This is a genomic window from Comamonas sp. 17RB (assembly GCF_030056555.1).
Classification (GTDB): domain Bacteria; phylum Pseudomonadota; class Gammaproteobacteria; order Burkholderiales; family Burkholderiaceae_C; genus Comamonas; species Comamonas terrigena.
In genome coordinates this window covers 57,453-284,566 of sequence record NZ_JASHHY010000004.1, presented here as the reverse complement: position 1 = coordinate 284,566, position 227,114 = coordinate 57,453, and the positions used below count along the sequence as shown (strand labels likewise).

The window sequence follows — 227,114 nt, the reverse complement described above, 5'->3', positions numbered from 1 at the left end:
GGGGCCGCTGGCGCCGATGCAGGTGGCGGCCTACCGCAGCAAGGCATCCCGGGGGAATGCGGCCGTGGACGAGCTGGAGCGCCTGCTGGTGCAGACGCTGCGCATGGCGCGCGGTGTAGGCTGAGGTGTTCAGCCCCCCTCGGCGTGGCAGTGACTAGGGCCCTGATGGGGGCGTAGCCCCACCAGCGCCATCAGCGCCACCTACGGCACCTGCTTGCCAGCCGCCACCCAGGGCCTTGTACAGCTGCACGCGGTTGTCCAGCTCGGCCTGGTGCAGGCGCACCACCTCCAGCTCGGCGGCATAGAGGTTGCGCTGGGCGTCCAGCTCCTCCAGGTAGCTGGCATAGCCGGCTTCATAGCGGTCATGGGCATAGCCCAGGGTCTGGTGCAGCACATCACGGCGCTGTGTGGCGTGCAGTGTCTGCTGGGCCAGGCGCTGGGTGCCGGTCAGTGCCGATTCCACATCGGCAAATGCGGCCAGCACGGCGCCGCGGTAGGCGTAGGCCGCCTGGTCGCGCTGTGCGGTTGCCGCATCCAGCTGTGCCTGCAGACGGCCGCCATTGAACAGCGGGGCCAGCAGGCTGCCGCCCAGGCTCCACACGGTCAGCGGGTTGTAGTTGAGCGAGTTGACCAGCAGGCTGCCCACGCTGGCGCTGAGGTTCACCTGCGGCAAAAAGGCGGCGCGCTGGGCCTGCAGCTGGTGGTCGCTGGCGGCCAGCAGGGCGGCGGTGCGGGCGATGTCGGGGCGGCGTTCCAGCAGCTGCGATGGCAGGCTGGACGGCACGGCGGGCAGCTGCAGATCCTGCAGGCGCTGTGTTGTGGCTGCGGCCAGCGCGGTGTTGCCGCCGGCCTGGCCGAGCAGCAGATTCAAGGTGGTCAGCTGTTTGTCGACCTGCCATTGCAGCTGCTGCACCTGCTGCTGCACGCTTTCATGCTCGGCCTGGGCCTGGGTGACCTGCAACTGCGAGATATAGCCCACGCGCTGTTGGTCCTGGGCCAGCTGCAGTGCTTTTTCCCGTGAGGCGACGGTGGCCTGGCTGATGGCCAGTTGCTGCTGCAGCGCGCGCAGGCCCACATAGGTCTGCACCATGGTGGCGGCCACCGTCAGCTGCACCGCCGCGCGGTCGGCCTGGCTGGCCTGCAGCCGGGCGGCCGCGGCCTGGCTCTGCTGGGACAGCCGCCCCCACAGGTCCAGCTCCCAGCTGGCCTGCAGGCCGGGTTGCACATTGCGCGACTGGCTGGGGCCCAGCACGGTCAGGCTGCGGCCGGCCTGGGCACCCAGCGTGGCGTTGAGCTGCGGGCTGCGCGCGGCGTCGGTGGCGGCCAGGTTGGCCTGGGCTTCCTGCACGCGGGCCGCGGCGGTCAGCACATCGGTGTTGTTCGCCAGCGCCTGCTGTACCAGTGCGTTGAGTTGGGTATCGCCCAGCTGCTGCCACCACTGGGCCGTAATGGGGGCGGTGCCGGCTTCGGCCGCTGTGCTCCACTGCGCAGGCAGCTGCGGCTGGGCGTTGTCGGGCACTGCGGGAGGCAGAGGGGCGCAGGCGGACAGCAGGGCGGCGGCCAGTACCGCCGCCAGCGTGGCTGTGGATGGGGTGGGGCGGACCATCATGGCTGCTGACCCTCTGCGGCGGGGGCCGCCGGGGCCTGGGGCGCGGCAGCGGTGTCCACATGGGCGATCACGGACATGCCGGGGCGCAGGCGCGCCGCGTCGGGCTGGCCGGCATCGATGGCGATCTTCACCGGCAGGCGCTGTACCACCTTGGTGAAGTTGCCGGTGGCGTTGTCGGCCTTGAGCACGGAGAACTCCGAGCCTGTGGCGGGGGCAATCTCCAGCACCGTGCCGGTCAGCTGTGCGCCTTCCAGGCCGTCCACGGTGAAACGGGCGGGCTGGCCGATGCGCACATGGGCGGTCTGGGTTTCCTTGAAGTTGGCCACCACCCACAGTTGGGGCGGCACCACGTACAGCAGCTGGCTGCCGGCGGCCACGTACTGGCCCTTGCGCACCGTCACTTCGCTCACCTGCCCGTCACTGGGGGCGTGCACCGTGGTGTTGTCCAGGTTGATGCGGGCCTGCTGCACCTGGGCTTCGGCCATCTGCACGGCGGCCTGCAGGGCATCGCGGTTCACGGTGGTGGCCTTGATGGCTTCGTTGCCGATGGCGATGTCGGCCCGGGCCTTGTCCACATTGCTGGCGGCCAGGCGGGCGGTGGCGCGCACCTTGTCGCGCTCGTTCAGCGACACCGAGCCGCGGCTGGCCAGGTCTTCCACGCGGCGCAGTTCGGCCTGGGCACGTTCGGATTCGGCCTGGGCGGCCGACAGGGTGGCTTGCTTGGCCCCCAACCCGGCGTGGTTCTGCGATTGGGTCTGGGCCGAATTCGCCAGCTGCGCCTTGGCATTGGCCAACTGGGCCTGGGCCTGGGCCAGCGCGGCTTCGTAGCTGCGGGTGTCGATCTTGACCAGCGGCTGGCCGGCGGTCACGCGTTCGTAGTCCTTGACCAGCACTTCCGTCACATAGCCGTTGACCTGGGGCGCCAGCACCGTGATCTGGCCGCGCACATAGGCGTTGTCGGTGGAGATGTCGGCCGTCTGGAACGGGCCCACATTCCAGGCGCGCAGCACCAGCGTGATGCCGAGCACGCCGATCACCACGGCCATCAGCGCGCTGCGCAGCGTGGGGCGCTCCTTCTTCGGAGTGGGGGACGGGCCCGGGGCCGCGGCGGCAGGGGCTGCGGGCGGCATGGGGGCAGAAGTCGGTGTGGAAGTGGGGGCGGTGCTCATGTTGTTGGGTTCGGTTATGGGGAGCAAAAGGTGGCCAGCGCAAGGCGCCGCAGGCATCAGTGGGCGTCTGCGGTGGCGGGTGGCGGCCGGGCCGCGGAGGCCGGTGCGGCAGCGGGTGCGGGTGCGGGGACGTCGTCGGTATCGTCACCGTCATCGTCCGGTGTGGCATTGGCGGCGTCGGTGCCGACTTCGCTGGCGTTGTCCTGGAGGCTGCGGGCATGGCGTGCCGCCCGTGCTGCTGCGCGCCGTGCCTGGCCGATTTCCAGCAGGCACCAGGCCAGGTATACAAAAGCCACCAGGGCGACGACATGGAACACATCGTTGTAGGCCAGCACATTGGCCTCGCGCCGCACGGTGGCGGCCAGCTGGGCCGTGCCCTGGGCGGCGCGCAGCACGGGGTCGGTGATGGTGGGGGCCAGGGCCTGCTGCTGCAGCTGCAGGCGTTGCGCCACCAGCGGGTTGGCCGGGTTGATCTGCTGCACCAGATCCACCGAGTAGGACTGTTCGCGGTAGGTCTGGTAGGTGCCCAGCAGCGAAGAACCGATCAGTCCGCCCAGCGCCTGGGTCATGGAGATGGTCAGAATGGCCGTCAGCATGTGGCTGGGGCCGTTTTTCAGGCCCTGCACCACGCCCAGCAGCATCAGCGGGCCCATGAAGATGCCCGAGCCCACGGCCAGCAGGAACTGGCTGAGATAGAAGTCGGCCGGGCGGTCCAGGCTGGTGCGGTGAAAGTCCAGGAAGGCGCCTGCTGCCAGCAGCACCAGGGCGGCCAGCAACTGCTTGGCAGCGTTGTCCAGGCCGAAAGTCGCCGACGACAGCACAATGCCCAGCAGCGTGCCGAAGAAGATCACCACGAACAGTGGCTGCATCTGGTCGGGCGTCATGCCCAGCGTGCGCATCAGGCCCACCACGCCATAGCTTTGCTCGGTGGTCAGAAAGCGCAGCACGATGGCGCCGATCACGAAGCGGATGGTGGCGCTTTGCGTGAACCAGCGGGTGTAGAGCAGCGGATTGGGGCGGTGGTGTTCCAGATAGAGACCGGCAAAGAGCAGCACGATGGCACCGCACAGCAGCCAGGCCAGTTCGGGCGCATTGAACCACCAGCGGGTGGTGCCTTGCACCAGCACGGCCACCAGCAGGCCCACGCCGGGAATCAGCAGTGCCATGCTCAGAAAATCGCGCTTTCCGAAGACCTGGATGTGCACCCCCGCCGGTAGCTTGAGCAGCACCACGGCGGCAAACGACAGCAGGGCCAGGCCGGCTTCCAGCATGTACAGGTTGTGCCACTGGCCGTGGTTGAGCAGGCTGGGCGACAGCATCCAGGCCAGGGGCGTGGCCAGCTGGCTCACGCCGACGCCCAGCACCAGCAGCTTGAGCACATAGGTGCGCGGCAGCGCCTGCAGCATGTACAGCGTGCCCAGCGAGGTGCAGGCTGCAGCTGCCAGGCCGCTGGCACCGCGCAGCCACAGCAGGCTTTGCGGGCTGCCCAGCAGCAGGTGCAGCACGCACAGCAGGGCGTACAGGCCCAGGCCGATCTCGGCAAACAGGCGCATGCCGTACTGCTGGCGGAATTTGTAGACCAACATGTTGGCGGTCACATTGAAGGTGACGTAGGCACCGGACAGCCAGGCAGCCTCGCTGGGCGTGAGCCCCATCTGCCCCTGGATGGTGGGCAGGTTGGCGGTGAACAAGGCATTGCCCAGGCCACCGGTCAGCCCCACCAGCACGGCCACCAGGGCGTAGCAGGCACGCTCCCACGGTGCATGCCAGGGCATGGCGGGCGAACCGGGCAGGGCCGGTTTTTCGTGCTCCTCCCAGTCGGGGGGGCGGCGCAGGTAGACGGTTTCGGTCATGCGGCAGAAACGGCTGAAGCGGCAGAATCCACCGAAGCGGCGGCTGACGCGGCAGAGGCGGCCGCGGTGTCGGCATCCGGCTGCAGGCCGCGGCGCACAATGCCCAGCGCCTGGCGGGCCAGGCGGCGGCGTTCGGCGTCGGTATTGCCCCGCAGTGCGGCCCCCAGCATGCTGGACAGCAGGGAAATGTCCTGTGCCTGGATATCGGCGCGGATCAGACCGCTTTGCTTGCCGCGTTCCAGGGCGGGGCCGAACGCCGACCAGACCCGCTGGCGCAGGGCGTTGACGCGCGGGTCGTCCAGCTTGGCTGTGCGCCAGTAATCCGACAGCGCGGGCGAACCCACAATGCGGGCGGACAGGTATTCCAGCAGGGCAAAGAAAGCGTCCGGCCGGTCCTTCAGCCGATCGGCCTGGTCATGCAGGCGCTGGGCCGAGCGTTCCATGAGAGCCAGCAAGATGGCGTGGCGATCGGGGAACTGGCGGTATAGCGTGGCGCGGCCCACACCGGCCTGTTCCACCACCAGCTCCAGCGGGGCATTCACGCCGTGCTGGGTGAACACGGTGTCCGCGGCATCCAGCAACTGGGCGCGGCGGGTGGCGGCATCGGGGCGTTTGGTGAGGCAGGAGGTCATGGGGGTGAATTTTCGGACAATTTTGTCCGTTTTGCTTTGGCGCATGAGCAGCCATGGCGAGAAGCGGGTTATTGCCGGGCCTGCCAGGTCCGAGGTGGATCTGCCCAGGGGTGGGCTACCGGGGCCAGTGCGGCCAGCGCGCCACAGCGGCGCAGAAAGCCGCCGCAGCGCTTGCTGCGCGGGCACCGTGGGTCCTGCCGGAGCGCCGCCGAATCACTCCTGCAGCTGCTGCAGTTCCGTGCGTCCAGGGCGTGCCACCAGTCGGCACCCGTGCGTGCGAGTCGGATGGGGCCGGGGTAGGGCGCGGCCTGCGCACGCGGCGCCGTGCGCGGGTGTCGCGCGGCAGCGGCTTACGGCTGCAGGTCGCTCTCGGGCACCCGGGCGCAGCGCCGCACCAAAGCCAGCAGCTCGTTCGGGGCGTAGGGCTTGGTCAGGAAGGCCTGTGCCCCGGCGTCGATGGCCTTCTGGCTCACCGGGCCGGCTTCGTGGGCGGTGAGCATCACCACCGGCAGCTGCTTGCAGCGGGCGTCGGCGCGCACGCGGCGCAGCAGTTCCAGGCCGTCCATCTCGGGCATTTCGATGTCGGCCAGCAGCAGGGCCGGCAGCTCGCCGTCTTCCAGCAGCTGCCAGGCCAGCAGGCCGTCGGCGGCGGTGGCCACGCGGTAGCCCTGGGTCTGCAACAGATGCTGGGCCAGGCGGCGCACGCTCATGGAGTCGTCGGCGATCAGCACCAGGGGCTGTGGCACTTCCGGGGCGCTGGCATCGTCGCTGGCGGCGACCGGCTGGGCGGACTGCAGCAGGCGGCGCGCCTCGTGCGCAGCCAGCGCCGCATAGGGGTCATACACCTGCAGCACCTGGCCGCTGGGCTGGGCAGCGGTTCCCAGCAGGCCGGGCAGGGGCACGGCCACATCGGCGGGGGGCTGCAGCGCCACTTCCTGTGTACCCAGGACTTCATCCACCTGCAGCGCCCAGCGCGAGGTGTCGCTGCGCACCACCAGGGCGATGGACTGGCCGTCCACCGGCGGGGCACTGCTGCGGGCGGATTGCTGCCACACGGCACCGGCCCAGTACAGGGGCATGGGGCCGGTCACATCGTCGGGCAGCATGCCCTGGGCGACCGCCTCGTCCATCTGGGCGACGGGGATGTGGCGCACGGCTTCGATGCTGCGGGCCGGCAGGGCAATGCTCCAGCTGCCGGCCCGCAGGGCGACGACCTGCTCCACCTGCGGCGGCGCGGGCAGAGTGATGGTGAAGGTGCAGCCCTGGCCGGGCTGGCTGTCGATGTGCAACTGGCCGCCGAGCTGCTGCACGCCGGCCTGCACGGCGTCCATGCCAATGCCTCGGCCGGAGAGTTCGGTGATCTGGGCGGCGGTGCTCAGGCCTGGATGCAGGATGAGTTCGGCCGCGCGCCGGGCGTCCACGGTCTCGCCTGGCTGCAGCAGGCCCAGGGAGACGGCCTTGGTCTGGACGCGCTCCAGCTGCAGGCCGGCACCGTCATCTTGCACGGTCAAGGTCTGGACCGGGCCCTGGGTGTGCAGGCGCACCGTGATCTGGCCGGTGGCAGGCTTTCCGGCGGCCTGGCGCCGGGCCGCAGGTTCGATGCCATGGTCCACACAGTTGCGCAGCAGATGCTCCAGCGCCGGTGCCAGCTGGTCGGCCACACTGCGCTCCAGCAACTGGTCACCGCCTTCCAGCAGCAGCTGGGTGGGCTTGCCGGTGTCGCTGGCGGCCAATTGCACGGTGGCCAGCAGGCGTTCGTGGAGCTGGGCCAGCGGGGTCAGGCGCGCATACAGCAGCGTGTGCTGCAGCGCGCGCAGGTGGCCGGCCTGGGTGGTGAGGGCGGTGTCCGCCGTCGCCAGGCCGTGCTGCAGCTGGCGCTGCACGGTGCCGATGTCGTCCGCCCCGTCGCTGAGGCCGCGGATCAGATCGTGCAGCTCTTCATGCCATTCATAGGACAGGTCCATATCGCCGTGCAGCACCAGGGTGTCGGCCCAGGCGGCGCAGTCCTTGAGCTGGGCACGCAGGCGCTGCAGGCAGCTTTCCATTTCGGCCAGCATCTGGTGGTTGTCGGCCACGGACTGCTGGGTTTGCTCGTGGGTGCCCCACAGCGCCTGGGCGTGGCGGCCCACGGTGTCGATGGGGCTGGCGCCCCAGTGCTGCAGCGAGCGCTCGGGGTGGCGCGCAGCCAGCTCCTGCTGCAGGGCGATGAAGGCGATGCGCAGCACTTCCAGCGGCTGCTGCAGGGCACTGGGGCCCAGCGGGCCGTCATTGGGTTGCGCCAGCAGGGCCAGATCTTCCAGGGCATGCACCTGGCTGGCCCAGGCGGCGGCACCGGCCAGGCGGGCGCTGCCCTTCAAGGTGTGCAGGCTGCGCAGCAGGGTCTGGCGAGGCGTGCCTTGCTCGGCAGGCCGCTCCATCCACTGGTGCAGTGCGGTCTGCAGCGCAGGCCAGACGGCAAGCACCTCTTCTTCGAACACTGCAAAGCGCACGGGTTCGAGCTGGTCCACGCTGGGCAGAACTGGGACCAATGCCGGGACTGGCACGGCGGCCGGTGCTTCTTCGTACCCGATGGCTTGGTGGGTGGCCGTGCCGTCGATGAAGGTGGTGTGGCGGTCGGGGGTGGCCTTGTCGCCGTCGGCTTCGTTGGAGGCTGGACTGGCTTCGCTGTCCGGTGCGGGTGGAGCGGATACCGTATCTGCCAGGATGTGGTTCAAGGCCTCCAGCACCTGGGGGTGGGGGCGGCGCATGAAGCCGGCGGCAAACTGGTGCAGCAGGCGCAGCACTTCGTCGGCGGCATGCACGCAGGCCTGGCGCTGGGAAGCCGTGGCGTTGCGGCGCAGGCGCTCCAGCACCATCTGCAGGGTGTGGGTGAGCAGCGAAATCTCGGTGCAGCCGGCACCCCAGGCGCTGCGGGTCAGCGCGCGCGCCTGCTCTGCGGCCGTGGCGGGCAGGGGGGTGCCGCTTTCCGCCGCCCACACGGTGATGTCGGTCTGCAGCTGCTGGCTGAGGCCGTCGGCTTCGGTCAAAAAGCCCTGGTTGGGTTCTGCCCGGGGCTGGCCGGCCGCACCTTGCAGCAGGGCGGCGCCGGGTTGCAGCTCGGGCACGGCGGCCGCGGCCAGGCGTGTGGCCAAGGCGGTGCGCTCGTCCATGGGCGCGGCAGCCTGTGCCGCAAGGTCCTGCGGCGGCGGCGCATCGGCGCTGGCGTCGACGGTGTCTGCGGTGGTCGCTGGTGCAGCGGAGAGCGCTGTGTGCCCATCGTCTGCCGGGCATTTTGTCGGTGCGCTGTCCGTCAGCGGTTCGGAACGCTCCTGAGCGGCTTCCCCTGCGGAAACATCGGCATCCGCATCCGCATCCGCATCCGCATCCGCATCCGCATCGGTGTTTGGTGCGCTGTGCTCGCCGTTGGCGGTTTCGGCTGTCGTGGTGCTCGCTGCGCTGTCTGCAGGGGCGTCGGATGTGGCGTGGTCCTGCTCGGCAAGGGCCGCATCCACAACGCTTTCCGGCATGCGGGTGGGTTGCGGTGTGATGGCCTCGGTGAGCAGATCCGGCTCGGTGACCGGCTCTGCTGCCTCTGGCGTTTCCGCTGCGGACACGGCCGCATCGGCGGCGATCTCGCTTGGCCCGGCCGCGTCGGGCACTGCAGAAGATACCGCTGCCGCTGGGGCCGCTGTGTGTTCCAGGGCGGCCGCGCTGTCTGGTACCACCGAAGTGTCCATCGCTTCCACAGCGCTTGCCGCGGCGGGCAGCGCCGCATCGTGCGCTGCGCTGGTGGCAGCCGGGGCCGCGGTGGCGGTGGAGAGATCCCTGGTGGTTTCCGCCACCGGCTGTGGTGCCGCTTTCCGCGCGGCGGGCGGGGTGGACGGTTCAGCGATGTCGGCCGGTGCCCCGGGCGCTTCGGGCTCGTCGCCGAACACCAGGTGCGAAAGGTTCAGGCCTGCATCGTCTGATGTGGCGGATAGCTCGGCTGCAGGCCTGGTGGAGCGGGGCTCTGCCAGCGGATCGTGCAGTGGCGCAGCCACCGCGGCGGGCACGGGCAGGGCTTCGGCGCCGCGGCCCAGGTCCAGGGTCAAGGTGGCGTCACCGGGGGGCGTGGCAGCCTGCGTGACCTGTGCCGGTGCGTCTGCGGGCAGCAGCTGGCAGCTTTGGCAGATGGCCTGCAGCACGGGTGGCAGGCCATCCATCACCATGGCGGCGGTGTCGGCGGCCTGGGCGCAGTAATACAGCAGATCGCGCACCAGGGTGTCGGGCGGCGGGGTGATGGCGGAGTCGCCGGCCTTGGCCACGCTGGCGTAGTGCATCAGCACGCGCGAGGCCAGGCGCTTGGTGTAGAGGTCCTGCTCCAGCAGACCATGGGCCGTGGCGTCAAAACAGCCGGCCGCTGCCTGCCAGAAGGCGGTGTCGGCCGGTGCCGCGCAGGTCTGGGCCAGACCCAGGCACAGGTCGCGCAGGCGGGCGGCAGCAGGGGCATCGGCGTTCTTGACCACGGCCAGCACCTGCTGGTCCAGCAGGGCGCGGGTGGATGGGGCCACCCTGTGGGGCGGTACCTGCAGCGCGGCGGGCAGCGGCGCGGGAACGGGGGCCAGCTGCCAGCGCAGTTCCCACAGGTCGGCCGGGTGGGCGCTGTCCTTGCCGCCGAGCTTGCAGACGGCGCGGTAGGCCGGGAAAAGGTGGGTCACCTGGGCGTTGCGGCCGGCCTGCAGAGTCTGCAGGTGGGCCTGGGCGTCCTTGGCGGCCAGCTGCAGCACATCGCGGGGGAGCGGGCTGCCTGGCTCCGTGCCGGTCGGGGCGGCGGGCTGGCGCAGCGCGGCTTCCATGGCCCGCAGCAGCCGGGCCAAGCCGGGTTGCTGCACCACGTCCAGTGCGCGGGCGGTCTGGTGCAGCAACTGGGCGGCCTGGGACGGCGCCAGGGGATCGGTCGATTGCAGCAGGGCCGGCAGCTCCTGCAGCATGGCGCCCAGCGAGGGCGGCACCTGGACACGGGCTCCTGCCAGGTTGGCAGAGGCCGGGGTGGGTGCAGCCGGGGGCGTCAGGAGATCGGTCATGGCGGTGGGGAGGCAGGCCTGGCGGCATGCAGCACAAAGTCGGGGGAAGGCAGGCGGCAGCTATGGTACGCGCCTGCGGGCAGCACGCAGGCAAATGCCATGCAAGCTGCAAGCGTAGCGCGAGATGGGCGTGCGGACCGCTTCCTCCGAGCAATTCGCTGCGCCACTGCAGACCGCGGGCAGGGAAGTCAGGCCGCTGGCCTGCCCGGCATGGGCATACGCGCGGCCTGTTGGGGCCGTCAACCCGGGGTTGACCGGGGTGTGGCGGCCGTGCCGGAGCAGCTTATTCCGCGTACTTGCCGTTTTCCTTGCGCCGCTCGCGCATGCCTTTGCGGATGAACAGGTTCACGCCGGGCAATGCCAGAAAGGGCTGGCCCATGCCGCCGGCCACATGGGCGGCCAGGCGCTGGGGCAGATCGGCCAGCGTGGCCTGGATGGCGGGGACTTCGCCGGCATGGGGATGTTCGTCCACGAATTCCTGCAGGTACTGGCGGACTTCGCGTTCCAGCCATTCCAGGTTGGAAGGCAGGGCGATGTAGGTAGGCTGCTGCTCGCCTTCGGCCTCGAAGCCGAACAGGTAGCAACCGATGAAGTGGCGGAAGGTTTCGCCCACATCGGGGCCGCGGGAGAGCTTGCGCAGCAGATCAAAAGGCCACATGGCAGGGGAGGGTCCGTGGTGGGGCGCCGGCAGCGTGGCTGCAGGGCCTGCAGAAACAGGAGCGCACGGGGCGCGCCGGATGGGAAAAATGGATGCCCAATGTAGCGCAAATGCCGCGTGCGCAAACACAAGCCGTGGCATGGGGCATCGGGAGGGGTGTGACTGGCGCCGCGTCAGGGCTGGTGCACTACCAGACGGCTGAGCTGGTCGAGCAACAGGTGCAGGTGGCGTGTGCGCAGGGTGTCGCCCAGCAGATCCACCTGCAGCAGGCTGTTCCAGGTGGCGGCGTGGTCCACGCGAAAGCTCGACAGGGCGGAAATCAGGTAGTGGACGTCGACCGCCGTCACATCGGCGCGGAACACGCCTTGCGCCACGCCGCGCTGCAGGATGCGCTCCACCGGCTCCAGTGCGGCCTTGCGCAGCAGCTCGGTGTTGGAGACCTGGCCCAGCAGCTGCGCGCCCTGAAAATTCTCCTGCAGCACCAGGCGGGTGAATTCCTGGTTCTGTTCGTGGTACTCGAAGCTTTTTTGCGCCAGGGCGTGCAGGGCCTGCAACGGCGGCAGGGCGTCGAGGTTGAGCTGTTCTTCCGAGGCCCGGATATCGCTGTAGCACTGTGCGATGACGGCCAGGTACACATCCTTTTTGTTGCCAAAGTAGTAGTACAGCATGCGCTTGGCGCAGCCCACCTTGGCCACGATGCGTTCCAGCCGGGCACCATCAAAACCGTAGTTGGCGAATTCGGTGCGGCCCGCTTCCAGCAGGGCCCGGCGCATGTCGGCGGCGGAGTCCGCCGCTGCATCCGGGGGCGGCCGGCCGGTGTCGCTGAGGTCGCTGGCATGGCCGGGTGCAGCCTGGGGTGTGGCCGGCGCCATGCCGTAAGCCTTGTCACTGTTGTGCTGCGCGTTCACCACCATCTCTCTTTGCAAGCTGTCGTCCACCAAAGCCTGCCAGCGTAGCACGCGCAGCGGCGGCAGGCGCCAGAGACAAAAAAAGCCATGGCCCTTGCAGACCATGGCGTCGGGATGCTGGCGCTGCGCGCATTCCGCGGGGCAGAAAGTGTGCGCAGGGCCGGGGCCTACCTGGCGGTGCCGTCCGGCAGCGCGTAGGCGATCACATAGTCGCCGCGGTCGGGCGACTGGCGGGCTCCGCCGGCCGAGATCACCACATACTGCTTGCCGGTCTTGGGCGACTTGTAGCTCATGGGGCCGCCCTGGCTGCCCACGGGCAGGCGGCTCTTCCAGATTTCCTTGCCGGTGGCCGTATCCCAGGCGCGCAGGTAGTAGTCCTGCGTGCCGGCAAAGAACACCAGGCCGCCCTGTGTGGCCAGGGTGCCGCCCAGTGTGGGCAGGCCCACGGGCAGCGGCAGGCGCATCTTGATGCCCATGGGGCCGGTGTCCTGCACCGTGCCCACCGGCACTTGCCAGGCCACTTGCTGGGTCTTCATGTCGATGGCGGTCAGCGTGCCGAACGGCGGCTTCTGGCAGGGAATGCCCAGCGGCGACATGAAGCGGTCCTTCATCACGGCGTAGGGCGTGCCGCCCAGCGGCACCTGGCCCATGCCGGTGTTGGGTGCTTCGCCGCCGTCGGACAGCGCGGCATCCTTCTTCTGCGGCACCATCTGCACCCACAGTCCCAGGCGCATGTCGTTCACGAACAGCAGCTGGTTGGTCGGGTCGGCCGACAGGCCGCCCCAGTTCATGCCGCCCAGCGAACCGGGGAAGCTCAGCGAGACATCGGTATCCGGCACGGTGAACAGGCCGTCATAGCGCATGGACTTGAACTTGATGCGGCACATCAGCTGGTCCAGCGGTGTGGCGCCCCACATGTCGGCTTCGGTCAGTGTCTGCGTGCCGATCTGCGGCATGCCGACGGACAGCGGCTGGGTGGGGGCATATTTTTCGCCCGGGATGCTGCCGGGCTTGACGGCCACGTCTTCCACCTTGGTCAGGGGCTGACCGGTCTTGCGGTCCAGCACAAAGATCTGTCCGGCCTTGGTGCCGACCACCAGTGCGGGCGTGGTGGCGCCGCCCGGGTGGGGGAAGTCGATCAGCGTGGGGGCCATGGGAATGTCGAAGTCCCACAGATCGTTGTGCACGGTCTGGTAGACCCATTTTTCCTTGCCGGTCGCGGCATCCAGCGCCAGAACGGAGGCGCCGTATTTCAGGTCGGCTGCCGAACGGGTGGCGCCATACAGATCGACCGAGGGCGAGCCCATGGGCAGGTACACGGTGTTGGAGCTGGGGTCGTAGGTGGTGCCCGCCCACACATTGGCGGACGAGCGGGTGTAGGTCTGGCCGGGGCTGAGCAGCGCGTTCGGCGTGGCCGAGCCGGCGTCAAACGCCCAGCGCTGGGCACCGGTCACCACGTCGAAGCCGCGGATCACACCGCCGGGCATGTCCACCTGCACGTTGTCGGCCACACGGCCGCCGATGACGATGGTGGTGCCGGCCACGGTGGGGGCCGAGGTCAGGGTGTAGTACGCGGGGTTGGCAATGTTGCCCAGGCCCTGCTTGAGATCGACCACGCCATGGGTGCCAAAGTCGTCGCACAGCGCGCCGGTGTCGGCGTTCAGGGCAAACAGGCGCGCGTCGATGGTGTTCATCAGAATGCGGCGCTTGCAGCTGCCGGTGGCGGGCAGTGCCACGGCCTGCACCGGTGTCGAGCCCGGCACGCTGGGCTGGGCCAGGGGGGCTTCGGCATCGAAATAGGCCAGGCCGCGGCAGCGTTCCCACACGCCACCCACATGGGAGTTGGTGTCATGGCGCCACAGCTGCTGACCGGTGTCGGCATCGAGGGCGATCACATTGTTGCTGGGCGTGCAGAGGAACACCTTGTCGCCCACCTGCAGCGGCGTCAGCTGGTCTTCGGCGCCTGCGCCGGTGGATTTGGGTACATCACCGGTGTGGAAGGTCCAGGCCACCTGCAGCTGGTTCACGTTGTCCACATTGATCTGGTCCAGCGCGGCAAAGCGGTCGTTGTTGCTGCTGTTGCCGTAGTGGTTCCAGTCCTTTTGCTCGCTGGCGGCATCCACGGGCTTGCGCGTGGCTGCAGCGGCCTGGGGGCTGACCTCGGGATGGATCTGGAACATGGAGGCAAAAGCGGCCAGACCCGCGATCAGTAGCACGCCGGCCGTGGCCAGGGGGGCTTTGGCGCGGGAGCCGGCAGGCACACCGCCCTGGCGCAGCAGCGGCATGCTGGCCAGCACCACCACGGCGCCAAAGGTCAGCGCCAGCAGGCGGGAGATCAGGCTCCAGTAGTCCAGACCCACTTCGCACAGTGCCCAGACCACGGTCGCGGCAAAGGTCAGCAGGTACAGCCATGCACCGCTGCGGTGGCGGCGAACGGTCTGCAAGCCGGAGGCCAGCAGGCCGATGCCCGCCAGCGCAAAGTACCAGCTCCCTCCCAGACTGATGAGCTTGGCGCCGCCAACCAGGAAGGCCAGGCCGGCCACGGCCAGCACTGCCCCCAGGATCCAGAGCCAGACACGCGCCGCCAGCGGCTGCGCCTGCGCCTGCGCTTGATGAGTCATATCGAACCTCGCATGAAAACGGGCCTGGGCATGGAACCATGCAGGCCTTTATTGTTGTGAGAAAAAAAGTCCATTCTTCATGGGAAATAAAGTCCATGCCATGCTGGCGTGTACCGGAGATTTCAGAAATTTGTGAAATTCAATAGCAGTACCCGCTGCTGGCGCATGTGCGCGGTGGGCTGTCGCGGGCTGGGGCGGGCGTGCCTGCGCGGTGCTTCTGGCACCACCATGGACGGACGCGCATCCGGTGATGCCGCTAGGCGGGCCGCCTGGCTGCTGATGCTGGCATGGGTACGTGTTTGGGAGGCAGGCCGTGTGTCAGTTCGTCAGTTGCCGGGCTGGAAATGCTGCTCGATGGCCCAGGCGCTGCGCAGCAGCAGCGGGCGCACGGTGTGCTCGACAAACTGCGGCGTCATGGTGCGGATGTCGCCCGAGGCGCTGAGCACCATCATGGGCATGCCCTTGCCCACGCGCAGCGGGGTGGCGATGGCGCCGACCTCGCCCCGCCATTCCGAATACGAGGTGCAGCAGTCGGTGGCTTCATACTCTTCCCCGGCGCGGGTGATGGCGCGCTCGATGTCGGCATAGCCCTCGGGGTTGAGGTTTTTGACCCGCTCCATCACCGATCGGCGGGCTGCCGGGCGCGAACCGGCCAGGTAGGCGCGGCCCATGGCGGTGGTGTGCAGCGGAATGCGCGAGCCCAGGTTCAGCCGGATGGTGATGACCGAGGCGTCGCTGCGCGCCGTTTCCAGATAGAGCATGGACATGCCTTCGCGCATGCCCAGGGCGATCAGGCAGCCGGTCTGGTTGGCCAGCTCCTGCATGATGGGGCGGCTGATTTCGCGCGCGTCCAGCCGCAGGAGCGTGGTGCCGCCCAGGGACAGCGTGGCCATGCCCAGCCGGTAGCGGTTTTGCACGCTGTCGTGATGCAGAAAATCCAGCAGCGTCAGGGTGTGCGTGAGCCGGGTGACGGTGGACTTGGGCAGGCGGCAACGCTGAGCGATTTCCTGGTTGCCCAGGTGTTCCTCGCCCGAGGTGAAGCATTTGAGCACCTGCAGCCCCCGGGCCAGCGCCGTGACGAACTGGCGGTCTTCCTTGTGGTCGTCAATGGGCATCGGCAGTTTTCCGATGTCGCGGGAGGGCGTGGAAGGGTGCATGGGCAGGAGAGGAAATGCCATGTCCCTGGCCTCTGGCTGAAAGGCGTGGGCTGGGACATGGCTGGGCAAGCGGGCAATGCCGCGATTTTCAGGCGGATGTGCCAGCGTCCACCATGGCACGCAGGCGGCCGTTGATCAGCTCGTCGGTGGCTTCGCGCATGATGCGCTCGATCAGCTCGGCCACGCTGGGGATGTCGTGGATCAGGCCGGCCACCATGCCGCAGCTCCAGGCGCCGGCATCGACATCGCCCTGCACCATGGCCTTGGGGTAGATGCCGCCCACCAGCTCGCGGATGTCCTCGATGGTGGTGCTGGCGCCCTTGGCGGCTTCGATCTCCAGCAGTTTCTGCACGCCGGGGTTGTTCAGCACGCGTTCGGTGTTGCGCAGCGGGCGCATGACCAGGCGGGTGTCCAGCTCGCTGGCGGCGACGATGGCGTTCTTCACGTTCTGGTGAACCGGGGCTTCCTGGGTGCACAGAAAGCGTGTGCCCATGTTCATGCCATCGGCCCCCAGGGCGAGTGCCGCCACCAGGCTACGGCCGTCGGCCATGCCGCCGGAGGCCACAAACGGGATCTTCAGCGCACGGGCGGCCGCGGGCAGCAGAATCATATTGGGCACGTCGTCCTCGCCGGGGTGGCCGCCGCATTCAAAACCGTCCACGCTGACGGCGTCGCAGCCGATGCGCTCGGCCTTGAGCGCATGGCGCACGGCGGTGCATTTGTGGATCACCTTGATGCCGGCAGCTTTCAGGGCCGGCATATAGGCCTCGGGGCTGCGGCCGGCGGTTTCCACCACCTTGATGCCGCCTTCGCGGATGGCGGCGATGTATTCCTCGTATGGAGGCTGGGTGAACGAGGGCAGAAAGGTGAGGTTGACGCCGAACGGCTGGTCCGTCATGCCCCGGGTCTTGGCGATTTCCTGGGCCAGCTTCTCGGGCGTGCCCAGCGTGAGGGCGGTGATCATGCCCAGGCCGCCGGCGTTGGAGACGGCTGCCGCCAGCGGCGCCAGGCCCACATAGTGCATGCCGCCCTGGATGATGGGGTGGCGGATGTTGAACAGTTCGGTGATGCGTGTCTTCATGGTGTGTGAGGGCGTGGAAAGGGGGTTGCAGGTGTGCCCCGGCAGGGCTGGGGCAGCGGTGGGGGCCGCACGTGGAGCAGGGCGGCGTCAGCTGCCGGAACGCTGGGCCAGGATTTCTTCTTCCACCTCGCGCAGGCGGTCCTTGCCGAAGAACATCTCGCCGCCGACAAAGAAGGTGGGACTGCCAAAACAGCCGCGCTCATAGGCCTGCTGGGTGTTGGCCAGCAACTGGTTCTTGACCTCGGGTGTGGCAATGGCGGCGGTGATGGCCGCTGCGTCCAGCCCGGCCTGCTGCAGCACGCTCTGGAACAGCTCGGGCTCGGCCATGTTCAGGGCACGTTCCCACATGGCTGCAAACATGGCGTCCACATAGGGAGCCAGGCAGCCCATCTGCTGGGCGGCGACGGCGCCGCGCATCATCATCAGCGTGTTGACCGGGAAATGCGGGTTGCGCTGGTAGCGGTGCAGGTCGTGCTTGCGGATGAAGCGCTGGATTTCCAGCTGGTCGTAGGCGCGCTTGGTGGGAATGTCGGCAAACGCCTCCATGGGCGAGCGGTTGTTGGCCAGCTTGAAGATGCCGCCCAGCAGGATGGGCACATAGGTCACGGGCTGGCCGGTGCGCGCGGCAATGGCGGGCAGCACCTGGTGGCAGAAATAGGCATTGGGGCTGCCAAAGTCGAACAGGAATTCCACGGTTGGTTGGTGCATGGTGCAAGCTCCGGTCTGGGGATGGTGGTGGCGGGGGCAGCGGTTTACCAGCTCTCCAGCCAGGGGCGCAGTTCGGTCTCGTGCGTCCAGGCGTTGCGCGGCTGCTGGTGGATGGCCCAGTAGGCGTCGGCAATGGCTTCGGGGCTGACGATGCCGTCCTGCTCCTTCAGCGCATAGCGTTCGGGGAAGTTGCTGCGGATGAAGTCGGTGTCGATGGCGCCATCGATGATGGGGTGGGCCACATGGATGCCCTGGGGCCACAACTCGCGTGCCATGCTCTGGGCCAGGGCGCGCAGGCCGTGCTTGGCGCCGGCAAAGGCGGCAAAGCCGTCGCGCCCGCGCAGGCTGGCGGTGGCGCCGGTGAACAAAATCGTGCCCCGCCCGCGCGGCAGCATGCGCTTGGCGGTCTCGCGCCCCATCAGAAAGCCGGCAAAGCAGGCCATCTCCCAGACCTTGAAATAGACGCGTGCCGTGGTCTCGGTGATGCCAAAGCGCACATTGGCCCCGATGTTGAACACCGCCACTTCGATGGGGGCGATCTGGCTTTCGATGTGTTCGATCAGGCTGGCCATCTCGTCTTCCTTGCGCGCATCGCTGCCAAAGCCGTGGGCTTCACCGCCTGCGGCGCGGATCTCCTGGACCAGCGGCTCCAGCTTGTCGGCGCTGCGGCGGGTGACGCATGCGATATAGCCCTCACGGGCAAAACGCTTGGCAATCGCGCCACCCGTGGCGTCTCCGGCGCCAATCACGAGGATGGCTTTCTTGTCACTCATGGCTTGTCTCCTGTGTGTGCAGATGCAGTGCAGCCGGTGGGGCATGCATGTGCCGCCATCCTTGCCACTGGGATCGATTGTGGAGGGCGCGGACCGTTTGCAACCGCCGGCGGCGCAGATCGGGTTCCGCACAGCGGTTTTGCAGCGGCATGGACAGCAGCGGCCTGCCGCTCCATGAACCGGTCTGCAGCGCACGGTGGTGCCTGTGCAATTAACGCAGCGGCGGCCAAATGACAAGGGTGTCTTTCTGGAGGCGATGTTCCGCATGGCGGTTTGGAAAAAGGGGCTGCCGGGCCGGGGGCGCTCCTACACTTTTTCCAGCGCAGCAGCCATGTCGGGCCGCTGTGACCCCACCAGACAGGAGACACCATGCCCGCAGACACTATGGAGGCCCGCTTGACGGCCCCGACCCTTTCTTCCGCGCCGCGCCGCATCCATGAGGCGATTGCCCCCTGGGTGCAGCGCCAGCCCGGCCATCTGGCCGTGCAGGATGCCCAGCACCGCCTGAGCTACCAGCAGCTGTGGGCGGCGAGCGATGCACTGGCCCAGCAACTGCAGCAGGCCGGGGTGGGCCCTGGCGATCGCCTGCTGGTGGTGGGCGAGAACTGCGTGGCAGCCTGCGCACTGTTTGTGGCTGCCAGCAAGCTGGATGCCTGGGTGAGCATCGTCAACGCCCGCTTGTCGGAGCGGGAAATTGCGCAGTTCAAGGAGCATTCCGGTGCCCGCCGTGTGGTCTACCTGACCCATGTCTCGCCCGAAGCCGTGGTCCATGCCCGCCATGCGGAGGCGGTAGGCTGGGATACGCCGGTGGGGGCGCTGGGTCTGGGCCCGCTGAACGCACAGGCCCAGGCGGAGCCTTGCAGCGCCGATCCGGCAGAGCAGGTGGCGGCCCTGGTCTACACCTCGGGCACCACGGGCCATCCCAAGGGGGTGATGCTGACGCACGCCAACCTGCTCTTTGTGGCGCAGTCGGCGCGCGAGATCCGCGAGATCGGCCCGCGCGACCGGGTCTATGGCGTGCTGCCCATGGCCCATGTGGTGGGGCTGTCGACCCAGTTTCTGGGCAGTCTGTGCGCCGGCGCCAGTCTGCTGCTGGAAGCCCGCTTCACGCCGGAGGCCGCCGCTCGGGCGCTGGGGGAGCAGGACATCACCCTGTTCGTGGGCGTGCCGGCGCTGTTTGCCCGGCTGCTGGAGTGGAGCCGATCGCAGCAGCAGACGCTGCGAGCACCGGAACTGCGTCTGATCGGGGTGGCCGGTTCACCGCTGACGCCCAGCCTCAAGGCCCAGGTCGAGCAGGCGCTGGGCCAGACGCTGCACAACGGCTATGGCCTGACCGAAACCGGCCCCACCATCGCCCAGACGCGCGGTGCGCCGCGTGCGGACTGTGCCGTGGGCCAGCCGATTCCGGGCGTGGAGGCCAGCCTGCGTGGCCCCGGCGGCCTGCCGGTGGCTTCCGGAGAGGTGGGCGAGCTCTGGGTGCGCAGCCCGGGACGCATGCGTGGCTACTACCGCGACGCCGTCACCACGGCTCAGGTGCTGGATGCCGCGGGCTGGTTCAACACCGGCGACATGGCACGCCAGGGGGCGGATGGTGCGCTGGAGGTGGTGGGGCGCAGCAAAGAGCTGATCATCCGCTCGGGCTTCAATGTCTATCCGGTGGAAGTGGAGCAGGTGCTCAACAGCCATGCGGCCATCGTGCAGTCGGCCGTAGTGGGGCGCGAGGTGGCGGACAACGAAGAGGTGGTGGCCTTTGTCGAGGTGAAGGCCGGCATGGACCCCGACCTGCAGGAGCTGCGCCAGTGGTTGCGCGCACAGCTGTCGCCCTACAAGGTGCCCAGCGAGATCCGCATTGTGCCGGCGCTGCCGGCCGCGCCCACCGGCAAGATCCTCAAGCATGTGCTGAAGCACTGGGCCGGCAGCCCGGCGTGATACCGGCACCCGCAAACGGCAGAGACACACCACACCGAGATGCGCTGCGCAGGCCTGCACACCTGAGCCGCACACCTGGGCGGCGCATCTGGCGCGCATTGAGCGCATCCCTTTCATAACCGGAGACCTTCCATGACCGATTCCCGCATGAGGCAGGGCCGTCGCCGCATGGCCGCTGCACTGGTGCTGAGCCCCTTGCTGGCACCACTGGCCGGACTGCAGCCCGCCCGCAGCTGGGCTGCTGGCGCCGCGGCCTGCTTCCCGCGCAAACCGCTGAAGATTGCCATCGGCTTTGCCCCTGGCGGATCGACCGACGCCCCCATGCGCGTGCTGGGCGAGCAGGTGGCGCGTATCCTGGGTCAGCCGGTGGTGATCGAGAACAAGCCCGGCGCCGGCGGCGTGCTGGGGGTGCAGGGCATCCTCAACGCGCCTGCCGATGGCTACACGCTGGCGATTGCTCCGGCCGGCATCTACCGCCTGCCGTACACCCAGAACATCCGCTGGAGCCCGGATACCGATCTGACCTACATCATCGGCCTGACGGGCTATGCCTTCGGCATTGTGGTGCCGGCGAACTCGCCACTGCGGACCTTGCAGGACTATGTGGCCTACGCCAAGGCCCACCCGGGTGAGCTGACCTACAGCACGCCGGGTATTGCCACCACCAACCACCTGACGATGGAGCAGCTCTCGCGCCAGTTCGGCATGGTGCTGAACCACGTGCCGTACAAGGGCTCGGCCGACTCCCTGCAGGCGCTGCTGGCCGGGCAGGTGGCGTCGGCGGCCGAGACGTCGGCCTTTGTGCCCTATGTGGAGTCGGGCAAGCTGCGGCTGCTGGCGGTGTGGGGCGACAAGCGCATGGCGCGCTTTCCCGGTGTGCCCACGCTGCAGGAAAGCGGTGCCGACATCGTGCAGAAGTCGCCCTGGGGTCTGGTTGGCCCCAGGAACATGGATCCGGCGATTGTGCGCACGCTGCACGATGCCTTCTACCAGGCCATGCAGAGCCCGGCATTTGTCCAGGTGCTGGAGCGCTTCGACATGGCGCCGGACTACCGCAGTCCGCAGGATTTCCATGCCTTTGCCCAGGCGTCGATGCGCAAGGAGAAAGCGGTGGTCGAGATGCTGGGCCTGCAGGCGAAATAGCGGCCTGCTGGAGGCCCCAGGCTTCAAGCGGCGGCGGTGCAGAAATCCTCGATCAGCCGCGCCACGGCGGCGGGTTGGTCGTGGTGCAGCATGTGGCCGGCGTCTTCGACCCGGGCCAGGCGGCAGTCGGGCACGGACTGCAGGCGCTGGTGGTATTCGGCCAGCGTGTAGCGCTCTTTCCACCAGCCGGCCAGGCTGTCGTCGCTGGCTTCCACCGCCAGCAGGGGCGCGGTGATGGCCGCGTAGTGGGCCAGGGCCTCGTCCACACGGAACAGCTGGGGGTTGACGATCTTGTGGGCGGCATCGCCCAGGATGGCCCAGCGGCCGTCGGCCTGCGGGGCCGACCAGTGCTGGGCCAGCCACAGGGCCTTGTCGGCCGGCAGGCGCGGATTGGTCTTGCGCAGGCGCTGGGCCACGTCGTCCACGCTGGCATAGGTTTTCAGGGCGATGGCGCCGCTCTCCAGCTGCTGCAGCTCGTCCAGCCACTGGGCGGTGCGCCTGGGGGCCTGGGCGGGGCGGCTGGCGGGCATGCCAAAGCCTTCCAGGTTCACCAGGCGGCGAATGCGCGCCGGACGGGCGCCCGCATAGAACATGGCCACATTGCCGCCCATGCTGTGGCCCACCAGATCGATGGCACCGTCTCCCGGCACGCAGTGGCGCAGCAGCGCGTCCAGATCGCCCAGGTAGTCGGCGTAGTGGTAGTTGTCGCAGGGCGCGGGCATGGGGCTGAGTCCGAAGCCGCGCCAGTCCGGGGCGATGATCTGCCGCCCCTGTGCAAACGCCTGGCTGAAGGCATCCACCACAAACTGCCAGGAGGCGGAGACATCCATCCAGCCATGCACCAGTACCAGGGGGACGCTATCGGGCTGGGGCTGGCCCCAGGTGCGCACATGGTAGGAGAGGGTGCGCACCGGAAGGTGCTGGCTGGTGGCGGCGCGTTGGGGCTGGTACATGTCGGTATGTCAGTGCAAAGGCGGTACGGCTGTCAGATAAATGCCCGTGGAAGGGGTGAACGGTGCACGCGCCGGCAGTTGCGCGCACTACAGTAGCTGCAGCAAATCCTATAGCAACCGATGCGGCACGGGTGGGCGGGACTGTCCGGCGCGTGACGCACTGCGTGACATGGGGGACCGGAGTGCAGAGACCAGTCAAGCTTGCCAGTTTTCGATGGGCTGCGGCCCTTTTTCTGTGCCTGTGCAGCGGCTGGCCGCCGGCACTGGCACAGGCCGGGACGGTGACGGTGGTGACCTCGCTGTCGCAGGAAATGATGCGGGCCTACCGCCTGGCGTTCGAACGCCAGCATCCGGGCATCCGCCTGGAAATCGTGGCCAAGAGCACCGCCGAGCTGTTGCGCGAGGTGGAGCAGCGCCCGGCGGGCAAGCGGCCGGATATTGTCTGGGCCTCGTCCATCGAGGCCTTTGTGCTGCTGGCGCGCAAAGGGCTGCTGCAGCCTGCGCCTGAGCTGCGCAACCCCCAGGTGCCGGCCAAGGTGGGACCGCATGCGCTCAACGATGCGAGCGGACGCTATTTTGGCCAGTCGCTGTCAGGCTACGGCATCATGTGGAACAGCGACTATCTGCGCCAGCGCCAGATCCGGGAGCCCCAGGAGTGGCAGGATCTGGCCCAGCCCGCCTATGCCGGCCATGTGGTGCTGAGCGCGCCTTCGCGCTCCGGCACCACCCACCTGATGGTGGAAAGCATGCTGCAGGGCCTGGGCTGGGAACAGGGCTGGGCGCTGCTGCTGCAGCTGGCGGGCAATGCGGCGGAGATCTCTCCCGACAGCTATGCCGTGCCCCGGGGCATTGCGCGTGGCAGCTATGGCGCCGGTCTGGTGATCGACGCGTTCGGCCTGGCGGCCAAGTACTCGGGCATGCCGGTGGATTTCGCCTACGCCACCATGGCCCCGGTGCTGCCGGCCAGCATCGGCCTGGTGGCCGGGGCGCACAACCCGGACGAGGCCAAGCGCTTCATGGCCTTCACCCTGTCGCCGCCGGGGCAGCAGCTGTTGCTGGACCCCCGGATCAACCGCCTGCCGGTGCTGCCGGCCGCGGTGCTGCACATGCCTGCGGGCTACCCGGACCCCTACCTGCAGGCCCAGCGCTCGCGCCTGCAGTTTGATGTGGAGCTCTCCAGTACGCGCTACCAGCTGGTGAGCCGGCTGTTTGACCTGGTGGTGACGGAACCCCTGGTCGAGTTGCAGGCCGCGACCCGCGCCATCCATGCCGCAGACCGGGCATTGCGCAGCCGGTCCAGCCGGCAGGGTGCGGCGTTGCTGGCATCGGCCCGCAAAGTGGCCTATACGCCGGTGCTGCCTGCCGTGGAGGCGAGCAGCCGGCCATGGCTGGCGGCTGCGGGTGCCCCGGCTGATGCCCAGTGGGAGCGGCTGCAGGCCATCTGGAGCGAGACGGCACGCAACAACTATCGGCGTGCGCGCCAGCTCGCGGAGCAGGCCCTGGCGCAGGCCCAGGCTGCCCCCTGAAGCCATCTCGCGGTACGGATTCCGCCCGGTTTGTCTGCAACCGTGCTGCCAGCTCCTTACACTTGAACACTATTGTGAAGAGCAGGAAAGCAAGCATGCAGCATGTCGAACTGGGCCGCAGCGGCCTGAAAGTCAGCCCCATCTGCCTGGGCACCATGACCTTTGGAGAGCAGGTGAACGAGGTGGACGCCCACCGCATCCTCAGCCGTGCGCTGGAGCGTGGCGTGTATTTCTGGGACACGGCCGAGATGTATGCCGTGCCGGCGCGCGAAGCCACCTACGGTGCGACCGAGACCATTCTGGGCAACTGGTTCAAGGCCAACCCCGGTCAGCGCGACAAGGTGGTGCTGGCCAGCAAGGTGGCCGGGCCCTCGCGCGGCATGCCCTGGATCCGCGAAGGCGCGGGGCTGAGCAGTGCCGACATCGTGGCCTCCTGCGAGGGCAGTCTGCGCCGTCTGCAGACCGATGTGATCGACCTCTACCAGATCCACTGGCCGGAGCGCCATGTGCCTGCCTTCGGCGCGCTGTACTACGAGCCGGCCAAGGACAACTCGGCCACCCCGATCCGCGAACAGCTGGAGACACTGGCCAAGCTGGTGCAGCAGGGCAAGATCCGCCATGTGGGCCTGTCCAACGAAACGCCTTATGGCGTGCACGAGTTTGTGCGCCTGGCCGAGGAATATGGTCTGCCGCGCGTCGCCAGCGTGCAGAACCCCTACAGCCTGCTGAATCGCAGCTGGGAAAACGGCATGGACGAGAGCTGCCACCGCCTGGACGTGGGTCTGCTGGCCTATTCGCCGTTGGGCGTGGGCCTGCTGTCCGGCAAGTACGACGCCATGGGCACGCAGGCGCCGGATTCGCCGCAGGGCCGCATTGCCAAGTACGAATCGGTGCGCAAGCAGCGCTGGGGCCGCCCCGAGGTGCTGCCCGTGGCGCGCCTGTACAACGCGCTGGCGCGCCAGCACGGCCTGACGCCGTCGCAGATGGCCCTGGCGTTCTGCTACACCAAGTGGCAGGTGGCCAGCACCATCATTGGCGTGACCAGCCTGGCGCAGCTCGACGAAGACCTGGCGATCTGGGGCTCGCAGCTGCCTGCGGAACTGCTGGGGCAGATCGACGCCATCCGCTGGCAGCACCGCGACCCGGCGCAGTGACAGGGCGCCACGCCCGCTGAAGCGGCGCTGTTTGCCTTGCGCTCCTGTGCTGCAAGGGAAAGGGCTGCGTACCGGGCGGTGCCGGCAGGGCCGGCTCCCCTGGTTCCATCGGTCTTCCACGCGCTTGTCGGGCGCGTGGGAGGCGAGGCTATCCATTCAGAGAATATGGCAAAAAAAGACAAAGCCCATGTGAGCGAGACCCCGGCCACCCAACTGCTCAAGGCGCACAAGGTGGAGTTCACCGAGCACCCATATGAGTATGTGGAGCATGGCGGCACCAGCGAATCGGCACGCCAGCTGGGGCTGGACGAGCATGCGGTGGTCAAGACCCTGGTGATGCAGGACCAGGATGCCAGACCGCTGCTGGTGCTGATGCATGGCGACTGCACCGTGTCCACCAAGAATCTGGCGCGCCAGATCGGTGCCAAGAGTGTCGAGCCCTGCAAGCCCGAAGTGGCCAACCGCCACAGCGGCTATCTGGTGGGCGGGACTTCGCCGTTTGGCACGCGCAAGGAGATGCCGGTCTATATCGAGTCCAGCATCCTGGATTTGCCGCGCATCGCCATCAACGGCGGGCGCCGTGGTTTCCTGGTGCAGATCGCCCCCCGGGTTTGTGTGGAGCTGCTGGACGCCAAGCCGGTACAGTGCGCGCTGGCACAATAAGCCCTTCGCGGAGCGGCCCTGGCCGGCCAGCCAAAAACCGGAAAAACAACAAATACCAGCCGCCTGCCTTGGAGGGCAGGCAAGGATTTCTCTCTTGAACGCATTGCTTCCCTCCCTGGCCACCGTGCTTGCCTACCTGATCGGTTCGCTGTCGTTTGCCGTCATCGTCAGCCGCGCTTTCGGCCTCAGTGACCCGCGCACCTATGGCAGCGGCAACCCCGGCGCCACCAATGTGCTGCGCTCGGGCAGCAAGAAGGCGGCGGCCGTGACGCTGCTGCTGGATGCGCTCAAGGGCTTTGTGCCCGTGGTGCTGGTGAAATATGCCGGCCCGCAGTTCGGGCTGGAAGAGGGCACGCTGGCGCTGGTGGCCATTGCGGCCTTCCTGGGCCATCTGTTCCCGGTGTTCTTCCAGTTCAAGGGCGGCAAAGGCGTGGCCACGGCGCTGGGCGTGCTGCTGGGCATCAGCGGCTGGCTGGGCCTGCTGGTGCTGCTGACCTGGCTGGCGGTGGCGGTCATCAGCCGCTACTCCTCGCTGTCGGCCCTGATCGCCTCCATTGCCGCGCCGGTGTACTACGTGCTGCTGGACGGCAGCCTGTGGTCGGCAGAAAAGCCATTGCTGGCCGCCATCATCGCCATGTCGGCGCTGCTGCTGTGGCGCCATGCGCAGAACATCGGCCGCCTGCTCAAGGGCCAGGAAAGCAAGATCGGCAGCAAGAAAGACAAGGCCGCTGCCGCCAAGGGCAAGGCCGCCAAGCACTGAGCCAGGTCTTTCGCCACCCCACACCGAAGCCCTGCAGCCTGCGCTGCGGGGCTTTTTGCTGGTGGGGGCGTCGCGGGAATGCCGCGGTGCAGGCGGAGGGCGGTGGGCCAAACCTATAATCAAAGGTTGTTCCGTGCCGTAGCAAGCAATTCGGCTCCTGGCACACCGAAACCCCCATATCCATGAGCACTCCCACTTTCTCCGTTGCCGACATCCGGAAGACGTTTCTGGACTTTTTCGCATCCAAGGGCCACACCATCGTGGAATCGAGCCCGCTGGTGCCGGGCAACGACCCCACCTTGATGTTCACCAACTCCGGGATGGTCCAGTTCAAGGACGTGTTCCTGGGCACGGACAAGCGCCCCTACAACCGTGCGACCAGCGTGCAGACCTGCCTGCGCGCCGGCGGCAAGCACAACGACCTGGAGAACGTGGGCTACACCGCACGCCACCACACCTTCTTCGAGATGCTGGGCAACTGGTCGTTCGGTGATTACTTCAAGCGCGAGTCGCTGAAGTGGGCGTGGGAGCTGCTGACCGAGGTCTACAAGCTGCCGGCCGACAAGCTGCTGGCCACCGTGTACGCCGAGGACGACGAGGCCTACGACATCTGGACCAAGGAAATCGGTCTGCCGCCCGAGCGCGTGATCCGCATCGGCGACAATAAGGGCGGTCGCTACAAGTCCGACAACTTCTGGATGATGGCCGACACCGGCCCCTGCGGTCCTTGCTCGGAAATCTTCTACGACCACGGCGCACACATTGCCGGCGGTCCTCCCGGCTCGCCCGATGAAGACGGCGACCGTTTCATCGAAATCTGGAACAACGTGTTCATGCAGTTCGACATGGACGAGCAGGGCAACGTCAAGCCGCTGCCTGCGCCCTGCGTGGACACCGGCATGGGCCTGGAACGTCTGGCGGCCATCCTGCAGCATGTGCACAGCAACTACGAGATCGACCTGTTCCAGCACCTGATCAAGGCGGCCGGCCGAGAGACCCATACCGCCGATCTGGAAAACCCCTCGCTGAAGGTGATTGCCGACCACATCCGTGCCACTGCCTTCCTGGTGGCCGACGGCGTGATCCCTTCCAACGAAGGCCGTGGCTATGTGCAGCGCCGCATCGTGCGCCGCGCCATCCGCCACGGTTACAAGCTGGGCCAGAAGGCCCCGTTCTTCCACAAGCTGGTCAAGGACCTGGTCGCCACCATGGGCGATGCCTATCCCAAGATCCGCGAGCAGGAAGCCCGTATCACCGAGGTGCTGAAGGTCGAGGAAGAGCGTTTCTTCGAGACCCTGGCCCACGGCATGGAAATCCTGGACAGCGCACTGGCTGGCGGCACCCAGGTGCTGCCCGGTGATGTGGCCTTCAAGCTGCACGACACCTATGGCTTCCCGCTGGACCTGTCCAACGACGTGGCGCGCGAGCGTGGTCTGTCGGTGGACGAGGCCGGCTTCCACGCAGCCATGGAACAGCAGAAGAACCAGGCCCGTGCGGCCGGCAAGTTCAAGATGGACCGTGCGCTGGAATACACCGGCGCTGCCAACACCTTCACCGGCTACGACAAGCTGGCCGAGCCGGCCACGATCGTGGCCCTCTACGCCGATGGCGTCAGCGTGAACGAGCTCCAGGCCGGCCAGTCCGGCGTGGTGGTGCTGGACACCACCCCGTTCTACGCCGAATCCGGCGGCCAGGTGGGCGACCAGGGCGTGATTGCCGCTGGCGACGCACGCTTTGCCGTGGAAGACACGCAAAAGATCAAGGCCGATGTGTTCGGCCACCATGGCCAGCTGGCAGCCGGCAGCCTGAAGGTGGGCGACGCCGTGCATGCACAGGTGGACACCCAGCTGCGCGCTGCCACGGTGCGCAACCACTCGGCCACCCACCTCATGCACAAGGCCCTGCGCGAAGTGCTGGGCAGTCACGTGCAGCAAAAGGGCTCGCTGGTCAACGCCGAGCGCACCCGTTTCGACTTTGCGCACAACGCGCCGGTGACGGCCGAGCAGATCCGCGAGATCGAAGCCCGCGTGAATGCCGAAGTACTGGCCAACAGCGCCACCGATGCCCGCGTGATGGACATCGAAAGCGCCCAGAAGACCGGCGCCATGATGCTGTTCGGCGAGAAGTACGGTGAAACCGTGCGCGTGCTGGACATCGGCACCAGCCGCGAGCTGTGCGGCGGCACCCATGTGCACCGCACGGGCGACATCGGCCTGTTCAAGGTGGTGGGCGAATCGGGTGTGGCCGCTGGCGTGCGCCGCATCGAAGCGGTGACGGGCGAGAATGCGCTGGCCTATCTGCAGTCGCTGGAATCCACGGTGGACCAGGCTGCGGCGGCCTTCAAGGCGCCTGCTGCCGAGCTGACCCACCGCATCGGTGGTGCGCTGGAGCAGATCAAGGCACTGGAAAAGGAAATCGCCGCCCTCAAGGGCAAGCTGGCTTCCAGCCAGGGCGATGAACTGGCCACGCAGGCCGTCGAAATCAACGGCGTGAAGGTGCTGGCGGCCAAGCTCGATGGCGCCGACGCCAAGACCCTGCGCGACACCATGGACAAGCTCAAGGACAAGCTGGGCGCGGCCGTGATCGTGCTGGCGGCCGTGGACGGCGACAAGGTGCAGCTGGCTGCCGGTGTGACCAAGGCTGAAACCGCCAAGGTCAAGGCTGGCGAGCTGGTGAACTTTGTGGCCCAGCAAGTGGGCGGCAAGGGCGGCGGCAAGCCCGACATGGCGATGGCCGGTGGCTCGGATGCAGCGGCAGTGCCGGCCGCTCTGGCATCGGTGCAGGCCTGGGTGTCCGAGCGTCTGTAAAACATCGTCGCTGCGGCAGCGGAAAACCCTGTTTTCCGGCCATGCATGAAAAAGCCCGCCATGCGCGGGCTTTTTTTCGCTATCGTTCTGGGTTTTGCTGTGATGGCCCGGGGTGGGGCTGCACGCGCCAGGAAACTCCACGATGCCATTGATTGCCCGCCTTGCGCTGGGATGTAGGAAGACACAGGACTGTCTGCGCCAGTGCGGGAGCTGGGCCGCTTTGCGTGCCCTGGCGGCATGCATGGCGCTGCTGCTGGGCGTTGCAACGGGGGCGGCAGCGCAGCGCGTGACCTTCATCAACCCGGGAAAGAGCAGCGAGGGCTACTGGGTGACGGTGTCGCAGGTGATGCAACAGTCGGCACGCAGCCTGGGCATGGAGCTGGAGATCCTCTATGCCGAGCGCAATCGCCTGATGCCGATCACGCTGGCCAAGGAAATCGCACAGCGGCCGGCGCGCAGCAAGCCCGACTACCTGGTGGTCACCAACGACTACAGCGTGGGCCCGGAAATCCTGCGCTCGCTGGAAGGTGCCGGGATTCCGGTGTTCATGGTGTTCAGCGGCATCCCGGAGGATCTGCATGCCCAGACCGGCCGCCCGCGCGAGCGCTATCCGTTCTGGCTGGGCAGCATGGAGCCGCGTGCGGAAGATGCGGGCTATATGACTGCCCGGGCGCTGATCCAGAAGGCGCGCATCATGCCCCAGCTGCGCGGTGCTGACGGCAAGCTGCACTTCATGGCAGTGGCTGGGGACCGCTCCACCACCGCCTCGGCGGCACGGAACAGGGGCATGCTGCGTGCGGTGCAGGAAGCCAAGGAGGTGGTGTTCACCCAGCAGGTCTATGGCGAGTGGCTGCGCGAGCGGGCGCACGAGCAGGCCAAGGTGCTGTACCAGCGCTATCCCGATGCCCGTCTGGTCTGGGCCGGCAGCGACCAGATGGCTTTTGGCGCCATGGAAGCCTGGCGGCAGCAAGGCGGCATGCCTGGCAAGGATGCCTTGTTCAGCGCCATCAACACCTCGCAGGAGGCCCTGGATGCCCGCAGGCGTGGGGAGTTGACGGCGCTGGCTGGAGGCCACTTCCTGGCGGGTGCCTGGGCGTTGGTGATGCTCTACGACCATTTCCGGGGCATCGACTTCGCCTCCGAGGGGCTGGAGCTGCACTACCCCATGTTCATGCTGCTGAATGAAACCAATATTCCGGCCTTCGAGTCACGTTTTGCACAGGTGCAGACGCGTGTGGACTTCAAGGCCTTCAGCAAGTTCCACCAGCCGAAGTTGAAGCGCTACGACTTCGACATCGGCCGTTTGCTGCGCTAGCCCGCGGCCTCTTCATGTCGTCTGCAGACACCACGCGCTTCCGTTCCATTTCCACGCTGCTGATCCAGCGCATTGTCTGGCTGTCGCTGGGCTGCATGTTGGCGCTGGGCGGGTTGCATGCCTGGATCGAGTTCCGGCATGAACAGGCCAGCTTCGAGCGTTCCATGCGCCTGCTGGCGGACAACAGCATGCGCAATCTGTCGATGGCGCTGTGGGACATCGATCCCAGGGCCGTGCGCGAACAGGTCGACTGGATGGGCGCACTGCCGGAAGTGGCCCAGGTGCAGGTGCAGGCGCTGGCCACGGGCGAGACGTTCAGCAGCGGCCGGAATGTGCGGGACGTGCCGGCCACCGTGACGGTGCAGATCATGCCGCCGGACGGACAGGCGATTGCACTGGGGGTGCTGGAGATCTGGGCCGACCCGCAGTACTTTCTGTTCACCATGGCGCAGTCCACGCTGCGCGTGACCTTTGGCTATGCGCTGTTCACGCTGCTGATCTGCGTGATGGTGGCCTGGGTGCTGGGGCGCGAGCTGCGCCAACCGCTGTCCCAGATTGCGCGCTTTGCCGCCGGGCTCAAGCCCAACGCGCTGAGCAAGCCGCTGCAGCTGCAGCGCCCGCAGCGCGCGCAGTCCGATGAGATTGACCTGGTGGTCCAGGGCTTTTTGCAACTGCAGGGGGACGTGCGCAGCCACATCGACAATCTGGACGGGTTGGTGGCCGACCGCACCCAAAAGCTGGAAGTGCTGGTGGATGAGGTCAAGCGCCTGTCGCTGACCGATGCCTTGACGGGCTGTTTCAACCGCCGCGCACTGGATGAGCGCCTGCCGTCCGAGCTGGAGCGCAGCCTGCGCTATGGCCGGCCGCTGTCGCTGGTGTTTGTGGACATCGACCATTTCAAGGCCATCAACGACCAGCATGGCCACGGCGTGGGGGACATCGTGCTGCGAGAAGTGGCGTTGCGCCTGCAGACGCATCTGCGCAGCCAGGTGGACTGGGTGGCGCGCTACGGAGGCGAGGAGTTTCTGCTGGTGATGCCGGAAACCACGGCCCGCGAGGCGCTGGAATCGGCGCAGCGGCTGGCCGATTTCGTGCGTACCGGCCCGGTGCTGGCGCAGGGCGTGGCGCTGCAGGTGACGGCCAGCTTCGGCATTGCCCAGTTGCGCGGACGTGAGACGCTGTGCAGCCTGCTGGAGCGGGCCGACAGCATGCTCTACCAGGCCAAGGCCGATGGCCGCAACTGCATCCGCATGGCGTTGTAAGTTGTTGCACGGCACATGGTGCTGCCGGAAAAGCAGCAGATTGAAAGCAGGGGATTGGCGGTCCAGGAGGCTGCGGGGCGAGCCTAGAAAAGCTCGACGTCGTCGTGGGCCACCTGGTGGCCCAGGGCACCTTCGGCCACCAGGCTCTCGTAGTGGCAGACCTGGTTGCGGCCGTGCTGCTTGGCGTAGTACAGGGCCTGGTCGGACTGTCCCAGGATTTCCACCGGCGAGCACAGGCGCGTGCTGGTAAAGCCCAGGCTGACGGTGATCTGGCCCAGCTGCGGGAAAGCGTGGGATTCCACGGTCTTGCGAAAACGCTCGAACACCTGGTGCGCTTCCTTCAGCGAGGCGGCGCGCAGCAGGATCACGAACTCCTCACCGCCAAAGCGGAAGATGCGGTCCTGGGTACGGAACGAGGCGCGCAGCAGATTGGCCACCAGAATCAGCACCTCATCGCCAAACAGGTGGCCGAAGCGGTCGTTGACCTGCTTGAAGTGGTCGATGTCCACCACCGCCAGCCACTGCTGGGGGACTTCGTCGCTCAGGCTGTGCGGCGCCGCGGCGACGCTGGCATTGGCTTCCAGGCTGGCAAAGCGGATGAACTGCTCGTCAAAGGTCTTGCGGTTGAGCAGGCCGGTCAGGGCATCGCGTTCGCTGTAGTCCAGCAGGCTCTGGTAGTTCTGGTAGACGCGGAAGATGCCTTGCAGCACCTCGATGCGCTGGGTGCTGAAAGGGCGGGACTGGGTGATCTCGAGGCAGGTGCGCGCCTTGTTGTGCATCCACACCGGCAGCCACAGCACATGGTGGTGGGGACCGTCGCTGTGGCGGGCACTGCTGCGGGCCTGCTGGATGCACTCGGCCAGTGGCGGCAGCGTGTGCAGGGGTTGGCCACGCTGGTCGCTGGAGGCTTCGCAGTCGGAAGACAGGATCTCGCCGTCCTGCAGCCAGGTGCGGGGGCGGATCAGGGTGCCTTCTGCCTGCTCGGCCAGCTCCAGCGCGCGCACATTGGTCACATGGGGCAGCTGCTGCATGGTGGAGAGTACCGACACTTCCAACCGCACATGATCGCGGTGGCCGGTCATCTCAACCAGGTTCTGAAGAATTTGCATGCTGCCTTGTCGGACTCAATGAACTGGGGGTGCTATACGCGGCGGAAAACGACGTCCCACACGCCATGGCCCAGACGCAGGCCGCGGTTTTCGAACTTGGTCAGCGGGCGGTAGTCGGGTTGCGGCGCATAGCCTTCGGCAGTGTTGCGCAGCAAAGGTTCGGCGTCCAGCACTTCCAGCATCTGTTCCGCATAAGGCTGCCAGTCTGTGGCGCAATGGATATAGCCACCGACTTTCAGACGAGCGGTCAACTTGGCCACAAAAGCGCTCTGGATCAGACGCCGCTTGTTGTGTTTCTTCTTGTGCCAGGGGTCCGGGAAGAAGATGTGGATGCCGTCCAGGCAGCCTTCGGGCAGCATCTGCTCCAGCACTTCCACCGCATCGTGCTGGAGGATGCGGATGTTGGTGATGTCGTGCTCGCCAATGCGCTTGAGCAAGGCGCCCACGCCGGGCTCGTGCACTTCGCAGCACAGGAAATTATCATCCGGGCGGACACGGGCGATGTGTGCCGTGGCTTCGCCCATGCCAAAGCCGATTTCCAGAATCAGTGGCGCGGTGCGGCCAAAGGCGGCCTGCGCGTCCAGCGGGGCGTTCTGGTAGTTCAGCAGATAGCGGGGGCCCAGGTCTTCAAACGCCTTGGCCTGGCCGGTGGTCACACGGCCGGTGCGGCGGACGAAGCTGCGGATGGTCTTGGGGTGGAGCACACCGGCAGGCGCCTGGCCTTGCGGGGTGGGGGCTGCATCAGGGGCAGCGGGGGTATGAGGAGTATCGGTCACGGGCCGCATTGTAAAAGCCCTGCCAATTCAGGACCCATGTGTGCAAGGCGTCCGGGATTGTCGCGGGGCTCTCCACGGGCGACAAGCCCAGTACAGAGGCGGCTTGATATAGCGCAAACAATGGGTCGCTGAGATCCAGCGGTGTGGCGCCATGCTGCTTGGAGAGTTTTTCTCCATCGGGCATCAGCACCAGCGGCGTGTGCAGATAGGCCGGTGTCGGTACGCCCAGGGCATGCTGCAGCAGCATCTGGCGGGGGGTGTTGTCGGTCAGGTCTTCGCCGCGCACCACATGGGTGATGCCCTGCAGTGCATCGTCCACCACCACGGCCAGCTGGTAGGCATACAGGCCGTCGGCGCGCTGCAGGATGAAGTCGCCCACGGCCTCGACGGGGCGCTGGGTTTGGGGTCCTAGGCGCCGGTCCTGCCAGTGCAGGCAGCCATCTTCTAGTGCAAAGCCGGCCGGTGTCGCCCCGGCCGCCTGTCTGGGAGGCCAGTTCCGCACATATTCATCGAGCCGGAAGCGCCAGCTGCGTGCCGGTTTGCCATGCAGGCCGTGGCGGCAGGTGCCGGGATAGGGGCGCTCCACATGGCGCACATGGACCATGCCCTGGGCCGCCCAGGCAGCTTCCAGGTCACGGCGTCCGCAGCCGCAGGGGTAGGCCAGGTCGCTGTGTCGCAGCTGCTCCAGCGCTGCCGCATAGTGCGCCTGGCGCTGCGATTGCCAGACCGGGGGGGCGTCGGGATGCAGTCCGCACCGGGCCAGCTGCTGCAGGATGTGCTGGTCGGCGCCGGGTTGGCAGCGCGGAGGGTCGATGTCTTCGATGCGCACCAGCCAGGTGCCGCCATGGGCGCGGGCATCCAGCCAGCTGGCCAGGGCGGCAACCAGCGAGCCCGCGTGCAGCGGGCCGGTGGGGGAGGGGGCAAAACGGCCGCAGTAGGGAGCGGCCGTGGTGGGCAAGGAGGCCGCAGCAGCGGCCGAAGGTGGGCAGGCAGAGTCAGGCATGTGCGGGCACAGGCCTGGCAGGCGGCACCATCACAGGGGGCCGGCCCGCAGGCCGCAGGAGATCAGGCTGGATTGTCCACCTGATCGGCAATGGCCAGCGCCAGATCCAGGCCGGAGAGGAATGCGTCTTCGACCCGCATGCCCACGCACCAGTCGCCGCAGACACCGAACTGCTCGTGCGAGTCCCAGGCAAACGACTGGCCCAGCGGGGTGCTGGTGCGGGCGTGGGGCCACAGACGCACATCCATGTGGCTGGGCTGCACGCGGATGCCCGTCACTTCGGTGAAAGCCTTGTGCAGCTTGGCCAGCACACGGGCCGGGCTGTCATTCTGGTGCTTGAGCGACCATTCGGCACTGGCGTGCACCGTCCAGCGTTCCTTGAGCGAGCGGCCGGGCTTGGACGATTCGCGCGCCAGCCAGGCAATGCGGTGGTGGGTGCTGCTGGCCACGTTCCAGTCCGGGCCCAGTGTGGTCACGCCGGGCTGCATGGCCTGGGGGAAGGACAGCATCATGGTCCAGCAGGGTTCCATTTCCACTTCCGACAGCGGCAGGGTCAGCGGGCTTTGCACACCACTGCCGCGCAGCAGCAGGGTGGCAGCCGGGGCGGGGATGGCCAGCACCACGGCGTCAAAGCCGGCATAGACATTGGGGGCGTCATCCGGGCTGGAGACGCGCAGCTGCCATTGGTCCGGGTGCAGGCGGTCGCGTTCCAGGGCCTGGACCTGGGTGCGGGTGTGCAGCATGCCATGGCGCTCCAGCGGGGCGGCCCAGGTGCGCACCAGATCGCCCATGCCGGGGCAGGCCACCCAGTGGTGTTCCTTGCCATTGGGGCGGGCGACTTTCTTGCCGGTTTCGTCCAGCACCACGATGGTGGTGGCGCTCCAGGGGCGGCACAGGCCCGGTACGGTCACGTCCAGTGCCTGGGCAAAGCGCGGGTCGCGCACGGTGAAGAACTGCACGCCGGCATCGAAGCTGCCGTTGGCGGTGTCGACATGGCCCATGCGGCCGCCGGCCTGGGCCTCCTGTTCGAAGACCGACACGCGAAAGCCGGCCTGCACCAGGGTGCGGGCGCAGGCGGTGCCGGCCATGCCGGCGCCGATGATGGCGATGTGATAGGGGCGGGAGGGAGCGGGCAGAGGGGTGTCGTAGGCTGCGTTGCGCGGCATGGAGAGTCTCCGTTATGGGTATGGGGTGCGCGGCGCTGGGCGTGCACTCCGGTTCACACTCTACACTGCATCCGACCCGCCGCCGGGCAGGTGGGGGTGCCGTGAATGGGCCAGCAGGGCGTTGCGGGTGGTGGGGCTTTCCAGCTGTTCCAGCCACCACTGCAGGGCCCGGCCGGGGCGGGTGTGCGCCGAAGGTGTCCACGCATAGCGCAGCCGCATATTACGCGTGGGGCGGGCGACGTCCTTGACGCGGAGCAAGCCGGCTGCAACATAGGGAGCGACCATGCTGTCGGGCAGAAAGCCGCAGCCCAGGCCGCGGATCTGCGCCTCGATCTTGGCGGGCATGCTGCCCACCGTGAGGGTGTCCTGCCCGCCGAGCAGGCCCACGCTGGCGGCGTCGCGCACGCCGGAGTCCGCCACCACGATCAGCCGGTGGGCCAGCAGGGTTTCATCGTCGATGGGTTCGGCGGCAGCGGCCAGCGGATGGTGGGGCGCCACGGCAAAGCGGAAGATCATGTCGCCCAGATCACGGGTCTGCAGGCTGGCGGTGTCACTGGACTGCACGCTCACGCCGATGGCCAGGTCGGCGCGGCCGGAGGTGAGGGTCTCCAGCGTGCCCGACAGAATGCCTTCCACCAGCTTCAGGCGCGTCGGAGGGTGCAGGGCGTAGAAGGCTTCGACCAGGTCCAGCAGGGTGGCACGGTCGATCACGCCGTCGACCACGATGGTCAGCTGCGGCTCCCATCCGGTGGCCACGCGCTTGACGCGGTGGGCCACGGCGTCCATGTCCTGCAGCAGGCGGTCGGCTTCCTGCAGCAGGGCCTGGCCGGCCTCGGTGGGTTGGGCCTGGCGCGAGCGGCGGTCGAACAGCAGCACATCCAGTGCTTCTTCCATTTGGCGCACGCGGTAGGTCAGGGCGCTGGGGACCAGTCCCAGGGTGCGCGCGGCGGCGGCAAAGCTGCCGGTGTCGGCAATCACCTGCAGCATGGACAGGCTGTCGGGGGTGAGCACGTCGCGGGGTTGGGGCATGGCATTGCAGGATGCAAAAGATTTGAATGATGCCATCAAACCCATGTTGCCCCCTGCAACAGCCCCCGCCCTACAGTACATCCATGGGTTGCACAACAGCGCGCAGCCCGCCATTCACACAAGGAGCACCGCGATGATCCGTATCCACAAATCCGCCGACCGGGGCCACGCCGACCATGGCTGGCTGGTGTCCCAGCACAGCTTTTCCTTCGCCAGCTACTACGATCCGGCCCACATGGGCTGGGGCAATCTCCGTGTTATCAATGAAGACCGCATCGCTCCCGGCACCGGCTTTGGCTCCCATGGTCACCGGGATATGGAGATCGTCAGCTATGTGATGTCGGGCCAGCTCTCGCACAAGGACAGCATGGGCAACGAGCAGGTGATTGCGCCGGGCGAGGTCCAGCGCATGACTGCCGGCAGTGGGGTGGTGCACAGCGAGCACAACCACGCCGCCGGTCAGACCACGCATTTCCTGCAGATCTGGCTGCTGCCGCTGCGCCAGGGCATGGAGCCCGGCTACGAGCAAAAGCGCTTCACCAATGCAGAGAAAACCAATATCCTGCGCCTGGTGGCATCGCCGGATGGCGCGGAGAACTCGGTGCAGCTCAACGCCGATGCCCGCATCTACGCCACGCTGATGGACGGTTCCTCCGCACTGCACCAGGCCCTGGATGCCCAGCGCAAGGCCTATGTGTTTGTCGTTTCGGGCGCGGTGTCCATCAATGGACAAAAGCTGACAAGTGGGGATGCTGCGCTTATCGAGAATGAATCCAGTCTGACGCTGGACCAGGCCAGCCAGGCCGAGGTCTTGGTGTTTGATTTGGCCGCCTGATTGGTACAACTAGGAGCACGCAACATGATGTGGAATTCTTCTCAGAACGTCTTTGCGCTGGTCGGGCGCATCCTGATGGCTTTTCTGTTCATCCCTGCCGGGTTCGGCAAGATCAGCGGTTTTGCCGGGGCTGTGGGCTATGCCGGGGCCATGGGCATGCCGATGCCCACGGTGGCAGTCGGCATCGGTCTGCTGATCGAGCTGCTGGGGGGCATCGCCCTGCTGCTGGGCTGGGGCACACGCTGGGCGGCCCTGGTGCTGGCGTTCTTTACGCTGGTGGCCAGCTTTTTCTTCCATGCCTACTGGGGGCTGCCGGCTGACCAGGCGGGCATGCAACAACTGCTGTTCAACAAGAACGTGGCAGTGGTGGGTGGGCTGCTGGCCTTCGCCGCCTTCGGTGCGGGCGCCTTCAGTGTGGATGGCCGTCGCCGTACCCTGTAAGCTGTGCTGCGTAATGCCGCCGCGCGGCGGTGTTGCCCACTTTCCAAAGGCGCCCACTGGGCGCCTTTTTTGTTGTGTGGGCGGCAGCACCCCAGGCGTGCTGATGGGTGCTGATGGGCAATGGACTGGTGGCCGGGGCGCATGGTCTGCCGCAGAGCCGCCATGCAGAGCCGGCCTGCACGCGATTCCGGGCGGTGGTGCTGGCGCCGCCGCGTGCCACACTGCCCAATGGTTGTGGCGTGCTTTCAAGCCTGCTGCAATAAAAAAACGGTGCAGATAACTGCACCGTTGTTCTTGAGCGCTGGGGCTGGAGGCCGCTCAGGCGTACTCCACCGGGGTCAGCATGGTCTTGATTTTGTTGGCCAGCTGGGCCACGGCCAGGGCTGCCGGGCAGCCAGGCATGCTGTGCAGCAGCAACTGGCGGCGCATTACCGATTCACGCACGGCCTTGTCGGCGGGAATGTCGCCCATGTGGATCAGGCGCATGGGGTTGCCGGATTCCGTGCTGACAAAGCGGTTGAGCACCTGTTGCAGCTGGCCAGTGATGGCGCGGCCGTCACCGGGGCGTGCGGCCTGGTTGATCACCAGGCGCATGTTATGGCGCTTTTGCTGGGTGGTCAGCACCTTGATGGCGGCGTAGGCATCGGTCAACGAGGTGGGTTCGGGCGTGGCCACGATCAGCACTTCGGAGGCCAGCGACACGGAGAACAGCACCACGTCGGAAATGCCGGCGCCGGTGTCGAGCAGCACCACGTCGTAGCGGGGCGCCAGTGTGTCGATCACATGCATCAGCTGGTTGCGGATTTCCGGGGTCAGGCGGGAATATTCCACCATGCCGGAGCCGGCCAGCAGCACCGAGAAGCCACCGGGCGCGGTGATCACTGCTTCGTCCAGCGTGGCCTTGCCGGTGAACACATCGTGCAGCGTGACCTTGGGGTAGAGGTTCAGCACCACGTCCAGATTGGCCAGACCAAGGTCGGCATCCAGCACCAGCACGCGCAGGCCGTGGCGGGTGAGGGCTGCCGCCAGGTTGGCGGAGACAAAGGTTTTCCCGACGCCACCCTTGCCACTGGTGATGGCAATGATGTGCGCACGCGAACCACGCGAAGAAGGTACATGCGTGGACTGGGCAGTGGCTAACGGGGAAGGGGGGGACAGCACGTCGCTCATCTTATTGCTTTCAGTTGACGCTGCCGGCAGGCTCATCCACGGCGTTCCACGCCGCGGCATCTTCGGATACATCCGCCCAGGTGGACGGCATGTGGGTCAAAGGCCCAAATAGTAAGCTTTTTTCTTCTGCAGAAACGGTACTGTCCGGTTGTTCTTCGATATGCACGCAGTTGCGACCGCCACTTTTGGAGCGGTAGAGCTGTTGGTCCGCACGTTCCAGCCACAGTTTGCGGGTGCTGCGGATCCATTGGAGCGCGAAGGCGCCGCCGACGCTCACAGTGACCTGCAGCTCCTGGGTGGGGGAAATGGGCACGCGCACGGCTTCGACCGCACGGCGGATGCGTTCGGCCACCGATTTGCCGAACGCGGCATGGCAGGCCGGCAGGACGATGGCGAATTCCTCGCCACCAAAGCGCACCAGGGTGTCCATGGGGCGCACGCTGTCGGCCAGCACGCGGCTCACGGCCTGCAGCACCTGGTCGCCAGCCACGTGGCCATGGGCGTCGTTGATGTGTTTGAAGTGGTCGATGTCCAGCATCAGCAGCAGTGCTGCTTCGCCCGAACGGGCCACACGGTCCAGTTCACAGTCGATGACCGTGAAAAGCTGGCGGCGGTTGGACAGACCGGTGAGTGGATCTTTGAGCGACAGCTCGCACAGACCGTCAATGAGGGCCTGCAGATAGCGAGCAGGCTCAGCGTCTGCAGGCAGCTGGCCGGCACCTACCAGTGCGCGGGCAGCTTCCAGTTGCAGATCCTGCAGGGACACCATGGGGAAAGCCTTAGATCCAGTCACGAAAATTGTTCGAAAGTGTGACGGGAGTGTATCAGCCTCGCGCATACCCTGGCGGCACCGACGTTTTTGGCGTCGGAGTTGAAGGGGCCAGGGACGAGAGAGCTTGGGCATCGGTTCGGTACAGCACCAGGTCATCGCCGGGCACCAGTGCTCCGGCACGTACCAGTATCTGTTCCACGGGGAGTTTCATTCCCCCGATATGCAGGGCAATTCCCTGCTTTTGCAAGGACCGCCGCAGTCGCACGAACATTTCGACGCCTGTCACGTCGATGCGGTTGATGGGCAAGGCGGCCAGATACAAGATGCGGATGTCCGGGCGCTGCGCCAGCTGGTCGGTGATGTGGCGCTCCAGCGACTGTGCGGAGGCGAAATCCAGCTCGGCATCCATGCGCAGGGCCAGCACCTCCGGGGCGATGGCGGGCAATTGCCACAGGTGGCGGTCGCGCAGGCTGCCGTCGGGATGGGGCGCCACTTCGATGATGCGGGGGTGCAGGCGCTGGTACAGAAAATAGCCCAGGCTCAGCACAATGCCGGCAAACACCCCCCAGTACATCTGCGGTGCGGTCAGCAGCGTCAGCAGCAGGGTGGCCAGGGCAATGCAGCCTTCCACCCTGGAGATCTGGAACAGGTAGAGGATGGCCCGGGGCTTGATCAGGTTGACCACGGCCGTAATGACGATGGCCGCCAGCGCGGCCTGCGGCACATGGTAGAGCGCGGGAATGAACCACAGCACCACCACCACTACCAGCAGGATGGCAAAGAGGTTGGAGTACCCGGTCTTGGCGCCAGCCAGCAGATTGACGGCCGAGCGCGAGAACGATGCGCTGGTGGCAAAGCTGCCGAACAGGCCGGCGCTGATCTTGGACAGGCCCTGGGCGATCAGGTCCTGGTTCTCGTTCCAGCGGGTGCCTGCCTGCTGGTGCTCGACCTGGGCGCTGGACGCGGTTTCCAGGAAGCTGACCAGCGAGATCACCAGCACCGGCAGGATCAGCGCGCTGAATTCCTCCCAACTGAGCATGCCGGGCCATGTGAGCTGCGGCAGGCCGCTGGGCAGATGGCCCACCACATCGCCACCGGCATCGGCATACCCCGTGGCCCAGCTGACGATGCCGGTGAGGGCGATGATGACAATCGCCGACGGAAAGGCCGCGCGCCAGCGCTTGGCCAGCACCAGCAGCGCAATGCTGCCCACGCCATAGGCAATGGCGTGTCCGTCAAAGTGCTGGAGCGAGGGCGTGTTCCAGACGGCACTCCAGGTGCTGCGCAGGCCCAGCACCGCTGGCAGCTGGGAAGCCAGGATCAGCAGGGCAGCCGCCTGGGTGAAGCCGGTCAGCACCGGGGCGGTGACCAGGTTGAGCAGCCAGCCGGCACGCACCAGCCCCAGTGCGGCCTGCACCAGACCGGCCAGGATGGCCATCCAGGCTGCCAGCAGCACCCAGTGGGCGGATCCGGGCTCGGCCAGCCCTGTCAGCGAAGCACCGATCAACAGCGCACTCAGGGCGGTGGGGCCGACGCCCAGCCGGGGAGAGCCGCTGAACAGCACCGCGACCAAAGCCGGGACAATGGAGGCATAGATGCCGGTGATCAGCGGCATGCCTGCCAGCGCAGCGTAGGCCACGCCCTGGGGAAGCAGCATCAGCCCGACCGTCAGGCCGGCCCAGAACTCCCCTTGCAGCAACGCGGCGGTGGGCCGGGGCCAGGCCAGAAAAGGGAAGTAGCGGGCGAGAGAGGTCAGCATGGCCCGATTGTGCGTGGTTTCACAGCAAAGCGCTGATGCGCGCTCGACAGGAGCGCAGTTGCTGCTATGGAATTGGATAGCACCATCCATCGGTTTTGTAGGTGTTTGTCCTACTCGCTGCTGAGAGTGCGCCTCACTCCATGCCATGTGGTAACCACGTAGAGTAGGCTGGCATGGCCTTGCGCCATTCCGATGAACTGTCAGAACGAAGGAGCAGACACCGTGAATAAATCGACCCAACGCATTGTGCAGATCATTGCCGTTTCGGCCCTGGCCTTTGGCCTGGCGGCCTGCAACAAGGCTGCTGACGAGGGACAGACCGCAGGCCAGAAGCTCGACAGCGCCATCGCCAACACCGAAAAGGCGGCAGACAACGCGGCGGCCAATGCCTCCGCTGCCGCCACCAATGCCGCCGATGCGGCCAAGGACGCCGCCAAGGAAGCTGGCAATGCCATGGTCTCGGCAGCCGACTCGGCTTCGATCACGGCCGCAGTGAATGCGGGCCTGATCAAGGACTCCGAGCTGAGCGCCATCAAGATCAATGTGGACACCAAGGACGGTGTGGTCACGCTGACGGGCGAAGCGCCCAGCCAGGCGGCCAAGGATCGCGCCGGTGACATCGCCAAGGCGGTGCAGGGGGTGAGTTCGGTGGCCAACAACCTGACCGTGAAGGCGGGTTGAGCCGGCTCTGGCTTGCCCCTGCTATACCGGCATGCCGGTGCAGCCACAAAAAAAGCTGCGATGCGTCGCAGCTTTTTTTTCATTGGCCAAACCCAGTTCAGCCCAGCCGCCATGGCCGGGCGGCTGGCAAGGGCGTGGTTACAACTCTTCGACGCGGCGTGCGGGGTAGCTGTCCCAGCTCTGGCAGCCGGGGCAATGCCAGAAATGGGTGCGGGCTTCAAAGCCGCAGGCGGCACAGCGATAGCGCAGCAGCGGTTTGCTGGCATGGTCCAGCGCTTTTTGCACGGCGGGGTGGAACTGTTCCTGTTCCAGCTTTTCGCCTGCCAGCCACTTGGTGGCCGCGACCAGCGAGGGTTCGCGGGACAGATGTTGCACATACCAGCTGCGGGCGTCGGCCTGGGCTTCGCTGTCTTGGGGCGATGCGGGGGCTGCCCCCAGCGCGACCAAGGCGTCCAGCAGGTCCAGCGACGGTGTCTGCTGGTAGTGCTGGCGCAGCAGGGCTGCGGCATCGGTGGTGTGGTTGCTGGCAGCCGCCACTTCCAGCAGCAGCGGCGCGGCCAGTGGCAGGCCCTGCGGTGTTTCGCGCGACAGCGTGACCAGGGACTGGAAGGCGTCCTCGGAGCGTTGCAGGCGGTGCAGCACCTTGGCCAGTTCGATGCGTGGGCGGATGGACTGGGGGGCGATGGCCACGGCTTCATGGAGCAGGTCCATGGCGGGCTCCAGCTGGGCGTGGGCGGCTTTTTCGCTGGCTTGCTCGCACAGGTAATGGGCCAGGCGGGCGCTGAAGTCGCCCTGGTTGGCAGTCTGCATGCGGCGGGCAATGTCCGCAGCCAGCGGCCAGTCGCGTGAGCGTTCATAGATGGCCAGCAGTGCCAGGCGGGATTCGGTCTCGTAGGGCGTGCCTTCCAGGCGGCGCAGGGCTTCTTCGGCACGGTCCAGCAGGCCGGCTTTCAGAAAGTCCTGGGCCAGACCGTGCTGGGCACGTTCGCGGTCGGAGGCGCTCAGGTCTGCCCGTGACAGCAGGTGCTCGTGCACGCGCACGGCGCGGTTGTATTCGCCACGGCGACGGAACAGATTGCCCAGTGCAAAGTGCAGCTCGGTGGTGTCGGGGTCGTTCTGCACGGCCTCGATGAAGGCATCGATGGCTTTGTCCTGCTGCTCGTTGAGCAGGAAGTTCAGGCCTTTGAAATAGGCCTTGGGTGCCTGGCGGTTTTCCGCGCGGATCTGGCGCAGGTCCAGGCGCGAAGCCAGCCAGCCCAGGATGAAGGCCAGCGGCAGGCCCAGCAGGATCCAGCTGAGGTCAAATTCCATGGATGCTCGAGGAAATGGTGTCGGAAGAGGTCACAGGTGCCGACGTCTCGGCATTGGCGGGTGCCGGGGCTGGTTTCTGGGCGTGGGCCGCAGCCTTGCGGTGCTTCCACCAGCGCGGCACCATGCCGAGCACCCCGGCAATCAGGCCCAGGCCGAAGGCAGACAGTACCACCAGGACCAGAGGGGCCCGCCATTGCGTGCCAAAGAAGAAATGCACCGTGACTTCTTGCTGGTTGTTCAGCGCGAAGGCGAAGAGGGTGAAAAAAATGGCTGCCTTGAGCAGCCACAACAGGTATTTCATGCGCGCCCTTGTAGTGACGCTCTGATTCTAGAACCTTCGCTGTGCTTTTTGAGCCAGCACAGCATGCGGATGCAAGGGCTCAGGCCTTGCGTTGCAGGAGGGTGGTGGTGTCGCTGGTGGCCGTGGGCACGGGGTGGTCCACATCTTCGCGCAGCGCCTTGCCGGGCTTGAAATGGGGAACGCGCTTGGCGGGAATCTGCACGGCTTCGCCGCTGCGGGGATTGCGGCCCAGGCGGGGGGGGCGGCGGGTGACAGAGAAGCTGCCAAAACCGCGGATCTCAATGCGCTGGCCACGCACCAGGGCGTCGCTCACGGCGTCCAGGATGGTTTTCACGGCCAGTTCGGCATCGCGCTGGGTCAGCTGATCGAAGCGGGCGGCCAGTTCCTCGACGAGGTCAGATCGGGTCATCGCACAAAAGTGAGGCTAGGGTGAAAAGCGCAGCGGGCGCCGAGAGAGCGCCCGCTGCTTGCGAATCCTCAGTGTTAGCTCAGGGCTAACACTGTGGGATTACTTGTCGGCGTCCAGCTTGGCGCGCAGCAGAGCGCCCAGGCTGGTGGTGCCGGCATTTTCCTTGGAGGATTGGGCCGACAGGGAAGCCATGGCTTCTTGCTGTTCAGCTTGGTCCTTTTGCTTGATGGACAGCTGGATGTTGCGGGTCTTGCGATCCACGTTCACCACCACGGCGGTCACTTCGTCGCCTTCCTTCAGCACGGAACGGGCATCTTCCACGCGATCGCGGGAGAGTTCGGACACGCGCAGGTAGCCGATGATGTCTTCGCCCAGATCGATTTCAGCGCCACGTTGGTCCACGGTCTTGACCTTGCCGGTCACGATCTGGCCCTTGTCGTTCACGGTCACGAAGGTCGTGAAAGGATCGCTGTCCAGTTGCTTGATGCCCAGGGAGATGCGCTCGCGCTCCACGTCCACGGCCAGCACGATGGCTTCGACTTCCTGGCCCTTCTTGTAGTTACGAACAGCGGCTTCGCCGGTTTCGTTCCAGGACAGGTCGGACAGGTGCACCAGGCCGTCGATACCGGCAGCCAGACCCACGAACACGCCGAAGTCGGTGATGGACTTGATGGGGCCCTTCACGCGGTCGCCGCGCTTGGTGTTCTGAGCGAATTCTTGCCAGGGGTTGGCCTTGCATTGCTTCATGCCCAGGGAGATGCGACGCTTGTCTTCGTCGATTTCCAGAACCATGACTTCCACTTCGTCACCCAGGGTGACCAGCTTGGAAGGAGCAATGTTCTTGTTGGTCCAGTCCATTTCGGACACGTGCACCAGACCTTCGATACCGGGTTCCAGTTCCACGAACGCGCCGTAGTCGGCAATGTTCGTGACCTTGCCGAACAGACGGGTGGCCGAAGGATAACGGCGCGACACGCCCATCCAAGGATCGTCGCCCATTTGCTTCAGGCCCAGGGACACGCGGTTCTTTTCGGTGTCGAACTTCAGGATCTTGGCAGTGATTTCCTGGCCGGCAGTCACCACTTCCGAAGGGTGACGCACGCGGCGCCATGCCATGTCGGTGATGTGCAGCAGACCGTCGATGCCGCCCAGGTCAACGAACGCACCGTATTCGGTGATGTTCTTGACCACGCCTTGCACGATGGCGCCTTCCTTCAGGGTTTCCATCAGCTTGGCGCGTTCTTCGCCCATGGAGGCTTCGACCACAGCGCGGCGCGACAGCACCACGTTGTTGCGCTTGCGATCCAGCTTGATGACCTTGAATTCCAGGGTCTTGTTTTCGTAGGGGGTCAGGTCCTTGATGGGACGGGTGTCGATCAGCGAACCGGGCAGGAAAGCGCGGATGCCGTTGACCAGAACGGTCAGGCCGCCCTTGACCTTGCCGGAAGTGGTGCCGGTCACGAATTCGCCGGATTCCAGCGCCTTTTCCAGCGACAGCCAGGAAGCCAGACGCTTGGCGGTGTCGCGCGACAGGATGGTGTCGCCGTAGCCGTTTTCGATGGAGCCGATGGCCACGGACACGAAGTCACCCACTTGGACTTCGACTTCGCCCTGGTCGCTCTTGAACTCGTCCAGAGGCACGTAGGCTTCCGACTTCAGGCCAGCGTTCACCACCACGAAGTTGTGCTCAACGCGCACGACTTCAGCGGTAATGACTTCGCCAGGACGCATTTCGGTGCGTGTCAACGACTCTTCAAAAAGGGCTGCAAAAGATTCAGACATGTAGTTCCTTGACTGCGAACAGGTTTCCGACGGCACCATTGCCGGCGTTTTTATGGCTGTAAGCAGAGGCTTGCAGGTGTCACCCTGCGGGTTAAAAGGTTGCAAACCGCAGCACCAGTGCGCATGAAAAAGGCGCGAATGTGGTGTGCGGACCCAGTGCTCAACCTTGTGCGGCGGGCGCAAAAGGCTGGCGCGCTGTCCACCAGTCCATCACCTGTTGTACGGCTTCTTCGGCCGTGCCGGTGGAGTTGTCCAGTTGCAGCGCGTCTTCTGCGGGCTTGAGGGGGGCGGCTGCACGATCCATGTCGCGCGCATCCCGGGCTTCAAGGTCCGCAAAAAGCGCCTGCATATTAGCAGGAAGTCCCTTGGAAATCAACTGCTTATACCTACGCTCGGCGCGGCATTGCACGCTGGCCGTGAGGTAGACCTTCAGCGGCGCCTGGGGGAAGATCACCGTGCCCATGTCGCGGCCGTCGGCCACCAGGCCGGGCAGGGCGCGAAAAGCGTGCTGCACACCCAGCAGGGCGTTGCGCACGGCTGGGAAGGCCGAGACTTTGGAGGCGTTCATGCCGGCTTCCTCGGAGCGGATGGCCAGCGAGACGTCTTCGCCATTGACCAGCACGCGCTGGTCGGGGGTGAATTCCAGCCGCTGCGTGGCAATCAGCGCCGCAATGCGTTCGGCGTTGGCGGCCTCCAGCGCCATGCCGGCGCGGGTGGCCACCAGGCCGGTGATGCGGTAGAGCGCGCCGGAATCCAGCAGGTGGTAGCCCAGGCGTTCGGCCACCTGGGCCGCCACCGTGCCTTTGCCGGAGCCGGAGGGGCCATCGATGCAGATCACCGGAATCTGCTGTGCCGGGGTGTCGCACACGGCAAACAGCGATTCAAAGAAGTCCGGGAAGGTCTTGCCCACGCACTGCGGGTCTTCGATGCGCACCGGCAGGCCGGCCGGATTGAAGGCAGCCAGCGCGAAGCACATCGCCACGCGGTGGTCGTCATAGGTGTGGATGCTGGCGGCTTTCCACCCGGCCGCACTGGCGGGCGGGGTGATGCGGATGTAGTCCGCGCCTTCTTCCACCGTGGCGCCCAGCTTGCGCAGTTCGCAGGCCATGGCGGCGATGCGGTCGGTTTCCTTGACGCGCCAGCTGGCGATGTTGCGCAGCGTGGTCGTGCCCTGGGCGTACAGCGCCATGATGCCCAGCGTCATGGCGGCGTCGGGAATGTGGTTGCAGTCCAGATCGATGGCCTTCAGCGGCCAGGCGCCACGGCCGACCTGCAGCCAGTTGGGGCCGCTTTCCACCTGTGCACCCATGGCCTGGGCGGCTTCCACAAAACGGATATCACCCTGGATGGAGTCCTTGCCCACGCCCAGAATCCGCACGCCTGGCTGGCCGGGCGTGGCGGCTGCGAGGGCGCCGAGGGCGATGAAGTAGCTGGCGGACGAGGCGTCGGCTTCCACATGGATGGCGCCCGGCGACTGGTAGCGGCTGCCGGAGGGAATCACAAAGCGCTGCCAGCTTTCGTTGCGCACCTGGATGCCAAAACGCGCCAGCAGCTCCAGCGTGATGTGGATGTAGGGCTTGGAGATCAGTTCTCCCACCACCTCGATGGTGATGGGCTTGTCCGCTGCCAGCAGGGGCAGGGCCATCAGCAGCGCGGTCAGGAACTGACTGGAGACATCGCCGCGCACCTGGATGGGAGCGTCACTCCAGGCGCTGAAGTCCGGCTGGCCGATTTTCAGCGGCGGGAAGCCTGCGTCCTTGAGGTAGTCGATCTGGCATCCCAGCTGGCGCAGCGCATCGACCAGGTCGCCGATCGGGCGCTCGTACATGCGGGGCACGCCCGTCATTTCAAAGTTGCCACCCAGCAGGGCCAGGGCCGCAGTCAGCGGGCGCATGGCGGTGCCGGCATTGCCCAGGAACAGCGTGGCCGCCGTGCCGGCGGGCAACTGGCCGCCAATGCCGGTCACGGCAATCGGCTGGCCGGGGGTGACGGCGTCGGGCGTGATGGTGCAGCCCAACTGCTTGAGTCCGGCCAGCATCACGCGGGTGTCGTCGGAATCCAGCAGGTCGTGGATGGAGGTGGTGCCCTGGCTCAGCGCGGCCAGCAGCAGTACGCGGTTGGAGATGCTTTTGGAGCCGGGCAGGCTGACGGTGCCGCCGGCCGTGGCCAGCGCGGGAAGGTCCAGGAATGCGGTGCGGTACATGCAGGAGGAATTATCAAAAATACAGTCAGGCCGGCGTGCGGTCCGCCGGGGGCTGGCCCATGGTCCAGTGCAGGCGGGCATCGCTGGCGCGGGTCAGCAGGGCTTGCAGCGCCTGGTCGTCATCGGCCAGCATGGCCTGTTCCAACTGCTGCAGTGCCTGCTGGAAGTGGCGGGACTGGGCCAGTACTTCTTTTTTGTTGGCCAGCAGCACATCGCGCCACAGACGGGGCTCGCCGCCAGCGATGCGGGTGAAGTCCCGAAAGCCGGGGCCGGCCAGCGACAGAAAATGAGCCGCTTCCGGCTGGGCCAGCACGCCGTTCATCATGGCAAAGGCCAGCAGATGGGGCAGGTGGCTGACGGCGGCGAATGCGGTGTCGTGTGTTTCCGGGGCCATGCGGGTCACGCGGCAACCCAGAGCCTTCCACAGTGCTTCGGCATGCTGCAACTGGGGCGCCAGGGTGTGTTCGGTGGGGGTCAGCACCACCAGGGCATTGCGGTACAGGTGGACGTCGGCGTGTTCGACGCCGGCCACTTCCTTGCCGGTAATGGGGTGGGCCGGCACAAAGCTGCCGAAGCTGTTGCCCAGTGCGCTGCGCGCTGCGTGCACCACATCGGTCTTGGTGGAGCCCACGTCCATCACCAGCGTGCGGGGGGTGACCTGCTGCTGGATGGATTGGAGCGTGGCTTCGGTGGCTGCCACCGGCATGGCCAGCAGCACCAGGTCGGCGCCGGAGGCGGCCAGTGCGGCGGTGGGGGCGATGTCATCGATCACGCCCATCTGGCGGGCGCGTTCGGTGGTGGAGGGGGACTTGCTGTAGCCGACCACGCGCTTCACCAGGCCGGCTTCTTTCAGTGCCAGCGCAAACGAGCCGCCCATCAGGCCGCAGCCGATCAATCCCAGTTGTTCAAACATGCGGGAGCGTCCTCAGGCTGCAGCCACGGGGTAGGTGCCCAGCACCTTGTAGAAGGCGCTCAGGCTCTGCAGCTCGGCCAAGGCCTTGGCCATGTTGGGCTGGGCCGGGTGGCCTTCCAGGTCGATGTAGAAGTAGTACTCCCACTGGCCGGTGCGGGCCGGGCGCGATTCGAAACGCGTCATGGAGACGCCGTGCGTCTTCAGGGGGACGAGCAGATCGTGTACGGCGCCGGGGCGGTTGGGCACGGAAATCACCAGGCTGGTGCAGTCCTTGCCTGTGGGGGCCGGGGTGGCAAGGGTGTGCGGCAGGCAGATGACGGCAAAGCGCGTGCGGTTGTAGGCGTCGTCCTGGATGGCGTGGCTGACGATGTGCAGGCCAAACTGCTGTGCGGCGCGTTCGCTGCTGATGCCGGCCCAGCCGGGGTTCAGCGCCGCCAGGCGGGCGCCTTCGGCGTTGCTGTCGACCGGGCGGCGCTCGGCATGGGGCAGGTGCTTGGACAGCCAGGCGTGGCACTGTGCCAGGGCCTGGGGGTGGGCCGCCACCACATCGATGCCATCGAGCGTGTTGCTGGAGCGCAGCAGGTTGTGGCGGATCAGCATGCTCACTTCGCCTACGATGTGGCAAGGCGAGTTGCGGAACATGTCCAGGGTGCGGTTGACCACGCCCTCGGTCGAGTTTTCCACCCCCACCACCCCGTACTGGGCGCTGCCGGCGGCGGTGGCATGGAACACTTCTTCAAAGGTGTTGCAGTACAGGAAGTCGGCGGCGCCGCCAAAGTACTGCACCGCGGCTTCTTCGCAGAAGGTGCCTTCGGGGCCGAGCACGGCCACACGCTGGGGCGATTCCAGCGCCAGGCAGGCGGACATGATTTCGCGCCAGATGGCGGCCACATGCGCGCCCTTGAGCGGGCCGGGGTTGTGGGTCTTGATCTTTTCGATGACCTGGGCCACGCGGTCGGGGCGGAAGAAGGTGGAGCCTTCCAGCTTCTTCAGGTCGCCCACTTGCTCGGCCACGCGCGCGCGCTGGTTGACCAGCTCCAGCAATTGCTTGTCCAGGCTGTCGATTTCGTTGCGCAGCTTCAGCAGCTCGGGGCTGGCTTGGGGTTCTGTGCTCATGGCATCCTCAAAATGCAAAAGCTGCCTGTACGCATGCAGGGAACAAACGTTTGCCGCAGAGCGTTGCGGCAAATCGTGGTGCTGCACGCACCGGCGGCTTGTTTTTTTATCTGTGCTGGGTGGTGGAGGTCAGGCGTCAGGCGCTGGTGCGCTCGAATTCACGCATGTAGTCGACCAGTGCCTGCACGCCCGCCAGCGGCATGGCGTTGTAGATGCTGGCGCGCATGCCGCCCACGGACTTGTGGCCCTTGAGCTGGAGCAGGCCGCGTGCCTTGGCGCCGGCCAGGAAGGCGTCGTTGCGGCTTTCGTCACGCAGCAGGAACGGCACATTCATGCGCGAGCGGTAGGCCTTGTCGACCTTGTTCGCGTACAGCTGCGAGGCATCGATATAGCCGTACAGCAACTCGGCCTTGGCGATGTTGCGCGCCTCCATGGCGGCCACGCCGGTCAGGCTGCCTTCGGTCTGGCGCTGGAGCCATTGGAAGGTGAGACCTGCCATATAGATGCCCCAGGTGGGCGGCGTGTTGAACATGCTTTGGTTGTCTGCCACGGTCTTGTAGTCGAACGCCGTGGGGCAGACCGGCAAGGCGCGGCCCAGCAGGTCTTCGCGCACGATGACGATGGTCAGGCCGGCCGGGCCGATGTTCTTTTGCGCGCCGCCAAAAGCCAGGCCCACGCGGCTCCAGTCCACCGGGCGCGAGGCCACGTGCGAGGAGAAGTCGATCACCAGGGGGGCGTTGCAGCCCAGGGCCTTCAGGTCGGGCAGTTGCTGGAACTCCACGCCGTGGATGGTTTCGTTGCTGCACAGGTGCACGTAGGCTGCATCGCTGCCCAGCTTCCAGCTGGCGGCGTCCGGCACGCTGGTGAAGTTGCTGGCTTCGCCGCTGGCGGCCAGGCGGTTGCTGGCGTACTTGCCGGCTTCCTTGAAAGACTTCTGGCTCCAGCTGCCGGTCACCACGAAGTCCACCGCACCGCCTTGCGACAGGTTCAGCGGAACGATGGCGTTTTCGGCCAGGCCGCCGCCTTGCATGAACAGTATCTTGAAGTTGGGGGGCACGGCCAGCAGGCTGCGCAGGTCGGCTTCTGCCGCTTCGTAGATGCTGATGAATTCCTTGCCGCGGTGGCTCATTTCCATCACGCCCATGCCGGAGCCTTGCCAGTCCAGCATCTCGGCAGCGGCTTGCTGCAGGACTTCTTCGGGGATGGCGGCGGGGCCGGCGGAAAAGTTGTAAGGGCGCGTCATGGTCGGCTATCAAATCGGGCTGCAGCGCCACGGTAGTCGGCGCAGTCAGCTATCAAAAATGCAATGTTAGGCGAAAAAACACCCCACAGCTTGCGCAGTGGGGTGTGGGGCTTATTCCGCCGAGGGTGCCTCGGGGGTGTCATCGCCTTCGGTGGCTTCCCCGGGGTTGGCTTCCGGGTCGCCTTCGGCGTCGCTGTTGGCGTCGTTTTCGGCAATCCGCTGCAGGCCGCTGAGCTTGGCGCCTTCGTCCAGCGCAATCAGCGTCACGCCCTGGGTGGCGCGGCCCATCTCGCGGATCTCCGCCACACGGGTGCGCACCAGCACGCCGGTGTCGGTGATCAGCATGATCTCGTCTTCGGTGCCGACCAGGGTGGCGGCCACGACCTTGCCGTTGCGTTCGGACTGCTGGATGGCAATCATGCCCTTGGTGCCGCGGCCATGGCGGGTGTACTCACCGATGTGGGTGCGCTTGCCGTAGCCGTTTTCGGTGGCGGTCAGCACGCTTTGCGAGCCTTCGGCCACGTTGCCGGTGCCGTCGTCGGCTTCGGCCACCAGCATGGCGATCACGTTTTGCGTGTCGTCGATGTTCATGCCGCGCACGCCACGGGCATTGCGGCCCATGGGGCGGACATCGTTTTCGTCGAAGCGCACCGCCTTGCCGCCGTCAGAGAACAGCATCACGTCGTGCTTGCCATCGGTGAGTGCGGCGCCAATCAGGAAGTCGCCTTCGTCCAGGCCCACGGCAATGATGCCGGCCTTGCGCGGGTTGCTGAACTCGGTCAGCGGCGTCTTCTTGACGGTACCCATGCTGGTGGCCATGAAGACGTAGTGGTCCTCGGGGAAGCTGCGGTTGTCGCCGGTGAGCGGCAGCACCACGTTGATCTTCTCGCCTTCCTGCAGCGGGAACATATTGACGATGGGGCGTCCGCGCGAGCCGCGCGAGCCGGCAGGCACTTCCCAGACCTTGAGCCAGTACAGGCGGCCACGGTTGGAGAAGCACAGCAGGTAGTCGTGCGTGTTGGCGATGAAGAGCTGGTCGATCCAGTCGTCTTCCTTGGTGGAGGTGGCCTGCTTGCCGCGGCCGCCGCGCTTTTGCGAGCGGTATTCGGACAGCGGCTGGCTCTTGATGTAGCCGGTGTGCGAGAGCGTCACCACCATGTCGGTGGGGGTGATCAGGTCTTCGGTGGACAGGTCTTGCGCGCTGTACTCGATGGTGGAGCGGCGCATGCCCTTCTTGGATTGGCCGAATTCGGTCTTCAGCGTGGTCAGCTCGTCACCGATGATGGTGGACACGCGGGCGGGCTTGGCCAGAATGTCCAGCAGGTCTTCGATGGCGGCCATGATCTCGCGGTATTCGGCGACGATCTTGTCCTGCTCCAGGCCAGTCAGGCGCTGCAGGCGCATTTGCAGGATTTCCTGCGCTTGCGTGTCGGACAGGCGGTACAGACCGTCCTGGCCCAGGCCGAATTCGCGTTCCAGCGATTCCGGGCGGTAGTCGTCGGCATTGACCACGCCACCGTCTTCACGGGTGCGGGTGAGCATTTCGCGCACCAGCTTGCTGTCCCAGCTCTTGGCCATCAGCTCGGCCTTGGCCACCGGCGGGGTGGGGGCGTTGCGGATGATGGCAATGAAGTCATCGATATTGGCCAGCGCGACGGCCAGGCCTTCCAGCACGTGGCCCCGGTCGCGCGCCTTGCGCAGCTCGAACACGGTGCGGCGGGTTACCACTTCGCGGCGGTGCTGCAGGAAGACTTGCACCAGATCCTTGAGGTTGCACAGCTTGGGCTGGCCGTCGACCAGCGCGACCATGTTGACGCCGAAGGTGTCCTGCAGCTGGGTCTGCTTGTACAGATTGTTCAGCACCACTTCGGGCACTTCGCCGCGCTTGAGTTCGATCACCAGGCGCATGCCAGATTTGTCCGACTCGTCCTGGATGTGGCTGATGCCTTCGATCTTCTTTTCGTGCACCAGCTCGGCCATGCGCTCTTGCAGGGTCTTCTTGTTCACCTGGTAGGGCAGCTCGTCCACGATGATGGACTGGCGCTGGCCCCGGTCGATGTCTTCAAAGTGCACCTTGGCGCGCATCACCACACGGCCGCGGCCCGTGCGGTAGGCTTCCTTGACACCATTGATGCCGTAGATGATGCCGGCGGTGGGGAAGTCGGGCGCGGGCACGATTTCCATCAGGTCGTCCACGCTGGCTTCCGGATTGCGCAGCAGGTGCAGGCAGGCGTCCACCACCTCGTTGAGGTTGTGTGGCGGGATATTGGTGGCCATGCCCACGGCAATACCGGCCGAGCCGTTCACCAGCAGATTGGGCAGACGGGCCGGCAGGGTCAGCGGTTCGCTTTCGGAGCCGTCGTAGTTGGGGCCGAAATCAACGGTTTCCTTGTCGATGTCGCCCAGCATTTCGTGGGCGATCTTGGAGAGGCGGATTTCCGTGTAACGCATGGCGGCGGCGCTGTCGCCGTCCACCGAGCCGAAGTTGCCCTGGCCATCGACCAGCATGTGGCGCAGGGAAAAATCCTGGGCCATACGCACGATGGTGTCGTACACAGCGCTGTCGCCGTGGGGGTGATATTTACCAATCACGTCCCCGACGATACGCGCCGATTTTTTGTAGGGGCGGTTCCAGTCGTTATTGAGCTCGTGCATGGCATAGAGCACACGACGATGCACGGGCTTCAGGCCATCGCGCGCATCAGGGAGTGCGCGGCCCACAATTACGCTCATTGCGTAATCGAGGTAACTGCGACGCATCTCTTCTTCTAGGCTGATGGGAAGTGTTTCTTTGGCAAACTGGGTCATGTACTCTTATACGGTGACGGCGAGGAGCGGTCATTTTAGGGTGAATGGCATGTTGCTGCCAGGCAACACATGTCCGGTATTAGGCTTTTGTCCTACTGTTGGTGCCCAAGGGCCTTGGCTTTTGCTCTGTTACGTATGGCACAATCAAAACCAGCGTTCTTGGTGATGGTCACTAATGACGTCCTCAATTCCGTGGTCCGGCCACGGCTCAATCCCCAAGAGGAGAACCATGAAGAAACTGAACAAAGTAGCGATGCTGTTCGCAACCGCCGCCCTGGCAACTGCCGCTGGCGCTCAAGTCAAGGCTGCTAACGGTGGCAATGTCATCGACAACTGGCAGAACGGCACCGGCGAACACGTCTGGAAGAACGGCACGAACGAACTGTGCTGGCGCGATGCCAACTGGACGCCTGCTACTGCTGCTGTGGGTTGCGACGGTGCTCTGCAGCCCGCTCCTGCTGTGGCTCCTGCTCCCGCTCCGGTTGCTCCCGCTCCCGCTCCCGCTCCTGCCGTGGCTTCGAAGGTGACCTTCGCTGCTGACGCTTTCTTTGACTTCGACAAGGCTGTTCTGAAGCCCGAAGGCAAGGCCAAGCTGGATGACGTGGCCTCCAAGGTCAAGGACATCAACCTGGAAGTCGTGATCGCTGTGGGTCACACCGACTCCATCGGCTCTGACGCTTACAACCAAAAGCTGTCGGTGCGTCGCGCTGAAGCCGTGAAGGCTTACCTGGTGTCCAAGGGCATCGCCAAGGACCGCGTGTACACCGAAGGCAAGGGCGAAAAGCAACCCGTGGCCGACAACAAGACCAAGGAAGGCCGCGCCAAGAACCGTCGCGTGGAAATCGAAGTGGTCGGTACCCGCGCCGCTCAGTAATCTTCGGATTGCCTCTAAAAAGCCCCGGCAACGGGGCTTTTTTTATTTCTGCTGATACGCCCGTGGATGGGTGACAATCTTTCACTATGAGCCAAAGTACCAATGTGGATCCAGCCGAGCTGGAGAAATTTGCCAGCCTGGCCCACCACTGGTGGGATACGGAGAGTGAATTCAAACCCTTGCACCAGATCAATCCGCTGCGCCTGGCGTGGATTGACGGTCTTGCTTCGCTGAAGGGCAAGCAGGTGCTGGATGTGGGCTGTGGTGGCGGCATTCTGGCCGACTCCATGGCGCGCAAGGATGCGCAGGTGCTGGGGATTGATCTGGCGACCAAGTCACTGCGTGTGGCGCAGCTGCATGCGTTGGAAGCAGGCACCAAGGGTGTGCAATACCGCGAGGTGCCAGTGGAAGAGCTGGCGGAAGAGAAGCCGGGCGCCTTCGATGTGGTGACCTGCATGGAGATGCTGGAGCATGTACCGGATCCGGCCTCGGTGGTGCGGGCCTGCGGTCAGCTGGTCAAGCCAGGTGGCTGGGTGTTCTTTTCCACCATCAACCGCAATCCCAAGGCGTATGCACTGGCCATTGTGGCGGCGGAGTATGTGCTCAAGATGCTGCCGCAGGGCACCCATGAATTCGACAAGTTCATCCGCCCCAGCGAACTGGCGCAATTTGCCATGGATGCGGGCCTGGTCGTTGATTCGGCCAAGGGAATGGAGCACAACCCGCTGACGGGGCGCTACTGGCTGAGTGGCGACACCAGCGTGAACTACCTGCTGGCGACACGCCGGCCCGCCCTGTGATGGCGGCGCCCTGGAATGGCGTGCGCGCCGTGCTGTTTGACCTGGACGGCACGTTGCTGGACAGTGCCCCGGATCTGGCCGCCGCAGCGAATGTCGTGCGCCGCAATGCGGGCCTGGACGATTTGCCGCTGTCGGATTACCGGCCTTTTGTGGGTACCGGCGCGCGCGGAATGCTGCGCATTGCGCTGGGCCTGCAGCCGGATATGCCAGAGTTCGAGCTGCGCCGCGAAGAGTTCTTTCAAGCCTATGAGGGTTTGCTGATGCAGCATTCGGGCCTGTTTGCCGGAGTGCCGCAGCTGGTGCAGGGGCTGGAGCAGCAAGGCCGCCCCTGGGGCATCGTGACCAACAAGTCCGAGCGCTTTACGCTGCCGATTGCCCGCCAGGAGGCGACGCTGGGTCGGGCGGCGGTGGTGGTCTGTGGTGATACCACGCCGCATGCCAAGCCGCATCCGGCGCCCTTGCTACATGCATGTGAGCGCCTGGGCATCTTGCCGGAGCACGCCATTTACGTGGGGGACGACGAGCGGGACATGCAGGCGGCGCGTGCCGCAGGGATGCGCGGTGTGGCTGCGGATTACGGCTATCTGGGCGGTGTGGACAGTACGGCCGGCTGGAATCCGGATGCTGCAATTAAAAATCCCCTGGAGCTCTTGAAGTTGCTGGGTATGGACTAAAATGTGGCTCATGGGGCTGTCCTGGTTTCGACGTGGGTTCGGGATCAGCGCGGTGCATGCCGAGCTTGAGTGACGCTCGTAAATCTCCATTCAAAAAACTAACTGCAAACGACGAACGTTTCGCACTCGCCGCTTAATCCGGTGAGCCTTGCAACAGCACGTTGATGGGCTGGGCAAGGGGGTAGCAATACCTCCAGGCTGCAAGGGAATTTACATCAGCTGGTTCTGCGCCGGGTACCTTGGTGTGGAACAAGAAAATAGGGTACTGGCCTTGTTTGCAGCGTGCGCCTGCGCGGCAAACCGGGTGAGATTCAAAACAGAACGCTAAGCATGTAGATCTGTCTGACGAAGGCTTGCGGACGCGGGTTCAATTCCCGCCAGCTCCACCATCCACAGCAACGCCACACAATGAGAACCATTGTGTGGCGTTCTTCTTTTCGGCCCTGGATTGCCCCAGATTGCGCTGAAATTCACACCGATTTCACACCGATTTCACACCGATCAATGCAGGTCAGGTGTTCTGCTTGCAGAGCCTTGAACTTGTAAATTTCTGTGTCTGGTTCGGTTAGGCTATCCGTTCATCTGTACGAGGAACGGTTGGGCTATGAGCATAGTTTGGAGTGACGAAGAACTTCGCGCGGCGGTCGAGGCATACCGCCAAATGGCAAGGAACCAAGAGGCCGGAATTAGCTTCAATAGGAGTCAGATCTACTCGGAGTTGGCAACTCGGTTTGGCCGCACTGCGAGCGCATTTGAATATCGGATGCAAAACATCTCAGCTGTGTATCAAGAGCTGGGTATGCCTTGGATACCTGGCTTGAGGCCAGCCAAGCATGTGGGCAGTAGATCGGCTGCAAGGCTAATCAATATCATTCAGCAAGAAGGACCTGAAGCGGCCAATGGCGTGGCTCAAAGGGATGGACTAGTCTGGGAAAAAGCGCTCGCAGCAGTAACCCATCTCGGAGGAGTCGCCAGTCGAAATCAGGTTAAGGCGTGGATCCTCGATCAAGATCCGGAGTACGACACCGACAATCTGTCGGACCTGTACATGCTGTCTGTCAACAGCCCTTCCCGGACTAGCTATAGTCAGAACGCGCGCCCTCGAAGGACTGATGAAGGGAGTCCTTTCGACAGGTTGTTTAAGGTTGGCCGCGGCATCTTCGAAATCTACGACCCAGTACAACATGGTGTCTGGGAAATTTATGCTGACGCAGCTTCGGGCAATCGAAATCGCATGTCTATTCGACGTGTTTCGAATCCTGTAGACCAAGCCCTAGCCAACGCTGAAGAGCTTGCTCAGCAAGCTGGCTCATTTGATCCATCAAGCGTGGTCGACAGCAGAGATCGCGTTACGGCCGAAATCGTCCGCCGTAGAGGTCAACCTGCATTTCGTAAAGCTCTCATGGATGCATATGGGGGTGCCTGCGTGATTACAGGCTGCAATTTGCCAGCAGTCCTTGAAGCCGCGCATGTTCACCCTTACAAGGGTGACGACACCAATGTGGTCTCCAATGGGCTGCTGCTACGGGCAGATATACATACGTTGTTTGACCTTGGACTGATCGCCATTGAGTCCAAGAACATGTGTGTACGTGTGTCGCCAGAATTGGCAAGCACTTCCTATGCTGAACTGGATGGTGTTCAACTGCATAAACCAGTAAAAAAGGCTCTACAAGTGAGCAAAGATGCCTTGGATTGGCACCGAAGTCAGTGTGGATGGTTCGGCATGAACGAGGATGAAGTCAAGCCAGAACCATCCGTTTAGCTAACTATAGCGGTGCCTTAGGTATTGCCAGTAGGCACGCTCATGCCACCCCTGGCTGCGCTTTCGGGCGCTGGTAATCCTCGCGGATGAATTTGCCGTAGGTGCGGAAAACCATCTCCACATCCTCATGGCCCAGCTGCTGGGCCACGTACCAAGGGTTGGCGCCGGCCGTGAGCTGGGTGGAGGCGTAGGTGTGGCGGATCTGATACGGGTTGCGGTAGGGGATGCCGGCCCTGGCCATTAGCGGTAGCCAGGCGGTTTTACGCACCTGGGCATCCGTGGTCCAGGGGGCCAGCGTCACGGTGTTGAGCCACACACGCTTGCCGCGGTCGCCGCTGATGACCAGCTGTTCGCGCAGGGCCTGCATGGCCTCGTCGTTCAAGTCCACCTCTCGCTTGCCTGCGGCGGTCTTCGGGCCCTTGATGACGCCCGCCACCTGGTTCTGGACGATGCGCGCGACGCGCCGCTCCCAGTCGATGTGCTCCCATTCCAGAGCCTGCAGCTCACCGGGGCGCAGGCCCGTGTTGAACCAGAACAGGAAAGTAGGGCGCTCATCGGTGCGGCACGCATCCAGGATGGTCATGCGTTCGGCCTGGGTGAACGGCTGCACTACGTAATCGCTGGCCTTTGCGGTTTGGCGGATCAGCTTCACCAGGGCGATACGTTCAAAAGGGTTGAACTCGATGATCTCGTCGTTCAGTGCGTCCTCCAGTACCGAGCGGAAGGGAACCAATAAGTTGCGGATCGCTTTGGTGGTGAGATCCATCTCGCTGATCCAGTCGCGCAGCAGCGAAGGTGTCACCTCGGCCGGGTGCATTCCATCCCATCGCTGCATGCGCTTGCTCAGGATGCTCTTGCGGTAGCCCTGGTAGGTGGACTTGGACATGTGGCCGTTCTCCACCTGGCGCTTGTAAATAGAGAGCTGGCGGTCCAGCAGCTTCTCCATAGTCAGCTCTCTGTCCTGCTCGGTGCGGGCCCGGCTGCTGTCCGGAAAGTAGGCTGCGTATTCGAACGTTCCATCGTCGATCTTGCGTCGGATCTCTGCACGCAGGTTTGCCGCATAGAGGATGTTGCCTTTGTTGATTGGCCCGGGCGGCAGCAGCTCACGGCACTGCTTGCCTTGCCAGGTGAATGCAATCTGTAGCCGCGATCCGCCCACCAGTTCGCGGATCATCACGCCTGCAGGGGTTACGAGAGTTGGTTTCTTATCCACTGGTCTGCTTCCTTCACATTGACATAGAGGCGGCGCAGCACAACTGCGCAGTGCTGCCCGTCGCGCCAGATACCTGCGCGGCGGCGGTTATGGATTGCCATGGGCGTCACGCCCGTGAGCTGCTCGTATTTCTCGGCCAGAACCCACTCGGGATCCGCGCCATTGCTATTTGGTGTCGTGCTCATGGCTTCCTCAGTTCGGCGCCCTTGTGGCGCGATTGGTTGTGGGTGTGTCGATCCCATCACGCAACTCCCTGTGTTGAGATGGCAGGAATGGGCGTAGGCCTCATGGATGGCGCGGCGTCTACCAGGTCACCCAGCCACTCCTGCAGCACGTCTTCCTGCTGGTGGTGCTGCATGACCTGCAGGCCCAGGCGCTGGGCGATCAGGTATTCCAGGCTGGCGCCCTTGGACTGCTGCCAGCCAGGCAGCAGGTAGATGGCGTGGCAGGTCATCAGCTGGCTGACGCCCATGCGCATGTAGGCGGTCCAGTGGCAGCTGGCGTCTACGTGCGGGTCTGGGTTCTCGGCTGGGTTTTCCACGTGCCAGCCCTTGGTGCGCAGGCGGGCGGCGGCTTCGTGGAATGCGGGATAGTTCATATCCGGCAGGCCAGACATGGGGCCCGCCACGTACACGCGCTGGTGCGGGCTTTCGTGCATCAGCCACATTTGCAGCGTGCTGATGCAGTGGAATTCGCCGCGGCGCACGAAGAAGCCGCCCAGGCGCTGGCATTCGTCCACGATTACGCGGTGGGCCATGCGCCAGCCCGTGAAAAAACTCAGGAACAGCATGGCGGGCATCAGCACCACGCGGAAGATCATCATGAACATGGGGGAGCCCTCCTTTATTCGGTTTCCAAGCTGCTCATTGCTGCTTGGATGAAGACGCGCGCGGCTTCCGCGTTGATGGCATTGCCATAGGCGCGCAGGCGTCCCACTCGGGCGGGAGCCCCATGAGCCAGCGGGAATGTGCCGGGTTCAACTGGCCGCCACTTTCCATCCCTGCACAGGAGCCAGTCAGCAGCTGACCAGAGACCGTTAACCGGGCCGGGCCTGGTGCCAGGTGAAACGCTTGATCCGCTAGGCTGATCTGCGGATCCGTCGGCTTGCGATTGCTTAGCACTGGCGGTCGCTTCTTGGCTTGCGTCATCGTGCTGTCCGGCGTGTTCCAGCCGGCGAGTGACACCTGATGAGTCAACATCGTTGGCGCTGTATTTCCGGTCTTTTTTATGGATCGAGCCACGTAGGCTTCCGGCGTCCCTCCCGGCTCGCTGGCTGTCGGTGTTCCCCAGCCTGCCAGATTGGCCGCATGGTTCAGCGTGATGTTGGGTGTCGTGGCCTCGATCGATGGACAACGCAATGCGTCCGTGCTGGTTGTTGTCGGCCAACCCGCAAGCATCGCGAAGTCGTTCAAATTGCTTCCATGGCGCGATTCGCCCATCGCTCGGCTTGCTTGACCGCCCCCGGTGGTGTCGCTGGTCTGCGGCGTGGGCCACCCAGTAGAGCCGGTCGCGGATGTGCGGAGCACCGATGCCCGCAGACGGGAACGGGAGCGCCCCGACCCCGTATCCCAGGCCTTCCAGGTCATCTTGTACAAGGTCGATCCAAGGGTTTGCATCGCGGCTTGCAACCTGCTCTCCAAAGACCGTTGCAGGGCGGCACTGCGTGATGAGGTGGAAGAACGCAGGCCAGAGGTGCCGCTCGTCAGCAAATCCAGCTCCCGCGCCTGCGCTGCTGAAAGGTTGGCAGGGACAGGAACCAGTCCAAATAGGTCGGTCATCAGGCCAGCCGGCGCGGCGAAGGGCATAGGACCAGACGCCGATACCGGCAAAGAAGTGGCACTGCGTGAAACCGCGCAGGTCATCGGGGTGAACATCTTCGATGCTCCTTTCGTCAACAACGCCTGGCGCGATGTGGCCGGCAGCAATGAGGTTTCGCAGCCACTCGGCGGCGTATTTGTCGATCTCGTTGTAGTAATTGGCCATGGCATCACTCAAGCCCTCGCGGCCTCGGGTTCTTGGATCTGCAGCGGTTGCTGGATCAGGCCCGACAGCACGCGCAGGGTGGTGTGCAGCTCTTGTTCGCGGTTGGCCAGGGCGCGGCCTTGCACGTTCATCCAGGCATCCGGCTCCATCGAGTTCAGCTCGGACGCAATCTGGATCTGGTCTGCCTTCAAAGTGCGGATCAGGACGGGCAGCGTCGGGGCGGTGCACGCCTGGTTAGCTGCTGGTTGCGGTTGCGTTGGGGTGTGGTTCATGGCTCAGACCGTCAGCGGTTCGATGCGCTCCACGCGCAGGACGCCTTTGCCGCTTGCCAGGTGGGCCTGGGCTTCGGCATGGGTGGCGTTGGCCGCTTTGACGCGGATCGTCGGCAGCAGGCCAGCTTCGGCCAGGCCTTCCAGGGCGGCGGCATCGGAATTGGCCGGGATCAGGTGGGCGCGGTAGCTTTTGAGCTCTTGGACGTTGTGTGCGGATTGCATGTGTGTTCCTCTCTTGCTATTGATTTGGTAGCGTCAGGCAGCGCCGGCCGCTTTGAAGGGCAGCACCTGGCCACCGCTGTCCAGATCCAGCCGGGCCTGGGCGCCGCCGGCCGCGCGCTGGGCCAGGGTTTGCTGGCGGCGCACGGCGGCGAAGCGCTTGCGGATGTCGGTGCTCACGGAGTTCGCGTACTTGAAGCCGGCTTTCTGGTGCGTGGCGTTTTTGCTGGGCTCGGTGCGTTTTGCGGGCATGGGTGGGGCCTCCTGTGGGTGTCAGGTCAGAAAAACGGGGTGGGGGTGGTGCCGAGGGCGCGCCATTCGGCGTCGGATCGGGTGGGGGAACCGGGTGTCCAGTCCTCCTTTTCGTGCCGGCCGCGTCCAAAAAGCTGCCGGTGGAGGGTGTTGGTCAGGCGGGCCGTACAGTTATTGAAACGAGTCCAAGCGGGCGCCAGCGGCGCCCGGTCTGTGCCCTGCGCGGGTTCGGGGGCGGCCATGTCCAGCTGGGGCGCACCAGCGGCTGCTGGGGCTGCGCCCAGGGCTTCCTGCACAGCCGGGCGCCACGCCATGCGGCGGCTCACCAGCCAGCGGCCGTGACGGGTTTCCAGCCCCACCACGCGGCCCTGGCCTTCTTTGATTTCTTCGCCGTAGGCGTTGGTGGTGCCTGCCGGCACCGGGCGGCGGGCCAGGCCCATGTGCCACTGGCCACGCTTGCGGCAGTGGCCGCCCATGGATTCCATGTACCGGCACCAGTCGGCGCGGATCACGCCGCCGCCCTCCACCGTGCCGGGCTCCTTGCCCCAGCGGTGGCAGGCCAGCCAGGCGCGCCATGCGGTCGTATCGCCGTCACGGCCCACGCGCAGGTCTTCGATCTGGTCTTTGCTCACGCGGCGCAGTTCGCGCCAGACCGACACGCTGGGCATGCCGATGGCCTGAAACTGGCGGATGCCCCAGGTGGCTGCCCAGGCGTCCACACGGCGGTGGCCCGGCATATCGCAGGTTTCTACGTCGAACAGCTCACCCTGCGCCACATCCAGGTGGTCTGCCAGGGCAGCGTGGCCCACGCTCTTGGCGATGTACTTCGCCACGTAGCCTGCTGCGCCTCCGCCGGTCATGCGCTTGATGTTGATGCGGTTGGTGCCGGCGCCCAGTTCGTCGCCGTCATCGCTCAGCCAGTAGCGGTGCAGGGCGGCCACGGTTTTCTGCAGCTGCACTTCATCCTCCACCCACACCATGGCGTGCCAGTGGGGCGTGGCGTCGTGGTGGGGTTCTGCCACGCGGATGCCGTACAGGTGCACATCACGGCGGCCCAGGTGGGAGCGCAGCTTGGCCCACATGCTGCACAGCCAGTCCTGCGCATCGCGCGGGGTGCTGCGGCCGTCGTAGCGCTTGTTGGGCAGGGGCTGGCCATGGCGGCCCAGCTTCACCGGGTGAAAGCGGCTGGGGGTGGTCAGCGTCAGAAACAGGCCGATGTGCTGGCGGCGGTCGGCATATTCCTCTGCGCCGCGGATGCGCGTCATCAGCTCACCACCACGGATCACCGGGTTGGAGTTGGACAGCGCGGCCAGCTCCCCCAGGTTGAACACCTGGCCCGCCTCATTGCGGTACAGCGTGCGCTTGAGGGTGGCTGCGTTGCGGGTTACCTGCTCGGTGCGGCGCTGCAGGCCCTTGTTGCTGACATAGCCACCGTCGCGGCGGTTCACCAGGCCCAGGCGAATGGCCCCAGCTTCCACCACGCGGGCCACATGCCGGCGCAGCACACGGCGCCACCACGCGGCATCCAGCGTGCGTTTGATGCCAGCTTCACCGGCCAGGGGGCCGTGCTCACGCACACCCACGGCGCGGATCAGCATGTAGATGCTGTCTACCCGTTCCTGCAGGTTCAGGCCTTCACGCAGGGCGCAGGCATCCAGCGTGCCCACCTCATATGCCAAGGTCTTGGCCATGGTGCAGATCTGGCCATCATTCAAATCCCAGCGGCTGGCCTGGCCAAAGTCCGCATCAAAGCGCTCCACGGCCTGCAGTGCATCGTGGGCGTTCAGCCACTCGGGGCCGTCGTTGTCCATCTGGCCCAGGCCCGCCTTGTCCAACGCGGTGCGCCACTGGGGCGGCACCACCTTGCGCAGCACCTGCAGCGCACGGGTAACGTGCCAAGCCTGGGGCTTGTTGCGTTTCCAGGCGTCCAGGCTGTGGGTAGGGAGCTTGCGGGCCATGCTTACCGTCCTGCCAGGCTGGTGACCTTGGCCATGGCTGCACGCATGGCGCGCACCTGGCCCTTGATGGCATTGCGCTCAGGCGGCGGCACCTCGCGCCAGTGGCGGTCTGCCAGGGCGGACAGGCCGTCAAAGTCATCACCCACGCCGGCCAGAATCAGCAGGCACACGCGCACGCCCAGGTCCATGGCGGCCCATTCGCGGGCTTCCACGTCGTCCCAACGGCCGCGGCTGGCGCGGCTGAGGGCTTCGTTCTGCAGCACACGCAGGCGGGCGCGGCAGTCCGCCGGCGACAGGCCGCGCAGGTGCTCGGCCACCGGCTCTGTAGGCATCAGGGCCGGCGCCAAGCTGGGGGAGTGCGGAGCTTCACCGCGCTGCACGCGCAGCATCAGGTCGGTGAATTGGCCCAGAGTGACTTCGGACAGGTTCACGCCGCACCCCCAACGCGCACAGCGGCCACATACCAGCCGAGGCCGTAGATGCTTTCCACGCTGGCCAGGGCCTGCACGCGGTTGGCGGCCAGCACCTGCATGCGGCGGCGCTGGTGGTTGTGGTCGATATGGGTGATGCGGTAGCGGTTCATGAAGGCTCCACAGGTTTTTGGGCGTAAGAAACCCCGCAGCGCCTGGAAACAGGCTCTGTCGGATGGGGTGGGAAAGGGGGCGGGGGGAGGGCGCTTTAGGCGCTGGTGGCGTCAGTCAGGGGGCGGCCCTCCGACTGCAAATAGGTCGCCGGTGATGGGGCGGGTGAACTGCGTGGCGTGCTCTGCGCTGGCTGCGTGGTCCAGGGTGGCGCGCAGCATGTCGCGGCGGACGTGGCTGGACAGGGGCAGGTTCACGCTGGGGTCTGGCGTGGCGCTGGGGCTGAGGGTGCGCACCACTTCGGTCAGGGCCACAAAGGTGTGGCCGCATTCGGGGTTGGTGCAGGCATAGGTGGATTCGCGGGTCAGCACGGTCATCTGCGCACTGGTGCGGATGAAGCTGGGTTCCTTGCAGTGCGGGCACTGCAGGCGCATGGCTTCTTTGTGGCCGGCGCGGGCACGGGCGCCAACGGCAGCAGATCGCAACGCACTGTTACAGCCTTGCAAGGCTTTGCCCACAGTTTGCGTAGGTGGCTTTACCTGGGCTACGGGCTTGCCGCCGACGTAGACCGTACGGGTGACGGCACCAGAATGAATGCCAGAGGGGAGGGTAGCGTTCATTTGATCAAGCCTTGTGTGCAGTGCCAGCCTGACCTGCGTCCACCGCCTTGGCCACCGCGTCTACCGCGTGTTCAGGCAGGCGCAGCAAGCCGGTGCGGCGGTGCAGTTGCATACCCATCAGGTACACCAGACGGGCAAAGCTGGCGGTGGAGCGGTCTTGGCCGTCAGCCATTTCATGGGCTTCGCTCAGTTCATCTTGCGGCAGGCGCAATGCGATGGGCTTGCTGTGCAGGATGGGCGCCAGCGTGCCGGAATGGCGGCGGGGAGGGTGCGCAACGGTGGTCATGTACGATGCCTCGATTTGTTACAGGTGCTGGAAGAATGAAAGGGGCTTCAATGAAACAACCATCAGTCGGGCAGGTGTTCACCACCAAACGTGGCGAGAAATTCTTCGTAGAGGACGTGTTTTCCACCCATGACCCCGAAGACGAGGATTCCTCCCCCGACGACTTCATGGTGTTTCTCGCCCCCGTCGGCGCTGGCATGGACGCTGGCGGGGAGGAGCTCCTTGATGTGGAATTTCAAGAGTGGTGCGAGGCCAACGGCGTCAGCTACTGAGAACTCACAGGGCTGCCGCTGCGTGCTCCACACGTAGCGGCGCGTGCCTGTTCCCTGGCACAGATAGAACAGCCGCTCAGGTCGGCCCAGCAGATCGCGGGCAAGACGCACGCGTAGTTGGTGTGCGCCTTGGGGGTTAGCGGATTCGCTCATGGATGCACACCGCGTCGAATTTGAAAACAAGAGGATCTGAAATGGACAACGACACGTTGGACACGATAGGCAAAGCCATAGGTTTCGCGTTGGCTGTTTACGACCAAACCGCACCAGGTGATGCGATGACTCGGATCAACGAGACGCGCCGGACGCTGGACGCATTGATCGATGATGAGAGCTTCAGCCCGGAGGTTGCTTCGGTGGTCGAGGGTGTGAGCGCGGGTCTGGTCAGCTACATGCGGGTGAACTGGGCCGAGAAGTCCGACCTCCCGGCAAGCGGCGACTATCTGCTCTGACAACTTGCGGCGCTCCATGCGGCGCCGAAGGCGTGCCTCTTGGGTTGCGTTATCCCCCAAGCGATCATCGCAAGAGCGGAAGTTTTGCCAGGCCCGCACATGCGGCTGCGGACCTTGGGAGTCGGTGGACTTGGTCATGTACTATTGGCACTGAATTGTTACAACGTAAACGCATCATTGCACGTAAATATGTGCACGTCAACGGATGAGAGAAATTAAATATGGGCAGATTGCTGAGCGTCTGCGGGAAGAACGCTTGCGTTTAGGCATTGCCCAGGTCGATTTCGCTGAGGCCTGTGCTGTCTCGCGCAATGCCTTGATGCAGTGGGAGCGGGGTGAAGCTACCCCCAACGCTGCAGGCCTTGCTGTGATGGCGGGCCTTGGCGTTGATGTGCTCTATGTTGTGACAGGCCAGCGTGCTGGCGAGGCTGAATCCACGCTGGCGCCTGCGGAGCGTGAGTTGCTGCAGGCGTGGCGTGATGGTGGCGAAACGAGCCGCGCCGCCCTGGGCGCAGTGGCCGCCGCCTTAAAGCAAGTCCCCAAGGAATGAGGAATTGATGGAAAGCCACAAAAAAGTACCAGAGTTCAACTGGATCCAGGGCTCTCTGCTCGGTCTAACACACAGCTTGATGGGGCTGTTACATGAGCTCCGGAACAGGGGCCTTATTGACCCGAAATCTTTTGAGACCGCTATCAAGGATTTCGAGCACATGACCGTTACCGTTAAGGCCACAGAAGCATCCAAAGAAGATCAGTTGCTGGACCCACGTACGCTAGAAGTGATGCATGCGGTACAGAAGCTCGCAACAATTACCGCGACTTTCGGCAAAGACCCAATGCTTAGCAGCTTATCGAATTCGATTGCAAGCGATAACGAAAAAACGAAGGCCGAGGCAGAGGCAGAGGGCAACAATGAGTCGTGAAACAAAGATACTTCAACTTGTTGCCGGAGGCTTTAAGACGAGTGGTGAGCCCCCAGATAATGGAGACATGGAACAACGCATTGTCAAACTCGAAGAGGCTATAGCAGCTCTGCCAACAAAGGCAGACATTGCAGCTCTGCCATCAAAGACAGAGTTTGCAGATCTGCGTGCTGACATTGCCAACTCTCGGGTCGATGTGCACAAGGCGATCACAGACAACCATCGCTGGACGCACAATTCACTGGTAGCAATTCTGTCGGTGGGTGTGATCGGCATCCTGGGCTTGCTCTTCACCATCTACAACACGAACAAGTCGGTGCCGGCTCCGCAACCGCAGGTGCCTGCGACCATTGTTCTGCAGGTGCCCGCCCAGGCCCCGGCTATCCAGGCGCCGGCAGCTCAGCCGGCGACACCAGGAGCATCGCCACAAACACCTGCTGCGCCGCAGTAATTCGTCGGTTCAGCCTGTCTTTCAGAAAGCACCCTTGGCTATGCCTTGGGTGCTTTTTGCATTTGGCGTTACCGCGCCACTGGCACTTGATCCAGCTGGGTGGTGCACATGCCTGTGCGGCGCTCTTGCCGCATTCCCCAGGCGCCAACTTGCACGGCACTGCCCAACGCCACAGCGCCTTTTGCCCCAGCGCTGATTGATGCTGTCCATCGCCTCCATCAATGCGCTCTGGTCTCGCGGCCCGAGGGCACGGCTTTTCCAGCCTACGCAATGGCTGTTTGCGATCGGAAGCATTCGTCTGCCGCGGGCCGCGAGTGGATGGTCCAGGCCGGTTACAGCCTTTAACTCAAAAATGCCAATGACTGCTGATGGGTAGAGTAGTTATTGAGCCGGGGCCTCTTCATGGTCTGATGACTGTTTAGAAAAGCTGTGCGATTGGGGGTTTTGAGTGGGATTGCGCCACTCGCGCTTGATGTTTGCAAGGGTGATTACAAGCTCTAAGCCGACCATGTCTTGAGGCTCATAGCTCTTATCGTAGAGCTGGGCTAGGGTTGCATAATCGTTATCGCGCTGCATGGCGTAGTATTCCCAAAGCGTAGACTTGCGAGCAAAATTCGCCGCAAAATCAAGCGCCAGGTTACTGGCCACGCCAAACTTCGCAGTTGCTGGAGCATTCGCGCCCAGATCAATGCCCGCAAACACAGGGCCACCGGCGAAGCACCCGTTGGTGTCCTCCGTCTCCCCGTAGTTAGGTGCGCAGATGGCTACATCGAACACCTTGCCGTCTAACTCCACCCACGAGTGGTCAAACTTCTCGGCGCCGTAGTGCACCTCACCCACGCACAGCTTGGGGTCCATGCCCAGGTGCTTCAGGCGCATGAAAAGCACCGCCGACGTGCTGTGGCAAGCACCCCAGTCAGGCTGCTGAGGGTTGGTCACGTAGCGCAGCAGCGCGACAAAGGCTGCAAGCACTGTTTCCCCTTGCGCTACTTGGCTGGTCAACGCCTTGGCACGCTCAATAGTGGCATCTACATAGAACTGGCGTTGCGCGACGCTGAGGTATCGCAAATCACCCAGTACAGCTTGGGCCGCCTTTGCTGCGGCCAATCTTCTATTTTTTTCACCCATAACGGTCCCTGCTTTGGATAGAAATTTCGTTGACAAGGTGCCAATGATAAAGGATGCCCAATAGCAGGGCTGGATGAATTAACAGTGGTCAATATTCATGGGTGAATGCATGCCTTGGAGCAAGACTCACGTTACCGCGCCACCGGCACCTGATCCAGCTGGGTGGTGCACATGCCGGTGCGGCGCTCTTGCCGCATTCCCCAGGCACCCATTTGCACTGCACTGCCCACCGCCACGGCGCCTTTGCCCCAACGCTGGTTGATGCGGTCCATGGCTTCCATCAGCGCGCTGTGGTCCCGGCCTGCAGGCGTGGTTTCTTCGGGCAGCAGTGATGGCTGGTCCCGCGTCTGCGGGCTCAGGTCCAGCAACATGACGCCAGCCTTGGCCAGCCGGTAGCCGGGCTGGTAAATCTTGCGCATGCCGCGCTCTGCGGCGGCCACAAGCACGGTGGTATCGCTGCTGGGCTGCACCAGCTGCACGGTGGCGCATTCTGAAAACCGAGGGTCATTGGCCCTGAAAGGGCTGCTGTGCGCAAACACCAGCACGGCGCCGCAGCGGCTTTGCTGGGCGCGCAGCTTTTCTGCACACGCCGCGAACTATCCATGCTCCGGAAAGAAGGGCGGCGTTTCGCACTGCGCAGGCGACACCTTTGTGTGCAATGACGGATCTGTCAGCGGTAGCAAGCGCAGCTGCAGCGCTGAGATGGGCGGCGGCACCAGCCCACGCCAACTGCTTACCCAACCCCAACGCAACAGCGCCGCACCAGGCGACTGGGCAACGTCGGCACCGGCCCGCGCGGTGCATGACGGATGGAGGGAATAAAAGCTATCTGAAACGGTGACTTACTTGTTGTAAGATTTCTCTAAATTCCTCGTGAAATTTTCATAAATATCTGGTTTAAATGTATATCTGATTAACAATGAAACTACTGATTAATATTAGATTTGAGCTAGGCTTTTGGCCTCTTAAGTTTTAATCCAAATATATAAAATGAGTGTTTTAAAATATAGGCCTGAATTAGATGGCCTTCGAGCCATTTCCGTAGTTGCAGTTATTTTGTATCATGCCGAGCTTGATTGGGCTGGCCATTCGATTTTTCCAGGTGGATTTCTCGGAGTAGATGTTTTTTTTGTTTTGTCAGGCTACTTAATAACTGGCATTCTTTATGAAAAAGATGTTAATATCTTATCTTTTTACAAAAGTAGATTTGACAGAATATTTCCGTCTTTAATATTTTTTCTTTTTCTTAGTTGTTTTATTTCATATCTTGTTCTGAGTCCAAAAGAGATGCTGGCTTTTGCCAACTCCCTAAAATCTTCAGTGGGCTTTTTTTCTAATTATTTCTTCATGCTTGAAGATTCATATGTTGCTGATGCTAGTAAATTCAAGCCTCTGCTTCATACTTGGAGCTTGGCAGTTGAATGGCAATTTTATATTATTTTCCCTATTGTTTTTATTCTGTTTAAAAAAACTAGCAAAATTAAATATCTATTATTAATTCTAACGTTTGCATCATTTTATTACTGCTTGTATTTATTGGAGAAAAACCCCACGGAAGCGTTTTTTTCATCGATATCAAGATTTTGGGAAATATTGGCCGGATCGATTGTATATTTTATTTCAAAGATTATTAATGAGAATAGATTAAGCGATAAAATTTCCATAATCGGTATTATATTATTAGTCTATTGCTTCTTGTTTTTCGATGATTCTGCAAAGCATCCAGGTTTTATAAGTTTGTTGGCCGTAATTGGTAGTTCGCTCGTAATCACAAATACTTTCAAAAATGGGCTAGCATATAAAGTGCTGTCCTCAAAAATGTTTGTTTTTTATGGCGTAGTATCATATTCAATATATTTAATTCATCAGCCCATTTTTGCTTTTTATCGCATTGAGTATGGTGATTTCGGTAAAAAAATCTTTTTAGTATTGTTTGTAGTGTGCACGATTTTGGCGTACGCCTCACTAAAATTGTTTGAAGCTCCATTACGGCAGAGTAAAAATAATCTTAAGTATTTTTTAATTGGGGGGCTAACACTTTTTGTGTTAGCTTTTGCTAATGGAGCTAATAATACAGATGGTTATAGAAATCGCCTGCCACAATCAATCCGTGATGAGCTTGAAAATTATCAAGTGGCTGAATTTCGCAGATTGACATCAAATGATATTGGTAAATCTTTTGATTCCCAACAGAGGCAGCATTGCATTCATAGAACACCTGAAACAGCCTGCCATTTTGGTAATGGCGATTATATTATTACTGTTGGTGATAGCTTTGCTGGTGTTTTAGATTATTCTTTATATCAAAGATACAAAGAAGTTGGGTTCAGAGCACTTACTTATGAGCAATGTCCATTATTAGATCGACCTATATTTTTTGGTACGGTTCCGGAGTGTTGGGAAATTAACAAGAAACGATGGGAGCTTTTGAAGAAAATCCCCCCGGCAAATATTATAATTGGGACAAATTTTCTGCAATTTTTCCGCGCAATGAAGGCAGATGATATTTTTAATTCGAATAGATTAAATACGAATGGATCAATTGACCCAGATGCAGTATTCTCTAGCTTTGCCTCCTCCATGAAAAAGCTCGTAGATATGGGTCATAATGTTATTATTCTGAACCAACCACCTGATCCCAGTATTGAAGTTGAGAAAGAACTACATCGAAGGATAAAGAATGGTGTGTTTAGATTTGAAAATGAGTATGGCGCCGTTCCACAAAAGGATATTAATAAAAAGGTGCAATCTCTCCTAGAGCAGGAAGATAATTTAAATGTTCTAGATTTGGAAGGAATATTCTGTAATCAATCGGATAATTGTCTTCATTTCAACTCGCACGGATCTATATATAATGAAGCAAATCATTTTTCATATAATGGTGCGCAGCAAGTTATAGAAGGCATAAAAAAATATCTCAGATGAAGAATATTAGTTCTTTATTTCTAAAACTCTGCTGCAATCGGTGGCTTGCCGCCCAATTCGCCTTCACTTGTTTAATCTGGTCGTAATCAAATCACTGAACCCAGGTCACATACGCTAGCGTTTGGTGCATCCGTTCTGGCCGAACGGGGCTGGAAGGGTTTACAGCGCCACCGGCACCTGATCCAGCTGGGTGGTGCTCATGCCTGTGCGGCGCTCTTGCCGCATTCCCCAGGCTCCCACTTGTACTGCACTGCCCACGGCGCCTTTGCCCCAGCGCTGGTTGATGCGGTCCATGGCCTCCATCAGCGCGCTGTGGTCCCGGCCTGCAGGCGCGGCCTCTTCGGGCAGCAGTGAGGGCTGGTCCTGCGTCTGCGGGCTCAAGTCCAGCAGCATGACGCCGGCCTTGGCCAGGCGGTAGCCGGGCTGGTAGATCTTGCGCATGCCGCGTTCTGCCGCGGCCACCAGCACGGTGGTGTCGCTGCGGGGCGTAAAAAAGCCCGCGTGTGCGGGCTTTTTTGTTTGGGCGCGAAAGCTTAAATCGCAAACGCTGCGCGGTCTTGGTCAGCAATCCACTTCGGTGGCTTGCCGCGGCCAGTCCAGGTGGCGCCGGTAGCAGGGTCACGGTACTTGGGGGCCACAGTTCCACGGGTGCCGGTGGAGACCTTCTTGCCGCCGAACACATCGTCAGCAGTCAGGCCGTATTGCTTGACCAGTTCACGCGCCTGCGTCACTGCTTGGGCCAATTCGTGCTTACGCGCCTCTTCAATCTTGGCGTCCAGCTCGGCTTTTTGTTGGAGAAGGCTTTTGTACGTGCTCATGTTGGGGGGACCTTTTTTTGAGAGTTTGCAGTTGCCGATTGAGGGGGGCGCGTATGGATCGCGCTTGGGTTTTACCTAGCGTGCCTTCATCGAAGGGGCGGTGCTCGTCTAGTAATTCTCGATAGTATTAAGATTTCTTTAACTTCTGAAATGTAGGGCATTCCATAACAGAAGTCTTCCCCAAAAAAGAACATCCGCTGACAGGGGCTCTGGTTTGGGTTGCCGCGCGTCCATGGCTTTGGATAGCTGCAGTACAGGGGCAGGCGGGCTTTCCTTCTGTTAGCGAATCAGGTGCAACTCTTCTTGAGCATTGGCCAATGGCCTGGGCTCTAGATTCGCCGCTCCTGATTCAGTAGGGCAGCACCTGGCCTGGGTTATTCGCGATGCAGTGATACAGACAGGCGCTGCCGGTCATGCTTGAGCGGACTCTTCTTTACACCACTCTAGTGTTGCGGTTAAGGCTTCATTGCTTGGCGACTTTGTATGCTCCATAGCTGCAGAGATCATTTCAGCAAGGACGACGAATTGATACTGAACTTCTCTAACCTTCAGTACGCGATCATTATCTGCTTCATCCACATACTGAGATAAATCGTTATTTTTCAGAGTAACGCATAAAGTTTTTGCCAATTCTCGGCAAATCCCTAGTCTTTCGAAGAGGTATATTTTTTCAAGATCGGCATTGTATTCAATACTTTCTTGAGAACTAAGTTCTTTACCATTCAGCCGAGATAGAAATTTATCCGCGAATTTCTTGAGTGAAGTAAGCATGGTGCGGGACGAACGTTCAGGTTAAGGGCTTGAGCCGCCTTGTGGCGAAACGTACCTCTAAAAAGCAATGCTGGTAGCAAAATTGGCATCATTATGTTTGCTGAGATGACGCGCCGCAATAAGCACCTTTTTGACAAGCACCATCGGCGGAGATACAGCGCATTTGAAAGACAAAGTTGCCGCATTCCACGGGCTATGCGGCCTTGGCGGCTTCGCCACCCCGTTCCATCTGCACCTTGCTGCCCAGGCCGCCGTCGCTGAGGGTGTGGCAGACCTCCTTCACCAGCCAGCCCTGGCCGTCGATGTCTTCTTTGAAGCCGGTCACGCGCACGGGGCTTTGGGGCATCAGTTCTGGGCGGCCCAGGGCCAGGGTCAGCTCAAACGTGGCCATGCCGCGTTCCAGGCGCTGGCGTTCGGCGCGGGCGGCGGTCAGGGCGTCCTGTTCGCTGGCGTAGGTTTCTTTCAGGGTTTTGACGTTGCGGGTTTTGTCGCCGGCAATCACTTCCTTGCGTTTGCCATTGACGCGGTCTGACCACCAGGCGCGCACGCCGTCGAATGCCTCACGGGTGCTGCTGCTCCAGCGGTGCTGGTCCCCGCTGGCCCGGGTGATGTGGATTGTGGGCAGGCTTTCGCCCTTGCTGGTGGTGGTCCCGTTGATGGGCATGAACAGCAGGTGCTTTTTCTTGACGGTGGCCACAGCGTCGTACTTGCGCGCCAGGCGGGTCAGAAAGTGCATGTCGCTTTCGTTGGTCTGGTCCACGTGATCCACCTTGGTGGCGGCCAGCTTGGCGTCCACCTTGTGGCTGAGGCTGTTGCGCTTTGCCACTTCGGCCAGGATGGCGCCCAGGGTGGTGCCGTGCCAGCTTTTTTCTGCGCGCTTGCGGATCTCTCCGCCCAGGTCTGCCGCGCGGGCGCGGATGGTGACTTTGTCCGGGGTGCCGGTGTGCTCTACCTCGTCCACCACAAAGGTGCCTTTGTCGATCAGCTGCTGGCCCTGCCAGCCCAGCTGCAGTTCGATTTCGGCTTCCTTGCGGGGCAGGGTGAGCTGCCCGTCACTGTCGTCCAGCTCCAGATCCAACTGGTCGGCGGTGTTTTCGCGCCCTTCGGTGAGCGTGAGGCTGCCCAGCCGAGCATCGACGGCGGGGGTGATGTCTTTGCCGGCCACCACCAGTCGGTAGGTGGGGGCGGGGTGGCGGTAGCGTTCCTGGTCGGCCATGGTGGTGCTGGGTTATTCCTCACCGGCGGCCACGTATTGGCCGGTTTCGTCAACATCGACCTGCTGGCCGCCGGCTTCGTCGTCCACGCGGGTGAGTTGCAGGTCAAAGGCGATGCGGCGGGGCGTGCCGTCTGGAAAGTGCAGGGTGCCGGTTTCGTTGAGGCTTTCGATCACATACTGGCCAAACACTTCACCGGTGCCGGCCACCACTGCAAATGCCTGGCCGCTGTCGCCCATGGCGCGCAGTTCGGCAACGCTGGCGTAGGTGCCGCACAGTTCTGGCGACACCCAGCCGCTGAGGCTGATGGTGTCGTCCCCCACGCCCACAAACTGGCGGGCCGCCCGGGCGCCCACGCGACTGGTGCTGGGGTGGCGCCAGGTGTTGCTGCGCTTGAATTCTTCATAGGCCAGGGTGTCCAGGCCAAACACGAATTGGCCCAGGGCCATGAGCATGGATTGGGTCATGTGGGTGGGCCTGATTCAGTTTTGGTCATACAGGCCGCTGCGGCGGCGGGCGCCGGCGGCGCGTTCGCGCTTGTCCAGCTCGGCAGTCACGGCACGGGCAACGTCCTCGGGTGTCATGCCTGGGGTTGCGTGGATGACGATGTTGTAGTTGCCGCCACCCGCCGCCGCCGGCGCGGCCGACAGACTGGGCGCCATGGGCGTGCCGCGGCTGACCATGGGCATGGCACCTGCGCCGTCTGGCCCGCCAGGGCCAACAATCGGGCCGTCTGCCTGGGCCACGGGCACCAGGGCGGCACCGGCCACGGCCAGGGCGGCAGTGCGCACGGCGGCCTGGCCTTTTTCCATGCCCACGGCGGCGCCTTCGCTGATCCAGCCGCCGAATTCGGTGAACACCTTGGAGGGGCTGGCGATACCCAGCTTTTCCTTGAACCAGCCGGCCACGGCGGTGGCGGCACCCACGACGGTGTCTTTGAGGGCGCCCAGCTTGTTGGTGATACCGCCAATCAGGCCATCCACGATGAAGCCGCCCAGTGACATGAACTGCTGCGGCACCTGGATGCCCAGCGCACCCAGCGCCGTGGTGATGGCGGACCACAGCAACCCTAGCGGGCTGAAGTTGAGCAGGGCCTGCAGCCAGGAGCTGACGCCGCCAGACACAATGCCCTGCACGCTGCTGACAATGCCGTTCCACAGAGTACCCAGCCAGTTGATAAAGCCTGCCCACAGTTGACGCCCGCCGGTGACGATGGCATCCCAGTTCGAGTAAATGAGGCCAAACGCGGTGATCAGCAGGCCAATGGGGCCAAGGAACCGCAGCAGCACAGGGGCAAAGCGCATGAGCACCGGCAGTAGCCTGGCGCCCCAGGTGAACATGCCGCGCAGCAGAGTGAGCGGGCCGGCGGTGACGCCGATCTGGGCCAGCATCCAGCGCAGGGCCATGCCCTTGGCCACGATCAGGCCCAGGGGAATGAGCAGGGCGCCCATGACCGCCATCAAGGCACCGCCTGCAATGACCATCTTCAGAATGCCACCGACCAGTGCGGGGTTGGCCTGCATCCACTGGGTGAAGGACTGGAGCAGTGGGTTGATGGTCTGGAAAAGCTCCAGGATCGGCTGCTTCAGGCTTTCCCCGCCGGTGGCCATGGCGTTGAAGAATCGGTTTTTCTGCATTTGCACCTGCGCGCTCAGGGCGGCATTGCGTGCGGCGGCTTCACGCGCCATGGAGCCCACGGCGTCCTTGCTGTTGGCCATGTCCAGCTGGCGTTTCAGTTCTTCCGGCTTGTCCACCAGCTTGGCCAGCGTGTCGGAATGCTCCATGCCCACCAGCTCCACCATGATGCCCATGCGCTTGGCTTCGGGCGCCTTGCGGACTGCCTCCATCACCTTCAGCAGTGTTGCGGTGGCATCCTTGGTCATGCCGGTTTCAATGGACTGCGTGCTCAGCCCAATCTCTTTCACTGCGGCCTGAAACTTCTTGGTGCCCTTGGTGGCAGCGGCAAACTTGGAAACGATGGCGTTGGTGGCCGTGCTGGCTGTTTCCGCACGTTCGCCCAGCGTCAGCAAGGTGGAGCCCAGGGCCGCGGCGTTGCGGTCGCTCATGGCAACCGTGGACAGCACACCGCTGGTGCGGTTCAGGTAGTCGATGATGTCCGAACCCTTGCTGATGGCGTTGTCGTCCAGGTAGTTGATGGTGTCCGCAAGGCCCCGAATGTTGGTGACTTCGATCTTGAAGTTCTTGGCCACCTTGCCCATGGATTCCGTGATCTCGTCGGGCACGGCATCGAATGCGGTTGCCATTTCGGATGCCATGACCACGAACTCACTCAGCTTGTCGGTGGGCACTTCCATGCGCGCCGCTGCGGTGAACATCTCGGCAATCTCGGTGGTTGCAAGCGGGATTTGCGTGCTCAGCCCGCGCACCTGTTCTTCAATGGCGCGGTACACCGGTGTCAGCTGGCCCGCTTCGTCGCGTGCACCCTGTACCTGACGGGCCACGCCGAGCATGGCATCCTCGTGCTGCATGAAGCTTTGCACGGGGCCAAGGCCTGCCTGTACTGTTCGCTTGCCCACATACATGCCGGCGGCGCCGGCGGCCGCCATCCCACCGCCGACGGCCGTGCCCTTGGTGGCTTGCTGCTGGATCTGGGCCAGTTTGCGCTGCTGGTCGCCCTGGCGCTTGAGTGATTCGGTTTGGGCCTTGATGCGGGCCGTGGTGGCGGCAATGCTGTTGCGCAGCTGCTGGTCATGGCTGGCCAGGTTGCGGGTGCTGATGCCGGCGGCGCTGAGCTTGTCACGCAGCAGCTGCACACCCTGGCGCTGGGCGTTGAACTGTGCACCCAGCTGGTTGGCAGCCGCACGCGCTGCGGCCATTTGCTGGGCCATGGCCTTGGTGGGCTGCCCAGCCTGCGCAAAGGCACCAGCCAGCTGGCGCACTTGGTCCCGGGCGGCCTTTAGCTTGGTCTGTGTTTCTGCCAGGCCGGTCCGGGCTTCACGGAAGCCGCCCACATCCTTTTGGGTCTGGTTCAGCTGTTTGAGCTGTTCCCGCGCCGCCTTCAAGGTGGCTGCGGTTTCCTTGCTGCCCTGGCCAATGCGCTTGAGCGGGGCCATGGCCTTGTCTACCAGGTCAAGGACCACGCGCAGGCGCATGTTTTGGTCGGCCACTGCTTATTTCTCCGGGGTGTTGAGGCGGTTGTGGATGGCAATGGCGCTTTCACGGCAGCGCATCAGCTCGGCGGGGTCCATTGCATCCAAGACAGCCGGGGGCCAGTGGAAGAAGAAGGCCACCACGTCCATGGCCTCTTCAATCCGGTCGGGGAGCTTTAGCTGCGCTCCTTCTTCGGTACGAAAAAACTCACCAGTTCCGAACCCAGCTTGACCAGGTCCACCGGGTCGATCAGATCAAAGTCGGGTTTGACCAGCACGGGTTCCGTCACGCGGGGCAGCACGGTCTGCAGGGCGTCGGTGTTCAGGCTGAGCAGGTCCGACAGGGTGATGCGGCGCAGGGCACCACCCATGGGCTTGCGGATGGTGATGACTTCGATCTTCTGGCCGCTGGGGCGGGTGATGGGCTCTTCCAGCGTGACGGTGCGGATCTTGTCGTCCTGGGTGGCGGCCGACTGGGCGGTGTCGATGGCTTGGGCGGCTGCGTCTTGGGTGGTGGTGTCTTTGACGGGCATGGTTGGGGCTCTCTTGAAAATGGGGAGTCAGGGGAGGGCGGGCATCAGATGCCCAGCAACTGGCGGACGACGGCGAACTGGTCCACGCCGGCAAACTTTTCGATCATGCGGATGGCGTCAATCTCGATCAGTTCTTCACCATTCCATGTGAGGCGGTAGTAGTTGAGCGCGACCTTGCACTTGAATTCGGACTTTTCGCCGGCCTTGGCGCTGCCCATGTCGATCTCTTCCCAGCGGCCACGCATGTAGACCTCGACCGCGCTGTATTGGCCGTCGTCGTCGCTTTGCACTGCGCCCACGAAGCGGATGGGCACAGAGTTCACGCCAGCGGCGCCAAACTGGCGGATCACGTCTTTCAGCCAGCCGCCGGAGGAAATTTCCGCTTCCAGCGCTTGCATGCCCAGATCGGTCTTGGCGGGGAGGTTCATGCCGCCGGAGCGGTATTCCTCCAGCTTGCGGGTGAGCTTTGGGAGGGTGACTTCCTCCACTTCGCCGGTGTAGTTCAGGCCGTCAGCAAATACGGCGAAGTTCTTCAGGACTTTGGGCATGCCCATGGTGATGTTCTCCTGCTAATCGGTGGTGGGCCGTCAGGCTGCGGCCTTGACGTTGGCCGCGAAATCAGCGAAGTAGCGGTCTGTGATGCGCTGCTTGAAGGTGAGGTTTTCAAGCGGCGGCACGGGGGTGTAGTCGTAGTCAATGAAGGCAGTGCCTTCTTTGAGGGTGGGCGCTTCGTTGACGGTGGCGTCAAACCAGGCGCTGCCGCCCAGCAGATAGCCACCGCCAATCAGCTCGCGGAACTTGGCATTGGCGCCGTCCAGGATGTCTTTGATCAGGCTGGGGTGCAGGGGCTTGTCCACGGCCCACATGTGGGCCTCTGCAATGCTGTCGGCCAGCACATGCGCGGTGCGAACGGCGCTTTCAAAGGCAAACAGGGGTTCGTCGCTGCAGGTGCGGCTGCCCCAGAAGCGGTAGCCGTCGCGGTTGATGAGGGTGGTGACGTCCGCACCGTTGAGCAGTCCTGCATCGGTACTGGGGTTCTGCAGATCCCAATAGATGTCTTTGTTGATGCCGGTGACGCCGTTGACCGTCACGTTGGACAGGGTCTTGTGCCAGCCGGTTTCCAGGTCGATCTTGGCGCGGAGGCCCAGGGCATAGGCTTCGGCCCAGGCGTCCACGGTGGCATTGGACACGGTGTCCCAGCGCTGGAAGTCACCATGGATCAGCATCAGTTCGCGCTTGCCGAATTCGCCGCGGTAGAGGATGGCATCGCCCACGGTGTCTTGATAGGTGCCGCAGTAGGCCATGGCGCGCAGTTGTTCCCCCAGCGTGGCCAGGGCCGTGGCCACCGGTTGGGTGGACAAACCAGGCGCGCCCAGGATGCGGGGTTTGACGCCCAGCTTGCCCTGCGCCGCCAGCAAGGCCTTCATGCCGGTGTAGGTGCCGTCCGCCGCCACGCCGCCGATGACGTTGCTGGTCAGGCTGGCGGCCTTTTCTTCCGGGGTTTCACCCACACCATCGGGCACGCGCACCACCACGGTGATGGGCAGGCACTGCTCGGCAATAGCATCCAGCGACTTGGCCAGCGTGCCCAGCACGCCCGCCTTGGCGATGGCGTTGCGCACATGGGTGATGAGGACTGGCTTGTTCAGCGGGAAGGTTGCTTCATCGGCATCGGATGCGGTGGCAACCATGCCAATCACTGCCGTGGATACGGTGCGGATGGTGCGGATGCCCTCGGTGATTTCGAGGACACGCACGCCGTGGTGGTATTCGGTGGACATGGGCGCTTGAGGGGCTGGAGTTTGCGACCCCTCAATGGTCGCGATCCACCCGCGTGCGCGCCAGAACGGGAGGGTGTAGGTGCGTGGGCTACAAAAGAAAAGCCCGCGCAATGCGGGCTTGTTGCCAAAAGCTGCCTACCGGTGGAGGCGGCTACTCCGCCTCTACCGCCTCCGCTGGCTCAGGCTGTATGTCTGTCAGCCACTCGGGCAGGGGGCCGCCACCGTCATAGCGCTGGCCTTCAACTGCTTCGCCCAGCGTGTAGCGGGCTCCGCTTGCAATGACGTACAGCGTGTCGGTGCGGTGGTCTTCGACCAAGGCCCATTGGCCATCCACCAGGCGTGCCACCTGGCCGGGGATGGCTTCGGGCGGCGCGGCGGGCACAGCGCCAAAAGGCACATTGAAGTTGCCAGGATCAAGGGCCAGCTCATTGGCCTTGGATGCGTACATAAAAAAGCCGTTGGGGTCAGCCTGGTAGACGTTGATCGACTTCATCACTACTCCTGAAGAAAACACTGCAAATATCAAACGTGCACCCGGGGCACAAACGCGGCATTTGCGCCTCGGGTTTCGGCACTTGTACGGGCCACACGCGAGGCATCGAAGGTGATCCCCGTGCCAACAAAGGCCACATTCGTGGTGTCTGGGAATCCAGCCTTGGAGATGTGAGAAAGCCCCAGCGCACCAGTCGCTGCAGCATTCGCTTCTGTAGCCGAAGCCCACTCGCCAAGGAACTGATAGCCGGCCGAGGTGCTGCCATTCAGCGATGCCGTAATGTTCTGGAGGGCGTCAAGCTGACGCGTCCCAAGTGCTCGGGCATTTGCAGTGTCCGCATCGGTACCTGTGAAACGCAGGAACTGGTTGCGCAGGTCCGGCAGCAGGAATTTCCCAGCATTTGCGCCGCCCGGCGTGTACACATCGCCATCGACGAACTTGTGCATACCTGCCGCCCAGTTGGCGAATGCGACGACAAGGCCATTCCCTACCGCGTAGGCCCACAGGCCTGCGTATGCTGTTTTGCTGACCCAGCCGCCTACGGCGTCCAGCTCAAATACCCTGGGGCTGTACGTGTGGCCGAAGATCGGAGCGCCACAGCTGTGGCTGCGATAACCGGCGAATGACATCGCGGTTGAAACGCCGGCCACGGCGTTGGATGCGGCGGTCTGCCAGGTCCACAGCTCTTGCGCGTCGGTAACGAAGATCGGCCCAACATCCACTGTTGGCAACGCGCCGATGGTGTATGTGCGGGGCAGCGATTCAACGCCGATGATGTTTGTGCCGTCGCAGAACACGTCCAGGCAGTCTCCCGGCCAGAGCACCACGCCGGTGCCGGCGGGCGTTTTGAACGTCACGCCAAAGGCTCCGGTGCCGCCGTGCTTCACGGTCCATTTGCTTGCCGTGGCAGGTACCGTCACAGCCTTGGCGCCCGTCACAGCGCCTGTCAGGACAATGACCCCACCCCCTGACTGCGCGGCAGTGAGTGCGGTGGTGGCAGATCCTGCGATGCTGATAGTGGTAACGCTATTGACAGCCGCTTGCACGAAAGCGGTGGTGGCCAACTGCGTGCTGTTCACTCCCGCAGCTGCCGTAGGTGCGGTTGGAACGCCGGTGAGCGCTGGCGACGCCAGCGGCGCCTTGGCCGCAAGCGCATTCATCACGGTGGTGGAAAAGTTGGCATCGTTGCCCAGCGCTTCTGCAAGTTCAGAGAGCGTATCCAGTGCAGCGGGTGAACTGGCAACCAGCGCAGCCACCGCGGCCTGGACAAACGCTGTGTTCGCAAGTTGGGTGTTGTTCGTGCCTGCAGCCGCAGTGGGGGCAGTTGGTGCACCGGTGAAACCGGGGGATGCCAGAGGTGCGGCACCCAGCGTCAGGCGTGCGGCAGCAGCATCTGCATCATCCAGCAATGACCGGGCAAATGCAGTGAGCGCTGAAGTGGCAAAGGTGTCCACCCCGGTGCTGTAGATCAGCTGGTTGGCCACGGTGGCAAGCCCTGCGAGCGCCGTGAGCGTGGCGTCCTGCGGTTGCTTTCCAGCCAGGTCGTTGCTTACTGTGGTGGTTAGAGCTGCAATCGCAGCCCTCACAAACGCTGTGTTTGCAACTTTCTGGCTGTTGTCGCTCTGCGCCTGGTTTGGGGCGTTCAGGCCACCGGTCCACTGAAAGCTCAGCGCTGTGGTGCCAATGGTCACCTGGCCATCAGTCTTGAGGGTCCACTGCGTGTCGCCATTTGCACTGCCTGCCTCCACAGGAATGATTGCGCCTGGGTTGAGCTTGGAATCACTGTCCGCATCTGCAGCACGCGTCCACGCGCCGGCGGTGGCCACATAGATGCCATTGGCAGCCGCAGCGGCCTGGTCTTTGACCAGCACGCGGTCGCCGGCGACCACGGCGATGCCGTCAATGCTCTGCACGCCCGACAGAGTGATAGGCCCCACGGTGGCCACGCGCACGCTTTGCTTGTGGTCGCGCTTGCCCAGTTCGGACTGGATGGCCTTGTCCACGTAGTCACGCGAGGCGATCACCACGGCAGGGTCGATCTTGAGCGTGACCGTGGCGGTGGAGGCAATCTCCACCACGACGCGGATTACCAGCTCACTGCCCGCGCCGTCTGACAGCAGGGGCTTTGTGGCCGCCGGGTAGTTGCCTACCGCGATGCACTGGCTGCCATTGCTGCCACCCATCAGCGCCGTTTCGCGCACCACATAGCCCCCGCGGTCTGCCGGGATGACGGCTTCAATGACGATCCAGTTGGGGTTGTCCGGGTCGGGCTGGATGTTGGTGATGGCCAGGCGGTCTACCTCACGGATCACGCCGGTTTGTGCAGGGCTGGGGACAGGCTCCACCCCATTGCCATCACCCAGCACCAGATGCGTCCAGGGGACGGTGGTTTGCTGCAGCTGCGCATTGGCATGAAGGGCCGCGCCCGTGTTGGTGAGGATGGTGAAGTACTTCTGACTCATGGTGCGTCCATTGGGTAAACCGTGGTGGTCTGCGCGCTGTGCTGGCCAAAGGCCAGATGCATGGCAATGGGAGGCGGCTTGATGCTTTCCACCCGCAAGGGGTAGACGGTGGTGACTGCACCGCTGACCAAGTGCATGGCGTAGTACATGGCACCACGGCTTTGCAGGCTGGTGCGCAGGGTGCGCAGCACGCAGGCCTGGCGCTTGTATTCCTGGATCAGCGCGGCGGCGCGTTCCATGGCTGCCAGGGTGAGCGGGCGGTCCACCACGGCCACGTCCACATCGAATTCCGCCCAGTGGGCACCCTCGGGGTGTTCGATGACGCGCACGCTTTCCAGGCCGCTGCGCAGCAGGGCTTCACGCACGGCCCAGGTGGTGCCTTTCTTCTGGTGCAGGCGCATGGACGCGGCCACCATGGCGCGCTGCTGGGATTCGGTCCAGGCCAGGTCCCATTCGTCCACGCTCCAGGCCCAGGCCAGCCAGGGCAGCATGGGGAGGGGGCAGTCCCAGGGGCTCCACAGAGTGCGGATGACTTCCGGGGTGTGCCGCAGGCGGCCGGCCTTGGCCATGGCCCGCTCCAGCGGGGTGGCGTTGGGGGGTAGGAGGTGGGCATCAGACATAGCTGCCCTCTGCTGGCTGGATGTCCACGCCAGTGCAGTAGGCCACTTGGTGGGGCTCTACCACCACGTCGGCAACTGGCGTTTCCAGCGACACCTTTTGCACGCCTTGCGCATGCAGCGCGCCCTTGATGCCGCTTTCTGCCACGTCGTAGCCAAAGCGGCGGCAACTGGTCAGGTAGGTGGCCAGGGCGGTGCCTGCACGTTCCAGTGCGGATGCACTGGCGGGACCGGGGTACAGGCGCAGCAGCGCCTTGACGGCGAAGTGCAGCACTTCGGCCGAGGCGACTTCTACGGTGTCGTTCTGGGGGCGCACGTCGTCCGGGCTCAGGGCTGCAAGGACTTTCTCCAGCAGTTCTGGGCTGGCGGTTCCGTCCCCCACGCGGGATAGCACGTACACCCGGACGGTGCCCGGGGTGGTGGTGATGGGCATGGCGTCCAGCACATCGGCATCCGCGCCCAAGGCGTGAAAGATGTAGCTACCGTGACTGCCGGCGACGGTCAGCCCTTCAAACGCCATTTGTGCCCGCCGTCGCAGTTGGCCGTCGGTTTCACCCACCAGGCGCTGCACGCCGTTGTTGGCGGCGGCCACGTCCAGATCTTCATCCACGGCATAGGCCAGCATGGCGGCTTTGGCGCTGTCGTTGATGCGGGCCTGCATGGCCACGTTTTCATATGCCCAGCGCTGCAGCAGCTTGGTGGCGGGTTCGGACTCCAGTTCCAGCACGTCGGCCATTTCTGGATAGTCGTCTGCCATGTCTGCCACCACCTGGGCTTTGAGGCGGGCAAATTCGGCTTCAAAGTCCAGCGGCAGCACCACATTGGGGGCCGGCAGTTGGGACAGATCCACACTCATGCAGCACCCAGCAGTGGCAGGGCGGCGGACAGGCTCACGCTGCGGCCTTTGTATTCACCCTCCAGCGCCAGGGTGGCCTGGCCGGGCTGCGGCCCGAAGTCCAGCCCCACCCGGGTGACGCGCAAGCGAGGTTCCCAGTTCATCAGTGCGCTGGCAATGGCGGCGTAGCAGCGCAGGCGGGTGATGGAGTTGGCAGGGGCATCCATCAGGCTGAGCAGGATGCTGCCGTAGGTGCGCCGTTCCAGCCGGGAGCCGAGCGGGGTGGTCAGGATGTCCACAATGGATTGGCACAGGTGCGCAATGCCGGTGACGCGGCGGCCAGTGATGCGGTCCATCATTGCGGGCCCCCGGTGTTGCCGCCGTGCGTGTCGGGGTGGGTGTGGGTGTGGGTGCTTCCGATGTTTTTGCCGTCGTGCGTGATCTGGCCGCCTTCGACCGTGAATCCGCCGGCGATGGTGTTGGTGCCACCACTGGTGCCGACCGAGCCAGCAATGCCCGATTGGTAGGTGAGCAATCCGGCCACGGTGACTTTGCCGGTGAAAGTGCTTTGGGCACTGTCCACCGTGTACTTGGGCGTGGTCAGCGTGGTGCCTTCCGGCGTGATGTGCAGGTTGGACGCACCCACCCGCAAGGTGATGGACTGGGCAATGTCCAGCACCAGGGTGCCGGCCTGGCGGTTGTGTTCCCAGTAATCGGTGGCGCTGAAGTCGTGCCGCTCCACATCGGCACTCTCGGAGCCTTGGGGCATGTCTTCGCTGAAGCAGCCCACCAGGGCGGATGCCTGGGCCAGATCGCCGCCCGGGGCGAACAGCAGGCAGGGCTCACCAATGGCGGGCACACGCCAATGGCGCACCTGCTGGCCACCGCCGGCGGCCAGGGTGACCCAGGGCACCCAGGTGGTCAGCAGTTCGCCGGCACGTACCCGGCAGCGCGCAGGACGGCCAGGGCGCACTTCTTCAACGCGCCCCTCACGAATGAGGTTGGCAAGCAGGCGGTACAGCTCTACCGGGCTGTGTTCTGGCGCTTGATCGGACATGCCAGCCATGGTGCCCAGCGCTACGCGCGGGCGCCAGCGCGTGCGCATGTAGCGGCGCTTAAACCATCAATGGCCGGCGAGGTGGTCGAGGATCATCCCGGAAACGCGCTGCCGCAAGGGGACGCCGATGCCCAGGAGCGGGCGGGCAGGGTAGTCATATTGCGCGCCGCCTGGGCTCACACTGTCACGCAGGCCGAAGTGGTGAATGCGTGCCAAGCGTTCGGCCCGGCCACCAAAGAAGACGGAAGCATCCTGCGACGAGTATTGAATGCGCATGAATTGGCTGCGGGCAAAACCAGTGAGCATGTACTGTGCGCGTCGCTTCTGAGCGCTGCCGCCGCTGGGGTGCTGTGGCGACATGGAGCGCAGCATGCCCTTCTTGAGCATGGTGCGCAGGGCGCCCGCTTCTTTGTCGTAGCCAACAATGCGGTCACCTTCATTGCGGTAGCTGGACATTTCCAGCTCACGTTCATGACCGTCGCGCGCCCTGTAGAAGTAGCGGATGGGCTTGGCCACTTCACGCGGCGCCTTGCGCTTATCCCAGCGGTCCACATCCGGCCCTACCTGCCGGCGAATGTTGCGGGCATTGTCTTTGCGCAGCTCTATGGCGATCGAGCGCCCAAGGCGGCGCTGTGCATTGGGGCCCAGCTGGCGAGTGAGCGGCGACAGCCAATCTTCCAGGCGTTGGAGGTCTTCAGCCATGGCGCTGTGGCATCAGGTGCGGAAGGTGCGGCGGATTGGCGGGCAGATCCCATTGCGCAACCTCCACCCCTTGCAGAAACACTCTCCAATGCTCGTTCTTTGGCAAGTGCAGGGGCAGCGTGTCGTTCAAATGGTGCAGGTCCAGACCGCCTTCCACCCCCTCACGGGGGCGGCACAGCACCCGTTCGGTCAGGTCCAGGTCAATGACCAGATCCATGGCGCTGGTGTTGAGGTGTTCGGCTTCAAACCGGATGCCGTTTTTACTAGGGTTGGCCAGCAGCTCGTTTTGGTGGTGCTTCACCCAGGCCAGCAGTGGCGCCATGATGCTGTCGGCATGCAGCACCCAGTCCAGGAACAACAGACGCAGGGTGTAGGCATATTCCCAGGACAGGGCCGCGGTGGCGGTGCTGTTTACGCTGCCCCTGGTGACAAGCATGACCAGCCGCTCCGGTTCACGCTGCAGATCGGGAAGCGCTGCAGACAGGTGATTGCGAAGGTCAACGGGTTTGCGCATGGTCCAGCTCCTGCAGCTTCTGGCGCCAGGCGGTGAAGGCCTGCTTTACTTCGCCGTACTGGGCAATGCAGTGGTTGAGTTCCCGGATGGCCTGGTCCCCGTCGTGGCTGATGCCGGCAAGACTTGCTGCTGCCGCTGGGTCAAGTTCGGCGTACGTGGGGCCAGGTTCAGCGCCGGAAAGTCCGGGGGGCTGTATTCCAGCGGGCTGACAGCTGGTGGGCAGGACGACAGGGACGTGCACGCGGACAGTGCCAGCACCAAGGCCAGCAAGATGGGTGTTGTGGGCTGCATCGGCTTCTTTCTGGTCATCGGTCAGCTGGTTTTCCAAGGTGGTGATGCGGTGGCGTAAGGCGGCCTCTGCTTCAGTGCGTTCCCCGCGCAGCCAGGCGGTGGTGCGGGCGTGGCGCCGCTGCAGGTCTTGCAGTTCTACCGCGGCGGCACGGGCCACGCGGCGGCCTTCAAAGAGCACGCCGGCGTAGAAGGACGCCAGCAGCACGGCACAGAGCAGGACGGCAACGGCCAGGCGGTCGGTAGAGGGGCGCAGCATCACAGCACCCCCGTGCATGCGGCGTGGCGCTGCAGCTGGCGGGTCCACACCCCCATGCAGCGCTTGTTGCCCGGGGTGCTGCAGTCGTACCCGGCAGCGAACTTGTAGCGCAGGTAGGCCTGGCAGGCCGGGCCGTATTTGCCGGCGACGTACTGGGCGCGCATGGTGCTGTTCCTCCAGTTGGCGCAGCCGTACTGGCCCGCGAAGTCCACCGCCTGTTCAAACTCCACGGGGTGCATGGGTGTGTCACCCAGGCTGCGCTTGACGCAGGCCACGTAGGTGTTTTGCAGCAGGTTGGCGGCCAGCTCACCCGCACGTTGGCGGGTGATGGGCGGATCTGCCAGGGTGACGCGGCGGCCATCTTCATAGTGGGTGGCGCCGTGGCCGATGGTGGGCACATCGCCCTTGGTGGGGATGGTGGGTGCGGCGGTGAAGCCTTCATGCCCGATCCAGGCGGCCAGGATGGCGACGGTCAGGCCCAGGGCGGATGCAGGGATGCGCTTATTCATGGCATTCCCCCTGTAGTTTGCGCATGCGGGCTTCATGTTCCCGCTGCTGGCGGGCATTCTCTTCGCGTTTGAAACCTGCTTCCACGCGGCGGTAGTGCCAGTTGATCAGCAGGCCCACCACGGCAATGACCAGGCCGGCCACGGCAGCGAATTCGCTGGAGAAGAACCAGCCACCAGCGGCGCCGACTGCGCCACCGGCGGTGATCTTCTGGCCAAAGGCGGCGCTGCCAGCGGCTTCCACAACGGTGTCTGTTTTGAGTCCCATGGTTGCTTTCAGTCCCACAGCTGCACGGTGGGTTTGGGTTTGGGCACCGGAATGTCCGGCATGGTGACCAGCAGCCCCTGCGGCAATACCAGCCCGTGGCGGGTAAGGCCTGGGTTGGCCTGCATGACGGCTTCCACCACAGCGCGGGTGCGGCCGTAGTGGCGCCAACACAGGGCATCCACCGTTTCGCCTTGTTGGGTGCGGATTTGCGTGGCCATGGCTGACGGGGGTTACAGCAGATCCACGGTACAGCGGGGGCGGGCCAGCAGATCTGCAATGGCCCAGCGCTGGTTGCGGCGGTGCTGGTCTACCTGGATGGCCAGGTCTTCCAGCACGCGGTCTGCCTTACCGGAGCCCGCGGGGATGGTGGAGAGGTTGCGGTAGGCCTCTGCCAGATCTGCCTGCAGGCAGGCGTGCACAGCGCGGCGGTAGTAGAGGACTTTGGCGCTTTCGCCATCCATCTGGGGCGCAGGCACATTGGCCAGGCAGGCATAGCCCCAGCGGGTGCGTTGTTCGTCCGCCCATTCCTGCAGCTCTGCATTGACGCTGAGCATGGCGTCCATCAAGGCGGGGCGCAGGCGGTCTGCCGTAACGGTGCCATCCAGCCGGCAAGCTTTGCGCACCTGGGCCGGGTCCATGTTTGGGAACCAGGTGCCATTGCTGACCACAGGCTCTTTCGTGGCCGCTGGCGGGTTGGCTGTGACGATGAATCCATTCATGGTGCAGGGCGCTGTGTTGCGTTGGGCAGGTTGGAGCGGATGGCACAGGTGGGCGGTGGTCCAGGACGTTGGCCGTGCGCGGCGGCGCCGGCGTGGCCGCGGCCCTGGAGCCGCCCGGCGCGGGGTGCGCTCAGTTGGGCGCCTGGTCGGCTGGGGCCTGCGCTTGCAGTTCCTTCCAGCGGCGTTCCAGGCGTTCCACATCTTTTTTGACGCCGATCTGCACATGCAGGGCGATGGCGCGCTGCAGCTGGGGTAGGGCAATGGCCACTTGCTCACGCTGCAGCTGCTTGGCGTCCACGTCATGCGTGGCGGTCTTGCCCATGGCGGCCCAGCCGATGGCCTTGTGCAGCTTGGCGCGGGCCTGGTCATGGGTGTCGTGGTCGTTGGTGAGTTCGTCCACCTGGGCCAGCGCCACCATGGCATCGGTTCCGGCCAGCTTGCCGGCAATGGCGGCTTCGCTGATGTCGTCCAGCAGCAGGGTGGGCAGGTTGCGCTGGTACTTGTCGGGCAGCTGCAGGCCGTGGCGCAGGCAGTAGCCGGCCAGCTGCAGGCCTTGGCGCCAGTTCCCTACATCCAGGTGCCACACCAGGAGGGTGGTGACCACGGGATCCTGGGCGCCGGCGTCGGCCTCCAGCACGCCGTCCAGGTAGTTATCGAAGTCGGCCAGCATGGTGCGCTTGGCTTCGATCTTCTTTTCCACGGACTGAATGGCCTTGAGGGTGCGCAGGTGGGCGTGGAGCTGGGCCAGCATCAGTTCATGTTCAGCCCCCAGCATGGGGCCATGGGGGTCTGCAGCCGCCGCCTGGGCGGCCTGCTGGGCAGCAAGGATGCGGGCGCGGTGCCGCTGGCAGGGTGTCTGGGGCATGGTGTTGGGGGTGTGCGGGTCAGAAAAGGGCCGCTGCCGCCGCGGCGGCAGCGGCCAAAGGGGACAGCAGGCGAGGTCAGGGGTTGACGGATTCGATGTTTTCCACCAGGGCGCACTGACCGAATTTTTCGACCACGAAGGCGTCGTTGCTGGACTCGTAGAACTCGATACGGTTGCGCTCCATCGCATCCTTGACGCCGCGGCGGCGGGCACCGTCCTGGTAGTAGATGGACAGGTTGTCCAGGCGGGTGACCAGCACGGTGCCTGCTGGGAAGTAGGGCACCACGACTGCCGGCAGACCGCCCAGTCGGCGCTGGCTGATCACGATGTCAGCGGCCAGACGCTCGGTGGGCGCGTCGTTCTTTTCCACCAGGGGAAAGAGCTTGTCGTGCATCAGGTCGCGGCCCAGGATGGCGACCAGCTGCGGGTCTTCCTGATACCAGGGGTCCAGCATGGTCTTGGTGGCGTCGTAGACCAATGCATCCAGGTTGGCAAAGTCGCCACCAGGGCCAATGGTGACTTTGCCTGCGGCAGCACCTTCTTTCAACACACGTTCGGGGGCGCTGGTGCGGATGTGCTCGAGCCAGCCGATGTTCACGTCCTGCAGCAGCGGGTTGGTCACGCGGTTCGTGTCGTCAGCGGCATGGGTACCGTTCCAGCCGATCATGATGCGGTCCAGGGCGCAGCGCTGCAGCACCTGGTCGCTGATACGGGTCTGGAAGTCTTTGAACTTTGCCCAGGCATCCAGCGTGGCGTAGCGGATGTGGGTGTCGTAGTCGGTCTGGACGCACTCATACTTGCTGCTAGACAGGCTGGTGGCGTCCTGGGTTTGGCGAGACTTGTTGCCGCTGGTGTCGGTGCGGCCGGCGATGGTGCCGTTGACTCCCAGGCCGAGCTTTTCGCCCTTCATCTCGGCCACGCCGATGATGTTGATCTTGCCCAGGAAGTCGCTGGATTCCTGCAGCTTGCTTTCCAGCTTTTGCTGGACGCTGGGCGCGACGTTGAATTTATCGGCAGCGCTGCCCACGCCGTTGTTGCGGGCTTGCTGGTCCATGTAGCCAGTGAAGTGCTGGCGGGTTTCGTTGCGCATAGGGTTCCTTGGAATGGGGTGTGAAGGGTGGCGGGCCGGGCTCAGTAATCGGCCACGTCGCGGCCAGCGCCACCGGTGGCTGCAGGGCGGTGCGGATCTGCGGACTGGGTGCTGAGCTGCTGCACCAGGGCGTCGTGCTTGCCTTCCAGCTTGGCCAGGCCTTGGCTGAACTTCTCCGCTGTGTCGGCAAAGGCCTGCAGGGTCTGGGGAACGGCGGCCAGGGCTGCGGCCACTTCAGCCGGGAGGGCGCTGTGCTGGTGCACGGTGGTGGGAGGCGGCGCGGCAGGCGCTGCGGGGGGCGGCTGGAACTTGTCCAGCAGGGCGCTGAACTTGGCTAAAGCGGCGGCCAGGACGCCGGTATCCGGGCTGGCGGTTTGCTCGGGCTCCAGCTCCAGCGCGAATTCCACACCAGCGGTAAACAGGGTGTTGGGGTTGGTCTTGCGGCCTGCCAGCGGGTTGGCGTTGGGGTGTTGGGCTGCGAACTGCAGCATTTCGGTGCCCAAGCTGGCCGGGGAGTCGGTGACGGCCAGGCCGATCAGGTAGGCCTCGCCGGTGCCGGCGAATTCGGGGTCCACCTCGATCGAGGTGTAGAGCTTCTGGCCCTTTTTGTTCATGGCCACCAGGGATTCCAGTGGCTGGATCTGCGCGAACAGGGCCAGCTTGCCGTCCTCCACGGTGCGGGCTTGCACGCCCAGCACGTCGCCCTGGGCAGCGAATGCGCTTTCGGGCAGCATGCCGCGCATGTGCTCAATCCAGACGCGGGCGCCGTACTTGGCGGGGCTGAAGTTTTTGGCCATCTGGTCGATCCAGTGGCGCTCGATCTTGCGGCCGTCAGTGGTGGCGCCTTCGGTGGCCACGCGGAACCATTTGGACTTTGACATGTGTGTGCTGCTAAGAGGGTGGTTGTTCGGTCCCTCTATGGTCTGAGCCTTGCCTGTAGGCGGCCAGCGCTTGGCGCTGTAGCGGCGCACTGCACATAAATGCGTGGGTGCGCCCGCGCGTTATGCCGCCCAAACTGCAGCCCTATGACGGCCACCAAGGACCGGCGGGCGCGTGTGCGCAGCGGTCAGCACAACCCTTTTCCCATTGCCAACACCCAGCAGCCTGATGCACCGGCGCAGGAGCTGGATGTGCTGCGCGCGCTGACGGACCGCAGCCAGGACAAGCGCCGGTCAGCCCGGGCGCTGTACTGGATGGGCTGGCGGGTGACGCACATTGCCGAGCACCTGGAGGTGCCGCGCACCACGGTGCACGAATGGAAGAAGGCGGACATCTGGGAACAGGCCACGGCGGTGCAGCGCGTGGAAGGCACGCTGGAGATGCGCCTTTGCACGCTGATCAACAAGGACAGCAAGACCGGCGGCGACTTCAAAGAGATTGACCTGCTGGGGCGCCAGATTGAGCGCCTGGCGCGCGTGCAGCGCTACGAGAAGACGGGCAAGGAAGCCGACCTGAACCCGAACATCCTGGAGCGCAACGCCGGGCCGAAGCGCCAGCCGGAACGCAACCCGCTGGGTGAAGCGGCGCTGGAGAAGCTGAAAGCCGCCTTCATTGACAGCCTGTTCAAGTACCAGCTGACCTGGTGGCAGAACAGCCAGGAACGCACCCGGGTGATTTTGAAAAGTCGGCAGATTGGTGCGACCTGGTACTTTGCACGCGAGGCGCTGATTGATGCGCTGGAGACTGGGCGCAATCAGATCTTTCTGTCTGCCAGCCGGGCGCAGGCGCAGATCTTCCGCCAGTACATCGTGGCGTTTGTGCAGGAGGTGCTGGACATTGAGCTGAAGGGCGACCCGATTGTGTTGCCCAACGGCGCCACGCTCTATTTCCTGGGCACGAATGCGCGCACGGCCCAGGGCTACCACGGCAATTTCTACTTTGATGAATTCTTCTGGACGCACCGCTTTGAAGAACTGAACAAGGTGGCCAGCGGCATGGCCATGCACAAGCACTGGCGCAAGACCTACTTCAGCACGCCCAGCAGCTTGCAGCACCAGGCCTACGCTTTCTGGAGCGGTGCGCGCATCAACCGCAAGCGCGCCAAGGCGGACCGCATTGAGCTGAACCTGACCCACGACTGGCTGGCGGGTGGCTTTACCGGTGAGGACAAGATCTGGCGCCAGATTGTGACGGTGTTGGATGCCGCTGCAGGGGGCTGCGATCTGTTCGACCTGGACGAGCTGCGCTTTGAATACAGCGACGAGGAATGGGACAACCTGCTGATGTGCGGGTTTGTGGACGAGAGCTTTGCCGTGTTCCCGCTGAGCATGCTGATGGGCTGCCATGTGGACAGCTGGGATGCATGGGCGCACGACTTCAAACCCTTTGCCCTGCGGCCCTTTGGGCGTGAGCCGGTGTGGATTGGCTATGACCCCAGCCACACGGGCGACGCCGCCGGCCTAGTTGTGCTGGCACCGCCAGATGCGGCAGGTGGCAAGTTCCGCGTGCTGGAGCGCCTGCAATTCAAGGGTGCGGACTTTGAAGGGCAGGCAGAGCAGATCCGCAAGCTGACCGAAAAGTACAACGTGCAGCACATCTGTATTGACACCACGGGCCTGGGCCAAGGGGTCTATCAGATCGTGAAGAAGTTCTTCCCCAGCGTGAAGGCCTTGCAGTACAGCGTGGAGGTGAAGACCCGCCTGGTGCTGAAGGCGCAGAGCGTGATGCGCGCGGGACGCCTGGAGTTTGACGCCGGGGATGTGGACCTGCAGCGCAGCTTTATGGCGATCAAGCGCGAGATGACGGCCAGCGGCCGCAATGTGACCTATGCCGGCGGCCGCAGCGAAGAGGCCGGCCACTCTGACCTGGCCTGGGCCTGCATGAATGCTTTGGACAATGAGCCACTGGAAGCGGTTGCCCTGGGCGGCAGCGGCGGTGGCGCCACCATGGAGTTTTATTGATGACCATCCTGATGCCCGCAGCCGCGGAAGCTACAGCCCTGACCACCACCAGCCCGGCCCGGATGGAGGCTTTCTCTTTTGGTGACCCGGAAGCGGTCCTGGACCGCCGGGAGATCCTGGATTACGTGGAGTGCTGGGTTAACGGCGAGTGGTATGACCCGCCCGTCAGCTTTGACGGGCTGGCCCGGTCGTTCCGCGCGGCCACGCACCATGAGAGCGCCATCCATTTCAAGGCCCAGGTGTTGGCCAGCACGTTCACCCCGCACAAGCTGCTGAGCCGGGCGACCATGCGCCAGCTGGCCACGGACTATCTGGTGTTTGGCAATGCCTACCTGGAGCGGCCGCGCAACATGCTGGGCGACGGGATGCAGCTGAAGCACGCCCTGGCCAAGTATGTGCGCCGCCACCAGGATCTGCAGCGATTTGGCTTTGTGCGCACCTGGCAGCAGGCGCACCACTTTGCCAAGGGCAGCATTTGCCATGTGCTGGAACCGGACGTGCACCAGGAGGTGTATGGGTTGCCGCAGTACCTATCGGCCCTGCAGGCGGCGCTGCTGAATGAGAGCGCCACGCTGTTCCGTCGGCGCTATTACACGAACGGCAGTCACGCGGGCTACATCCTGTACCTGACCGACCCGGAAACGAACCAGGGCGACGTAGACGCACTGCGGCAGGCGCTGAAGAGTAGCAAGGGCCTGGGCAACTTCCGCAACCTGTTTTTCCACAGCCCGAACGGGAAAGAGAAGGGGATCCAGTTGATCCCGATTGGCGAAGCCGCGGCGAAGGACGAATTCTTCAACATCAAGAACGTGAGCCGGGACGACCAACTGGCAGCCCACCGGGTGCCGCCCCAGCTGATGGGCGTGGTGCCAGCCAATGCCGGCGGCTTTGGCAATGTGGTGGATGCGGCTCGGGTGTTTGCGCGCAATGAGGTGTACCCGCTACAGGCGCACATCGGCAGTGCGATCAACGACTACATGGGCGAAGAGATCTGCCGCTGGACGCCCTATGTGCTGCCTGGGGTGGACCAGGCTGGGCAGGGCGGGCTGGTGTGATGCACTGACGGCCAAGCCCAGGATATGACAGAGAGCCCCGCACTGCGGGGCTTTTTTGTTTTCAGCCGGCGGCGGTGCAGTCTGCCAGTGTGCCGGCGGCCAGATCCAGCCTGCGCGAGAGCGGCTGCAGCAGGGTGTGAAGTGCATCTGCACTGATCTGCCCGTGCTGGGCTGCGGCCAGCAGCTCGCACAAGGCCCCCACGGCCGCGCTTACGTCGTCAATCTCTCTCTGAAGCCGCTCATTTGCTGAGTTCTTGGAAGGCATGGATGCTCTCTAAACACTGTATCTTTATACAGTATATGCAGCCTAACTACATGTGAGCAAACGCTTTTTCTACTGTATGAAGCACGCATAGCCACCAGCCCGCCACCTGTGCACCAGGGACCACCCGGGCCCCGCTGGGGGCACCCAGGGCCACCCCTGGGTCACCCAGGGGGGGGCACCAGGGGGCAGGGGGGCGAGGCGGCGACCGGCGGGCACCCCAACCATCCCCCACAGCGCGCGGTCAAGACCCCGCCGCGCCTGCGCGCTTAATCTGTCGCTTTCGACGGCACTGTCGTCTAAGGGCGCATTCGCTCCAGGCGCGGCCTAACGCAGGGATTTGAGGCATCCTGAGAATGACGGGTATTGACGGAAAGTGCTCACGCGATGCCGTCAGGAGAAGTTGGAGACCAGGTGGGCTTCCCGGCGAGTAAAACGCGGATTCGGGTTGAGCGGCCCATCAGTGCTGCGGCCAAGTGAACATGGCGTGTTCTTGATCCTGCACGGAGAAGGGAAATTTATTTTCGAAAAATCATCTCTTAATCAACCAGACTTTGTGGCGTCCTTGATTATGCTTTTGCAACGCATATAACACGGCCATTCGATGGTGCCCTTCTAATAAATCGTAGGGTATGGAGTACTTGAAGCCCGATCTAATTTCGAACTTCCCGTCCGGATTGTCGAAAATCAGTGGCGGTACTGGCCAAGTATGGTGCTCTTGAATGAATTGAGCCAGTCTGGTCATTCTTGGTGTTTCTACACCTTTAAGGAAATAGTCACGGTACTGAACGACCGTTGCATGCTCGGCTAAGCAGGGGAGGTTTAACTCAGCTGGACCAAGGGTGGTTAGTTCAAATTTCAGCGTTCGATAGTTCAGTGAGGCATGCTGCTCAATCACGCCATCGTGTTCCTGAAACCATTGACTAATGACTTGATTTGGGAAGTTCGGTAAGAGGCGCTGTACACGTGAAGCGTATTCCTCTGCCGACTCTGTGGGCTCGCCTAGATCGTCACGAATCGGCTCAATGGAACGTAGCTCTTTAATCGATAAAGACATTGTTTCCAATCATCTGCTATGACCGCAATTTACCTTAAATGACGCTTGCGTACGATTGCGCTTGGTTGCGGTGGACGTCAAATTGATTTCACACCGATCTCACTTGTTGGTTCGTAAGTGTTTGATGCAGCAGATGCGGACGCGGTTTCAATTCCCGCCAGCTCCACCATACAAGACACCGCCACACACTGGAAAGCCTAGTGTGTGGCGGTTTTTTCTTGCCCCAAAGGGTCGTGTGGTGTCACCAAATTCGCACCGATTTCGCACGGGATTCGCACCGATCACTCCCTGCTGACCAGGCGAAGTTCAGCCTTGGGCTTCTGGTGAACTTATCTTAGGCGCGGACCCCCATCGCAACGACCTCATAGCCTAGGTGCCGGGCCGCCTGGCAACGGGGGGCAGGGTTGCATCAGGTCTGGCATGGGTTCCGGTGCGCAATTCCCGGCCGCTTTGCGATCGCGGCGGCCATGCCGACTTCAGTGTCCGAGCGTCGCTTCCTCAGGATCCAGGCGTATATAACAACGCCGTTGCTGCGCCGGTCGCATTGGTCGGCGCAAGGGTAGCGTGGGAAAGTGGCATCAAAGACGGATGTCTTTGGTGGGGCTGGATTTTTGCTTTTTTAAAAATTGATCTTTAGCTCATCCAGCTGACTGATTGCCTAGGTTGGTCCGGTCAAGTCAAAACGCATCACGGAAAAAGATCCACTTTGCACCGGCATGGTGAAATAGAGGATCCCAGATGACGATGCGTTATCCGTTCAAGATAAAAATGACCTCATCTTCTCTGTGACTTCTGACGCTGGTTTGGGATGGCCAAACAGGAACCCTTGAAACTGAGAGTATCCGATATCGATGAGCATTTCGTGCTGGCTGTGCTCTTCCACGCCCTCAACAATAGCTTCCATTTCTAACAGTTCGGATATTTCAAAAATCTTCTTCAACAGATTTTTGGAAGAGTCATTGGACTTGGCATCTCGAATAAATTGCTTGTCTATCTTTATTTTTTGCACAGGCAATGTCTTGATGATAGAAAGCGATGAGAATCCCGATCCAAAGTCATCAAGAGCCCATTGGATGCCAAAATCTTTCAGCTGCTGAATTTTTAATATCGCTTGCTCGGCATCGATGATCAAGGCTGACTCCGTCAGTTCAAGTTCAATCAGCTCAGGCCTGACCCCGAAATTTTGAACCACTTCGATGACGGTAGCGACGAAATCTTCATCAGCAAGCTGCACCGGACTCACATTGACCGCTATATATTTGTCTTTGAGCGAAGAATCCTTTGACCATTCTGCAAGCAAACGGCAGGATTGGCGTAAAACCTCAAGCCCAATATCACGGATGACAAGGCTCTCTTCGGCCAATGGAATAAATTTATCGGGAGATAGCAGACCTCGTTCTGGGTGGTTCCATCTTACCAATGCCTCAGCTCCCAAAGGCTTGCCTTTCGCATCCACTTGAACTTGGTAGTGAACCACAATTTCATTTTTAACCACGGCTTGAGCCAGGCTGAATGCGAGATCAACTTTCTCGTTTAAATTTTTGATGTAGATTCTTATTATGGATGCCAATATCAACGTGGAAAATGTGTAGTTGCTGACGCAACCTATCATTCTAATATTTTCTGGCGGAGAAAAACTGGAAGAATCTATATCAAAAAGTCCTACTCCGAAAGCGGCAAAAAATGCCAAGCAAAATCTGGGGAAAATAATTCCCATGTATTTGTCTTTGGGGTTGAATATAAACACAACTCCAATGGCGAGAGGCAAGAAATATACATGGGCAGAGCGCGGAATATTTTCAAGAGGGCTGTCTATCAAAGATATCAATGTCACTATCAAAAATAGTGCATGCGCCATTCCTGCAAGATATGCATAACTGAAGTTTCTCGCGGAATAATATGAACATATTCCCACCAGAAAAAGCCCAACAAAGATCAGCGCTAGATCATTTCTGGAATATAAAAAATAACATGCAGCCCAGAATATACCCAAAACCGTACAGGCGATGGTATTGAGCTGCAAAAGCAGCTTGATTTTTATGACTTTATCACTTTGGGGAAATTTTTTCCCCAACCACTCAACCTCTCGGTAATGGGAGGATTTTGTATTATATTTATTAGTCAACGTACTTGCGCCTTGTAAATTTGAAGCAGTTGATATTTTTTAAATCAATGAGCCGAGTATTGTAAATTACAATTTGTTTCAATGCGGTTGTTTTTGACTATAATTATTTTTGTTTTGATAGTTTGTAATTTGTATAGAGAAATAATTTTATTAATTAATAGCCAGGTGAAGCAGTGGCGGTTCTGATCGACTGATCAGACGCGCAGTCATTCTGTGGGAGGGCTTCATGGGTTTCAACCCATCGCATCAGCATCAAAAAAAGCCACGCAGCCGTTATGCGGTGTGGCTTGATTTGTTGCTCAAACGTTCCAGATGGTTATCAGCTTCAGCTTGTCTTTGGCAGCGCTTTCGGCTGCTGGTAATCCTCGCGGATGAATTTGCCGTAGGTGCGGAACACCATTTCCACGTCCTCATGCCCCAACTGCTGTGCCACGTACCAGGGGTTGGCGCCGGCAGTCAGCAGCGTTGAGGCATAGGTGTGCCGGATCTGGTACGGATTGCGGTAGGGTATGCCGGCCCTGGCCGTCATCGGCAGCCAGGCGGTTTTGCGCACCTGGGCATCCGTGGTCCAGGGGAGCAATGTCACTGTGTTGAGCCACACCCGCTTGCCGCGGGCGCCGCTGATGGGCAACTGGTCGCGGAGGGCCTGCATGGCCTCGTCGTTCAAATCCACCTCACGCTTGCCGGCGGCAGTCTTCGGACCCTTGATGACCCCCGCCACTTGGTTCTGGACGATGCGCGCGACGCGCCGCTCCCAGTCAATGTGCACCCACTCCAGCGCCTGTAACTCGCCAGGCCGAAGGCCCGTGTTGAACCAGAATTGGAAGGTCGGGCGCTCGTCGTTTCGGCAAACGTCGAGGATGGTCATGCGCTCGGCGTAGGTGAATGGCCGAACGACGTAGTCACTGGCTTTGGCCGTTTGCCGGATCAGCTTTACCAATGCAATGCGTTCGAACGGGTTGAATTCGATCACCCCGTCATTCAGTGCATCCTCGAAAACGGAGCGCAGAGGGATAAGCGTGTTTCGGATGGCCTTTGAAGTGCAGTCCATCTCACCAATCCATTCGCGCAGCATGCCGGGGGTGATCTCGGACGCATGCACATTGTCCCAGTGCCGCATCCGATGGCCGTTTATCACCTTGGCATAGCCGTTATAGGTGGATTTCGACATCTGCCCGTTTTTGACTTGGCGCTCGTAGGTCTCCAGCTGGTTTTGCAAAAGCGTTCGCATCAGCCCGGAGTTCTTCCTGCTGACACCGGCCTTCGGGCTGTCGGGAAAGAATGCGGCGTAGTCGAAGTCGCCAGCCTTGATTGTCTTCTCGAAGAACTGCTGCGCGTTGAATGCTGGACTTGTTGATCGGCCCCGGTGGGAGCATCTCGCGGCACTCTTTGCCCTCGAATGAAAACGCAATTTGAATGCGGTCACCGGTGACAAATCTGCGGATGGTTACGCCGGGTGGTGTTTCGAGCTTTGGTCTTTTATCCATTGGTCTGCTGCTTTGATGTTGACGTAGAGGCGACGGGAAACGACAGCAACTTGCTGGCCGATCTTCCAAGTGCCGGTTTTCTTCCGTTGCTTGACGGTTTCGCGGGTGACGCCTGTCATCTCTTCGTACTTGCTCGCCAGCACCCATTCGGGGGCACTAGCGGCGGCGGGATTCTCGTGGGTGTCCACGGTTGCCTGGTGGGTTGCTTGGTGTCTCATTGGCTGCTCCAGAAAAAAGGAAGCCCCGCCGAATGGCGGGGCTGGTTGTTGTGGTGGGGAGGGCTGTGTTCGCGTCTATGCAATCGGCTCGATGTGCCCATTTCGATAAACGCGGCGGCGGGCGCCACTGTTGCAATCAACTTCGATCACATAGCCGGTGCAGATAGTCACGATCTGCCAATCGGCGGATTTCATGATTGGCCTTTCTGCGTGTGGGTGCGCTCTCGCACGGCACGCCAATAACGTCGATTCGCTGCATTCGCCTTCATGACGAACTTCCATTGGCGTGCCCACAGCCGCTTCCAGCGCTTGGGTGCCTTGCGCGGATCGCCGTGGAAGTCGCGGAATTTCCCGTCGATCCATGGCGTGTGGAGAAAGGAAGCGGGGGAACGCTTGCGGCGCTGGCGTTGTGTGGCAGTGGTCATGCTGGTGGTTTCCTCGCTCAATGCCCGCAGGGCAGGCCTTCGCCCTCGGCGGGCGGGTTGTTGACGGGCGCGCCGCAGCTGCCGCAGCGCTTGATGGGTTGGGGTTGTTGGGGTGTGGTCAAGGGGTGCAGAAAGAGAAAGGCCCGCGTGGTGGCGGGCCTTGGAAAAAGTGTGTTTCAGTACGATATGTTTTCTCGCGACCTGGGCGCACGCAATGAAACTGAAAATGACGGAAAGCAAAGTTCATGAGTTCAAGTTCGGAGAAGGGCGCTACTCTTTTTTCACGGGGAAAGACGAGAGCGGGTGGCGCTGGGGGAGCGACGACTTCCAGAATTCAGAAGTCACATTTCACACGCGCGAAGCAGCAATCAAGGATGCGGAAGCAGAGATCTCGTTGCGCGCTATCCGAAACGTGAGAGACCAGGTGCATGGTGAATTCGACGCGCTGAGCAAGAGAATCACTCAGTTAGCGGATCCGACCCTCGGTGAGGATGAACTGGAGCCTCTGTACGAAGAAGTACTTGGTTTCCTAGAGGCGCATCCGGCGCATAGGGTAGAGCTGGCCCAACGCCTGATTAATGTGATGGGCGCGTACCGCTTTGGTCGAGAGAGGTCAGAAGCCCTGCTGCCTAGCACTGCCATCGCCTACAGCATGCACGTGCTACGGTGGCCAGAGGTGCGAGAGTTCGCGGAGCAAGAGCATCGCGACTTCTACGCTCCGAAAATGGAAACGTTGATGACGTCCATCATGGATGCCTTCGAGGACGACTGGGAAGACAGAGACTTCTACAAGCGCTTTCAAAGCGAAATCTGAACTGCGCCGAGGAAAGCCCGCGCGGCGTGGACCGGGCGGGCTGGTGGGTAGGTGCACAAGCAGATCTGGCGCTTGTGCTGAATGTGTGAACTGCTATCTAAGCAGGCTGCCTTGCGCTGGGGCCGTCACTGCATTGCGCGCAGCCATGTGGCCCAGACGGGCGGTGCAGGTGGATACCAGTTGCATAAGGGTCTGCGCATCCACGGTGATGCTGTCTTCTACCGCCGCGTAGAAGCGCGTGATGGGCAGCACACACGCATTGCGCTCAATGGCCCTTGCGCGGGCGGTGGGGCCTTCAGGCGCCGAGGCATCAAAGCTAAGCATGTAACGGTTGTGCTGCCAGTCCTGGGCATCAAACACGGATTGGTAAATCTCTGCCGTGGCCACCAGTGCGGCGCGGTGGGCCAGGGCAACTTGATCAGGGTTGTAAGCAGGCTGGCCGTAGCTGCCGGTTTGGCGGATGCTGGGCAGTACCTCACTGGTCACCCACTTGGCAAACTTTCGTGCCTCTGGCTTGCGGCTGCGCAGCACCAGGGCGTAGAGGCCAGACTCGCTGATGATGACGAATTGTCCACCGCTGTTTCGACTCTCACTATGCGTTATTGTCGATCGTTCATCTGCATCCAGGTGGTTGCAATTGCTTTGCTGATATTGCTATAGCTGAGGGCGTTGCGGAACTAGGTATTAAGTTTAAAGCGTTATATGTGCAGTCATTTTATAAAAACTCTTATCATGAACTAGTTGGTTAATTATATGTACAAAAGAGAAGATGCTTTTTCAATGGTTATTCATGATCCAGACATGATTGACAGTTCCTCAATAATCGCAAGCGAAAATATAAATGACAAAATATTATTGATTTTCAAAGAGTCAAGCACCTACAAGCTGATTACAGCTAATGCAATCGATCCTGAAGAAGCTCAGCAAGATACTGCGCATACATATGAGAAAATAGCTTCGTTTGGTGCTTCCTCAATTTACGTATCACGCATTTTTATTCAATTCAAACGTATTATTGATTTTATCTCTCTTGATGGATTAATGAAGTCGATTATTTTAGAGAAAATATGGTCATTAAATGAGCAATTATTGATATGTGCACAGTCGGAGTTAAATATTCGAGAGCAGTTGAAGGATGTGATGGATAAGTGCCAACTAATTATTGAAGAACACAAATCAACTGGCGTAATTCCAGCTCTGCCAAAAGTAAAAAACTTGGATAATGAAGTTAAAACATTTCTTTCGGTGGGCAAGCAATTCCTAATAGATTGCTTTAAGATAATAGGCGATTTTACTAGTTTGCCGATAAATAGGAATAATGAAGCTCACTTTGATAAGCATATAGATTGGCTTCAGAAGAATACCAAATATCCGAATGATCTAGGCAGTACTCTTGCTAACGATCTGCCTTGGATACGTCAATTAGCAGAATGCAGGAATGCAGTCGAGCACCCCTCGGAAGGTCAGATGATTAATATAGAGAATACACGACTTCTAGCGGGTAATAAATTCTCTCTTCCGACCTGGAGTTATGATTTATCAAAGAAATTAAACATAAAACAGTCTGGAAATTCAATTCATGAAGAGCTTGATATTTATTTAAATAATATGTTTAATATGTTGGAGGATATTTTATTATTTTGCCTTGGTGAAAAAATTAAAGAAAATAGTAACATCTCAATTTACACTGTAAGTGATGATGAATTAGATCCAAAGTGCCCTATAAAATATTATGCTGGACCAAGTGAAAGATTAATCGAAAAATTGAAAATATGTTAACCTGAATTAATGATTTCTAATGTTCTATTCGCCATTATTAATATTTATTAAGAATTTTTTGGCTAATTGAACTGGTCACCAGCTCCATGCTGACCACGCGTGCCTGCAGCTCAGCCGTAGGCGGGCGGGTGTGCAGTGTGTGGGTGCGTGCCGCTTCAAGGGTGACATTCAGCACCGCACCGGGGTTCAGGTCGGCTTCATGCTGTTGCCAGAAGCGCTTGGCGGCAATGCCGGTCCAGACGATGCGCCAGGGCTCCGTCTGGTGCGGGCCAATGCGGTCGTAGGCCAGCAGTTGCAGCTGGAAGGTGCCGCAGCGTGCCGGGGCGGCCTGGGGGCGTTGGCGGCTGAGAAACAGTTGTCCGGTGTGGCGCATGGCTTATCTCCGGCGGCGAAGCTGCGCGGCCTCGCCCTGAAAGTAGTTTTGGATGGAGGTGCTTGCCTGCACGCCGCAGGCGGCGTTGCCTTCGATGGCGCGCAGCACCTGGTTGCGGCGGAGGTCCTGCGCACTCAGCGCGGCCAGCAGTTCATCCAGCGGCGTGGGTGCGCATGGGCTTGGCGCCCACAGCGCGAGCGCCGGGGAAGAGGGCCATGGCTTGCTGGATGGCTTCTGCAGCACCAGCGTGGATGGCAGGGAAGCGGGTGGCGCCTTCGTTGGTGACGACGGTGACAAGGTAGGTGCGCATAGCGTTGCTCCTGGCGTCATGGGATTGCCGTGGGTGAATGGGGTCTAAATGGTGGCGGGCTCATTGGCGCGCATGGCTGCGTCAATGGCTGCGCGTGGGGTGGTGTGCAGTTCTGGCTGCTGGGTGCCTGCGGCTGGCCATTCAAGCCAGTACCCGTTGGCAGTGGTGCCTGTGGCATCCGGCTTGCTGCCTTGGCGCACAACGGCTGCAGCAGAGATCAGGTAGTCCAGCCGGGTGCTGTCGCTGACCTTGGGCGCGGCGGTGGATGCGGTGATGCGGCTTTTACCCTTGGCGTTGGCCACCTGCAGTTCTTCTTGAAGCACGGCACCTGCTTGCTCGCCATGCTTGCGCGCTGTTTTGGCGGCGTGTGAGGCAGAGACTTTGCCGGCCACCACCATGTTGCGCACGTCGCTGTTGGCATTGCCCAGGGCCAGCAGCTGCTGCGCGTGCTCTGCCGTCTTGCTGACCTTGGCTGCAATGTCTGCCGTGCTCCAGCCAAAGCCGCGCAGGCGCTTGTAGCCTTCTGCCACTTCAATCTGGGTGAGTGGCTTGTTTGCCGCGCTGGTGATGATGCGGGCGGTGCGGTCTGCATCGTTGCCTTCAAAGTAGACAACGTGGATCCAGACCTGCTGGTCTTTGGGGTTGCGCAGTGGCGCACCGCGTTCCAGTGCGCGGCCAATGGCTGCATGGCGGCGGTGGCCGTCCACCACCCACACGCCGCCTTCGGCGCGGATACGCACTTCCAGCGGCGGAAACTTGCCGCCGCCCACTATGTGCTGGGCCAGCGCTTCAATGCTTTCGTCCAGCTCTTCGCCAGATTGGCGGAGGTTGAAGCCGGGTTCGATGTGAATGCTTTCGTAGCGCACCTGCACAGCGTCTGCACGCTTGGCTTCTTTGCTCTCAAGCATCTTGCGGATGGAGTTGGTCATCTCAGATTTCCTCGTTGATATCTGCTGTAACTGGCGCCACAAGCGGCTGCTCTGGCGGCGGGGTGTAGCTGGTGCCCGCAACGGCGCTGACCGCCAGCGCTATGGCAAGCGCGGCAATCCATGGCGCCACGTGGCGGTATTTGCTGGGCGTGCTTGCTGTGCGCATGGGGCAGGGGTCTTCGTAGGCAACAAAAAAGCCCGCGCGGCACTGGACCGGGCGGGCTGGGGTGTAAAGGCGCCGGTGCCCGCGGATGCGGGCATGCCTGGGGAAGGAGAAGGAGGAAGTACAGAAGCACTACCCGGGCCCGGCGTAGAAAGTGAAGATGGCTGCCGTGTGCGCCCCGGCTTTTACCAACATCTCTGCGGACATGTTGCAGGGAGGGCGCGGACTTTCACCGCGTGCTGGTGGGCAACTACCAGTCACACCATCAAGAAAGCCGCTGGGCTTGCTTCATGGCCCTGCATGCGCTGCAGGGGCGAGGGAAAGGTTCTTGGCCTAGCCCCTTACGCCTTATTCCAAAATTCAAAAAATTGCCTGTCGGCTGAGGTCGTCGGGATCACGATTTGCACGGGGTGCTATTCAGTGAGGGTTGTTCCCGTCTTTATGCTTGGCTAGGCCTCGGGCCGATTGCAGCGTTGTTAGTGGGGCAGACATAAAAATCCGGCGTGCAACGGGCTAGAAGTAAAGGTGCCAACGGCTTCGGGTGCTGGCATGCCCCGATAGGGGGGCAGAAACCGGTGTCTGCATAATCTGTCCAGGCACTGGCGTCGCCTTGTCTGGGCAGGTGCGCCGTGCAGTCTTGCCAACCGACGAAAGCCGCATACATGGAGCATCTCCCTCATCTCGTGACGCTTGCCGGAATTATTCTCTTGGCCTGCGCCAGTCCAGGTCCGGATTTTGTGGCGGTCACTTCCTTTTCTCTGAAGGACCGCCGTGCAGGCATGTTGGTTGGGATCGGCATTGCATGTGCAGTGGCGATGTGGGCGACGCTCGCAATCCTTGGGTTCGGGCTTCTCATCCGGGAAATGTTCTGGCTATACGAAATCATTCGCCTGGCTGGCGCGGTCTATCTGACTTACCTCGGCGCGCGCATGCTGATCGCGGCGATCAAGAGCACGCCAGCGGATATGCAGCAGTCCGCCGTGGCGACAACTACATCCGGTGGCGCATTTCGACGGGGCCTGCTTGTGGGGCTGACCAATCCCAAGACCGCAACCTTCTTCGCAACGCTGTTTGTGACCTTGCTGCCGGCCGCGGCGCCTGCATGGGTTTACTTTGCGGTGGTGGCCATCGTTTTCGTGGTCACCTGCACGTGGCTATGCCTTCTTGCTGCCTTCTTCTCTGTTGGGCGTGTCCAGACGGTCTACACCCGCATTCGAAAGCCTGTCGACGCCGTGATGGGCGCGGCGCTGCTTGGGCTTGGGATTCGCATGGCCACTCACCGCCCATGACAAGGGCAAAAGCCCAGACATCCACAGCCCCCAGGCACACTGCAGCTTTGCTGTGCGGGGTGCTTGTCGCGCAGCGCACGGCCCTCTCTACTGTTTTGTGGGTACCGGTGGTTCCTGCCTGGAAGCTTTCTAAAAAATCAAAAGCCCGCTTAAAGCGGGCTCCATTAACTACTGACCCTGAAGGCCGTGCAGTGACCCCGAAAGCCGAGGCGTTAGCAACTTGATTGCTTACTTGTGCTGCTCACTTGGCTTTTGAGATGGTTGGCCTTGTTGAGGAGTCTTGGGGGAGGACTGTTCGGCTTGGCCGGGTTTTTGGCTCGGGGTTTGGCCGGGTTGTTGGTTGGACTGAGTCATTTGGAAATTCCTTAACCATTTGCAGCGGATCGGGATGACTTGCTGCGTCTTCACAATGAGGCTTGAGGGATAACCACGCTGTACCAATGCGTTACGGCCTAAGCCTTTGAGGATCAATAGTCCTCTTCTGCAGTTTTTTCGCGCTGCAGTGTGCGGACCTTTTTTATGGTCACTTTGGGTTGTTTGCTCGGGTCCACAAGCATGGTCAGTACATGCCAGTTCGGCTCGAACACATAGTCGTCACTCGAAGCTGTGTGACTGTCAAAGTCTGGTAGTTGGGGCAATCTGTCGCCTAAATAGGCTGCAGATTTTGAGGGGGGTGACATTTAGACCTCCGGTCTATCAAGGCGGATCAGGGCTGATCGCCTTTCTTCAGGGTACTCTCTTTCCGATTCAAAAACCGTTCTGAGAGAACACTTACATTGTGCACCCCATGGCCCGTAGCGCCGATCGTGAGCCCGCCCTGGTCTTCGCCCTGGTGTTGCTAAGGGTAAGGCGTTGCACCAGATGGCTTTTTCCTCTTTTTTCCGCGCTGTGTTGACCATGCTTGATGCTCCCCAGGAGGGAGGGGCGCGCGGGCCACCTCAATCGCGACCAATGGCAGTTGCCCCTTAACCTCCAGCACCACAGACTGCACCGCTCATCTGAGGAGTTGCCATGTGTACTGGAAATGACAGAGTGGATTGGACGAAAGCCCCAAGGCTTGCGCGTTGGTGGGCCATCAACAAGGACGGACTTGCACACTGGTACTGCGCGCCCGACATAGCTCATTACTCGAGCTTCTGGTTCTCTGATGCGGTACCAGCTCCCGCATTCAATTACCGTGGCGACTACAAGAAGTCTCTGACTTCGCGGCCAGAACGGCGTACTTATTTTTGATAATTTGCCTTGGGATTTTTGCCCGCTTCAGCTTCTAGCGTGCGGCTGCAGCAAACGATGCAGGCAAACGCTCAGATTACAGCAAGGCATAAAAAAGCCCGCGACTTGCGGGCTGTGCGGGAAGTGTGTGAGCTTTAAATAGCAAACGATGCGCGGTCTTTGTCGGCAATCCACTTTGGGGGTTTGCCGCGGCCAGTCCAGGTAGCGCCCGTGGCGGGGTCACGGTACTTGGGGGCCACAGTGCCACGGGGGCCAGTGGCAGCCTTCTTGCCACCAAACACATCATCAGCAGTCAAACCGTATTGCTGGACCAGGTCGCGAACTTGCGTAACCGCGTGAGCCAATTCGCTCTTACGCGCCTCGGCAATCTTTGCGTCCAGTTCGGCTTTTTGCTTGAGAAGGCTTTGGTAGGTGCTCATGTTGGAGATCCCCTTGTTTGAGAGTTTGCAGTTGCCGGTTGAGAGTTGCGCGTATGAATCGCGCTTGGGTTTGGGCTTTTGAGCCTTCACCTAAGAAGCATTGCCCGTTCGGTGATTCACAATATTATTAAGAATTCTTTAGCTTTTGAAATGTAGGACATTCCATAGTAAATCGTTCACCAAAACAGAGCATCCGCTTGGACAGGTGCTCTGGTTTGGCCCGGGTTGCCCCGGGCGAACGGTTGCTGGATCAGGCGGGCGTGCAAAGGGCAGGGCTCGTCAATCGTGGATCGCGGACTTGTGGATCGCAGACGGCCTTTCTGAGTAGGCCGTTCGCACAAGGATGACTGCTGCACGTAACATGACCTGCTATGAACAGTGACCGAGGCAGGGCATGAGCAGCTTTCTTTCCTTTGTTAGCAAAACGAGCGACATCTCAATTGATCCAGATGCAGTCGAAGAAGCATCGCGCTGCCTTGACCAATTTACCGCAGCATTCAATGCACTGGATTTGGCCGGCATGGATGCGCAGCTTCATTTCCCTCATGTGATGATTTCAGGAGTTGACACCCTGACTTGGGACTCTCCAAATCAACATCCTTCGGACTTTTTCCAGCGGCTAAAAAGCACTGGCTGGGCATCAACCAGGTACGAATCAAAAGTGCCGGTTCTAAGCAGCCAGGACAAGGTTCATTTCCTCGTCACATATACGCGGCGCTCAGGCACCGGAGATGAGCTGACTCGTCACACCAACCTGTGGATTGTGACCAAGAAGAAAGATGCATGGGGCATATCTCTTCGCTCGTACTGATTGCCCGCAGTCTTTGACTGTGTGGGGGCGGCTTAAGCCCTGGGCGCTGGGGTCGCTTCAAACCGCAGCGCTCTTGGTTTAAAGGGCTCTGGTTTTCGCCCTGATGTCGCTCAGGGCGCGGCGGCGGCACTGCTGGTGGGCTTTTTGCTCTTGGCAGCCCTGTTCGCCTCACCCTTTTGACCGTGTACGCATCTTTGGCGGCTGGATACGGCAGGGGCGCCGTGCGGAGCACCTGCCATGCCGGGTGATGCTATTGAGCCGGGCGAACTCCAAACAGGCAGGAGAGCAACATCGGTGTGTGAGGGGGAGGGGTTATCTTCAAAGACCATCAAGCTTCAAAGCGCGAGCTTGTAACCCTCATGACTTGCAACGAAGCCGAGCTTTTCATAGAAGCGATGAGCATCTGGACGTCGCTTGTCCGTGGTTAGCTGAACGAGTTGGCAGCCTCGTGCTTTGCACTGGGCAATGGCCCAATCAAACATGGTTTTTCCGACACCTGAGCTTCGAAGATGTTCGGCAACTCGAACCGCTTCAATTTGTCCTCGCCAGGCACCAGTGCGCGCAAGCCCCGGAATGAACGACAGCTGCAATGTGCCAACCACCTGCTCGCCATCGATGGCGACAACAAGCTGTTGGTTCGAGTCAGCCTCAATCGCTGTGAATGCTGCGACGTATCGCTCATCCAGTGCTGGGCTGCTTGCCTCTCTGTGAGTGCCCAGCGGGTCATCCGCTAGAAGTGCAACGATTGCAGGCAAGTCAGCTATCAACGCTGTTCGGAAAGTTATGGTCGTCATCAGGCAAGCAGAGATTTTGTGTTCGCCTGGCATGGTACCCACTTAAAAAGCTGGTGATCTGATCTTGAATTAGCTCCTTGACGCCGCGGAGATAGCCCTCTTCACCACTCTCAATTGTTAAAGACCTGGGGCATGGCCCAGGTCGATGCCGTGGCGCCCATCGCGTTTGCAACTCCTGTCTGCGCTCCCTTCGGAGCTAACCCGGCCTTTGCGTCCTGTCGGCTTCGGCCCCGTATCGCTGGGCCTTGGGTGTCTCGCGGTGTGTTGCTGTGATGGATGTATCAAACAATACGTTTAATTCATTATCAAGCAAAATGTTTAAGACCTTTGTGATGGGCTGAAAAAAACCGCCTCGGAGGGCGGTTTGTAGCGCTGAACGCAGAGATGGTTCGACGGGAGTCTCTCTAGAGGCTTCTGTCTTTGGTGGAGCTGTTTTGAACGCGCTTGATGAATGAGTCGAAAAGCTTGTCGAACTTCTTGAGGGCAGCTCGCGAGCCTGAGAGGTCGAAGCGCAGAACGGAGAACAGACCGCTTTCGAGTGGAATGGCAAACCCGATCAGACCGGAGGAGTCCTGAACGATCGTGGTCATTTGCTTATGGGTTGAGAGGATGTGCCGGTGATAGTTAGTTCCACTAAGGTTGACGACACCAGAGCAGTGAGATGAAATTGCAAAAGATCCGCTAGATGCATTCACGAGGATAGGCGTCTCCGTGCCAGATTCGCATGCTGTCTTTGAAGTCAGAATGACCCAGAAGCAGTCCTGCATCTCGTCTGAGCAGACTTGCCCGAAACCGTTTCCGCTGTCATTAATGGTCATGGTGACCGGTGCATCAATCAAGTCATAAACTTTCCATTTCTGAAAGGTTTGTGCAGACACTCCGGCACATGCAAGAGCGAAACACGCAGCAAGTGCGACTTTTCCCAGCGATTTCAACGGCGTCCCTCTTTCGATAATTAATGATTTGGGGTGATTAAAGTTTTCGACCATTCCATGCCCAAACCACACGGCCCAGCACTCGCACCTCGTGGTCTCCATTCAGCTCATCCACCGTTTTGATTGTTGGGTTATCCGAGCTGACCTCCAGCGTGCCTAACATGCGCATGTGCACGCGCTTGATGTAGGTCTTGCCATGCAACTCCAATGCTACCCGAGTTGGCGAGCAAGGGGATTCGGACCAGGTCTGTTGCGGTCGGCGTTGCAGGCAGAAATTCTTCTCGCGGAGCAATAACGGATCCGCTTGTCATGTCGCCTTCGCCAGTGATGAGCCAGTTGGCTCGTACACCCAGCACATTCTCGGCCTTCATCGCTCCAGAGCGCGAAACACCACGCGTCTCCCAATTTTTCACTGTCTGGGGTGATTCATTGAGCAGGCGGGCAACAGCCGACTGACCCGAGATGTCTCGGAGTTGCTTGGCGGCTTGATAGAGGCGATCTGCAGAGGTGTGCATCTAGAAATTTTCCGTTTGCTAAACAAAATGTTGTTAAACGATGTGTTTGATTTTTGTTTAGACAATTTGTTTAATTCTGGCATGCATCAAGACGCAGAACTCATTTCTCACATGGGGGGAGCCACAAAGCTGGCCGCGCGCCTTGGGTACGACCTGAAGAAGGGTGGCGTGCAGCGCGTCCAGAACTGGAAGGAGCGCGGTATCCCGCCTGGGGTTGAGCGTGACAACCCGTGGATCACGCGCATCCGACGCGCCCTGTCTCGACCCCCCCCCCGCAGCCCATCAGGAGGCGAGCCATGGGTGAGCGGCAGGAAGTGCTTGAACGGCCGGACTTTGACGCCTGGGAGCGTAAGCACTCCGGGCATCTAGGCACGAGGACGCCGGGCCCTATCCGACTGCGTAAGCCGGTCCCTGAGAAGGTGCAGCGGCTTGTGAAACGTCGGCGCTTGTTGGCGCGTAAGGCTGCCCTCAGCGCCTCGAAGGTTGGCCAGGGTCTGGTTGTGTACTCAACAAGAGCAGCGCTCGCGCGACCTCCAGCCCATCCAAGAACGCATCTGGGTATCCCTTTGCTAAGGCCCTTGAAGCAAAGCTTTCGATCCCTTCGTGGATTTGCTCTGCGACTTCTTCGCGGTGTGGGTGGGTGCTGAGCATGACTTGCATCGCAACACCCAATGCAGCGACTTGCCCTAGCAAGTTCTCTGGATCTATCGGTTTCATGTCTGCCCCTCCCGGGGATGGTTGTGTAGGAACTTCCATCGTAGCCCAGGGCAGGGCGGGCACCCATTCCACGCCAAACGCAGAGGAGACCCCCCATGGCTGACCCGTACCGCTTTGGCGGCTCCATTTTTGAGTCTGTGCGGCGGCTGAAGAAGTGCCGCGAGAGGCATGGCTCCGGCTTGTTCCCTAGGGTGACGCGTGGTCGGAAGGCGGCTGCTGCAGTGTTGTCTTCGCACTTGCACTCTGCTGCCCCCGAAGCGTCTCGAGCATGTGCAGGGCGCGATCCTTCTCGGTCTGCATCAGATCCAGATACGAATTGCTGACACCGGTGGGTATGTGCATGTTCTCCCAGGATTCGAATCTGATCTCTACGTCCTTGCTGATTTCTTCCGCAGGGATTCGGGCCAAGAGGCTCATCACCAATAGCCGCAATCCATCGATCTGCGCTTGCAGTTCTTCTGGTTTTGTCATGTCCGCTCTCCCTGGGGTTGGTTGTGTAAGCCGCACCAGCATAGACCAGGGCAGGGCGGGCACCCCTACACATCGCGGTGCCCCAGCGCGATCGCACGCAGCGCGCATGCCTCAATCCTCCCAAGCCACATCTCAGCCCGTTCAATGGCTGCTCGCATCTGCTCTGGTGTCAGCGCTTCGGGCTTGGGTGTTTGTGGCTTGGGTTCCATCTCTCTGTTTTTCTTCGTTGGGCCAAGTGTCGGATCGACTCCGTTCGGCTGCAACGTCCGTTTTTCTGGAGCCCGGACATGAACTCCCTTGATGCATTAAGGCGCATGGTTGCCAACTACCCGGGAGGCCGCGCAGCCCTGGCTGTGCGCCTGGGCAAATCTGATGAAGTGCTGCGCAAAGAGCTGAGCGACGCCTCTGCCCACCACAAGATGGGCCTGGCTGATGCTGAGCAAATTGCCGAGATGTGCCGTGAGGCCGGCAGCCCGGAGGCCCATGCCCTGGGCACGGTGTTTTCGTTCAAAGCAGGGGTGCTCTCGCTGCCTGTGATGGACATGGGTGAGGGCGGCTTGTGCTTGTCCAGGACCACGGCCCACGCTGTGCACGAGACGGCCGATGTGCTGTTGGCTGTGACGCGCTCCAAGGCCGATGGGAACATCAGCGACAACGACAAGCGCGAGGTGCTGACGGAAATTGGCCAGGCGGTCTCTGCCCTGCAGGCCGTGGCCGCCGCGCTGAAAGCCGAGCATGCGGCTGACAACCGCAGCCGGGTGGAGTAGGGCCATGAATTTCTACGCCTTCCACATTGGGGACTACGCCAGCGCTACCAGCGCATTTTACCTGGGAAGAGGACTGCGCATACCGGCGCCTGCTGGACGTTTACTACACCTCGCGAGGAGCCATTCCCGGATGACATGCGCGCTATCTGCCGCCTCGTCGTAGCAAGTACACCCGAGCAGCGGCAAGCCGTTGAGGTGGTCTTGCACGAGTTCTTTGTGTTGACGGATGCCGGCTGGATAAGTCCGCGGGCCGATCGTGAGATTGACTCCATGCGCGTCAAGCAGACTGCACAGGGAGAGAAGGCTCAGCATGAGTCCTAGCGCATGCGCCGTTACCGCGAACGTCGTGCTGCCATGTTCGACGCGTTGCGGGAGGAGGGCATTGTTCCGGCCTGGGACGTCATGGGGGCTTCTGGCGGATCTCAAAACACTGCGGTGGTGCTTAGAAGCTTTCCCACTCGTCGGTGGCGTCTGCGGTCTTGGCCAATGCCGCGGGCTTGGCGGGCGCTGTGGGCACTGCTGGTGCGCTGCCCTCGAGCTTGATGGGGGCAGGGCGCGCTGAAGGTGCCGGCTTGCGGGCCTGTGGGGCCGGGCGTGGTGCTGCGGTGGATGGCGTGGCTGCAGCCGCAGCCTTGGTGGTCTGGGTTTCGCTGGGGTGGAGTTTGAAAACGGCGACGGCCTGCACCAGGTCTTGCGCTTGGCCATGCAGGCTGTTGGCTGCGGCCGACATTTCTTCCACCAGGGCGGCATTCTGCTGTGTGGCATGGTCCATCTGGGTGACTGCATCGCCCACCTGGATGACGCCAGCGCTTTGTTCCGAGCTGGCGGCACTGATTTCGCCCATGATGTCCGTGACGCGGCGGATGCTGCTCACCACCTCGTTCATGGTGGAGCCGGCCTGATCGACCAGGGCGGTGCCTTGCTCCACGCGCTGCACGCTGGCGGTGATGAGTTCCTTGATTTCCTTGGCGGCTTCGGCGCTGCGGCCGGCCAGGGTGCGGACTTCTCCTGCCACCACGGCAAAGCCCCGGCCTTGCTCGCCTGCGCGGGCCGCTTCGACGGCGGCATTGAGGGCCAGGATATTGGTCTGGAAGGCGATGCCGTCGATCACACTGATGATGTCGGCAATCTTGGTGCTGGATTGGCTGATGCCCTTCATGGTGTCCACCACCTGGGCCACCACCTGACCGCCTTGCACCGCCACGCTGGATGCGCTTTGGGCCAGCTGATTGGCCTGGCGGGCATTGTCGGCGTTCTGCTTGACGGTGGAGCCCAGTTGTTCCATGGATGCCGCCGTTTCCTCCAGAGCACTGGCCTGGCTTTCTGTGCGGGCCGACAGGTCGAGGTTGCCCTGGGCAATTTCGGAGCTGGCCGTGGCCACGCTGTCCGAGCCTTGGCGGACGGTGCGCACCACCCCCGACAGGTTGTGTTGCATATCGCGCAAGGCGCCCATCAACTGACCGATTTCATCGCCGCTGGTGACGCGTACCTCCTGGCTCAGGTCGCCCGCGCCAATACGCTGCGCGGTGGCGCGGGCATGGTCGATGCCGGACGCAATGCCACGCGACAGGCGCAGGCTGATGAAGACCGCAATGGCGATGGCCAGCACCACCAGTGCAGCACCCACCTGATAGAGCTGCAGGAACATGGTCTTGACCTCCGCCTCGGCGGTAGAGACGTTGCTGACTTCCGCGTCGACCAAGACCTGGATGGCGTCCACATAGGCATTGGTGGCGGGAATGAAGCGGTTTTGGACGAATGCCTGAATCGTCTGGTTGTCGACGGAGGCTTTCATCTGGTTGACCTCATCGCGGGTGCTCAACCAGACCTTGCGGAAATCCACCACCTTGTCGGCCAGCTGTTTGGATTCTGGGTTGCGCACTTTTTCGAAAAAGGCGCTTTGCTTGGCATTAGTCTCGCGGGTGGTGGCGGCCATGGATTCCTTGAAGAAATCCAGCATGACCGTGCCATCGGAATAGGCCACAGCCAGAGAGCGTGCCGAGTTCTGGCGCACGTCGCCCTGCCAGGCACTGGCGATTTTCAGCAGTTCAGCCGAACGCTCCATGCGCACGGTGGCCTGGGAAATCATTTCCACACGCCAGGCCGTGGCGGCGGACAGCAGCAGCAAAATGGCAATCACGAGCGTAAAGCCCAGATTGAGCTGGCTGGAAATTTTGAGATTTTTCATGGTATGGCAGCGAGTCTGTTCTTGTAGTTATGCGTGGGCTGGTGTCAGGCTGCTCAAGCCCATGTCCGCGCTGGTGACGAGTTTCTCGATGTCCATGAGAATCAGCATGCGGGTCTGATCCGCCTGTTCCACCGTGGCAATACCCATGATGTGCTGCGAGGACACGGCGCCATTGAACTCCGGTGCCGGCTTGATGTCTTGCGCTTGCAAAGCCACGACGTCTTGCACCGCATCCACGACCATGCCAATCACACGGTCCGCTACATTCAAGACGATGGTGACGGTTTGGCTGCCGTAGTGCACATCGGTCATACCGAATTTGATGCGCATATCCAGCACCGGAACAATCACACCCCGCAAATTCAATACGCCCAGAATGAAGGCGGGGGCATTGGCCAGTCGGGTGGAGGGCTCATAGCCGCGAATTTCCTGGACTTTCAGGATATCGATGCCGTACTGCTCTTCTCCCAGCTGGAAGCTTAAAAATTCATTGTTGTTGGATTTCATGTCTCTGTGTGGTTGGGTTTATTGTTTGCACACAGAAGTATCCCCGCACCGGGTGGTGTGAGAGCGGCGGATCAAAGAAGAAAAGGCGGCCCAATATGGCCCATGCGTGGTGTGCGCGCGGACCGTCATGCTCATGGATGGTGTCTCCGCCATGAAAAAGGCTTGTTGATCCATAGCGCCAAATAGCAGGTGGCGCCAAGTTTTGCTTCTTTTGCTTCTGCGTGCAAAGGCCGAGAGGCTACGGTATCCATGGAGCACCATTGCGCATATCCCAGATGAATAAACTGTAACTTTTAGGCAATCAATTTTTGGCTATCGCCACAGGCGCTGGCGATGCCATTTTCTAAAAACAGTCCACAGAACGGCTGCGTAGCGCCGCCATGGAAACTGGTGCGTGCGCTTTGCTGTCCTGTGGTGGGTACCCCGGCTGGCTGCAGCCAGCAACTGCTCGGATAAGCGGCAGCTGCAAGGGATGCATGAACCAGTACGGCAGGATCAGCGCTCCGGGGTGCGATGGATGGGGCAAGGAGGGGGGCTGACCGTGTGGGTAAGCGGCCCAGTCCCCGGGGCATAGGGCCTTGCCTGCAGAGTGTGCGAAATCACATTAAAATCGCAGCAGTGATCGCAAGTTTGCACGCTTGGCTGTGCAGACGTGGGTTGATTCCCGTTTGCTCCACCATTTCACAAAGCGCCACACAGCGTATTCGCTGGCGTGGCGTTTTTCATTGGCTGCTGCGCTGTCTGTGCCAACAGTACAGGCACCGGCCAAGGCAGTGGCCATGTATGTAGGGTGTGATACACCCACAGCAGCTATGGCAGCTGTTGATACGTACACTGTCAGGTTACGCGCCTGCTCCCCCACGGATTCGCACCATGAACGCCCCCATCGACGTCTCATTTTTTGAACGCGCAGCCAAGCCGCTGACCAGCTACAAACCGTACTGGGCCAAACGCTTTGGCCCGGCGCCGTTTCTGCCCATGAGTCGTGCGGAAATGGACCAGCTCGGCTGGGACAGCTGCGACGTGATTCTGGTCACGGGCGATGCCTATGTGGACCATCCCAGCTTTGGCATGGCCGTCATCGGCCGTGTGCTGGAGGCGCAGGGCTTTCGTGTGGGCATCATCGCCCAGCCGGACTGGACCAGTGCCGAGGCGTTCAAGGCCCTGGGCAAGCCCAATCTGTTCTGGGGCGTGACGGCGGGCAATATGGATTCGATGATCAACCGCTACACGGCTGATCGCAAGATTCGCAGCGACGATGCCTACACCCCGGGTGATGTGGCCGGCAAGCGCCCGGACCGCGCCGCCATCGTCTACTGCCAGCGCTGCCGCGAAGCCTACAAGGATGTGCCCGTCGTCTTGGGCGGCATCGAAGGGTCGCTGCGCCGTATTGCCCACTACGACTACTGGAGTGACAAGGTTCGCCGCTCCATCGTGGTGGACAGCAAGTGCGACATCCTGCTCTACGGCAATGCCGAGCGCGCGCTGGTGGAAGTGGCGCACCGCATTGCCGCGCGGGAGCCGGTGGAGCAGATCACCGATGTGCGTGGGACCTCGTTCTTCCGCCGCGCGTCCGAAGCGGGCTGGTTCGAGGTGGATTCGACCACGGTGGACGAGCCGGGCGAGGTCGAACCCCATATCAATCCCTACATGACGACCAGCGAGCAGGCCGAGGCGCAAGGTCAGAGCTGCTCCAAGGAAGAGGCTGCGGCCGGAAATGCCGCAGGCAGCGGGGCTTCTGCCTGTGCCAGCGGTACCAGCGGTGCCGGCGATGCTCTCTCGGTCGCCAGCGTGCAGCCGATCCAGTTCGTTCCCAATATGTCGCTGCGCAGCAAGTCCAAGCTGCCTCCGCGTGACCGTACCGTGCTGCGTCTGCCCAGCTACGAAGAGGTCAAGAGCGACCCGATTCTGTATGCCCACGCCAACCGTGTGCTGCACCTGGAGACCAACCCCGGCAATGCCCGCGCGCTGGTCCAGGCCCATGGTGAGGGCACGACGGCGCGCGATGTGTGGATGAACCCGCCTCCGATTCCGCTGACCACGACCGAGATGGACTGGGTCTTCGGTCTGGCTTATGCACGCAGCCCGCATCCGGCCTATGCCGATGAAAAAGGCAGCCACGAAGGCGCGACCAAGATTCCCGCCTGGGAGATGATCCGCACCTCGGTGAACATCATGCGCGGCTGCTTTGGCGGCTGCACCTTCTGTTCAATCACCGAACACGAAGGCCGCATCATCCAGAGCCGTTCGGAAGACTCCATCATCCAGGAGCTCGAGGAGATCCGCGACAAGGTCAAGGGCTTCACGGGCACCATTTCGGATCTGGGCGGGCCCACTGCCAATATGTACCGCCTGGGCTGCCGCGATCCCAAGATCGAGGCGGCCTGCCGCAAGCCCAGCTGCGTGTTCCCCGGTATCTGCCCGAACCTGCACACCGACCATGGCCCGTTGATCAAGATCTACCGCCGCGCGCGCAAGCTGCCCGGCATTAAGAAGATCCTGATCGGCTCCGGCCTGCGCTACGACCTGGCCGTCAAGTCGCCCGAGTACGTCAAGGAACTGGTGCAGCACCATGTGGGCGGCTATCTGAAGATCGCGCCCGAGCACACGGAGCAGGGGCCGCTGGGCAAGATGATGAAGCCCGGCATTGGCAGCTATGACAAGTTCAAGCAGCTGTTTGAAAAGTACAGCGAAGAGGCCGGCAAAAAACAGTTCCTGATTCCCTATTTCATTGCGGCCCACCCCGGCACCAGCGATGAAGACATGATGAATCTGGCCATCTGGCTCAAAAAGAATGGTTTCCGCGCCGACCAGGTGCAGACCTTCTATCCCAGCCCCATGGCCACGGCCACGGCCATGTACCACAGTGGCCGCAATACCTTGACCCGTGTGCGTCGCCAGATGCGTGATGAGGCAGAAGAGCGCGTGGACATCGTGCGCGGTGAAAAGCGCCGCCGCCTGCACAAGGCCTTTTTGCGCTACCACGATCCGAACAACTGGCCGCTGCTGCGCGAGGCGCTCAAGACCATGGGCCGTGCTGACCTGATCGGCAACGGCAAGCAGCATCTGATCCCGACCTTCCAGCCGCTGGTGGATGGCAGCTACCAGAGTGCGCGCAAGAAAAACAGCACAGCCACCAAGAGCGGCGGCACCGGTCTGGGCTACACCACCAACAAGGACGGCAAAGCCGTGGCCGTGCGCCAGCGTGTGCACAATGCCCAGGAGCCCCAGGGTGATGTGCGCTTCCGCCGTGCCGAGCCCAAGCCGGGTCGCATGCTCACCCAGCACACCGGGCTGCCACCGCGCCCCGGCGTGGGCAAATCGCTGGGCGGCAAAAAACGCTGAGTGACCGAGAAGCCGCTTTTCTGCAAAGAGAAAGCGGCTTTTTTGTGGGGTAGGGGCAGGCCGGATGCGGCAGTGGGCGGTGATGCATCCGTCGCCCCAGCGCAGCGCGTTAACTGGGTTTTATGGCGTGTCCTGGGGCGCTGTGCCGAAACGCTTGGCACCTTGCGTGCTGGCCGCCGCGAAATATTCGTAGTTCCACGACATGGGTTTGGCGATGCAGAAACCTTGTCCGTAGTCGACCCCCATTTTGCGCAGCGCATCGATGGTGGCCTCGTTTTCCACAAACTCGGCCACCGTGCGCTTGCCCATCATGTGGCCGATCTGGTTGATCATCTCCACCATCGCGAAATTGGAGGGGTTTTCCAGCATGTCGTGTACAAAGCCGCCATCGATCTTCAGGTAGTCCACGGGCAGGCGCTTGAGGTAGTTGAAGCTGGACATGCCGGCGCCAAAATCGTCCAGCGAGAAACGGCAGCCCAGGGCCTTCAACTCGGTAATCAGGCGGATGGCGTTGTCCAGGTTGGCAATCGCGCTGGTTTCGGTGATTTCAAAGCACAGAATCTGCGGCGGAACGTGGAATTCCTCAATCTGCTGCTGGAGAAAGCCCAGCAGGGATTCATCGCCCAGGCTCATGCCGGACAGGTTGATGGCGCAGGTGTGTATCTCGCGCAGCTGTTTGGGGTAGCGTGCCAGGGTGTGCAGCGCATGGGTGACCACCCAGCGGTCCAGTGCCGGCATTAGACCGTAACGCTCGGCTGCGGGGATGAAGTTGCCGGGCGGAATGATCTGCCCGTGTTCATCGGTCATGCGCAGCAACACTTCAAAGTGCAGACCGTGCTCGGCCCGGGTCTGCAGGGGCGCCAGGGTCTGGGCGAACAGGCAAAAGCGGTTCTGGTCCAGCGCGGTACGGATGCGCTCCACCCAGTCCATCTCGCCCATGTAGCGCTTGAAGGCATGGTCTTCGTGCTCGTAGGCCAGGACTTTGTTGCGACCGCTTTCCTTGGCGCGCAGACAGGCCATGTCGGCCATGCGCAGCAGATCCTGGGCGCAGGCGTCCACGCCGCTGATGTGCACCATGCCGATGCTGACACCGGTGCGCAGCATGCGGGTCCCCCACTGCAGGTGCAGGCTCTGGATGGCATGGCGCAATTTCTCTGCCACCGCACTGGCCTGCTCCGGCGTGTAGTCGTGCAGCAGCACGGCAAATTCATCGCCGCCCAGCCGGGCCACGGAGTCGCTGTCGCGCGTCAGGCGGCTGATGCAGTGGCAGACTTCGCGCAGCACTTCGTCGCCCGCCGTATAGCCGGAGGTATCGTTGATCAGCTTGAACTGGTCCAGGTCCAGGTGCAGCAGGGTAGCCGGGCGCGACTGGTTGCGTGGCACGCTGAGCAGGCGCTCCAGGCGGGTGCGGAATTCGCTGCGGTTCTCCAGCCCGGTCAGCGTGTCGTGGCGGGACTGCCAGTTGAGCTGGTGCATGAAGTTCTGTTCGCGCGTGACGTCGTGCAGCACCAGCACGGCGCCGGCCAGCTGGCCTTCCTGCTGGATGGGAGAGCCCATCAGCTTGACGGCCAGTTGCTGCTGGTCGTTGCTGCGGCGTATCCAGCGCACGGCTTCATCGCGGAAGGGGTGGGGGGACTCCATCAGGCGCACAAACACCGGATCGCGGCCTTCCAGTTCGGTGCGCTCGAACACCAGCACCTTCTCCAGCGCCTGCCCGAGCAGGATGTCCGCGGGCTGGCCTAGCAGGATTTCTGCCGCAGGATTGGCATAGACGATCAGCCCCTGGTCGTTCAGCGTGAGCACGCCATCGCCCAGTGCCGCCAGCGTGGTGTAGCCGCGCTCGCGTTCGGAATGCAAGGCGTTTTCCACCGTGTGGCTTTGCGTCAGCAGCTTGTTCACAAACCACAGAATGGCCGAAATCAACAGCAGCGCCGTGCCGAAGTTGATGGCCAGCAGCACCTGGGTGATCCTGCGGGAATGCACCCCCAGTGAGTCGCTGAAGGCCTGGCTCAAGGGCGCGATGCTGGCATCAATGTGGCTGATTTCCAGGTGCCAGGCCCTGCGCTGCAGCAGATCGATATTGCGCGGGTTGGTGGTGCGGGCAGTGCGGATTTCCATCGACAGCGTGACCAGCTGGTCCAGATAGGTGTCCGCAGCGCGCCACAGGCCTATCGTCTTGCGCATCCATTCCATGTCCCAGGTGAGCCGCAGAATGTCCGTGGCGGTGCCGATGTCTTCGCTGTGGACTTCTCCGCGCAGCAGCCCTTCACGCACCTGCTGGGTGTTGGTGGGGGAGCGGTCCAGGGCCAGCCTGGCCAGCCGGTCCCCCAGGGGGATCTCCAGCGCCTGGCGGAATTGCTGGTAGGCCTCTTCATCGCCCTGGGCGGCGTAGCGGTCCAGATACAGGATGGCGTCTTTCTGGGCCTTGGACCAGGTGCTCTCGCCCGCCACGATGATACGTGTGCCCGACAGCAGGTAAATGCTCGCGGTTGCCAGCAGCAGCTGCAAACAAATGGCCAGCACAAAAAGCCAGGTGCGGGCCAGGAGACTGCGTGCTTGGCTCCGGATGATCATGGGTGGGTGCGGAGGAATGGGCAGTGAATGGGCATGGGCGTGCTTACCTCGGCGACAAGGCGGCGCGCCCGGTCGCGTGGCTGCTGCGTTGCAGGGGGGTGTCGGTCTGGAAACCCTCCACCAGGTGGCTGAGCCGCTGCGCCTGCTGGGCCAGTGCCTGAGCGGCGTGGCTGGATTGCTCCACCAAGGCTGCATTCTCCTGGGTCAGCGTGTCCACCTGCTGTACCGCTGAGCTGGCGTGCTGCAGCTGGGTGGCCTGTTGCTGTGCGGTCTGGCTGATGGCGTCGATCAGCGTGGCGACCTGCTGGGAGTGGCTGACCAGCTGCTCCATGCTGTGGCCCGCCTGGTCCACCAGACTGGCGCCGTGGTCGGCATGGCCCATCGATTGTTCGATCAACTGGCGCACATCCCGGGCGGCACTGGCGCTGCGCTGGGCCAGGGCCCGCACCTCGCTGGCCACCATGGCAAAGCCCCTGCCTTGTTCGCCTGCGCGTGCGGCTTCCACGGCGGCATTGAGTGCCAGGATATTGGTCTGGAAGGCAATGGAGTCGATCAGCCCGACGATGTCACCGATCTTGCGCGCACTGCTGTGAATGGCTTCCATGGTGCTCACGACATTGCGCACCACGCTGCCGCAGGCATGTGCGCTGCTGGTGGCATGGCTGGCCATGGAACGGGCGCTGTCGGCTTCGGCGGCGCTGTGGTGGGCACTGCTGCGGATGGCGTCCATGCTGGCTGCCGTCTGCTGCAACTGGCTCACCGCGGATTCTGCACGCTGGCCCAGGTGCTGGTTGCCCTGGGCGATGGTGTTGCTGGTCTGCAGCACCAGTGCGGCGGCGGCATGGGTTTCGGCCACCACCTCGTGCATGCGCGCCAGCGCATGCTGCACGGATTGCGCCGTGGGACTGGTGACGGGCTTGTGCTGCACGTTCAGCGACAGCTCGCCGCTGGCGGAAGGCTGGCACAGGCTGCGCAGCTCGGCCGACTCCACTGCGTCGGCGCGCATGCGCAGCGCAATGCCCACTTCCACCGCTGTCTGTACCACCACAAACACTGCGTGCAGGACCACGCGACCCACATCCGGCTGGGTCAGGCAGAACACGGGCAGGCCCAGCCATTGCAGACGGTCGAAGGCCACATGGTGTACGGCAATGGCGGCGGCTGCCACCACGATGGGGCGCCAGTCACGGTAGACCAGCAAAAAGGCCAGAAAAACGAACACACCGAAGTGCAGCTCGGTCTGTCCCATTGACAGCTGGATGTGCAGGGCCACCATGCCCATGCCGCACACGGCCAGCGTGCACCGGGACAGCATGGAGCCGGGTGCCAGACGGTAGGTCACGGCAGCGATGGCCAGCAGAAGCAGGGCGGCGGTACTGCCGGCGCCCAGGGCGCCATAGATGCCACCCAGCGCTGCCGCGGCCACCGCCCCCAGACTCAGAATGCCCAGCACGGTCACATCCGCGCGGCATGCCATGGCATGCATGCTGGAATGCACTTCGTCCCGGGCTGGCTGCGTGACAGTCTTCATGGATGTCCCTTGTAGAGTTCCCTGCACCGCATGGAATGGGCGAGGGAGCCAGGACATTCGCTGGTGCATGCTGTGGTGCACCGGCGCAACCCTCATCCAAGAGCAGGGCGGAACACGCCCCCCATGCAGCCCAGAGGCCGCTTGATTGGTACCGGCTGTACGCAACTAACGCACGGCTTCAGTCCATTATTTGTTTCTATCTGCAAGGACATGTAGGGGAATGTCCTTTTCTACGGACAAGCGTTCTAAATCTGTACCAGCGGTGGTCTGCAGGAAGCGGGCGATTTGGTCGTGCACCTCCCGTGTGCGCATGGCCTGCACGCTGCCGTCGCACTCCACGCCTGCCAGGGCGCAGAGCTGGCGGGCAAAGTGGGGCTCCAGGGCGGCCACGGCCACATGCCCGTCGGCCGTGGCGTAGACGCGATAGCCGGCATGGGCTCCGCCCACATCGCCGTTGGGGGTGGTCAGGCCCCAGTGCAGGGGCTGGGCCAGCCAGTGGGCTGCCTGGGCCAGGCCCACGTCGCGCACCACGCCGGCGCCGCTGCGTTCACGCTCCAGCAGGGCTTGCAGCAGGGCTTCGGCCGCGCTCAGGGCGCCGGCCATGTCGGCGTGCAGGCTGCTGGGCATATGGCCGGGGCTGACCAGGCCGGCTTCGGCCTGGTAGGTCAGGTCGTGGCCGGGTTGCCCGGCTGCTTCGGCATCCAGATCCCCCTGGATGCGCACCATGCACAGCTGGGGGTAACGGGCGTGCAGGTGCTCCCAGTCCACCCCCAGCTTGACCAGGGCGCCCGGACGGAAGGAGGTGATGAGCACATCGGTGACCAGCAGCTCCTGTTGCAGCAGCAGCTGGCCTTCCTCGGTTTTGAGATTGGCGTGCAGCACGCGCACGCCCTGGTGCAGCTCGCGGTAGGCGGCGGGGCTGTACTGGGCCATGGGGTCGGCACTGCTGCTGCCCTCGGGCGGTGGAGGCTCGAGCTTGGTGCAGATGGCGCCCATCTGGTGGCAGCGTAGCAGGGCGGCCGGCCCGGGCAGGTTCAGCGCCAGGCTGAGGACGCGGATGCCTTGGAGTGTGGGGTGGTGTCTCATGGTGATCTTGTGGTTTTGATAAGGGCGGCAACGCTGCTGCGGATGGCTGTCCGTCTTTATAGCCGGTGTGCTGGCGCTGGCGGTCAGCCGCAGCGACAGCGTTTGCTCTGAAAATATGAGCCGCCTGTGCCCTGTGCAAGGGCTGTGCAGGGCTAAAAACACATGGATTTCCCTGAGGTCGGCGCGGCACAGAGAGGTCCGCCTGCGCAATGCCGGGGGCGCAGACATAAAAAAAGCCGCCCGAAGGCGGCTTGGCAGCACACGACCGGCTGCAGCGCAGTGCGCCGCAGCCGTCGCATCTTCAGATCACGGCAGCAATGGACTTGCAGACGTGGTCGATGTTCTTGCTGTTCAGTGCGGCCACGCACATGCGGCCGGTGTCGGTGCCGTACACGCCGAATTCATTGCGCAGGCGCACCATCTGGTCCTTGGACAGGCCGGAGTAGCTGAACATGCCGATCTGGGTGGTGATGAAGCTCATGTCTTGCTGCACACCGGCAGCCTTCAGGCCGTCCACCAGCTTCTGGCGCATGGCCTTGATGCGCACGCGCATCTCGCCCAGCTCGGCTTCCCATTGGGCGCGCAACTCGGGGTTGTTCAGCACGGCGGCCACCACAGCGCCACCGTGGGTGGGTGGGTTGGAGTAGTTGGTGCGGATGACGATCTTCAGCTGCGACAGCACGCGGGCTGCCTCTTCCTTGTCGTTGGCCACCACGGACAGGGCGCCCACGCGCTCGCCGTACAGGCTGAAGCTCTTGGAGAAGGAGGTGGAGACGAAGATGTTCAGGCCAGCGGCCACGAACTTGGCAATCACGGCGCCGTCTTCGGCCAGGCCGTAGCCAAAGCCTTGGTAGGCCATGTCCAGGAAGGCGACCAGGCCCTTGGCCTTGACCACTTCGATCACCTTGTCCCACTGGGCGGGGGTGATGTCATAGCCGGTGGGGTTGTGGCAGCAGGCGTGCAGCACCACCACGGTGCCGGGGGCTGCTGCGCTCAGGTCGGCGATCATGCCTTCGAAGTTGATGGCGCGGTTGGCGGCATCGTAATACTTGTAGCTGTCCACTTCAAAACCGGCGTTCTGGAAGATGGCGCGGTGGTTTTCCCAGCTGGGGTCGGAGATCAGCACCTTGGCGTTGGGGTTGAGCTTCTTCAGGAAGTCAGCACCGATCTTCAGACCGCCCGTACCGCCCACGGCCTGCACGGTGGACACACGGCCGGACTTGACCACGTCGGACTCGGCGCCGAACACCAGGGCCTTCACGCCGTTGTCGTAGGCAGCGATGCCGTCGATGGGCAGATAGCCACGTGCGGTGGGCTTGTCCATCATGGCCTTTTCAGCAGCCTGCACGCACTGCAGCAGGGGCAGCTTGCCGTTATCGTCGAAATACACGCCCACGCCCAGGTTCACTTTGTTGGGGTTGTTGTCGGCGGCGAATTGATCATTCAGGCCCAGGATCGGATCGCGGGGAGCCATCTCGACGGCGGTAAACAGAGACATGAAAAGTCCTTGATGGTGGAAATAAAGCGGGGAGCCCCCAAGTACTGCGGTAGTCTTGAGAGTTGCCCCGTTATTTTAGCCCCGGGCAGCGTCATGCGTTGAGCACATAACACCATGCAAGAAGCTATTGATACCGCGCCAGAAGGCACTTTTGTGCATTTCCCCGATTCGCCCTTCGAGCTGTTCCAGCCGTACCCGCCGGCAGGAGACCAGCCTGCGGCCATTGCCAAGCTGGTGGAAGGCATTGAGGACGGCGAGGCTTTTCAGACCTTGCTGGGGGTGACGGGCTCTGGCAAGACCTTCACCATGGCCAATGTGATTGCCCGCATGGGGCGACCGGCCATTGTGTTTGCGCCCAACAAGACGCTGGCTGCGCAGCTGTACAGCGAGTTCCGGGAGTTCTTTCCGAACAACGCGGTGGAATACTTTGTCAGCTACTACGATTATTACCAGCCCGAAGCCTATGTGCCGCAGCGCGACCTGTTCATTGAAAAGGACAGCGCCATCAACGAGCACATCGAGCAGATGCGGCTGTCGTGCACCAAAAGCCTGATGGAGCGGCGCGATGTGGTGATCGTGGCCACCGTCTCGGCGATCTACGGTATCGGCGAGCCGGAGAGCTACCACCGCATGGTGATGACACTGCGCTCCGGCGATACGCTGAGCCAGCGCGATGCGATCGCGCAGCTGATCCGCATGCAGTACCAGCGCAACGACCAGGAGTTCACACGCGGCAAGTTCCGCGTGCGCGGTGACACCATCGATGTGTTTCCGTCGGAAAACTCGGAGCTGGCGCTGCGCATCGAGCTGTTTGATGATGAGGTGGACAGCCTGCAGCTGTTCGATCCGCTGACCGGGCGCGTCAAGCAAAGCATCCCGCGCTTCACCGTCTACCCCAGCAGCCACTATGTGACGCCGCGCGACAAGGTGCTGGCGGCGGTGGAGACCATCAAGCTGGAACTGGCCGAGCGCCTGAAGCAATTGGTGGGCGACGGCAAGCTGGTGGAAGCACAGCGCCTGGAGCAGCGCACGCGCTTCGATCTGGAAATGCTGTCCGAAGTGGGACACTGCAAGGGCATCGAGAACTACACGCGCCACCTGTCGGGCTCGAACCCTGGTGACCCGCCCAGCACGCTGACCGACTACATGCCCAAGGACTCGCTGATGTTCCTGGATGAGAGCCACCAGATGATCGGCCAGCTCAACGCCATGTACAACGGTGACAAGGCGCGCAAGACCACGCTGGTGGAATATGGCTTCCGCCTGCCGTCGGCGCTGGACAACCGTCCGCTGAAATTCGAGGAGTTCGAGCAGCGCATGCGCCAGGTGGTGTTTGTCTCTGCCACGCCGGCGGACTACGAAAAGACGCACTCCGGCCAGGTGGTGGACCAGGTGGTGCGGCCCACCGGACTGGTCGATCCGGAAATTGAAGTGCGTCCTGCCACCCACCAGGTGGACGATGTGCTGCAGGAAATCCGCAAGCGGTCGGACGTGGGGGAGCGGGTGCTGATCACCACGCTGACCAAGCGCATGGCCGAGCAGCTGACCGACTACCTGACGGACAACGGAGTGAAGGTGCGTTATCTGCACTCGGATGTGGATACGGTGGAGCGTGTGGAGATCATCCGCGACCTGCGCCTGGGGGCTTTTGACGTGCTGGTGGGCATCAATCTGCTGCGCGAAGGCCTGGACATTCCCGAGGTGTCGCTGGTGGCCATCCTGGATGCGGACAAGGAAGGATTTCTGCGTGCCGAGCGCAGCCTTATCCAGACCATCGGCCGCGCGGCGCGCAATCTGCACGGCAAGGCCATTCTGTATGCGGACCGGATCACGGATTCGATGCGCAAGGCCATCGACGAGACCGAACGCCGCCGCGTCAAGCAGATGGCGTACAACGAAGCAAATGGAGTGGTTCCGCAGGCCATTGTCAAGAGGGTGAAAGACCTGATTGATGGGGTATACAGCGAAAAGAGCGGGAAAGAGGCCAAGCAACTCGAAGTACGCCAGCGCCAGGTCGAGGAGGTGCAGGAACTTTCCGAGAAGGAAATGGCCAAAGAAATCAAGCGTCTCGAGAAGGAGATGCTGGAGTTCGCGCGCAACCTGGAATTCGAGCAGGCCGCCCGTGCGCGCGATCAGTTGGCTGCGTTGAAGACGCGGATGTTGGGTGTCTAGGCATGCCGCCTGTCGGGGGAAACCGCAGGATCGATAAGGTCTCGCTATGCCCGCAAGCGACAAAAACCATGGTATCCGACAAATTTGATGGGGTTTATGCTATACTCCTGTCAATAACTCAACAACAACACACTTCGAAACAAAGAAGGGCTCTGGACCTTTTATAGGGCGGAGTAAGGGCGGAGACGGTGTCGGTACCAGGCATCCACTTGGCCGACGTTTCTGTAACCACAAGCCTGATTGAAGGAGCTCGCGATGCGTCTCACTACCAAAGGCCGCTTTGCGGTCACTGCCATGATCGACTTGGCCCTGCGCCAGAACAACGGTCCTGTCACCCTGGCGGCCATCAGCCAACGCCAGCAAATTTCGCTCTCTTATCTGGAGCAGTTGTTCGGCAAGCTGCGCCGCCATGAACTGGTGGAGTCGACCCGTGGTCCTGGTGGTGGATACACCCTGGCGCGCAAGGCGGCCGACATCACCGTGGCCGACATCATCGTGTCGGTGGACGAGCCCATTGACGCCACCCAGTGTGGCGGCAAGGAAAACTGCATGGGCGAAGCCGGCCGTTGCATGACCCACGAACTGTGGGCCGCACTGAACCAGCGCATGGTCGAGTTTCTGGACTCCGTCACCCTGCAAAAGCTGGTGGACGAGCAGATCGCCAAGGGCGTTCAGATCGAGGACAAGCCGGTCGTGCGCCGTGCGATCTCGACCGCGCCGGTGGTCAAGCCCATCCGCGTGAACGCCCCGAATTCGGTTTTTGCCCTGGGCAACGCCTTCGCAAAATCCTGATTCGGCGGGTGCGTGCTGGTCCCTCGGGAGCGGCGCCCACCCGGACAACGGCCAATTACTTCGGCACATTCATTTCGGCATATTCAATTGCCAGCCTGATTTCATAGAGCCAGCCATGGACATGACCCCGCACTTCCCCATCTACCTTGACTACGGCGCCACCACGCCTGTGGATCCCCGCGTCGTGGACGCCATGATCCCGTGGCTGCGCGAGCATTTCGGCAACGCTGCCTCGCGCAGCCATGCCTGGGGTTGGGAGGCGGAGGAAGCCATCGAGAAGGCGCGCCAGCAAGTTGCAGACCTGATTGGCGCCGATCCGCGTGAAATCGTCTGGACCAGCGGTGCCACAGAATCCGACAATCTGGCCATCAAGGGTGCGGCCCAGTTCTACAAGGGCAAGGGCAAGCACCTGATCACCGTGAAGACCGAGCACAAGGCCGTGCTGGACACCATGCGTGAGCTGGAGCGCCAGGGCTTTGAAGTGACCTACCTGGATGTGCAGGAGAACGGTCTGCTGGATCTGGAGGTCTTCAAGGCCGCCATCCGTCCCGACACCATTCTGGTGAGCGTGATGGCAGTGAACAACGAGATCGGTGTGATCCAGGACCTGAACACCATTGGCGGGATCTGCCGTGAGAAGGGCATCATCTTCCACGTGGATGCTGCACAGGCCACGGGCAAGATGCCGCTGGACATGCAGACCATGCCCATCGACCTGATGAGCCTGGCTTCGCACAAGACCTACGGCCCCAAGGGCATCGGCGCTCTGTATGTGCGCCGCAAGCCGCGCATCCGCCTGGAAGCGCAGATGCACGGTGGTGGCCATGAGCGCGGCATGCGCTCGGGCACGCTGCCCACCCACCAGATCGTGGGCATGGGCGAGGCCTTCCGCATTGCCAAGGACGAAATGGCGCAGGACCTGGAGCACGCCAAGCGCCTGCAGCAGCGTCTGCTCGACGGCCTCAAGGATGTGGAGCAGGTCTTCGTGAACGGCGATCTGGAGCACCGCGTGCCCCACAACATGAATATCAGCTTCAACTACGTCGAAGGCGAGTCGCTGATCATGGGGATCAAGGGCCTGGCGGTGTCGTCGGGTTCGGCCTGCACCTCTGCCAGCCTGGAGCCCAGCTACGTGCTGCGTGCCCTGGGTCGCAGCGATGAACTGGCGCACAGCAGCCTGCGTATGACGATCGGCCGTTTCACCACGGAAGAGGAGATCGACTATGCCATCAGCACCATCCGTATCAACGTGGAAAAGCTGCGTGAACTCAGCCCCCTGTGGGAAATGTTCAAGGATGGTGTCGATCTGAGCACCATCCAGTGGGCCGCGCACTGAAGCGTCGCCAGCAGCACAGCACATACTGAAAATTCAAGAGGTAGACACCATGGCTTACTCTGACAAAGTTATTGACCACTATGAAAATCCCCGCAACGTGGGCTCCTTCGACAAGGGCGACGATTCGGTGGGTACCGGCATGGTGGGCGCTCCGGCCTGCGGCGACGTGATGAAGCTGCAGATCAAGGTCAACCCTTCGACCGGTGTGATCGAAGACGCACGCTTCAAGACCTACGGCTGCGGCTCGGCGATTGCCTCGTCGTCGCTGGTGACCGAATGGGTCAAGGGCAAGACGCTGGATGAAGCGGCTGCGCTGAAGAACAGCCAGATCGCTGAAGAACTGGCACTGCCGCCCGTGAAGGTGCACTGCTCCATCCTGGCAGAAGACGCCATCAAGGCAGCGGTCAACGACTACCGCACCAAGCACACTGCCACTGCGGAAGCCTGAAATGGCCATCACGCTGACGGAAGCGGCCGCACGCCATGTGGGGCGTTATCTGACGCGCCGCGGCAAGGGTATCGGCGTCCGCCTGGGGGTCAAGACCACGGGCTGCTCCGGCTTGGCCTACAAGCTGGAGTATGTGGACGGCGTGGAGGCCGAGGACATCGTGTTCGAAAGCCACGGCGTCAAGGTGCTGATTGATCCCAAGAGTCTGGCGTACATCGACGGAACCGAGCTGGATTTCGTGCGCGAAGGTCTGAACGAAGGCTTCAAGTTCCACAACCCCAACGAACGTGATCGTTGCGGCTGTGGCGAGAGCTTCCGCATCTGACGCGCTGTGAACGGCCTGCAGCCAGGCCGCCCATTCCTCCAAACCGCCACCGCAGCCGTGCTGGCGGTTTTTTATCGACATGAATCTGCAGTCTGACGATTTTGAACTGATGGGCCTGCCGCGCCAGTTTGCCCTGGATCGTGCACAACTGGATGCGCGCTGGAAGGAACTGCAAAAGCAGGCGCACCCGGACCGCTTTGCGGCCGAAGGCGCGGTGGCGCAGCGCGTGGCCATGCAATGGTCGGTGCGCATCAACGAGGCCTACCAGCGTCTGAAGCAGCCACTCAAGCGTGCGGCCTATCTGTGCGAGTTGCTGGGCGCGCCGGTGCGTGCGGAAGACAACACCGCCATGCCGACGGCTTTCCTGATGCAGCAGATGGAATGGCGTGAAGCCCTGGATGATGCGGCCACGGAGGCGGACATCGATCGCCTGGAGCAGGAAGTGGCCGACTCCAAACGCGCCATGCTCCAGCGGTGCGAGCAATTGCTGGTGTCTCCCGAGGGAGCACAAAAAGCCGTGCAGGAGGTGAGATCCCTCATGTTCGTTGAGCGCTTTGCCCAGGACATCGATCGCCGCCGCGATCAACTGGGACAATAGGCTTCCTTCTTTTGTTGCAGCGCTGCAAGCGCGCTGCACATCTCTGTGGGGCAGGGGGCACGCCGTGCCTGCCTTCCCTTGTGATTGCGAAGAATCCATGGCGTTACTGCAAATTTCTGAACCCGGCCAGTCTCCTGATCCGCACCAGCGGCGCATTGCCGTGGGCATTGACCTGGGAACCACCCATTCGCTGGTGGCTTCGGTGCGCAATGGCGTGGCCGAATGCCTGCCGGACATGCAGGGTCGCGTGCTGCTGCCTTCGGTGGTGCGCTATGCGCCCGAAGGCAAACGCCAGATCGGTTATGAGGCCCGAGGCCATGAGGTGGAAGACGCTGCCAACACCATCGTGTCGGTCAAGCGCTTCATGGGCCGCGGCCTGGCGGACATCGCCAACGCCGCGCAGTTGCCCTATGTGCTGGAGCAGCCCGAAGACCAGGGCATGGTGGCCCTGTCGACACGGGCCGGCCGCAAGAGCCCGGTGGAGATCAGTGCCGAGATCCTGGCCACCTTGCGCTACCGTGCCGAAGACAGTTTTGATAACGATCTGTACGGCGCGGTGATCACCGTGCCGGCCTATTTTGACGATGCCCAGCGCCAGGCGACCAAGGATGCCGCCCAGCTGGCAGGCATCAACCTGCTGCGCCTGATCAACGAGCCCACGGCGGCGGCCATCGCCTATGGCCTGGACAATGCCAGCGAAGGCGTTTATGCCGTCTACGACCTGGGGGGCGGCACGTTCGACATTTCCGTGCTGCGTCTGACGCAAGGGGTGTTCGAGGTGATTGCCACCGGCGGCGATTCGGCCTTGGGTGGCGACGACTACGACGCTGCGCTGGTGCAGTGGGTGCTGGAACGTACCCCGGTGCAGCCCGCCCACGGCGAAGACCGTGCAGCCCTGCGTGTGGCAGCACGGGCGTGCAAGGAAGCCCTGACCGACGCAGACAGCGCCGCATTTGCGGCCACGCTGTCGGGCGGGGCGCAGATCGCCTTGGAGGTGACGCGCGCCGATTTCGATGCCGCCACTGCGCACCTGACCAAGCGTTCGCTGGCCGCCGTGCGCCGCGCCTTGAAGGACGCGGAGCTGGTGGTCGAGGATGTCCAGGGGGTGGTGATGGTGGGTGGCTCCACCCGCATGCCCCAGGTGCAGCAGGCGGTTGGCGCTTATTTCAACCAGACCCCGCTGACCAACCTGAATCCGGATGAGGTGGTGGCGCTGGGCGCTGCCATCCAGGCCAACCAGCTGGCAGGCAACAACAGCGCCGGCGATCTGCTGCTGCTGGACGTGATTCCGCTGTCGCTGGGGGTGGAAACCATGGGCGGGCTGGTGGAGCGCATCGTGGCGCGCAACGAAACCATTCCCTCTGCCCGTGCCCAGGATTTCACCACCTACAAGGATGGCCAGACCGCCATGGCCATCCATGTGGTGCAAGGGGAGCGCGATCTGGTGGCCGACTGCCGCAGCCTGGCGCGTTTCGAGCTGCGTGGCATTCCGCCGATGGCGGCCGGTGCGGCGCGCATCCGCGTGACGTTCACGGTGGATGCCGATGGCCTGCTGTCGGTCAGCGCCAAGGAACAGCTCAGTGGTGTGGAAGCGCACATCGACGTCAAGCCGTCCTACGGCCTGTCGGATGCCCAGGTGGCCCAGATGCTGCAGGATGGCTTCAACACCGCACAGGAAGACATGAAGGCCCGTGCGCTGGTGGAAGCCCGCGTGGACGCCGACCGCATGCTGCTGGCCACGCACAGCGCGCTGGCCGCCGATGGCGATGTGCTCAGTGCTGCACAGCGCGCCGAGATCGACCAATTGATGGACGCTTTGAGCCAGGCCAAGGGCTCGGACGATGTGGCCGTGGTGGAAGCCGCCACGCAGGCGCTGGCCAAGGGCACGGAAGCCTTTGCCGCCGAGCGCATGAACCGTGGCATCCGCGAAGCCCTGGCTGGCAAGAACGTGCAATCCATTTCCTAAAATCTGACCCCATGCCTGTTATCAAAATTCTTCCCCATCCCGAATACTGTCCACAAGGCGCCCAGGTGGAGGCGCCTGCCGGCACCTCTATCTGCGAGGCTCTGCTGGACAACGGCATCAAGATCGAGCATGCCTGCGACATGAGCTGCGCCTGCACCACCTGCCACGTGATCGTGCGTGCGGGTGGGGCATCGCTGAATGAAGCCGAGGAGGAAGAGGAAGACCTGCTGGACCGTGCCTGGGGCCTGGAGCCACAATCGCGCCTGTCCTGCCAGGCCATCCTGGCACAGCAGGACGTGACGGTGGAGATTCCCAAGTACTCCATCAACCACGCCAAGGAAAACCACTGATATGTCGCGGCTGATCGTTCTCGATACGGAAACCACGGGTCTGTCGGCCGTTGACGGCGACCGCATCGTGGAGCTGGGGTGCGTGGAGCTGGTGAACCGCAAGCTCACCGGCAACAACCTGCACCTGTACTTCAATCCCGAGCGCGACAGCCATGAGGAGGCCTTGCGCGTTCACGGCCTGACCACCGAGTTCCTGCGCGACAAGCCCAAGTTCGCCGAGAAGGCACAGGACATCCTGGCCTATCTGCAGGACGCCGAGCTCATCATCCACAACGCGCCGTTCGACGTGGGTTTCCTGAACAAGGAGCTCGATCGCCTGGGACTGAAGCCGCTCAAGAGCTATGTCAGCGCCGTCACCGACACGCTGGCGATGGCCAAGGAGCTGTTCCCCGGCAAGCGCAATTCGCTGGATGCGCTGTGCGACCGCCTGGAAGTGGACAACAGCGGCCGTACCTTGCACGGCGCCTTGCTGGATGCGGAGCTGCTGGCCGACGTCTACATCAACATGACCCGCGGCCAAGATGCGCTGCTGATCATGGAAGACGAGGCCCCTTCTGCTTCCCAGGTGAATGCAGAGCTGGGCAGCCAGCAGCGTGTGGACCTGTCCCGCATTGCCCTGCAGGTGCTGCGCGCCAACGAGCAGGAGCTGGCCAGCCATGAGGCGGTGCTGGCCGAGCTGGACAAGTCCAGCGACGGCAAGACCATCTGGCGTACCGCGGAGCAGGCCGCCGCCTGATGCAGCTGCGGCCTGCGGCCCGTGCGGGGTAGCATGCCGTGCCGCCATCGGCGTCAAATACCGCTGCTGCGCGTAGGCGTTCGCGGCAAAGCGTCCCAGGCAGGCTAGGATGCGGGGCTTATGACCGATACCCGCTCCCGCGATCTGATCACCCAGATCGTTCACCACCCCTACGTTCCCCCGGCCGATTTTGTCGCCCCCCAGCCGCCGGTGCACAAAGGCTCCACGGTGCTGTTCCCCAATGTGGCGGCCATGCGCGAGCGCCGCTGGCTGGACAAGAGCAGCTACACCTACGGCCTGCACGGCACCCCCACCACCTACCAGCTGGAAGAGCGCCTGTGCGCACTGGAAGGCGGCTTGCAGTGTCTGCTGGTGCCCAGCGGCCTGTCGGCACTGACCACGGTGTCGCTGGCGTTGCTGAACGCTGGCGATGAAGTGCTGGTGCCTGACAACGCCTACGGTCCCAACAAGGATTTCACCGAGATCGAGCTCAAGCGCCTGGGCATAGCCCATGCGTTCTACGATGCCATGAACCTGGCCGATCTGGAGGCCAAGATCACGCCCGCCACCAAGCTGGTGTGGCTGGAAGCCCCCGGCTCGGTGAGCATGGAGTTTCCGGATCTGGCGGCCTTGGTGCGCCTGTGCCGCGAACGCGGCGTGAAGACCGTGCTGGACAACACCTGGGGGGCGGGTCTGGCCTTCCGGCCGTTCGATCTGCTGGCCGATGGCGGCAGCCTGGGGGTGGACATCACGGCCCATGCGCTGACCAAATACCCCAGCGGCGGGGGCGATGTGCTGATGGGCAGCATCATCACCCGCGATGCCAATCTGCACATGCGTATCAAGCTCACCCATATGCGCCTGGGCATTGGCATTGGCGCCAACGATGCGGAACTGCTGCTGCGCTCTCTGCCCAGCGTGGGTCTGCGCTACCACGCCCACGATGTGGCGGCGCGCGAGCTGGCGCGGTGGTTGGGCCAGCAGCCGGCCGTGGTGCAGGTGCTGCACCCGGCGCTGGAAGGGGCTCCGGGCCATGTGCACTGGAAGGCACTGTGCGGTGCAGCCAACGGCGGCCAGGGTGCCGCGGCGGGCCTGTTCAGCGTGGTGATCGACCCCAAGTACGGGCAGGACGCCGTGGACCGTTTCTGCGACAGCCTGCAGCTGTTCAAGCTGGGTTACAGCTGGGGCGGCCCCATCAGTCTGGTCGTGCCCTATGACATCGAGCGCATGCGCAGCCAGCCGCATCCGCAGCTCAAGGCCGGGACCGTCGTGCGTTTTTCAATCGGTCTGGAGCAGGTCGACGATCTGCGTGCCGATCTGGCGCAGGCGCTGTCTCAGGCGTTTGCCTGATTGCACTGAGCGTGCGCCACAAAAAAGCCGGGCATTGCCCGGCTTTTTTGTGGTCGCTGTCCGCGCCGCGTTCAGCGGCTGCCGGAGAGGTCCATTTCTTCGTAGCGCACGATACGCGTGCCTTTGGCCCATTTGTAGCCGAACCAGATTAGCAGAAACAGCGGCAGGCCGATGTAGGTGGCGATGACGCCGGTCCAGTCGATGCTGTCCTTGGTGAAGGCTTCGTAGTTCTGGCCCAGGGTGATGACCAGGCACAGCACAAAGGCAAAGATGGGGCCGAAGGGAAAGGCCGCTGCGCGGTAGGGCAGCTGGTCCAGCTGGTAGCCCTGTGCTTCGCAGCCCTTGCGGAAGCGGTAATGGCTGATGGCAATGCCCAGCCAGGCCACAAAACCGCACATGCCCGACAGGTTCAGCAGCCAGATATAGACCGCTTGCGGGCTGAAGATATTGGTCAGAAAGCACAACGCAGCGACCACGGTGGTGGCGACCAGGGCCATGATCGGCACACCACGTGCATTGACGCGGGCAAACAAGCGGGGCGCCATGCCTTGCTGGGCCAGCGCATACAGCATGCGGGTGGAGGCATACATGCCCGAGTTGCCGGCCGACAGCACCGATGTCAGCACCACGGCATTCATCACCGCCGCGGCACCCAGCAGGCCGGCGCGTTCGAACACCAGGGTGAAGGGGCTGACGCTGATGTCGCCCACATCGTTCTTCAGCAGTTGCGGATCGGTATAGGGGATCAGCAGGCCGATGATCAGGATGGAGAACACATAGAACAGCAGGATCCGCCAGAACACCTTGCGCACGGCGCGGGGCACGTTCCTGGCCGGGTCTTCGGATTCGCCGGCGGCAATGCCGATCAGCTCCGTGCCCTGGAAGGAGAAGCCCACGATCATGGCCACACCGATCAGCGCGGCAAAACCGCCGGCGAACGGCGCATCTCCGGCGCTGAAGTTGGCGATGTTGCCCCACAGGCCTTCCGGCGCACCGCCTTGCAGGATGCCCAGGATCATCAGCAGGCCCACGGCAATGAAGACCAGCACCGTGGTCACCTTGATGGCGGCAAACCAGAACTCCGACTCGCCGAAGCCCTTGGCCGACAGGGCGTTGAGTCCCACCATCAGGGCCAGAAACAGTGCGCTCCACAGCACGCCATTGCTGTCCGGGAACCAGTAGGCCATCACCAGCTGGGCGGCCACCAGGTCCACGGCAATCGTCACGGCCCAGTTGTACCAGTAGTTCCAGCCCAGGGCGAAGCCAAAGCCTTCGTCCACATACTTGGCGCCATAGGTGGCGAACGAGCCGGAGACCGGCAGGTGCGAGGCCATCTCGCCCAGGCTGGTCATCAGGAAGTACACCATCAGACCGACGACCATATAGGCCAGCAGTGCGCCGCCGGGGCCTGCTTGCGAGATGGTGGCGCCCGAGGCGACAAACAGGCCGGTGCCGATGGAGCCGCCGATGGCAATCATCGACATATGGCGCGGCTTGAGGCTGCGGTGCAGCGCGGAAGGCTGGCCGGAAGAAGAGGAATCTGCTGCCATGGGTGATGCAGTCGTATCGTCAAAAAAAGCAAGATCCCAGGCGGTGGCCTGGTTGCCCGCACCAAAGACAAAGGCCGCAGACAATGCGGCCTTGAAAGCTGGAACGGGGGCGTTCGGAGGCAGATTGTGCGCGATGGGGTGCATCGCCGGAGACGATGGGGTTAATGACCCTACAGGCAGTTTAGAGTTGCTAATGCCCGTCGTGTGTGTGCTGCCAGGGGCACCGGGACGTGGGCACCACGCAGCGCTGTGCGTGATCCTGCCGGTTGCGGGCTGTGCTCTGCGCCGACCATGAACGTTGCGGCCCCTGGATGGCTGCCGCAGGGACCCAAACGCGGTTTAATCGCTGCATTGGCAATGCCCCCTGGGCTGGAGTTTTGCATGACCGATCACACGGCTTTGGAGATTCAACGCATCGCACCCCGCAGCAGCGGCCTGGGCGAAGGCCTGATGGTGGCGCGCACCTTGCCCAGCCGGGCACGCCGCATGGTGGGGGCCTGGTGCTTTCTGGACCATATCGGCCCCACGCATTTTGCGGACGGCCAGGGCCTGCACGTGGGGGCGCATCCGCACACGCGTCTGCAGACCTTCACCTGGATGATCGAGGGTGAAATCCTGCACCGCGACAGCCTGGGCAATGAGCAGGTGATCCGACCCGGACAGGTCAATCTGATGACGGCGGGCCATGGCATTTCCCACACGGAGGACTCGGCGCAGCCCGGTCAGCGCCTGCATGCGGCCCAGCTGTGGATTGCCTTGCCCGATGCGGTGGCCGAATGCCCGCCGGACTTTGCCCATTACCCGGATCTGCCCCAATGGAACGACGCACAGGCGCCTGCGGTGCGCTGCGCGCTGATGGCCGGTCAGTACGCCGGCCACACTGCGCCCACGGCGGTGCATTCCCCGTTGCTGGGGCTGGAGTTGCGCAACACCGGCAGCACGCCGGTCACGGTCGCACTGGCATTGGCACCGGGTTTCGAGCATGGGCTGATGGCGCTGGAAGGCGGCTTCACTCTGGCAGGCCAGGACTTTGCCATGGACGAGCTGGCCTATGTGGCACCCGGGCCTGACCAGGCCGCGCTGCAGCTGGCGCCGGGCGCGCGCGTGCTGCTGCTGGGCGGCACGCCGCTGGGCGAGGCCGTGACCATGTGGTGGAATTTTGTCGGTCCGGATCTGGCCAGTATCCGGGGTTACCGCGCCGAATGGGAAGCGGCCAGCCCGCGCTTTGGCAGTGTCCCCGGCGGAGAAGGGCGGCGCATTGCGGCCCCTGCCTTGCCGTGAGCGACCCTGACGCCACGCAGCAGGGGGGACGCCGTGCCCTGTGGCGCACCCAGCTGGGCATGGCGCTGTTCTGGCTGGCGGCGCTGGGGGCACTCTACCTGGCCATGGACCGCTGGTTGCAGCCCGCTGCGATCACCGTACAGGCCGATGGCAGCGTGCAACTGCAGCGCCACCGGAACGGGCATTTCTATGCCGCTGGCCATGTCAATGGCCAGCCTGTGCAGTTCATGGTGGACACCGGCGCGACGGCGGTGGCCGTGACCGATGCCCTGGCCGAAGCCGCCGGGCTGCGCGGTGGGCGGTCCGCCACCTTTTCCACCGCCAACGGCGACCGCCAGGGCCGGCTGGTGCGTGCCGACACGGTGGCCGTGGGGCCGCTCACGGTGCACCAGCTGACCGTGGGCACGGGCTACACCGGCGCCACGCCGCAGTCCGCCCTGCTGGGGCAGAATTTTCTGCGGCACTTTGATGTGCGCATGCAGGGCGATGTGATGGAGCTGCGCCCGCGCTGAGCCCAGGCTGAGTCTGCGTGCCGTGCGGCGGCGCTGTGAGGCCTGGCCGAGGGTGGGGTGGCAGGGGTGATGCGGGCCGCGGGCGTCCATGCATGCGGGGTCTGCGCGTGGGGGCGGACATGCCGGTGCCATCATCGCCCGCCCTGCCACTTGCCATTAGCGGCATGAAAAAAGCAGCCCGCAGGCTGCTTGGAAGGGGGATGCTGGGGGGACGGGTCAGCCCAGCAGCAGGGCGTCGTCCGCCAGTTTTTCGCCGCGCACCTTCTCGAACATGTGCAGCAGATCGGGCACGTCCATCTGGGCGCGCTCTTCGCCGCTGACGTCCAGCACCACGTTGCCCTGGTGCAGCATCACGGTGCGCTCGCCCACGTCCAGGGCCTGGCGCATGCTGTGCGTCACCATCATGGTGGTCAGCTTGCTCTCGGCCACGATGCGGGCGGTGAGCTGCAGCACGAAGTCGGCGGTGCGGGGGTCCAGCGCGGCAGTGTGTTCGTCCAGCAGCAGGATGCGCGAGGGCTGCAGTGCCGCCATCAGCAGGCTCACAGCCTGGCGCTGGCCGCCCGACAACAGACCGATGCGGTCCGTGAGGCGGTTTTCCAGGCCCAGGCCCAGCGTGGCCAGACGTTCGCGGTACAGCTCGCGGTTCTGGGTCTTGACGGCACTGCTCAGGCCGCGTGATGTGCCGCGGCGGTGGGCCAGGGCCATGTTTTCTTCAATCGTCAGGTCCTCACAGGTGCCGGCCATCGGATCCTGAAAGACGCGGGCCACCCGGTGGGCACGGTCCCAGACGGGGCGGCGTGTCATGTCTTCGCCGGCGATGTGGATGCTGCCCTTGTCCACGCTCTGGTCGCCGGAGATGGCGTTCAGGAAGGTGGACTTGCCGGCCCCGTTGGAGCCGATGACGGTGACAAACTGGCCGTCCGGAATGTCCAGCGACAGGCCGCGCAGCGCGCGGGTTTCGATGGGCGTGCCGGGGTTGAAGGTGAGTTCGAGTTTTTTGGCGCTCAGCATGGGTTCACAACTTTCTTCAATGGTGGGCGCGTCAGGGCTTGCGGCTCCACTTGCGCTTGAGCTGGGGAATCACCAGCGCCACGGTCACGAGCAGGGCGGTCACCAGGTTCAGATCCTGGGCCTTGAGGCCGATGAAGTCGCTGTTCAGCGCTGCTGCAATGAAGAAACGGTAGACGATGGCACCCACCACCACAGCCAGCGTGCACCAGATGATCTTGCGCGAAGGCAGGATGGATTCTCCCACGATCACGGCGGCCAGGCCGATCACGATGGTGCCGATGCCCATGGAGATGTCGGAGCCGCCCTGGGTCTGCACGAACATGGCGCCGGCCAGGCCCACCAGGGCGTTGGAGATGGCCATGCCCAGCAGGATCATGCCGCCGGTGTTCACGCCCTGGGAGCGGGCCATGCGGGCGTTGGAGCCGGTGGCACGAATGGCCAGGCCGCGTTCGGTGGCGAAGAACCAGTCCAGTGCCAGCTTGGCCGCGACCACGATCGCCAGCAGCAGCAGCGGGCGGAAGATGTAGTCGTCAATGCCCTCGGGCTGGAGCATGTTGAAGATGGTGGGGTCGTTGATCAGCGGGATGTTGGGGCCGCCCATGACGCGCAGGTTCACGGAGTACAGCGCAATCATCATCAGGATGGAGGCCAGCAGGTCCATGATCTTCAGGCGCACGTTCAGCCAGCCGGTGATCAGCCCGGCCACGGCGCCGGCCGCGGTGGCGGCCAATGTGGCCAGCCAGGGATTGATGCCGGCGGCAATCAGCACGGCGCAGACCGCGCCACCCAGAGGGAAGCTGCCGTCCACGGTCAGGTCGGGAAAGCGCAGCAGGCGGAACGAAATGAAGACACCGAGCGCCACGAGGGCGAAGATCAGGCCGATTTCGATGGCGCCGAAAAATGAGAACAGGGACATGGACGGGGGCAGGCGCCGGGCGCCACACTTGGGGGGGGGGAATGAACAAAGGCAGGGCCAAGTGTACTTGGCGCCTGCCTTGGGTCTGCCCGGCAAGGGCAGACAACACTCAGGGGATGGAGGGGCCCGAAAGGGCTTACTTCACCACCTCAGCGGCCGACTTCACCAGTTCGTCGCTCAGCTTGATGCCTTGCTTCTCGGCAGCGCCGGGGTTCACGAACAGTTCCATCTTGGTGCTGACTTCAGGCTTGATGGCGCCGGGCTTTTCACCCTTGAGGATGCGCACCACCATGCGGCCGGTCTGCTCGCCCAGATCGCGGTAGTTGATGCCGTAGGCAGCCACAGCGCCGCGCTTGACGGAGTCGGTGTCCGAAGCCACCAGCGGGATCTTGGCGTCCTGGCCGACCTTGACCAGCGATTCGTAGGCCGACACCACGTTGTTGTCGGTGTTGGTGTAGATCACGTCCACTTTGCCGATCAGCGAACGGGCGGCGCTGCCCACGTCCACGGAACGGGGGGCGGCGGCTTCCACCAGGGTCAGGCCCAGGGTGGGCAGCAGCTTCTGCAGTTCCTTGACCACGACCACCGAGTTGGCTTCGCCGGGGTTGTAGACCATGCCGATGCGCTTGGCGTTCGGTGCGACCTTCTTGACCAACTCCATCTGCTTGTCCAGGGCCAGCAGGTCGGACACGCCGGTCACGTTGGTCTTGGAGGGCTCCCAGCTGGGCACCAGCTTGGCGGCCACGGGGTCGGTCACGGCGGAGAACACCACGGGCACGGTCTTGCTGGCGGCGACCACGGCCTGGGCCGAGGGGGTGGCGATGGCAACGATGGCATCGGGCTTGTCACCCACGAACTTGCGGGCGATCTGGGCGGCGGTGCCGGTGTTGCCCTGGGCGCTTTGGTACTGCCACTTCAGGCTCTTGCCTTCTTCGTAGCCGGCGGCCTTCAGCGCGTCCTTGACGCCGTCACGCACGGCGTCCAGGGCCGGGTGTTCGACGATGGCAGTCACTGCCACGGACTTTTGCTCGGCCGCTTGTGCGGGGGCGATGGCAGCGATGGCCAGTGCCATTGCACCCAGCGGTGCCCAGGTCAGATGCTTCATGTAGCTATCTCCAGCTTTTGTTGGTTTGGAATGCCTGCTGTGTTTGCGAGAAGGGGCTGCGCAGGACCTTGCTGCTCCTCGGCGGGCAAGTCTAAAGCACGACCGTGCCGAATGGAGTGCGGCGAAACACTGGTTTGTGACGCTTTTCTGACGGCGTGCAGTTTTCCTGCAGGTCGCGCTGCGGGTTTGCACTTAGATACAAGGGCTGCGCAAAAAAACACACGAAAAAGTGCCCGCGTAGCCATATCTATGCTGTGTCAGAAGCTATGGTTTTTTCTGGTGCAGCCCGGGGTGTGCGGTGCACCAATCTGCTGCAATTTCCCGCAGTTCACGCACTCTTTCATGCTAGGCGCAGCGCGCGTGAGCGATGGTGGTGCGGCGGAGCGGACCGCTGCTGGAGAAGATGGTCGCCGTGTCCGCCCCGGCTTTTTTGCACTCAGACAAATGAGACGCTGACTTTCACTGCTTGCTGGTGGGCAAATACCAGTCACTCCATCAGCAAAGGCCGCAGGACATGCGCAGGGAAACGGGCATGGGACGGTGGCCTTTGCTGATGCGCCGCCTGTCCATCCGGGACTTGATGGCAGGCAGCATCTTGTGTAAGTAGCGTTCGGGGGCATGGAGTTCCCCGGGCGCGATGATAAACGGCAGCCATGGGCTGGCCGCCGCAGCCGTGCGGCGCTTCAGCGGTGCAACTCGTATTCCAGCGCCCAGAAGTAGTCCCAGACGTGGTGTTGGCTGCGGTGGGCCCAGGGGGCCACGGCGGAGAGCAACTGCTCGCGGCTGGGAAAGTTCTTCAGCACCCGGTGCACCGATCCATCGGCCAGCGGGCGCAGCTGGTAGCTGTTGCCGGCAGCGTCGCGCTCGGCAATCGGGGTGCTGCTGCCGGGCACATACCGGTTGTCCATGAAGACCACGCGCGCGCCGGGTTGCAGCACCGCGTGCAGGCTCTGCAAAAAGGCGGGAATGCGCTCCAGCGGAATATGCGACCACCAGAACCCGGCCAAGGCCGCCTCAAAGGGCAGGCCGCTGGCATCGTGCGCGGGTGGCTGGTAGGCATCGCCGATCTGCAGCTGCACCTGCGGGAAGCGTGCGGGGGGCATGCGTGTGCGGGCGATCTGCAGGGTTTCGATGGCGCTGTCGATGCCCAGCACACGGGTGGCGTGGGGTGCGTAAAACGGTGTCCAGTAACCGGTGCCGCAGGCGATCTCCAGCACCGAGCGGCCGCTGAACACGCCGGGCAGCCAGGCTTCCATCTGGCGCAGATCGGCCTGGCGCTCGGGCTTGCGGTAGATCTGGTCGTATTCGCCGGCGCGGGCGGCGTAGTAGTCCTGCATGCCTTCCTCCTTCTGCTTGATTCTGGTGCATCCCTCCCGCACGCGCCACCCAGCGTGCCGCCTGCGTTGCGGTGGGGGCTAGGTTGCGGGCGTAAAAAAGGCCTGCAGAGCAGGCCGGGTGTGCACAGAGTGCCAGGGGTTTACATCCCCGAGTAGTTGGGGCCGCCGCCGCCTTCGGGCGTGACCCAGACGATGTTCTGTGTAGGGTCCTTGATGTCGCAGGTCTTGCAGTGCACGCAGTTCTGGGCGTTGATCTGCAGGCGCTGGGCATCGCCGCCCTTGTCGGTGTCGGCCACGAATTCGTAGACGCCGGCCGGGCAGTAGCGCGCCTCGGGGCCGGCAAACTTGCTCAGGTTGACGTTGACGGGCACCGAAGCGTCCTTGAGCGTCAGGTGGGCGGGCTGGTCTTCGCTGTGGTTGGTGTTGCTGATGAACACGCTGGACAGGCGGTCAAACGTCAGCTTGCCATCGGGCTTGGGATAGTCGATGGGGGTGCACTCGGCCGCGGGCTTCAGGTACACGTGGTCGGGCTTGTCGCGGTGCAGCGTCCAGGGGATGTTGCCCTTGAGGACGAACTGCTCCAGGCCGTTCATGATGGTGGCGGTAGACAGGCCCTTCTTGAACCATGTCTTGAAGTTGCGGGCCTTCCACAGCTCGTCGTACAGCCAGCTGTTTTCGAAGGCGGTTTCGTAGGCGCTCAGCACATCGCCCTGGCGGCCGGCGGTCACGGCGTCATAGATGGCGTCGGCCGCCATCATGCCGGTCTTGATCGCGGCGTGGCTGCCCTTGATGCGGGACACGTTCAGGAAGCCGGCGTCGCAGCCCACCAGCGCGCCGCCGGGGAACACGAACTTGGGCAGGCTCAGAATGCCGCCGGCCGTGATGGCGCGGGCGCCATAGGAAATGCGCTTGGCCGGCTTGATGCCCTTGGCCTCATCGCCTTCCAGGTAGTAGCGGATGTTGGGATGGGTCTTCCAGCGCTGCATCTCCTCGAACGGAGACAGGTAGGGGTTGGCATAGTCCAGACCCACCACATAGCCCAGCGTGACCAGGTTGTCTTCCAGGTGGTAGAGGAAACCGCCGCCATAGGTCTTGTTGTCCATGGGCCAGCCGCCGGTGTGCAGCACCATGCCGGCCTGGTGGCGGGCAGGGTCGATTTCCCACAGTTCCTTGATGCCGATACCGTAGGTTTGCGGATCCTTGTCGGCATCCAGCTGGTACTTGGCAATCAGTTGCTTGCCCAGGTGGCCACGTGCGCCTTCGGCGAACACGGTGTACTTGCCGTGCAGCTCCATGCCCAGCTGGAATTCACCGGTGGGCTCGCCATCCTTGCCTACGCCCATATTGCCGGTGGCCACGCCCTTGATGGAGCCGTCTTCGTTGAACAGCACTTCGGCCGCGGCAAAGCCCGGGAAGATTTCCACGCCCAGCGCTTCGGCCTGGTCGGCCAGCCACTTGCTGAAGAAGCCCAGGCGCACGATGTAGTTGCCTTCGTTGTGGAAGCACTGGGGCAGCAGGAAGTTGGGGGTGCGCAGCGAGCCCTTCTCGCTCAGGAACACCATGGCGTCGGTGGTGACGGGCTGGTTCAGCGGTGCGCCTTTTTCCTTCCAGTCGGGGATCAGCTCGTTCAGCGCCTTGGGATCCATGATGGCGCCGGACAGCGTGTGCGCGCCGGGTTCGGAGCCTTTTTCCAGCACCACGACAGAAATGTCCTGGCCTTTTTCGGCGGCCAGCTGCTTGAGGCGGATGGCGGTCGACAGGCCTGCAGGGCCGCCACCGACCACCACCACGTCGTATTCCATGGCCTCGCGTGGTCCGTACTGGGCCAAGATTTCTTCGTTTGTCATCGGGGTGTCTCGCTTATAAATAGTGAAAATCCGGAGGGCCTGAAGCCGCTGCTGCAGCGCCGCAAATTGCGGCTGATTCTATGCGTGCTGAAGGCATCTCCCAATAACTTGCGCGGTACTTACGGGGAGTCAACCCTGAAATATGACGGCTTGTCGGCATTTTTCTGACACCTTGGTGACGCATGGCGGTGGCCGCCTTGCCGCATTGCGAGGGGTTGCCTGCGCAGGATGCGAAGGTGGCGGGCCGGGGCAGGGGCTGTCCGCCGGCTGGCTCAGGGCATGCTGCCATAGGACAAGGTAGTGCCATGCGCGGTGTCCGAAGCCGCACAGCACACCGTGCCGCACGCCGTGACAGGTTTCCCCACAAAGAACGGGGAAGGCGAAGACACATCCATTGTGGGCAGTGACTGCAATAGAATGAATAAGAACCATTCTTGTTTGATTTGCAGCGGACCGACCGGCTCCTATATGCCTTCCAGCCTCCCATCTTCTTCGCGGGACATCGCCACTCTGTATCTGGACCACCACCGCTGGTTGCTGGCCTGGCTGCGCCGGAGGCTGTCGAACGCCTGCGACGCCGCGGATCTGACCCAGGACACTTTTGTGCGCATCCTGGGAGCCAGGGAGGTGGCTGCGATCGAGACGCCGCGTGCCTACCTGACGACCGTGGCCAAGGGCGTGCTGGTGAACTGGTACCGGCGCCAGGCACTGGAGCAGGCGTACCTGGAAGCCCTGGCGCTGCTGCCCGAGCCGCAGGCCCCTTCACCCGAGCAACGCGCGCTGGTGCTGGAGACACTGCAGGAGATCGATGCCATGCTGGACACGCTGGCGCCCGTGGTGCGCCGCACCTTCCTGCTGTCGCAGCTGGAGGGCATGAAATACGAAGACATTGCCCTGCAGTTGGGGGTGTCGCTGACCAGCGTCAAACGCTATATGGCCCAGGCGTTCCGCCAATGCCTGCAACTGGTGGAGTGAGCAGGTTCATGGCCGGTGATGCAATGGATGCGCGCATTCTGGACGAGGCGGCCGATTGGCTGGTGCTCTGGCACGACCAGGGGATGACGGAGGCTGAATGCGCGGACTTCGAGCGCTGGCGCGCCCGCAGCCCCGCCCACCGCCAGGCGTGGGCCCGCGCAGAGCTGCTGATGGGGCGGCTGGGTGATCTGCCCCGTGACTGGGCCATGCCGGCTCTGGACCGCCCGGTACGCCATGCCCGCCCTTCACGCCGTCAGGTGGTGGCCAAACTGGCAGCCTTGCTGGCCGTGGCACCAACGGCCTGGCTGGGCTGGCAGTGGGCGGGGGAGCAGGGCTGGACGGCCGATGTGCGCACCGCCACGGGCGAGCAGCGCCGCCTGACCCTGGCCGATGGCAGCCAGGTGCTGCTGGACACCCATAGCGCCGTGGACATTGTGTTCGATGGCCACCAGCGTACGGTGCATCTGCGCAAAGGGGCGATCGCTGTGGATACCGCGCCGGACGCCAAGGGCCTGCAGCGTCCTTTTGCTGTGCACACTGCTCTGGGGCGGCTGCAGGCACTGGGCACACGTTTCACGGTGCGCCAGGAAGATGCGGTGGTGCAGCTGGCGGTGACCGAGGGCGCGGTGGAGGTCACGCTGCACGGAGAGACGGTACCCCGTACCGTGGTGCCGGCGGGACAGCAGACGGTGCTGACGAAGCAGGGCGTCAGCGCGCTGGCGCCGGTGTCGGTGCAGCAGCAGTCCTGGGTGCACGGCATGTTGATGGCCGATGCCATGGCTTTGAGCGATGTCTGCGCCGAGCTGTCGCGCTACCGCAGTGGCATTTTGCAATGCGCACCGGAGGTGGCGGGCCTGCGGGTGTCCGGAGCCTATCCGCTGACGGATACCGACCGTGCGCTGGCCATGCTGCAAGCAACGTACCCCATCCAGGCGCACCAGCGCTGGCGTGGGCACTGGGTCACGCTGCTGGCGCGTTAGGGCGCGCGGCTTGCAGGGCCGCAGTGGCCTGCACACCACTGACAAAAAAATGTGCCCGTCCCCTGAGACTTTTTTTCGGCTCGCTTGGCAAGGGAAGTGAAACCGCTTTTTGCCCTTCACTTTTTTGCCCAAGGACCGCTTTTCATGCCCGCATTCCAGGCTTCACGCCCTGTCTTCCACCCTGTTGCCCACGCTGTACGGCTGGTCTTGCTGGGCTGTGCCCTGGCGGCCGGCGCGGCCCATGCGGCGGACCCCGTGCCTGCAACCACGCCCATGGCTGTACAGAGCTACCAGATCCCCGCAGGCCCGCTGGGCCGTGCGCTGGCCGAAGTGGCCGCTGCAGCGGGCGTGGCGCTGTCTTTTGATCCGGCGCTGACCCAGGGACTGAGCAGTCCGGGCGTGGCGGGCAGTTTCACGCCCCAGGCGGCTCTGCAGCGCCTGCTGGCGGGCAGCGGACTGGAGCTGGTGCAGCGCCCTGGCGGCAGCTATACCCTGCAAAAACAGCCGCAGCCGCGCAGCCGCAACCAGGAGGGATCCACGCTGGCCGAGGTGCGCGTGACGGCAAATGCCGAGCCCGGCGACGCCACGGAAGGGACTGGCAGCTACACCGCCCGGCGGATGCGCACCGCCACGCCCCTGGCGCTGTCACCGCGCGAGACCCCGCAGGCGGTGTCCGTGGTCACCAGCCAGCAGATTGAAGACCGGGGGCTGGTGTCGCTGGCCGACGCCGTGCAGGCCACCCCAGGCCTGACGGTGAGCAAGTGGGGTGGCGAGCGCTACCGTTTTTCCTCGCGCGGCTTCCAGATCAACAACCTGATGGTCGACGGCTTGCCCATGGAATATGAGGAGGCGGCACTGTCCACGGGCGCGCTGTCCATGTACGACCGCCTGGAAGTCATGCGTGGCGCGGCCGGCCTGAGCGAGGGGGCAGGGACGCCGGGCGGCTCCATCAACCTGGTGCGCAAGCGCCCGACACGCGAATTCCAGGGTTCGGCCACGGTCAGTGCCGGCAGCTGGGACGACTACACCGGTTCGGTGGACCTGGGGGGACCGTTGAACGAAGCCGGCACGCTGCGCGGGCGTGCCGTGGTCAGCCGCCAGGACCGGCATTCCTTCATTGATGACTACCAGAACCGACGCACCCTGGCCTACGGCATTCTGGAGGCGGATCTGGCGCCTTCCACCACCGTGACCCTGGGCGCGTCGTACAGCAACGAGGACAATCCCGGGGTGGACTGGAACGGTCTGGGCACCATGCCCGACGGCAGCTTTCTGCCGATCCGGCGCTCCACGCGCATGAGCCCCAGCTGGTCTTTCTGGGACAAGCGCAGCACCACGGTGTTCGCCGATGTGGAGCACCGCCTGGGCAACGGCTGGAAGGCCAAGTTCGCGGCATCGGCCATCGACAGCGAGATGCACATGCTGGGGACCTATCTGCGTTCTGCCACCATCGATGCCGGCGGCCAGCCGCTGTTCAGCCTGGGCGGTGGCGGTTACGACTACGAGCGCACGCAGCGCAGCTTCGATGCCCAGCTCTCGGGCGCAGTCACCGCCTGGGGCCGCAGCCACGATGTGGTGGTGGGTGCCAGCCACCGGCGCAGCCGCTGGGACGATGTGGGCGGTGGCGCCACCATCGACGGCAGTTTCACCCTGGCGACCTTCAATCCGCTGAACTGGGACCCGCGCAGCGTGCCCCTGCCCACGGTGGGTGCGTACGGCCTGTGGCGGCGCAAGGCCGACATGGAGCAGACCAGCGTCTACGGCATGACCCGCCTGGCCGTAACCGATGCGACCAAGCTGATCCTGGGATCGCGCCTGGACTGGTATGAGCGCAACCAGGTGCAGTTCGACGGCGACTATCCCTATGGAGAAACGCACCAGAAGGCCAGCCACAAGTTCACGCCGTATGCCGGGGTGGTGCATGCGCTGAGCCCGACCCATGCCGTGTATGGCAGCTGGACACGCATCTTCAACCCGCAGAGCTACAACACGGCCGATGGCGGCACGCTGGCGCCAGAGCAGGGTCGCAATCTGGAACTGGGGATCAAGGGCGAATACCTGGACGGCCGCCTGAACGCCAGCGCGGCGCTGTTCCAGATCGATCTGGAAAACCTGCCCGACGCGCTGCCCAGCTCCGCATGCACGGGACAGCTGACCACCTGCTACCAGCCTGCGGGCAAGGTGCGCAGCCGGGGTGTGGAGTTCGAGGTGGCGGGCGAGCTGGCGCGTGGCTGGCAGATGTCTGCCAGCTATACCTATGCTTCGGCCAAGCGGGTGGCCGCCGCCTCGGGCTACGATCCCACGGGAAGCTACAGCGTCGGGTCGCGTTACGCCACCAATATGCCGCGCCATCTGTTCAAGCTGGCCACGAGCTACCAACTGCCGGGAGCGCTGCATCGCTGGAAGGTCGGTGGTTCGGTCCATGTGCAGGACAGCATCTCCAGTACCTGGAATGTGCGCCAGGGAGGCTATGCCCTGGTCGGCCTGCACGCGGCTTATGCGCTCAGCCGTCAGCTGGACCTGAGCCTGAATGTCAACAACCTGTTCGACCGCAGCTATTACTCGGGCATTGGTGCGGACAACGGGCCCAACTTCTTTGGCGACCCGCGCAATGTGATGCTGACGGCACGCTACCGCTTCTGAGCGCGCTGGCTGCACCGCAGCATCACCTGCTGAGGGTGGTTCGCGGTGCTTTGCTGTGGTTTCAGCAGCCGATGGGGCGTGCGGGTATCCCCTGGGCAGGATGGGGCGGCACGCGCACAGGGGTCAAGCCCATCCCGGACGACCCCCTTGGCCACAATAAGATGGCCCTTTTTTCAATCTCGCGTGTCATAGCCTGAGAAGGGGGTATTTGCGCCCCCGTTTTTTCTGTCTGTTTCTCGCTGAGGGATTGCTGCGCCATGTCGCTTGCTTTGACCGCCCGTCCGGGCTTTTCCATACTGTCGCGCGTGCTGGCCGCCGTGCTGGGGGGCTATGCCGTAGCCAGTGCCGTGGCCGTGCTGCTGGCTGCGGTTTTGCCTGTGGCGCGCGCGGAAGCCGTGCTGGCCGGCATGCAGTGGAGTTTTGTGGTCTATGTGGTGGCGGCCATCTGGGCGTTCTCGCCCGTGTCACTGGCCCGTGTCTGGGGTGTGCTGCTGGCCACGGTGGCGCTGCTGGTGCTGGTCAGCTGGGTCTGCGCCCGTGCCGGGACAGGGGGCTGAGATGGCCAAATCACCTTCTACCAGCGGCGTGGGCCGTGGCAGCTTTCGCCAGGCCCAGGCCTGGCTGCACACCTGGTGCGGTCTGTGGGTGTCATGGCTGCTGTTCGCGGTATTTCTGACCGGCACACTGGCCGTGTTCGAGGAGCCCATCACCCACTGGATGACCCCCGAGCACCACGCCGAGGAGGCCGCGCAGGCGGCGGCTCCGGCGGCTGAAGCCGGGGGCAACCTGTCCCAGCGCCTGGCCTGGGGACTGGCCTATATGGAACAGCACCATCCCGACGCGGAGATGTGGGAGCTGTGGCCGGCCGATGCCGAGGGCGCAGGGCGCCTGACCGTGTACTGGTTCGATGCCGCGCGTGCTTATGCAGAGGCCAGGCTGAACCCTGCCACCGGGGAGCCGCTGGGTGCCGTCGCGCGCACGGCCCGTGACACCCTGGGCGGGCACCATTTTGTGGACTTCCATTACCAACTGCACGCTGGCAGGGTGGGGCTGTGGGCCGTGGGCATTGCGGCCATGGTGATGCTGGTGGCGCTGGTCAGCGGGGTCATCACGCACCGGCGCATTTTTCAGGATTTCTTCACCTTTCGCCCCCGCAAAGGTCAGCGCAGCTGGCTGGATGCGCACAACGCCACGGGCGTGCTGACGCTGCCGTTCCAGCTGATGATTGCCTATACCGGGATCGTGATTTCGGGTCTGAGCTTCATGCCGGCCGGCGTGGTGACCTTCTACGGGGCGGGCAGTGAGGGGGTGCGGGCGCACATGGCGGCGCTGGAGGAGGGGGGCAAGCCCCCACGTTCCGGCCAGGCCATGGCGGTGCCCGATCTGGAGCCGTTTGCCCTGCGCGAGCAGCAACTGATGGGCCAGCCGGTGCGGGCCGTGGTGATCAGCCATCCGGGTGATGCCGCAGCGCGCATTGGCGTGTACGGCTGGAACCAGGAGGACAGCATGCGCCAGCGCCTGAGTGCCACCAGCGGCATGGTGATGTTCTCGGCCGCGACGGGCGAGGTGCTGCAGGTGCGGCTGCCCGGTGGGGTGGACGGCGGCGGTGCTTCGCTGGCGCAGTCGGTGCTGGGCGGCCTGCACCGGGTGGAGTTTGGGGGGCTGGCGCTCAAGTGGCTGTACTTTCTGTGTGGCTTGGCGGGCAGCGCCATGGTGGCCACCGGCGCCGTGCTGTTCATGGTCAAGCGCCGTACCAAGCACCTGGGCGAGTTTGGCCGCGCCACCGCCCGCGTCTATGGGCTGATTGAAAGCCTGAATGTGGCGGCCATTGCCGGGCTGGCGCTGGCCTGCATCGGCTACCTGTGGGCGAACCGGCTGGTGCCCGTGGAGCTGTCCCACCGCCATGACTGGGAGCTGGCCACCTTCTTTGGCCTGTGGCTGCTGGCGCTGGTGCACGCGCTGTGCCGCCCGCCTGCCAGGGCCTGGAGCGAGCAACTGGGCGCGCTGGCCGCGCTGTGCCTGCTGCTGCCGCTGCTGAACTGGATGACGGTGGGCGACCAGCTGTGGGCCCAGTTCCAGCGCGCAGACTGGGAAAGCATGGGCGTGGAGCTGGTGGCACTGGCCTGTGGTGGTGTGGCCTTGCTGGCATTGCGCAGGCGCATCCAGCACCGGCCGGTGGCCCCAACACGCAAGGCGGCAGGGAGGGGCGCTGCCGCGGCTGACGTATCCGTATCCGCATCGGCCGCCCGTGCCAAGGAGGCCGCATGAATACCGGACTGGCTTTTCTTCTGTCCTGGGCGCTGGCGCTGGCGGGCATGGCGGCATTGGCGCTGGCGATCGACCGCCACCACGCACAACTCCACGGCGACAGGGAGCTGTCCCGCCGGCGTGCCATGCTGCTGCAGCTGGCGGGGGTGTTGCTGCTGGCCGCTGCCGTGGTGCCTTGCGTGCAGGCCTGGGGCAGCACGGTGGGGACGGTGGCCTGGTTGGGTTGCCTGTCAGCCGGCGCTTTGGCGGTGGCCTGGGGGCTGAGCGTTTCCCCCCGAACCGTGGCCTGGCTGGCCCTGTTGGCGGCACCGGCTGCGCTGGTGGTGTGGCTTGGGTGCGGTGGCTGGGCGGCGTGAACGTCTCAACGCGTAAAAAGCTGCAACCAGGGTTGCAGCGGTGGCTATACCGTCTGTAATCCTGGCGACTGCCGGCTAGGGTATGCACGCCTGAAACCGCAGCGCCCGCTTTCTACACTGGCTTCTCATCCATCTGGAGGAGGCAAGCGCATGAAGCAATCTCGGCGTGGGGTTCTGGGCTGGGCCTTGGCGGCCTGCGGGGCGACGGTTGCGTCAGGGCCTGTAGCGGCTTGGGCGCAAGGGGCGTATCCGAACCGGCCCATCAAATTCATCGTGCCCTGGCCGGCCGGTGGCAGCGCCGATATTGCCGGGCGCCTGTATGCCGACTTTCTGTCCAAAGAACTGGGCCAGCCCGTGGTGGTGGAAAACCGGCCTGGTGCCGGTGCCAACCTGGGGGTGGGCGTGCTGGCCAAGTCGCCGGCCGATGGGTACACGCTGGGCCAGGTGTCCATCGGCACCCAGAGCATCAACCAGTTCATCTATCCGGCCCTGGGTTTTGATCCGGTGGGCAGTTTCGAGCACATCGGTCTGCAGACCAAGCAGCCCAATATCCTGCTGGTGAAGAAAGACTCGCCTTTCAAGACGCTGCAGGAGCTGGTGGCCTATGCGAAAAGCAACCCTGGCAAGCTGAACTATGCATCGCCCGGCATTGGCTCGTCGCTGCACCTGAGCGGGGCGTACCTGGCGTCGCAGGGCGACTTCCAGTGGACCCATGTGCCGTTCAAGGGCAGCGCGGAATCGATCCCGGCACTGATCGGCGGGCAGGTGGATGCGGTGTTCGACAACCTCTCGTCCTCGCTGCCCCATGTGAAGGACGGCAGCAAGGTGCGGGCACTGGTGGTGACTTCGCAGCAGCGCGTGGCCGACATTTCCCAGGTGCCCAGCGTGCTGGAGACCGGGATTCTGAAAGACCCCATCTATTCGTGGTTCGGCATTGCCGCTCCCAAGGGCCTGCCGCCCGAGGCACTGCAGCGGCTGGTGGCCGCATCGGCCAGGATCTTTCAGCACCCGGATTACATCCACAAGCTCAAGGCCATCGGTGCCGAGCCGGGCGGGCTGCAGGGGGCGGACTACCTGAAATTCCAGGTGGCCGAGCGCGCGCGCTGGAGCAAGGTGGTCAAGGACAACCAGATCAGCATCCAGAACTGAGCGTGCGCACATGTTCCGAGATGCCGCCGTGCGCCAGCTGCGCGGGCGATTGACGCCCGGGCGACAGACGGACTAGTCTGTCCCCAGGCACGCTTCAGGCATTGGAGGAGCGTCCTCCCGCGCTTGCTGCATGTGCGCAAGCAGCTATGGATTTGAAAGGAAACAAGAGATGAACGGTGCCGATCAGCTGTGTGACACCTTGCTGGCCAACGGGGTGGATGTGTGCTTTGCCAACCCCGGCACGTCGGAAATGCACTTTGTGGCCGCGCTGGACCGCAAGCCGCAGATGCGCTGCGTGCTCGGTCTGTTTGAAGGCGTGGTCACTGGCGCAGCCGACGGGTACGCGCGCATCACCGGCAAGCCGGCTGCCACGCTGCTGCACCTGGGCCCGGGCCTGGCCAATGGCCTGGCCAATCTGCACAACGCGCGCCGTGCACGTTCGCCCATCGTCAATGTGGTGGGCGAACATGCCACCTACCACCAGCAGTACGATGCGCCGCTGACCTCCGACATCGAATCGCTGGCACGCCCCATGTCGCACTGGGTGCACCGCATTGCAGCGCCGGAGGCGGTGGGCAAGGACACGGCCCGCGCCGTGGGCGAGGCGCTGCGCAAGCCCGGTCAGGTGGCCACGCTGATCCTGCCTGCCGACTGTGCCTGGGGCGAGCTGCCCAAAGACACCCGGCCGGTACAGGCACGCCTGCTGGCTGCACCCGCACCGGATGTGCAGCACATCGAACATGTGGCCCGTGCCATGCTGCGCGCTATACAGGCCGAAGAGCAGGTGGTGCTGTTCCTGGGGCCACAGGCGCTGGAGCCCGAAGCGCTGCAGATTGCCGGCCGCATTGCCCAGGCCACCGGCGCGCGGTTGATGACGCCCACGGCATTTCGCCGCATGCAGCGCGGCCGCGGCGCCGTGGCGGTGGAGCGCCTGCCCTATGTGGTGGATGCCGGTCTGCAGGCCCTGGCCGAAGTGCAGCAACTGGTGTTGCTGGGCGCGCCCCAGCCGGTGGCCTTCTTTGCCTACCCCGGCAAGCCCAGCACGCTGGCGCCGGCGGGCTGTGCCATCCACACGGCGTGCAGCCCGGAAGAGGATGCGTTGCTGGCGCTGCAGGCCCTGGCCACTGCGCTGGGCGTGGACCGCAAGGCGCCACTGGCTGTGCAGGCTGCCGGTCACATCCATGCGCCCACCAGCGGGCCGCTGACCGCCAGCGCTGTCAATCTGGTGGCGCTGCAGGCCTTGCCGGAAGGCGCCATCGTGGTGGATGAATCCATCACCTCCGGCCGCGACATTGCGGCGCACAACATGCAGGCCGTGCCCCATGACTGGCTGGTGATCACCGGTGGCGCCATCGGCCAGGGCATCCCCACGGCGGTGGGGGCGGCCATTGGCGCACCCAGCCGCCAGGTGGTGGCTTTCCAGGCCGACGGCAGCGCCATGTACACCTGCCAGGGCCTGTGGACCCAGGCGCGTGAAAAGCTCAAGTGCCTGACCATCATCTACGCCAACCGCAGCTATGCCATCCTGCATGGCGAGATGAAGGCCGTGGGCACCCAAACTCCCGGTGAGAACGCCCAGCGCATGCTGACGCTGGACCAGCCCGCCATCCGCTGGACCCAGCTGGCCGAATCCATGGGTGTGCCAGCGGTGCGCTGCGAGACGGTCGAAGAATTCAGAAAGGCCCTGCAGGCCGGGCTGGCGGAAAACGGCCCTTTCCTGATTGAGTCCGTGATCTGAGCTGGAGGGGGCTGTCGTCGGGAAGACGGCGGCAGTACCCAGGGCCGGCGGCTCGCACCCGGAACCGCCTCGCATAAGGCGATCTCTCAACCCTTGGGTCAGCCCGGAGGCCGGGAACCGCCTGGCGGGCTCGCCCGGAATTCGTCAAGGGCCGATGAATTCGCAACCCCCAGGGGTGGGCACACGGCCAGCAGCCGGAGCACGGCTCTGCAGGTTGCAGGCAAGCCAACCCGGCAGCTCCGATGGATGAAGGGGCTTTGCAAACAGAAACCCCTGGGCTGCCGGATAGCCCAGGTCCTTGAGCAGGTTGCGCTGTGCATCGGTTTCCACCCCTTCCGCCACCACCGACAGGTGCAGGCTTTTGCCTACGCCCAAAATGGCGCTGCTCAGGGAACGTGCCGCTTCGTCATGTTGCAGGTCGGCAACAAAGCTGGGGTCCAGTTTCAGTTCGCTGACGGGCAGGCGGCGCAGGTAGCTCAGGCTGGAATATCCGGCGCCAAAGTCCTTCATGGAAAGCCGCACCCCCTGCCTGTGGATGTCGTGCAGTGTTTTCAGCGTGGCGGGGTTGGCATCCTGCAGAATGCTTTCCGTCAGTTCCAGGGTAAGGTCCTGCGGTTGCAGGCCATGGCGGTGCAGCGTATCGGCAGTGATCTGTGCCAGATCGAGGTGCTGAAAATCCGTCGGCGAGAGATTGACCGACACAGCTGGCACGTCGACGCCTTCCCGGCGCCATTGCGCCAGCTGGCGACAGGCTTCATCCAGGGCCCAGCGGCCCAGCTCGGCCGTCAGACCGTGTTCCTGTGCCAGCGCGATGAACTGCGCAGGAGGAATTTCGCCGATCTCCGCATGGGTCCAGCGCGCGAGTGCCTCCACGCCGTAGAGTTCGCCGGTCGCCAGATCGATTTGAGGCTGGTACTGCAACCGCAGGCGCAGTTGCCGGCCTTGCAGGGCGTTGCGCAGTTCCATCTCCAGCATCAGCTTCTGCTGTGCTACACGGTTCATTTCGTGGCTGAAAAAACAGAACCTGCCCCTGCCCGTGCTTTTGGCCTGGTACATGGCCATGTCGGCATGCTGCAGCAGTGTCTCCAGATCCTGTCCATCGGCGGGAAAGAGGGAAATTCCGATGCTGGCAGAGATGGTCAGGCTGGTTTTCTTGATGGTCAGCGGTTCGGCCAGCAGCACCTGCAAGCGCTCGATCGTGCTGGTGGCATGGTCCGCATCGCATTGCGTCAGCACTGCTGCAAATTCATCGCCGGACAGGCGTCCGACGATGTCGTTGGCGCGCAGCACCTGTTGCAACCGGGCCGCCATGGTGCGGAGCAACTCGTCACCAGCGCCATGGCCCAGGGAGTCGTTCACCTGCTTGAAGCGGTCCAGGTCAATGAACAGCACGGCCAGTTGTTCGTGGTTGCGCGCTGCCGAGGCGATGGCCTGGTCCGCCTTGGCGCGCAGCAAGGCCCGGTTGGGCATGCCGGTCAGCCCATCGTAGAACGCCAGCTGGCGAATGCGGTGCCGGTCCGATTCGCGCTCCAGTGCCAGGGCGCACAAATGCGTACAGGCGTCGATCAGCTTCTGGTGAAATTCCTGCGAAGCCTTGGCCCGTGGTTCCCGAAAATAAAAGGCAAACGTGCCGATGGGCTGGTGCTGGCTGTTGCGGATGGGCGTCGACCAGCAGGCCTGGTAGCCCAGCGGCAGCACCAGATGCCGGTATTCCTTCCAGAGCGGGTCCTGGGCGATGTGGTCCACGATGACCGGTGCATTGCGCCAGGCCGCCGTGCCGCAGGAGCCGGCGGCCGGACCGATGGACTGTCCGTCCAGAAGCTGCGCATACGATTGGGGCAAGCTCGCGCCCGCCAAGGGGTGCAGCAGTCCCTGGGCGTCCACTTCCAGAACCGAGGCCGTCACTTCCGGCGCAATCCGCTCGACTTCCTGGCAGACCAGTTCCAGGACCTCCGTCAACGGACGCTCACGCGCCAAGGCCTCCAGGACGCGGTGTTGCAACGCCTCGTGCATCTTGGAGCGGGTGATGTCCGTGAGCATGGAGACGGTGTATATCCATGCACCCTGCGCATCCTGGATGGGGTTGCTGATGACCTTGATCCAGTAGCGCTGACCGCTTTTGCCCACCACAATTTCTTCCCGCTCCACGGACGTCCCGGCACGCAATGCGCCGTGGTAGTTTTCTGAAAATTCGGGCGGCAGGTGCGGTGCCAGCAGGCCGATGGGGGCCTTTCCCAGCGCTTCTTCGTTCTGCCAGCCAAACAGGCGGGTGAAACCGCGGCTCACATGCAGGATGCGGGAGTCCTTGTCGCTGATGATCAAAGCCGCATCCGAGGTGTCTGCGATCAGCGTCAACCGCGTGAGATGTTCCTGCTGTGCCTGCTCTTTCACGTAGCGGTCCGTGATGTCGGTCGCAATCTTGAGAATGTGCTGCACTTGGCCCTGTGCGTTGAATACGGGGGAATAAGTGGCGTCCAGCCAGCAACTGCGGCCATCGTCGCGTATGCGCTCCACGGGACCGGAGAAGGGGTTCCCGGCACACAGATTCGCCCAGATGGTGCTGTAGCGTCCGCTGTTGAGCAGGGCTTGCGGGCAGAAGCTGCGGTGCTTTCTGCCCCGCGCCATGTCATGCGACAGGCCAAACAGCTGCAGGTAATTGGCATTGGCATGGCGCAGCGTGCCATCGAGCTCGAACTCTGCAATGGCCATGACCCTGTCGAGTGCCATCAACTGCTCCGCACCCAGATTGCGAGGAAAGTCATCCAATGGGGTTTCACCTTTCATGCGCGCTCCTCCGACCGAACCTTCTGGTGCTGACAGCACACGCCACATGTACGAACTTCGCGTAAGTGGGCATTCATGTTAGGAGGGTTGTCTGAGCAGGAAATACCATTTAGCCATGGATAGGAAGCGGGTATCTATGTGAAGAACCTCATAGCCTGTGCGCGGCACAGACCGCAGGGTGTGGAATGCACATGACGCTGATCGGTCTTCGCTGGCAGCGCTCCATCCGGCCAGGCTGTGGAGAGACATGGGCACTGTGGAAGGCATAAAAAATCCCGGACTCCCCGGGATTTTTGCTCTGGATATGTGTGGTGCATGAGGTCCGCTCCAGCGGGTGCCGTGCACGGCGCGCAGCGTGCCGGCGCTGGTATGGGCCTATTACGTTTCCAGCGCCCCAAACTGCCGGTACCCGCCGGTTTCCGGAAAGCTTCCCGGACGCTTTTGCTGGCCGGCCTGGACGGCTTCCATCACATGGCGGTTGCTCCAGATGCCGGACTGCAGCCAGCCCATCTGGCGCAGGCTGTCCTGCACGCTGTGGTCGCGTGCGTAATGCAGGGCCTGCTTGGTGCCCCAGATGGCCACGGGTGGGTGCCGGGCAATCTCCTGGGCGCAGGCCATGGCGGCTTGCAGTGCGGCGTCAGGGGTGTCGAGCACGGCATTGACAAAGCCCTGTTGCAGGGCCTGGGCTGCGGGCCAGCGGCGACCGGTGTAGGCCAGCTCCTTGACAAGCCCCATGGGCAACAGCTTGGGCAGGCGCTGCAGGCTGCCGATGTCGGCCACCATGCCGATGTTGATTTCCTGCACGCAGAAGAAGGCATCCTGTGTGGCGTAGCGGATGCAGGCACAGGCCACCATGTCCAGCGCGCCGCCAATGACGCCGCCTTGCAGCACGGCAATCACCGGCAGGCGCAGCTCTTCAATGCGGGTGAGTGTGGCCTGCATGTCCCACAGCATTTCGGCCAGCGCGGCGCGGCCTTCGGGCGTGCGGTCGTCCGGGGCGAAGCCAGGGTTGGCAAAGGTTTCCAGGGCCATGCCGGCCGAGAAGTGCTTGCCGGTACTACTGATGACCAGGGCGCGGGCCGTTTGGGCTTCCGGGCTGTGTTGCAGGTGGTGGAGCACGGCATCCAGCTCACGCCAGAAGCCGGGGCTCATGGTGTTGAGGCTGTCCGGGCAGTTGAGCTGCAGGTGGGCAATATGGTCCTGCAGCGTCCAGCGAAAGTGGCTGAGAGCGGGAAGGGGTGAGGCAGTGGCGCCGGCTGCGGCGGTTGCTGCGGTGTTGGAGGCGGTCGATGTGGTCATGCGCTGCACTCTAGGCGGCGCTGCGGCAGTGCACCACTGGCGTAAACACCGGATGTGCACCGGCCGTGCCAACCGCTGTGGTGCGGAAGACGCGCCTGCCGGCTGAGACCTTCTGGCAGGCGCGTGGGCGACAGGCTGGCAGCAGCCTGTCTGCTGCGCAATCAGGCCGGGTCGATCTGCACGGTGAAGCCCTTGCCGGTGGCAATCACCTCGAGCAGGCGGTCGATATTGGGGTGCGCTCCGGGGCGGGCCTTGGCGTCTTCGGTGTGCTCGGCAAAGATCTGCAGGCCTTCTTCGGCCGCTGCCACATTGATGCTGCCGTGCTTGGCTGCCAGGGCGTTGTACACGGTGACCGAACCGGCCTTGCCCGGGGCGTTGGGGATGGTGGCGACCACGGCGCCGCTGTCGTCCAGCAGGTGCAGGGCGGCAATGTGGGTGATGGCGGGCAGCTGGCGCAGGTTGTCGGCAAAGGCCATGGTCAGGGCTTTCAATTCAAGAGGTCTGGAAAAACGCAGCCGCTGGAGGCCAGGGCTGCGGCCGCTATTGTGGCTCGGAGTGGGGCAGCGGTTGGCGAAGCCCGGGGTCGTCTGGGTATATGCCGTTCATGAATCAGATCGTGGGGCTCCCGGAGAGGGCGTCTTCGCTGGGTGGGCTGCTGGCTGCGGCCTCAAGACACCAGGACATAGCCCAGGCCTGCAGCCAGAAGCACCACGGCCACCGGTGGCACACGGGCCACGGCCAACAGTGCCAGGTACAGCAGGGCCAATGCGCAGTCCTGCCGGCTGTGGATGGCGCTGGTCCACACCGGGTCGTACAGGGCCGCCAGCAGCAGGCCTACCACTGCGGCGTTCACCCCCGCCAGCACGCGCTGGGCCACAGGGTGGGCGCGCAGCGCTGCCCAGAACGGCAGGGCGCCCAGCACCAGCAAGGCGGCGGGCAGAAAAATGGCCACCAGGGCCAGCAGGCCACCCAGCCAGGCCGACCATGCCCCCGATCCCAAGCTGAGCGGCAGTAGCGCACCCAGATAGCTCGCCAGCGTGAACAGCGGCCCCGGTACGGCCTGGGCGGCGGCGTAGCCGGCCAGAAACTGGTCGCTGCTCAGCCAGCCGGGCTGCACCACGCCGCCTTGCAGCAGCGGCAGCACCACATGGCCGCCGCCAAATACCAGCGCTCCGGCCTGGTAGAACACGCTGGCGGCCTGCCATAGCGGTGACTCGGTGCCGTGGGCCAGCAGTGGCAGAGCCAGGCCCAGCAGCAGGCACAGCACAAGCAAGGCCGCGCCTGTGCGGCGGGAGATGCCTAAGTGGGAGAGGGCGAGGTCCGTGGCAGTCGATGCAGGCAAGGCCGGCCGTACCCAGCGCCAGCCGATCAGCGCGCCCAGTGCAATCAGCAGCAGTTGCACGCTGGCGCCGAGGTGGGCGGACAGCCCCAGCGTCAGCACTGCCGCGCCGAGCGCAAGGGCGGCGCGCAGCCGGTCCGGGCACAGGCTGCGGGCCATACCCCAGACGGCCTGGGCCACCACCGCCACGGCCACCAGTTTGAGTCCGTGCAGCACGCCGTGGAACGTGCCCTCCTGCCCTACTGCGTGCGACAGGCCCAGGGCCAGGGCGATCAGCAGCAGGGCGGAGGGCAGCGTGAACCCCAGCCAGGCTGCCAGCGCTCCCCAGCCACCGGCACGCAACTGGCCCAGGGCCATGCCCACCTGGCTGCTGGCCGGCCCGGGCAGGAACTGGCACAACGCGACCAGATCGGCATATTGCGCATCGCTGAGCCATTGGCGCCGCTGCACGAACGCCGTGCGGAAATAGCCCAGATGTGCCACGGGACCGCCAAAGGAAGTCATGCCCAATTGCAGAAAGACGACGAAGACTTCCAGCACCTGGCGCCAGCGTGCGGGCGGCCGCGAGGTGGCGGCTGCGGGAGGGGATGGCATGCCATCTCCTGGAGTGTTGGGGTCTTGGGGCCTGGCTGTGCGGTCAGGATGCAGCGGCGTTGCGAAGGTGACCGGGGCCACGGCGCGTGGGGGAGTAGAGGGGGATGGCATGGCGGCACGAGAGAAGACGGCACCAGCATAGCGCCGGTATGTGAAAGTCCAGGGTCCGCTGTGCGGACGCGACCGTGGGGGCTGTGCCGGGGTGGTATGGTCTTGCAGCAGCTTCTTTCCGGCATGGCCCTCGCTGGCCGCGCTGGCCACCGGGTGTGCGTACAGAGGCCGCATGCGGCGTGGCGCGGGTCACTCTGTGTCGGAACCGCTTTCTTTGCGCAGGCCTCCCAGCCCCATGCCGACGCCCATGCCCCCCATGCCACCGGCAGCCGCGCCGCCACCACCACCACCACCACCACCTGCGCGGCCCCCGCCGGCTGCCGCACCCGTGCCGCCTGGAGCACCGGTTGCGCGCCGGGCGTTGCCACCACTGGTGCTGCTGCGCGTAGGGCCCTGGTTGGGGATGGTGATGTGGGCGGGAATCGGCTCCAGGTCCAGTGCCGCACGGATGAACTGGCGCAGCGAGGCCACCAGCGGCGCGGTTTCAATGGCGCGGCCGGCCACCATGTCCTGCGCCGCCTGGGCGGCCAGACGCACCTGCTCTTCGGTGCCCAGGAGGATCACATCGGACAAGGCCGCTTCCACGCTATCGCGCGTGCGGCGCTGGCGTTCGCTGCTGCTCAGGGTCGGGATGTCATCACTGTCTTCGCCGCTGCCGTCGTCCGCTTCGGCGGCATCTGCCATGGTTTCCGCCCGGCGTGCGGCAGCGTGCACCTCACGCAGATGCACGGGGCTGACGGCCAGTTGCCCGGTGAAGCTGCCACCCAGGGTCTTGTAGGCGGCCATCAAGGTTTTGAGCCGCTCGTTGATCTGGCGGTTTTCGCGTTCCCGGCGCTTCTGGATGGTCTGCATGAAGACCAGGCGTATGCCCACCATCAGCAAGGTGATCAGCAGCAGGCTGGCCACAGTGGTGAGGATGGAGGACCAGGAACTGAAATCGATCATGCCGCCGCGCATGGTGTCTCCTCAGGTTGCGGACTGCAGCAGCACGCGCTGGATGTAATCCCATTCTGCTGGGGTGACCTCGGTGATGGACAGGCGATTGCCCCGTTGCAGCACGCGCATGTCCTGCAGCGCGGCATGTTCGCGCAACTCGGGTATCAGGATGGGACGGGTCTTGCGCAGGGCCTGCACATCCAGCAGCAGCCAGCGGGGTTGGTCGGGCTTGCTCTTGGGGTCGTAATAGGGTGAGGCCGGGTCGAACTGGCTGTCGTCCACGCGCAGGCCACCGGCGATGCGGGCCAGGCCGTAGATGCCGGGTTCGGCGCAGCTGGAATGCCAGTACAGCACACCGTCGCCCACGCGCATCTGGTCGCGCATGTAGTTGCGCGCCTGGTAGTTGCGCACACCATCCCAGGCGATGGTCTGCCCGGGCGCTGCGAGGGCGTGGTCGATGGAGTAGGCATCAGGCTCGTTCTTCATGAGCCAGTAGCGGGGCGTGGAGGCATCGGTCATGGCTGCAATGATCGCCGATTTGGTGCCGCAGGGGTGGGGTGGTGCCGCACGCGCCATGGGCGAAAAAAAGCAGGTGTACCGGGGTACACCTGCTGTGGGGGCAATGACTGCCGGGCCGCAGCGCCGGCAGCGGCCGTTGGTCGGCTCAGCGGGCCTTGCTGCGGACCAGGTTGTAGATGAACAGCAGGACGATCGCTCCGATGACGGAGGCGATCCAGCCGGCGGCTTCACCCTGGGCGTACAAGCCCATGGCTGCACCCAGATAGCTGGCCAGGAACGAGCCGGCAATGCCCAGCAGGATGGTCATGATCCAGCCCATGCCATCGTCGCCCGGTTTGAGCGCGCGTGCGATCAGGCCCACGATCAAACCCACAATCAAGGTTCCAATTAGCGACATCATCTTTGATCTCCAAAAGCAATAGGGGCAACTCTAAAGAGCGCGCGCGGCGTGGGTTGTCGGACAGGGGCTTTTTGATGGTGCGGCGCACTGCGCGTGTGCATTGTGACAAGGCCGGAGCAGGGGCAGGCCGCCCAGTATGTCAAGAAACGTCCTGAGGCCCAGGTCCCTATGGAGCGGATTGCTATCGATCAGGAGAGAGGCGGGATGGACGGTCCGTCCGGCGCAGCGGGCGCAGGCCCGCTGCCTGGCTGCTGCTGTGCACCTGCTCAGGCCGTGCAGGACTGCGGGGCCGTGTCGGTGAGCAGTTGCTGGTGGGCGTAGTGCGCAAAGCGCGGCAGCAGGCGTGCGGCCCAGGGCGTGCTGCACACGGGCCACTCGCTGGTGTCGGCACTGGACAGCGCGTGGCTGTGCAGGCTGTGGCGCACATGGTCCACATAGGCTTGCATCACCAGCGCATCGAATTCCGGGTGGAACTGTACGCCCCATGCATGCGCCCCCCAGCGAAAGCCGTGGTGGGGTTCGTGCGGGTTGGCTGCCAGCACCTGGGCGCCAGCAGGCAGGCGGCGTACCGACTGGTAGTGCACGGCGTGGGCCTGAAAGCGGGCGGGCAGGTCGTGCCACAGCGGATCTAGCGCGGCGGCGCGCTGCGCGTCAACGGGTACGGTGCCCAGCTCCAGGCCGGCGGGGTGCGGGGCGACCTGCCCACCCAGGGCCTGGGCCAGCAACTGGTGGCCAAAGCAGATGCCCAGCAGGGGCAGATCCTGCTCGGCCAGGCTGCGCAGCCAGTCCTCGCAGCGCAAGCACCAGTCGGCACCGTCGGTGACCATGTCGTGCGAACCCGTGATGACCAGGCCGGCCATGGCGCTGCGCTCCGGCCATTGCCAATCGGCTGCGGTGCAGGCGTGGGCATCCAGCACGCGGATGTCCAGCGGTGTGCCGGCCAGACCGTGGGTGATCCAGTCTTCAAAATCGCCATGCGCTGCCGCGAGCGCGGGCAGGGTAGACCCGGTTTTGAGGATGTACAGAGCTGGTGTGGCGGATATGGCAGGCATGAAGCATTCCCAGAGCGTGTCAGATATGCATTTTTTGCATGCAAGAATCATGCCGTTCGTCTGTCTGCCTGGTGTCCGCGCGCCCTGGGGACGCGGGGTCAGTCGACCGGCAGGGAGAGCAGCCACTGCGCCAGTGCGTCGCGCCAGACGGCGGGCTGACCCAGAAAGCTGGCGGTGTCCACGCGTTGCAGCTGTACCGGGGTATCCGGCGCGGTCTGCCATTCCAGCACCCAGGTGGGAAAGCCCTGGCCACCGGCGCGCTGCAGCCACTGGCGGCTGTCCAGAATGTGGTCGATCGTGCGGTCGCCCAACTGCATCACATAGGCCGCTGCAAATTGCTGGGGGTCCAGCCCGGCCTCGGCGGCGATTTGCTGCAAGGTGTCGGCATCGCTGATGGTGCGGCCTTCCACGTAGTGCGCGTGCTGGATGCGGTGCAGCAGATCCAGGGCGTGGACTTGTGGCTGGTCGCTGGCTTGGTCCATGGCCTGCACGGCCAGCAGGGCGGTGATGGGTGGGCCGGAGTCCAGCGGCGTGCCCACCTGGTTCAGCAGAACGTCGGTGTAGGCGGGGCCGAAGGGCTGGCCGGTCAGCTGGGCAATGCGTTGGTCGTGTGGCAGCACGTGGTCGCGCCAGTCGGCCGTGATGCGCCGCGCGTACGGGCCTGCCAGCATGCCGCCGGCATGCCATTCCAAAGACAGGCCGGGCAATTGGCGTGCGGCATCCACCAGCGGTGCGGCGCCATAGCACCAGCCGCACAGTGGATCAAAGATGTAGTGCAGGGTGGGTGCGGTGCGGGCGAAGGTCATCAGCTATGGGCAAAGGGTGGAGATTGCCGCAGTATGGCCCAGCAGACATCACCCGCCACCGCGCAGCCTGCATGGGGCTGCACCGGTGGGGTGACATATCCGATGGCCTGGATGCAATCGGCATCACGCAAAGCCGACCCCACAGGCAGCCCGAAGCGGCAGGCTGTGCGCAAGCAAGCATGCAAGCAACGGGATGGCCTGTCGGCGCATGCCCTTGGCTGCGCACACCGCCACTTTGCACCGCTTTCGGGCGGCTGGTATGGACACTGTGTTGCACCTGCTGGGCCGTGTGTCCAGCTTTTTGCTGCGCTTGCAGGAGTTTCAACTGCTCTTTATCTGGCCCGGCTGGCTGGTGCTCAGGTTGCTCACGCTGGGACGCTATCCGCGATTTCTGGGTCCGCGGCGCAATGCCACGGCGTATGGAGACGTGGAGCTGGTCAGCTGCACAGGGCTGGTGGCCGTGCTGCTGGCCCTGGTGTGGTGGACGCATTCTGGCGCAGGTAGCGCCGTTGGCTGCAGCGCTGCCAGCCTGTCGGGGAGGCCTGCGCCGAGGTAGAGCGGTCTGCAGGGGGCAAGGGCCTGCACAGGCCCTTTTCGGTGTTTACAGCTTGCGCAGCCGTTCCAGTGCAGCGCGCAGGGTGTCGTCCTGCTTGGCAAAGCAAAAGCGCACCACCTTCTGGTCAAAGCCATCGCCGTAGAAGGCCGACAGCGGAATGGCCGCCACGCCCACTTCCTTCACCAGCCACTGGCAGAACTCGGCCTCGTTCAGATCGCTGATGGCGGAGATGTCTGCGCACTGGAAGTAGGTGCCGGCCGTGGGCAGCAGCTTGAAACGGGTCTGGCTCAGCCCTTCTGCAAACAGATCGCGCTTGCGCTGGTAGAACGCGGGCAGTTCCAGGTAGGGGGCTGGGTTCTGCATGTAGGTGGCCAGGCCGACCTGCATGGGGGTGTTCACGGTGAACACATTAAACTGGTGCACCTTGCGGAATTCGGCCGTCAGTGCAGCGGGAGCAGCCACGGTGCCGACCTTCCAGCCTGTCGCGTGGTAGGTCTTGCCAAAGCTGGAGACGATGAAGGTGCGTGCCGCCAGGCCCGGGAAGCGTGCCGCGCTTTCGTGCTGGGCACCGTCAAACACCATGTGCTCGTACACCTCGTCGCTGATCAGCAGCACATTGGTGGGAGCCAGCAGGTCTTCGAGCTGCTGCATTTCTGCCGCCGTCCACACCGTGGCGCTGGGGTTGTGTGGCGTGTTGACGATCATCAGCCGCGTTCTGGGCGTGATGGCGGCGGAAATCTTGGCAAAGTCCGGCCGGAAGGTGCCGGGCGTCAGCGGCACGCGCACGATGGTGCCGCCGGCCATCTCGATATTGGGGGCGTAGCTGTCGTAGCAGGGGTCCAGCACGATCACTTCATCGCCGGCCTGCACGGTGGCCAGGATGGCGGTCAGGATGGCCTGGGTGGCGCCTGCGGTGATGGTGATCTCGGTCGCCGCGTTGTACTGGCGGCCATGGAGGGTGTGGATTTTGGCGGCCACTGCTTCGCGCAGTTGGGGCATGCCGGCCATGGGCGGGTACTGGTTGTGGCCGGCGCGCATGGCATCGTTGACGGCGTCCAGCAGCGTGGGGTCGCAGCCAAAGTCCGGAAAGCCCTGGCCCAGGTTGACGGCCTGGTGTTCGGAGGCCAGGGCCGACATCACGGTGAAGATGGTGGTGCCCACATGGGGCAGGCGGCTGGGAAAGCTGGGGGTGTGCGCGGTGGTCATCGCTCAATCGCAAAAAGGCAAAAGCCCGGGGGCTAGGGGTCTAGCGCCGGGCTGGGGAAGGTCTCTGGGTGAACTGTACGCTCACAGTTCGTAATCGTTGACGTGGCCGGTCATTGCCCGCGCGATCAGGTCGCGGCTGAGGCGGTCGCTCAGGGTTTCGGCAAACTTGTAGACGAAGTTGCGCAGGTAGGCGCCGCGCTTGAAGGCCACGCGCGCCACGCTCTGGCCGAACAGATGGCCGACGGGGCGGGAGACCAGGTCCACGCCCGGATCGTCACGCATGGCCATTTCGGCCACGATGCCGATGCCCAGGCCCAGGCGCACATAGGTCTTGATCACGTCCGAATCAATCGCTTCCAGCACGATGCGCGGGGTGATCTTGCGCGTGGCAAAGGCGGTGTCGATCTTGTTGCGACCGGTGAACGAGGGGTGGTAGGTGATCAGCGCTTCCTGACCGATGTCTTCCAGACCGATGCGTTCCTTGGTGGCCAGCGGGTGGCCCTTGGGCACCACCAGCACGTGCTGCCATTCGTAGCAGGGCAGGGTGACCAGGTCGGGGTAGTCGGCCAGCGATTCGGTGGCCATGCCGATTTCGGCCACTTCATCCAGCACCATGCGTGCCACTTCGTGGGGTGTGGCCTGGTGCAGGCTGATGGTGACTTTGGGGTAGGCGTCACGCAGCTTGGCCACCGCATTGGGCAGCACATAGCGTGCCTGGGTGTGGGTGGTGGCAATGCTGAGGGTGCCACTGTCCTGGGCACTGAACTGCTCGCCGATGCGCTTGAGGTTGCCGACTTCGCGCATGATCAGCTCGATGCTTTTGAGCACATGCTGGCCGGGCTCGGTGATGCGCTTGAGGCGCTTGCCGTGGCGGGCGAAGATGTCCACGCCCAGTTCTTCCTCCAGCTCGATGATGGCCTTGGAGACGCCGGGCTGCGAGGTGTGCAGCGCTTTGGCGGCCTCGGTGAGGTTGAGGTTGCGGCGGGCGGCCTCTTGAACGAAGCGGAATTGGTGCAGATTCATAAGCGGATGTCGGCTGGCGTGGACATCATTATGAATGATTTATCTAAAGTTTTGGTTCTTTATATATGTGCTGCTGTGCGATTTGCGCCAACAGGCCGATGACCCGGGGGTCTTCGCCCACGGGAGTGGCGCTGTCCAGCTGCACGCCGGGGTGCTGCTGGCGGGCTTGCTCCAGCAGCAGGGGTAGGTCTTCGCGCGCGTGGCGGCCGGTGCCCAGAAACAGCGGCAGCACGGTAATGCGGGTGCAGCCCTGGGCGACCAGCTGCGCAATGGCGGCGGGCAGTGAAGGGCTGCTGATCTCCAGGTAGGCGCACAGGCAGAGCGCGCCCGGCTGTTCTGCCAGCAGTTGATCGCGCACGGCCTGCATGGGGCGGTGCCACAGCGGGTCACGCGAGCCATGGGCGAACAGCACCAAGCCCGCCGCCGGAGCGGCAGGGCCGGGGCCGCTGTGGGGGGATGGGGTCATCGCCGCAGCACCAGCCAGGTGAAGGCACCCAGGGACAGCAACGAATAGATCACCCCGGGGGCTGCAGCTGTCAGCATGGGCTGCCAGTTGTTCAGATTGCCGGCGTAGCCAAACACGTTGTTGAGCAGGAAGAAGCTGATGCCGGCCATCACACCGCCGAACACATAGCCTGCCAGTCCACCGGAGCGGAAATGCAGATAGGCAAAAGGCAGGGCCAGCACCACCATCACCAGACAGCTGAGCGGGTAGAACAGCTTGCGCCAGAACTCGATCTCGTACTTCTGCGCCGACTGGTCGTTGCTCTGCAAATGCTGGATGAAGCGGAACAGCTCGATGGTGGGCATGCGATCAGGCTTGTGCACGGCCGCTGCCACCATGTTGGAGGTGAGATTGGTGGCAAAGTCGTATTCGGCTTCGGTGTAGCGCTGCAGGCGCGCCTGTGTGGGTTCGGGGTAGCTGAACTCGGAGCGGCGTACCTGGCTGAGCTTCCACAGGTCGTTGTCCTTCACCTCGGCTTTTTCGGCATGGATCTGGCGCAGCATGCGGCCGTCGGCATCGAACTCGAAAATGCGCACACCCAGCAGCTCGTCGTCGCGGATATTGCGCACATTGATAGCCAGGGTCCTGCCGTCCTTGCGTTCCTTCAGCCAAGCCCCTGTCGCCCCGGAGGTGACGGTGCCGCCCTGGAACTTGGCTTGGGTGGCCGATGCGGCGCGTTCGGACAGCGGAGCGATGTAGTCCCCTATCAGAAAGGTCAGCACCACAAAACCGGCACCAATGGTGACCAAGGTGCGCAACGCCAGCCAGGGGCCTAGGCCGCTGGTGCGCATGATGGTGAATTCCGAGCTTTGCGCCAGGCGGGCCATCACGTAGATGGTGCCGATCAGCACGGTGATGGGCAGCAGCTCGTACAGGTGGTTGGGCACTTCCAGCAGCACCACCAGCATGGCCTGGGGGACACCGTACTGCTCGTAGCGGCCCACATAGCGCATTTCGTCGAGCAGGTCGAAGAAGAAGAACAGCGCCAGGAAGGCCAGGGTCACAAACGCCACCGTGGTGATGACGTCCTTGAAGATCATTTTGCGCAGTGTCTTCATGCCGAAGCTCCTTGCGGCACTTGGGCGCGGCGTTGCAGCAGTTGCTTTGGCGACCAGCGGTGGTGGCGAATCATCAGGGTGGTCAGGGCGATCCCCAGGACCACGCCGTGCAGGCCGAGCAGAAAGCCCAGCATGGACATACGGCCGGAGACGACCCAGCTCTGACCCACGGTCATCAGGTTGTAATAGACCACGAAGGCCAGCAGCGCGACGGCCAGGCTGGTGCTTTTGGCGGCACGCGGGTTGGCGTTGGTGATGGCCAGGGCCAGCAGCACAAAGTTGAGTGCTGCCAGGGGCAGGCCCAGGCGCCAGCCCAGCTCGGCCCGGTCCTTGGGCGCGTCAGAGGCCAGCAGCGCCGCAGTGGGCTGGGATTTGGTGGCCAGGGCTTCGGCGCTGGCGCTGCTGCCGTCCGATAGGCGCAGCGCGTATTCCTGGAACTGGCTGATGCGCAGCCCCGCGCCATCAGGCTTGGTTTCGATGCGTTGGCCATCGGTCAGCACCGCCATTCTCACGCCTTGCTGCACGCGTAGATGGGCGCTCTTGGCGGAGGTGACGACCTCTTTGCCATTGCTGTTGTCAACGATGAAGACATTGCTCGCAGATTCGGAGGACACGGATTCCTTGTCGATGAAGAACACCCGCTGGCCGTCCGAGGATTCCTGGAACTCTCCGGGGGCAATGCGGTCCACATCGCTGCGCTGCTCGAATTGCTCACGCATCTGCTGCACCTGCTGGTTGCTCCAGGGCCAGACCCATACGCCCAGCACGGCAACGATCAGCAGCACCGGCCAGGCAAAGCGCAGCAGCGGCTTGACCAGACTGGCCAGGCCGCGGCCGCTGGCAAACCAGATCACCATTTCGCTGTCACGGTACATGCGGGTGAGCGTGCCGACAATGGAGACGAACAGGCTCAGCATCAGGATGGTGGACAAATGGCTGAGCACGGTGAAGCCCATGACCAGCAGCACGTCGGATGGGCTGACATTGCCCTTGGCGGCCTGGCCTAATGTGCGGATCAGCATCATGGTCATGACCACGGTAATCAACACCACCAGGGTTGCGCCAAAGCTGCGGGCCAGCTCCTTGCGTATGGATGAATCGAATAACATCGGCTTTAAAGGAAAACACCGATTATGAACTTTGATCTCAAGGCCTTGAACTTGGCGGGTGCTGCCGCTGAAAAATGTGATGCGCTGGTGCTGCTGGTGCCCGACGCTTTCAAGCCCGGCAAGGACGCGCTGTCGCAGTGCGTGGCGCAGGCGCGCAAGGCAGGGGATCTGGACAACGGTGCCGGCAAGCAACTGGCGCTGTACCAGCCCGCGGGCGTGGCGGCCCGCCGCGTGCTGCTGCTGGGCGCGGGTACGGCCTCCGCCAAGGAAGTGCGTACCGCGCTGACCGCGGCTGCCAGCACCCTCAAGGCCACGGGCTGCAAGCGTGCGGTGGTGTGCCTGTCGGCCCTGCCGGATGCGGCGGCGGTGACGGCCGCTGCCGTGCAGACGCTGGCCGATATCAGCTATGTGTATACGGCGACCAAGCCCGAAGCCAAGGCCCTGGCCTGGACGCGTACCACCGTGGCGGTGCCCGACAAGGCTGCGGCCGCACAGGCATTTGCCCTGGGCGAGGCCTTGGCCTCTGGCGTGGGCATGGCCCGCGAATGGGCCAACCGCCCCGCCAACCATGCCACGCCCACCATGCTGGCGGCTGCGGCCAAGGCCTTGGCCAAGCACGGCGGTATCCAGTGCAAGGTGCACGGCCCCAAGGAAGTGGCCAAGCTGGGCATGGGGGCCTTCATGGCGGTGGCACAGGGTTCGGCCCAGCCGCTGCAGTTCATTGAACTGCACTACAACGGCGCGGCCAAGTCGCAGGCGCCGGTGGTGCTGGTGGGCAAGGGCATCACGTTCGACACCGGTGGCATCTCGCTCAAGCCGGCAGCGGGGATGGACGAGATGAAGTTTGACATGGGCGGCGCCGCCAGCGTGCTGGGCGTGTTCCGCGCGATGGCCGAGCTGCGCCCCGCCATCAATGTGGTCGGCCTGATCCCAGCCTGCGAAAACATGCCCGACGGTACGGCCGTCAAGCCCGGGGACGTGGTCACCAGCATGAGCGGCCAGACCATCGAGATCCTGAACACCGACGCTGAAGGCCGTCTGGTGCTGTGCGATGCGCTGACCTATGCCGCACGTTTCAAGCCTGCCGCACTGGTGGACGTGGCCACGCTTACCGGTGCGTGCGTGATTGCCCTGGGCGGCATCCGCAGTGGGATGTACGCGACCAGCGATGCGCTGGCCGATGCCTTGCAGAAGGCGGGCGATGCCGCGCAGGACCTGTGCTGGCGCATGCCGCTGGACGACGACTACGCCGAAGGTCTGAAGACGACGTTTGCCGATGTGGCCAATGTGGCAGGCCGTGCCGCAGGCTCGGTCACCGCCGCCAAGTTCCTGCAGCGCTTTGTGGGCGACATTCCCTGGGCGCACCTGGACATCGCCGGTACCGCATGGAAGGAAGGCGCTGCCAAGGGCGGCACCGGCCGCCCGGTGGGGCTGCTGGTGCACTATCTGCTGGGACAGGTGGCCACGGCAGCCAAAACAGCCAAGCCGGTGAAGGCCAAGGCGCCCCAGGCGGTGGTTGCGGGCAAGGTCGCCAAGAGCGCAAAGCCTGTGAAAGCCGCCAAGGCAGTCAAAACCGTCAAGGCCGTCAAGGTGGCGCAGCCTGCTGCGGCATCCGACACGGCGCCGACGGCCAAAGCCGCGCTGACGCCAGTGGAAGCTGCGCGCGATTGAGAAGGCGGGTGCTGTGATGACCGAGGTGGCTTTTCACTTCAACGCGCCGGACAAGCTGGGCTATGTCTGCCGGTTTGTGCGCAAGGCACTGCGTCATGGGGCGCAGGTGACTGTCACCGCCCAGCCCGGCGTGCTGGCCCATCTGTCGGCACGGCTGTGGAAAAGCGCACCCAGCGATTTTCTGGCCCATGCCGGCCCTGGCGCTGATCCGCAGGTACAGGGCTTGTCGCCGGTGGTGCTGGTGCAGCAGGCTGAGGCCTCGCCGCACCGCGACATCCTGCTGAATCTGGGCGAAACTGTGCCCGAAGGGCTGGAAGGTTTTGCGCGGGTGGTGGAGGTGGTGTCGCTGGACGATATGGACCGCGCCATGGCCCGCAATCGCTGGAAAGACTATGCCGCACGTGGTCTCGCCATCCAGCGGCATGATCTGGTGCTGAAAGGAATGTGATGGAGCCGTTTGGCCGCCAACCGCCGCGCTTTGTGCCGACGCTGACCGATGTGGTGCCGGAAGGCCTGCCGCTGGCAAAGCCTGCGCAGCAGGAGCCGGTGCTGGAAGACCGACTGGACACGCCGGGATTGCCGTCGGAGTCTGCCGCCGGCATGCCTGCGGGATCGGAGGACGTACCGCAGGCGGGTGCGCAGCCAGCAGCAGGCTCCGTGTTGGAACCCGTGCTGACGTCATTCGCGCCAACTGGTACGACAGGCATGTCCGTGCCGGCACAGAGGGACCCGGTGCTGGCGGAGCCGCCTGCGGACTGGCTTGGTGGGGAAGCGGATGCTGTGGCGGGTGGGTATGCCGATATGCCTTTGGTGCTGGATCTGCCCGAGCCCGCGGCGGAGCCAGCATCCGTGCCCGCGTGGGATGCCGCAGCCCTGCACGAGATGCTGGTAGAGCGCATTCTGGCGCGGGTCCAGCCCCAGCTGGAGGCGCATCTGCGCGAAGTGGTGGCCGATGTGGTGTCCATGCATGCCCAGGCCATGTCGCGCAGCCTGCATGCTGCCGTGGAAGATGTGGTGCAGCACGCCGTGGCCGATGCGATCACCCAGGAACAGATCCAGGCCCAGTTGGGGATTCAGTCCCCTCTGTAGCGCCGAAGGTGTGGTGGTGCGGTGATTCATTGCCTCACTGAAAACAAAAAAGGCCTGCTGATGCAGGCCTTTTTGATAGGGACGTGCTCCCGTGGAGCAGCTCAGCGCGGACCAAGCACCTCAGGGTTGACGATGTTGGTCGGCTTGCCTTGGACGAAATTCACCACATTGTCAAAAGCCGCGCCAAAGTACAGCTCGTAGTTGTCTTGCTCCACATAGCCGATGTGCGGCGTGCATATGCAGTTCTCCATGCGCAGCAGCGCATGGCCTTGGAGGATGGGCTCGGACTCGAACACATCCACCGCGCCCATGCCAGGGCGGCCGTGCTGCAAGGCCGTGGCCAGGGCGTCTGGCTCCACCAGTTCGGCCCGCGAGGTGTTGACGAACAGGGCCGTGGGCTTCATCAGCGACAGGTCACGCAAGGTGATGCAGTGCTGCGTGTCGGGCGTGAGCTTGAGGTGTACGGACAGAATGTCGCAGGTGGAGAAAAAGTCTTCGCGCGAATGGGCCACCTGGTAGCCATCGGTCAGTGCCTTGGCGCGGGAGGTCTCGCGCCCCCAGACCTTGACGCCCATGCCAAAGGCCTTGGCGTAGCCGGCCACGATCTGGCCGATGCGGCCATAACCCCAAATGCCCAGAGTGCGACCGCGCAGCACGGTGCCCAGGCCGAAGTTGGAAGGCATCGAGGCCGCCTTGAATCCGGACTGCTGCCAGGCGCCATGTTTGAGGTTGGCGATGTACTGCGGCAGGCGGCGGCTGGCCGCCATGATCAGTGCCCAGGTCAGCTCGGCCGGTGCAACCGGGGAACCCACGCCTTCTGCCACGGCAATGCCGCGCTCGCTGCACGCCTGCAGATCGATGTGCGGGCCCACGCGGCTGGTTTGTGAAATCATCTTCAGCCGGGGCAGCTTCTCCAGCAGAGCGCGGGTGATGGGCGTGCGTTCGCGGATCAGCACAATGATGTCGGCATCACGCAGGCGCACAGCCAACTGGCCCACGCCTTTGACCGTGTTGGTGAAAACCTTGGCGTTGAAAGCGTCCAGACGGCTGGCGCAGTGGAGCTTGCGAACTGCGTCTTGGTAGTCGTCCAGGATCACGATATTCATGGGAGCGTGGCCTTATCAAACCGGGAGAAGTGAAACGCGTGGCAGGCAGCCGCAATAGCGAATCTGCCGCACAAATGTGTATTCTCTTCCGAAACGTGCGTTAAAACCATGTGAAACCGGTGTGTGCACGTAAAACCGTGCGCCATGGAAGCGGTGGATGTCAGCCGGGTGACAGCGGCGTGCACCGGCTGGGCGACAGAAGGCCGCAGAAAAGCGGTGCCCTTGGCAGCACAAATGCGCTGTTGGCTGGCAGCGGGCGGCGAGCGGGCCTGCTACGTTGGGCTGATGCAAAGTTGGAATCGATCGCAATGGCGCGCTGCTGCGCTGCAATGTCTGGCAGGCGTGCTGCTGGGAGGGCTGGGCGGCTGCGTCAGTGCACCGGCGCCGCGTGGAGCGGTGCAAGGGGAGAAATTCTCGGCTGAAGAGATATGGCAGTCCGACAGCAACCGCATGGTGACGCTGGCGATGCGCGACAACCTGGAAAGCCTGTGGCTGCTGGCGGACAAGCTCTACCAGCGGAACCCAAGGGAGTGGAAAAAGAGTGCCTCCAGCCGCGAAGCGGCAGTGGCGCAATTGCGCAAGGCGGTGCTGGAGCGTCAGCCGTGGCCCGATCTGCAAGGCCAGCGTGATATCGCGGCCTTGTCGCTGGCGCTGCAGCCGCAATTTGCTGGGGACCGCGTGGCGGGCTTTGTCTATGCGGCAGCAGATACGGTGATCACCGCGCATGGCAACAAGACCCGGTTCACTCTGGTTGATGGCCTGGATGCACAGCATGTCTTCAATGCCGCGCGCAATCTGGAAGTGGCCAACTGGATCCTCAACAGCCGACGCAATGCCGATGGTTCATCGTTGCTGCTGTCCAACCACATCGACGACAGCCAACGCAATCTGAGCTTCGAGCGGGAGATGGGCAAGATCATCGGCCGGCTGGATCTGGTGGCCAGCTATGCCACGGAGCGTTACCGCCGCTCGGTCATCGGCTATGGGCAAGGGCTGGTGGCTGGGCCGTTTCTACAGTTTCTGCCGGTGCGCTGAATGCGCTGCGTACCCGTGGGTGCGTTGTTCGGTGGCAGGGATCGGCTGGCAGGCGTGCCACAATCGCTGCATTGCAAGGACAGAACGGCGCAGGCATTGCCCGGTTCTGGCGTTTGTATCGAGGCTCGATCGACTCCCTTGCGCCATGCCGGCTTGCCGGGGCGCAACACCGCTGCTGCATTGCTGCGGGTCGATCGTTCCGGGGCCGGGCACCTGCTGTTGTTCTAACGCTTTGTCCCGTGTCACACCGCCAACCCATACGCGTCGCTGATATTGCGCAGTTTGACGCCATCATCGACGCCCGCACCCCGGCCGAGTTCGCGCTAGACCGCATTCCGGGCGCCATCAATTGCCCCGTGCTCAGCAACGAAGAGCGCGTGACCATCGGCACCATCTACAAGCAGGTCAGCCCTTTCGAGGCCAAGCGGCTGGGCGCCGCCATGGTTGCCGCCAATCTGGCGGGCCATCTGCGTGAGACCTTCGCCAACCAGCCAGCCCACTGGAAGCCGCTGGTGTACTGCTGGCGCGGCGGGCTGCGCAGCGGCTCCATGGTGACCTGGCTGAGGCTGGTGGGCTGGGACGCGCAGCAGCTGGCCGGCGGCTACAAGGCGTTTCGCGGGCATGTGATTGCGCAGTTGGAGCAGCAGGTGTCCCGCTTGCATCTGCGGGTGCTGTGTGGTGCCACCGGCAGTGCCAAGACCCGCGTGCTGCATGCCCTGCAGGCGCAGGGCGCGCAGGTGCTGGACCTGGAAGGCATGGCCAGCCACAAAGGATCTCTGCTGGGAGGCCTGCCTGGCGTCGAGCAGCCCAGCCAAAAGCATTTCGACACCTTGCTGTACACCCAGCTGGCACAGCTGGATCTGACGCGCCCGGTGTTTGTGGAAGGAGAAAGCCCCAAGATCGGTCGCGTGGCCCTGCCGTTGGCGCTGGTGGAGCAGATGCGCCAGGCACCGGTGGTGGAGGTACGTGCCACACCGGAGGCACGGCTGGCTTATTTGCTGCGTGATTACGTCTACCTGGGCGACGACGCCGCGGGTCTGGCCTTCAAGCTGGGATTCTTGAAGGAGCTGCAGGGCAGGGAACGCGTGACGCGCTGGCAAGGCTGGGCACAGCAGGGCGATCTGCCTGCATTGTTTGCCGAGTTGATGGCGCTGCACTACGACCCGCAGTATGAGCGTTCCCAGGCCAAGCATTTTGTGCAGTGGGCACAGCGGCAGGTGCTTCAAACAAACGATTTGACCGAACAGGGCATTGCTGCGCTGGCGGGCCGGATGTATGCCGATCAGGCGTGAAGCGCAGCCAGGACGCTGCTGACGACCCGCTGGCGCAGGGCCACGCGCAGCAGGCTTGGGGTCATGGCAATGGACAGCGGCGGGTGGCATGCAGCCACCGCCACCGGCCAGGAGCTCCTGGCATGAACAGCGCCGTGCGCGGGAGCAGGAGCGGGGCTGGTCTTGCGTGCCGTGTTCAATCGCGCTTGGCGCGGATCACCCGGCCGTCGGCCGCATCCACCTTGACTTCCATCAGCACGCCATCGGCCTGCAGCACGTTGACCTGGTAGCTGGTCGTGCCCCAGTGGTTGTCCAGTTCCGCACTGACCGCGGTGCCGGGTGTGTGTGTGGTGGCAGACTGGATGGCTTGGGGCAGGCTGGCTTTGGCACTTTCCAGACGCTGCAGATCTTTGCGTTTGGCCTTGCCGTCGTTCTTGTACGGGGTGGCCTGGCCGGTCACGGCATTCACCCAGACCTCGACGCTCTCGCCATTGGGGGTGATGACTTCCATCTCGTAACGGGCTCCTGCCTGATCGCCCTTGTCCAATTCGGCTTCGATCACCGATCCCGGCACGGCGCGGGTGGCGTTGTCGATGGCCTGGATCAGGCTGAGCTTGGATTGCGCCGTAAGCTGCAGCCATTCCGCGCCCGATTTGGCGCTGGCCAGGGTGCAGAACGCCGCTGTGGCAAGGGCAAGAGCGGAAATACGAGGTGAAAAGCGCATGCGGGAACTCCTTGTGCAATGCAAAAAGAAAGGACAAGCTTAGGCGCCGCTGGCGGCCGGGGTGTGTCAGCCTAGACCGGCAATTGGCTCGCTGCAAGCGGGCAAGCGGTGCGACTGCCGCATCCTCGCCTCGGAAATGCGTGCATCAGAGTGCCGGCACAGGGGTTCGGTGGTGTGGCGCTGACTTCAGTACAGCGCAACGGCCAGGATGTCGTGCACCCTGGCCGTGCAAGGGTCTGCAGAATGGTGGCGCTGCGCTTACAGCCCCAGCACCTTGGCCACGTAGTCCGCGTCCTTGTCGCCGCGGCCCGACAGATTGACCAAAATATGCTGGCCTGCGCCCAGCTGCGGCGCCTGGCGCATGGCCCAAGCCACGGCGTGGGCACTTTCCAGCGCAGGAATGATGCCTTCCACGCGCGATAGCATCATGAAGGCGTTCAAGCATTCCTTGTCGGTGACCGACTGGTACTGCACGCGCCCCAGGTCTTTCAGATAGCTGTGCTGCGGGCCCACGCCAGGGTAATCCAGGCCGGAGGCGATGCTGTGCACGGCGGCAGGCGTGCCGTCGGCATTTTCCAGCACATAGCACTTCATGCCGTGGATTTCGCCGGGCTTGCCCACTGACAGGGTGGCTGCGTGGCGGCCGGGCTGGTCTACCCCTTCTCCGGCAGGCTCCACGCCCACCAGTTGCACGCCGGCATCGTTCAAAAAGGCGGTAAACATGCCCATGGCATTGCTGCCGCCCCCCACGCAGGCGCTGACGTAGTCGGGCAGGCGACCATGCTTGGCTTGGAACTGCTCGCGCGCTTCACGGCCGATGATGCTCTGGAAGTCGCGCACCATCATCGGAAAGGGGTGGGGCCCGACCACCGAGCCAATGGCGTACAGGTAGTCGGTGGGGTTGGTCAGGTACTCGTCGAACGCGCTGTCCACGGCTTCCTTGAGGGTGGCTGCGCCGCGGGTGACGGGCACCAGCTTGCAGCCCAGGATGCGCATCTTGGTGACGTTGGGGTGTTCCTTTTCGATATCGACCTGGCCCATGTGGATTTCGCAAGGAATCCCCACCAGCGCACAGGCCGTGGCCAGCGCCACACCGTGCTGGCCGGCTCCGGTTTCGGCAATCACTTTCTTCTTACCCATGAACCTGGCCAGCAGTGCCTCGCCCAGGCAGTGGTTGATCTTGTGGGCGCCGGTGTGGTTCAGGTCTTCGCGCTTGAGGTGGATCTGCGCGCCGCCCAACTGGGCCGACAGGCGTTTGGCATGAAAGATGGGGCTGGGGCGGCCCACATAGTCGGCAAACAGGTCGGCCAGCTCATCCTGGAAGTCCTGGCGCTGGGTGATCTGCGCATAGGCGACGTTGATGTCGTCCATGGCCTGCTTCAGGTGCGGGGGCACCAGTTGGCCGCCATAGGGGCCGAAGAAGCCCTGTTCGTCGGGCATGGAAGAAAAAGCGGGCAGAGCGTTCATGAAGTGACGGCAAGAGTGGGTGAAAAAATCCCCATCTTGATAGCACGTCATGCTTACAGCAAGCCATGCGAGCTTGTCCGGCTTGTCAACGTGTGGCGATATCGGGTGATCAGGCCATCGTGGATTCGGACGGAATCTCGGCTTCCACCAGCAACGCCAGCAGTTGCAGCGACTGCTGCCAGCCCAGGTAGCAGGCTTCTGCAGGAATCACCTCGGGCACCCCTTCCTGCACGATGTGCACCTCGGTGCCGCAGACCACGGCACGCAGGTCGACCGTGGTGGTCATGGAGCCGGGCAGGCTGGGGTCGTCAAACTGGTCGCTGTTGCGGATGCGGGTGTTGGGTACCAGCTCCAGATAGGTGCCGCCAAAGCTGCTGCGCTCGCCGGTGCCTAGGTTGACGAAGGCCATCCGAAAGCGCCCACCCGTGCGGGCATCCATTTCCAGTACCTCGCAGACGAAGCCATGGGGCGGCATCCATTTGGCCAGGGCCGCAGGGCTGGTGAAGGCGCGGTAGATGCGCTCCGGCGGAGCCTGGAGCACGCGGTGCAAGCGGATGGTGTGGGCCATGTCCAGCTCCTGTGGGCGGTGTGAAGGTGCTCAGCCTAGCGCTTTGTCGCAGGTGTGGCGAGCCAAAGCCCTGGCTGTGCCGTGGCAAAGCGCACCGGTGGCCCAGGTGGGTGATGCTGGGCGGTGCGCCGGGAGCTGTCGCCTGCAGGACGGAAGGGCAGGGTTGCTGCCAGGGTGGGGGGGCGGGGCGCGCTCCTACAGTGTCCAGAACGTGCCGGCGATGGCTGCATTTGCGCGGCGGAGAGAACAGCGCCTGCACGTTGCAAAGGGGTAGTCCGCCAGCGGTGGCGGGGCCCATGTGAAAGGCAAGAGCATGCAACGCAGAACCCTGATCGCCCTGTGCGCTTCCCTGGCCGCAGTGGCCACCATGCCCCAAGCGGGCGCACAAGGCGCATACCCCAACCGGCCCATTACACTGATCGTGCCCTATGGCGCGGGCGGGGTGACCGATGTGATCGCCCGTGCGCTGGCACAGGGCATGTCCAAGCCGCTGGGTCAAACCATCGTGATCGAGAACAAGCCTGGCGCCGGTGCCTCCATGGGCGTGGTCGACATGAAGAACGCCAAGCCCGACGGCTACCGCCTGACGCTCACGCCGGTGGGCATCTTCCGCCAGCCCCATATACAGAAGGTGAATTTCGACCCCGTGGCCGATGTCAGCTATGTGGCGGCCTTCATGACCTATGACTTCATTCTGGCCGTGCCGGCCAATTCGCCCTTCAAGAGCGTGAAGGATGTGGTGGATGCTGCCAAGCGCGACCCAGGCAGTGTTGACTACGGGACCCCTGGCAAGTTCTCGGCCAACCACGTGACCATGGCGCAGCTGGAGCAAAAGACCGGAGCCAAGTTCACCCATGTGCCGTTCAAGGGAGATGCGGATTCCATCAACTCCCTGCTGGCCGGCCACACCAAGACGGCCGTGTTTGCCAACAGCGTGCAGCCGTACCTGACCAGCGGCAAGATGCGGGCGCTGGCCATTGCCTCCGACAAGCGCACCGAAGCCTTTGCCGATGTGCCCACCTTCCGCGAGCTGGGCTATGCATTTGACGTACCGTCGCCGCTGGGCATTGCAGGTCCCAAAGCGCTGCCCGCCGAGATCACGCAAAAGCTCGAAGCGGCCATCCAGTCCGCCATGCAGGAACCCGCCTTCAAGCAGGTGGCTGCCAACTACGGCATCCGCCTGGAATACCGCAATGCCCAGGAGTACAGTGCCTTTGCCAAGAAGGCATTTGCCGAGGAGAAAGACATCGTCAAAGCGATCGGACTGGACTGATGATTCCTGCGGGCTGCTGGGTGGTGCGTTCTGCATTGCCCGGCGGGCGCGGGGTCGGCATCCGCTGTCGGATCGCGAGGCCTTGCAGTGAAGGCCTTCCAAATCCCCAGGACATTGCTTGCTGCTATAGTGTCGTGCACTGCAGCAAGGTCCATGGACTGCTGGCAGCACATTCTGGCCTTCCGCTGGCACCGTACGGCAAGCGCTCCAAGGCCCATCGCATCAGACGATGACTGTACTTTCTGTCCTGCGGCTTCTGATCCGCTGGTCTTCCCGCCCTGAACCTTCCAGGGGCCGGAAAAATTTCTCCCTCGCACCCCAACGCGTTGAGCGGGCTTGCTTTTGAGTCCTTCCTTTTTGTACCGGTGTTCTTGCACCACGTTCTGTTGTTGAACCACTCCTTCTCTCTTTCCCAGGTCGTCGGTAAATACCTTCTGTCTCCTGGTTCGGTGCCCATGCCCGACGGGCACTACACCGCCTCCCTTTCGATTCGCAGCGGCCACGGCACGGCCACCCATGACCGGGTGTTCCGCTTTGTGCCGCAATTCCGCTCCGCCCAAGCTGCCGTGGCCTACGCCATGGAGCAGGGGATGTGTTTGCTGCGCCAGCCTGGTCTGCCGGCCTGAGCGCACGACACCTTCGGGATAGATCCCCCCCAGTTTCATTCAGTCAGAGCCCTCATGTCGAAAGAAGATCTCATTGAAATGCACGGACAGGTGATGGAAGTGCTGCCGGACTCACGTTTTCGCGTGACGCTGGACAACGGCCATTCCCTGGTTGCCTACACCGGTGGCAAGATGCGCAAGTTCCGCATCCGCATCCTGGCGGGTGACAAGGTTTCGCTGGAGATGTCGCCCTACGACCTCACCAAGGGCCGCATCACTTTCCGCCATATCGAAACACGCTCCGGCGGCGCTCCTTCGGGACCGCGGCGCCGCTAAGTTCCGGGCGGTGCGTTCCTGTAGGGCGCGCCGCCCACCCTATGTCCATTGCAGCATCTGCTGCACGGTCATTTTTCCCCTGAAAGTTCAACCATGAACAACAAACTCTACGTCGGTAACCTCTCTTACTCCATTCGCGACAACGATCTGGAACAACAATTCGCCCAGTTCGGCAACGTGGCTTCCGCCAAGGTCATGATGGACCGCGACACCGGTCGCTCCAAGGGCTTCGGCTTTGTGGAAATGGCTTCGGAAGCCGAAGCACAAGCTGCCATCGAAGGCCTGCACGAGCAGTCCTGGGACGGTCGCAACATGATCGTCAACGTGGCCCGTCCCCGTGAAGAGCGCCCTGCCGGCTTCGGCGGCGGCGGCTTCCGTGGCAACAACGGCGGCGGCGGTTTCCGCGGCGGCAATGGCGGTGGTTACGGCGGCGGCCGTGGCAACGGCGGCGGCTACGGCTACTGAGCGAAGCGCTGATTGAGCGCCTGCAACACACAGAGAGATCTGGAATACCTGGTACTTCGACCTCTGTGCAGGCGCCAATGGGCCCGCAAAAAAGCTCCCCTGGTGGGAGCTTTTTTCATGGGTGCGTGGCAGGCGGCGCCATCTGAGATGTCGGTCGCAGCGGTGCACAGAAAGTCATTTCAGCGCCGTGCCGAGCCGCGTGTGGCGGCTCGCATACCCGTGAGCCCGGGCATGGCGGCACGCATGGCATCCAGAAAGCAGCGCAGCCGTGCAGGGTAGAAAGCGGCCTGCGGGTAGACCAGGGAGACAGGCAGCGGCGCTGCCTCCCAGCCCGGTACCAGGTGCTGCAGCCGGCCGGCGCGCAGATCGTCTTGCACCATCCAGGCCGAGGCAATACCCACCCCCAGACCGGCCAGTGCGGCGCTGCGCAGGGCATACAGGCTGTCGGTGGACAGCCGGGGCTGGATGGCAAAGCGCTGCATGCCGTGCTGGGCATGGGTCAGACACACTTCGCGCTGATAGAAGGTGTTGAGTGCCATCCACGGCCAGTCTGCCAGATCCTGTGCGGCAGTGGCTGGCGGGTGCTGGGCGACCAGGGGCGGGGCTGCCACCACGATGCGGGGGACTTCGGCCAGACGCAGGGCAATGGCTGCAGGGTCCAGCACCTGGCCAACCTGGATGGCGCAGTCAATGCCTTCGGCAATGAAGTCCGCCCGGCGGTCATGCAGCAGCCATTCCACCTGCACCTCGGGGTAGCGGCGCATGTAATCCAGCAGCGGCGCCATGAGCTGGTCCTGGCCAAAGGCGTGGGGCACCAGCACGCGCAACTGGCCGCGCGGTACATCCTGCACGCCACGCAGATCCGCCTCCATGGCCTCCCATTCATGCACCAGCGACTTGGCATGGGCGTAGCAGCGTTCGCCGTCCACGGTCAGCTTCATGCCGTGGGTGGAGCGTTGCAGCAGACGCAGGCCCAGCGTGCGCTCCAGTTGCTGCAGGCGGCGGCTGACGGTGGGTTGGGTGGTGCCCAGCTGCAAGGCTGCGGCCGAGAGGCTGCCTGCTTCCACGATACGCACCAGCGTGTGCATCAGCGCAATGCGATCGCTGCCGGCAGAGAGGGTTGTTTCCATACGTAGAGCGTATAGCAGATCTGCATGCCAGACCACTACACAAGCGCATGCTGACTCCAGATACTACGCAGCATTCCAAACAAAACCACAGATGGACACCATGTCATCCATTCAATCTACGTATGAAGAGCGTCTTGCCGGCGCCACTGCGGCAGCTGCTGCAGCCGCCGTGCCAATCCCTGCACCGCAGGCCATTGGCGCGCCGCTGCTGCTGTTGCTGGCTGCAGCTGCAGGTGTCAGCGTGGCGTCGCTGTACTACAGCCAGCCCATGCTGGGCCTGCTGGGGGCCGATATGCATGCGTCCGCGAGCACGGCCGGCTGGGTGCCCACGCTGACGCAGCTGGGCTATGCGCTGGGCATTCTGCTGCTGGCCCCGCTGGGGGACCGGTATGACCGCCGCCGCATCATTCTGGTCAAGGCCGTGGCCCTGGTAGGGGTGCTGCTGGCCAGCGGACTGGCGCCCGGCATGGGCAGCCTGCTGGCAGCCAGCCTGGGCGTTGGTCTGGCCGCCACGATGGCACAGGATGTGGTGCCTGCTGCCGCCACCCTGGCCCCTGCTGCCCAGCGTGGCCGCATGGTGGGCACGGTGATGACCGGGCTGCTGCTGGGCATCTTGCTGTCCCGTGTGGTCAGCGGCCTGGTGGCCCAGCTCTGGGGCTGGCGCAATATGTACCTGCTGGCGGCAGCGGCCATGGCCGTGCTGGTTGTGGCGGTGTGGCGCGGCCTGCCACACTTTGCGCCCACCACCCAACTGGGCTGGCTGGCGCTGATGCGTTCCATGTGGGGACTGTGGCGCCAGCATGCGGCCTTGCGCCGCGCGGCCCTGGCACAAGGCCTGCTGGCGGTGGGGTTCAGCGCCTTTTGGTCCACGCTGGCGGTGATGCTGCACAGCCAGTTCCAGCTGGGTGCCGCCGCCGCCGGAGCGCTGGGGCTGGCCGGCGCGGCGGGCGCCCTGGCCGCGCCACTGGCTGGGCGCATGGCCGACCGCCGTGGCCCTGAACTGGTGACGCGCGCAGGCGCTGGACTGGCAGCGGCAGCCTTTGCCAGCATGGCCACCGCGCCCTGGCTGGGAGCGCAGGGCCAGTTGCTGCTGATCGTGGCGGCGGCCGTGGTGTTTGACTTTGGTGTGCAGGCCGTGCTGGTGGCCCACCAGACGATTGTCTATGGCATTGCGCCCGAGGCCCGCAGCCGCCTGAATGCGCTGCTGTTTACCGGCATGTTCGTGGGCATGGCCAGTGGTGCAGCCCTGGGCAGTTGGGTGCTGGACCATGCGGGTTGGTTGGGCGTGGTGGTGCTGGCCACGGTGTCGTCCCTGGCCGCCCTGGCGGTGCGCTGCTGGCCTCATGCCCGTTGAGTGCGGCGGAAACCCTTGGCATGCGCCGTGAGGCCGCACCTGGCGCGTGGTGTGCGCCCTGGCTGTCACAGAGGGGGCACCGCTGCACCAAGGGCGTTGTCGGTCTCAGTCCGGGCGAGGTAAGGTGCGCAGCACCTCGGCCAGCCGGCGCACGCCGGCTTCGAGCTCCATGGGGCTGTGGGCTGCAAAGCCCATCAACACGCCTTGGTGGCGCGGTGTGCCGCTGTAGAGCGCCGACATTCCTGCCAGGGTGATGCCGGCACGCGCTGCGGCAGCCACCAGCTGCGCTTCCGGCAGCCCGCCGCGCAGGTGGCAGGCCATTTGCATGCCACCTGCGGGCACCTGGGGCTCCAGCCACTCGGCCAGATGCGTGCGCAGCAATCGGGCCAGCACATCGCGCCGGTGGGCGTAGACGGTGCGCATGGTGCGGATGTGGGCACCCAGGTGACCGCCTTCGATGAAGCGCGCCAAGGTCAGCTGGGCCAGGGGAGCGCTGTGCCCGTCCTGCAAGGAGCGGGCCACGGTCATAGGGGCCACCAGCGCGGGCGGCAGCACCATATAGCCCAGGCGCAGGCCTGGAAACAGCGATTTGCTGAATGTGCCGATATAGAGCGTGCGCCCGTGGGTATCCAGCCCCTGTACGCAGGCCGTGGGCTTGCCCGCGTAGTGGAATTCACTGTCGTAGTCGTCCTCAAGGATCCAGGTCTGGTGTTCCCGGGCCCAGGCGATGGCGGCCAGCCGCCGCTCCAGCGACAGTGTGGCTCCGGTGGGGTACTGGTGGGATGGGGTCAGAAACATGGCCTGGGCGGAGGGTGCAGCAGCGAGGTGCTGCATCTGCATCCCATCGGCATCCAGCGGGACGGGTTGGCAGACCAGGCCGGCAGCATCAAAGGCCCTGCGTGCGCCGTGGTAGACCGGGTCTTCGATCAGGATGCGGTCACCCGGGTCCAGCAGTACCTGAGCGCACAGGCCCAGCGCCTGCTGTGAGCTGGTCAGGACCAGCACCTGTTCGGGTGTGGCGCGGGCTCCGCGCTCCAGATTGACATAGTCGGCAATGGCCTGCCGCAGGGGCAGCATGCCCTGCGTCGGGCTGTGCTGCAGGGCGCGGTGGCCGTACTCCTTGAGCACCTGGCGCTGCAGCCGTTCCCAGGCCGGCAATGGAAAGTTGCGGGTCTCGGGCACGCCGGGCACAAAGGCATGGGGCACCGGAAAGTCGCTGACGCCACCGGCGGCCAGCATGGCCTGACCGCGCCGGCTCAGCTGTGGTGCTGTGGCGGCGGGGGGCACTGCGGGGCGGACAGGCAGGCTCCGCGCCTGCTGGGACACCCGGCTACCGCTGCCCACGCGCCGGGTGATGAAACCTTCGGCGTGCAGCTGGCTGTAGGCCGTTTCCACCGTATCGCGCGAAACCGCCAGCGATTGCGCCAGCGCGCGGGATGCAGGCAGGGGGCGCCCTGCTGCCAGCTGGCCATCAAGGATCAGCTGCCGCAGGCCGCGCTGCAGGCGTGCGTGCAAGGGCAGGGCATGGTGGGCCGGATCGGCCATCCAGGCTTTGACGGATTCAAGCAAGGCGTGTTTGAACAATTGGTCTGGCTATTTGTGAAAAAGTGGTTGGCATCATCATGCCATTGGAATTTTATAAACGGCGCATGCCCAGGCCACCGTCCAGTCCGGTTCCAGCTGCCGTACAGGCCAGGGTGCATTCGATCTGTTGGAAAGTTGTTCAGGCATGCCCCATACCCCGGCTCCCGTTTCTGTGTCCACGCGGCTGTGTCTGCGCGATGTGTTCCACCCTGCCGTGGCGGGGCTGGTGTCGGTCATCGTCAACTACGGCGGTACTTTCATTCTGGTGTTTCAGGCGGCCCGGGTGGCCGGGCTGGATGCCGCGCACACCGCTTCCTGGGTGTGGTCGCTCTCCATTGGCGTGGGTCTGACGGGCCTGCTGCTGAGCTGGATGACACGTGCCCCCATCATCACGGCCTGGTCCACGCCGGCGGCGGCGTTTCTGGTGACGGCATTGGCCAGCACACCCTATGCCGAAGCCGTGGGCGCCTACCTGGTATCGGCTGCGGCCTTTGTGGTGCTGGGGCTGTCGGGGGGCTTTGAGCGTGTCATCCGGCTGATTCCAGCGGGCGTGTCCACGGGGCTGCTGGCGGGGATTCTGCTGCCCTTCGGCATGCGGGCCTTTGGCGGCATGGCGGTGGAGCCGGCACTGGCGCTGTTGCTGATCGTCGCCTATGTGGTGCTCAAGCGCATTGCCGCGCGCTATGCGGTGGTGGGCATTCTGCTGCTGGGGCTGGCGTTCCTGGTGCTGCAGCAACGCGTGGACCTGGCGGGGTTGTCGTTGCAATTTGCGGCACCGGTGTACACCGCACCAGCCTGGTCGCTGGACAGCCTGCTCAGCGTGGCCCTGCCGTTGTTTCTGATCACCCTGACGGGGCAGTACATGCCGGGCATGCTGGTGTTGCGCAACGATGGCTTCGCCACCAGTGCCAACCCGATCGTGACGGTGACCGGTCTGGGCTCGCTGCTGATGGCTCCGTTTGGTGCGCATGCCTTCAATCTGGCGGCCATCACGGCGGCCATTGCCACGGGGCGCGAAGCCCATGAGGATCCGTCCAAGCGGTGGATTGCGGGGGTTAGCGCAGGCCTGGCCTACTGTCTGGTGGGGGTGTTCGGGGTGACGCTGGCCGCCGTCTTCATGGCCCTGCCGGCCGCTTTCACCACCACGCTGGCCGGGCTGGCCCTGCTGGGCACCCTGGGCGGCAGTCTGGCGGCCGCCCTGGCGGATGCCCGTACCCGCGAGGCGGCGCTGATCACCTTTCTGGCAGCTGCGGCCAACATCCAGTGGCTGGGCGTTGGTGGGGCTTTCTGGGGCCTGGTGATCGGTCTGCTGGCCCATGCCGTGCTGCATGGTCGCATGCCCCGGCGCCCGCAGAGCGCTGCGCCGCTGACAGCAACTTCCTCTGTCACCAAGGCCTGAGCCTATGTCGGCTCCACACTTCTCTTACCCTGCGACCCGCACCGACCATGACCGGCATGGTCGCTATCCCCAGGCCCTGACCCTGGCGGACTTTCAACACAATCTGGCGGCGGTCCAGGCCCGCATGGCGGCGGCCTGCCAACGCGCCGGGCGGGATGCGGCCAGCGTGCGGCTGCTGCCGGTGAGCAAGACCAAACCCGAAGCCAGTCTGCGCCTGGCCCATGCGGCGGGTTGCCGGATGCTGGGCGAAAACAAGGTGCAGGAGGCCTGGGGCAAATGGGAAGCTCTGCAGGACCTGACCGATCTGCGCTGGTCAGTCATCGGCCATCTGCAAACCAACAAGGCCAAGCTGGTGGCGCGCTTTGCCAGCGAATTCCAGGCCCTGGACAGCCTGCACCTGGCCGAGGCCCTGGACCGCCGCCTGCAGGTAGAAGGGCGCGCGCTGGATGTCTTTGTCCAGGTCAACACCTCGGCCGAGGCCAGCAAATACGGGCTGGCACCCGAAGCGGTGCCGGCGTTTCTGCGCGCCTTGCCTGCCATGTCGGCGCTGCGGGTGCGCGGCCTGATGACGCTGGCGCTGTTCTCCCATGACAGCGCGCGGGTCCGTCAGTGTTTTGTGTGCCTGCGCGGGCTGCGGGACCAGTTGCGGCACAGTGCACCGGCGGGCATGTCTTTGGACGAGCTGTCCATGGGGATGTCGGGTGACTTTGAAATCGCGATCGAGGAGGGGGCCACCGTGGTGCGCTTGGGCCAGGCCATTTTCGGTGCCCGGGCGGTGCCGGACCAGCACTATTGGCCAGGACTTGCGGGGCCGGTGGAGGTGGATGGGGGCTCTGCGCAGTCGCTTCACCCGAACTGAATGCCCTGGGCCAGAGGCAGCTCGCGCGAGTAGTTGATGGTGTTGGTGGTGCGGCGCATGTATTGCTTCCAGGCGTCGGAGCCGCTTTCGCGGTCGCCACCGGTTTCCTTCTCGCCGCCAAAGGCGCCACCAATCTCGGCCCCGCTGGGGCCGATGTTGACGTTGGCAATGCCGCAGTCCGAGCCGGCGGCCCCGAGAAACGTCTCCACCTCTCGCAGATCGTTGGAGAAAATGCAGGAGGACAGGCCCTGGGGCACGCCGTTGTTCCAGTCGATGGCCTGCTCCAGCGTGTCGTAGGTCAGCACATAGAGCAGAGGCGCAAAGGTCTCGTGCTGCACGATGGCGGTTTGCGCCGGCATGTCCACAATCGCCGGGGCCACGTAATAGCCGTGGGGGAACTGCTCTGCCAGCACGCGCTGGCCGCCGGTCAGCACGGTTCCGCCTTGGGTCTGGGCCTGGGCAAGGGAATGCTGCATCGCATCCCAAGCGGCACGGTCGATCAGCGGGCCCACCAATGTGCCGGCCTGTAGCGGGTTGCCGATGCGCAGGCTGGCATAGGCTTTCAGGAGCTTTTCCAGCAGCGCGGCCTTGGCACTGCGGTGAACGATCAGTCGGCGCAGCGAGGTGCAGCGCTGGCCTGCCGTGCCCACGGCGCTGAAGACGATGGCACGCACCGCCAGATCCAGATCGGCCGCGGGTGTGACCACCATGGCATTGTTGCCCCCCAACTCCAGAATGCGCTTGCCAAAGCGGGCTGCCACCTTGGGGCCCACGGCGCGGCCCATGCGGCTGGAGCCCGTGGCGGACACCAGGGCGATCTGCGGGCTGTCCACCAGGGCCTCGGCCACATCGCTGTGGCCGAGCACGATCTGCGCCAGACCCGGCGGAGCACGGTCGCCAAATCGGGCGATCGCCCGCTCCAGTGCCTTGAAGGTGGCCAGGCCGGACAACGGGGCTTTCTCCGAGGGCTTGAAGACCACCGGGTCGCCGCATACCAAAGCCAACGCCGCGTTCCAGGCGAACACCGCGCTGGGAAAATTGAAGGCGGTGATCACGGCCACCGGCCCCAGCGGGTGGTACTGCTCCATCATGCGGTGACCGGGGCGTTCGGACACGATGGTCTTGCCATGCAGCTGGCGTGACAGGCCGACGGCAAACTCGCAGATGTCCACGCCTTCCTGTACTTCCCCCAGGCCTTCCTGCAGGATCTTGCCCACCTCGCGCGAGACTACCTGACCGATGTCGGCCTTGCTGCGGCGCAGCTCTTCGCCCCACAGCCGCACCAGCTCGCCGCGCACCGGAGCGGGTACCAGACGCCATTGCAGAAAGGCCTGGGCCGCACGATCGATCACGGCCGGCATGGCTGCCACGGGCAGTGCGGCCAGCTGGGCCAGCGTTGCGCCATCGATGGGGGAGCGCACGGTGATGTCATCGCCCTGGTGGGCGGCCAGATCGATGCCGCAGTGCGACAGCACGGTGGAAAAGTCGGTGGCAGAAAGCGCGGTCATGGGTGTTCCGTGGAAGAGGGGTGGGTGGGCTTGTGCGGTGGCACGGGTTTCAGCCCGTGGTAGAAAATCCAGGCCGCTGCGAGGTACACCAAGGGATAGGCCAGCGCGTAGGCCGCCAGTTCCAGGTAGGCGGACAGGCTGTCTGCTGCAAAAAGCAAGGTGTGTACCAGTGCCACCAGCAATGCCACCGTGTATGCCAGCAGTGCCAGATAGGCCGCGGCCGTGGCCGCCAGCAGCATGGCACGCCGCCGGACCGGGACCTGCAGCACACCGGCACGCAACTGCCGTGGGATGTGCAGCAGGCGGTAGACCGCCAGCATGAGCAGAAATGGCAGGGCAATGGCGGGCAGAACAAACATGGCAGCGGGCAGAAAGAGGCAGACCCTGGCTGGGTGATCAGACGTCGGTGTTGCCGGGCGGAGCTGAAGCGGGCAGCAGGGCTTCAACGTAGCGCCCCACACGGGTGTTGCGCAAGGCGGAAAGCGTGCATTGCTCCTGTCGCACAAAGCCTTGTTGCGGCAGCAGGCCCTGGGCACACAATTCCACTGCAGCCAGCGCGCCAGCGGCGGTGGTCAATTCAATTGCGGTGCGCTGCCGCCCGCGCAGCGGTGCACCGTAGAGCCGGGTGCTGTGCGTGAGCTGTTCCAGCCGACCGCCGCGCATGCCCGTGGCCGTGGCGGCAATCACCACCATGTCGTCGCGGCTGTGGGGGATGGCGCCATCGAGCACCTGGCGCAGCAAATCGCGCCGCTCGATCAGGCGCAGCCCGTGCAGCAGCAGGTGCATGGCATCGCGGTGGCCCGGGTGGCGAATGGTCTTGTAATTCAGGTTGCGCACGCGGCCGGCCAGTGTTTCGCACAGCGTGCCCAGGCCGCCAGAGGTGTTGAAGGCCTCGAACACCTGCCCGTCGAGGCTGAGGTTTTCCAGGCCCTCCAGGGGTTGCACATTGGCGAGCTGGCCGCCCACGATGGCGTCACAAGGGTTGCAGTATTCGTTGATGACGCCGTCCACGCTCCAGGTGAAGTGGTAGCGCAGCGCATTCAGGGCGTGCAGCGTGAGCGCGCCCACGCGCAGTTGCAGGTCATAGAGCTCGTCAAACTGCCCGGCCAGATGGCCGCCCAGCATGCCGATCAACCCCGGAGCCAGGCCGCACTGCGGCATCAGGACAGCCCGTGCCCGGGGGGCCAATGCGCGGATGGTGCGGGTGGCCGCCACGTCCTCGGTCAGATCAAAGTAATGCACGCCCCGCTGCGCTGCGGCCGTGGCCACGCGTGCTGCGCAGAAAAATGGCAGGGCATTGATCACCAGAGGATGCTGGTCCAGCACCGAAGCGAGCGCCGCATCATCCTGCACATCCAGTTGCAGAGGATGCAGCTGAGGATCACCATGGGTCGAGGGGGGATGCATATCGGCCAGCGTGACCTGCGTGCCATACAAATCGACCAGCATGTCGGCGAGGGTGGTGCCAATCTTGCCGGCACCGAGGATCAACACCTTGTCCAGAGCAAACTGCATAGCAACTCCTTGTCCAAGCCACCCACCATCCCGGCGGTGAGGCGACGGCGCGCATACCGTGCGTGTCAGTCCAATGTAGCGAGGGCCACGAAAAATGCAGCCAGGGTCGTGGGGATAAATTTTCTAATGGGGTGTGAGAGCCGCTAACTGAATGAATTTGAATGCATTCTTGGATGGGATCGCCAGAGAACAGGTGATGCTGCACCGGTGCACAACGAAAAATGCCACCCAATGCAGATTGGGTGGCATTCGGCAGGCAAGCAAAGCCGGCGGCTACGCCATCATTTCTTTTGCAGCATCTTGATCACGCTGGAGAAATCCTCCCCGCCATGGCCCGCAATGCTGTGTGCGGCGTAAATGGCGCGGGCCATGCCGCCCAGCGGAGTGCTGGATTTGGTGGTGATGGCGTTTTCCTGGGCCAGCCCCAGATCCTTCAGCATCAGATCGGTGCCAAAGCCGCCTGCATAGCCTTTGCTGGCGGGCGCGTTTTCGTGCACGCCGGGAAAGGGGTTGTATTTCTCCAGTGCCCAGTTGCCGCCGGAGCTGCGGCGCATGATTTCGCTCAGCACCTTGGGGTCCAGGCCATTGGCTACGCCCAGGGCAATGGCTTCGCTGGTGCCCACCATCAGAATGCCCAGCAGCATGTTGTTGCAGATCTTGGCAGTCTGGCCCGCACCCACGGCACCGGCGTGGAAGATGTTGGCGCCCATTTTTTCCAGCAGCGGACGTGCACGGTCCAGCTGGGCGTCGCTGCCACCCACCATGAAGGTCAGGGTGCCGGCAATGGCACCGCCAGTGCCACCGGAGACCGGGGCGTCGATGAAGTCAATGCCCGCTGCTTCAGCGGCCTTGGCCACTTTCTGGCTGGTGGCAGCGGCGATAGTGGAGCTGTCGATCACCAGCGCGCCCTTGGCGATGTGCTGCAACAGGCCGGGGGCGTTGCCGTTGCCCAGGAACAGCGCTTCCACATGCTGGCTGGCGGGCAGCATGGTGACGATGGCCTCGGCGCCCTGCACGGCGTCCTGCGCGCTGGTGGCGACATGGCCGCCGGCCGCCACCACCTTGGCGATGGCTTCCTGGCTCAGGTCAAAGGCTTTGACACTGTGGCCGGCCTTGACCAGGTTGATGGCCATGGGTGCGCCCATATTGCCGAGGCCGATGAATGCGATTTGCATGGTGCTGTCTCCTTGGGTGTGTAGGTATGGGAAAGAGGTCAGGTCGGTTCAGTGGTGGCTTACGTGCGGTGGCGTGCTGCCGCCTGAGGGTGGTGGGAGCGCGGGATGGAATGCTTTCGCCATCTGGGGTCAGTCTGCGGCGATGGCTGCGCCCTTGTCGGCCAGCAGCGCGCGCAGGATGCTGCGGTGGCAGCGGGTTTCGTCGTCGCAATAGCAGCCAATGGCAAAGCTGGTCTGTCGCGACAGCGCGGCGAGCAGTTGCAGTGTGCGGTCAGCACCGGCATCGGCCATTTCCTTGCGGAAGGCTTTGTCGAACTGCTGCCAAGCCTTGAGATCACCACTCTTTTGCGCGGCCTGGCCCAGGGCCATGGTGTCGGCGCTGGGCGACAGCTCGGGGTACCAGCAGTCGTAGTAGTCGCGGCTGGCAAATTCTGCTTTGGGCACGCCCCGTGGCGGGCGTCGCACGGTGCCAATGCGCAAACCCTCGCCGGGCGCGCGTGGGGTGCCGAGTTGGACGATGCGAAGGGGCATGGCGGGGTTCCTGGGGCTTGGCGTGTGAAAGTCTGGGGTTGGCTGAACGCGGTGGGCAGGATGGCGGCGGCTTACAGATCGTCGTCATCAAACACCGAATGCTTGCGCGGCGTCACCGCTTTTCGGTTGCCGGTTTTTGCAGGTGTTTTGGGCTTCTCAAGCGCTTCTGGTGCGCTGGGGGTGCTCTTTTTTATAGAGCGCTTGCGTGCTGCAGCACCGTTTGTCTCTGCGGTGTTCCCCGCAGCAGCTTTTGGTGTGGCCTTCTTGGGGGTGGCCTTGGCCAATGGGTTGAAGGCCAGGGCCGCGTCAATCCAGTGCTGCCACTGGGCGCGCGTGGCGTAGGCGGCGGGGCCCACCAGAAAATAGCCATCCATCAGCCCGCGGCTCGACAGTGGCCGCACACCCGGCGTCTCTGCGACTTCGGCGTGGGTTGTGGGGGGCAGGCGCACCAGCAGCTCGTCATGCTCCACGCCCAGGCACATCTTGCCGTCCACCATGAATACATGGCAGCCGAACATGCGCTTTTCCTCCACATCGCTGCCTTGCTCGGCCAGGGCCTCGCGCACGGCGTCAATCAGTTGCAGCGTATCGTCGGACAGGGGGCGGGCGGGCATGGTATGGGAGGGAACGGCTTCTACGGTATGGACAGTGCGCAGGTGCATGCTACAGAAGGCTGCAGCGCAGCGCTTCAGCGGATGGCCTCGCAGGCATCGCCATCCAGCATGCGCCGGGCAATGATCACACGCATGATTTCGTTCGTGCCTTCCAGGATCTGGTGCACGCGGGCATCGCGCATCAAGCGCTCCAGCGGGTATTCGCGGATATAGCCGTAACCGCCGTGCAGTTGCAGCGCTTCGTTGCAGACCATGAAGCCGGCGTCTGTGGCAAAGCGCTTGGCCATGGCGCAGTAGGTCGATGCGTCGCGTGCGCCGGCATCCAGCTTGGATGCGGCCAGACGCACCATCTGCCGCGCGGCGACCAGTTCGGTCGCCATGTCGGCCAGCTTGAACTGCAGGGCCTGGAAGCTGGCAATGGGTTTGCCGAACTGCTTGCGCTCCTGCATATAGGCTTGTGCCTGGGTGAGGGCGCCTTGGGCGGCACCGACCGAGCAGGTGGCGATATTGATGCGGCCGCCGTCCAGCCCCTTCATCGCGATTTTGAAACCTTCGCCCTCGCGGCCCAGCAGGTTCTGGGCAGGAATGCGCACATTGTCGAAGCTGATCACGCGGGTGGGCTGGCTGTTCCAGCCCATTTTTTCTTCCTTCTTGCCGTAGCTCACGCCGTCGGCATGGGCGGGGACGACAAAGGCGGAGATGCCAGAGGCGCCGGAGTTAGCGTCACCGGTGCGGGCCATCAGCACCAGCACGTCGGTGGCGCCGGCGCCGCTGATGAAGGCCTTGCTGCCATTGATGATGTATTCGTTGCCCACCAGCTCGGCCCGGGTCTTGAGCGAGGCGGCATCAGAACCGGCCCCGGGTTCGGTCAGGCAGTAGCTGGCCAGTTTGTGTCCGCTGGTAAGCGCCTCGCCCCATTCGCTGCGCACGGCATCGGTGGCCCAGGTGCCCAGCATCCAGGTGGCCATGTTGTGGATGGTGATGAAGGCGGTGGTGGAGGGGTCCACGGCCGCCAGCTCTTCGAACACCAGCGTGGCATCCAGTCGGGGCAGGGCCAGGCCGCCGGCATTTTCGGGCGCATACAGACCGCAGAAACCCAGCTCGCCTGCCTTGGCAATGGCTTCGCGCGGGAAGGTGGCTTCGCGGTCCCACTCGGCCGCATGGGGGGCCAGCTCGCTTTGGGCGAAGGCACGGGCGGTATCGGCAAAGGCGCGTTGGTCTTCGGTGAGTTCAAAGTCCATGGCGGGTGTCTCCGTTTCGTTGTTGTTCTGGGGGGCGTGGCCAACGGATTAAAAGTCCGTTGGCCTCCGCCGGTCGTGCTGCCTGGAGCCGCTCATTGCGGCGGCCTTTCGCCATGGTGCAGCCAGTGTTTCAGCGTGGTATGGCGTGCTTCGGTGGCCGCCGTCAGGCAGCGGTGATAGCGCGCTGGCCAGTCGGCCCGGTCTTCGTCGGCCGCATGGCGGGCCTTGCAGTCGCGCGTGCGCTGCCGGCTCCAGGCGGTTTGGTCCTGGCGCAGGGCAGGGCGTTCATGGGCGGAGAGGGCGCGCATCACGTCGGCGTAAAGAATGTTCTGGGCCGTGTCCACTTCCTGAAAGTGCTGTACGGCACAGGCGTTCAGGCTGGCAACGGCGGTGGATTGTGGGTCGCAGGCCGCACCGGCCTGGGCCCGTGCAGTGCCAGGGCACAGCGCAGAAACGGTCAGCAGGCAGGCGGCATACAGGCTTGCGAAGGACTGCAGCGGCTGGCCCATGCTGGGAAATGCAGGCGAAGACATGTCTGCATCATCCCAGATTCCATGCGGCCAGCCGGACTTGCATGCCCGGCCCATGGACTGCAGTTGCTATCGTTTCTGCTGCTGCCGGCTTACTTCAGGCTGATGGTGGTGTTCACACCGTGGCTGGTCGTGCTGTCGTCGAACCAGCGCGCGGTCACGGTCTTGGTCTGGGTGTAGAACATCACCACCTGCTTGCCATAGGGGCCCAGGTCGCCCAGCTTGGAGGCGCGGCTGCCGGTGAACGAGAACAGTGGCACGGGCACCGGGATGGGCACATTGATGCCGACCTGGCCCACGTCGATTTCCTCCTGGAACTTGCGCGCAGCAGCGCCGCTCTGGGTGAAGATGGCCGTTCCGTTGCCGTTGGGGTTGGCGTTGATGAAGGCGATGGCTTCATCGATGTCCGCCGCTTCGGCGATGCACAGCACAGGGCCGAAGATTTCCTGGTCGTACACGCTCATGCCGGGCTTGACGCCGCTGAAGACGGTCGGGCCAACGAAGTTGCCTTTTTCATAGCCCTGGACACTGGGCTTGCGGCCGTCCAGTTCCAGCTTGGCGCCATCGGCAATGCCGCGCTCGATCAGGCCTTCGACGCGCGACAGGGCGGCGCAGCTGACCACCGGGCCCACATCGGTGCCGGCTTCGGTGCCGCCCGAGACCTTGAGCGTCTTGGCCTTTTCCACCAGTTCGGGGATCCATTTCTGGGCGTCACCGACCAGCACCACCACCGACAGCGCCATGCAGCGCTGGCCTGCGGCACCGAAAGCGGCACCGGCCAGGGCGTTGAGCGACTGCTCCTTGTTGGCATCGGGCATGACGATGGCGTGGTTCTTGGCGCCCATCATGCACTGCACGCGCTTGCCGTTCAGGCTGGCGCGGTTGTAGACATGGGTGCCCACCTTGGTGGAACCCACGAAACTGATGGCCTTGATGTCGGGGTGGTCGCAGATGGCGTTCACCGCATCTTCACCGCCGTGGATCACGTTCAGCACGCCAGGGGGCACGCCGGCTTCCAGCGCCAGTTCGCACAGGCGCATGGTGACCATGGGGTCTTGCTCGGAAGGCTTGAGCACAAAGGTGTTGCCGGTGGCAATGGCCATGGGGAACATCCACAGCGGAATCATGGCCGGGAAGTTGAACGGCGTGATGCCGGCGCACACGCCCAGCGGCTGGTTCAGTGTATAGGTGTCGACGCCATTGGCCACGTTGTTGGCCAGTTCGCCCAGTTGCAGATTGCCGATGTTGGCGGCGTGCTCCACCACTTCCAGGCCACGGAAGACATCGCCTTCCGCATCCGGCAGGGTCTTGCCCTGTTCGGCGGTCAGGATGGCCGCCAGTTCCTTCATGTTTTCTCGGATCAGTTGCTGCAGCTTCAGGAAGATGCGGGCACGCGTGCCGATGGGGGTCTTCTTCCAGGTCTTGAACGCTTCCTTGGCATTGCTCACCGCCAGGTTGATTTCCTCGGGGGTGGCGAAGGGCACCCGGGCCAGCACTTCCTGGGTGGCGGGGTTGACCACATTGCGCCACTGCGTGGTCTTGGATTCGACCAACTGGCCGTTGATCAGCAGCTTGACGGTGGGGGCCAGCACGGCGGACTTGTCAGGGGCGTTCATGGGTGTCTCCTGGAAATGGGGGTGAAGCCGAAGCCTGCCGTCCATGTCGGACAAGCCCCGAGGTGGATCCCATGTTAGATGTGCAAAATGCTGCAAACAAGTGCTATTCATGCACTTAGGGTTTGCGTTTTTGCACAGGTCTTTCGAGAGAGATATCCGCTGTATGGCGCGCAGGCCATGGCAGTGTGAGGTGACACCGTACGAGGGGAGAACATGGATTGGGAGCAACTGCGCCACTTTGGCGCCTTGGCCCGGGCGGGCACGCTGGCGGGCGCGGCCCGCAGCCTGGGGGTGGAGCACACCACGGTGGCGCGGCGCGTGCAGGCGCTGGAAAAAGCGCTGGGCAAAAGCCTGTTCGCCCGGGGGGCAAACGGTCACCAGTTGACCGAAGCCGGCCGGCAATTGTTGCCGGCCATCGAAGCCATGACACAGGCGGCCCGCCAACTGGAGCACGCGGCCGAACTGGCCGTGGATGATGCCGAGGCCCCCAGTGGACTGGTGCGTGTGGGCACCACCGAGGGCCTGGGCACGCAACTGCTGGCGCCTGCCCTGGCCAGGCTAACGCTGCAGTGGCCGCAGCTGTCGGTGGATTTGCTGGCGCTGCCACGCCTGCTGCACCTGTCGCGACGCGAGGCAGACATCGTGATTTCCCTGGAGCGGCCCAAGCGCGGTACGGTGGTGGTCAGCAAGCTGGCGGACTATCGCCTGTACCTGTATGGCGAGCGTGAGTACCTGGCCCGCCGCCCGCTGGTGGCCCTGCGCGAGGATCTGCGCCACCACCGCTTCATCCATTACGTGGACGACCTGCTGTTTTCCAAGGAGCTACAGTTGCTGGACCAGTTGTACCGGCCGGAGCGCTTTGCCTTTCGCTCGACCAGCATCACCGCACAGTACGAGGCGGTGCGGGCCGGGGCCGGACTGGCAGTGCTGCCGGCGTTTCTGGCGGACCGTGACCCGACCTTGAGCCGTGTGCTGCCCCAACAAGCCTGCTTTACCCGCACCTTCTGGATGAGCATGCCGGAAGAGCTCAAAGGCTTACCGCGCATCCAGACGGTGTGGCGTTTCTTGAAGGAGGCGGTGCAGCAGAAGCAGACCTGGCTGGGCTGAGGATGGTCCGTTGGGGTGTTTTTCACCCGGGTGACCGCCCATCCGCACAACACCTAGGTTGATTCAGGTCATTTCTGTTTCAAAGTGTTGACGTTTTAGATAGAAAAGTCATCAATTCAGCCGTTCAACAACATAGAAAGGCACTATGCTTTTAAGTGGTCCACAGTTTTAGCCGCCTATCGTCTTATTCGTCTGTGTGATCTTCTCCTCCCCCTTCATGGCAGTTGCTCCTTCTTCGCGCACGTGGGTCTCGGTCTGGCTGTTGCCAGGGGCTGTGCTATGCGGTGGTGGTTTGCTGAGCCTGGTGCTGGCGTGGATGCTGCAGCGCACGGTGCAGACCATGGCGCACGAGCGCGCGGTGCACCGCATCGATACGCTGGTGCAGGGGTTGGAACACAGTGTCAACTCGTACGGCGAAATCGTCAAAGGCCTGCAGGCGCGCTTTTCGGTCAAGCCGTATCTGAGCCGCCAGGAGTTCGACGCCACCATGGTGGAGATGGATGTGCCGCGCCGTTATCCCGGTCTGCGCGCGCTGACCTTCACCCGTATCCTGGCCCCGACCGAGCTGGCCAATTTTGAAGCCAGTCTGCGTGCCGATGGCCAGGTGGCGCGCCAGGATCTGCGCATCCGCTTTGCGGCCGACCGCTCGGAGTACGCCGTGGTCGACTATGTCTGGCCGTTGCGTGGCAATGCCGCGCTGGCCGGGCTGGATGTGTATCTGCAGCCCGAAAGCCTCTCGAGCCTGCTGCAGTCGCGTGCCACGGGCAAGGTGTCCATGACCGCGCCGTTCACGCTGCTGCAGGACGACAAGGACCCCACCGGGGTGTTGATCCGTGCACCGGTGTTTGTGACGCCTGCCGGCCAGGGTGAGCCGGTATTCCAGGGCGCCGTCAACATCAGCCTGCAGACGCGCGAGCTGCTGCTGCATGCGCTGGACGCGGTGCAGCTCGATGGCGTGGCTGTGACGGTGGAGGACCTGGGGCGTGCCGATCAGCAGCCTGGTGGCGAGAACCTGCGCCGCACCATTTACCGCACACCCAATTGGGAAGCATCCACCACCACACTGGCCCCGGTGCTGCGGGACATTGCCGTGCATGACCGTATCTGGCGGGTGCAGTTGCTGCCGCGCAGTGCGTTGCTGTCCCAGGTGGAGAGTGCCCACCCGTGGCTGATGGGGGCCGGCGGCCTGGGTGCGAGTGCCCTGCTGGCGCTGCTGGTGGCCTTGCTGGCCCGCCAGCGCCAACAGGCCCGCCAGGAGGTGGAGCACACCCAGTCGGCATTGCAGGAGAGCATGGACCGCTTTCATGATCTGTTCCACCACTGTGGCATGGGGGTGAGCAAGGTGTGCTCGGAAACCGGGCGCCTGCTGCAGGTGAACCAGCGCTATTGCGAGATTCTGGGTTTCAGCGAAAAAGAGCTGTTGCGCACCAATGTGCTGGAACTGAGCGCGCCAGAGGATGTGGACGACACGCGCCGGCTGCTGAGCGAGCTGCGCCAGGGCCTGATCTCCAACTATCTGCAGTCCAAGCGCATGCGCCGCAGCGATGGACAGTTGATCTGGGTGGAGGTGGCGGCTTCTCCGTTGCTGGATGGCCAGCAGGAACTGCTGGGTCAGCATATTTCGGTGGTGCAGGACGTGTCCGAGCGTCGCCAGCTGCAGGCTGCACTGGAGCAGCGCGAGGCGCGGCTCAGCGCCATGCTGCAGGCGCTGCCAGTGGGCATGCTGATGGTGGATGCGCATCAGCGCATTCTCTCCATCAACGACCGTTTCACGGCGCTGACCGGCTATGGCCCGCAGGACCTGCAAACATTGGATGACTGGTGGAATGTGATCCAGCCCGATGCATCGCAGCGCCAGACCAGCCGGGCCTGGGTGGAGTCTGCCCGGCGCGAGGCCATGGTGCAGGGGGTGATGCCCTGCTGCGAGCTGGCCGTGCACTGCAAGGACGGCAAGATCCGGGCCCTGGAGCTGTCTGGCAGCCCGGTGCAGAGCGATTTTGTCTTTACGCTGATGGACCTGAGCCAGCGCAAGCAGGCCGAAGAGAAGATCCGCAACCTGGCGCTGTTCGACATGCTGACCCAGCTGCCCAACCGCCGCCAGTTGCTGGAACGGGTGCATGACGCGCTCCAGCACTGTCCACGCCAGAACTCTGCTGGAGCCTTGCTGCTGCTGGACATCGACAATTTCAAGACCCTGAACGAAACCCAGGGCCACGACCAGGGCGATGCGCTGCTGCTGCAGGTGGCGCAGCGCCTGTCGCACTGCCTGGCCCAGGGGCCGCATGCGGGTTACACCCTGGCCCGCCAGGGCGGGGACGAATTTGCGGTGGTGCTGGAGAACCTGCCGGCCGATCCGCTGCAGGCCGCCCAGCAGACCGAAAAACTGGGGCGCCGCATGATGGAAGCGCTGCGCGAGCCTTTCATCCTGGGTACCGCCCCTTGCCACGTCACGGTCAGCATGGGAGCCACCACGTTCCATGGCACGGGCGAGACGGTGGAAGAGTTGCTCAAGCGGGCAGACCTGGCGATGTACGAGGCCAAGAGTGCCGGGCGCAACGCGCTGCACTTCTTCGACCCCAGCATGCAGTCCGCGATCCGCGCCCGCGCGGAGATGGAAGCCGACCTGCGCAACGCGATCGAGCAAAGCCAGTTCGATCTGTATTACCAGCCCCAGGTCATGCACGAGCAGGTGGTAGGGGCAGAGGCACTGCTGCGCTGGCGGCACCCGGTCAAGGGGTTCATCTCGCCTGCGCTGTTCATTCCGCTGGCTGAGGACAACGGCATGGTGCTGCAGCTGGGCCGCTGGGTGCTGCACACGGCCTGCCGCCAGCTGGCGCAGTGGGCGCAGCGCCCCGGCCTGGCGGAGTTGGCGCTGTCGGTCAATGTCAGCCCGCTGCAGTTCCAGCAGCCGCAGTTTGTGCAGGATGTGGAGCAGGCCCTGGCCTCGCACGGCGTGCGCCCCGACCGCTTGAAGCTGGAGCTGACCGAGGGCATGCTGCTGTCCGATGTGGAAGACACCATCCGCAAGATGGAGCAACTGCGCGGCCTGGGCGTGGCCTTCTCGCTGGACGACTTTGGTACCGGCTATTCCTCGCTGTCGTATCTGAAGCGTTTGCCGCTGGAGCAGCTCAAGATCGACCAGAGCTTTGTGCGGGAAGTGCTGACCAATGCCAACGACCAGGCGATTGCCAAGACCATCGTCGCCCTGGCCAGCTCGCTGGGGCTGCGGGTGATTGCGGAAGGCGTGGAAACCGCAGCCCAGCGCGATTTTCTGGATGCCAACGGCTGCCATGCTTGGCAGGGCTATCTGTTCAGTCCGGCTGTGCCGGTGGCGCAGTTCGAAGCCTGGGTGGCCCAGTTCAGCGGCGTGGAGCACACCGCCATCGCCTGAGTGGCGCGCTGGTGACTCCGGCCACCGCAGACCGGGCGAATGGTGATGGATGTCCAGTTCTTTGAGCAGGCTGGGCCGGAGCTGCAGCGCGACGCTGCGCACGGACGGCGTGATCGCCAACACGTGTTCCTAGGGAAATCAGCCACCGCAGCGCTTGCCATCTGCACTGCATGCTATGGTTTGTGCATTCTTTTACACCGGACACCGTCACTTTGTGGCGGTTCTGTCTTTCCCATGCGCACATTTGCCCTGTACCTGCTGACGGCCCTGGCCGAAATCGTGGGCTGCTACCTGCCCTGGCTGTGGCTGCGCCAGGGGGGCAGCGCCTGGCTGCTGCTGCCGGCGGCTGCCAGCCTGGGCCTGTTTGCCTGGCTGCTCACCTTGCACCCTGACGCCAGTGGACGGGTCTACGCGGCTTACGGCGGGGTGTATGTGACGGCGGCGCTGCTGTGGCTGTGGGCCGTGGACGGCGTGCGGCCCAGCACCTGGGATGTGGTGGGCGGCCTGGTCTGCCTGGGCGGTATGGCCATCATTGCCTTTGGGCCGCGCGGCGCCTGATCCGCGGCATTTGGCACAGGCTGCGCGGCTGTCCTGGGCTGCCGCGCCATGGCCGCGTTCGGGGTGGTTCCGGGGCAGCTGAGCACGATGCGGTGCGTGGCGACCAGGCATGGGGCCAGAAAAGTCCCGCCCAACGAGCAGCGGTGTTGCTTCCGAATCAATAGCTGCTTGTCTTTTCTGTGAAAGGATTAAATGCCTATTTGACTTGAAGTCTGCTGGCGCGTCCCCTGCGGTTGGCCTGCAGCCAAGCGCGGTATCATGCGGGCCTGTTTTCCGCTTCGCACTCTCCCATACCATTTCTCTGCCACTGATCTGACCCGTGCGCCTTAATTCCATCAAGCTTGCTGGCTTCAAATCCTTTGCCGAACCTACCAACTTTCTGCTGCCTGGGCAGCTGGTGGGCGTGGTGGGGCCGAATGGCTGCGGCAAGTCCAACATCATGGATGCGGTGCGCTGGGTGCTGGGGGAGTCCAAGGCCAGTGAGCTGCGTGGCGAGTCCATGCAGGATGTGATTTTCAACGGCACCACCCACCGCAAGCCGGCCAGCCGCTCCAGCGTGGAGCTGGTGTTCGACAACGCCGATCACCGTGCCGGCGGCCAGTGGGGGCAGTACACCGAAATCGCCGTCAAGCGCGTGCTCACGCGTGACGGCAACAGCAGCTATTTCATCAACAACCAGCCGGTGCGTCGCCGCGACGTGCAGGACGTGTTCCTGGGCACCGGTCTTGGTCCGCGTGCCTACGCCATCATTGGCCAGGGCACCATCAGCCGGATCATTGAATCCCGCCCCGAAGAGCTGCGCCTGTTCCTGGAAGAAGCGGCGGGTGTGTCCAAGTACAAGGAACGCCGTCGCGAGACCGAAAACCGCCTGTCCGATACGCGCGAGAACCTGACCCGCGTGGAAGACATTCTGCGCGAGCTGAACGCCAACCTCGAGAAGCTGGAAAAACAGGCCGAAGTGGCCGCCCAGTACAACGCGCTGCAAGGCAGCGTGACGCTCAAGCAGCAGCAGCTGTGGTTCCTCAAGCGTGCCGACGCCGAGGCCGACATGGCCAAGATCCGTACCGAAGGGCTGGAAGCGGTCAACGAGGTGGAATCGCGCATGGCCGAGCTGCGCAACATCGAGGCCGATCTGGAGACCATCCGCCAGGCCCACTATGCGGCCGGCGACACCGTCAACCAGGCCCAGGGCAAGCTGTACGAAGCCACGGCGGAAGTGGGGCGGCTGGAAGCCGAGATCCGCTATGTGGTGGAAGGCCGCCAGCGCGTGGAGCAGCGCCTGCAGCAGCTGGGCGAGCAGATTGCCGCCTGGGGCACACGCAGGGAAGAGGCGGAGATCGAACTGGAAACCCTGGCCGGTCAGGGTATGGATGCCGAAGAGCAGGCCGAGATGCTGGCAGCCCAGCTCGAAGAGCAATCGATGCAGCTGCCCGACCTGGAGGACGCGCACCGCACGGCCCAGACCAAGGCCAACGAGCAACGCCAGCTGGTTACCCAGGTGCAGCAGCAAATCCAGGTGCTGGCCGCCGAGCAGCGCAGCACCAGCGAACAGTCTCGCCAGCTGGAGACCCGGCACGAACGCCTGCGCACCGACCGCAATGCCCTGGCTGCACCGGACGAGACCCGCGTCACCAACCTTCGCCAGCAGTATGAAGAAGCGGCCGAGCTGGCCGAAATGGCCGAAGCCGCGCTGGTGGAGCTGCAGGACAGCGTGCCCCAGCTCGACGATGAGCGCCGCCAGCGCCAACAGGCACTGAACCAGGAAGGCGCCCGCCAGGCCGATCTGGCTGCGCGCATGGAGGCCCTCAAGGCGCTGCAGGAAAAGGTCAAGACCGATGGCAAGCTCCAGCCCTGGTTGGCCAAGCACGGGCTGGACAGCCTGCAGGGACTGTGGAGCCGCCTGCATGTGGAGCCCGGCTGGGAAAACGCGCTGGAAGCGGCTCTGCGTGAACGCATGGGCGCACTGGAAGTGGGGCGCCTGGACATGGTGCGCGGCTTTCTGGGCGCCGGCGGGCACGATGCGCCGCCCGCCCGGCTGGCCTTCTACAACAAGCCATCGGATACCGCTGCGCAGAACGGACAAGGCGCCAACCGCCTGTCGGACCTGCTGCGCATCAGCGATGCCGGTCTGCAGGCCGTGCTGGTGGATTGGCTGACCGGCTGCTACACCGCCCCCACGCTGGACGAGGCGCTGACCCGTCGCGCCAGCCTGCAGCCCGGTGAAACCATTTACGTGCCCACCGGCCACGCCGTGACGGCACACAGTGTGAGTTTTTACGCCCAGGATTCCGAGCAATCCGGTCTGCTGGCCCGGGCGCAGGAAATTGAGCATCTGGAAAAAGAGCTCCGCGCGCAGACACTGATCCACGAAGAATCCCGCATGGCCCTGGCCCGCGCAGAAAGTGCGTATGCCGATGCGTCGCAGCGCCTGGTGACGGCACGGCGCGAAGCGTCGGAGGCCAAGCAAAGCGCGCACGAGTTGCAGGTGGAATCGCTGCGTTTGAGCCAACTGGCCGAGCAGGCGCGTGCCCGCACGGCCCAGCTGGATGCGGACCTGGGGGAAGTGGTGGCCCAGCTCGAAGAGCTGCAGGAGCGCGCCGTGGCGGCCGAGGCCCGGTTTGAAGAGCTGGACATGCAACTGGCCGACAGCCAGGAGCGCCATGCCCAGCTGGACGAACGCGTGATCGAGTGCGAACGCAAAGTGGCCGAATGCCGCGAGCAGCAGCGCACGCTGGAACGCCGTGCGCAGGAAGCCACCTTCAGCCAGCGCAGCGTGGAGGCGCGCAAGGGCGAGTTGCAGCGCACCATGGAAACGGCAATGCAGCAAAGCAAGGCCCTGGCCGAAGAGCGTGAGCGTGCCGTGGCCGAACAAGGGCGCTTGAACGATGCGGCAGCCCAGGGCGGTCTGCAGGATGCATTGAATCTGAAGATGGAGCGCGAGCAGGCCCTGGCTGCCTGCCGCAGCGAATACGATGACCTGACCAACAAGCTGCGAGCCAGCGACGAGCGTCGCACCCAGCTGGAGCGCAGCATGGATCCGTTGCGCCAGCGCATCACGGAATTCCAGCTCAAGGAGCAGGCCGCGCGCCTGGGGGTGGAGCAGTTCGAAGGCCTGTTGACCGAGGCCAATGCCGATCTGGCTGCCGTGGCCCAGTCCATTGCGGAAGGCAATGTGCGCCTGCATGGCCTGCAAGGCGACATCGACCGCCTGCACCGCGAGATCACCGCCCTGGGGGCCGTCAATCTGGCCGCTCTGGAAGAGCTGCAGATCGCCCGGGAACGCAAGACCTTCCTGGACGCGCAGATGGACGACCTGACACGCGCCATGACGACGCTGGAAGACGCGATCAAGAAGATCGATGGCGAAACGCGCGAGCTGCTGTCGGGCACGTTCGACACGGTGAACCGCCACTTCGGCCGCATGTTCCCGGAGCTGTTCGGCGGCGGCAATGCCAAGCTGATCATCACCGGCGACGAAATCCTGGACTCGGGCGTGCAGGTCATGGCCCAGCCGCCGGGCAAGAAGAACCAGACCATCCACCTGCTGTCGGGTGGCGAGAAGGCGCTCACCGCGATTGCGCTGGTGTTCGCCATCTTCCAGCTGAACCCGGCGCCGTTCTGTTTGCTCGACGAGGTGGATGCCCCCCTGGACGATGCGAATACCGAGCGCTATGCCAAACTGGTGGCCAGCATGAGCAAGGGCACCCAGTTCCTGTTCATCAGTCACAACAAGATCGCCATGGAAATGGCGCAACAGCTGATCGGCGTGACCATGCAGGAGCAAGGTGTCTCCCGCATCGTGGCCGTGGACATGGAGTCCGCGCTGTCCATGGCCGAGGCTTGAATACGAAACAGACCCATTCATGAGCACCCTGCAAATCAGTCTGGCCGTCGTGGGCGTCGTCCTGCTCGGCCTGATCGTGGCCTACAACGCATGGAACACCCGCCGCCACGCCCCCAAGCGTGCGGACCGGGACGAACAAGCCCGCCAGGGCGCCGAAGATGCGGCCCGCTTCGAGCCTGCGCTGGACGGTGTGGACGTGACGGATCTGCCCCCCCATATGCGCCCGGCCGCCACCCAGCCGCTGAGCACCCCGCTGCACGATCCGCTGCTGGATGCCATGCCGGACAAGCCGGAATTCGAGGCACCCATCGCTGCGCCGCAGCCGGACAAGGCCGTGGCCCCGGTGGCCCATGGTGCAGGTGTGGAGGAGCCATCTCCGGCACAGACTGCAGCTGCGGCGCCGGTGCACCAGCCATTGCCGGCCGAACGCAAGCTGGCGCTCGATGGCCTGATCGATGCCATCGCGCCCATCCAGATGGAGCAAAGCGTCTCCGGCGAGGCGGCACTGCAGGTGCAGCCCACCACGCGCCGGGCGGGCAGCAAGCCTTTCCGTATCGAAGGCTTCAACGAGGCCACGCGCGACTGGGAAAGCGTGCGTGCCGGCCAGCGCTACAACGCCTTCCAGGCGGGCGTGCAGCTGGCCAACCGCACCGGTGCACTCAACGAGATCGAGTTCTCCGAATTTGCCGCCAAGGCCCAGACCTTTGCCGATGCCCTGAACGGCGCGCTGGAGCTGCCCGACATGCTGCACGAAGTGGGCCGAGCGCGCGAGCTGGACCAGTTCGCCAGCGAGCACGATGCGCAGCTGAGCTTCATGCTGCGCGCCCGTACCGCCGCCTGGAGCCCGGGCTATGTGCGCCAGCATGCCGGTCAGCTGGGCTTTGTGATGACCAATATGCCAGGCCGCATGATGCTGCCGTCGCCGGTGCCCGGCAATTATCCGCTGCTGGTGCTGGCGTTCGACGCCCAGGCTGCCCAGGCCGCCGATCTGGACCGCACTGCCTTCCATGAGGTGATGCTGAGTCTGGACGTACCCCAGGTGCCGCGTACCGAGCAGCCGTTTGCCAGGCTGCGCGAAGTGGCGCAGGCGCTGTGCGAGGCCATGGATGGCGTGCTGTGCGACCAGAACGGCCAGCCGCTGCACCCCCAGGTGCTGGAACCCATTGCCGGCGATCTGGAACTGCTGTACGACCAGCTGGACCAGCGCGAACTGTCGGCCGGCTCCATGCTGGCACGCCGTTTGTTTAATTAAGGCATTTCCCCGGGGTCGCCCGAAGCGGCCTGCTCAGCACGATCGTGCCGCGTGGCGATGCGGGACGAAACGGCAGCGCCATTGCTAGGCGGCTCTTGCGTGCGTCTTTGCCTCTGACGAGGCTGCGTTGCTTGTGCAGGTCTGGCCTGGGCTTTACGCCATCGCTCTTTCGGGCGAGGATGGGGGAGCCCGCATGCCTGCCGCGCGCAGCGTATTGAACCATTGAAGTCTGATGACCGAAAATTTTGACCTTTTTTCGGGTGAAACGCCCAGTGCAAGCGCTACGCCAGCTCCCAAGGCGGTGGTGGCCAAGGTACAGGCGCTGCGTACCCAGTTGCAGCAGTGGGCGCATGAATACTATGTGCAGGATGCACCCACCGTGCCCGATGGCGAGTACGACCGCGTGTTCCAGCAACTGCAGGGCCTGGAAGGGGCGTATCCGCAGCTCATCACCCCGGATTCCCCCACGCAGCGTGTGATCGGTGCCGTGCTCGACGGATTGACGCCGGTGCGCCACGTGGTACCCATGCTGTCCATCCGTACCGAGACCGATACCGAAGCCACAGGCGCCGAAGCCTTTGATGCCCGCATTCGCCGCGAGCTGGAGCTGGGCGACAGCGCGCCGGCGGTGGAATATGTGTGCGAGCCCAAGTTCGACGGCCTGGCCATGAGCCTGCGCTACGAGCAGGGCCGCCTGGTCCATGCCGTTACGCGCGGTGATGGTGAGGTGGGTGAGGAGGTGACGCACAACATCCGCACCATCCGCCAGATTCCGTTGACCTTGCCGACAGGTGCGGGCGGCGTACCGCCGGTGCTGGAGGTGCGCGGCGAGGTGTACATGCGCCGTGCCGACCTGGAAAAGCTCAACGCCCGTCAGGAGGCCGCAGGCGCCAAGCTGTTTGCCAACCCGCGCAACGCGGCGGCCGGTGCCGTGCGCCAGCTTGACAGCAATATCGCCGCCCAGCGTCCGCTGTCCTTCTTTGCCTACGGCATGGGGGATGTCACACCGGTGGCCGAAGGGGGGCCTCAGTTTGGCACCCATTACGCTCTGCTGCAGCAGCTCAAGGCCTGGGGATTCCCGGTGGCGCCGCAGGTGCAGATTGCCCATGGCGCTGCCGAGCTGGTGGCGTTTCATGCCCGCATGGGGGCCGAGCGCGCCACGCTACCGTACGAGATCGATGGTGTGGTCTACAAGGTCAACAGTCTGGCCCAGCAGCGCCAGTTGGGCTTTGTGACGCGCGAGCCGCGCTGGGCCGTGGCCCACAAATACCCGGCCGAAGAGATGCCCACCGTGATGGAAGGCATCGACGTGCAGGTGGGGCGTACCGGCAAGCTCACCCCTGTGGCGCGCCTGGCGCCGGTGGCGGTCGGCGGGGTGGTGGTGACCAATGCCACCTTGCACAATCTGTTTGAGACGCGCAAGAAAGGCGTGCGCGTGGGGGACACCGTGATCGTGCGCCGCGCGGGGGACGTGATTCCCGAGGTCGTCGGCAGGGTGCCCGGTACGCGGGCGGCCTATGTGCCCAATTTCCGTATGCCCGCTGCGTGTCCTATCTGCGGCAGTGCCGTGGTGCGCGAAAAAGGCGAGGCCAACCACCGCTGCACCGGCGGGCTGTTCTGTGCCGCCCAGCGCAAGGAAGCGCTGCTGCATTTTGCCGCCCGCCGTGCCATGGACATTGAAGGTCTGGGCGACAAGCTGGTGGACCAGCTGGTGGATGGCAATGTGGTGCGCACGCTGCCCGATCTGTACAAGCTGGGTTTGACATCACTGGTGGCGCTGGACCGCATGGCCGAAAAGTCAGCGCAGAACGTGTTGGATGCGCTGGAGAAATCCAAGTCCACCACGCTGCCGCGCTTTCTGTTCGGGCTGGGCATCCGCAATGTGGGGGAGGCCACGGCCAAGGATCTGGCGCGGCACTTCGGCCTGCTGGACGCCATCATGGACGCCAGCGTGGAACAGCTGCTGGAAGTGCGTGACGTGGGCCCCATTGTGGCGGACAGCATCCATACCTTTTTTGCGCAGCCCCACAACCGCGAGGTGGTGGAGCAGCTGCGTGCCTGCGGGGTGCACTGGGAAGAGGGCGCACCGGCCGAAAAGCCGGCCCAGATCCTGGCTGGCATGACGGTGGTGCTGACCGGTACCTTGCCCACGCTGACGCGCGATGCTGCCAAGGACATGCTGGAAGCCGCTGGCGCCAAGGTGGCCGGCTCGGTCAGCAAGAAGACCAGCTATGTGGTGGCTGGGGCAGATGCCGGCAGCAAGCTGGCCAAGGCCGAGGAACTGGGTGTGAAGGTCCTGGACGAGGCGGGCATGCTGGCCTTGCTGCAAGGCGGCAACGTGGACGGAGGCGCCTGATGGCACTGAGCCGGCGTACTCCCAAACTGGGCCTGGCGCTGGGCAGTGGCTCGGCCCGTGGCTGGTCGCACATTGGCGTGCTGCGGGCGCTTCGGGATGCGGGCATACAGCCTGATGTGGTCTGTGGCAGCTCCATCGGTGCGCTGGTGGGTGCCGCCTATGCCGGTGGCGAACTGGAGCGCTTTGCTGACTGGGTGCAAGGCCTGGGCATGCGCGATGTGTTCGGCTTCATGGACTTCAATCTGGCCGGAGGCATGCTCAAGGGGGAGAAGCTGATCAGCTTCTGGCGCCGCAATTTCGCCGATTTCGATATCGAGAACTCTCCAATTCCTTTTGGGGCCGTGGCCACCGACCTGCATTCGGGGGCGGAGGTGTGGATGCGCCAGGGCTCGATCGCCGATGCGGTGCGTGCCTCGATCGCGCTGCCCGGCCTTTTCACGCCAGTGCTGCGTGAAGGGCGTTTGCTGGTGGACGGTGGTCTGGTCAATCCGGTGCCCGCATCGCTGGCGCGTGCCATGGGTGCTGACATTGTGATCGCCGTGGATCTGAACGTCGATCTGATGCAACGCCATATGCAGCCGCTGGCGGTACAGGAGGCGCCGCCACCGATTCCATCACCACGCCACCAGCAGGCGGAAGATGGTGACGAAGAGGGGGATGACATGTTGAACAGGACGCCGCCTTACCCTGTGCCACCAGCCGGTGGCACGGCGGTGGAGGAGGTCGGGGCTGCCGTGCCGCCCCATGGCAAGCCCTGGTCAAAGCGCTTGACGTCCTGGATCCCTGGCGTGGGTGCGCCGCCGGCCGTCGCCAACAGCCCGCTGGTGGATGGCATGCGCATTCCGTCGGTGCTGGATGTGGTGATGACCAGCGTCAACATCATGCAGATGCGCATCACGCGCAGCCGTATGGCCGGTGACCCGCCCGAGCTGGTGATTGCCCCGCGTCTGGCGCATCTGGGTCTGCTGGACTTCCACCGCGCCAAGGAGGCGATGGATGCCGGCTATGCCGCAACGCAGGCCGCGCTGCCGGGCTTGGCCCACTGGCTGCGGCAATGAGGCATGAGCAGGGCGTCTAGGGTCCAGCCCTGAGTCGAGGGTTGGGCGCTTGCAGGGCCGCGCACCGCACGGGTGCGCTGGCGGTGCATCAGGCCAGAACCTGGCGACGGGCGCGGACTTGCTGCGTGGCCGCACCGATGGGCTGGCCCGATGCCGGAACGGCGCGCTCCCGTCCCCAGGCCCGGATGCTTTCGATCTGCTCCGGTGCGGTCTTGGACAAGGGCACCACATTGGTGAAGCTGCGGCGGAAAAGCTCCGCCGTCACGACCTCGTCACCGCGCAGGTACGCTTCCTTGACCACCTCGCGCACGGCCGACTCCAGGTCGGAGCCGGCAAAGCCATCGGACAGCTCCACCATTTCGTCCAGCAGCGCCGCAGGGACTTCCTGCCGCAAGCCGCGCTGGGTGTAGATTCCGATGATTTCGCGGCGCTCTGCCGGGGTGGGCAGATCGACAAAGAACAGTTCATCAAACCGGCCCCGGCGCAGCAGTTCCGGTGGCAGCTTGGACACATCGTTGGCGGTGGCCACCACAAAGACGCGGGCCAGGGATTCCTGCAGCCAGTACAGGAACTGGCCGACCAAGCGGGTGGCCGTGCCGCCATCGCCGCTGCCTCCGGCACCTGCCAGGCCCTTTTCAATTTCGTCGATCCACAGCACGCAGGGAGCCACATGGTCGGCGGTGCTCAGCGCATCCTTCAGACGGGTCTCGCTTTGCCCCAGGTACTGCCCATGGATGGTGGACAGATCCAGGCGGTACAGCGGCAGCCCCCAGTTGGCCGCAATGGCCTTGGCGGACAGCGATTTCCCGCAGCCGGGCACCCCCACCAGCAGCACGCCACGAGGTGGCCGGATGCCGCGCTCACGCAGATCCGCGGTGAGCAGGGGCTGTTCCTTGTCCAGCCAGGCTTTCAGGCCTCCCAATCCCCCCACGTTCAGGCTGCTGCTGCGCACATTGACACGCTCGATGCCGGAGATATCGGCAAAGATGCGGTCCTTGGCATGCATCACCTCGACCATGTCGGCCTTGGTGATGCGGCCATTGGCCAGCAAGGTCGCAATGATGTTCTCCGCTTCGATGCGCGACACCCCCGCGAGTGCGGCGGCGGCACGGCGCTCGTCGGCATCGTCCCATTCGATGGGGAAATGCTCCCGGTAGGCGTTGAGGTTGTCGCGAATGATGCCGAGCATCTCGTCTTCGGTGGGGGCGGAGAGCACGAGCGACATGCCTGCGCGCTGCAACTGGCCCCAGACCGGCTTGGTGGTGATCACGATGACCGAACCGCTGTTCTCGGCCGCCAGCATCACGACATCCAGCAGGTGGCGCGCCGCCGGCGTGTCGTCTTCAATGTCCGAGACTTCGGTCAGGGTCGCGGTGAGATTCTGGCGCTGGGCGAACTGCTGGCTGGCGAAGTCCACGGCACCCGTCACGGAGCGGTCGTCGTTGACGGAGCGGTTGCTGCCTAGCTCGCGCGTCCCCTGGGACAGCGTGTGCACATAGATCGGAGCCTGCAGCGTGGAGCCTACGTCGCGCAGTAGTTCCAGGACCCGGCTGCGCTCGGCGCTGCGGATGGAGATGAAGGGGATGCGTGCCTTGAGATAACGCGTCAGCGTGGCTTTGAATTCAGCGGTGTCGCTCATGGAAGCAATGGTCAGTTCAGGATGTTGCGCCTGCGGGGCGCAGCCGCTGTGGCAGGGGACAGGGAGGCTGCTGCCGGCGGCGCGGTATGAAGGGGGCTGGAGGACGCAGGGGTGCGGTCATAGCCTGTCAACGGGTTGTTGCGCAACAGGGTGGCCAGTTGTCCGCTGCGGTCGGCCTTGGCCGTGTCTTCCAGCGATTTCTGTGCGCGCTCGGCAAATCTGAGGATTTCGCCTTGCAGGTGCTGCTGCGTGGCCGCGGGCAGTACCGGCAGTTGGCACAGCCGGTGGACAAAACCCAGTTGCACGCGCCCCTGGAGCACGGCGCGCACGATCAGGGTTTCCTGCGCCCCCAGCCGCAGATCGCGTGCCAACCGGTCGGAGCAGCGTTGCAGCCGGCGCTGGACTTCTTCGCTGATGCGTTTGCCCAGCATGGGGGCCACCCCCGCAGTCCACTCCAGCTGGCCGTTCTCAAGCTGCTGCAGGCAGGCTGCGTCGTTGTCCTCTTGGGCCAGGGCGTCCAGGCACTGGCTCCATTGGGCGTAGGACTGTGGGGCATCGCCGCCTGCAGCAGATTCTGCTGCAGACGATGTCGTATCAGCAGGGCGGGAAAACCAGCCTCGTATCACTTGACGCGGCGCACAAAGGGCGAACCCGGCAGGAGATCCCAGTCAGGCAGCGCTCCTGCCAGCGCATCGCGGTCGGGTGGTAGTTCGGCCTGGGGCGCTGCTGGTGCGGGCTGCGCGAAAGGTACCGCCACGGGGGGGCTGGAGGCGTCCGGCGTTGCGGGCACCACGGTGGAAAAGAGGTCTCTGGGCATAGGGAATCCTGGTGTGATTAGGCGGACATGACGCGGCGCACGTTGTCGTGACCGGACAGCAGGTGCTGCGCGGGGCTGATGCTTTCCAGCAGGGCTGTCACATTCGCAGAAACGCCATCGCGCTGTGCCAGGTCGCGGCGCAGTTCCACGGTCTCTGCCATGCAGGCGCGCAATGCCTGTGCCGATTGGGTTTTCAGGCGCGCGAAATCATCGCGGATCTTGATGCGCAGCTTCTGCACGGTGCGGTGGCCCAGATAGGCCCAGCCCAGTGCGGCCAGCCCCAGCACCAGCGAAACCATACCGTAGGACACGCTCATCAGTACCAGAACGGCACCGATGGCAACGGCGCCCCAGTGCTTGAGTCCCAGCTTGGCGCCTGCCAGCGCCTCGGCTTCGCGTTGGTCCAGATGCGAGGCCAGGCTGGCCAGCAGCTCGGCCTCGTTTTCTCCGGCACTGGTCTGGCCACTCCAGTCTTCCAGCTGCAGATCGATGCGTTGCGGGACCTTTTGCCGTGCCTTGGCGGTCACATCGCTGTGGGCATCCAGAATCCAGTCGCGCGAATGTGCAATCGCAAAGCGCTGCGTGGCCCGCGTGACATGCGAGGTTTCGGGGTGCATGGCGGCATTGGTCAGCAGCTGGGTAAAGTCCACCTGGGTGTCCAGCGTTTTGCTTTGCAGGTCGTAACGGCTCTGGGCGGCACGCTTGTCGCCGCTTTCTTCAATGATCAGCCGGCACAGCTCTTCCTGGCGACGCAGTGGCAGTTCCTCATCGTCAAAGCGGGTGACCAGCTTAGTCAGCAGATCGTCCACGGCCACCAGCACGCTGCTGGCGGGCTTGATCTCACCTTGAAAGACCTGTTCGAAATGCTGCAGCACCGCCGATTGCATGGAGGCTTCGTTGAGCGAAGTGCCCAGCGCACCCCAGGTAGGGCTGAAGCGCGACAGATGGGGATAGTCGTCCGCATGGTCTGCATGGGGGGTCTTGGAGCGCAAGGCGTCGCTCCACTGGCTGCGCTGCGCCTCGGCAAATCCCGCCTGCTGCGACAGTTCTTCGATCCAGGCGGTGATGCGCTTGGAGCACAGCTGTGTGGTGTCCGCATTGAAGACGCCATTGGCCATGGCATCGACCATCACCACGGTCTGGCGGTCGAGCTGGTGTGGATTCTGGAGTCCGAAGTAGCGGTCCAGCCAGGTCCGATTGGCCTCGCTGCGGCCGGCACGGCGGGAGATCAGGGCAAAGAACAGCGAGGTCTTTTCGTCGTCACGGCGCACCGCTTCGGCCAGCGCGCGCTGGGCCAGGTCGCGGTTGTCTCCCAGCCAGGCGGCCAAGGCCACCAGGGCCGGAGCCAGCCAGTAGCGGGGGGTGGAGAGCATCAGCTCTTCCGTCGCGCCGCGGATGGTTTCCTGGCGGACCAACTGAATGTCCGAAGCCTGCAGGATGCCGGTGGCCTGGCGGCGCACCACGGCGTTCTGCCCGAAGGTGTTTTCGATTTCCTGGCGGATCTTCACCTGGCGGGTTTCGGCCAGCGACAGCTCCTTGGCCTTGAGGTCGGCTTCGACGAAGTCTGCAAAAGCCTGCTCCAGGCGCGACAGTTCGGCACGGGTCTGCGACAGGTCGTGGCCGACGTTGTCCACCTGGTTGGAGACCGTGCCGATATCGCTTTGCAGGGAGCGAAGCGACCCGAGAATCAAGGACAGGTCTGCAACCTGGATGATGCGTTCAGAACTCATAGGGCAAGCAGGAGGAGGTCAAAGGTCAATGAGCGCGGTCTGCCCGGACGAGCTGACCGCGATAAGGCGGGATCCATACACTTCAATGAAGGCGTAAGCCGGGTGCTGGGCCAGGCTGCGCGCCCGCTCCAGCGTAGCGGGCAGGCTTTCATGGGTCTTGTAGTGCTGGATGATGCTGCCGCTGCAGTCCAGGGTATGCACTTCATAGGGTGCGCCCAGATAGCAGCGGGACACGATGCCAAATGGCAGTGCATCGATCGACACATCGGGCAATTCATTGCGGATGGCATTGATCAAGGCTTGGGTGGCGGCTGGGCTGTGCACATGGCCGCCGGCATCGAGTTGCGTCACGGCCTGCACATAGGCCGAGGAACGCTTTTGCCGCAAGCGGGCCTGCAGCGCGGCGCCATTCAGGGGAGTCTGGAGCGGGGTGGTGGTGGACAGCTCCAGCGGGGTCTGGGAGGCTGCCGGGCGAAGTCCGAGCAGTGAACGGGCCATTGGGCAAACATCAGCCGTGCCAACAGCGGCACGACCTGGTTTGTAACATAACGTGCTTGCCGAATCGTGTCGAAACGGGGTTTTCAGGCGTTTTCTTCCAGGTCTGGAGATGATGGGCGTCTGCAGCAGCCGTTGCATTTGTCTGTCTTGGCAGCGCGTGCAACCGGGGGCACGTATCACGTATTTGACCTGCAAGAGTTATGAATCGCCTGCGCCCTGCTCAGCTGTGCCTTGTGAGGCGCTCTTCGCGGTAAAGAGGCGACGGATGCTGGCTGCGTCTCAGCCCAGGCAGTGTCGCCGGGACCGCCCAGCTGGCCGCGTAGGTGATGCCAAGGTCCGGGTGGTGCAGATGACGCAGATGGTTGGTGTGTTGCTTTAAATTGAACGCTTGTTCTATTTTTTGGGATTGCCAGTCACTGCCGCGCCATACAGGCGACATGGTGTTATGTCAACAAAAGGTAAAAATTTCCTACGAAACAAAATAGTGCACTTTAAACATTTATAATCTTCGGGAATACTAATTTTGTCGGATATATTCAGATTTAAAATGAATAATATTATTCGATAGATGCTGGATTAATGTTTCATATTTGCATGTGAAATGAGATATTAATTCGAGCATCTGCAAGAGAGGGTAATGAATAATATTTTCAAAGCAACGGGAGCTGTGTGGAAAGCACTGTTTCTGCGTGAATCCATAGTGCGCATGTTTGGCTCACGCATGGCTTGGGTATGGCTGGTGCTGGAGCCGGTGGCCAATGTGCTGTGGCTCATTCTCATATTCACAGTCATCAGGGTGCGCCATGTTGGCGGCATTGAAACCCCTTTATGGATTGCCAGTGGAATGCTGGTTTTCATGACATTTCGGCGCACCGTGTCACAGGTGCAGAACGGGGTGGATGCGAACAGCTCACTCTTTGCCTACCGTCAGGTGCGGCCTGCTGATGTGGTGCTGGTGCGTTCCGTGGTTGAGGGTGTCACCATGCTGTTGATCAGCGCCACGGTATTTGCTGCGGGTGCCGTGATGGGGTGGATGGACTGGCCCGCCAGCGGTTGGAATGTATTGGAAGCCTTTACGCTGGCTTGGCTGTGTGCCTTGGGCTTGGGCATGATCTTTGGGGTGCTCATCAAACTGGTGCCTGAGACCGAGCGCATCATCAACTTCATCATGATGCCGTTGATGATGGTTTCCGGCGTGGTCTTCCCCCTTTCGCTGGTTCAGCCCCCTTATCTGGATTGGTTGTTGTTGAACCCGATCGCGCATGCGATTGAGGCATCCCGCGTGGGCTTTGCACCTTATTACCACTCAGTTGCCGGTTTGGATCTGGTGTATGCCTATCAGTGTGCGCTGGCGTTGTTGTTTCTGGGGTTGGCGTTGTTTCGGCGCTTCAATCAACGCTTGGTGATGCAGTAAATGATTGAAGTCATCGATATCCATAAACGTTATTACACAGACCATGGAATGGGGCCCTGGGTGCTCCAGGGTGTCAATCTGTGCATTCCCAATGGGCTCAGCGTTGGCTTGGTTGGCGGCAACGGGGCTGGTAAATCCACCTTGTTGCGCATCATTGGTGGGGTGGACTATCCCTCCAAGGGTGCAGTGCGACGGCACTGCAAGGTTTCCTGGCCGATGGGGTTTGGTGGGGGTTTGCAAGGCAGCATGACAGGCCGGCAGAACACCAAGTTTGTGGCTCGCATCCACGGCATGGAGCATGACATTCCCCGCATTCTGTCCCAGGTACAACAGTTTGCCGAAATCGGTTCAGCATTTGATGAACCCATCAAAACCTATTCTTCAGGCATGAAATCGCGTCTGCAATTCGGTTTATCGCTGGCGTTCGATTTTGATGTCTATATTTCCGATGAAATTACTGCTGCAGGGGACAGGTCTTTTCAGGCCAAGGCCTCCAAGGCATTCAAGGACAAGGTAGGCAAGGCCAGCGTCATCATGGTTTCGCACAGCGAGGCGACGTTGAAAGATTTTTGCCAGGCGGGCGTGTGGTTGCACCGCGGGCAAGCCCATTGGTTTGATCAGATTGACGACGCCTTGCGCGCCTACCACGACAGCACTTCCGTTTCCACTTCATGAATATCGCCTCTACTTTGCGCGGCCCGGTTCAACAATGGCTGCGCCGCTCCCCCTTGCGTTCACTTACTGCAGCAGCGTGTGTCTGTACGGCTGTTTACTGGCTGGGCATTGCCTCGGATCGCTATGTATCCGAGTCGCGTCTCATCATTCAGAGCACCAACCTCCACAGCGGCACGGCGATTGATCTAGGGAGCCTGATCTCTGGTTCAACAGGGAGCAACCGTGCGGATCAGCTGCTGCTGCGTGAGCACCTGCGATCACCCGACATGGCCGAAAAGCTGGACACCGCCTTGCAACTGCGTGAGCACTTTGGATCACAAGGTGACTGGTTCTCTCGCATGTGGCAGGGTGCTGAAGCCAGCCGTGAAAATTTCTATGCCTACTACCTGCGCCGTGTGCAGGTGGAATACGACGAGTTTGCGGGAGTGCTGGTCGTCAAATCGCAAGCCTATGAACCAGAAAAGGCGCAGCAGATTTCGCAAATGCTGGTGCAAGAGGGTGAACGGTTCATGAACCACATGGCGCATGCGATCGCCCAGGACCAAGTCACTTTTCTGGAAGGGCAGGTGCAAGCTCTAAACAGCAAGGTACTGGCTTCGCGCCGTGCATTGCTGGAGTTTCAGGACAAAAAGGGAATGATTTCTCCCGAGGCCGCGGCCCAGGTGATTGCTGCCATCGTGGCTAACTTGCAGGGGCAAATGGTGGATTTGCAGGCGCAGCGCGCTGCCATGCAAGCCTATCTGGTTGCGGACCATCCCAACATCGTTTTGCTGAATCAGCGCATTGACGCTTTGGAAAAGCAGATCGCGCAGGAGCAAGCCAAGCTGGCCGCCCCGGGTGGCAAAACGTTGAATCGTACGGCAGAAGCCTTTGCGCAATTGGAGCTGCAGTCCAAGTTTGACCTGGACATGTACAAGACTGCGCTGACTGCGCTGGAGCAAGGGCGTCTTGAAGCCACGCGTACGCTGAAAAAAGTCTCTGTGCTACAGCAACCCAATCTGCCCCAAGAAGCTAAGGAGCCGCGGCGCCTGTACACCACCAGTATCTGGGTGGTCACCATCATGTTGTTGGCCGGCTTGGCGCACCTGTTGCTTGCCATCGTTCGTGACCATCGCGATTGAAGTTGCCTGCCAAACAGGATGTGGCATTGGCATAACAGGACAGATATCTTTGGCAGATACACCGAAACTTCAAGGCAAAACTTTCAATAGCTATTGAATTAATCGCTTGCAGTGAAATACCTGCAAGCATTTCTCATTTATAGACCCACAAAATGATGACGGATCCGACGCTCGCAACTCTGCATTTGAAAGCATTCAACGCACCTCATCTCACAGGCCGCCGTGCTCTGCGCCCTGGCACCATGCTGGTACTGCTGGCACTGGCTATGTGGCAGCCCGCAGCGCGGGCGCAATATGATCTCAACAGCACCCTGGGGCTTGGTGCAGGCGCCAACAACAATGCGACGACCACCAGTTCGGGCAACGGTTCGTACGTCAACGGTGGTGTTACCAGCTCTGCCTATCCCGCGTCCACTGCGGTGCTTCCGCCCGTGGCACCCAGTGGGGCTTTCACCGCGCCTGGAAGCAGCCTTTACCCATCCCAAACGCAGAAGGCGGGTGGAAACACCGTTTCTCCAAATCGGGCGGTGGGGCAAGTACCAGGTTCGCAGGGCCTGCCTGTGCAAACCCAGGACCAGATCAACAACCAGTCCAGCGATGTGTTTGGCGCCCAATTGTTCACAGGGGCCTTCAGCCAACCCGGTGCGACGCAATTCAATCCCGACTACGCGATTGCGATTGGCGATCAGATTGAGGTGCGCTTGTGGGGTGCGTTTGCGTATGAGCAATCACTGACCGTAGACCCGCGCGGCAATATCTTCCTGCCGCACGCAGGTCCCGTGCAGGTATTGGGTGTGCGTAACCGTGAACTGGAGGCCGCAGTGCAGGCTGCCGTGCGTCGTACTTTCCGTAATAACGTGAGCAGTTACGCCAGCCTGGCTGCGGCTCAGCCGGTGCGCGTGTTTGTCGGCGGCAATGTCAATCGCCCCGGTCTCTACAGCGGCACCAGCATGGACAGCGTGTTGCGCTATCTGGACATGGCCGGCGGCGTGGACCCGGAGCGCGGCAGCTATCTGCAGGTGCAGGTCAAGCGAGGTGAAGTCACCAAGGCCACCGTCAATCTGTATGACTTTTTGCTGCACGGATCCATGCCGATGGTGCAATTGGCCGATGGTGATGTCATCTTTGTTCCGCCATATGCCCGGCGTGTCAGTGTCAAGGGGTTGGTGGCAAATGCCAAGCGTTTTGAATTTCTAAGCGGGCAACAAACCGTCGCCCAGTTAATGCAGGTGGCCAAGCCCTTGTCTATTGCCACCCATGTGCGGGTGGTGCGCAATACCGGCAGCGTGCGCAACGCCGAGTATTACCCTCTGAGCGAAGCCAACTCTGTGGCACTTGCCGACGGGGATGAGCTGGAATTCACGGCAGACAAAAAGCCCGGCACCATCACTGTGCGCGTGGAGGGGGAGCACAACAGTGCCCAAGAATATGTGCTGCCCTACGGCACCCCCATGGGTACTTTACTGGAACAGATTCAGCAAAGCACCAACTCAGACATGGCCAGCGTGCAACTGTTCCGAGAAAGCGTGAAGCTGCGGCAGAAAGAAATGTTGCTGACCAGCCTGCACAACCTGGAAATGAGCTTGCTGACCGCCCGCAGCGGCAGCAGCGACGAAGCCAAGTTGCGCAAAGATGAGGCCGATCTGACCCTGCAGTGGGTGCAGCGTGCCAAGCAGATTGAGCCTACGGGCCAAGTACAGATTGCCAAGGCCAGTCAACTGAGCGGCATGCTGCTGGAAAACGGTGACGTCATCCGCATTCCGCGCAGGGATGACCTGGTGCTAGTGAGCGGAGAAGTTTTATTCCCCAATGCCGTTGCCTATGAAACCAAGTTGAGCCTGGAGGGCTACATCCAGCGCGCCGGTGGTTTTACACAAATGGCCGATAACGCCCGCGTGGTGGTGGCCCGTCGTGATGGGTCGTTTGACCAGGTCAACCCCAAACAGCTGTTTGCCAATACCGATATTCATGCGGGTGACCAGATTCTGGTGCTGCCCAAGGTAGATGAGAAAAAACGCCAGTTCTGGAAAGACATGACACAAATCATGTACCAGATTGCTGTGAGTGCGAAAGTTGTTTTTGGGCTTTAATTTATGAAGAAATATTACATAGCTGATCCATTTCCATATATTAATCATGGAATTACCAATTACGTTGAATCTTCAATTAAAATTCTTAATGACTATGGCGTTGATGTATCGGCATTTAAGAATAAATCTAATAGATTTAATAAAGAGTCTTTTGCAAAAGATATATTGACAGAATGTCAAGGTGCGATAGTTGAGATTCCAGATACGCACGGAATGTTTTCCTCCGGGAGTGATGGAGTTGATTTGCATGTTCGGTTGCATGCACCAATTCTGAGGCTAGAGTCTCTTAACCAAAGAAATTTAAGTAAAGAACGGTTCTCAAGAGAGCTTGCCACAATTAATAATGCAAAATTTATATCTAGCCCGACTTTTTCTAATTTCTCTGCATACAAAAATTATGGGCTTGGAGAGAAAGATAATATTGAAATATTTCCTAACCCTCTCTTTTTTGATAACAGTATACAAGCAATAGAGAAAGATATCGATCTTGTATTTGTTTGCCGTTTCGAGAGATTGAAGGGGATCGATTTATTCGCTCAATTGCTTTGTCATCTACCAAATGATATAAAGGTAGTAGTTATCGGTGTAAAGGAAGAGAATTTTTCTTATTTTTCAAATTTTAATTTCTCGTGTCAATTGGAATTGGTTGGATGGATTTCAAACAATGAGAAAAATGAATATATAGCACGATCTAAGATTTGCTTAATGCTTTCGCGCTTTGAAAGCTTTAGTATGGTTGTGGCTGAAGGGTTGTTGCACGGGTGTCATGTGGTGACATGGAATATTGCTGGAGCCGCAGAGGCTTTCGCAGAAGCGCCCGTAAAATTTGTTAAGCCGTTCGATGTGAGACTTCTCGCTGCAAGCGTGTTGGATCTTTTGGATTCAGATTATCCCTGTAGAGATAATATTATTGAGTTTGTAAATAATAATAATAATAAATATGTAAATGGAGTCAAGAATATCATTGCAAACTCAAGTGATAGAAAGATTTTTATCTCAAATGAAATAATTCCTTCAAATTACATTCCTTTAGAGAAAAATATTCGTAAAGTAGTTGAGCAAGTTACTCTTCACTACCAAGAAAGAAGAAATTTCACCGTTGCAGGACTTTGCATGAACAGTGAATCAGCTGAAAACATGTGGGGTAGCTTATTTGATGGTCGGCTATTTTCTGACTATTCTATTTTTTCAAGAAAGCCGCTTGGTACTTATTATAAAAAAGGTTTTTCTAGAAAATTCAAAATCAATCCCGATAAATATAAAGTAATCGATTGGTATAAATTTCCAGATGAGTTGGCTAATGAATTGGCTGATAAGTCTTTCGATACCCTGTTAGTTTTTAATGGGAATACAAAGCAGTATAGAAATTTAATTTCTCGTGTTTATGACAAGGTAAATAATACACCTGTATTCACCGAGCTTGGCTGGTTTCCTCAAAATGACCATATATATTTCGATATTGCGGGGGCTAATGCTCGAAGCTCATTACGAAATTTTTCTTTTGAGGAATTGATTGGTCGGCTAGATGAAGAAAAAATTTGTTCTCAGAATTTTAAAAATTCGGGACAAGTGCTTCTTGCATTGCAATTGCCTGGCGATACCACTTTGATGAAAGAGTCCTTTCCTCTTGCTTTATCGAATCAGGACTTTATCAAGCATATTCGCACCTCATTGTCTGAAGAGATAAAAATAGTCATTAGAAAACATCCAATGGATGCTTCTGAATATTCTCTCGACAAAATGAGAAATATTTATTTTTCCGATGAAGAAAATTTTTCAGATGATTTATCGAAATCGGATTCGTTGATTGCCGTAAACTCGACAGTTGTTTTGGAAGCCTTAGATTATGATGTAAATATTTATACTTTTGGGTTTGGTGTTTTTTCTGGAAAGAATATAACTATAGATTGCCATAAGGGAAATCTATCTGAGTTATGGCTGGATGCTATATCTTTTGATGTAACTAGAAGAAAAAAGTTTATCCAATATCTTAATAGTAGACAGCTTAATGTCGTTGAATTTTTTGAAAAAGGATTTTCTAAAGAGTTCTCGGAGGCATTATATCCAATATTTTTGTCTATTATTAAAAATGAATCTGAAAAGAAATTAGGTGTCAAAGGAGGAAAGCCATGGGGGTATATAAATAAAATACCGTTAAAAAAGCCATTGAGCATTGAGGAGAGGCTTAAATTTCTCGAGAAAGAAATCGGTATTTTAAAGAAATACAGTGTATCTTATAATATACCGAGAAGTATAAAATACGACACAAAATCCGCATCAAAGAAAAATTGGAAAAGAAAAATAAGAAAGCTATTTAATAACCCGACTTTGTTCTTTAGAGATTATTTCGATAAGCGGATGAGGTAATCCTTATAAAATTCTGGAGAAAATATGGCTGATAATTATATTCTTTTGCATAAAGAAGATCATATCGAGGTTCATGATTATAGGAAGTTTAAATTTCCTGGACTTGACCTAAAGATAGTTGGAGACTTTAACACTGTGAAAATTAAGCTTCCTTTGAAGCTTGATCGCTGCTCCTTATTTATTGAATCAAGCTATTCTTCTTTTGAAATTGGTTCTTCGGAAAGGTTGATCTCTTTTGGCGCAACCATCAAGAATGGGAATCACCAGAAAGTTAAAATTGGAGAGGAATTTTCTTGTGGGCATGCAATTCTTATTTCACAAGAAAACTATTCGAAAATTACAATCGGTAATGATTGCATGTTTTCTGCCGACATCACCATGATGGTTGGCGATGGACATTCAATAAGAAAAAAAGATGATGAATTAACAATAAAAAATTGGGGGGGGGAGATTTTTTTAGGTGACCATATATGGGTAGGTCGCAGTGTTAAAATAGCAAAAGGAACACATGTTCGCAATAATTCAATAATTGCATTTGGATCTGTTGTCAGTAAGAAATTTGATGCAGAAAATATATCTATCGGTGGCGCGCCTGCGAAAATAATTTCAGAAGACCTAAGTTGGGACAGGTTGCCTCAGAAAATATTTCATAAAGAGAAAATAGATGCATACGGGATTCAAGATTTTATAGGGACTGAAGAAGAACTTCGTGCTTTAGTTAAAGATAATCCAGATAAGGTTTGGGTCGATTTTTTTATTAAGAATTACGCATTGCAGAACTCTTCCACGCGAGAAGAGATTGTATGTTTTGAAAAAAAATTCGACGCGAATAATTCTGATTTAGGATTGTTGAAGTATTTGGTATCTTTGTATCTGAGGTTTAATGATTTTTATTCTATAAAATTATTATTCGAAAAATATGCTGTCAGTGCAAAAAAAATTGATTATTGGGGACTGATTACATGGTCTCGTGCTCTTTATAATTTGGGTGATATCGATGCATCTAAAAATTTGGCGCTCGAAGCTATAGGGAATGCAGATTCAGATTGGCTTAGGCATTGTGCTAAAGTATTTTTAGAATCAAACGAAGAGCATGTAGTTGTCGATGTGGCAAAGAATATAATTGGGAAAAATAATGAGGACTATGAGTTTTCTTTAGATTTTTTAATAAATCATAACTTAAGCAAAAAAAATTTTATAGAAGCAAAAAAATATTTAGATCAAATCTTATTGATAAATAATGGTAACTACTTTTATACTTTAAAAATTGTCAATTGTTGCATGATATTAAAGGATTTTGAAAGAGTTATTGGTGAATGTCAAAAGGTAATTTTGAAAAATAAGAAAATCATGTGGAGTTATTGGCATTTGAGTATCGCGTATGAAAAGATGGGACTTTTCAAAAATTCTCTAAAAATTGTTGAAGAAGCTTCTCTTTTAGAGAAAAACAACGATAGATGGGATAAGAGAAGTTTGCATTTGAAAAGTTTTTTATGATTTGGTTGTAATGCGATGATTAAAAATATTGGAAATAAAAAGCAATTTATATTGTTTGGCGGTATTAATGTTTTTGAGGGGGTGGATTTTTCTCTGAGATGTGCTGAGTATTATGTCAATGTCACCAGCAAGCTTGGTATTCCGTATGTCTTTAAAGCCAGTTTTGACAAAGCCAATCGTTCTTCCATCCATTCCTACCGTGGCCCAGGTATGGAAGAAGGCCTGCGTATTTTTGAAACGGTGAAGAAAGAGTTTGGGGTACCGGTGATTACCGACATTCACGAGCCCTGGCAGGCTGCGCCTGTTGCGGAAGTGGTGGATGTATTGCAATTGCCTGCATTCCTGGCACGCCAGACCGATCTGGTGGTCGCCATGGCCAAAACCGGCAAGCCCATCAACATCAAAAAGCCGCAATTCTTAAGCCCAGCGCAAGTGCTGAATATCGTGGAGAAGTTCAAGGAAGCGGGCAACGATCAACTGATGTTGTGCGACCGTGGTACTTGCTTTGGCTATGACAACTTGGTGGTGGATATGCTGGGCTTTGGCGTGATGAAAAAGGTGACTGGCGATTTGCCGATCATCTTTGACGTGACCCATGCCTTGCAACAGCGTGACGCGCTGGCGGGAGCATCCGGTGGGCGCAGGCAGCAGATTGTGGAGTTGGCGCGTGCGGGTATGGCTACAGGGTTGGCGGGCCTGTTTCTGGAGGCGCATCCCAACCCCGACCAAGCCAAGTGCGATGGCCCCAGTGCTTTGCCGCTGGACAAGTTGGAGCCATTTTTAGAGCAGATGAAAGCGATTGACGATCTCGTCAAATCCTTTGCTCCGATTGAGATTTCCTAATCCAGAATAAAAAAAGCTGCTTGGGTTTATGTAAAACTTAAGCAGCTATTGTTTTGATCGTTGATGACATTTGAATCTAAAGAAAAGCAAGTCTTGCCCTTGGCCGTGAACAGCTTGGGTCAACCCACAGTGGTCATTGTCATTCCAGCTCGCTACGGTTCCACGCGCTTGCCTGGCAAGCCTTTGGCCGATATCGCAGGCAAGTCAATGGTGCAGCATGTGTACGAGCGTGCCTGCGAAGTGCAGGGCGTGCACGCTGTGGTGGTGGCAACGGATGATGAACGTGTTGCGACTGCGGTGCACGATTTCGGTGGTCGCAGTGTGATGACGTCGGCAGAGCACCCATCCGGTACGGATCGCCTAGCCGAAGTGATGGCGCAGTTGCCTGCCGATATCTATGTGAACTTGCAGGGCGATGAACCTTTGGTGCGTCCCGGCGATGTTCAGCGCCTGGTGGATGGCATGTTGGCAGATGCTGCGGTTTCCGTTGGGACTTTGTGCCACCCGATTGACTCCCAAGAGGCGCAGAGCCCGAATACGGTCAAGCTGGTAGTGGCCGACAACGGGGATGCGCTGTATTTCAGCCGTTCGCCAATTCCTTATCCCCGCGATAAGGAACATGTGAGCTACCTCAAGCATGTGGGCGTTTATGCTTATCGCCGTGAAGTGCTGCAAACGTATGCGCAACTGCCACAGCCTATGGCGGAAAAAGCCGAAAAGCTGGAACAACTGCGCTTGTTGGCTGCAGGGCTGCGCATTCGCGCCTTTGAGGTAGAACCCACTGGGCCCGGTGTGGACACCCTTGAATGCCTGGAGCAAGTGCGGGCCTTGATGATGGGCACGATATCAGCTTTTGAACAGAAGCAACCAAGCTTGGCCGACGTACGGTTGGTGATTCCGGATGTGGACGGGGTGCTGACAGACGGTGGTTTGTTCTATGACGCAACCGGTGAGGCGCTGAAGCGATTTCATGTGCGTGACGGTTTAGGCATGCGGTTGCTGGAAGAAAGCGGTGTACGCGTTGCGGTGCTTTCGGGCCGTGATTCGCCGGTGTTGCGCAAGCGGGTAGCAGATCTGGGGTTGAGCTTTTGTTTGCTGGGTGTCAAGGACAAGGCTGCTGCGTGCCAGGCGTTGATGCAACAAGCTGGTGTAACAGCAGCCCAAACAGCCTGCCTGGGCGACGACAGCATTGATTTGCCGGCCTTTGCTGTCTGTGGTCTGAGCTATGCCGTACCTGATGCGCCGCAATATGTGCGTGCTGCGGCAACGGCAACATTAAGCACACCCGGTGGGTATGGGGCGTTCAGAGAGCTGGCCGACGCAATTTTGTCGGCGCAGGGCCAAGAGGATGTGGTGGCATCTGCATCTGGGTACAGCCGTTTGATGAGCCAGATGGCGCAGTAGTAAGTGTTTGAAGCGAGGAATGAGAATGCAGATGAATGAGGGAGCCGCTTGCGGTGCATTGGCTATTGCGCA

The 227,114-nt window shown here is 62.8% G+C and carries 213 protein-coding genes, 1 other RNA gene and 3 pseudogenes (2 of these 217 cut by a window edge); 81 read left to right on the top strand and 136 right to left on the bottom strand.

Annotated features, from left to right (window positions below; all coding sequences use genetic code 11):
- Positions 1-124, top strand: partial view of a LysR family transcriptional regulator gene (locus QM470_RS09595; protein WP_283339089.1) — the 3' end only. 749 nt of this gene lie to the left of the window's left edge; only the last 124 of its 873 coding nucleotides appear in the window; its start codon lies off the left edge, out of view; its stop codon occupies positions 122-124.
- Between the two features lie 30 nt (positions 125-154).
- Here the strand turns inward: QM470_RS09595 and QM470_RS09590 are convergent, their stop codons facing one another.
- The 12 genes from QM470_RS09590 to QM470_RS09535 all read right to left on the bottom strand — a co-directional run bounded on the left by QM470_RS09590 (position 155) and on the right by QM470_RS09535 (position 18,211).
- Positions 155-1,606: an efflux transporter outer membrane subunit gene (locus QM470_RS09590; RefSeq protein ID WP_502846828.1), complete on the bottom strand. Its 1,452-nt coding sequence runs from the start codon at positions 1,604-1,606 to the stop codon at positions 155-157.
- Positions 1,606-2,778, bottom strand: a complete 1,173-nt coding sequence (locus QM470_RS09585) for an HlyD family secretion protein (RefSeq protein WP_283339087.1) — start codon at positions 2,776-2,778, stop codon at positions 1,606-1,608. The genes QM470_RS09590 and QM470_RS09585 overlap by 1 nt, the downstream gene beginning before the upstream one ends.
- 56 nt (positions 2,779-2,834) lie before the next feature.
- A complete protein-coding gene (locus QM470_RS09580) occupies positions 2,835-4,631 on the bottom strand; it encodes an MFS transporter (RefSeq protein WP_283339086.1) in 1,797 nt (598 codons plus the stop codon).
- The gene (locus QM470_RS09575) at positions 4,628-5,263 is read right to left on the bottom strand and encodes a TetR/AcrR family transcriptional regulator (protein ID WP_283339085.1); all 636 of its coding nucleotides are present in this window, start codon (positions 5,261-5,263) and stop codon (positions 4,628-4,630) included. Before QM470_RS09575 ends, QM470_RS09580 begins: the two co-directional genes overlap by 4 nt.
- 350 nt (positions 5,264-5,613) lie before the next feature.
- Positions 5,614-10,305, bottom strand: a complete 4,692-nt coding sequence (locus tag QM470_RS09570) for a hybrid sensor histidine kinase/response regulator (RefSeq protein WP_283339084.1) — start codon at positions 10,303-10,305, stop codon at positions 5,614-5,616.
- A 283-nt stretch (positions 10,306-10,588) separates the two neighbouring features.
- Positions 10,589-10,963, bottom strand: a complete 375-nt coding sequence (locus QM470_RS09565) for a hypothetical protein (RefSeq protein WP_283339083.1) — start codon at positions 10,961-10,963, stop codon at positions 10,589-10,591.
- A 173-nt stretch (positions 10,964-11,136) separates the two neighbouring features.
- Complete coding sequence (locus QM470_RS09560) at positions 11,137-11,871, bottom strand: TetR/AcrR family transcriptional regulator (protein WP_283339082.1); 735 nt, start codon at positions 11,869-11,871, stop codon at positions 11,137-11,139.
- A gap of 167 nt (positions 11,872-12,038) precedes the next feature.
- A complete protein-coding gene (locus QM470_RS09555; RefSeq protein ID WP_283339081.1) occupies positions 12,039-14,492 on the bottom strand; it encodes a membrane-bound PQQ-dependent dehydrogenase, glucose/quinate/shikimate family in 2,454 nt (817 codons plus the stop codon).
- Positions 14,493-14,818: 326 nt separating this feature from the next.
- The gene (locus QM470_RS09550; protein ID WP_283339080.1) at positions 14,819-15,670 is read right to left on the bottom strand and encodes an IclR family transcriptional regulator; all 852 of its coding nucleotides are present in this window, start codon (positions 15,668-15,670) and stop codon (positions 14,819-14,821) included.
- Positions 15,671-15,737: 67 nt separating this feature from the next.
- Complete coding sequence (locus QM470_RS09545; protein ID WP_283339079.1) at positions 15,738-16,730, bottom strand: NAD(P)H-dependent flavin oxidoreductase; 993 nt, start codon at positions 16,728-16,730, stop codon at positions 15,738-15,740.
- An 87-nt stretch (positions 16,731-16,817) separates the two neighbouring features.
- Positions 16,818-17,438: a 2-hydroxychromene-2-carboxylate isomerase gene (locus QM470_RS09540; RefSeq protein ID WP_283339078.1), complete on the bottom strand. Its 621-nt coding sequence runs from the start codon at positions 17,436-17,438 to the stop codon at positions 16,818-16,820.
- 44 nt (positions 17,439-17,482) lie between these two features.
- Positions 17,483-18,211, bottom strand: a complete 729-nt coding sequence (locus QM470_RS09535) for an SDR family oxidoreductase (RefSeq protein ID WP_283339077.1) — start codon at positions 18,209-18,211, stop codon at positions 17,483-17,485.
- 369 nt (positions 18,212-18,580) lie between these two features.
- On the opposite strand from QM470_RS09535, the gene QM470_RS09530 reads away from it, so the two are divergent.
- Positions 18,581-20,140, top strand: a complete 1,560-nt coding sequence (locus QM470_RS09530) for a class I adenylate-forming enzyme family protein (protein ID WP_283339076.1) — start codon at positions 18,581-18,583, stop codon at positions 20,138-20,140.
- 168 nt (positions 20,141-20,308) lie between these two features.
- Complete coding sequence (locus QM470_RS09525) at positions 20,309-21,283, top strand: tripartite tricarboxylate transporter substrate binding protein (RefSeq protein WP_502846827.1); 975 nt, start codon at positions 20,309-20,311, stop codon at positions 21,281-21,283.
- 23 nt (positions 21,284-21,306) lie between these two features.
- Here QM470_RS09525 and QM470_RS09520 read toward each other — a convergent pair whose 3' ends face one another.
- Positions 21,307-22,236 (bottom strand): alpha/beta fold hydrolase, encoded by a 930-nt coding sequence (locus tag QM470_RS09520; RefSeq protein WP_283339074.1) that lies wholly within the window; start codon positions 22,234-22,236, stop codon positions 21,307-21,309.
- A gap of 290 nt (positions 22,237-22,526) precedes the next feature.
- Here QM470_RS09520 and QM470_RS09515 point away from each other — a divergent pair, with 290 nt between their 5' ends.
- The 7 genes from QM470_RS09515 (at position 22,527) to QM470_RS09485 (ending at position 31,723) form a co-directional block, all read left to right on the top strand.
- Positions 22,527-23,762 (top strand): ABC transporter substrate-binding protein, encoded by a 1,236-nt coding sequence (locus QM470_RS09515; protein ID WP_283339073.1) that lies wholly within the window; start codon positions 22,527-22,529, stop codon positions 23,760-23,762.
- 95 nt (positions 23,763-23,857) lie between these two features.
- Positions 23,858-24,916: an aldo/keto reductase gene (locus QM470_RS09510; protein WP_283339072.1), complete on the top strand. Its 1,059-nt coding sequence runs from the start codon at positions 23,858-23,860 to the stop codon at positions 24,914-24,916.
- Positions 24,917-25,081: 165 nt separating this feature from the next.
- Entirely contained in the window at positions 25,082-25,579 is a 498-nt protein-coding gene (ybaK, locus tag QM470_RS09505) for a Cys-tRNA(Pro) deacylase (protein WP_218332490.1), read from the top strand.
- Positions 25,580-25,673: 94 nt separating this feature from the next.
- Complete coding sequence (plsY, locus tag QM470_RS09500) at positions 25,674-26,339, top strand: glycerol-3-phosphate 1-O-acyltransferase PlsY (RefSeq protein ID WP_066534563.1); 666 nt, start codon at positions 25,674-25,676, stop codon at positions 26,337-26,339.
- Between the two features lie 182 nt (positions 26,340-26,521).
- The gene (gene alaS / locus QM470_RS09495; protein ID WP_283339071.1) at positions 26,522-29,146 is read left to right on the top strand and encodes an alanine--tRNA ligase; all 2,625 of its coding nucleotides are present in this window, start codon (positions 26,522-26,524) and stop codon (positions 29,144-29,146) included.
- A gap of 241 nt (positions 29,147-29,387) precedes the next feature.
- A complete protein-coding gene (locus tag QM470_RS09490; protein ID WP_283339070.1) occupies positions 29,388-30,461 on the top strand; it encodes an ABC transporter substrate-binding protein in 1,074 nt (357 codons plus the stop codon).
- Between the two features lie 14 nt (positions 30,462-30,475).
- Positions 30,476-31,723 (top strand): GGDEF domain-containing protein, encoded by a 1,248-nt coding sequence (locus tag QM470_RS09485; protein ID WP_283339069.1) that lies wholly within the window; start codon positions 30,476-30,478, stop codon positions 31,721-31,723.
- A gap of 83 nt (positions 31,724-31,806) precedes the next feature.
- Here the strand turns inward: QM470_RS09485 and QM470_RS09480 are convergent, their stop codons facing one another.
- The 5 genes from QM470_RS09480 to QM470_RS09460 form a co-directional block, all read right to left on the bottom strand.
- Positions 31,807-32,832, bottom strand: a complete 1,026-nt coding sequence (locus tag QM470_RS09480; protein ID WP_283339068.1) for a GGDEF domain-containing protein — start codon at positions 32,830-32,832, stop codon at positions 31,807-31,809.
- A 32-nt stretch (positions 32,833-32,864) separates the two neighbouring features.
- Positions 32,865-33,617: a tRNA (guanosine(46)-N7)-methyltransferase TrmB gene (trmB, locus tag QM470_RS09475; protein ID WP_218332486.1), complete on the bottom strand. Its 753-nt coding sequence runs from the start codon at positions 33,615-33,617 to the stop codon at positions 32,865-32,867.
- Complete coding sequence (gene gluQRS / locus QM470_RS09470) at positions 33,574-34,611, bottom strand: tRNA glutamyl-Q(34) synthetase GluQRS (RefSeq protein WP_283339067.1); 1,038 nt, start codon at positions 34,609-34,611, stop codon at positions 33,574-33,576. Before gluQRS ends, trmB begins: the two co-directional genes overlap by 44 nt.
- A 62-nt stretch (positions 34,612-34,673) precedes the next feature.
- Positions 34,674-35,777 (bottom strand): NAD(P)/FAD-dependent oxidoreductase, encoded by a 1,104-nt coding sequence (locus QM470_RS09465; RefSeq protein WP_218332484.1) that lies wholly within the window; start codon positions 35,775-35,777, stop codon positions 34,674-34,676.
- Between the two features lie 60 nt (positions 35,778-35,837).
- The gene (locus QM470_RS09460) at positions 35,838-36,806 is read right to left on the bottom strand and encodes a LysR family transcriptional regulator (protein ID WP_283339066.1); all 969 of its coding nucleotides are present in this window, start codon (positions 36,804-36,806) and stop codon (positions 35,838-35,840) included.
- Positions 36,807-36,939: 133 nt separating this feature from the next.
- Between QM470_RS09460 and QM470_RS09455 the strand changes: the two genes are divergently transcribed.
- Together QM470_RS09455 and QM470_RS09450 are read left to right on the top strand one after the other, a co-directional pair.
- Positions 36,940-37,641: a pirin family protein gene (locus tag QM470_RS09455; protein ID WP_283339065.1), complete on the top strand. Its 702-nt coding sequence runs from the start codon at positions 36,940-36,942 to the stop codon at positions 37,639-37,641.
- 27 nt (positions 37,642-37,668) lie between these two features.
- A complete protein-coding gene (locus tag QM470_RS09450; protein WP_283339180.1) occupies positions 37,669-38,082 on the top strand; it encodes a DoxX family protein in 414 nt (137 codons plus the stop codon).
- A 318-nt stretch (positions 38,083-38,400) separates the two neighbouring features.
- On the opposite strand, the gene QM470_RS09445 is transcribed toward QM470_RS09450, so the two are convergent.
- Genes QM470_RS09445 through QM470_RS09435 form a run of 3 tightly spaced genes read right to left on the bottom strand, consistent with a single transcriptional unit; the run spans position 38,401 to position 41,783 of the window.
- A complete protein-coding gene (locus QM470_RS09445; protein ID WP_115594675.1) occupies positions 38,401-39,252 on the bottom strand; it encodes a MinD/ParA family protein in 852 nt (283 codons plus the stop codon).
- Between the two features lie 10 nt (positions 39,253-39,262).
- Positions 39,263-40,021, bottom strand: a complete 759-nt coding sequence (locus tag QM470_RS09440; RefSeq protein WP_272970689.1) for a GGDEF domain-containing protein — start codon at positions 40,019-40,021, stop codon at positions 39,263-39,265.
- A 55-nt stretch (positions 40,022-40,076) separates the two neighbouring features.
- Positions 40,077-41,783: a SulP family inorganic anion transporter gene (locus QM470_RS09435; RefSeq protein ID WP_218332482.1), complete on the bottom strand. Its 1,707-nt coding sequence runs from the start codon at positions 41,781-41,783 to the stop codon at positions 40,077-40,079.
- Between the two features lie 222 nt (positions 41,784-42,005).
- Here QM470_RS09435 and QM470_RS09430 point away from each other — a divergent pair, with 222 nt between their 5' ends.
- Entirely contained in the window at positions 42,006-42,464 is a 459-nt protein-coding gene (locus QM470_RS09430; RefSeq protein WP_283339064.1) for a BON domain-containing protein, read from the top strand.
- Between the two features lie 138 nt (positions 42,465-42,602).
- On the opposite strand, the gene lapB is transcribed toward QM470_RS09430, so the two are convergent.
- The 9 genes from lapB to gyrA all read right to left on the bottom strand — a co-directional run bounded on the left by lapB (position 42,603) and on the right by gyrA (position 54,550).
- The gene (lapB, locus tag QM470_RS09425; protein ID WP_066534534.1) at positions 42,603-43,775 is read right to left on the bottom strand and encodes a lipopolysaccharide assembly protein LapB; all 1,173 of its coding nucleotides are present in this window, start codon (positions 43,773-43,775) and stop codon (positions 42,603-42,605) included.
- Positions 43,765-44,076 carry a LapA family protein gene (locus tag QM470_RS09420; protein WP_283339063.1) on the bottom strand — a complete coding sequence of 104 codons (312 nt, stop codon included), beginning with the start codon at positions 44,074-44,076 and terminating at the stop codon, positions 43,765-43,767. The genes lapB and QM470_RS09420 overlap by 11 nt, the downstream gene beginning before the upstream one ends.
- A 79-nt stretch (positions 44,077-44,155) precedes the next feature.
- Positions 44,156-44,485, bottom strand: coding sequence for an integration host factor subunit beta (locus QM470_RS09415; protein ID WP_283339062.1), 330 nt, complete (start codon positions 44,483-44,485; stop codon positions 44,156-44,158).
- A 99-nt stretch (positions 44,486-44,584) separates the two neighbouring features.
- Positions 44,585-46,306 (bottom strand): 30S ribosomal protein S1, encoded by a 1,722-nt coding sequence (gene rpsA, locus QM470_RS09410; RefSeq protein ID WP_283339061.1) that lies wholly within the window; start codon positions 46,304-46,306, stop codon positions 44,585-44,587.
- Positions 46,307-46,427: 121 nt separating this feature from the next.
- Positions 46,428-48,470 carry a bifunctional 3-phosphoshikimate 1-carboxyvinyltransferase/cytidylate kinase gene (locus QM470_RS09405; protein WP_283339060.1) on the bottom strand — a complete coding sequence of 681 codons (2,043 nt, stop codon included), beginning with the start codon at positions 48,468-48,470 and terminating at the stop codon, positions 46,428-46,430.
- Positions 48,471-48,495: 25 nt separating this feature from the next.
- On the bottom strand, positions 48,496-49,383 hold the full coding sequence (locus QM470_RS09400) for a prephenate dehydrogenase (RefSeq protein WP_283339059.1): 888 nt from the start codon (positions 49,381-49,383) through the stop codon (positions 48,496-48,498).
- A gap of 12 nt (positions 49,384-49,395) precedes the next feature.
- Positions 49,396-50,499 carry a prephenate dehydratase gene (gene pheA, locus QM470_RS09395; protein ID WP_283339058.1) on the bottom strand — a complete coding sequence of 368 codons (1,104 nt, stop codon included), beginning with the start codon at positions 50,497-50,499 and terminating at the stop codon, positions 49,396-49,398.
- A gap of 136 nt (positions 50,500-50,635) precedes the next feature.
- Positions 50,636-51,742: a 3-phosphoserine/phosphohydroxythreonine transaminase gene (gene serC, locus QM470_RS09390; protein WP_283339057.1), complete on the bottom strand. Its 1,107-nt coding sequence runs from the start codon at positions 51,740-51,742 to the stop codon at positions 50,636-50,638.
- A 111-nt stretch (positions 51,743-51,853) separates the two neighbouring features.
- Complete coding sequence (gene gyrA, locus QM470_RS09385) at positions 51,854-54,550, bottom strand: DNA gyrase subunit A (RefSeq protein WP_280011310.1); 2,697 nt, start codon at positions 54,548-54,550, stop codon at positions 51,854-51,856.
- Between the two features lie 229 nt (positions 54,551-54,779).
- Between gyrA and ompA the strand changes: the two genes are divergently transcribed.
- The 5 genes from ompA to QM470_RS09360 all read left to right on the top strand — a co-directional run bounded on the left by ompA (position 54,780) and on the right by QM470_RS09360 (position 58,663).
- Positions 54,780-55,424 carry an outer membrane protein OmpA gene (ompA, locus tag QM470_RS09380; protein WP_280011311.1) on the top strand — a complete coding sequence of 215 codons (645 nt, stop codon included), beginning with the start codon at positions 54,780-54,782 and terminating at the stop codon, positions 55,422-55,424.
- An 86-nt stretch (positions 55,425-55,510) separates the two neighbouring features.
- Positions 55,511-56,224 (top strand): bifunctional 2-polyprenyl-6-hydroxyphenol methylase/3-demethylubiquinol 3-O-methyltransferase UbiG, encoded by a 714-nt coding sequence (gene ubiG, locus QM470_RS09375; RefSeq protein ID WP_283339056.1) that lies wholly within the window; start codon positions 55,511-55,513, stop codon positions 56,222-56,224.
- On the top strand, positions 56,224-56,898 hold the full coding sequence (locus tag QM470_RS09370) for an HAD-IA family hydrolase (RefSeq protein WP_283339055.1): 675 nt from the start codon (positions 56,224-56,226) through the stop codon (positions 56,896-56,898). Before ubiG ends, QM470_RS09370 begins: the two co-directional genes overlap by 1 nt.
- Positions 56,899-56,910: 12 nt before the next feature.
- Positions 56,911-57,287, top strand: a transfer-messenger RNA (tmRNA) gene (gene ssrA, locus QM470_RS09365).
- Positions 57,288-57,502: 215 nt separating this feature from the next.
- The gene (locus QM470_RS09360) at positions 57,503-58,663 is read left to right on the top strand and encodes an HNH endonuclease (RefSeq protein ID WP_283339054.1); all 1,161 of its coding nucleotides are present in this window, start codon (positions 57,503-57,505) and stop codon (positions 58,661-58,663) included.
- Positions 58,664-58,703: 40 nt separating this feature from the next.
- Here the strand turns inward: QM470_RS09360 and QM470_RS09355 are convergent, their stop codons facing one another.
- The 13 genes from QM470_RS09355 to QM470_RS09295 all read right to left on the bottom strand — a co-directional run bounded on the left by QM470_RS09355 (position 58,704) and on the right by QM470_RS09295 (position 66,472).
- Positions 58,704-59,837 carry a site-specific integrase gene (locus QM470_RS09355; protein ID WP_283339053.1) on the bottom strand — a complete coding sequence of 378 codons (1,134 nt, stop codon included), beginning with the start codon at positions 59,835-59,837 and terminating at the stop codon, positions 58,704-58,706.
- 14 nt (positions 59,838-59,851) lie between these two features.
- Positions 59,852-60,061, bottom strand: a complete 210-nt coding sequence (gene xisR / locus QM470_RS09350; protein ID WP_218332474.1) for an excisionase family protein — start codon at positions 60,059-60,061, stop codon at positions 59,852-59,854.
- 56 nt (positions 60,062-60,117) lie between these two features.
- Entirely contained in the window at positions 60,118-60,705 is a 588-nt protein-coding gene (locus tag QM470_RS09345; RefSeq protein WP_283339052.1) for a DUF4406 domain-containing protein, read from the bottom strand.
- A 14-nt stretch (positions 60,706-60,719) separates the two neighbouring features.
- Positions 60,720-61,859 carry a DNA cytosine methyltransferase gene (locus QM470_RS09340; protein ID WP_283339051.1) on the bottom strand — a complete coding sequence of 380 codons (1,140 nt, stop codon included), beginning with the start codon at positions 61,857-61,859 and terminating at the stop codon, positions 60,720-60,722.
- An 8-nt stretch (positions 61,860-61,867) separates the two neighbouring features.
- Complete coding sequence (locus QM470_RS09335; RefSeq protein ID WP_283339050.1) at positions 61,868-62,131, bottom strand: hypothetical protein; 264 nt, start codon at positions 62,129-62,131, stop codon at positions 61,868-61,870.
- A gap of 3 nt (positions 62,132-62,134) precedes the next feature.
- On the bottom strand, positions 62,135-62,353 hold the full coding sequence (locus QM470_RS09330) for a hypothetical protein (protein WP_283339049.1): 219 nt from the start codon (positions 62,351-62,353) through the stop codon (positions 62,135-62,137).
- Between the two features lie 33 nt (positions 62,354-62,386).
- A complete protein-coding gene (locus tag QM470_RS09325; protein WP_283339048.1) occupies positions 62,387-62,602 on the bottom strand; it encodes a hypothetical protein in 216 nt (71 codons plus the stop codon).
- 26 nt (positions 62,603-62,628) lie between these two features.
- Positions 62,629-64,560 carry a replication endonuclease gene (locus tag QM470_RS09320; protein WP_283339047.1) on the bottom strand — a complete coding sequence of 644 codons (1,932 nt, stop codon included), beginning with the start codon at positions 64,558-64,560 and terminating at the stop codon, positions 62,629-62,631.
- A 2-nt stretch (positions 64,561-64,562) separates the two neighbouring features.
- A complete protein-coding gene (locus QM470_RS09315; RefSeq protein ID WP_283339046.1) occupies positions 64,563-64,991 on the bottom strand; it encodes a hypothetical protein in 429 nt (142 codons plus the stop codon).
- A complete protein-coding gene (locus tag QM470_RS09310) occupies positions 64,988-65,143 on the bottom strand; it encodes a hypothetical protein (protein ID WP_192333255.1) in 156 nt (51 codons plus the stop codon). Before QM470_RS09310 ends, QM470_RS09315 begins: the two co-directional genes overlap by 4 nt.
- A 111-nt stretch (positions 65,144-65,254) precedes the next feature.
- Positions 65,255-65,575 (bottom strand): Ogr/Delta-like zinc finger protein, encoded by a 321-nt coding sequence (locus QM470_RS09305; protein WP_283339045.1) that lies wholly within the window; start codon positions 65,573-65,575, stop codon positions 65,255-65,257.
- Positions 65,576-65,765: 190 nt separating this feature from the next.
- Positions 65,766-66,047 (bottom strand): hypothetical protein, encoded by a 282-nt coding sequence (locus QM470_RS09300; RefSeq protein WP_283339044.1) that lies wholly within the window; start codon positions 66,045-66,047, stop codon positions 65,766-65,768.
- A gap of 62 nt (positions 66,048-66,109) precedes the next feature.
- A complete protein-coding gene (locus tag QM470_RS09295) occupies positions 66,110-66,472 on the bottom strand; it encodes a hypothetical protein (protein ID WP_283339043.1) in 363 nt (120 codons plus the stop codon).
- Positions 66,473-66,513: 41 nt separating this feature from the next.
- On the opposite strand from QM470_RS09295, the gene QM470_RS09290 reads away from it, so the two are divergent.
- The 4 genes from QM470_RS09290 to QM470_RS09275 all read left to right on the top strand — a co-directional run bounded on the left by QM470_RS09290 (position 66,514) and on the right by QM470_RS09275 (position 68,145).
- Entirely contained in the window at positions 66,514-66,771 is a 258-nt protein-coding gene (locus QM470_RS09290; protein WP_283339042.1) for a hypothetical protein, read from the top strand.
- 205 nt (positions 66,772-66,976) lie between these two features.
- A complete protein-coding gene (locus tag QM470_RS09285) occupies positions 66,977-67,321 on the top strand; it encodes a helix-turn-helix domain-containing protein (protein WP_283339041.1) in 345 nt (114 codons plus the stop codon).
- Positions 67,322-67,328: 7 nt separating this feature from the next.
- On the top strand, positions 67,329-67,694 hold the full coding sequence (locus QM470_RS09280) for a hypothetical protein (RefSeq protein ID WP_283339040.1): 366 nt from the start codon (positions 67,329-67,331) through the stop codon (positions 67,692-67,694).
- A gap of 67 nt (positions 67,695-67,761) precedes the next feature.
- Positions 67,762-68,145 carry a hypothetical protein gene (locus QM470_RS09275; protein WP_283339039.1) on the top strand — a complete coding sequence of 128 codons (384 nt, stop codon included), beginning with the start codon at positions 67,762-67,764 and terminating at the stop codon, positions 68,143-68,145.
- Positions 68,146-68,213: 68 nt separating this feature from the next.
- On the opposite strand, the gene QM470_RS21475 is transcribed toward QM470_RS09275, so the two are convergent.
- The 4 genes and pseudogenes from QM470_RS21475 to QM470_RS09265 form a co-directional block, all read right to left on the bottom strand.
- Positions 68,214-68,318, bottom strand: a complete 105-nt coding sequence (locus tag QM470_RS21475) for a DUF4113 domain-containing protein (protein ID WP_502846826.1) — start codon at positions 68,316-68,318, stop codon at positions 68,214-68,216.
- 16 nt (positions 68,319-68,334) lie between these two features.
- A pseudogene (locus QM470_RS21470) lies at positions 68,335-68,439 on the bottom strand (hypothetical protein); the annotation flags it as partial.
- 87 nt (positions 68,440-68,526) lie between these two features.
- Positions 68,527-69,273 carry a lasso peptide biosynthesis protein gene (locus tag QM470_RS09270; protein ID WP_283339038.1) on the bottom strand — a complete coding sequence of 249 codons (747 nt, stop codon included), beginning with the start codon at positions 69,271-69,273 and terminating at the stop codon, positions 68,527-68,529.
- Positions 69,274-69,404: 131 nt separating this feature from the next.
- A complete protein-coding gene (locus tag QM470_RS09265) occupies positions 69,405-69,812 on the bottom strand; it encodes a DUF4113 domain-containing protein (protein ID WP_283339179.1) in 408 nt (135 codons plus the stop codon).
- On the opposite strand from QM470_RS09265, the gene QM470_RS21465 reads away from it, so the two are divergent.
- Together QM470_RS21465 and QM470_RS09260 are read left to right on the top strand one after the other, a co-directional pair.
- Positions 69,721-70,095, top strand: coding sequence for a YdcA family protein (locus QM470_RS21465; protein WP_502846822.1), 375 nt, complete (start codon positions 69,721-69,723; stop codon positions 70,093-70,095). The two genes, QM470_RS09265 and QM470_RS21465, sit on opposite strands and share 92 nt — an antisense overlap.
- Before the next feature lie 168 nt (positions 70,096-70,263).
- Entirely contained in the window at positions 70,264-72,198 is a 1,935-nt protein-coding gene (locus QM470_RS09260; RefSeq protein WP_283339037.1) for an acyltransferase family protein, read from the top strand.
- A 159-nt stretch (positions 72,199-72,357) separates the two neighbouring features.
- Here QM470_RS09260 and QM470_RS21410 read toward each other — a convergent pair whose 3' ends face one another.
- The 27 genes and pseudogenes from QM470_RS21410 to QM470_RS09130 all read right to left on the bottom strand — a co-directional run bounded on the left by QM470_RS21410 (position 72,358) and on the right by QM470_RS09130 (position 91,981).
- Positions 72,358-72,501, bottom strand: a complete 144-nt coding sequence (locus tag QM470_RS21410; protein ID WP_349307066.1) for a DUF4113 domain-containing protein — start codon at positions 72,499-72,501, stop codon at positions 72,358-72,360.
- Positions 72,502-72,558: 57 nt separating this feature from the next.
- Positions 72,559-72,681: pseudogene (locus QM470_RS21405) on the bottom strand (hypothetical protein); the annotation flags it as partial.
- A 50-nt stretch (positions 72,682-72,731) separates the two neighbouring features.
- Positions 72,732-73,016 (bottom strand): H-NS histone family protein, encoded by a 285-nt coding sequence (locus QM470_RS09250; protein ID WP_283339035.1) that lies wholly within the window; start codon positions 73,014-73,016, stop codon positions 72,732-72,734.
- A gap of 411 nt (positions 73,017-73,427) precedes the next feature.
- Positions 73,428-73,787, bottom strand: a complete 360-nt coding sequence (locus tag QM470_RS09245; RefSeq protein ID WP_283339034.1) for a hypothetical protein — start codon at positions 73,785-73,787, stop codon at positions 73,428-73,430.
- Positions 73,788-73,980: 193 nt separating this feature from the next.
- Positions 73,981-75,003 (bottom strand): contractile injection system protein, VgrG/Pvc8 family, encoded by a 1,023-nt coding sequence (locus tag QM470_RS09240; RefSeq protein ID WP_283339033.1) that lies wholly within the window; start codon positions 75,001-75,003, stop codon positions 73,981-73,983.
- A gap of 12 nt (positions 75,004-75,015) precedes the next feature.
- Positions 75,016-75,456: a phage tail protein gene (locus tag QM470_RS09235; RefSeq protein ID WP_283339177.1), complete on the bottom strand. Its 441-nt coding sequence runs from the start codon at positions 75,454-75,456 to the stop codon at positions 75,016-75,018.
- A 27-nt stretch (positions 75,457-75,483) separates the two neighbouring features.
- Positions 75,484-78,129 carry a phage tail tape measure protein gene (locus QM470_RS09230; protein ID WP_283339032.1) on the bottom strand — a complete coding sequence of 882 codons (2,646 nt, stop codon included), beginning with the start codon at positions 78,127-78,129 and terminating at the stop codon, positions 75,484-75,486.
- Between the two features lie 3 nt (positions 78,130-78,132).
- On the bottom strand, positions 78,133-78,261 hold the full coding sequence (locus QM470_RS09225; RefSeq protein ID WP_218332456.1) for a GpE family phage tail protein: 129 nt from the start codon (positions 78,259-78,261) through the stop codon (positions 78,133-78,135).
- Between the two features lie 26 nt (positions 78,262-78,287).
- Complete coding sequence (locus tag QM470_RS09220; protein ID WP_283339031.1) at positions 78,288-78,644, bottom strand: phage tail assembly protein; 357 nt, start codon at positions 78,642-78,644, stop codon at positions 78,288-78,290.
- 44 nt (positions 78,645-78,688) lie between these two features.
- A complete protein-coding gene (locus QM470_RS09215; RefSeq protein ID WP_283339030.1) occupies positions 78,689-79,198 on the bottom strand; it encodes a phage major tail tube protein in 510 nt (169 codons plus the stop codon).
- 33 nt (positions 79,199-79,231) lie between these two features.
- Entirely contained in the window at positions 79,232-80,425 is a 1,194-nt protein-coding gene (locus QM470_RS09210; protein ID WP_283339029.1) for a phage tail sheath protein, read from the bottom strand.
- A 151-nt stretch (positions 80,426-80,576) separates the two neighbouring features.
- On the bottom strand, positions 80,577-80,918 hold the full coding sequence (locus tag QM470_RS09205) for a phage tail protein (RefSeq protein ID WP_283339028.1): 342 nt from the start codon (positions 80,916-80,918) through the stop codon (positions 80,577-80,579).
- Between the two features lie 29 nt (positions 80,919-80,947).
- Positions 80,948-83,380 carry a phage tail protein gene (locus QM470_RS09200; RefSeq protein ID WP_283339027.1) on the bottom strand — a complete coding sequence of 811 codons (2,433 nt, stop codon included), beginning with the start codon at positions 83,378-83,380 and terminating at the stop codon, positions 80,948-80,950.
- Entirely contained in the window at positions 83,377-84,000 is a 624-nt protein-coding gene (locus QM470_RS09195) for a phage tail protein I (protein WP_283339026.1), read from the bottom strand. The genes QM470_RS09200 and QM470_RS09195 overlap by 4 nt, the downstream gene beginning before the upstream one ends.
- Positions 83,993-84,853, bottom strand: coding sequence for a baseplate assembly protein (locus tag QM470_RS09190; RefSeq protein WP_283339025.1), 861 nt, complete (start codon positions 84,851-84,853; stop codon positions 83,993-83,995). The genes QM470_RS09195 and QM470_RS09190 overlap by 8 nt, the downstream gene beginning before the upstream one ends.
- Positions 84,850-85,188, bottom strand: a complete 339-nt coding sequence (locus tag QM470_RS09185; RefSeq protein ID WP_283339024.1) for a GPW/gp25 family protein — start codon at positions 85,186-85,188, stop codon at positions 84,850-84,852. The genes QM470_RS09190 and QM470_RS09185 overlap by 4 nt, the downstream gene beginning before the upstream one ends.
- Positions 85,188-85,937 carry a phage baseplate assembly protein V gene (locus QM470_RS09180; protein WP_283339023.1) on the bottom strand — a complete coding sequence of 250 codons (750 nt, stop codon included), beginning with the start codon at positions 85,935-85,937 and terminating at the stop codon, positions 85,188-85,190. The genes QM470_RS09185 and QM470_RS09180 overlap by 1 nt, the downstream gene beginning before the upstream one ends.
- Positions 85,938-85,955: 18 nt before the next feature.
- Positions 85,956-86,591, bottom strand: coding sequence for a phage virion morphogenesis family protein (locus tag QM470_RS09175; RefSeq protein ID WP_283339022.1), 636 nt, complete (start codon positions 86,589-86,591; stop codon positions 85,956-85,958).
- Complete coding sequence (locus QM470_RS09170) at positions 86,584-87,105, bottom strand: phage tail protein (RefSeq protein WP_283339021.1); 522 nt, start codon at positions 87,103-87,105, stop codon at positions 86,584-86,586. Before QM470_RS09170 ends, QM470_RS09175 begins: the two co-directional genes overlap by 8 nt.
- On the bottom strand, positions 87,089-87,652 hold the full coding sequence (locus tag QM470_RS09165; protein WP_283339020.1) for a hypothetical protein: 564 nt from the start codon (positions 87,650-87,652) through the stop codon (positions 87,089-87,091). The genes QM470_RS09170 and QM470_RS09165 overlap by 17 nt, the downstream gene beginning before the upstream one ends.
- Complete coding sequence (locus QM470_RS09160) at positions 87,652-88,161, bottom strand: glycoside hydrolase family protein (protein ID WP_283339019.1); 510 nt, start codon at positions 88,159-88,161, stop codon at positions 87,652-87,654. Before QM470_RS09160 ends, QM470_RS09165 begins: the two co-directional genes overlap by 1 nt.
- A complete protein-coding gene (locus QM470_RS09155) occupies positions 88,154-88,426 on the bottom strand; it encodes a holin (protein WP_083520276.1) in 273 nt (90 codons plus the stop codon). Before QM470_RS09155 ends, QM470_RS09160 begins: the two co-directional genes overlap by 8 nt.
- A gap of 8 nt (positions 88,427-88,434) precedes the next feature.
- Positions 88,435-88,644 carry a tail protein X gene (locus QM470_RS09150; protein ID WP_283339018.1) on the bottom strand — a complete coding sequence of 70 codons (210 nt, stop codon included), beginning with the start codon at positions 88,642-88,644 and terminating at the stop codon, positions 88,435-88,437.
- A 12-nt stretch (positions 88,645-88,656) separates the two neighbouring features.
- Positions 88,657-89,145 carry a head completion/stabilization protein gene (locus tag QM470_RS09145; RefSeq protein ID WP_283339017.1) on the bottom strand — a complete coding sequence of 163 codons (489 nt, stop codon included), beginning with the start codon at positions 89,143-89,145 and terminating at the stop codon, positions 88,657-88,659.
- 130 nt (positions 89,146-89,275) lie between these two features.
- Positions 89,276-90,010: a phage terminase small subunit gene (gpM, locus tag QM470_RS09140; protein ID WP_283339016.1), complete on the bottom strand. Its 735-nt coding sequence runs from the start codon at positions 90,008-90,010 to the stop codon at positions 89,276-89,278.
- Between the two features lie 76 nt (positions 90,011-90,086).
- Positions 90,087-91,100, bottom strand: coding sequence for a phage major capsid protein, P2 family (locus QM470_RS09135; RefSeq protein WP_283339015.1), 1,014 nt, complete (start codon positions 91,098-91,100; stop codon positions 90,087-90,089).
- Between the two features lie 41 nt (positions 91,101-91,141).
- Positions 91,142-91,981, bottom strand: coding sequence for a GPO family capsid scaffolding protein (locus QM470_RS09130; RefSeq protein ID WP_283339014.1), 840 nt, complete (start codon positions 91,979-91,981; stop codon positions 91,142-91,144).
- Between the two features lie 144 nt (positions 91,982-92,125).
- On the opposite strand from QM470_RS09130, the gene QM470_RS09125 reads away from it, so the two are divergent.
- Positions 92,126-94,000 carry a terminase large subunit domain-containing protein gene (locus tag QM470_RS09125; RefSeq protein ID WP_283339013.1) on the top strand — a complete coding sequence of 625 codons (1,875 nt, stop codon included), beginning with the start codon at positions 92,126-92,128 and terminating at the stop codon, positions 93,998-94,000.
- Complete coding sequence (locus QM470_RS09120; protein ID WP_283339012.1) at positions 94,000-95,055, top strand: phage portal protein; 1,056 nt, start codon at positions 94,000-94,002, stop codon at positions 95,053-95,055. Before QM470_RS09125 ends, QM470_RS09120 begins: the two co-directional genes overlap by 1 nt.
- Before the next feature lie 61 nt (positions 95,056-95,116).
- On the opposite strand, the gene QM470_RS09115 is transcribed toward QM470_RS09120, so the two are convergent.
- The 7 genes from QM470_RS09115 to QM470_RS09085 form a co-directional block, all read right to left on the bottom strand.
- Positions 95,117-95,320, bottom strand: a complete 204-nt coding sequence (locus tag QM470_RS09115) for a DUF1484 family protein (RefSeq protein WP_283339011.1) — start codon at positions 95,318-95,320, stop codon at positions 95,117-95,119.
- Positions 95,321-95,849: 529 nt separating this feature from the next.
- A complete protein-coding gene (locus tag QM470_RS09110; RefSeq protein WP_283339010.1) occupies positions 95,850-96,374 on the bottom strand; it encodes a hypothetical protein in 525 nt (174 codons plus the stop codon).
- A gap of 757 nt (positions 96,375-97,131) precedes the next feature.
- Positions 97,132-98,499, bottom strand: a complete 1,368-nt coding sequence (locus QM470_RS09105) for a putative bifunctional diguanylate cyclase/phosphodiesterase (protein ID WP_283339009.1) — start codon at positions 98,497-98,499, stop codon at positions 97,132-97,134.
- Positions 98,500-98,824: 325 nt separating this feature from the next.
- Positions 98,825-99,367, bottom strand: coding sequence for a site-specific integrase (locus tag QM470_RS21460; protein ID WP_502846825.1), 543 nt, complete (start codon positions 99,365-99,367; stop codon positions 98,825-98,827).
- A 283-nt stretch (positions 99,368-99,650) separates the two neighbouring features.
- Complete coding sequence (locus QM470_RS21455) at positions 99,651-99,986, bottom strand: Arm DNA-binding domain-containing protein (protein WP_502846821.1); 336 nt, start codon at positions 99,984-99,986, stop codon at positions 99,651-99,653.
- Positions 99,947-100,204, bottom strand: a complete 258-nt coding sequence (locus QM470_RS09090; protein ID WP_283339006.1) for an excisionase — start codon at positions 100,202-100,204, stop codon at positions 99,947-99,949. The genes QM470_RS21455 and QM470_RS09090 overlap by 40 nt, the downstream gene beginning before the upstream one ends.
- Before the next feature lie 191 nt (positions 100,205-100,395).
- Positions 100,396-100,629: a hypothetical protein gene (locus QM470_RS09085; RefSeq protein ID WP_283339005.1), complete on the bottom strand. Its 234-nt coding sequence runs from the start codon at positions 100,627-100,629 to the stop codon at positions 100,396-100,398.
- Positions 100,630-100,855: 226 nt separating this feature from the next.
- Here QM470_RS09085 and QM470_RS09080 point away from each other — a divergent pair, with 226 nt between their 5' ends.
- A complete protein-coding gene (locus QM470_RS09080) occupies positions 100,856-101,443 on the top strand; it encodes a hypothetical protein (protein ID WP_283339004.1) in 588 nt (195 codons plus the stop codon).
- A gap of 93 nt (positions 101,444-101,536) precedes the next feature.
- On the opposite strand, the gene QM470_RS09075 is transcribed toward QM470_RS09080, so the two are convergent.
- Positions 101,537-102,070, bottom strand: coding sequence for a BRO-N domain-containing protein (locus QM470_RS09075; RefSeq protein WP_283339176.1), 534 nt, complete (start codon positions 102,068-102,070; stop codon positions 101,537-101,539).
- Positions 102,071-102,244: 174 nt separating this feature from the next.
- On the opposite strand from QM470_RS09075, the gene QM470_RS09070 reads away from it, so the two are divergent.
- Complete coding sequence (locus QM470_RS09070; RefSeq protein WP_283339003.1) at positions 102,245-103,222, top strand: hypothetical protein; 978 nt, start codon at positions 102,245-102,247, stop codon at positions 103,220-103,222.
- A 37-nt stretch (positions 103,223-103,259) separates the two neighbouring features.
- Here the strand turns inward: QM470_RS09070 and QM470_RS09065 are convergent, their stop codons facing one another.
- The 4 genes from QM470_RS09065 to QM470_RS09050 all read right to left on the bottom strand — a co-directional run bounded on the left by QM470_RS09065 (position 103,260) and on the right by QM470_RS09050 (position 105,000).
- Positions 103,260-103,595 (bottom strand): hypothetical protein, encoded by a 336-nt coding sequence (locus tag QM470_RS09065; protein WP_283339001.1) that lies wholly within the window; start codon positions 103,593-103,595, stop codon positions 103,260-103,262.
- Between the two features lie 151 nt (positions 103,596-103,746).
- The gene (locus tag QM470_RS09060) at positions 103,747-103,905 is read right to left on the bottom strand and encodes a hypothetical protein (RefSeq protein WP_280010488.1); all 159 of its coding nucleotides are present in this window, start codon (positions 103,903-103,905) and stop codon (positions 103,747-103,749) included.
- Positions 103,906-103,949: 44 nt separating this feature from the next.
- The gene (locus QM470_RS09055; protein WP_283339000.1) at positions 103,950-104,834 is read right to left on the bottom strand and encodes a ParB/RepB/Spo0J family partition protein; all 885 of its coding nucleotides are present in this window, start codon (positions 104,832-104,834) and stop codon (positions 103,950-103,952) included.
- A gap of 1 nt (position 104,835) precedes the next feature.
- Positions 104,836-105,000, bottom strand: coding sequence for a hypothetical protein (locus QM470_RS09050; RefSeq protein WP_283338999.1), 165 nt, complete (start codon positions 104,998-105,000; stop codon positions 104,836-104,838).
- Between the two features lie 659 nt (positions 105,001-105,659).
- Here QM470_RS09050 and QM470_RS09045 point away from each other — a divergent pair.
- Positions 105,660-106,286: a LysE family translocator gene (locus QM470_RS09045; protein ID WP_283338998.1), complete on the top strand. Its 627-nt coding sequence runs from the start codon at positions 105,660-105,662 to the stop codon at positions 106,284-106,286.
- Between the two features lie 1,367 nt (positions 106,287-107,653).
- On the opposite strand, the gene QM470_RS09040 is transcribed toward QM470_RS09045, so the two are convergent.
- A complete protein-coding gene (locus QM470_RS09040; protein WP_283338997.1) occupies positions 107,654-107,938 on the bottom strand; it encodes an H-NS histone family protein in 285 nt (94 codons plus the stop codon).
- 394 nt (positions 107,939-108,332) lie between these two features.
- Between QM470_RS09040 and QM470_RS09035 the strand changes: the two genes are divergently transcribed.
- A complete protein-coding gene (locus QM470_RS09035; protein ID WP_283338996.1) occupies positions 108,333-108,749 on the top strand; it encodes a DUF6841 family protein in 417 nt (138 codons plus the stop codon).
- 335 nt (positions 108,750-109,084) lie between these two features.
- Here QM470_RS09035 and QM470_RS09030 read toward each other — a convergent pair whose 3' ends face one another.
- From QM470_RS09030 to QM470_RS09020, 3 genes are all read right to left on the bottom strand, one after another.
- Positions 109,085-109,546: a GNAT family N-acetyltransferase gene (locus tag QM470_RS09030; RefSeq protein ID WP_283339175.1), complete on the bottom strand. Its 462-nt coding sequence runs from the start codon at positions 109,544-109,546 to the stop codon at positions 109,085-109,087.
- A gap of 401 nt (positions 109,547-109,947) precedes the next feature.
- Positions 109,948-110,532: a hypothetical protein gene (locus QM470_RS09025; protein WP_283338995.1), complete on the bottom strand. Its 585-nt coding sequence runs from the start codon at positions 110,530-110,532 to the stop codon at positions 109,948-109,950.
- A gap of 1,364 nt (positions 110,533-111,896) precedes the next feature.
- Positions 111,897-112,181 carry a hypothetical protein gene (locus QM470_RS09020; protein ID WP_218332420.1) on the bottom strand — a complete coding sequence of 95 codons (285 nt, stop codon included), beginning with the start codon at positions 112,179-112,181 and terminating at the stop codon, positions 111,897-111,899.
- A 287-nt stretch (positions 112,182-112,468) separates the two neighbouring features.
- Here QM470_RS09020 and QM470_RS09015 point away from each other — a divergent pair, with 287 nt between their 5' ends.
- Together QM470_RS09015 and QM470_RS21450 are read left to right on the top strand one after the other, a co-directional pair.
- Positions 112,469-112,948: a phage regulatory CII family protein gene (locus tag QM470_RS09015; RefSeq protein WP_283338994.1), complete on the top strand. Its 480-nt coding sequence runs from the start codon at positions 112,469-112,471 to the stop codon at positions 112,946-112,948.
- 54 nt (positions 112,949-113,002) lie between these two features.
- Positions 113,003-113,269, top strand: a complete 267-nt coding sequence (locus tag QM470_RS21450; protein ID WP_502846824.1) for a DUF1376 domain-containing protein — start codon at positions 113,003-113,005, stop codon at positions 113,267-113,269.
- Positions 113,270-113,390: 121 nt separating this feature from the next.
- Here the strand turns inward: QM470_RS21450 and QM470_RS09010 are convergent, their stop codons facing one another.
- A complete protein-coding gene (locus QM470_RS09010; RefSeq protein ID WP_283338993.1) occupies positions 113,391-115,136 on the bottom strand; it encodes a methyl-accepting chemotaxis protein in 1,746 nt (581 codons plus the stop codon).
- Between the two features lie 27 nt (positions 115,137-115,163).
- The gene (locus QM470_RS09005) at positions 115,164-115,643 is read right to left on the bottom strand and encodes a chemotaxis protein CheW (RefSeq protein ID WP_283338992.1); all 480 of its coding nucleotides are present in this window, start codon (positions 115,641-115,643) and stop codon (positions 115,164-115,166) included.
- Positions 115,644-116,516: 873 nt separating this feature from the next.
- Here QM470_RS09005 and QM470_RS09000 point away from each other — a divergent pair.
- Complete coding sequence (locus QM470_RS09000) at positions 116,517-118,988, top strand: YgiQ family radical SAM protein (protein WP_283338991.1); 2,472 nt, start codon at positions 116,517-116,519, stop codon at positions 118,986-118,988.
- A 120-nt stretch (positions 118,989-119,108) separates the two neighbouring features.
- Here QM470_RS09000 and QM470_RS08995 read toward each other — a convergent pair whose 3' ends face one another.
- From QM470_RS08995 to QM470_RS08980, 4 genes are all read right to left on the bottom strand, one after another.
- The gene (locus QM470_RS08995) at positions 119,109-121,562 is read right to left on the bottom strand and encodes a putative bifunctional diguanylate cyclase/phosphodiesterase (protein WP_283338989.1); all 2,454 of its coding nucleotides are present in this window, start codon (positions 121,560-121,562) and stop codon (positions 119,109-119,111) included.
- A 43-nt stretch (positions 121,563-121,605) separates the two neighbouring features.
- On the bottom strand, positions 121,606-123,093 hold the full coding sequence (locus QM470_RS08990) for a methyl-accepting chemotaxis protein (RefSeq protein WP_283338988.1): 1,488 nt from the start codon (positions 123,091-123,093) through the stop codon (positions 121,606-121,608).
- A gap of 186 nt (positions 123,094-123,279) precedes the next feature.
- The gene (locus QM470_RS08985) at positions 123,280-124,179 is read right to left on the bottom strand and encodes a CoA transferase (protein ID WP_283338987.1); all 900 of its coding nucleotides are present in this window, start codon (positions 124,177-124,179) and stop codon (positions 123,280-123,282) included.
- Between the two features lie 301 nt (positions 124,180-124,480).
- A complete protein-coding gene (locus tag QM470_RS08980) occupies positions 124,481-125,677 on the bottom strand; it encodes an amino acid aminotransferase (protein WP_066534428.1) in 1,197 nt (398 codons plus the stop codon).
- A gap of 114 nt (positions 125,678-125,791) precedes the next feature.
- On the opposite strand from QM470_RS08980, the gene uvrB reads away from it, so the two are divergent.
- From uvrB to QM470_RS08930, 10 genes are all read left to right on the top strand, one after another.
- Positions 125,792-127,849, top strand: a complete 2,058-nt coding sequence (gene uvrB / locus QM470_RS08975) for an excinuclease ABC subunit UvrB (RefSeq protein WP_283338986.1) — start codon at positions 125,792-125,794, stop codon at positions 127,847-127,849.
- Between the two features lie 255 nt (positions 127,850-128,104).
- A complete protein-coding gene (iscR, locus tag QM470_RS08970; protein ID WP_066534422.1) occupies positions 128,105-128,641 on the top strand; it encodes a Fe-S cluster assembly transcriptional regulator IscR in 537 nt (178 codons plus the stop codon).
- 115 nt (positions 128,642-128,756) lie between these two features.
- Entirely contained in the window at positions 128,757-129,977 is a 1,221-nt protein-coding gene (locus QM470_RS08965; RefSeq protein ID WP_066534419.1) for an IscS subfamily cysteine desulfurase, read from the top strand.
- 49 nt (positions 129,978-130,026) lie between these two features.
- Positions 130,027-130,425: a Fe-S cluster assembly scaffold IscU gene (gene iscU, locus QM470_RS08960; RefSeq protein WP_066534417.1), complete on the top strand. Its 399-nt coding sequence runs from the start codon at positions 130,027-130,029 to the stop codon at positions 130,423-130,425.
- 1 nt (position 130,426) lies between these two features.
- The gene (gene iscA, locus QM470_RS08955; protein ID WP_066534414.1) at positions 130,427-130,750 is read left to right on the top strand and encodes an iron-sulfur cluster assembly protein IscA; all 324 of its coding nucleotides are present in this window, start codon (positions 130,427-130,429) and stop codon (positions 130,748-130,750) included.
- 79 nt (positions 130,751-130,829) lie between these two features.
- The gene (gene hscB / locus QM470_RS08950) at positions 130,830-131,348 is read left to right on the top strand and encodes a Fe-S protein assembly co-chaperone HscB (protein WP_066534411.1); all 519 of its coding nucleotides are present in this window, start codon (positions 130,830-130,832) and stop codon (positions 131,346-131,348) included.
- 97 nt (positions 131,349-131,445) lie between these two features.
- Positions 131,446-133,314 carry a Fe-S protein assembly chaperone HscA gene (gene hscA / locus QM470_RS08945; protein WP_066534408.1) on the top strand — a complete coding sequence of 623 codons (1,869 nt, stop codon included), beginning with the start codon at positions 131,446-131,448 and terminating at the stop codon, positions 133,312-133,314.
- An 11-nt stretch (positions 133,315-133,325) separates the two neighbouring features.
- The gene (fdx, locus tag QM470_RS08940) at positions 133,326-133,664 is read left to right on the top strand and encodes an ISC system 2Fe-2S type ferredoxin (RefSeq protein ID WP_066534401.1); all 339 of its coding nucleotides are present in this window, start codon (positions 133,326-133,328) and stop codon (positions 133,662-133,664) included.
- Between the two features lies 1 nt (position 133,665).
- Positions 133,666-134,400: a DNA polymerase III subunit epsilon gene (gene dnaQ / locus QM470_RS08935; RefSeq protein WP_280011334.1), complete on the top strand. Its 735-nt coding sequence runs from the start codon at positions 133,666-133,668 to the stop codon at positions 134,398-134,400.
- Between the two features lie 120 nt (positions 134,401-134,520).
- Positions 134,521-135,750: a PLP-dependent transferase gene (locus tag QM470_RS08930; protein WP_283338985.1), complete on the top strand. Its 1,230-nt coding sequence runs from the start codon at positions 134,521-134,523 to the stop codon at positions 135,748-135,750.
- 71 nt (positions 135,751-135,821) lie between these two features.
- Here QM470_RS08930 and QM470_RS08925 read toward each other — a convergent pair whose 3' ends face one another.
- The gene (locus QM470_RS08925) at positions 135,822-137,300 is read right to left on the bottom strand and encodes an amino acid permease (protein WP_280011337.1); all 1,479 of its coding nucleotides are present in this window, start codon (positions 137,298-137,300) and stop codon (positions 135,822-135,824) included.
- A 381-nt stretch (positions 137,301-137,681) separates the two neighbouring features.
- Here QM470_RS08925 and QM470_RS08920 point away from each other — a divergent pair, with 381 nt between their 5' ends.
- Together QM470_RS08920 and QM470_RS08915 are read left to right on the top strand one after the other, a co-directional pair.
- Positions 137,682-138,581: a pirin family protein gene (locus QM470_RS08920; RefSeq protein WP_283338984.1), complete on the top strand. Its 900-nt coding sequence runs from the start codon at positions 137,682-137,684 to the stop codon at positions 138,579-138,581.
- A complete protein-coding gene (locus QM470_RS08915) occupies positions 138,578-139,093 on the top strand; it encodes a retropepsin-like aspartic protease family protein (protein WP_283338983.1) in 516 nt (171 codons plus the stop codon). The genes QM470_RS08920 and QM470_RS08915 overlap by 4 nt, the downstream gene beginning before the upstream one ends.
- A 216-nt stretch (positions 139,094-139,309) precedes the next feature.
- Here QM470_RS08915 and QM470_RS08910 read toward each other — a convergent pair whose 3' ends face one another.
- From QM470_RS08910 to QM470_RS08890, 5 genes are all read right to left on the bottom strand, one after another.
- The gene (locus QM470_RS08910; RefSeq protein WP_279998904.1) at positions 139,310-140,104 is read right to left on the bottom strand and encodes an ABC transporter ATP-binding protein; all 795 of its coding nucleotides are present in this window, start codon (positions 140,102-140,104) and stop codon (positions 139,310-139,312) included.
- A gap of 31 nt (positions 140,105-140,135) precedes the next feature.
- A complete protein-coding gene (locus QM470_RS08905; RefSeq protein ID WP_272970077.1) occupies positions 140,136-141,020 on the bottom strand; it encodes an ABC transporter permease in 885 nt (294 codons plus the stop codon).
- Positions 141,021-141,156: 136 nt separating this feature from the next.
- Positions 141,157-142,125: an ABC transporter substrate-binding protein gene (locus QM470_RS08900; protein ID WP_066534387.1), complete on the bottom strand. Its 969-nt coding sequence runs from the start codon at positions 142,123-142,125 to the stop codon at positions 141,157-141,159.
- A gap of 683 nt (positions 142,126-142,808) precedes the next feature.
- Positions 142,809-143,462, bottom strand: a complete 654-nt coding sequence (locus tag QM470_RS08895; RefSeq protein ID WP_283338982.1) for a class I SAM-dependent methyltransferase — start codon at positions 143,460-143,462, stop codon at positions 142,809-142,811.
- A gap of 140 nt (positions 143,463-143,602) precedes the next feature.
- The gene (locus tag QM470_RS08890) at positions 143,603-145,309 is read right to left on the bottom strand and encodes an electron transfer flavoprotein-ubiquinone oxidoreductase (protein WP_280011343.1); all 1,707 of its coding nucleotides are present in this window, start codon (positions 145,307-145,309) and stop codon (positions 143,603-143,605) included.
- Between the two features lie 468 nt (positions 145,310-145,777).
- Here QM470_RS08890 and QM470_RS08885 point away from each other — a divergent pair, with 468 nt between their 5' ends.
- From QM470_RS08885 to QM470_RS08850, 8 genes are all read left to right on the top strand, one after another.
- A complete protein-coding gene (locus QM470_RS08885; protein ID WP_283338981.1) occupies positions 145,778-146,284 on the top strand; it encodes a sigma-70 family RNA polymerase sigma factor in 507 nt (168 codons plus the stop codon).
- Between the two features lie 8 nt (positions 146,285-146,292).
- Positions 146,293-147,264, top strand: coding sequence for a FecR domain-containing protein (locus QM470_RS08880; RefSeq protein ID WP_283338980.1), 972 nt, complete (start codon positions 146,293-146,295; stop codon positions 147,262-147,264).
- A gap of 144 nt (positions 147,265-147,408) precedes the next feature.
- Positions 147,409-149,907 carry a TonB-dependent siderophore receptor gene (locus tag QM470_RS08875; protein ID WP_283338979.1) on the top strand — a complete coding sequence of 833 codons (2,499 nt, stop codon included), beginning with the start codon at positions 147,409-147,411 and terminating at the stop codon, positions 149,905-149,907.
- A gap of 257 nt (positions 149,908-150,164) precedes the next feature.
- Positions 150,165-150,464 (top strand): hypothetical protein, encoded by a 300-nt coding sequence (locus QM470_RS08870; RefSeq protein WP_283338978.1) that lies wholly within the window; start codon positions 150,165-150,167, stop codon positions 150,462-150,464.
- A 1-nt stretch (position 150,465) separates the two neighbouring features.
- Positions 150,466-152,175 carry a PepSY-associated TM helix domain-containing protein gene (locus QM470_RS08865; RefSeq protein ID WP_283338977.1) on the top strand — a complete coding sequence of 570 codons (1,710 nt, stop codon included), beginning with the start codon at positions 150,466-150,468 and terminating at the stop codon, positions 152,173-152,175.
- Entirely contained in the window at positions 152,172-152,531 is a 360-nt protein-coding gene (locus QM470_RS08860; protein ID WP_283338976.1) for a DUF3325 domain-containing protein, read from the top strand. Before QM470_RS08865 ends, QM470_RS08860 begins: the two co-directional genes overlap by 4 nt.
- A 273-nt stretch (positions 152,532-152,804) precedes the next feature.
- Complete coding sequence (locus QM470_RS08855) at positions 152,805-153,680, top strand: Bug family tripartite tricarboxylate transporter substrate binding protein (RefSeq protein ID WP_272970085.1); 876 nt, start codon at positions 152,805-152,807, stop codon at positions 153,678-153,680.
- 169 nt (positions 153,681-153,849) lie between these two features.
- Complete coding sequence (locus QM470_RS08850) at positions 153,850-155,418, top strand: acetolactate synthase large subunit (RefSeq protein WP_283338975.1); 1,569 nt, start codon at positions 153,850-153,852, stop codon at positions 155,416-155,418.
- A 144-nt stretch (positions 155,419-155,562) separates the two neighbouring features.
- Here the strand turns inward: QM470_RS08850 and QM470_RS08845 are convergent, their stop codons facing one another.
- From QM470_RS08845 to lptF, 14 genes are all read right to left on the bottom strand, one after another.
- Positions 155,563-158,202 carry a sensor domain-containing protein gene (locus QM470_RS08845; protein ID WP_283338974.1) on the bottom strand — a complete coding sequence of 880 codons (2,640 nt, stop codon included), beginning with the start codon at positions 158,200-158,202 and terminating at the stop codon, positions 155,563-155,565.
- Between the two features lie 378 nt (positions 158,203-158,580).
- Positions 158,581-159,501 carry an enoyl-CoA hydratase-related protein gene (locus tag QM470_RS08840; RefSeq protein WP_283338973.1) on the bottom strand — a complete coding sequence of 307 codons (921 nt, stop codon included), beginning with the start codon at positions 159,499-159,501 and terminating at the stop codon, positions 158,581-158,583.
- A gap of 161 nt (positions 159,502-159,662) precedes the next feature.
- Positions 159,663-159,977, bottom strand: coding sequence for a DUF2322 family protein (locus QM470_RS08835; RefSeq protein ID WP_066535975.1), 315 nt, complete (start codon positions 159,975-159,977; stop codon positions 159,663-159,665).
- A gap of 191 nt (positions 159,978-160,168) precedes the next feature.
- Positions 160,169-161,434 carry a chromate efflux transporter gene (chrA, locus tag QM470_RS08830; protein ID WP_283338972.1) on the bottom strand — a complete coding sequence of 422 codons (1,266 nt, stop codon included), beginning with the start codon at positions 161,432-161,434 and terminating at the stop codon, positions 160,169-160,171.
- A gap of 300 nt (positions 161,435-161,734) precedes the next feature.
- Positions 161,735-162,502, bottom strand: a complete 768-nt coding sequence (locus QM470_RS08825; protein WP_283338970.1) for a hypothetical protein — start codon at positions 162,500-162,502, stop codon at positions 161,735-161,737.
- Positions 162,503-162,511: 9 nt separating this feature from the next.
- Positions 162,512-163,000, bottom strand: coding sequence for an EVE domain-containing protein (locus QM470_RS08820; RefSeq protein ID WP_283338969.1), 489 nt, complete (start codon positions 162,998-163,000; stop codon positions 162,512-162,514).
- A gap of 145 nt (positions 163,001-163,145) precedes the next feature.
- Complete coding sequence (locus tag QM470_RS08815) at positions 163,146-163,400, bottom strand: GlsB/YeaQ/YmgE family stress response membrane protein (protein ID WP_280013964.1); 255 nt, start codon at positions 163,398-163,400, stop codon at positions 163,146-163,148.
- A gap of 266 nt (positions 163,401-163,666) precedes the next feature.
- Positions 163,667-164,452 carry a glutamine amidotransferase gene (locus QM470_RS08810; protein ID WP_283338968.1) on the bottom strand — a complete coding sequence of 262 codons (786 nt, stop codon included), beginning with the start codon at positions 164,450-164,452 and terminating at the stop codon, positions 163,667-163,669.
- Between the two features lie 98 nt (positions 164,453-164,550).
- Entirely contained in the window at positions 164,551-165,258 is a 708-nt protein-coding gene (locus tag QM470_RS08805) for a DsbA family protein (protein WP_283338967.1), read from the bottom strand.
- A gap of 601 nt (positions 165,259-165,859) precedes the next feature.
- Positions 165,860-167,020 carry a pyridoxal phosphate-dependent aminotransferase gene (locus QM470_RS08800; RefSeq protein ID WP_283338966.1) on the bottom strand — a complete coding sequence of 387 codons (1,161 nt, stop codon included), beginning with the start codon at positions 167,018-167,020 and terminating at the stop codon, positions 165,860-165,862.
- A gap of 81 nt (positions 167,021-167,101) precedes the next feature.
- Positions 167,102-168,043 (bottom strand): CysB family HTH-type transcriptional regulator, encoded by a 942-nt coding sequence (locus QM470_RS08795; protein ID WP_280013969.1) that lies wholly within the window; start codon positions 168,041-168,043, stop codon positions 167,102-167,104.
- Between the two features lie 43 nt (positions 168,044-168,086).
- On the bottom strand, positions 168,087-168,509 hold the full coding sequence (locus QM470_RS08790) for a sirohydrochlorin chelatase (protein ID WP_280013970.1): 423 nt from the start codon (positions 168,507-168,509) through the stop codon (positions 168,087-168,089).
- Positions 168,506-169,606: an LPS export ABC transporter permease LptG gene (gene lptG, locus QM470_RS08785; protein WP_066534356.1), complete on the bottom strand. Its 1,101-nt coding sequence runs from the start codon at positions 169,604-169,606 to the stop codon at positions 168,506-168,508. Before lptG ends, QM470_RS08790 begins: the two co-directional genes overlap by 4 nt.
- On the bottom strand, positions 169,603-170,715 hold the full coding sequence (lptF, locus tag QM470_RS08780; RefSeq protein WP_283338965.1) for an LPS export ABC transporter permease LptF: 1,113 nt from the start codon (positions 170,713-170,715) through the stop codon (positions 169,603-169,605). The genes lptG and lptF overlap by 4 nt, the downstream gene beginning before the upstream one ends.
- Before the next feature lie 24 nt (positions 170,716-170,739).
- Here lptF and QM470_RS08775 point away from each other — a divergent pair.
- The 3 genes and pseudogenes from QM470_RS08775 to QM470_RS08765 form a co-directional block, all read left to right on the top strand.
- Positions 170,740-172,236, top strand: a pseudogene (locus QM470_RS08775) (leucyl aminopeptidase); the annotation flags it as partial.
- 166 nt (positions 172,237-172,402) lie between these two features.
- Complete coding sequence (locus QM470_RS08770; protein ID WP_283338963.1) at positions 172,403-172,834, top strand: DNA polymerase III subunit chi; 432 nt, start codon at positions 172,403-172,405, stop codon at positions 172,832-172,834.
- Positions 172,834-173,475 (top strand): hypothetical protein, encoded by a 642-nt coding sequence (locus QM470_RS08765; RefSeq protein WP_283338962.1) that lies wholly within the window; start codon positions 172,834-172,836, stop codon positions 173,473-173,475. The genes QM470_RS08770 and QM470_RS08765 overlap by 1 nt, the downstream gene beginning before the upstream one ends.
- A 101-nt stretch (positions 173,476-173,576) precedes the next feature.
- On the opposite strand, the gene QM470_RS08760 is transcribed toward QM470_RS08765, so the two are convergent.
- A complete protein-coding gene (locus QM470_RS08760) occupies positions 173,577-174,581 on the bottom strand; it encodes a D-2-hydroxyacid dehydrogenase family protein (protein ID WP_066534346.1) in 1,005 nt (334 codons plus the stop codon).
- A gap of 285 nt (positions 174,582-174,866) precedes the next feature.
- Between QM470_RS08760 and QM470_RS08755 the strand changes: the two genes are divergently transcribed.
- Together QM470_RS08755 and mnmH are read left to right on the top strand one after the other, a co-directional pair.
- Positions 174,867-175,616, top strand: a complete 750-nt coding sequence (locus QM470_RS08755) for a hypothetical protein (RefSeq protein WP_283338961.1) — start codon at positions 174,867-174,869, stop codon at positions 175,614-175,616.
- Positions 175,617-175,855: 239 nt separating this feature from the next.
- Positions 175,856-176,908: a tRNA 2-selenouridine(34) synthase MnmH gene (gene mnmH, locus QM470_RS08750; RefSeq protein ID WP_283338960.1), complete on the top strand. Its 1,053-nt coding sequence runs from the start codon at positions 175,856-175,858 to the stop codon at positions 176,906-176,908.
- Positions 176,909-177,083: 175 nt separating this feature from the next.
- Here mnmH and QM470_RS08745 read toward each other — a convergent pair whose 3' ends face one another.
- The 3 genes from QM470_RS08745 to QM470_RS08735 form a co-directional block, all read right to left on the bottom strand.
- The gene (locus tag QM470_RS08745) at positions 177,084-177,611 is read right to left on the bottom strand and encodes a PepSY domain-containing protein (RefSeq protein WP_280013976.1); all 528 of its coding nucleotides are present in this window, start codon (positions 177,609-177,611) and stop codon (positions 177,084-177,086) included.
- A gap of 258 nt (positions 177,612-177,869) precedes the next feature.
- The gene (gene trpB, locus QM470_RS08740) at positions 177,870-179,078 is read right to left on the bottom strand and encodes a tryptophan synthase subunit beta (protein ID WP_283338959.1); all 1,209 of its coding nucleotides are present in this window, start codon (positions 179,076-179,078) and stop codon (positions 177,870-177,872) included.
- Positions 179,079-179,187: 109 nt separating this feature from the next.
- Complete coding sequence (locus QM470_RS08735) at positions 179,188-179,646, bottom strand: SRPBCC family protein (RefSeq protein WP_272970098.1); 459 nt, start codon at positions 179,644-179,646, stop codon at positions 179,188-179,190.
- Positions 179,647-179,959: 313 nt separating this feature from the next.
- Here QM470_RS08735 and QM470_RS08730 point away from each other — a divergent pair, with 313 nt between their 5' ends.
- The 4 genes from QM470_RS08730 (at position 179,960) to rbp (ending at position 182,325) form a co-directional block, all read left to right on the top strand.
- A complete protein-coding gene (locus QM470_RS08730; protein ID WP_066535967.1) occupies positions 179,960-180,919 on the top strand; it encodes a Bug family tripartite tricarboxylate transporter substrate binding protein in 960 nt (319 codons plus the stop codon).
- 455 nt (positions 180,920-181,374) lie between these two features.
- Positions 181,375-181,545 carry a hypothetical protein gene (locus QM470_RS08725; RefSeq protein WP_227657880.1) on the top strand — a complete coding sequence of 57 codons (171 nt, stop codon included), beginning with the start codon at positions 181,375-181,377 and terminating at the stop codon, positions 181,543-181,545.
- Positions 181,546-181,599: 54 nt separating this feature from the next.
- Positions 181,600-181,860 carry a translation initiation factor IF-1 gene (gene infA, locus QM470_RS08720; protein ID WP_066534340.1) on the top strand — a complete coding sequence of 87 codons (261 nt, stop codon included), beginning with the start codon at positions 181,600-181,602 and terminating at the stop codon, positions 181,858-181,860.
- 93 nt (positions 181,861-181,953) lie between these two features.
- A complete protein-coding gene (gene rbp / locus QM470_RS08715; RefSeq protein WP_066534338.1) occupies positions 181,954-182,325 on the top strand; it encodes an RNA-binding regulator in 372 nt (123 codons plus the stop codon).
- A 179-nt stretch (positions 182,326-182,504) separates the two neighbouring features.
- On the opposite strand, the gene QM470_RS08710 is transcribed toward rbp, so the two are convergent.
- Positions 182,505-183,455, bottom strand: a complete 951-nt coding sequence (locus QM470_RS08710; RefSeq protein ID WP_283338958.1) for a LysR family transcriptional regulator — start codon at positions 183,453-183,455, stop codon at positions 182,505-182,507.
- Positions 183,456-183,555: 100 nt separating this feature from the next.
- Between QM470_RS08710 and QM470_RS08705 the strand changes: the two genes are divergently transcribed.
- The gene (locus QM470_RS08705) at positions 183,556-184,809 is read left to right on the top strand and encodes an MFS transporter (protein WP_283338957.1); all 1,254 of its coding nucleotides are present in this window, start codon (positions 183,556-183,558) and stop codon (positions 184,807-184,809) included.
- A 105-nt stretch (positions 184,810-184,914) separates the two neighbouring features.
- Here QM470_RS08705 and pdxR read toward each other — a convergent pair whose 3' ends face one another.
- Complete coding sequence (gene pdxR, locus QM470_RS08700; RefSeq protein WP_283338956.1) at positions 184,915-186,393, bottom strand: MocR-like pyridoxine biosynthesis transcription factor PdxR; 1,479 nt, start codon at positions 186,391-186,393, stop codon at positions 184,915-184,917.
- Between the two features lie 145 nt (positions 186,394-186,538).
- Between pdxR and QM470_RS08695 the strand changes: the two genes are divergently transcribed.
- The gene (locus QM470_RS08695) at positions 186,539-187,792 is read left to right on the top strand and encodes a benzoate/H(+) symporter BenE family transporter (RefSeq protein ID WP_283338955.1); all 1,254 of its coding nucleotides are present in this window, start codon (positions 186,539-186,541) and stop codon (positions 187,790-187,792) included.
- A gap of 4 nt (positions 187,793-187,796) precedes the next feature.
- The gene (locus tag QM470_RS08690; RefSeq protein WP_283338954.1) at positions 187,797-188,651 is read left to right on the top strand and encodes a YggS family pyridoxal phosphate-dependent enzyme; all 855 of its coding nucleotides are present in this window, start codon (positions 187,797-187,799) and stop codon (positions 188,649-188,651) included.
- Here QM470_RS08690 and amaB read toward each other — a convergent pair.
- The 9 genes from amaB to QM470_RS08645 all read right to left on the bottom strand — a co-directional run bounded on the left by amaB (position 188,639) and on the right by QM470_RS08645 (position 197,381).
- The gene (amaB, locus tag QM470_RS08685) at positions 188,639-190,159 is read right to left on the bottom strand and encodes an L-piperidine-6-carboxylate dehydrogenase (protein ID WP_283338953.1); all 1,521 of its coding nucleotides are present in this window, start codon (positions 190,157-190,159) and stop codon (positions 188,639-188,641) included. The genes QM470_RS08690 and amaB overlap by 13 nt on opposite strands.
- On the bottom strand, positions 190,156-190,518 hold the full coding sequence (locus tag QM470_RS08680; protein WP_283338952.1) for a hypothetical protein: 363 nt from the start codon (positions 190,516-190,518) through the stop codon (positions 190,156-190,158). The genes amaB and QM470_RS08680 overlap by 4 nt, the downstream gene beginning before the upstream one ends.
- Positions 190,519-190,555: 37 nt before the next feature.
- Positions 190,556-191,674 carry a saccharopine dehydrogenase family protein gene (locus tag QM470_RS08675; RefSeq protein WP_283338951.1) on the bottom strand — a complete coding sequence of 373 codons (1,119 nt, stop codon included), beginning with the start codon at positions 191,672-191,674 and terminating at the stop codon, positions 190,556-190,558.
- A 281-nt stretch (positions 191,675-191,955) separates the two neighbouring features.
- The gene (gene mmsB / locus QM470_RS08670; protein WP_283338950.1) at positions 191,956-192,849 is read right to left on the bottom strand and encodes a 3-hydroxyisobutyrate dehydrogenase; all 894 of its coding nucleotides are present in this window, start codon (positions 192,847-192,849) and stop codon (positions 191,956-191,958) included.
- Positions 192,850-192,978: 129 nt separating this feature from the next.
- Positions 192,979-193,380 carry a DUF488 domain-containing protein gene (locus QM470_RS08665; RefSeq protein WP_283338949.1) on the bottom strand — a complete coding sequence of 134 codons (402 nt, stop codon included), beginning with the start codon at positions 193,378-193,380 and terminating at the stop codon, positions 192,979-192,981.
- A gap of 71 nt (positions 193,381-193,451) precedes the next feature.
- Positions 193,452-193,994, bottom strand: coding sequence for a TfoX/Sxy family protein (locus QM470_RS08660; protein ID WP_283338948.1), 543 nt, complete (start codon positions 193,992-193,994; stop codon positions 193,452-193,454).
- Between the two features lie 74 nt (positions 193,995-194,068).
- A complete protein-coding gene (locus QM470_RS08655) occupies positions 194,069-195,235 on the bottom strand; it encodes an acyl-CoA dehydrogenase family protein (RefSeq protein ID WP_283338947.1) in 1,167 nt (388 codons plus the stop codon).
- 92 nt (positions 195,236-195,327) lie between these two features.
- On the bottom strand, positions 195,328-195,768 hold the full coding sequence (locus tag QM470_RS08650; RefSeq protein WP_283338946.1) for a lysozyme inhibitor LprI family protein: 441 nt from the start codon (positions 195,766-195,768) through the stop codon (positions 195,328-195,330).
- An 89-nt stretch (positions 195,769-195,857) separates the two neighbouring features.
- Entirely contained in the window at positions 195,858-197,381 is a 1,524-nt protein-coding gene (locus QM470_RS08645; RefSeq protein WP_279998878.1) for a CoA-acylating methylmalonate-semialdehyde dehydrogenase, read from the bottom strand.
- A 213-nt stretch (positions 197,382-197,594) separates the two neighbouring features.
- Between QM470_RS08645 and QM470_RS08640 the strand changes: the two genes are divergently transcribed.
- The 7 genes from QM470_RS08640 to QM470_RS08610 all read left to right on the top strand — a co-directional run bounded on the left by QM470_RS08640 (position 197,595) and on the right by QM470_RS08610 (position 210,947).
- Positions 197,595-198,488 carry a LysR family transcriptional regulator gene (locus QM470_RS08640; protein WP_283338945.1) on the top strand — a complete coding sequence of 298 codons (894 nt, stop codon included), beginning with the start codon at positions 197,595-197,597 and terminating at the stop codon, positions 198,486-198,488.
- A gap of 217 nt (positions 198,489-198,705) precedes the next feature.
- Entirely contained in the window at positions 198,706-201,879 is a 3,174-nt protein-coding gene (locus QM470_RS08635) for a bifunctional diguanylate cyclase/phosphodiesterase (RefSeq protein WP_283338944.1), read from the top strand.
- 234 nt (positions 201,880-202,113) lie between these two features.
- Complete coding sequence (locus tag QM470_RS08630; RefSeq protein ID WP_279998875.1) at positions 202,114-202,437, top strand: YnfA family protein; 324 nt, start codon at positions 202,114-202,116, stop codon at positions 202,435-202,437.
- A 319-nt stretch (positions 202,438-202,756) separates the two neighbouring features.
- Positions 202,757-206,281 carry a chromosome segregation protein SMC gene (gene smc / locus QM470_RS08625; protein ID WP_283338943.1) on the top strand — a complete coding sequence of 1,175 codons (3,525 nt, stop codon included), beginning with the start codon at positions 202,757-202,759 and terminating at the stop codon, positions 206,279-206,281.
- 19 nt (positions 206,282-206,300) lie between these two features.
- Entirely contained in the window at positions 206,301-207,533 is a 1,233-nt protein-coding gene (locus QM470_RS08620; RefSeq protein WP_283338942.1) for a cell division protein ZipA C-terminal FtsZ-binding domain-containing protein, read from the top strand.
- A gap of 232 nt (positions 207,534-207,765) precedes the next feature.
- Positions 207,766-209,889 carry an NAD-dependent DNA ligase LigA gene (gene ligA, locus QM470_RS08615; RefSeq protein ID WP_283338941.1) on the top strand — a complete coding sequence of 708 codons (2,124 nt, stop codon included), beginning with the start codon at positions 207,766-207,768 and terminating at the stop codon, positions 209,887-209,889.
- Entirely contained in the window at positions 209,889-210,947 is a 1,059-nt protein-coding gene (locus QM470_RS08610; RefSeq protein ID WP_283338940.1) for a patatin-like phospholipase family protein, read from the top strand. Before ligA ends, QM470_RS08610 begins: the two co-directional genes overlap by 1 nt.
- An 88-nt stretch (positions 210,948-211,035) precedes the next feature.
- Here QM470_RS08610 and QM470_RS08605 read toward each other — a convergent pair whose 3' ends face one another.
- Genes QM470_RS08605 through QM470_RS08585 form a run of 5 tightly spaced genes read right to left on the bottom strand, consistent with a single transcriptional unit; the run spans position 211,036 to position 215,631 of the window.
- A complete protein-coding gene (locus QM470_RS08605; protein ID WP_279998870.1) occupies positions 211,036-212,586 on the bottom strand; it encodes an AAA family ATPase in 1,551 nt (516 codons plus the stop codon).
- An 11-nt stretch (positions 212,587-212,597) separates the two neighbouring features.
- Positions 212,598-213,212 (bottom strand): hypothetical protein, encoded by a 615-nt coding sequence (locus QM470_RS08600; protein WP_283338939.1) that lies wholly within the window; start codon positions 213,210-213,212, stop codon positions 212,598-212,600.
- Positions 213,209-213,403 carry a hypothetical protein gene (locus tag QM470_RS08595; RefSeq protein ID WP_283338938.1) on the bottom strand — a complete coding sequence of 65 codons (195 nt, stop codon included), beginning with the start codon at positions 213,401-213,403 and terminating at the stop codon, positions 213,209-213,211. The genes QM470_RS08600 and QM470_RS08595 overlap by 4 nt, the downstream gene beginning before the upstream one ends.
- A 17-nt stretch (positions 213,404-213,420) precedes the next feature.
- The gene (locus tag QM470_RS08590) at positions 213,421-215,133 is read right to left on the bottom strand and encodes a hypothetical protein (protein ID WP_283338937.1); all 1,713 of its coding nucleotides are present in this window, start codon (positions 215,131-215,133) and stop codon (positions 213,421-213,423) included.
- An 18-nt stretch (positions 215,134-215,151) separates the two neighbouring features.
- On the bottom strand, positions 215,152-215,631 hold the full coding sequence (locus QM470_RS08585) for a hypothetical protein (RefSeq protein ID WP_283338935.1): 480 nt from the start codon (positions 215,629-215,631) through the stop codon (positions 215,152-215,154).
- Between the two features lie 637 nt (positions 215,632-216,268).
- Here QM470_RS08585 and QM470_RS08580 point away from each other — a divergent pair.
- The 9 genes from QM470_RS08580 to QM470_RS08540 form a co-directional block, all read left to right on the top strand.
- Entirely contained in the window at positions 216,269-217,045 is a 777-nt protein-coding gene (locus QM470_RS08580) for an ABC transporter permease (protein ID WP_283338934.1), read from the top strand.
- Complete coding sequence (locus QM470_RS08575; protein WP_283338933.1) at positions 217,046-217,720, top strand: ABC transporter ATP-binding protein; 675 nt, start codon at positions 217,046-217,048, stop codon at positions 217,718-217,720.
- A complete protein-coding gene (locus QM470_RS08570) occupies positions 217,717-218,841 on the top strand; it encodes a KpsE/RkpR family capsule polysaccharide export protein (RefSeq protein WP_283338932.1) in 1,125 nt (374 codons plus the stop codon). Before QM470_RS08575 ends, QM470_RS08570 begins: the two co-directional genes overlap by 4 nt.
- Positions 218,842-218,993: 152 nt before the next feature.
- Complete coding sequence (locus tag QM470_RS08565; RefSeq protein WP_283338931.1) at positions 218,994-220,931, top strand: polysaccharide biosynthesis/export family protein; 1,938 nt, start codon at positions 218,994-218,996, stop codon at positions 220,929-220,931.
- Positions 220,932-220,934: 3 nt separating this feature from the next.
- Positions 220,935-223,298, top strand: a complete 2,364-nt coding sequence (locus QM470_RS08560; RefSeq protein ID WP_283338929.1) for a glycosyltransferase — start codon at positions 220,935-220,937, stop codon at positions 223,296-223,298.
- A 24-nt stretch (positions 223,299-223,322) separates the two neighbouring features.
- A complete protein-coding gene (locus QM470_RS08555) occupies positions 223,323-224,795 on the top strand; it encodes an acyltransferase (RefSeq protein WP_283338928.1) in 1,473 nt (490 codons plus the stop codon).
- A gap of 15 nt (positions 224,796-224,810) precedes the next feature.
- Positions 224,811-225,638 carry a 3-deoxy-8-phosphooctulonate synthase gene (gene kdsA / locus QM470_RS08550; protein ID WP_283338927.1) on the top strand — a complete coding sequence of 276 codons (828 nt, stop codon included), beginning with the start codon at positions 224,811-224,813 and terminating at the stop codon, positions 225,636-225,638.
- A gap of 63 nt (positions 225,639-225,701) precedes the next feature.
- The gene (gene kdsB / locus QM470_RS08545; protein WP_283338926.1) at positions 225,702-227,042 is read left to right on the top strand and encodes a 3-deoxy-manno-octulosonate cytidylyltransferase; all 1,341 of its coding nucleotides are present in this window, start codon (positions 225,702-225,704) and stop codon (positions 227,040-227,042) included.
- Between the two features lie 31 nt (positions 227,043-227,073).
- A protein-coding gene (locus QM470_RS08540; RefSeq protein WP_283339174.1) for a KpsF/GutQ family sugar-phosphate isomerase crosses the window boundary here: on the top strand, positions 227,074-227,114 show its beginning. Its footprint extends 937 nt past the window's final position; 41 of the gene's 978 nt are visible here — the first part of the coding sequence; its start codon is at positions 227,074-227,076; its stop codon lies beyond the right edge, outside the window.

Bases quoted from the DNA above. Each gene is read 5' to 3' on its own strand.
- QM470_RS09590 (WP_502846828.1), bottom strand. From the start codon at position 1,606: ATGGTCCGCCCCACCCCATCCACAGCCACGCTGGCGGCGGTACTGGCC.
- QM470_RS09585 (WP_283339087.1), bottom strand. From the start codon at position 2,778: ATGAGCACCGCCCCCACTTCCACACCGACTTCTGCCCCCATGCCGCCC.
- QM470_RS09580 (WP_283339086.1), bottom strand. From the start codon at position 4,631: ATGACCGAAACCGTCTACCTGCGCCGCCCCCCCGACTGGGAGGAGCAC.
- QM470_RS09575 (WP_283339085.1), bottom strand. From the start codon at position 5,263: ATGACCTCCTGCCTCACCAAACGCCCCGATGCCGCCACCCGCCGCGCC.
- QM470_RS09570 (WP_283339084.1), bottom strand. From the start codon at position 10,305: ATGACCGATCTCCTGACGCCCCCGGCTGCACCCACCCCGGCCTCTGCC.
- QM470_RS09565 (WP_283339083.1), bottom strand. From the start codon at position 10,963: ATGTGGCCTTTTGATCTGCTGCGCAAGCTCTCCCGCGGCCCCGATGTG.
- QM470_RS09555 (WP_283339081.1), bottom strand. From the start codon at position 14,492: ATGACTCATCAAGCGCAGGCGCAGGCGCAGCCGCTGGCGGCGCGTGTC.
- QM470_RS09550 (WP_283339080.1), bottom strand. From the start codon at position 15,670: ATGGCATTTCCTCTCCTGCCCATGCACCCTTCCACGCCCTCCCGCGAC.
- QM470_RS09545 (WP_283339079.1), bottom strand. From the start codon at position 16,730: ATGAAGACACGCATCACCGAACTGTTCAACATCCGCCACCCCATCATC.
- QM470_RS09540 (WP_283339078.1), bottom strand. From the start codon at position 17,438: ATGCACCAACCAACCGTGGAATTCCTGTTCGACTTTGGCAGCCCCAAT.
- QM470_RS09535 (WP_283339077.1), bottom strand. From the start codon at position 18,211: ATGAGTGACAAGAAAGCCATCCTCGTGATTGGCGCCGGAGACGCCACG.
- QM470_RS09530 (WP_283339076.1), top strand. From the start codon at position 18,581: ATGCCCGCAGACACTATGGAGGCCCGCTTGACGGCCCCGACCCTTTCT.
- QM470_RS09525 (WP_502846827.1), top strand. From the start codon at position 20,309: ATGGCCGCTGCACTGGTGCTGAGCCCCTTGCTGGCACCACTGGCCGGA.
- QM470_RS09520 (WP_283339074.1), bottom strand. From the start codon at position 22,236: ATGTACCAGCCCCAACGCGCCGCCACCAGCCAGCACCTTCCGGTGCGC.
- QM470_RS09510 (WP_283339072.1), top strand. From the start codon at position 23,858: ATGCAGCATGTCGAACTGGGCCGCAGCGGCCTGAAAGTCAGCCCCATC.
- ybaK (WP_218332490.1), top strand. From the start codon at position 25,082: ATGGCAAAAAAAGACAAAGCCCATGTGAGCGAGACCCCGGCCACCCAA.
- alaS (WP_283339071.1), top strand. From the start codon at position 26,522: ATGAGCACTCCCACTTTCTCCGTTGCCGACATCCGGAAGACGTTTCTG.
- QM470_RS09490 (WP_283339070.1), top strand. From the start codon at position 29,388: ATGGCGCTGCTGCTGGGCGTTGCAACGGGGGCGGCAGCGCAGCGCGTG.
- QM470_RS09485 (WP_283339069.1), top strand. From the start codon at position 30,476: ATGTCGTCTGCAGACACCACGCGCTTCCGTTCCATTTCCACGCTGCTG.
- QM470_RS09480 (WP_283339068.1), bottom strand. From the start codon at position 32,832: ATGCAAATTCTTCAGAACCTGGTTGAGATGACCGGCCACCGCGATCAT.
- trmB (WP_218332486.1), bottom strand. From the start codon at position 33,617: ATGCGGCCCGTGACCGATACTCCTCATACCCCCGCTGCCCCTGATGCA.
- gluQRS (WP_283339067.1), bottom strand. From the start codon at position 34,611: ATGCCTGACTCTGCCTGCCCACCTTCGGCCGCTGCTGCGGCCTCCTTG.
- QM470_RS09465 (WP_218332484.1), bottom strand. From the start codon at position 35,777: ATGCCGCGCAACGCAGCCTACGACACCCCTCTGCCCGCTCCCTCCCGC.
- QM470_RS09460 (WP_283339066.1), bottom strand. From the start codon at position 36,806: ATGCCCCAACCCCGCGACGTGCTCACCCCCGACAGCCTGTCCATGCTG.
- QM470_RS09455 (WP_283339065.1), top strand. From the start codon at position 36,940: ATGATCCGTATCCACAAATCCGCCGACCGGGGCCACGCCGACCATGGC.
- QM470_RS09450 (WP_283339180.1), top strand. From the start codon at position 37,669: ATGTGGAATTCTTCTCAGAACGTCTTTGCGCTGGTCGGGCGCATCCTG.
- QM470_RS09445 (WP_115594675.1), bottom strand. From the start codon at position 39,252: ATGAGCGACGTGCTGTCCCCCCCTTCCCCGTTAGCCACTGCCCAGTCC.
- QM470_RS09440 (WP_272970689.1), bottom strand. From the start codon at position 40,021: ATGGTGTCCCTGCAGGATCTGCAACTGGAAGCTGCCCGCGCACTGGTA.
- QM470_RS09435 (WP_218332482.1), bottom strand. From the start codon at position 41,783: ATGCTGACCTCTCTCGCCCGCTACTTCCCTTTTCTGGCCTGGCCCCGG.
- lapB (WP_066534534.1), bottom strand. From the start codon at position 43,775: ATGGAATTTGACCTCAGCTGGATCCTGCTGGGCCTGCCGCTGGCCTTC.
- QM470_RS09420 (WP_283339063.1), bottom strand. From the start codon at position 44,076: ATGAAATACCTGTTGTGGCTGCTCAAGGCAGCCATTTTTTTCACCCTC.
- QM470_RS09415 (WP_283339062.1), bottom strand. From the start codon at position 44,485: ATGACCCGATCTGACCTCGTCGAGGAACTGGCCGCCCGCTTCGATCAG.
- rpsA (WP_283339061.1), bottom strand. From the start codon at position 46,306: ATGGTGCCGTCGGAAACCTGTTCGCAGTCAAGGAACTACATGTCTGAA.
- QM470_RS09405 (WP_283339060.1), bottom strand. From the start codon at position 48,470: ATGTACCGCACCGCATTCCTGGACCTTCCCGCGCTGGCCACGGCCGGC.
- QM470_RS09400 (WP_283339059.1), bottom strand. From the start codon at position 49,383: ATGTTTGAACAACTGGGATTGATCGGCTGCGGCCTGATGGGCGGCTCG.
- pheA (WP_283339058.1), bottom strand. From the start codon at position 50,499: ATGAGCACAGAACCCCAAGCCAGCCCCGAGCTGCTGAAGCTGCGCAAC.
- serC (WP_283339057.1), bottom strand. From the start codon at position 51,742: ATGACGCGCCCTTACAACTTTTCCGCCGGCCCCGCCGCCATCCCCGAA.
- gyrA (WP_280011310.1), bottom strand. From the start codon at position 54,550: ATGACCCAGTTTGCCAAAGAAACACTTCCCATCAGCCTAGAAGAAGAG.
- ompA (WP_280011311.1), top strand. From the start codon at position 54,780: ATGAAGAAACTGAACAAAGTAGCGATGCTGTTCGCAACCGCCGCCCTG.
- ubiG (WP_283339056.1), top strand. From the start codon at position 55,511: ATGAGCCAAAGTACCAATGTGGATCCAGCCGAGCTGGAGAAATTTGCC.
- QM470_RS09370 (WP_283339055.1), top strand. From the start codon at position 56,224: ATGGCGGCGCCCTGGAATGGCGTGCGCGCCGTGCTGTTTGACCTGGAC.
- QM470_RS09360 (WP_283339054.1), top strand. From the start codon at position 57,503: ATGAGCATAGTTTGGAGTGACGAAGAACTTCGCGCGGCGGTCGAGGCA.
- QM470_RS09355 (WP_283339053.1), bottom strand. From the start codon at position 59,837: ATGATCCGCGAACTGGTGGGCGGATCGCGGCTACAGATTGCATTCACC.
- xisR (WP_218332474.1), bottom strand. From the start codon at position 60,061: ATGAGCACGACACCAAATAGCAATGGCGCGGATCCCGAGTGGGTTCTG.
- QM470_RS09345 (WP_283339052.1), bottom strand. From the start codon at position 60,705: ATGTTCATGATGATCTTCCGCGTGGTGCTGATGCCCGCCATGCTGTTC.
- QM470_RS09340 (WP_283339051.1), bottom strand. From the start codon at position 61,859: ATGGCCAATTACTACAACGAGATCGACAAATACGCCGCCGAGTGGCTG.
- QM470_RS09335 (WP_283339050.1), bottom strand. From the start codon at position 62,131: ATGAACCACACCCCAACGCAACCGCAACCAGCAGCTAACCAGGCGTGC.
- QM470_RS09330 (WP_283339049.1), bottom strand. From the start codon at position 62,353: ATGCAATCCGCACACAACGTCCAAGAGCTCAAAAGCTACCGCGCCCAC.
- QM470_RS09325 (WP_283339048.1), bottom strand. From the start codon at position 62,602: ATGCCCGCAAAACGCACCGAGCCCAGCAAAAACGCCACGCACCAGAAA.
- QM470_RS09320 (WP_283339047.1), bottom strand. From the start codon at position 64,560: ATGGCCCGCAAGCTCCCTACCCACAGCCTGGACGCCTGGAAACGCAAC.
- QM470_RS09310 (WP_192333255.1), bottom strand. From the start codon at position 65,143: ATGAACCGCTACCGCATCACCCATATCGACCACAACCACCAGCGCCGC.
- QM470_RS09305 (WP_283339045.1), bottom strand. From the start codon at position 65,575: ATGCGCCTGCAGTGCCCGCACTGCAAGGAACCCAGCTTCATCCGCACC.
- QM470_RS09300 (WP_283339044.1), bottom strand. From the start codon at position 66,047: ATGACCACCGTTGCGCACCCTCCCCGCCGCCATTCCGGCACGCTGGCG.
- QM470_RS09295 (WP_283339043.1), bottom strand. From the start codon at position 66,472: ATGAGCGAATCCGCTAACCCCCAAGGCGCACACCAACTACGCGTGCGT.
- QM470_RS09290 (WP_283339042.1), top strand. From the start codon at position 66,514: ATGGACAACGACACGTTGGACACGATAGGCAAAGCCATAGGTTTCGCG.
- QM470_RS09285 (WP_283339041.1), top strand. From the start codon at position 66,977: ATGAGAGAAATTAAATATGGGCAGATTGCTGAGCGTCTGCGGGAAGAA.
- QM470_RS09280 (WP_283339040.1), top strand. From the start codon at position 67,329: ATGGAAAGCCACAAAAAAGTACCAGAGTTCAACTGGATCCAGGGCTCT.
- QM470_RS09275 (WP_283339039.1), top strand. From the start codon at position 67,762: ATGGAACAACGCATTGTCAAACTCGAAGAGGCTATAGCAGCTCTGCCA.
- QM470_RS09270 (WP_283339038.1), bottom strand. From the start codon at position 69,273: ATGGGTGAAAAAAATAGAAGATTGGCCGCAGCAAAGGCGGCCCAAGCT.
- QM470_RS09260 (WP_283339037.1), top strand. From the start codon at position 70,264: ATGAGTGTTTTAAAATATAGGCCTGAATTAGATGGCCTTCGAGCCATT.
- QM470_RS21410 (WP_349307066.1), bottom strand. From the start codon at position 72,501: ATGGAGGCCATGGACCGCATCAACCAGCGCTGGGGCAAAGGCGCCGTG.
- QM470_RS09250 (WP_283339035.1), bottom strand. From the start codon at position 73,016: ATGAGCACGTACAAAAGCCTTCTCCAACAAAAAGCCGAGCTGGACGCC.
- QM470_RS09245 (WP_283339034.1), bottom strand. From the start codon at position 73,787: ATGCTTACTTCACTCAAGAAATTCGCGGATAAATTTCTATCTCGGCTG.
- QM470_RS09240 (WP_283339033.1), bottom strand. From the start codon at position 75,003: ATGGCCGACCAGGAACGCTACCGCCACCCCGCCCCCACCTACCGACTG.
- QM470_RS09235 (WP_283339177.1), bottom strand. From the start codon at position 75,456: ATGCTCATGGCCCTGGGCCAATTCGTGTTTGGCCTGGACACCCTGGCC.
- QM470_RS09225 (WP_218332456.1), bottom strand. From the start codon at position 78,261: ATGGACGTGGTGGCCTTCTTCTTCCACTGGCCCCCGGCTGTCTTGGAT.
- QM470_RS09220 (WP_283339031.1), bottom strand. From the start codon at position 78,644: ATGCCCGTCAAAGACACCACCACCCAAGACGCAGCCGCCCAAGCCATC.
- QM470_RS09215 (WP_283339030.1), bottom strand. From the start codon at position 79,198: ATGGGCATGCCCAAAGTCCTGAAGAACTTCGCCGTATTTGCTGACGGC.
- QM470_RS09210 (WP_283339029.1), bottom strand. From the start codon at position 80,425: ATGTCCACCGAATACCACCACGGCGTGCGTGTCCTCGAAATCACCGAG.
- QM470_RS09205 (WP_283339028.1), bottom strand. From the start codon at position 80,918: ATGAAGTCGATCAACGTCTACCAGGCTGACCCCAACGGCTTTTTTATG.
- QM470_RS09200 (WP_283339027.1), bottom strand. From the start codon at position 83,380: ATGAGTCAGAAGTACTTCACCATCCTCACCAACACGGGCGCGGCCCTT.
- QM470_RS09195 (WP_283339026.1), bottom strand. From the start codon at position 84,000: ATGTCTGATGCCCACCTCCTACCCCCCAACGCCACCCCGCTGGAGCGG.
- QM470_RS09190 (WP_283339025.1), bottom strand. From the start codon at position 84,853: ATGAGTGTGGATCTGTCCCAACTGCCGGCCCCCAATGTGGTGCTGCCG.
- QM470_RS09185 (WP_283339024.1), bottom strand. From the start codon at position 85,188: ATGGACCGCATCACTGGCCGCCGCGTCACCGGCATTGCGCACCTGTGC.
- QM470_RS09180 (WP_283339023.1), bottom strand. From the start codon at position 85,937: ATGCGCACGCGCTGGCGCCCGCGCGTAGCGCTGGGCACCATGGCTGGC.
- QM470_RS09175 (WP_283339022.1), bottom strand. From the start codon at position 86,591: ATGGCTGAAGACCTCCAACGCCTGGAAGATTGGCTGTCGCCGCTCACT.
- QM470_RS09170 (WP_283339021.1), bottom strand. From the start codon at position 87,105: ATGCGCAAACCCGTTGACCTTCGCAATCACCTGTCTGCAGCGCTTCCC.
- QM470_RS09165 (WP_283339020.1), bottom strand. From the start codon at position 87,652: ATGCTGCGCCCCTCTACCGACCGCCTGGCCGTTGCCGTCCTGCTCTGT.
- QM470_RS09160 (WP_283339019.1), bottom strand. From the start codon at position 88,161: ATGAATAAGCGCATCCCTGCATCCGCCCTGGGCCTGACCGTCGCCATC.
- QM470_RS09155 (WP_083520276.1), bottom strand. From the start codon at position 88,426: ATGGGACTCAAAACAGACACCGTTGTGGAAGCCGCTGGCAGCGCCGCC.
- QM470_RS09150 (WP_283339018.1), bottom strand. From the start codon at position 88,644: ATGGCCACGCAAATCCGCACCCAACAAGGCGAAACGGTGGATGCCCTG.
- QM470_RS09145 (WP_283339017.1), bottom strand. From the start codon at position 89,145: ATGAATGGATTCATCGTCACAGCCAACCCGCCAGCGGCCACGAAAGAG.
- gpM (WP_283339016.1), bottom strand. From the start codon at position 90,010: ATGCCCCAGACACCCTGCCAGCGGCACCGCGCCCGCATCCTTGCTGCC.
- QM470_RS09135 (WP_283339015.1), bottom strand. From the start codon at position 91,100: ATGCGCAACGAAACCCGCCAGCACTTCACTGGCTACATGGACCAGCAA.
- QM470_RS09130 (WP_283339014.1), bottom strand. From the start codon at position 91,981: ATGTCAAAGTCCAAATGGTTCCGCGTGGCCACCGAAGGCGCCACCACT.
- QM470_RS09125 (WP_283339013.1), top strand. From the start codon at position 92,126: ATGACGGCCACCAAGGACCGGCGGGCGCGTGTGCGCAGCGGTCAGCAC.
- QM470_RS09120 (WP_283339012.1), top strand. From the start codon at position 94,000: ATGACCATCCTGATGCCCGCAGCCGCGGAAGCTACAGCCCTGACCACC.
- QM470_RS09115 (WP_283339011.1), bottom strand. From the start codon at position 95,320: ATGCCTTCCAAGAACTCAGCAAATGAGCGGCTTCAGAGAGAGATTGAC.
- QM470_RS09110 (WP_283339010.1), bottom strand. From the start codon at position 96,374: ATGTCTTTATCGATTAAAGAGCTACGTTCCATTGAGCCGATTCGTGAC.
- QM470_RS21460 (WP_502846825.1), bottom strand. From the start codon at position 99,367: ATGACCATCCTCGACGTTTGCCGAAACGACGAGCGCCCGACCTTCCAA.
- QM470_RS21455 (WP_502846821.1), bottom strand. From the start codon at position 99,986: ATGGATAAAAGACCAAAGCTCGAAACACCACCCGGCGTAACCATCCGC.
- QM470_RS09090 (WP_283339006.1), bottom strand. From the start codon at position 100,204: ATGAGACACCAAGCAACCCACCAGGCAACCGTGGACACCCACGAGAAT.
- QM470_RS09085 (WP_283339005.1), bottom strand. From the start codon at position 100,629: ATGACCACTGCCACACAACGCCAGCGCCGCAAGCGTTCCCCCGCTTCC.
- QM470_RS09080 (WP_283339004.1), top strand. From the start codon at position 100,856: ATGACGGAAAGCAAAGTTCATGAGTTCAAGTTCGGAGAAGGGCGCTAC.
- QM470_RS09070 (WP_283339003.1), top strand. From the start codon at position 102,245: ATGATTGACAGTTCCTCAATAATCGCAAGCGAAAATATAAATGACAAA.
- QM470_RS09065 (WP_283339001.1), bottom strand. From the start codon at position 103,595: ATGCGCCACACCGGACAACTGTTTCTCAGCCGCCAACGCCCCCAGGCC.
- QM470_RS09060 (WP_280010488.1), bottom strand. From the start codon at position 103,905: ATGCGCACCTACCTTGTCACCGTCGTCACCAACGAAGGCGCCACCCGC.
- QM470_RS09055 (WP_283339000.1), bottom strand. From the start codon at position 104,834: ATGACCAACTCCATCCGCAAGATGCTTGAGAGCAAAGAAGCCAAGCGT.
- QM470_RS09050 (WP_283338999.1), bottom strand. From the start codon at position 105,000: ATGCGCACAGCAAGCACGCCCAGCAAATACCGCCACGTGGCGCCATGG.
- QM470_RS09045 (WP_283338998.1), top strand. From the start codon at position 105,660: ATGGAGCATCTCCCTCATCTCGTGACGCTTGCCGGAATTATTCTCTTG.
- QM470_RS09040 (WP_283338997.1), bottom strand. From the start codon at position 107,938: ATGAGCACCTACCAAAGCCTTCTCAAGCAAAAAGCCGAACTGGACGCA.
- QM470_RS09035 (WP_283338996.1), top strand. From the start codon at position 108,333: ATGAGCAGCTTTCTTTCCTTTGTTAGCAAAACGAGCGACATCTCAATT.
- QM470_RS09025 (WP_283338995.1), bottom strand. From the start codon at position 110,532: ATGGTCGAAAACTTTAATCACCCCAAATCATTAATTATCGAAAGAGGG.
- QM470_RS09020 (WP_218332420.1), bottom strand. From the start codon at position 112,181: ATGACAAAACCAGAAGAACTGCAAGCGCAGATCGATGGATTGCGGCTA.
- QM470_RS09015 (WP_283338994.1), top strand. From the start codon at position 112,469: ATGAACTCCCTTGATGCATTAAGGCGCATGGTTGCCAACTACCCGGGA.
- QM470_RS09010 (WP_283338993.1), bottom strand. From the start codon at position 115,136: ATGAAAAATCTCAAAATTTCCAGCCAGCTCAATCTGGGCTTTACGCTC.
- QM470_RS09005 (WP_283338992.1), bottom strand. From the start codon at position 115,643: ATGAAATCCAACAACAATGAATTTTTAAGCTTCCAGCTGGGAGAAGAG.
- QM470_RS09000 (WP_283338991.1), top strand. From the start codon at position 116,517: ATGAACGCCCCCATCGACGTCTCATTTTTTGAACGCGCAGCCAAGCCG.
- QM470_RS08995 (WP_283338989.1), bottom strand. From the start codon at position 121,562: ATGATCATCCGGAGCCAAGCACGCAGTCTCCTGGCCCGCACCTGGCTT.
- QM470_RS08990 (WP_283338988.1), bottom strand. From the start codon at position 123,093: ATGAAGACTGTCACGCAGCCAGCCCGGGACGAAGTGCATTCCAGCATG.
- QM470_RS08985 (WP_283338987.1), bottom strand. From the start codon at position 124,179: ATGAGACACCACCCCACACTCCAAGGCATCCGCGTCCTCAGCCTGGCG.
- QM470_RS08980 (WP_066534428.1), bottom strand. From the start codon at position 125,677: ATGTCTCTGTTTACCGCCGTCGAGATGGCTCCCCGCGATCCGATCCTG.
- uvrB (WP_283338986.1), top strand. From the start codon at position 125,792: ATGCAAGAAGCTATTGATACCGCGCCAGAAGGCACTTTTGTGCATTTC.
- iscR (WP_066534422.1), top strand. From the start codon at position 128,105: ATGCGTCTCACTACCAAAGGCCGCTTTGCGGTCACTGCCATGATCGAC.
- QM470_RS08965 (WP_066534419.1), top strand. From the start codon at position 128,757: ATGGACATGACCCCGCACTTCCCCATCTACCTTGACTACGGCGCCACC.
- iscU (WP_066534417.1), top strand. From the start codon at position 130,027: ATGGCTTACTCTGACAAAGTTATTGACCACTATGAAAATCCCCGCAAC.
- iscA (WP_066534414.1), top strand. From the start codon at position 130,427: ATGGCCATCACGCTGACGGAAGCGGCCGCACGCCATGTGGGGCGTTAT.
- hscB (WP_066534411.1), top strand. From the start codon at position 130,830: ATGAATCTGCAGTCTGACGATTTTGAACTGATGGGCCTGCCGCGCCAG.
- hscA (WP_066534408.1), top strand. From the start codon at position 131,446: ATGGCGTTACTGCAAATTTCTGAACCCGGCCAGTCTCCTGATCCGCAC.
- fdx (WP_066534401.1), top strand. From the start codon at position 133,326: ATGCCTGTTATCAAAATTCTTCCCCATCCCGAATACTGTCCACAAGGC.
- dnaQ (WP_280011334.1), top strand. From the start codon at position 133,666: ATGTCGCGGCTGATCGTTCTCGATACGGAAACCACGGGTCTGTCGGCC.
- QM470_RS08930 (WP_283338985.1), top strand. From the start codon at position 134,521: ATGACCGATACCCGCTCCCGCGATCTGATCACCCAGATCGTTCACCAC.
- QM470_RS08925 (WP_280011337.1), bottom strand. From the start codon at position 137,300: ATGGCAGCAGATTCCTCTTCTTCCGGCCAGCCTTCCGCGCTGCACCGC.
- QM470_RS08920 (WP_283338984.1), top strand. From the start codon at position 137,682: ATGACCGATCACACGGCTTTGGAGATTCAACGCATCGCACCCCGCAGC.
- QM470_RS08910 (WP_279998904.1), bottom strand. From the start codon at position 140,104: ATGCTGAGCGCCAAAAAACTCGAACTCACCTTCAACCCCGGCACGCCC.
- QM470_RS08905 (WP_272970077.1), bottom strand. From the start codon at position 141,020: ATGTCCCTGTTCTCATTTTTCGGCGCCATCGAAATCGGCCTGATCTTC.
- QM470_RS08900 (WP_066534387.1), bottom strand. From the start codon at position 142,125: ATGAAGCATCTGACCTGGGCACCGCTGGGTGCAATGGCACTGGCCATC.
- QM470_RS08895 (WP_283338982.1), bottom strand. From the start codon at position 143,462: ATGCAGGACTACTACGCCGCCCGCGCCGGCGAATACGACCAGATCTAC.
- QM470_RS08890 (WP_280011343.1), bottom strand. From the start codon at position 145,309: ATGACAAACGAAGAAATCTTGGCCCAGTACGGACCACGCGAGGCCATG.
- QM470_RS08885 (WP_283338981.1), top strand. From the start codon at position 145,778: ATGCCTTCCAGCCTCCCATCTTCTTCGCGGGACATCGCCACTCTGTAT.
- QM470_RS08880 (WP_283338980.1), top strand. From the start codon at position 146,293: ATGGCCGGTGATGCAATGGATGCGCGCATTCTGGACGAGGCGGCCGAT.
- QM470_RS08875 (WP_283338979.1), top strand. From the start codon at position 147,409: ATGCCCGCATTCCAGGCTTCACGCCCTGTCTTCCACCCTGTTGCCCAC.
- QM470_RS08870 (WP_283338978.1), top strand. From the start codon at position 150,165: ATGTCGCTTGCTTTGACCGCCCGTCCGGGCTTTTCCATACTGTCGCGC.
- QM470_RS08865 (WP_283338977.1), top strand. From the start codon at position 150,466: ATGGCCAAATCACCTTCTACCAGCGGCGTGGGCCGTGGCAGCTTTCGC.
- QM470_RS08860 (WP_283338976.1), top strand. From the start codon at position 152,172: ATGAATACCGGACTGGCTTTTCTTCTGTCCTGGGCGCTGGCGCTGGCG.
- QM470_RS08850 (WP_283338975.1), top strand. From the start codon at position 153,850: ATGAACGGTGCCGATCAGCTGTGTGACACCTTGCTGGCCAACGGGGTG.
- QM470_RS08845 (WP_283338974.1), bottom strand. From the start codon at position 158,202: ATGAAAGGTGAAACCCCATTGGATGACTTTCCTCGCAATCTGGGTGCG.
- QM470_RS08840 (WP_283338973.1), bottom strand. From the start codon at position 159,501: ATGACCACATCGACCGCCTCCAACACCGCAGCAACCGCCGCAGCCGGC.
- QM470_RS08835 (WP_066535975.1), bottom strand. From the start codon at position 159,977: ATGGCCTTTGCCGACAACCTGCGCCAGCTGCCCGCCATCACCCACATT.
- chrA (WP_283338972.1), bottom strand. From the start codon at position 161,434: ATGCCATCCCCTCCCGCAGCCGCCACCTCGCGGCCGCCCGCACGCTGG.
- QM470_RS08825 (WP_283338970.1), bottom strand. From the start codon at position 162,502: ATGCGCGGCGGCATGATCGATTTCAGTTCCTGGTCCTCCATCCTCACC.
- QM470_RS08820 (WP_283338969.1), bottom strand. From the start codon at position 163,000: ATGACCGATGCCTCCACGCCCCGCTACTGGCTCATGAAGAACGAGCCT.
- QM470_RS08815 (WP_280013964.1), bottom strand. From the start codon at position 163,400: ATGATGTCGCTAATTGGAACCTTGATTGTGGGTTTGATCGTGGGCCTG.
- QM470_RS08810 (WP_283338968.1), bottom strand. From the start codon at position 164,452: ATGCCTGCCATATCCGCCACACCAGCTCTGTACATCCTCAAAACCGGG.
- QM470_RS08805 (WP_283338967.1), bottom strand. From the start codon at position 165,258: ATGACCTTCGCCCGCACCGCACCCACCCTGCACTACATCTTTGATCCA.
- QM470_RS08800 (WP_283338966.1), bottom strand. From the start codon at position 167,020: ATGACCACCGCGCACACCCCCAGCTTTCCCAGCCGCCTGCCCCATGTG.
- QM470_RS08795 (WP_280013969.1), bottom strand. From the start codon at position 168,043: ATGAATCTGCACCAATTCCGCTTCGTTCAAGAGGCCGCCCGCCGCAAC.
- QM470_RS08790 (WP_280013970.1), bottom strand. From the start codon at position 168,509: ATGACCCCATCCCCCCACAGCGGCCCCGGCCCTGCCGCTCCGGCGGCG.
- lptG (WP_066534356.1), bottom strand. From the start codon at position 169,606: ATGAAGACACTGCGCAAAATGATCTTCAAGGACGTCATCACCACGGTG.
- lptF (WP_283338965.1), bottom strand. From the start codon at position 170,715: ATGTTATTCGATTCATCCATACGCAAGGAGCTGGCCCGCAGCTTTGGC.
- QM470_RS08770 (WP_283338963.1), top strand. From the start codon at position 172,403: ATGACCGAGGTGGCTTTTCACTTCAACGCGCCGGACAAGCTGGGCTAT.
- QM470_RS08765 (WP_283338962.1), top strand. From the start codon at position 172,834: ATGGAGCCGTTTGGCCGCCAACCGCCGCGCTTTGTGCCGACGCTGACC.
- QM470_RS08760 (WP_066534346.1), bottom strand. From the start codon at position 174,581: ATGAATATCGTGATCCTGGACGACTACCAAGACGCAGTTCGCAAGCTC.
- QM470_RS08755 (WP_283338961.1), top strand. From the start codon at position 174,867: ATGCAAAGTTGGAATCGATCGCAATGGCGCGCTGCTGCGCTGCAATGT.
- QM470_RS08745 (WP_280013976.1), bottom strand. From the start codon at position 177,611: ATGCGCTTTTCACCTCGTATTTCCGCTCTTGCCCTTGCCACAGCGGCG.
- trpB (WP_283338959.1), bottom strand. From the start codon at position 179,078: ATGAACGCTCTGCCCGCTTTTTCTTCCATGCCCGACGAACAGGGCTTC.
- QM470_RS08735 (WP_272970098.1), bottom strand. From the start codon at position 179,646: ATGGCCCACACCATCCGCTTGCACCGCGTGCTCCAGGCTCCGCCGGAG.
- QM470_RS08730 (WP_066535967.1), top strand. From the start codon at position 179,960: ATGCAACGCAGAACCCTGATCGCCCTGTGCGCTTCCCTGGCCGCAGTG.
- QM470_RS08725 (WP_227657880.1), top strand. From the start codon at position 181,375: ATGCCCGACGGGCACTACACCGCCTCCCTTTCGATTCGCAGCGGCCAC.
- infA (WP_066534340.1), top strand. From the start codon at position 181,600: ATGTCGAAAGAAGATCTCATTGAAATGCACGGACAGGTGATGGAAGTG.
- rbp (WP_066534338.1), top strand. From the start codon at position 181,954: ATGAACAACAAACTCTACGTCGGTAACCTCTCTTACTCCATTCGCGAC.
- QM470_RS08710 (WP_283338958.1), bottom strand. From the start codon at position 183,455: ATGGAAACAACCCTCTCTGCCGGCAGCGATCGCATTGCGCTGATGCAC.
- QM470_RS08705 (WP_283338957.1), top strand. From the start codon at position 183,556: ATGTCATCCATTCAATCTACGTATGAAGAGCGTCTTGCCGGCGCCACT.
- QM470_RS08695 (WP_283338955.1), top strand. From the start codon at position 186,539: ATGCCCCATACCCCGGCTCCCGTTTCTGTGTCCACGCGGCTGTGTCTG.
- QM470_RS08690 (WP_283338954.1), top strand. From the start codon at position 187,797: ATGTCGGCTCCACACTTCTCTTACCCTGCGACCCGCACCGACCATGAC.
- amaB (WP_283338953.1), bottom strand. From the start codon at position 190,159: ATGACCGCGCTTTCTGCCACCGACTTTTCCACCGTGCTGTCGCACTGC.
- QM470_RS08680 (WP_283338952.1), bottom strand. From the start codon at position 190,518: ATGTTTGTTCTGCCCGCCATTGCCCTGCCATTTCTGCTCATGCTGGCG.
- QM470_RS08675 (WP_283338951.1), bottom strand. From the start codon at position 191,674: ATGCAGTTTGCTCTGGACAAGGTGTTGATCCTCGGTGCCGGCAAGATT.
- mmsB (WP_283338950.1), bottom strand. From the start codon at position 192,849: ATGCAAATCGCATTCATCGGCCTCGGCAATATGGGCGCACCCATGGCC.
- QM470_RS08665 (WP_283338949.1), bottom strand. From the start codon at position 193,380: ATGCCCCTTCGCATCGTCCAACTCGGCACCCCACGCGCGCCCGGCGAG.
- QM470_RS08660 (WP_283338948.1), bottom strand. From the start codon at position 193,994: ATGCCCGCCCGCCCCCTGTCCGACGATACGCTGCAACTGATTGACGCC.
- QM470_RS08655 (WP_283338947.1), bottom strand. From the start codon at position 195,235: ATGGACTTTGAACTCACCGAAGACCAACGCGCCTTTGCCGATACCGCC.
- QM470_RS08650 (WP_283338946.1), bottom strand. From the start codon at position 195,768: ATGTCTTCGCCTGCATTTCCCAGCATGGGCCAGCCGCTGCAGTCCTTC.
- QM470_RS08645 (WP_279998878.1), bottom strand. From the start codon at position 197,381: ATGAACGCCCCTGACAAGTCCGCCGTGCTGGCCCCCACCGTCAAGCTG.
- QM470_RS08640 (WP_283338945.1), top strand. From the start codon at position 197,595: ATGGATTGGGAGCAACTGCGCCACTTTGGCGCCTTGGCCCGGGCGGGC.
- QM470_RS08635 (WP_283338944.1), top strand. From the start codon at position 198,706: ATGGCAGTTGCTCCTTCTTCGCGCACGTGGGTCTCGGTCTGGCTGTTG.
- QM470_RS08630 (WP_279998875.1), top strand. From the start codon at position 202,114: ATGCGCACATTTGCCCTGTACCTGCTGACGGCCCTGGCCGAAATCGTG.
- QM470_RS08620 (WP_283338942.1), top strand. From the start codon at position 206,301: ATGAGCACCCTGCAAATCAGTCTGGCCGTCGTGGGCGTCGTCCTGCTC.
- ligA (WP_283338941.1), top strand. From the start codon at position 207,766: ATGACCGAAAATTTTGACCTTTTTTCGGGTGAAACGCCCAGTGCAAGC.
- QM470_RS08610 (WP_283338940.1), top strand. From the start codon at position 209,889: ATGGCACTGAGCCGGCGTACTCCCAAACTGGGCCTGGCGCTGGGCAGT.
- QM470_RS08605 (WP_279998870.1), bottom strand. From the start codon at position 212,586: ATGAGCGACACCGCTGAATTCAAAGCCACGCTGACGCGTTATCTCAAG.
- QM470_RS08595 (WP_283338938.1), bottom strand. From the start codon at position 213,403: ATGCCCAGAGACCTCTTTTCCACCGTGGTGCCCGCAACGCCGGACGCC.
- QM470_RS08590 (WP_283338937.1), bottom strand. From the start codon at position 215,133: ATGAGTTCTGAACGCATCATCCAGGTTGCAGACCTGTCCTTGATTCTC.
- QM470_RS08585 (WP_283338935.1), bottom strand. From the start codon at position 215,631: ATGGCCCGTTCACTGCTCGGACTTCGCCCGGCAGCCTCCCAGACCCCG.
- QM470_RS08580 (WP_283338934.1), top strand. From the start codon at position 216,269: ATGAATAATATTTTCAAAGCAACGGGAGCTGTGTGGAAAGCACTGTTT.
- QM470_RS08575 (WP_283338933.1), top strand. From the start codon at position 217,046: ATGATTGAAGTCATCGATATCCATAAACGTTATTACACAGACCATGGA.
- QM470_RS08570 (WP_283338932.1), top strand. From the start codon at position 217,717: ATGAATATCGCCTCTACTTTGCGCGGCCCGGTTCAACAATGGCTGCGC.
- QM470_RS08565 (WP_283338931.1), top strand. From the start codon at position 218,994: ATGATGACGGATCCGACGCTCGCAACTCTGCATTTGAAAGCATTCAAC.
- QM470_RS08560 (WP_283338929.1), top strand. From the start codon at position 220,935: ATGAAGAAATATTACATAGCTGATCCATTTCCATATATTAATCATGGA.
- QM470_RS08555 (WP_283338928.1), top strand. From the start codon at position 223,323: ATGGCTGATAATTATATTCTTTTGCATAAAGAAGATCATATCGAGGTT.
- kdsA (WP_283338927.1), top strand. From the start codon at position 224,811: ATGATTAAAAATATTGGAAATAAAAAGCAATTTATATTGTTTGGCGGT.
- kdsB (WP_283338926.1), top strand. From the start codon at position 225,702: ATGACATTTGAATCTAAAGAAAAGCAAGTCTTGCCCTTGGCCGTGAAC.